Below are 230,686 nucleotides of genomic sequence, written 5' to 3'. Positions count from 1 at the left end.
TCCAATACCATATAGTTGAACTTTCCCAATCCATAGTTTAGATATTTGAACAGCAAAAACTGCCCATTTAAAATATTAAAAAAATCTTAAAATTCTAAATTAAAGTATCAGAAGTTGAGGTATCTCGAAAAAGAAGGGATCAAATGGAAAAATCAAAAGACAGAAAACAGAACAAATAGAACCAAACATACAGTTTTTGGATCCACTTGTAAGATATCTCTTAGATACTTGAATAAATATGATGAGATTTAGGCCAAATATTAGGTAAAGAACCCTATTTCTCCCGACAAAGTTCCGGCATTGGAGTAGGGTTTTAAAGTTAAGTTTGAGTTAGTTAAGTTGGTTTTAAAGACCGCCCAATTCAGTTACATGCTGAACGGGCGGCTTTTTGTTTTTATAGATCAAACTTAATGCCTTGGGCCAATGGCAACTCGGTTGTGTAGTTAATGGTATTGGTTTGTCTGCGCATGTACACTTTCCAAGCATCGGAACCACTTTCTCTACCGCCTCCAGTTTCTTTTTCACCACCAAAGGCTCCTCCAATTTCTGCTCCAGATGTACCAATGTTCACGTTGGCGATACCGCAATCGGAACCTTCAACGGAAAGGAATCGTTCAGCTTCTCTTAAATTATTCGTCATTATAGCAGATGAAAGACCTTGCCTAACACCGTTTTGCATGTCCAAAGCATTTTGAAGGTCACCTTTATATTTCAAAATATATAAAACCGGACCAAATGTTTCGTGCTGAACAATTTCGTAATGGTTTTCTGCTTCGGCAATGGCAGGTTTTACATAGCAACCACTTTCATAGCCCTCGCCTTCCAATACACCGCCTTTGACCAAAACGTTTCCACCTTCGGCTTCGACTTTTTCTAAGGCGTTTAAATAATTTTTTACAGCATCTTTATCAATTAGTGGTCCAACATGGTTGTTTTCGTCCAATGGGTTGCCAATTCTTATTTGCTTATAGGCATCTACAATGGCATTTTTCACCTTATCGTACACATCCTCGTGAACAATCAATCGGCGCGTTGAAGTGCAACGTTGGCCACAAGTACCAACAGCGCCGAATACGGCACCGATTACGGTGTTTTTAATGTTGGCATCGGGTGTTACGATAATGGCGTTGTTTCCACCAAGCTCCAATAATGTTTTTCCAAGACGTCCTGCAACTGTTTGTGCAACTATCTTTCCCATGCGGGTGGAACCAGTAGCCGAAATCAATGGGACTCGTTCGTCTTTTGTCATGAGTTCACCTACGTGGTAGTCGCCTGTAATCAAGCAAGAAATACCTTCGGGAACACCATTTTCGGTAAACACACGGGCAGCGATATTTTGGCAAGCCACGGATGTCATTGGAGTTTTTTCAGAGCCTTTCCAAATACAGGCATCACCACAAACCCAAGCTAGGGCGGTGTTCCATGACCAAACTGCAACAGGGAAGTTGAAGGCCGAAATTATGCCTACAACACCAAGTGGGTGATATTGCTCGTACATTCTATGACCAGGGCGCTCACTGTGCATGGTAAGTCCGTGCAATTGCCTTGATAAACCTACGGCAAAGTCACAGATATCAATCATTTCCTGTACTTCGCCCAATCCTTCCTGGTAGCTTTTTCCCATTTCGTAGGATACCAGTTTTCCCAATGGTTCTTTCAATCTCCGAAGTTCGTCATTAAACTGTCGAACCACTTCACCACGTTGTGGGGCCGGCATAGTTCTCCATTTTTTAAAACCTTCTTGAGCCGTACTAATTACTTTTTCGTAATCCTCTGGAGTTGTTGCTTTAACTTTTCCGATTAAAGCTCCATCAACAGGTGAGTAGGATTCAATGATATTTCCATTGGAAAACCAATCTTTTCCTGTGGAAGTACCGTTGTTTATTTCATTTAAGCCAAGTTCTTTTAAGGCTTCTTCTATTCCAAAAGCAGTTGCAATTTTTGACATTTATAACTTTTTAGTGATGTATTGTTATATTTTTACAATATTACGAATATTCTCCAAGAGGATAAACGGTTTAGAGGAATTGATGGACCAGGAGAAGAATTATCCCTATAATGGCTGGAAGCCCCTGAACCATAAATATTTTTTTTGACGCTGTTAATGCACCATAAATACCGGCAATCGCAACACATCCCAAAAAGAAGAACCCCACATAAACTTGCCATGTAGCATCTTGTATCACCAAGGACCAAATAAGCCCTGCAGCCAAAAACCCATTGTAAAGACCTTGGTTTGCTGCCAAAGTTTTTGTGGGTTCAAATAATTCTTCAGGAAAGGTTCGGAACACTTTTTTGGCCTTGGTAGTCCATGCGAACATTTCCAACCACATAAAATAGATGTGGAGCAAGGTCACAATCAAAATGATGATTTTTGCGAATAGGAGCATCATTCTTCTTTGGCTATAAAACGTTCGTCAACGGGCATAACGGTTCCACAGTTATCACAAGTGCGCAATTCTTCCGAACCGTAAAAGTGTTTAAAATGACCTAGAAAGTCCTTCTCAATATCATTCAGTTTAAAATAGACCTCGTACAATTTATGATTGCAGTTGTCACAGAACCAAAGCAATCCATCTTCAGCATCCAAATCTACACGTTTTCGCTCCACTACCAGCCCAATGGAACCTTTTTGGCGGGCAGGGGAATGTGGAACTTTAGCTGGATGAAGGTACATATCGCCAGGCCCCAATTTCATGGTCTTTTTTTGGCCATCTTCTTGTATGTGCACTTCTATTTGTCCTTCGAGCTGATAAAATAACTCCTCTGTTTCGTTATAGTGATAATCCTTACGTGCATTGGGTCCGGCCACAATCATAACAATATAATCCCCGGACTCTTTGTAAAGATTTCTATTGCCAACCGGAGGTTTTAGGGTTTCCCGGTTTTCCTCAATCCATTTGTTAAGGTTGAAAGGTGCCTTTATTGCCATGTTCAAAGATTTTATGAAAGGTAAAAAAAACCTTTCTGGCAACATAGCAATTGACAAAAAAGACCCACCAAGTTGCAGTTCTTTTTAAAATTAAGATTCTTGTTTTGTTACTCTACTTTGATGAATATCTGCGTAAAATAAGGTCTTCCATTTTTATCCAGTTGAATACTCAAGGTGGTGTGAGTGAAGTCTCCTTCCATGGCTTCCTTGTGTGAAGCGCTTTCCACCCACGCTTCCAAGGTTTTTTCTGCTGAGGCATAATATCTTGCCACATTTTCTGAAACACTCACAGCATGGGTCTCTTCGGCAACCTGGGATGCCCGCCAGTCAAAATTATCGTGACTCAGGACATTGTGTGAAATCATGTAATCTGTATGTTCTTCTGCATATTTATATGCAGGAGCGCTGTTTGCCAAAGAATTTAAACCAATTGAAGTTCGGTGTTGGTTTACCAAACCAACCAGTTCTTCCTCCATTTTTTCTGGGTCAATGGTTACTTTTTCATTTCCAAGGGTTGCTTCGGTATATCCTTGTTCTTCTTCTTGGGTAGATGTTGTGCTGCAATCACTCAAGGCAACGGCAAGCACTATGACCAGCAAAGTGCCATATAATTTTTTCATTTCGGGGTGTTTTTTGGGAGTGTTCTAAGCTCCCTGGTGTTCTCTTTGCTAAAATAATGGAGACTCCTTCCTTTTCCATGAAATTTCCATATCGAGATGGATTATCACGTTGAAATACAGGAAATAGGGGGGCAACAGTATTTGTAGGGCACCATGCAAATCCTTTTATCGGAAAAAGTGCACCGTTTATATGATTTCTTCCTTTGCCTCGACTTTCTCATTAGGGGAGTTTTCCTCATCATCGAAAACATAGGAAAAAACCAGTGCGCCCAATTCTTTGATAGGCTCATAGAAAACGGATTCCTCTTTGGTTTCCTCATTGATAAGTCCTAGGGGAGAGGCAAGCCTTTCGAAGAAAATAAGGAAAGCACCTAAGATAACGGCAACTTTTAGGGCACCGAAAATACCCCCAGCGATTTTGTTCAATAGTCCGAGCATTGCGAAATCAGCAATCTTGGTCAGGAATTTGCCAGCCAAGTTCACCACTATTATAATGGCAAAAAACGTAATCAAAAATGCAGTAATTTTTAAGTATTGGTCGCTCCAGTCAAAGCGCTCGGCGAGGTAGTCGCCCGTGATGTACGAAAAATGGATTGCACCGTAAATTCCTGCAATAAGGGCAATCAAAGAGGCCAATTCCACAAAAAGGCCATTTTTGAGACCTTTGTAAAGGCCCCAAACCAATAGAATTCCGATGATTATATCCAAAAAGCTCATACGTGGGTTTTAACAAATATAGAATATTGATTTGTACCTTTGGTACTCATATCAAAACACATGTCAAGAGACGAACAATTAAAGGAACGATGGGACTATCTGGTTCAGAAACTGTCTGCACAATTTTCTGATGGTGACCCGTTGGAATTGGATGGAATTGTTTATTTGGTAGGAGTTCAGGAATTGGGCAATTTTCATCGTAAGTTCAAAAAGGACGAGAAGGTCAATTTAATGCATATTGCGATTTGCAGGCTTTTGGAACCGTATGGCTACTACGATTTTGATTTTTTCGACGATGATGGATGGCCTCATTATAAAATAAAAGAACAGTTACCACCATTAAAGGCAGGGGAACAATCCGTTTTAATGAAGGAAGCCTTGGTCAATTACTTTATGGAGAAGGAATACATCACCTAAAATGGAGCTAAAAAAACCGTACTACGCCGTAATTTTTACCAATCTTAGAACTTCTGGTGATGATGGTTATGCAAAAATGGCCGAAGAAATGGAAGAATTGGCCCGTAAACAGCCTGGTTTTCTAGATTTTGAAAGCGCCCGTGACGGTCTAGGAATTTCTATCAGTTATTGGGAGAGTTTGGAGGCAATTGCTAACTGGAAAGCCCAGATAGATCATAAAGAAGCCCAAAAGAAAGGAATCCAAAAATGGTACTCTTGGTATAAAGTTAGAGTGTGCCGAGTAGAACGGGAATACGAATTCAACAAATAGACTCATGAGCGAGAACATTGCTTTTTCAAACGTAAACAGAAAAGAAAACCTGCAAAAAGTTGCCAAGGAGGTGTATGACCTTGTGGTAATCGGAGGGGGAATCACGGGAGCAGGTATAGCTTTGGATGCCTCTTCTCGCGGCATGAAGGTTTTGTTGCTAGAAAAAGGTGATTTTGCCTCGGGCACCAGTAGCAAGTCCACCAAGCTCATACACGGTGGACTCCGTTATTTAAAGCAATTCGATTTTTGGTTGGTGAAGGAAGTGGGTTCGGAAAGAGCCATCGTACACAAATTGGCTCCCCATTTGGTTCTTCCTGAAAAGATGTTGCTTCCGTTGATTGAGGGCGGTTCTTATGGAAAATGGCTAACCTCTATCGGCTTGAAGGTGTACGATATTCTGGCACAAGTTTCTGGGGATGATAAACGACAGATGTTGGAGAAAAAAGAGGCCATGAAACTGGAGCCCCTTTTGCCCAAAAAGATTTTGAACGGCGCCGGCTATTATGCGGAGTACCGAACCGATGATGCCCGACTCACTTTGGAAAATTTAAAGACCAGTCTTCAATTTGGCACACAGATATTCAATTATACCAAGGTCACCGATTTTATCTATGAGGATGAGCAAGTAGCAGGCGTAAAATTCACTGATGAAGTCTTTGGAGATGAATACAGTGTTTCATCAAAATATGTAATTAATGCCGCTGGGCCTTGGGTGGATGAACTCAGAAGTGTAAACCAGTCCAAAAAAGGCAAGCGATTACATTTGACCAAAGGAGTACATTTGGTATTTCCAAAGGAAAAACTTCCCGTAAAACAGTCCGTTTATTTTGATATCCCTGATGGACGGATGATGTTCGCCATTCCACGTGGTAAGGTAACCTACATCGGCACCACCGATACCAATTTTAATTTGGACAAGGACCATGTGAGCACCGATATCGCCGATGCCATTTATTTGGTATCCGCGGTGAATAATATGTTTCCGGATATTGAATTGGAGTTGGACGACATTATTTCCTCATGGGCGGGCTTGCGACCTCTGATTCACGAAGAAGGAAAATCGGCCTCCGAATTGTCACGAAAAGATGAAATCTTCACTTCTGATACAGGTTTGGTGAGCATTGCGGGAGGGAAGCTCACGGGATACCGAAAAATGGCCGAGCGAACAGTAAATCGTATCGCTAAAAAGATGGAGGAAGACCACGATTTGGAACTGGAGCCTTGCACTACGGATAAAATCCCACTTTGTGGAAACGACTTTAAAAAGTTTAAGCATGTAAAAAAATACATTGGCAAGGTACAAGAGCAACTACAAGATGATGGATTTGCTAAATACGATGCTTGGTACTTGGTGACCACTTATGGGAAACAAACCGAATCCATTTTAGAGTTGTATGCCAAAATCAAAGGCGACAAATCCAAGGAAAGAATGATCAGGGCCGAGGTGCAATTTGCCATAGCGCACGAAATGGCTCTGAATCCATTGGATTTTTTAATTAGAAGAACGGGCCGACTTTATTTTGATATTGACAGCGTTCGAAAATACAAGGAACCTGTTTTTGAAGAATTCCAGAAGGCGTACAACTATTCAGCAGAAGAAATGGAGGCCTTTTCCAAGGAATTGGATGCGCAATTGAAGGAGCATTCCGATTTTTCATTGGAGCGGGATTAATCCAGCTTCTCCGTCAACTTCTCAAAAACCTTTTTAGGGTTCTTGTTTTTATAGAGCACTTGGTACACCGCATTAATAATGGGTGTTTTGGACTTCTTTTGTAATTTGTCCATAAGGTCATGGGCACTTTTGGTGGCGTAATATCCTTCGGCTACCATGTTCATTTCCATCATGGCACTTTTTACGGTGTAGCCCTTACCTATCATATTCCCGAACATGCGGTTTCGACTAAAAACGGAGTAGCCTGTCACCAATAAGTCGCCCAAATAGGCCGATGCGTTGATGTTACGCTTCATTTTGTACACGCGGTCAATAAAACGTTTCATCTCTCGTATGGCATTGCTCATCAATACACTTTGGAAATTATCCCCATAGCCGAGTCCGTGTGCAATACCCGCAGCAATGGCATAAATGTTTTTTAGCATGGCAGCGTATTCGGTACCGATAATGTCATCCGATATTTTGGTTCGGATATAGTCACTTTTTAAATGCTTGGCCACCATTTTGGCCTTGTTCGCATCCGCGCAGGCAATGGTAAGGTAAGATAGTCGCTCCAAGGCGACCTCTTCCGCATGACAGGGACCAGTTAAAACCCCAATGTTCTCAAAAGGAATATCATATTTCTCATTAAAATGCTCCCCAACGATCAATCCACTTTCCGGAACAATCCCCTTAATGGCCGAAAAAATGATTTTATCTTTAAGCGAAACCGTCAAATTCTGAAGTTCCCGATCCAAAAAAGCGGATGGGATGGCAAAAATGAGCACATCGGACGCTTCCACCACTTCATTGATATCATGGCTCATGGCAAGCTGGTTTACATCAAACTCTACTGAACTCAAATAGTTGGGATTGTGCCATTCCTTTTTAATGTGCCGAATCGCGGAATCGCTTCGCATGTACCAGTTTACTTGGTCCAAATTTTCGGTCAACATTTTAACAATGGCCGTTCCCCAACTTCCACCTCCAAATACTCCAAACGTAAGTTTGTCTTTCATGCATCCAAATTAGGGTGTAAATCTAAAAAATAAATTCATCAGCCTGTTTTATATTGATTATCAAATAGTTAAAAAATTTGGCACAGTGCTTGGTTTATGTAGGGAGAACTTTAAAACCTCGATTATGAAAAATAGAAAACTACTCTTTGGAATTTTGTTCTTAGGTCTATTGGCCAGTTCTTGCTATACCGAGGTTATTGTGGAAGATGATTTCATAGAAGAATCACCAATCAATACCGCTTTGGTTTTGGAATCGCACGACCTTTGGTACGTGGATGTCAATGAAACCCGTGGAAATGGCGAAGTACCATTTTTACAACGAGCATTTACCATTTCTTTTGATAGAGGAATTGTTTACGCAAACAACAACCTTTCAGGATTGGGAAAAACAGGCAACGGATTGGGAATTGATGTAGGCGCTTACTCCACTTATAGCGGACAAGTTGAAATAGATCACGATTTGGACGGTCTTTGGTTGATGGAAGTATTTGCCTTGGATAACAATACATTGGAATTGTACGACCCACGTTCGGATACATCCTATGTTTTGGAGGGTTATCAAAGAAACAACTTCGATTATGATATGGTGTTCTACGACAACATCCATTACTTTTTACAAGAATACCAAGTTTGGGAAAAAACCTATACCAGTGAGGTGGGTGCATTGAACGAGTTTGATGAGGAAAACTATCTACAGTTTTTTGATGCCGGAAGTGGGTATTTTAGGTCGTCTGTGGATGCAACGAGCATTCCACTTAACAATATACAATGGGATTATGAGGGTGATTACGAAGTGTACGATGTAGCCAATGATGCTACGTTGAAAACTTTAACACTCGATTATGACTTCTTGGGCAATGATTATTTTGAGTTGTACGTTATCAATGATAGTACCATAGAGTTGTACCACGTATCCAGCGGAACGGTTTATGAATTTAAGGGAAGGGGATACATTCAATATTTAAAATCAAGTGACGGAACAGGTAAAAAACGTTCAAAAACCAAGAACCCTGTAATGGACGTTACCCGTCAACGAAATATGTAAGGAAGAACAATTTTGTTCGACTATACAAACAGTTTTTTTGGTTGGTTATTTAGTTAAGAAGCGCCCTGGGTACATTTGCTCGGGGCGGTTCTTTTTTTATTGGTTTCTCTTTTTGTAATCCGAAGGATTTTCGCCACTAATCTTTTTAAAGGTCCGATTAAAATAGGACAAGCTCTCAAAGCCACACTCGTAACAAGTCTCGCCAATGTTCCTGCCTGTCAATAGCAATCGTTTGGCTTGGGTAATGCGATATTGGTTCAAGAAATTGGTAAATGTGCTCCCCGTATTCTTCTTGAAATACCTGCAAAAAGCCTCTTTCCCTAGATTGATGGATGCTGCAATATCGTCCAAAGCTATTTTCTTGGAATAGTTCTCATCGATATAAGAGTAGACCTTCTGTAAACGTTCCTGTTGCTTGTTGGCCTTGTCGTTTACGATTGGGTTGGTGTGCAAGAGTTCAAACTCATCACTCTTGGCCAAAAGTTTGAGCAATCGTAAAATTTTAAGGAACTGTTCAAATCGATTCATTCCTTGTAACTGCTTCATAATGGTTCCAACCGTTTCTTTGGTTTCACCATAAAAAGCGATTCCGTGCTGCGATTTGTCCAATAACTCAAACACATCTTCCAGTTCCTCGATTTCGGTAAAAACTTTCTCTTTAAAAGAAGAACTTATGTGCAAAACCTCTTTGTGATATTCTGTTTTGATTCCATGATCAAAATTCAAATGGGGAATGTTGGAACCAATCAGAACCAGGTCACTCCCTTTAAAATTGGAAATATGCCTGCCTACGTGGCGCTTACCATTGGCACCTTCGATGTAGACCAGTTCAAATTCGGGATGAAAGTGCCAAAAAAAGAGATCGTTCAACTTGGGATTGTGCAATAAGTGAAAAGAACTCTTATCATTTGGTTGTATGTTTTCCAGTTGAATTTTCATTGTATTGCTTAAATATTTTTAAAAATACTGATTAAAAGTCAATATAGTTCAAATATTGGTCAACACTAGGGTGGAATGCACTTTGATGCTCCCATAGTTTTGGGGTATAGATTATTCAACTAAAAAAACAGAAATAGAATGCAACAAAAAGTAGAAATGGCCAATAAGGCCCATGAAGCGATACCTGGAAACCCCTCCACTGCAACTAGCAGTAAAACAAAACTTAACGATAGGTCCAATGGTAAACCTTTAAGAGTGCTGTCCGAAGAAGATTGGGCATTTTGGATAGAGAATGGATACACTGTAATAAAAAATGCCGTTCCAAAGGAACAAGCGAAAGCGACTGCAGATTTTTTATGGGAGTTTGATGAAAAGGACCCGAACGACCCAGAAACTTGGTATGCTCCTGCCCGTGCAGAAATGAAAATGAAAGAACTTACGGGAACAGGAATGGTAGAAGTATACAACCACCAGCATTTGTGGAACAACAGACAGACCAAAAAAGTGTACGATGCCTTTGTGGACATTTGGGGGACCGAAAAACTTTGGGTGACCATCGATCGCGCCAACTTAAATATGCCGCAACGCCCAGGAGAGAACAAAAAAGGATTTATTCATTGGGATTACGATCCTGAGACAAAACCTCAAAATGTACAGGGGGTGTTGGCCTTGGCCGATCAAACCGATGAAAACATGGGAGGGTTTCAATGTATTCCATGGTTATATCGCAATTATGATACATGGAAATTGAACCAACCCGAAGACCGCGACCATTTTCAGCCCGATGTTACAGGATTAGAGGACAAAATCGTGAAGGTGAAATTAGAAGCTGGTGATCTTTTGATTTTCAACAGTACCCAGCCGCATGGTATTCGTCCAAATAAATCTGGGGACAAGGTGCGGATTGCACAATACATTTCCATGATGCCCGCCGAAGAGGATAATAAAGATATGCGAGAATGGAGGATCAATTCATGGAAAAATAGGATTGCTCCCGAAGGCTATGCATTTCCGGGAGATCCAAGAAAATGGGAACAGACCAAATACGAAACCGCAAAATTAAGTCCACTTGGCGAAAAGTTATTGGGGTTATCTAACTGGTAGATTATCAAATCCTTAAAAATTTCCAGTCGATTAGGGTCTTGCATTTAATAATACTATTTTTGCCCGCTTCAAGAAAGAAGCCATGAAAAAGTATCTCAACCTTTTTGATTTTTCACAAAAAGTAAACTATCGCACAGAAATTTTATCGGGCTTAACCGTGGCACTAGCCTTGGTGCCCGAAGCTATTGCATTTGCCTTTATTGCAGGTTTGTCTCCCCTAACTGGTTTGTATGCCGCTTTTGTTATGGGTTTGGTTACCTCAATTTTGGGAGGTAGACCGGGAATGATTTCTGGCGCCACTGGTGCCGTAGCTGTTGTGATTGTTAGTTTGGCCCAGCAGTATGGAGTGGAATATGTTTTTGCAACGGTAATTCTTGCAGGAATTATGCAGATGCTGGCCGGTTTTCTTCGACTTGGCAAATTGATGCGTTTGGTACCGCACCCCGTAATATTTGGCTTTGTGAACGGTTTGGCGGTAATTATTTTTATGTCGCAGATGAGCCAGTTTCAAACTGTGGATGGTGAATGGTTGAGTGGAAGTACTTTGTATATTTTCTTGGGATTGGTGCTGTTGACCATGGTAGTGATATGGGGGCTCCCTAAATTGACCAAAGTGGTTCCGGCATCTTTGGCCGCCATTCTATTGGTGTTTGGTATTGTGTTTTTCTTTGGATTGGATACCCGAACTATTGGAGATATTGCTTCCATTCAAGGAACATTTCCTCCTTTTCACATTCCTGATCTTCCATTTACTTGGGAAACTTTACAAATTATATTTCCCTTCGCCGCAATAATGGCGGGTGTTGGTTTGATTGAAAGTTTGTTGACCTTGAACATTGTGGATGAAATCACAGAAACTCGTGGTAGGGGCAACAAAGAAGCTGTTGCACAAGGGACAGCCAATATTCTCTCTGGACTTTTCTCTGGAATGGGCGGTTGCGCCATGATCGGACAAAGTTTAATAAACACTTCGAATGGAGCGAGAGCAAGACTTTCTGGAATTTTTGCCGCATTGATGCTTTTGGTATTCATTATGTTTGGTTCTGGTCTGATTGAAAAAGTACCGATGGCTGCACTTACTGGGCTTATGATCATGGTCGCTTTGGGAACCTTCGAATGGGCGAGTTTAAAAACCTTCCGCAGAATGCCAAAATCCGATGTTTTGGTGATGGTGCTCGTTACTTTAGTAACGGTTTTCCTTCATAATTTGGCCTTGGCCGTTTTGGTAGGGGTTATTATTTCTGCCTTGGTATTTGCATGGGACAATGCAAAACGTATCCGTGCCAGAAAAAGCATTGATGATGAAGGGGTAAAACATTATGAGATCTATGGTCCTTTGTTTTTCGGCAGTACTACCATGTTTGCAGAAAAGTTTGATGTGTTGAACGACCCAGAAGACGTGGTTATCGACTTTGCAGAAAGCAGATTGGTAGATATGTCTGCCATTGAGGCTGTAAACAAAATTACCGAGCGTTACCGAAAAGTGGGCAAAAAAGTACACCTGAAGCATTTAAGCCGCGACTGTAGGCGATTGTTATCGAATGCGGATGATATTATCGAGGTAAACGTTTTGGAAGACCCTACCTATAAGGTTGTGGTGGACAATTAAAAGGGACTTGTTTAATCTCTTGTCTTACCCAAAAATACATTTACATTCGGATTCTGTGGGTTTCCGCTTGCACGGCGCATCAATACAATTTGGCCCGTATGATGAATGCAATCTGAAATCATACCATTGATCATGTTCCAATATGGAAACTCTGATGTTCTGTCTCCTTGTTTAAAAACCACTTTAAAACCTTCCATTTCTTGGGAGCTTTTGCCCAAGATTTTTAGGGTCGCGGCCTTTATGTTTTGCAATGTTAGGGCACGGAGTTCTTCGTAAGAATATTTTGGGGGATTCTTGGGTATTTCATACGGCTTCGCATCTGGGGCCAATAAAATATTGTTGGACATCACATGGATATGTTCCAAAGTTTCCAAGATGGTTCGTCCATCTTCCGAAGGTTTGTACTTCAAGTCTTTTTCGGTCAATCCTTCTGTTGCCCAGTAGTACCGATACCCTAAACCATCAATCATTCTGGATACTAAATTGCCCGAGGAATAATCGGAGGGATAGGCAGGTATTTCTTTATAAGGGAGGTCCATTTCTTGTGCTTGAATTTGGTGGTGCATTATTAAAATAAAAAAGATGAATAAAAAGGATAGTTTTTTCATAATCAATCTATTTTTTTAAATACTAGAAGATTTTCTTCAGACCCATTGGAGAGGTAAAGCCGGTTGTTTTCAACTTCATATGTTGTACTACTCTGTAGTGCGGTCAAGAACTCGGATTCTTTTTCCATATTTGGGCATGCCATTCGTGTAGATGCCACTTGGGTAAATCGCAGCACATCTTTTTCGTAAAAAAGACTCCCTGTCATTCGATTGCAGCCCGAGAACCAAGAAAATTTATTGTTATTGATGTTGACTTCCATATTGGGAACATCTGTTCCGTTGAAATCTTCTTTGGATACGGTTGCACCTTTCATTTCCTCCAATACCCAGATATCATGTAGCCTATAATCGGTAATATAAGAACCACAGCCCTCGAAAACTTGGGTTTCGTCACCACCTGTAGATTTATAGGAAATAGTCACCGTATAAGGTGAAATTTGGCCCGACATGGCATTGGTACATTCCTTATGTGCGATAATAATGTCTAACAAAGTGGCCTCGGTTTGGATTCGATACATGGCAATGTTGGAATCCTGAGCTTTAATGGGTTCCGTAGGAGGTGTTTGTATAGTGTCCTCCATGGTCTGAAGCTCAACTTTGTTGTCGTAGATTTTGAGTCCCCAAAACGGTTCTGTACCCGTTGCTTTAAAATAACTGCCGTCAATTTCCATGGCAATCGGCTCCAGTTTCCTTACTTTTTCTTCCACTTGAACGGTATCTGTTATTGACTCTTCTTCCATTGCCTCTGGTTCAGAAGATTCTTGTTTTTTCTTTTCTACGCAACCGAAAAACAAAAAAAAGGCACAGCTTAGGATGAGTATATTTTTCATGGCTCCACTTTTTTGAATCGCATCATAGGTATTTCTCCAATCAATAGATTGAGTTTGCCATCTTCTAGAGCATAGCCGTCAATTTTCTTCATCATTTCCAAGAATTGGCGCTCGCTTCCACCACAGAACATCATGGTTGTTGGTCCAGGTTCTCCAAAAGAAATGGAATTGCCTTCCAGTTTATAATCTGCCGTGTATCCATTACAGCTATCTGTTCCAAATACTTCACCGGATTCTTTGTTGAAGGCAATTTGTGGTTTTTTATTGGGGAATAGACCTTCAAAAGCAATACGGGGACCAGAAATATATTCCAGTTCCCATGTTGGGCCGTACAATGCTTCTTCGTTTGATTTATTGCTGTTACAAGATTCAGCTAAAAGAATAGCCAAGAAAAACAGCATGACTGAGGTTTTCATTCTACAGAAATTAATGGTTAATGTGTCAGTAAAATACTAAAAAAATTGATGGAGTCCCCAATCAATTAGGTTGTTAAATCAATAAACAATATTGTTTCTATTGAGTTCTTTTGCTCCACACCTCGTAAATTGGTTTGCCCTTACTGCTTAATCCCGAGTGATGCCAATCGCCATCCTTTAACTCATAATTGAACTCTAAACTTGCACCTACTCTCGAATCATCGCGGGAAAAGAAACCTATGTTTTCGGTGTATTTGCCATCAATTGTGGTATAGGTTCCCCCACCGGTACCCATAAACTCCTTAGTTTCTATATTATAGGCAATCCATTGAAATCTGGTTCCGGACAATATTTTCATGGTTTTTCTAGGTCCCGAAGTATCTCGCTGTACAATTTTACCGTCTCGTTTTCTGCCAGATATCAGCCATGCTCCGAAAAGGTCACCTGGGGTTCCATCATCCATTTGGACCCATGTCATTTCGCCTAATTCAAGGATGTCATTTTTAATGCGGTACGACTTGGATTTAGTCTCCCCGACCAATTCAGGGTTTTGGGTAGAAAATTCGTATAAGAAGTCGATCGTTTCACCATTTAATGTGTAACTGCCTCCATTGGTTCCCACAAAATTTCCGTTGGCCTTTTCAAAAATAGCTTCGGAAAAGAAACCTTTTGTAAATGTATGGGTATGTTCCACTTGGATTCCTTCATCGTTGGATTCTATGGTGGTCCATGCGCCATATAAATCTTGTGCATGTACAAGAGGAGCGAATAGTAAACAAAGAGCTGATAATATTATTTTTTCCATTACCTAAATTTCTATTAAGATAAAAAAAGCTGCTGTTTTATTGCAAAACAGCAGCTCTCTAATATAATGGGTTGGTTTGTTAGAGTGTTCTCAAATACTCAGCAACATCTCTGGCCTCGTCCTCGGTCAAATTTTGGTTAAGCATTATTGCATTGTTGTATTCTTTCAATAAAGCTTTGGCAATTGGGTCTTCTTTTAGCATCCCATCAGGATTCAGGATCATGTTCATTACCCATTCTGGACTTCTTCTATCATAAACTCCTTTTAATGCAGGACCGATCATTCGTTGGTCTATCATATGGCATGCAACACAAATGGCATCAAATTTAGCTTTGCCGCGTGCAGCCATTTCATCATTGATATCAGCAGGAAAATCCACACTGGTTATGGGTCCCACACCTTTGTTGTCCAAATCAACGGGAACACCTTCTTTGGCTTGCGCTTTGTTATCTTCAGTTTTGGTGCGGCTCACCTCAAAACCATCTTTCTTTTCTTCTTTTTTTCCACCGCAACTTGCTATCAAGGCACCTAAAGCCAAGACCATTACAATTTTTTTCATTCTGATTCTATTGAAGTTTGTATGTGTAAATGTAGGCACTAAGATAGGTAATTAGGGACTAATAATTGGAGTGTATTTTGTTTTGTACCTCACAATAAGCCCGTCAGCACTTTATTTAAATGGAATCAAAAAAATCCAAAGCCCTCTTTTCCGTATAGGTGATATTGTTCTTGCCCCAAAAACCTACATGTCCACCATAGCTGGGGGTTTCCAGGTATAGTTTAACATTGTTATCGGTTTCTTTTACAGGATAACATTCAGGGCCTAAAAAGGAATCATCCTTAGCATTAATGATTAAACTGGGCACATTGATACTTGGTAAAAATTGTAAGGAGCTGGACTTTTCGTAGTAGTCTAAAGCGTCCTTAAAATTGTGTGCCTTGCTGGTATAAATGTCATCAAAATCCTTGAGCGTCTTGATTTTTTTGATGTCGTTATCGCTGATTTTTTCAGGAAATAGCTGTTGTTTTTTCTTTAGCTTGCCCAATAAATTTCCTTTAAACCGAATGGCATACATCATGTTCTTTGTACTGAGCAGTTGTTTACAGGAATCGTGAAGGTTACATGGTACGGATACGGCAACGGCGCCCTTCAGTTCTTTTGGAACATCGTTTCCTTCACCTAAATATTTGAGCAATAAATTTCCGCCCAGACTAAATCCTTTCAAGTGGATTTCGGAATAATTTCTAGTGTTTAGGATATGATTTAGCACTTCGATTAAATCTTCAGTCGCTCCAGAATGATAAGAACGGTACATTATGTTGGGTTCGCCACTGCATCCACGGTAATTTACGGCACAGGCATCGTATCCATTTTGGTTGAGAATTTTGGCGCTTCCGGTTATGTATGGGCGTTGGGCATCTCCCTCTAACCCATGCAGTAGAACTACTAATTTTTTGGTCGGATTTTGTGAATCGCTCCAATCCAGATCTAAAAAATCCCCATCGGAAAGATTTAGCCGTTCCCTTTTTTGAACCACACCGTTCACCGAACGGATAATGCCCGAATAAATCGTGGCAAAATGACCATTTCTGAAAAGAAAGGGAGGGGTATAGTTGGAATTGACTAGGGGCATCGGTTATTCCTTTGGATAGGTTTTTAAAAGATTGGCCTGCTCTTCTATGGCTATTTTAAATTCACCTTTTAGGTTATTGACCAGATTTGATACTGGCAGCACATTGTCTATGGTGGTTACTCCTTGACCGGCGGACCAAATTGTTTTCCATGCTTTGGCTTCGGTATCGAGTTCCTTGCCGAAATCTATTTTTCTACCCTTTTTTAAATCTTCTTCAGAAATTCCCGCTGCATTTAGACTTGCAGCCAAGAAGTTAGCGGGAACTCCCGAAATAGCCGCTGTATAAATTACATCACCGGCTCCGGCATCCATAATCATTTTACGATATTCTTCCGTGGCCTTGCTTTCTTCCGTGTTGATAAAACGGGTGCCCATGTAAGCTAGGTCTGCTCCCATTTGTAGGGCAGAAGCAACATCTCTTCCAGTACTGATGCATCCCGAAAGGAGTATCGTTTTGTTGAAGAATTTTTTCACTTCGGCCACCAAACTCATCGGGTTTATGGTACCTCCGTGTCCCCCTGCTCCAGCAGATACTAAAATAAGTCCATCTACCCCAGCTTCGGCTGCTTTTTCGGCATGCCGCTTTTTGATGATGTCGTGGAACACCAATCCTCCGTAACTATGAATGGCGTCTACTACTTGGCTCACAGCACCTAAAGAAGTAATGACAAGAGGTACTTTGTGTTTCACGCAAAGCTTTACATCCGCTTCTAATCGAGGGTTGGTAGGGTGAACTACCAAGTTTACACCAAAAGGAGCTGCTTTTTTACCGGTTTCCTCTTCAAAAGCTTTTAGCTCGGATTTTATTTGAATGAGCCATTCTTCGAAACCCTCGCTGGTACGTTGGTTTAGGGCAGGAAAGGTTCCTACAATTCCATTTTTGCAACATTCCACTACCAGTTTTGGCCCCGAAATCAAGAACATGGGGGCAGCAATGACAGGAAGTGATAGATTTTTGATGAATTCAGCTTTTTGGCTCATGGGTTTCGTATTAAACTAAGTTTAAAAATAGGAACAATTCTTCATCCTTATTGGAATCAGTTATCAAAACTATGGTATTTTTACAATTATTATGCATGCATAACAAAATAACCCACTATGTTTTTTAAAGAATTTGAGATTAGATGGAGCGATATCGACGCTAATCGACACTTGGCGAATTCCGCCTATATTAACTTTATGAGCCATACTCGAATGGCCTACCTGGGGCTGCTTGGCTTTAATCATAAAAGTATGGCAGCAAACAACATTGGTCCAGTGGTATTCTATGAGCACGTATATTATTTTAAAGAAGCATTTCCCGGCAGACCGGTAAAAGTTTCATTGGAATTTGTTGGAATGAGCGAAGACGGAAGGTTTTTTGAGTTCAGACACAACTTTTACGATCACAATGGCAAAAATTTTGCGCGTTGTGAAATGATGGGCGCCTGGATTGATTTGAAAGAAAGGAAATTAACGGGATTGCCCAAACAATTCCTGGAAGCGTTTGAATCCATGGAAAAATCGGAGGATTTTAAAATTTTGACCAAAGCCGATACTAGAAAGCATATTCAAGTTCCGAAGGATATGGAGGTTATGTAAGCTAGATTTTCATTTTTTTGGATAGCCGACCCAGCTCGGGGAAGTTGTTATCAATTTCCCCGAGATAATTTCATCGAGCCAACGTTCGTACCAATCCAAAAAGTTTTGGTCTTTTGAAAATTGCGGAGATGATAGCTCCCCTCTGTCCAAGTTCACGACCATACCTCTATAAGGCCCATTCAAAACAAGGGCGTGGATAAAAGAACACCCTTGTGAACCAAGCGGCAATATTCCACCATAAAGTGTACCGTTCAATTCTTCATAATCTTCATCTGAAATGTCTTCCTCGTAAAAAGGGTTCGTCAATTCATCCCATTGTGTTTCCGTAATATGCGGATGTAGTGTGCACTCCTTTTTTAAATGCTTCTCAACATTGTTGTGAATTAAGTCATCCAAATTTTCACCAAAAGGATAAATTCCAAAGAATGGTCCGTCCCCGGAGTTTAGGTATGACCTTCCACCGCTTCCAATATGTAATAAAAAGGATTTATAACATTCAGGTAGTTGGACTCCATAATAATGTTCGAAAGCGTCAATCTGCGAAATACTTATTGGACTATTTGTTTCGTATTTGTGACTGCCAGCTCAAAAAACTTTAAAAAGATCATCTTTCACCTTTGCTTGGAGCAGCTTGTTTTTAATGCAATGGATTTGCGGGGTATAATCTGTCATAGTGTTCCTTTAAAAGCGAAAACTACGTAATCAAAGCTTGAAAAAACAGGATGAATTGATGGATGGGCCTTACCTTTTGACGTAGGCACACTTTTAAACGATATTAAGAACCTTGTTTAGGCTTTTTACTTGCCAAATACACACCTACCAACACGAAGGTCATTGCCGCTACTTTAACCAGGGTAAGCTCATCTTTTCCGGAAAGAAGGGCAAAAAGAATGCCTACCAAAGGCTGCATATATACAAAAGCCCCTACAGAAGACGCTTTTAGCTGCGTTAGCGCAAAAATGTTGAACAAATAAGTCAAAAATGTGGTGCCGATAACCACAAAAGCAACCGAACCGTATGCCCAGAGAGGCATGGTTGACCATTGAATTTCGAAAACATCTGGGAGTGTTAAGGGAAGATTTATAATGATCCCAATGGTAAAAAGCCATTTCATTAAAGTAAAGGGATGGTACTTTTCAATGAGTTTTTTTACCACAACCAGATAGGCGCCATAGGATGTTGCATTAATTATAAACAAAAAGTTTCCCAAAGGTATATTGGGGGCATCTTGGCGGACTTCTGCACCAAATAGGATGAGTCCTACCGCTCCTACAAATCCCATAAAAATTCCTAATCCCTTGTTCAGGGTAATTTTTTCACTTAAAAATAAAGCTGAAATAACCACTACAATAATAGGTATAATGGTTACCAAAACCGCGCTATTGATTGGCGTGGAAAGTTGTAGGCCCTTAAAAAAGGAGAGCATATTTATGGACATTCCCAACAGTGCGCAAACCAATATTCTGCCCCAATCCCGCTTTTCAATTTTTTCTTTGGGTCCAAAAAAGGAAATCAACCAAAATAGAAGGGCAGCTCCCACCACTCTTAAAAATATAAACCCAAAGGGTTTAACATGTCCGGGCATTACTCCTTTGGCCACAGTATGGTTTATACCGTAAATAACGGTGGCACCGATGGCAGCCAATATAGCCAGGGTTCTTTTACTCATGAATGCAAGGCTTCCTTAGCGGCATCCACTGTTTTTTTGGAATTGCCAACAAAAATCTGGTCATCCACTATAAATACGGGTCTTTTTAAAAAGGTATAGTGCTCTAGAATCAAATCCTTATAGTCAATCTCGGAAAGGTTTTTTTCGTGAAGTCCCCTTTGTCTAAAAAGCATGGCTCTTCTGCTAAAAAGTGATTCGTAGCTTCCGCTCAATGCTGCCATTTGCTCCAATTGTTCTGGTGTTATGGCTTCGGATTTTATTTCTTGAAGTTCCGCGCCATCCAACGGTTCCAGTTCCTTGAGGATACGTTTGCAGGTGGAACAACTGCCCAAATGGTATATTTTTTTCATGATTATAGTGTTGGATGGACAAAGGAAATCAAAAAATCATCAAATTACATTACGAACACATAAATTCAACAGCTTTTAGGGGAGGTGTTTGTTTTTGTTAATTGATTTAAGCCATACTGAGGAGTGCTTTTTCAGATATTAAGGCTAGTTTTACATCAACCAATTGCTATCTTATGGAAAAGACATTTGACATTCTTCTCAAGAATAGAAAAATATTGCACAATTTTTTGCAGGACATGCCTAAAGAGGATTTGTTCAAAGTCCCTGAAGGATTCAACAATAATATTTGGTGGAACATTGCGCACGTAGTAGTAACTCCCCAATTGTTGATGTATAAATTGAGTGGTCTTGATTTCACCATTGAGGAAGAGTTGATCAACAAATACAAAAAAGGCACTTTTCCGGATGGTGAACCATCAAAGAAAGAACAGGAAAAAATATCAGCCTATCTATTCAGTACAGTAAAGCATATTCAACTGGATTATGAACATGGCAAGTTCAAGAATTTTCAAGAATATATGACTTCACCAAAAATAGGGCTGAACAGTGCAGAGGACGCACTTGCATTCAATGTGTTCCACGAAGGGCTTCACCTAGGAGCTATACTGGCCTTGAAAAAAGCGTTGGCACAAGCCTAGGAGTTACTTCACCTAAAGTACCGATTGATTTTGTAGGTTGGAATTCTATTCTGTTTCAATCAAAATGATTCTGATTGAATTTAACTTATTGAAAATCAGTTATATTTGTTTGCCAGAAGTTAAGAACCCAAATCTTAATCAAAATGAAACACTACCATTTTCTCTATGGGCTGTTGCTATTGGCCTTAACCCTCCAAGTACAAAAAAGTTTTTCACAACGCAGCAATTTTTCTGTGGGCGCTGTGCCCAGTTATAAAACGGATGGGTATGGTATACAGCTCAACATAAATCATTACCATAGTACCACAGATTATATGCAAGTATCTTTGGCAGCTGCTTTTTCAAAAGAAAAACCCAATTCGGGTGTGGAATTTCCGTATGAGGATTACTTGTTCAACCTAGGATATTTCACCACTATTTTAACCTCTCCCAAACGAGGTATTTCCTTTTATTTTGGAGGGGGTCCGTCTGTAGGGTACAAGTACATTAATGACGGAGGAACTGAGTTTGCTTTTGATGCCTTGGAGGCTGAAAGTAGTTTTATCTATGGGGGATACGCCTCTTTTGAAATGGATTTCTTTATTTCGGATGCCTTTTCCTTGATAATTCCCATTAACGGATATTACCACTTTAATAGTGACCTTAACGATTCTACCCTCTTACTGGGTGCGGGGCTTCGGTATTGCCTAAAATAGAGGCATCTCTTAATTTTTCACCTTTCGTTTTAGGTAAAGATTGATTTCGGTATAAGGCAAAATCAGAACAATGGGGCCATCGGCATAGGATGCCACTTCGTACTGATTGTAGATTAGCTTGATGCCCTCTTTGGTATACCCAATGTTGTTCGGTAAGTGAAAGGAATCCCCCTCGAACATAAAACCCGTAGCATTGATGTTGACATCTTGTGGGATTTTTTCCTGAATTCGGAACTTGGTTTCGGCAAAATCCTCAAAACCATCCAAATCATCAAAAAGTTCCCAGTTTTCCAGTTCTGTACCTTTACTTTTATCAAAATTTAAAAAAGAAGTGGAAGCATAACCGTGGGCACCTCCAGTAAAAGAGTATGAATTCATTACGAATGTAATAATGTTCTCATCCTCATAAACGACTTCGCCATCTATCTTGGCCTCCCATTGCACTTCGTCCGGGAATTTAACCTTCAACTCTTTATAGCTATCGGTAAAGGATTGTAGAGCCTTGTCTGCACTATCAATGGTTTTGTCTTCTGTAAAAGATAAAATACTAATGATTTCCTCCTGAAGCGATCGGTTTATAACTTCGGAAACCGGAGAATCGTCCAAAGCACTAAGAATATTGATTTCTATTATAGGGCAACCATCACAGTCTTCTCCTTGTAATTGCAAGGGTTCAAAAGTAAGTTTGCTTTCTGTTTGGCAACTTATCAAGAAACACAAAAAAAGGATGGGACCAAGGTGCTTTTTCATGGATTGAGGTTTTGGGGTCATCAAAAATAATACTTCGGAAAGATAACGATACATTTGTATGAAGATAGTTTCAACATGGGCAAAAAAGAGTTAAAATTCAATAGTAAAGCTATTCACGGTGGCCAACAACCCGATACCGCTTATGGAGCTGTGATGCCACCCATATATCAAACTTCCACTTATGCACAGCCCACTCCGGGCGGACACAAGGGATATGAATATTCCAGGGGAGCAAACCCAACAAGAACTGCCTTGGAAAATGCAGTGGCCAGTTTGGAAAACGGCAACTTTGGGATGGCTTTTGGTAGTGGAATGGCCGCCATTGATGCTGTTATGAAATTGTTGGGTCCAGAAGATGAGGTGATTTGCACAAGTGATTTGTATGGAGGCAGCTACCGCCTTTTTAAAGGGGTATTTGAAAAATACGGAATCAAGTTTTTGTTTTCTGACATGGTGAACATGGAAGAATTGGCAATGAAAATCAACCAAAACACCAAATTGGTGTGGGTAGAAACGCCTACCAACCCCATGATGAACATTATAGATATTGAAGAAGTATCAAGAATCACGAAAGAGCATAAGGTGCTTTTAGCGGTAGACAATACCTTCGCAACACCATATCTACAGCAACCGTTGGAACTAGGTGCTGATATTGTAATGCATTCCGCCACTAAATACTTGGGAGGACATAGCGATGTAATAGTGGGAGCCTTGGCGGTAAAGGATGAAAAATTGGCCGAACAACTTTATTTTATTCAAAAATCGAGTGGAGGAATCAGTGGACCTATGGACAGTTTTTTAACGCTACGCGGCATAAAAACACTCCACGTGCGTATGCAAAGGCATTGCGAAAATGGAGAATCCATTGCCAAATATTTGGAGAATCATCCTAAAATCGATACCGTATATTGGCCAGGGTTTGAAAATCACCCCAACCATGATGTGGCTAAAAAGCAAATGAACGGCTTTGGAAGCATGATTTCCTTTGTGCCCAAAGGCGGGAACTACGAGAATGCTATTAAAATTGTGGAAAAACTTCAACTATTTACCCTTGCCGAATCTTTGGGTGGTGTTGAAAGTTTGGCGGGACATCCAGCGAGCATGTCGCACGGGAGTATTCCTAAAGAAGAAAGAGAAAAAAATGGTATTGTTGATGCCTTGATCAGGCTAAGTGTAGGCATAGAGGACGTGGAAGATTTGATTGCCGATTTGGAGCAAGCCCTTAATTAAGATTTTTTGAAAAATTTATAAAAAATAAACGTTCAAATTATTGAAATAATATAATTTTGCCCTCAAATTCATAATTCAATAAAAAAACACTTTTCGCAAGTGGAAGGACAATTAATTTTAACCCATATATGGAAGAAAAAATAGAAGATAAAATAAAAGTGTTTATGAACGAGGTGATTGACAGAAATGGTCATGAGCCTGAATTCATACAAGCAGTACAAGAGGTAGCGGAAACCGTGATACCTTATATTGTACAGCACGACATTTATCACGGTAAAAACATTCTTTTAAGAATGGTAGAGCCAGAACGATTGATTTCATTCCGAGTGGCATGGATAGATGATGATGGGGAAATCCATGTAAACCGAGGTTACCGTGTGCAAATGAACTCTGCCATAGGACCGTACAAAGGAGGTCTTCGTTTTCACCCGACCGTAAACGCCAGTGTACTTAAATTTTTGGCTTTTGAACAAGTATTTAAAAATAGTTTGACAACGCTGCCTATGGGTGGTGGTAAAGGTGGTTCCGATTTTGACCCAAAAGGCAAATCCGACGACGAGATCATGCGTTTTTGCCATGCTTTTATGACAGAGCTTTGTAGGCACATTGGACCTTACACCGACATTCCAGCAGGGGATATTGGTGTTGGTGCCCGTGAAATTGGTTTCTTGTTTGGGATGTACAAAAAGATTCGAAATGAGTTCTCCGGTGTATTGACCGGTAAAGGACTTTCTTGGGGAGGTTCTTTGATACGTCCAGAAGCAACCGGTTATGGTACCGTTTACTTTGCAGATAGCATGCTAAAGACCATAAATGAGACTTTTGAAGGTAAAAAAGTGGTGATTTCAGGTTCTGGTAACGTGGCCCAATACGCAGCAGAAAAGGTATTACATCTTGGGGGTAAAGTATTGACGCTTTCTGATTCCGGTGGATTCATATATGATAAGGACGGTATCGATAAAGAAAAACTGGCCTTTGTGATGGATTTGAAAAACAACAAACGTGGAAGAATCTCCGAATATGCGGATAAATACCCATCAGCGGAATACCATAAAGGAGAAACTCCATGGAAAGTTGCCTGTGATATAGCATTGCCATGCGCTACCCAAAACGAATTGGACGGTGACGATGCTGCTACATTGATTAAAAATGGATGTATTGCCGTGGCAGAAGGAGCAAACATGCCTTCTACTCCAGAAGCAATTCATGCATTCCACGATGCCAAGATTTTGTTCGCACCGGGTAAAGCTTCAAACGCAGGAGGAGTTGCTACTTCAGGATTGGAGATGAGCCAGAACTCACTTCGTATTAGCTGGACCAGGGAAGAGGTGGACAAACGATTGAAAGGAATCATGTCCGATATCCACGATTCTTGTGTGGAATATGGGGATGAAGACGGCTATTGTAACTATGTAAAAGGAGCCAATATTGCTGGCTTTGTTAAGGTCGCAGACGCCATGCTGGCCCAGGGGGTGATATAATATAAACCATCTAGAATGGTTTTTGGTTAGCAGTTACCAAGAGGAGTGATTACTTTTACACTTTTGGTAACTGCTTTTTTATTAGCCCATGCAAATCACAACAAAGGCCATAGTTCTCTCTTCCATAAAATATGGGGACACCAGTCTTATTGTTAGGGCTTTCACACAATCAGATGGTTTAAAATCGTATTTGCTTAAAGGAGTGCTGTCCTCAAAAAAAGCAAAAGTCAGGCCCGCTTACTTTCTCCCACTTATGCAGCTGGAGATTGTGGCCAATCACAAAAACAAGGGAACTTTGGAGAGTATCCAGGACGTTAAGGTCGCTATGCCCTACCAAACCATGCATACCGATGTTGTAAAAAATAGCGTGGTCCTTTTTTTAGCCGAAATGTTGGGCAACAGTATTCAAGAACAGGAGCAGGACGAAGGTCTTTTTAATTATTTGGAATATGCTTTTCAATGGATGGATGTGCATAAGCTCTCACCGAATTTCCATATTCTTTTTTTGCTCAATCTTACCAAGTATTTAGGCTTCTATCCGGACACTTCTTTTAAGAACTTGCCATTTTTTGATCTTTTAGAAGGGAGTTTTTGCAAAACACCAACACTTAACCCGTTGATTCAGAATGAAAATCTAGATAATTTTAGAGAATTTTTGGGCACGGATTTTGAGGCATTAGAAACGATACAACTAACTAAGTCTAACAGGCGAGAACTCTTAAAAACGGTAATTCAGTATTTCCGATTCCATGTGCATGGATTTCGCGAACCAAAGTCCCTCGCAGTATTAAATGCAGTATTTACTTAAAAATGCAAAACCTAAAACCAACCTTAACCCTAATTTTTCTAATCTTTACCCTCATATTTTATGCTCAGGAAGTAACCGTTTTAGATGCCGACACAGGAATACCTGTAGACAACATCGCGATTTATAACAAAGATCAGTCTAAAAGCACACTAACAGATGCCAATGGTAAAAGTGAGCTTGACATTTTTTCATCTAACGAGAGAATTACCTTCAAACATATCAGTTACGAAACCTACACCACAACAAAAGATCAAATTGCCCGAAGGGGAAATCGCGTTTATCTACATTTAAAAACAGAAGAGCTTCAAGAAGTGGTGATGTCTATATCTAAATGGGAACAACAGAAAAAGCATATTCCCCAAAAAATTGAAACCTTTGATGCCCGTAGCATTGCCTTTACCGCTCCGCAAACTTCTGCAGACCTTTTGCAGAACAGCGGGAAAGTCTTCGTGCAAAAGAGTCAATTGGGTGGAGGAAGTCCTATGATCAGAGGGTTCGCCACCAATCGTATTTTGTTGTCCGTAGATGGGGTTCGAATGAACAATGCCATATTTCGGGGAGGAAACCTTCAAAATGTGATATCGGTAGACCCGTTCACCATCAAAAAAACAGAGGTGACTTTTGGTCCCGGGTCAGTAATCTATGGGAGTGATGCCATTGGTGGAGTTATGAACTTCTACACGCAAAATCCTCATTTTTCCTATGCGGATAGCCTTGCTTTTTCTGGGAATGTGAATTACAGATATGCATCCGCCAACAATGAAAACACAGCGCATGTAGATTTTAATTTCGGAAAACAAAATTGGGCGTCTTACACAAGTTTTACCTACAACAATTTTGATGATTTGAAGATGGGTGAGCATGGTCCCGAATCCTATTTACGAAACAATTATGTGATCCGTGAGAATGGAACCGATGTCTTGGTACAAAATAATGACCCCAAAAAACAAGTAAGTACAGGTTATGGTCAGGTTAATTTCCTTCAAAAGTTTACTTACAAGCCCAACAATACATGGAACTACAATTTGGGACTGTATTATTCCGAAACCTCCGATTATCCTAGATATGATAGATTGATCAGACCAAGTAGAGACGGTGATGGACTTCGTTCTGCAGAATGGTACTATGGACCGCAAAAATGGTTCATGGGAAACTTTCAAGTCACCCAAAAAGGGAAAAACAAATTTTACGATGGGGTTAAATTGACCACGGCCTACCAGTTTTTTGAAGAAAGTAGACACGATAGAGGGTTTCAGGATATGGAATTATACTCAACCCGCGAAAAGGTGGATGCCTTATCCGTTAACTTGGATTTTGAGAATAAAAAAATAGGTGATCTGCACTTGTATTATGGAGCTGAATATGTGTTCAACAAGGTGGATTCCAAAGGGAGTATGCGAAATATTGAAACGGATGAGGTTGAAGAAACAGCTTCCAGATATCCTGATGGTGCCACTTGGCAAACCATGGCAGGTTATATTAATGGCGAGTATCAATTAAAACCCAATCTTTCCCTATTGTCCGGTATTCGCTATAGCCAAGTGTGGGTGGATGCCATATTTGAGACCACTTATCACCCCTTTCCTTTTGATGAAGCGGATATTGTCACGGGTGCGCTTACAGGAAGTTTGGGACTCAGTTGGTTTCCGAGGTCTGATTTGCAAGTGACCTTAAACGGTTCTACGGGTTTTAGAGCACCTAATATTGATGATATTGGAAAAATATTTGATTCTGAACCAGGTTCCGTAGTAGTGCCCAATCCCGATTTGGAACCTGAATATGCTTACAATGGTGAGTTGGGTCTTAGAAAAAACTTCAATAATGTTGTGGTACTAAAAAGTGCTGCTTATTACACCTATTTGGTAGATGCCTTGGTACGAAGGGATTTCTCTTTCGGTGGGCAAACAGAAATCGAATACAACGGGGAACCAAGTAATGTACAGGCGATTCAGAATGCGGCTAAAGCCTATGTGTATGGCTTTGAATTTGGCTTAAATGCATATTTTGGAGAACACTTTTCCTTAAATTCAAATCTAACTTTAACAGAAGGAATTGAGGAGGATGATGACGGAACGGATAGTCCATCGCGTCACGCTGCACCCACCTTTGGTGATGTGCATTTGATTTGGGAGAACCATAAACTTAAAGCAGATATATTTGTCAACTACAACGGAGAGGTTAGCAACGATGATTTGGCGCTTTCTGAACAGGGCAAAACCTATATGTATGCCAGTGATGCCAACGGGAACCCTTATTCACCATCTTGGTACACCTTGAATTTTAGGTCACAATATCAAATTACCAATACCTTAAAGGCATCTGTGAGTTTGGAGAATATGACTAACCAGCGTTATCGAATGTATTCTTCGGGCATAGTTGCCCCAGGAACTAATTTAGTTTTGGGTGTAGGATACGCATTTTAAAAAACAGAGGCTCGGAATTTTCCGAGCCTTCTTTTTCTTGACATATTTTGCTATGACCTAGTTCTGGGACTATATGCTATCTATAGCTTTTTTAGCGGCTTCTTTCATGTCTTCGCCAGCTTTTTCTGCAGCGTCTATGGCTTCTTCGCCAGCTTTTTCCATAGCTTCGGCGGCATTTTCTGCAGCCTTTTCTAAATCTTCACCTGCCTCTTCCAAGCTTTTGGCAGCTTCTTCAGCGGCTTCTTCAGTCTTGTCTTTGGTATCCCTACAAGATGTCATAACGTTCATTGACAAAGTCAATACCATTGCGGCAATCAGTACTCTTTTCATAGTTAAAATGGCTAAGTGTTAATAATGTAGTAAGATAGTTAAATTAATATAAAGGGTAGGTAAGCTGCTTATCATATTTAGGTTAAGGGAATTATGTGAATTCTAATATCAAAAGGAAGGGTATAATTCCATCTAAATTTATAATTTTGCAAACTTGGAATTCTAGAAGAAGAAGCAGTATATGAAGTTTGCAGAATATAAGGGATTGGATTTGCCGAAAGTATCTGAAGAAATTCTTGACTTTTGGAAAGACAAACAGATTTTTGAAAAGAGCGTTTCCACAAGGGAAGGCAAGGAGAGCTATGTGTTTTATGAAGGGCCTCCATCTGCAAACGGAATGCCTGGTATTCACCACGTAATGGCACGTACCATCAAGGATATATTTCCACGGTACAAAACCATGAAAGGTTTTCAGGTAAAAAGAAAAGCTGGATGGGATACTCATGGCCTGCCTGTGGAGATTGGCGTGGAAAAGGAACTTGGCATCACCAAAGAAGATATTGGAAAGAAAATATCGGTAGAGGAATACAACGCGGCCTGTAAAAAAGCGGTAATGCGCTATACGGACGTTTGGAACGAAATGACCGAAAAAGTCGGCTATTGGGTGGATATGGACGACCCATACATCACATACAAGCCTAAGTATATGGAATCTGTTTGGTGGCTGCTTAAACAGATTTACGATAAAGGACTTATTTATAAGGGGTATACCATTCAGCCTTATTCGCCTAAAGCAGGTACAGGGTTGAGTTCACACGAGTTGAATCAGCCAGGAACCTATCAGGATGTGACGGATACTACGGTTACCGCACAGTTCAAGGCTAAAACCGATTCACTTCCAGAATCTTTAAAGAAGGTTGAGGGAGACATCTTTTTCTTGGCATGGACGACCACACCTTGGACACTTCCATCGAACACGGCATTGACCGTTGGACCAAAAATTGAATATGTACTTGTAAAATCGTTCAATCAATACACCTTTGAGCCGATAAATGTGGTGGTGGCCAAAAACTTGGTCAACTACAATTTTTCTGGAAAGTTCTCCAAAGTTGAGACAGAGGAAGAGCTAAAAGCATTTAAAGAAGGCGACAAAAAGATTCCATTTTTGATAGGCGAAACTTTTGTAGGCAAGGATTTGGTTGGTATCCAATACGAGCAGCTGATTGATTATGTGCAGCCATACCAAAATCCGGAGAATGCCTTTAGAGTTATTTCGGGTGATTTTGTAACTACCGAAGACGGTACGGGAATTGTACATACAGCGCCCACCTTTGGTGCAGATGATGCGTTGGTGGCAAAACAGGCCACCCCGGAGGTTCCTCCAATGTTGGTTCTGGATGAAAACGACAATCCGGTACCATTGGTTGACCTGCAAGGGAAGTTTAGACCAGAAATGAAAGAGTTTGGCGGCAAATATGTAAAGAACGAATATTACGATGAGGGTGAAGCACCTGAAAAGTCAATCGATGTAGAGATTGCCATCAAACTAAAAATTGAGAACAAGGCCTTTAAGGTCGAGAAATATGTGCACAGCTACCCGAACTGCTGGCGTACGGACAAACCCATCCTGTATTATCCTTTGAACTCTTGGTTCATCAAGGTAACCGATGTAAAGGATCGTATGTTCGAGCTGAACCAATCTATCAACTGGAAGCCAAAATCTACTGGTGAGGGACGTTTTGGAAATTGGTTGGCGAACGCTAACGATTGGAACCTATCTAGGTCAAGATATTGGGGTATTCCATTGCCTATTTGGCGAACCGAAGATGGTAAAGAGGAATTGATGATTGGTTCGGTAGAAGAGCTAAAGTCGGAAATGGCCAAAGCTGTTGAGGCAGGTGTGTTAGATAGGGATGTTTTTGATGACTTTGTGGTGGGCGACATGAGCGAGTCGAATTACGACAAAATCGATTTGCATAAAAATATAGTGGATGGCATTACTTTGGTTTCGCCATCAGGACAACCTATGAAACGCGAAGCAGACCTTATCGATGTTTGGTTTGATAGTGGTTCCATGCCTTACGCGCAATGGCACTATCCATTCGAGAACAAGGAACTCATTGATGATGGGATTGCATTCCCGGCCAACTTTATCGCCGAAGGGGTAGATCAGACCCGCGGTTGGTTCTATACCCTCCATGCTATCGCCACTATGGTTTTTGATGGTATCGCTTATAAAAACGTAGTTTCGAACGGACTTGTTTTGGACAAGGAAGGAAAAAAAATGTCCAAACGATTGGGCAATGCTGTTGATCCATTCGAGGTGCTTCCAGAGCACGGGCCCGATGCTACACGTTGGTATATGATTTCCAATGCTAACCCTTGGGATAACCTTAAGTTTGATATCGAAGGAATTGTTGAGGTGAAGCGAAAGTTCTTCGGAACGTTGTACAACACCTATTCCTTTATGGCACTTTATGCCAACATTGATGAATTTGATTATTCCGAGGCTGATATTCCGTTGAAAGAGAGGCCAGAGATAGACCAATGGATTTTGTCCGAGCTTCATACATTGATTAAAAACGTGGATGAAGCTTACGGAGATTACGAAGCCACCCGTGCAGCACGAATGATTTCCGATTATGTGCAGGAAAACTTGAGTAACTGGTATGTTCGTTTGAGCAGAAGACGTTTCTGGAAAGGGGATTACCAACAGGATAAAATTTCTGCGTATCAGACTCTTTATACCTGCTTGGCTACCGTAGCCAAATTATCTTCGCCGATTGCTCCGTTTTTTATGGATCAGTTGTACAGGGATTTGGATGCGACCACTAAAAAAGAAGGCTTTGAAAGTGTTCACTTAGCAGAATTTCCTGTTTTTGATGCCAGTATGGTGAACAAAGACCTGGAGCGCAAGATGCAGTTGGCCCAGAAGATTTCATCTTTAGTACTTTCCATCCGTCAGAAGGAAAAAATAAAGGTACGCCAACCACTTCAAAAGATAATGATTCCAGTATTGGACGATGAACAACGAAGTGATATCGAAGCTGTTTCCAATTTGATAAAGTCTGAAGTTAATGTGAAGGAAATTGAGATGTTGGACGATGCTTCTGGAGTTCTTGTAAAGCAAATAAAGCCCAACTTTAAGGTTTTAGGCCCAAAATTTGGTAAGGATATGAAAGCAATCTCTGCTGAAGTGTCAAAATTGGGCCAAGAGGATATTCAAAAAATTGAACGCGAAGGAGAATTATTACTACAGTTGGAAAATAAAACCGTTAATTTACAGTTAACCGATGTAGAGATAAGTTCCCAAGATATCGAAGGTTGGTTGGTTGCAAGTTCCGGTTCCTTGACAGTAGCTTTGGATGTAACCATAGATGAGACCTTAAGAAAAGAAGGTATCGCACGAGAGCTAGTAAACCGAATTCAGAACCTTAGAAAGGAATCAGGATTTGAGGTAACAGATAAAATTGACATTAAAATATTGAAGGATGGCCTAGTGGAAAATGCTGTTTCCAGTAATGAGGATTACATCAAAACGGAAACGTTGACCGCTGAGCTAAACTTTGAAGAGAAACTTGAAGAAGGTGTTGCAATAGCCTTTGATGAGGTGAACACAAAATTGTTTATTCAAAAACATTAAGAAAATGGCAGAAGATTCAACAGTAAGATACTCCGACAAGGACCTTGCAGAATTTAGGGCTTTGATAGAAGAAAAAATAGATAAAGCCAAAAAACATTTGGACCTTTTAAAGAGCTCCTATATGAACGATGGTAACAATGGTACGGACGATACCTCACCAACGTTCAAGGCATTCGAAGAAGGTTCCGAGACTATGAGCAAGGAAGCGAACACCCAGTTGGCCATCCGACAGGAGAAGTTTATACGCGACCTTAAAAACGCTTTATTGAGAATAGAGAACAAAACTTACGGTGTCTGCAGAGTAACCGGAAAGCTCATCAACAAAGAGCGTTTAAAGCTTGTGCCGCATGCTACATTGAGCATCGAGGCGAAGAACATGCAGAAATAATCAAAACGCCTTCGGGCGTTTTTTAGTTATGAGGGCGTTATTATTTTTTGTGGTCTTTTTTACGCTCGTGAATATTCATGCGCAAAAATTAGTAAGGAAGGCCTTTATTGACCCACGAACAGAAACCATTCAAATTGATGCCCAATATTGCTACAGAATTGATTTGAAGACCGCATCTTCCAATGAGGTTGAAATCTCCGCCAGTATGGAAGGAGAATATGCCAAAGATTTATTGATTTCTATTGAGCAAAGCGGCACTACCGCTATGATAAGTGCAGATTTCCAACCTCTTTTTATAAACCCCAATGATAAACTCAGCGCGCACAAAGTTGTTTCCATTGCTTTGGAAATAAGGGTGCCCGAGTACAAATATGTGGATGTATTTGGGACCAATACCAACCTATATGCCACGGGAAAATATGAGGATTTAAATATAACCTTGTCCGATGGTCGATGTACTTTGGAGAATGTTTCGGAATCTGTGGAGGTAACCACTCAAAAAGGAGATATTATGGTAATGGCACCAAGTGGCAATATTGTTGCAGAGAGCACATACGGGAATGTGGAAAAAGGAATAATACCTTTCGGTTACAATCAATTTATTCTGAAGACGATAGAAGGTGATATCTTCCTTACCAAAACAAAATAATATCCATATTTTTGCAATCCCTTTAATAAAAGCATGAGTTTAAAAAAGTCCCTTATTATTGTCATCTTGATTCTGCTTGTAGATCAAATAAGCAAAATCTATATCAAAACCAGTTTTATACTTGGTGAATCACATGATGTTTTCAGTTGGTTCAAAATTCTCTTTATTGAGAACGAAGGTGCCGCATGGGGAACAAAATTGAGCGATTTATTGCCTATTTCGGAACCGGCAGGAAAATTGGTTTTGACCATATTCCGGATTTTTGCCGTTTTTGGAATTGGATATTGGTTATGGGATATTATAAGAAAGCAATCACCACGGACATTGATATTGGCTGTTTCTTTAATATTCGCAGGAGCTGTGGGGAATATTATAGACTCAGTTTTCTATGGAATTATTTTTGACCAAAGTAACGGTCAGGTGGCTACGCTTTTTGCAGATGAGCCATACGGAAGCCTATTTCATGGTAAGGTGGTGGACATGCTTTATTTTCCTTTGGTGGATACTACATGGCCAGATTGGGTGCCATCATGGGGAGGTCAACGTTTCCGTTTTTTTGAACCAGTATTCAATATCGCTGATACCGCTATTAGTACGGGGGTTGGTATTTTAATTGTGTTCAATAAGAAAGCATTTCCAAAACAGGATGCCGAAAAGAAAGAAACGGTGGCTGATCAGAATTCATAAACCTTTTTCGGAGTAACACAGTAATCCAATTTTACGTCATTTACATTTACGTCGGTTATTCGCTCATTTTCCGCACCAAAGAACGATAAGCCGATTTTTACGGTTTCCTTCCTGCATTTGTTCAAAAAAGTATCGTAATACCCTTTACCATACCCTATTCGATTACCCAAAGTATCAAAAGCCAATAGGGGCACAAAAACTACATCAATTTTAGATTCAGGGATTTCAATGCCATCTACAGGTTCGGGGACCCCCCAAGCACTTTTTTTAAAAGGAGTGCTGTCGGTGAGTAAATAATTTTCCATGGAATTCTTACCGGATACTTTGGGAACAACTATGTTTTTGTCTTTACCTTGAAGGAGAGTTATCAATGGAAGTGTATCCACTTCATTTTTTTCTTCAATACTCAAAAATATATGGTAATAAAAAAAATCCCAGATTGGGATTTGGAGTAAACCGTTTGCTAAAATTAAACCGAAATCCGAAGCCTGTGATGGAGTTATATCCGCTCTCAGATTTTTATATTTTTTTCTTAGTTCACGTTTCAACATTTAACTGTTGAAGATTTAGAGGTTGTTTGGGGGTACTTTAATATTTATTCTCCTTTAGTGGCAACAGAGAAAAAGATTTTGAAGAAAAGCATCAAGATCAAGTACATTCCCAAAACGATGATATAGTTTTCCATAGGATTTGTTTTATACGGTTAAATGTAAATAAAACATTTGAAAAAGTTACCATGAACTGCATATTTTATCGATGAAATACACAGTTTTTAATAACTGTTTAACAATTTAGACTAAATCTTGACCATGAAAATATGGATTTTCCATAGTTTTTTTGTGGAAAATCCCCAGTTTGACAATATGACGTCATAAATCTGTAGATTTTTCATTTAGCTTGTTTTTTAATGTTTTGTGGATAAGAATAACCAAATATCAATGCAAAACGGGAATTGATCGAGTTTAACAAGAAACCCGATAATTAAAATATAAATTTGTTGTAATGTCTAAATAGTTCATTTTTTAGAACTTCTATGTCCAAATCAGTATCAATAAAAGTACAGTTGAGTGCACTCCCCAATAATCCGGGAGTTTATCAATTTTATGATTCCGATGGTAAGATTCTTTACGTTGGAAAAGCTAAAAACTTAAAAAAGAGGGTTTCCTCTTATTTTAATAAAAAACAAGAGTACGGTAAAACAAGGGTGCTGGTCAAGAAGATTCACTCCATTAAACACATTGTGGTTGCTACCGAATCCGATGCACTTTTATTGGAGAACAATTTGATCAAGAAATTGTTGCCAAGGTACAATGTGCTGCTAAAGGATGATAAGACATATCCTTGGATTTGTATTAAAAATGAGCGTTTTCCCCGGGTGTTCTCCACACGAAAACTCATTAAGGACGGTTCAGAATATTATGGTCCTTACACAAGTATGAAAACCGTAAGGACCCTTTTGGATTTAATTAAAAGTCTGTATCCACTACGTACATGCAATTATGACCTTTCCAAAGAAAAAATAGAAGCTGGAAAGTATAAAGTGTGCCTCGATTATCATTTGGGTAATTGTTTGGGGCCTTGCGAGGGGTTTCAAACCGAGAAGGAATACCATGACCAGATTGAAGATATTAGGCAAATTATAAAAGGCAACCTAAAAAGCTCCATACAGACCTTTAAGCAGCAAATGAAAGATTTTGCTGAAAAAATGGAGTTTGAGAAAGCTCAGCGCGTCAAAGATAAAATCGATGTTCTTGAGAATTATCAGGTAAAATCTACGGTGGTGAATCCAAAAATCAATAATGTGGATGTATTTACCATAATTTCTGATGAGACACATGCCTATGTCAATTTTTTACAGATTTCCCACGGGGCCATAATTCGGTCACATACGCTTGAAATAAAGAAAAAGCTGGATGAAACCGACGAAGAATTGTTACAATTGGGCATAACGGAGTTGAGACAACGATTCAACTCTCAATCCAATGAGGTGTATTTGCCTTTCCCTGTTACAGTGGATGATGGTTTAAAGGTAACCCTCCCCAAGTTGGGAGATAAACGTAGAATCTTGGACCTCTCGGAACGCAACGCCAAATTTTACCGACAAGATAGATTGAAGCAAATCAAAATAACAGACCCAGACCGACATATCACGAGGATAATGGGGCAAATGAAATCGGATTTGCGACTTTCGGAAGAACCAAGGCATATCGAGTGTTTCGATAATTCAAATATCCAAGGAAGCAATCCTGTAGCCGCATGTGTTGTTTTCAAGGACGGTAAACCCTCTAAAAAAGAATATCGTCATTTCAATATAAAAACAGTTGAGGGCCCGGATGATTTTGCCAGTATGGAAGAAGTGGTTTTTAGAAGATATAAAAGGTTGCTCAACGAAGAAGAGCCTTTGCCACAACTTATTGTTATTGATGGAGGGAAAGGTCAATTATCCTCGGCGTTAAAAAGTCTGGAAGTTTTGGGGCTTCGGGGAAAAATTCCCATTATTGGCATAGCCAAGCGCTTGGAGGAAATCTATTTTCCGGACGACCCCGTACCGCTTTATTTGGATAAAAGATCGGAATCCCTAAAAATAATCCAACAGCTCCGGAACGAAGCGCACCGGTTTGGAATCACACATCATAGGAACAAAAGAAGTAAGGGTGCTATTAATTCAGAATTGGTTAATATTGAAGGAGTTGGCGAAAAAACGGCCCAACAGTTGTTAAAAAGCTTTAAATCCTTAAAACGAATTAAGGAAGCATCCCTAGAAAATTTGACGGCATCCGTTGGAGCGTCCAGGGCAAAAAAAATTTATAAAACCTTTCATAAGTAAGCAATGAGAAAACAAGCTGCCATCTTTACAATTCTGTTTGCCTTACTTGGTGTTATGGGCATGGCCCAAAACACTTCAGAAAACAAACCACCCAAAGTGGGTCTTGTTTTAAGTGGAGGTGGGGCCAAAGGTTTGGCTCACATTGGCGCACTAAAGGTTATTGAGGAAGCGGGTGTTAAAGTTGATTACATCGGAGGAACAAGTATGGGGGCTATAATAGGTGCGCTGTATGCATCAGGTTATTCCGCCCAGCAACTGGACTCCATTTTTAGAAGTACCAATTTCGCTAATTTGATTCAGGATAATGTTCCACGAAGCGCAAAAACATTTTACGAGAAAGAAGATTCAGAGCGGTATGCACTTTCGTTGCCCTTTGAAAATTTTAAAATATCTTTTCCTCAGGCAATTTCTGGAGGGCAAAACATCTATAATCTTTTGGTGCAGTTACTTTTTCATGTGAAGGATGTACAGGATTTTAGAAAGTTGCCCACACCATTTTTGTGTGTAGCCACCAATGTGGAAACTGGGGAAGAAATCCTATTGGACAAAGGGTACCTTCCTGAAGCTATTGTGGCCAGTGGAACATTCCCATCTTTATTTGAGCCTGCAGAAATAGATGGCAAAATTTTAATTGATGGAGGCGTTGTGAACAACTATCCGATCAATCACGTAAAAGCTATGGGTGCGGATATCATCATTGGGGTCGATGTGCAACACGATCTGGCAACTAGAGAATCGCTCTCTTCCGCTACAGAAATTCTTCTTCAGATCAACAACTATCGCACGGTGAACGATATGAAAGAAAAGTCCAAGAAAACGGATATTTATATCAAGCCGGACATTGATGAGTTTTCCGTTATCGACTTTGAAAAGGGAAACCAAATTGTGGAAATCGGCGAAGTATCCGCCAGGGACAAAATTGATAAGTTAAAACAAATAGCCCTGGCTCAAAATAGAACTCCAAAACAAAGCAAGAGCATCCATATGGTAGATAGTTTAACCGTTAATAGGATGATCATTGAAGGGAACGACAGATATACAAGAGGTTATATAAAAGGTAAACTAAGGTTCAACTTAGCGGAAAAGATTTCTTTCGAGGATTTAAGGCAAGGCATAAACAATCTTTCTGCCACAGGAAATTTTAAAGCGATAAGGTATGATCTTGTATCCAATGGACTGGGCACGGATTTAATTTTGAAGCTTAAAGAAAACCCAACCAAGATGTTCATTAAAATGTCTGCCCACTACGATGATTTATATAAAAGTGCTGCCCTCATAAACTTAACCAAGAAGAATTTTTTAATGAAAGATGATGTGGCATCTTTTGATTTTATATTGGGAGACCATATTAGGTACAATATGCAGTATTACTTGGACAAAGGCTATTACTGGAGTTTTGGGGTCAATTCCAAATTAACAAATTTTGAAGCGGAAACCGATTTTTCATTGATAAGGGGCAATTTTAATGTACCGAACGATCCTAATATTCAAACAATTAATGTTGATGTAACCGATCTTACCAATCAAGTTTACCTACAAACCGTTCTCCAAGAAGAGTTTGCCTTTACTGTTGGGGCGGAGCATAAATTTTTAAACTATAGCACAAGGACACTGAATCAAATAGATGTAGATGCTGAAATTGAAGCCTCTGCTTCAAATCAAAGAACCACTTTTGATAACTCCAATTACTTTAGTGCTTTTTCTCAAATCAAATTGGATACCTATGACGAAAAATATTTCCCCACCAAGGGACTACTGTTTGACGGGGACATCCATTTTTATGCTTTTTCATCGGATTATAACGAAAACTTCTCCGAATTTGCCGTCGCAAAGGCCAAACTGGGAGGTGTATTTTCTTTATTTCACAATTTAAGCCTAAACCTGGAAACTGAAGGAGGTGTGAAGTTGGGAACATCCCCGGTAGCTTCTTTTGATTTTATTCTGGGAGGTTTTGGAAATAACTTCGTAAATAATTTTGTGCCCTTTTTTGGATATGATTTTCTTAGTATTCCCGGTAATAGTTATGTAAAAGGTTCCGCGCGATTCGATTATCGCTTTGCCCCAAAGCATCACGCACTTTTTTTGGTCAACTACGCCAATGTTGCCGATGACCTTTTTCGTACAGGAGACTGGTTTGAAGAGCCAAGTTTTTCAGGTTACGGATTAGGCTATGGTTTTGAATCTTTCTTGGGACCTATCCAATTATACTATTCTTGGTCGCCAGAGATAAATGACGGTAATTTTTTCGTTAGTGTTGGGTATTGGTTTTGATGATATCCTCATATCAAAACACCTATTTATCTTAATAATTTGTCAAAAAAAACGGCAAAACCAATCAATATTCTAGGTGTTTAGTTAAAGTCCGTTAAAAACGCTTTTTCCTACAAAACCTTGACTTATCTTTGACCCAACATAAGGGGTGGTTCCCTTATAACTTTAAGTATTGGTTTTTCATAATTTAAAGTTTGGTTGGTTATTTAGGAAAAGCCCAGTCTCAAGACTGGGCTTTTTTTTGTTTATACTATTTTGGAATAAGTTTTGTTTAAGTATATGTGAACAGCGCAACCCCTAAGGTGATTTTACTAATTTTATACCAATAAAATTGCAAATGAAAAAGATAATAACACCCATGCTATTGCTTCTTTTGGCAATGCCGGTTATGGGTCAAAGTTCACGCCCGGCCTTTAAACCAGGGGAATGGCTGAAATTTAGAATCCATTATGGGTTTCTGAATGCAAGCTATGCTACATTGCATCTGACTTCCGAAACTTTGGATAATGTACCTGTCTACCATGTCGTTGGAAAAGGAAAAACTACGGGTTTTGCCAGTATTTTTTTTAAGGTTGATGATACTTACGAAAGTTATTTTGGCCGAGAACATGGTAAACCTTACAAGTTTGTCCGGAAAATAAATGAGGGTGGATATACCAAAGACTTGGAAATTGAATTTAATTATGAAAGGGACAAAGCCGTTCTAATTGATAATAAGAATGGAACAAAACAAGACTTCACAATTCATGATCAAATACAAGACCTTATTTCCGCTTCCTATTTTTTAAGGAGCAACTACAACCACGAAGAGTTTGAAGTTGGGGATTCTATCGATTTGGACATGCTTTTTGATGATGATGGGGTTTTTAGGTTCCAGTTGAAATATTTGGGAAAAGAAATCCTCCGGACAAAGTATGGAAAGGTGGAATGTCTTAAATTTAGACCGTTGGTTCAGTCCGGTCGTGTTTTTAAAGAAAAAGAGAGTCTCACACTTTGGGTTTCTAATGATTGGAACAAAATCCCTATCCGAATCAAGGCAGATTTGGCCGTGGGATCTTTAAAAGCAGATTTAGATGGCTATAATGGACTAAAGAACCAGTTTAAAATAATAATGAAATAGTAGATCGGCATTAATGGATAAGGATGCAAAAATCGTTTCCCAAATCAATAAGTTGGAGGAAAAGTACAAAAACTCTGGACAAGATTTAAGTTCTTATTTGGATGGACTTCTTTATCAAAGATATCTTACATATTGGGATTATATACACTTGGACACCCTACTCAGCCTTCAAGTACCACGGACGCATTTTCCTGATGAGGAAATCTTCATTATGTACCATCAAATCACCGAGCTGCACTTTAAACTCATTCTTCACGAACAAAAACAGATTGTAGAGGACAAATCCCAAGACGTTCAATTTTTTATAGAAAAAGTAAGGCGGGTCAATAGTTATTTCAAGGCGCTAATATCTTCTTTTAGCATTATGATAAAAGGAATGGAGCGGGAACAATTCCTTAGGTACCGCATGGCATTGCTACCCGCAAGCGGATTCCAATCCGTACAATATAGGATGATAGAATTTTACGCCACTCCCTTGGAAAATATGGTACACTCCTCCGAAAGAGATTCATTTTCTTCGGAAAACAGTATAGAAGAACTATTTGAACATGTTTATTGGAAAAAAGGGGCGACCGATATGGCGACTGGTGAAAAGACACTAACTCTTAAACAGTTTGAAGTAAGGTATACGGCAAGACTTTTACGAATAGCCAACCAAGTGAAGAACAGTACCATATATCAGAAATATCTTCAACTTCCCGATACATCCAGAAACAATGAAGAGCTGATTTTAGCGTTAAAAGAGTTAGATTTGAATGCCAATGTAAATTGGCCGTTGATGCACATGGGATCGGCACACAGATATTTGGCAAGGGAAGGCAAGGATGTGGAAGCAACTGGAGGCACCAATTGGAAGGAGTATTTACCACCAAGTTTCCAGAAAATAATTTTTTTCCCAACTTTGCATACCAAAGAAGAGTTGGATACATGGGGTAAACAATGGGTGGACCATGTTTTTAATCCTGACAAAAAATAAAATAAGGAATAGAAGAACGATGCGGAAAATTATTGGGGCAATTTTGACGCTAGCAGCACTAGCATCATGCAAACAGGCAAAGGAACCGGCTAAAGAAATAGCGAAGGCGGAAACAATTGAAAAACTTCCGGAGCTGCAGTATGGATTTAATCTAGATGAATTTCATGTGGTTCATGATACGGTTCGCAGAGGCGATAGTTTCGGAGAGCTAATGCTTAAAAACAAAGTGGAATACCCCAAAATTGCCGCTATTTCAGAAAACTTTAGGGATACTTTTGATGTTCGAAAAATTCAGGTAGGAAAGCCCTATGTGATATTGAAATCCAAAGACACTTCTGAAGTAGCTGAGGTTTTTATTTATCAGAACGACAAAATTAATTACACCGTTATAGATCTTCGCGATTCTACAAAAGCCTACAAGAGCAAGAAAAAAATAAAATTAGTGGAGCGTGAGATAGGTGGAGTTATCGATCATAGTTTATCCATGTCTATCGATACTTTGGGAGTAGATTATAATCTTACTTTTGCACTTTCAGATATTTATGCATGGACCATCGATTTCGGACGATTGGATAAAGGAGACAAATTTAAGGTGGTTTTTGAGGAGCGTTATATCAATGATAGCATTTATGCAGGGATTGGTGCTGTGAAAGCAGCTTATTTTGAGCATAAAGGAAAAACCATTTATGCCTTCCCATATATTTCCGATGCTACCCACAACATATTGGAGTATTTTGATCAAGAGGCTAATAATTTGCGAAGTACTTTTTTACGGGCACCGGTTAAATTCCAGTATCGATTGTCTTCTCGTTATAACCTAAGAAGAAGGATTGCCTACTACGGTAATAAGGTAAGGCCCCATAAAGGAACTGATTTTGCTGCTGCCATTGGAACGCCTATTGTGGCCACGGCAGATGGAACCGTAACGGAGTCAACCCGTAGAGGAGGCAATGGCAAATATGTAAAAATTAAACACAACGGCACTTATAGTACTCAATATCTACACATGAAAGCCCAAAATGTTAAGCGTGGAGATTTTGTGCGCCAAGGTGATGTAATTGGTTGGATCGGTATGACTGGAAATACAGGAGGGCCACACGTGTGTTACCGTTTTTGGAAAAATGGAAGACAAGTGGATCCATTTAAAGAAGAACTTCCAGCGGCCGAACCTATTGCAGATTCATTGCGCGCCGATTATTTGGCACATATTTCGCCGCTCAAAGAACAATTGGACTGTATTGAATTTGTAGATCTAACTCCAATAGAACCCGAGGAAACCTTAATATCATACACCCAGTAATGGCGCTACCCACAATCAACCCCACTACTATTGATGCCTGGAAAAAACTTCAGCAACACTACCAAGAAACCAAAGATGTACATTTAAGGGAATTGTTTTCTAAAGAAGAAGATCGTGGAAAAAAGTTTTCTATACTTTGGAAGGATTTTTTGGTGGACTATTCAAAGAATAGGCTTACGGATAAAACCCTGAAGTTGCTTTTGGAACTGGCCGATGAGGTAGGGTTGAAAGATGCGATAAAAAGTTATTTTGGTGGGGAGCTCATCAACCAAACCGAAGGCAGGGCAGTATTGCATACCGCTTTGCGCGCCAAAAAAGGAGACAAGGCTTTAGTGGACGGCGTGAATATTATTGAGGAGGTTTTTGAGGTAAAAGAAAAAATTAAATCTTTTTCGGAGGCCGTTATTTCTGGAGAGCGAAAAGGACATACGGGCAAAGCCTTTACCGACATAGTTAATATTGGAATCGGCGGGTCGGATTTAGGACCTGTAATGGTAACCGAAGCATTAAAATTCTATCAAAATGATTTAAAAACCCATTTTGTAAGCAATGTGGACGGTGACTTGGTTCACGAGGTGCTGAAAGAGCTTGATACAGAGACGACATTATTCGTAATAGTATCAAAATCTTTTACTACCCAAGAGACATTGTCCAATGCGTTGACCATTAAAAAGTGGTTCTTGCAAAGCGCATCCGAAAAAGATGTAGCGGACCATTTTGTTGCAGTATCCACGAACCTTGAAAAAATCAAGGAGTTTGGTATTGCAGATGAAAATGTTTTTCCCATGTGGGATTGGGTCGGAGGTAGATTCTCCCTTTGGAGTGCTGTTGGATTGTCAATAGCCCTTTCCGTAGGTTACGAGAACTTTGAGGCACTTTTGGATGGAGCTAATGAAATGGATGTCCACTTCAAGGAAACCCCATTTGAGGAGAACATCCCGCTGATATTGGCTCTTATCAGTATTTGGTACAATAATTTTTATGGGGCGGAGACCGAAGCCATCATCCCCTATACACAATACTTGCACCGTTTTTCCGCATACTTGCAGCAAGGTATCATGGAGAGCAATGGCAAAAGCATGGATAGGTCTGGTAATAGAGTAGGTTATGAAACGGGTACCATCATTTGGGGGGAGCCAGGCACCAATTCGCAGCACGCCTTTTTTCAGTTGATACATCAGGGAACAAAATTGATTCCAACGGATTTTATCGGTTACAAGAAATCCTTGCATGGGGATGTAGATCATCATAATAAATTGATGGCAAACTACTTTGCACAGACAGAAGCTTTGATGAACGGTAAAACAGGGGAAGAGGTAAAACAAGAACTCGAATCCCAAGGATTGTCTGGTGAAGAACTCAAAAAACTGCTTCCTTTTAAAATTTTCGAAGGAAATAAGCCTACCAATACCATATTGATAGAAAAACTGACTCCCAAAAGCCTCGGTGCGCTGATTGCACTTTACGAGCATAAAATATTTGTACAAGGTGTTGTCTGGAATATCTTCAGCTACGATCAATGGGGCGTGGAATTAGGAAAGCAATTGGCCAAAAATATCTTGACCGATATCGAGAATTCAGAAATTGGTAAACACGATAGCTCCACATTGAACCTTCTACATTTTTTTAAGGAGTAAATTGCCATCTTTTTAAATCCACTCAAAAACTCTAAACAATTGTCTGTCAGATAACTTGTTTTGTTAATTTAGTGTTAACTATATTTGCGTGATTTTAACTTTGACTTAATCGCAGAATGTCAAAAATAAATCACTTTTGCAAGGCTAATTAAACACTTAAACACTGAATTAAATGAAAAGAATCTACTTGGCTATTGCGGCAATTTTTGTTTCCGCGATGGCATTTTCACAAGGAACTCTTACTGGAACGGTAGTCGATGGAGACATGGGCGCGCCACTACCAGGAGCTACCGTAATGGTCAAAGGAACCAGAACGGGAACGTCTACAGATTTTGATGGAAACTTTACTTTGGAAGTAAACCAAGGCTCGGGAACATTGATTGTTTCGTATATAGGGTTTGTTTCCAAATCAATTCCTTTTTCTTCCACTGGCAGCGTAGGAACCATTTCATTAATGCCTGACGCCGAGGAGCTTGGTGAGGTTGTGGTTATAGGTACGGGTATTATTGACCTTGCAACGGACAGACAGACACCAATCGCTGTATCTTCTGTACCAATTAAAACAATTCAAGAGAAAATAGGTACTCAAGACGTTACCATGACATTGGTAAATACACCATCTGTATATGTATCTGGTCAGTCTGGAGGTTTTGGTGATACAGATATGAGGGTTAGAGGTTTTGAACAAGACAACACTGCTTTTTTATTGAATGGACAGCCAATCAACGGTATGGAAGACGGTAAGATGTATTGGTCAAACTGGTCCGGTATCAATGATATCGCTTCGGGTATTCAGATTCAAAGGGGTCTTGGTTCTTCTAAATTGGCTATTTCTTCTGTTGGTGGTACAGTTAACTTTGTAACAAAAGCCACAGAAATGAACGAAGGTGGTTTTGGTTATGCAACCGTAGCCAACAACAACTATATTAAAACATCTGCCGGTTACAACACGGGTATTTCTGACAAAGGATGGGGTATGAGTGTTATGCTTTCTCACTGGCAAGGTGATGGTTACAACGAGGGTAACTTTGGAGAAGGACAAACCTATTTCATCTCTGTAGGTTACAGCCCAAATGATTCACATAACTTCAACTTTTTGATTACAGGTGCACCTCAGTTCCATGATCAAAACTTTACTAAACCAATTGCTGATTACTTGGAGTATGGAAGAAGGTACAACAACAACTGGGGAACTTACAATGGTCAGTATTTGACTGAAAGAAGGAACTTTTACCACAAACCGGTTGCCAACTTGAACTGGGACTGGAATATCAGCGAAACTGCCAACCTTTCTACAGTACTTTACGCTTCTTGGGGTAATGGTGGTGGAACAGGTAACCGTGGTGATAGGATTAGAACTGATGAAGGACGTATTGATTATGACGCCATTTATGCATTTAACCAAAGTGTGCCTGATGGTGCAGGCGGATATTTTGCAGCTGGGGGCGGATACGTTACAAGAGCATCCATGAACCTGCACAATTGGTATGGCTTGATTTCAAACTTTGAAAAACAACTTAGTGACAATCTAACTTGGAATGTTGGTTTTGACTTAAGAACTTACTACGGTAAACACTTTAGAGTAGTTTCAGATTTCCATGGTTTGGATTCTTGGCAAGAAAACATTCGTTTGATTGACCAAAACAACAATCACGAATCTTATGGTACCTTTGGTACGTATAAACAAGTAATTGCTACGGAGTCATTCAGACCTTCCGGATGGGCTGCAGCATTTAACTCATATCCTGAGGATCAAAAGATTGCTTATAGCAATGATGAGCGAATCTCCTACGGAGGGTTGTTCACGCAATTGGAGTATGCAACTGACACTTTTTCTACCTTCTTCCAAGGTTCTATCTCAAACCAATACCATCAAAGATTTGACTTCTACCAATATGCTGACCAATCTTTGATCAACGGAACTTCATCTCAATGGACAGGCGAACCGTTGCCATCGGATATCGAACCAGGAACGGATTCTGAAAAAGTGAATAACATTGGTTACAATGCAAAAGCAGGGTTTAGTTACACCCCAACATCTCAACATAGTTTTTACGCAAATGCTGGGTACTATAGCCGTCAGCCATATCACGACAATATTTATCTGAACTTTACAAACCAAGTAAACCCGTTGACGGAAAATGAGAAAATTCTTGGTCTTGAAGCAGGATATGGTTTCTCTAGTTCCATGTTCTCTGCTAACTTAAACTTGTACAGAACTTCTTGGAAAGACAGGGTTGTAACAAGCTCTGACGTGGTGGACGATGTGGTTACATTTGAAACAAACTTTGGTACAGAACAATTGCATACAGGTGTGGAAGTAGACTTTAAATTCAGACCAGTTTCAGGACTTTCCATAAATGGTTTCGCATCTATCGGAGATTGGAAATACCAAGGTGATGCTGTTACTCAGGTTACCGATGAAGAAAGAAATGTAATAAGCACGGAAAATGTTGATTACGATGGTGGAAAAGTTGGTGGTGCTGCTCAAACTTCCGGTGGACTTGGATTATCTTACAGAATCAACGACATGTTCTCTGTTGATTCTGACTGGAGATATTACGGAGACCTTTATTCTGATGTAGGAGCTGTCAAAGAAAACTTGAAATTGCCTGCATATAGTATAATGGATGCGGGTGCAACTTTCAGAGTTCCATTAGGCGCTAATAAAACAAAGCAGTTGAAAATCAGAGCTAATGTGAACAATTTGTTGAATCACATTTATATTTCTCGCTTAACAACAACTGATTTTGTTGAACCGGGCGATGAGACATACAAGGGTATAAATGTTTCCAACCGAGGTTATTTTGGATGGGGTAGAACATGGAACGTAACATTACGTTACGATTTCTAATCAGGCCTTTTTATAAAATCAAAAGCCCTTCGCTCTCGCGAAGGGCTTTTTTTATATTCAAAAATCCGTATTTTTAAGCTCACAAACTATACCTTATGGAAATCATCAAGAACCTACACTCTTATTTGGCCTACGTGGTTTTGGCCGTTTTAGTTATTGCCGTGGTCAATGCCATAGCAGGCTGGTTGGGCAAAAAAGACTTCACAATGTATAAAGACCTTCGCGTAAGTCTCTTTGCACTTATACTTAGCCATATTCAGCTTTTGGTGGGTCTGCTATTGTTCTTTACATCAGCAAACGGACTTAAGGCTATTCAAACCTTGGGAATGGGCGGATTAAATGCTCCTGCACGTTTGTTGGCGGTAGAACATCCTTTCATAAACATAATAGCTCTGGTTTTGATCACCATAGGCTGGTCCCGACATAAAAAGTTTATGGAGAGCGAGAAAAAATTCAAGACCATCTCCATTTTTTATGGGCTGGGTCTTTTATTGATTTTGAGCCGCATTCCTTGGGGGCAATGGTTTGCATAAAACCAATGTAACTTCATTCCTGCGCAGGCGGGAATCTCATCCAAGTTGTCTTGACAACCCTTAAATGGCCACGTAGTTTACTTCTGTAATTATGATGTGGTCCAATAGTTCTATTTCCAAAACGGCAGCAGCTTTTTCCATACGGTCTGTAAATGCTATATCCGCTTCACTTGGCTCCAATTTACCCGAAGGATGGTTATGGCAGAGGACAATCTTATGACATTCTTTGGCCGCTGCCAGACTTAAAACTTGTACTGGCGTAACAATATTTCGGTTGCTTGTGCCAATCGTTACAAGTTCAATATACTCAATATCGTTTGCAGCATTGAGCCCAATGGTCCAGAAATATTCTTTTTGTCTATGGAGCTTGTTTTGTCGCCAAAGCACCTTTTGCATAATACGCGCAATATCATCAGTGCCCGATATGTATTTGTCTTCGTCTTTTGGTAGTCTAACGGTCATGGTTTAAAGATAGAGAAACAATGCATTTTACTAATTGGTCTGATTATTTTTCTTCGTTTAACTCAATAAACAAAGTTTTGTTGTTTTAGAATTATTTTGGTAATTGCTTATATATCGCAAGTTAAAAGCATAATTAAGTATGGCTGAAGACAAATTCAAACCCTTTTTGAATAATGGAGTTTCAAATATTACGACGACTGCAGAGCTGTATTTGCAAATTTGGCAACATTAAACAATGTTACGGTTCATCTCTGGATCAAAAGCTATATATGGTAAACAAGTACCGCACCATATATTGATCAAGCTAAAACATATTTTATGGATGCTCACAATTCAAATTGGAGATCTTCTGGACTGCTTTATTATTATAGTTTCTTGAATCTTGCTAAAGCATTAACGGTAACAAGTAGATTTTTGAGAAGAAATTATTTGTCAACAAATAGTGTATTCCATGGACTGTCTGCACAACCGCAAAATATTAATCGAATTATTGATTAAGAGTTAGAAATACACCCAAAAATTACTAGAAATAAAAGAAATGTTTTTGCGATATTTTATAAGGCAATTACGGGAAATGAATGGCCATTTAGTGATACTACTAAAATTAAGGTAAAGGACTTTCTTCCATACTGTCAGGATATTGAATATGAAACCTCTCAATTTTATGGATTCAACCCCTCCATAATCCCTTTGTTTTCCTTAATAAGAAGCAACGAGAGTAAAACTTGGTTTGAAATGTCTTGTGCTAGTTCAGACTTACAACTAATTACAGATAAATCTACCTGATAAATTATACACGATAGTACCTAGTAGGTTTATCAATAATCAAGATAAAATTGATTGGTAGAATTGTTATGATTTCCATCCAACTCAGTTTTCAAGAAAATCATTGATAGATTTTACCATTAGAGATCATTCTACAACTGCGAGGCAAATTGACCTATATTATAGTATTCCAGAAGCAGAAAATGCATTAAAAGACTTCTTTGGGTTTCGTCCGTATTTTGAATATCCTGATCATCATTGGCACTTTGTTCCTAAATTAAAACTTAACAATATTGATTTGGTGTGGAGACCGATTCTTTCAGATTATTTATTTGCGTTTGTTTTAAGTACAATTTTAAGATATCACCCTTATTTGTTTTATAAGAATCCAAAGGATAATTTTATTGGTGAAGCCTGGTGTAGTCAAGCCGCAATAACTACATTACGCCAATTTTTAATGAGTTTCACAAATCCTTCACTTAGATTAAATGCATGATTCAAAGAATCATAATGTTATAAAACGAAGATTTGTAGGAATTGGCACAACACAAAATGCCCCCCTGAGGATTTAACCTCAGGGACCAGGGATTAATTTTTAAAAAGCTTTATACTTAAATTTTTGCCCACCAACCGATGCATCGGCCATAAGACCAGCTTTGGGCAGGGCAAAAACAGCTACACCATCTTTATATTTGGCCTCAAAGGCAATTCCAGATTTCAAGGCTACCGCAGAGGTTTCCGCAGCAAATTGGAATTTTTCGGTTTTAAAACGTTGTAGGTCCACATCGGTTTCAAAGAAAATCACCTCGATGATCGCCTGTCCACCAGCTTGTAGGCCAATGTTCAGTTTTTTAAGGTCTGCCATGCCCACGGCCCCCCCATTTTCATAAACAACACCGTTGCCGGATGCACCGCCGATAATAAATCCACCCTTGCCAACATTGGGGAAGATGACATATCCGGCAGATTCATCAAAAAAACGTTCTAAACCTGGACTTGTTTTCAATAGGGTTGCCTTCGCTTTTTTGGCATCGGCCATTATTTTCTTATCTTTTTTACTCTGTGCTATAGCATTTGTACCTACTAATAGCACGGCAATTATTAGGAATGATTTTATCAGTTTCATATTTATTGTTTTTTGTATTCACTCAAAGTTAGAAAACCTAGTCGCGGATTTTAGGATAGGCTTTCCCAATAATTGTTAAGAAAAGCATTTGAGTTAAGATTTTTCTGATCGAATCAACTTGCAATAGAGAACAGCTATGTTTTAATAGTATTTTAATATCAAACCTCTATGATAAGGGAGTGTGATTTTGTATTTTTAGTAATCTGAAAATCTATTTAAAAACAACTATAAGATCATGAGTAAAGAATTGGCAAATGGAGCAGACGAAAGTATGTGCCCATTTTTAAACGGCGAAATGAAGCAAGCTGCCGGTGGAGGAACCTCCAACCGAGATTGGTGGCCCAATATGTTGAATTTGAACATTCTTAGGCAACATTCATCACTTGCAGATCCAATGGATGAAGATTTTGATTATGCAAAGGAATTCAAATCCTTGGACCTAGAAGCGGTCAAGAAGGATTTAGCGGATTTAATGACGGATAGTCAAGATTGGTGGCCTGCGGATTATGGACACTACGGACCATTTTTCATACGTATGGCATGGCACAGTGCTGGTACTTACCGTATCTCGGACGGAAGAGGTGGCGGTGGAACGGGAAACCAACGTTTTGCTCCGTTGAACAGTTGGCCCGATAACGCCAACTTGGACAAAGCAAGATTATTGCTATGGCCTATCAAACAGAAATATGGTAAAAAGATTTCTTGGGCAGACCTTATGATTTTGGCCGGTAATGTGGCTCACGAGAGCATGGGGCTAAAAATGTTTGGCTTTGCAGGAGGCCGTAAAGATATATGGCAGCCCGAAGAAGATATCTACTGGGGCTCTGAAAAAGAATGGTTGGACAATAAGGAACGATACAATCAAGATGGAGAACTTGAGAAACAAATGGGCGCTGCCCATATGGGATTGATATACGTTAACCCAGAAGGACATAATGCCAATCCAGACCCTGTAGAGGCGGCCCACTATATAAGGGAGACCTTCGGTCGAATGGCAATGAATGATTATGAAACTGTAGCTCTTATTGCAGGTGGACATACCTTTGGAAAAACCCACGGTGCCGCTTCCGATGCAGAATACTTGGAGCCAGAACCAGCGGGAGCTCCTATGGAGATGCAAGGTATGGGATGGAAGAATAATTTTGGTACGGGAAAAGGTTCCGACACCATCACCAGTGGTCTGGAAGGGGCTTGGACCGATACACCAACCCAATGGAGCCACACCTACTTGAAAAACTTATTTGGGTATGAATGGGAACTGACAAAGAGCCCAGCAGGAGCCTGGCAATATCAACCCAAGGATGGTGCCGGTGCAGGAACGGTCCCCGATGCTCATGACCCAAGTAAAAAACATGCACCGTTTATGTTGGTGACCGATTTGTCATTGCGCATGGATCCTGATTATGAAAAAATCTCCAGACACTTCTTGGAAAACCCCGAGGAGTTTGCCGATGCCTATGCACGTGCTTGGTATAAACTGACGCACCGTGATATGGGACCTGTTTCTCGATATTTGGGACCAGAAGTGCCAAAGGAAGAACTGATTTGGCAAGACCCGGTTCCTGCGGTAGACCATGATTTGGTCGATGATAAGGATATAGCGGAGTTAAAGGCCAACATTTTGGCTTCTGGTTTGAGTATTTCCGAATTGGTAAGCACAGCTTGGGCCTCAGCTTCCACCTACAGGGATTCTGATAAGCGTGGAGGTGCCAATGGAGCACGCGTACGCTTGGCTCCCCAAAATCAATGGGAAGCGAACAATCCAGAACAATTAAAAAAGGTGTTGGATACCTTGGAGCAAATTAAAGATGAATTCAATAAAGCCCAGTCAGGGAACAAAAGAATATCCTTGGCAGATTTGATTGTACTTGGTGGGTCTGCAGCTATTGAAATGGCTGCAAAAAATGCCGGTAAAAATATTACCGTTCCATTTACTCCAGGTAGAACAGACGCTTCTACTGAACAAACTGATATAGAGGCTTTTGAGGCTTTGGAACCACTAGCCGATGGTTTTAGAAACTTCACAAAAATGATGTTCAGTGTTCCTGCCGAAGAATTGTTGGTGGACAAGGCTCAACTTATGACGTTGACCGCCCCCGAAATGACGGTCCTTGTTGGAGGTATGAGAATGTTGGGAACCAATCAAGATGGCTCCAAAAATGGGGTGTTTACAGATAAATCTGAAACCTTGACCAACGACTTTTTTGTAAATCTTTTGGATTTGGGAACCGAGTGGAAAGATGTTTCTGGTGATGAACAATTATTCGAAGGTAGAGACCGAAAAACTGGCCAAGTAAAATGGACAGGTACTCGGATAGATCTTGTTTTTGGTTCCAACTCCGAACTCCGCGCCATTGCCGAAGTTTATGGATGTGGCGATTCCCAAGATAAATTCTTGAAAGATTTTGTGGCCGCTTGGACCAAAGTAATGAACCTTGATCGCTTTGATTTGGATTAATTAATCCATTCAGAGTAAAAAATAGAAAGGAAAATTAATTTCAAATGCTGCCATGACCAATAAGGTTGTGGCAGTTTTTTTATAACTTTCAAATAGCTATGAAACAAAAAGAGGAACTCTTCAATCAAATACGCAACGGGAGCTCACAATCTGTTGAAAACCTATTGGAAAACAACCCGAATTTTTTGGAGACGAAAGATGAAAGGGGATCCACACCATTATTGTTGGCGGCTTATTATGGGCATGAGGATATTGTAGAACTTCTATTGAGCAAAGGAGCCCAAGTGGATGCTTTGGACGGTTCAGGAAATACTGCTCTAATGGGTGTTTGCTTCAAAGGGTTTACCAGCATTGCACAAAAATTGATCGATGCAGGGGCCAATGTCAGCCAAAAAAATGCCATGGGAGCCACCTGTCTCATCTATGCTGTAACCTTCAATCGTAAAGATATCGCTGAACTTCTCTTAAAAAAAGGTGCGGATGCCTCTGTAAAAGATGCCAGAGGGAAAACTGCAATGGACCTTGTTCTGGAGCAGGGAAATAAAGAAATGGAAGAAATTTTAAAAAAATACTAGATGTCCACAACTTTGAACATTGCCTTGATTCAAACTGATTTGCACTGGGAAGATCCAGTTAGCAACAGGAAAATGTTTGAAGAAAAAATAGGTGGTATTCCCGATAAAGTAGATTTGATAGTATTACCAGAAATGTTTACAACAGGTTTCACAATGAAGCCTCAAAACATTGATATTTCCGAAGGGGATATCACGGTAAAATGGATGCAGCGAATGGCACAAGATTACAGGGTAGCACTTGTTGGAAGTATCATTTTTCAGGAAAATGGCAAATTCTTTAACCGTTTATATTTTATTTCATCAGAAGGAGAAATAGAAACGTATGACAAAAAGCACACTTTTACCTTGGCTGGTGAAGATGAAGTTTACGAAGCAGGCAATGAAAAACTCATTTTTGAATACAAAGGATTCAAAATTTGTCCCATGATTTGTTATGACCTTCGGTTTCCGGTTTGGGCTAGAAATACCGAGGATTACGATTTGTTGATCTATGTGGCCAATTGGCCCAAAAAAAGAATCAATGCTTGGGATACCCTTCTTAAAGCAAGAGCTATAGAAAATATGGCCTATTGTATCGGGGTAAATCGAACAGGAAAGGATGGTTTGGATTTTCAATATCCTGGACATTCCGCAGTTTATGATGTACTGGGCGAGCCATTGGCTTTTTCCAAGGATGAAGAGATTATTTATGCCACTTTAGACAAAAAACATATTGAGTCTACTCGAAAAAAATTAAGGTTTTTGGAAGATCGGGACCGTTTTAGTTTGAAAGGATAAAGGTTTCTTCCTTTTCCCAGTTGGCCCGAATTTCAATAACACCCGGGTAATAGCTTACCTTTTCAGGTTGGATTTTTTCAAGATAGTTACCTGTATCCATCTTGCCATTTCCATTTCCATCCAATACGACACGGGCTATATAGTTGCCCGGATCTAAATTATTGAATTCGAAAATTTGGGATTCAGAAGCAAAAATCTCCCGTTTCACCTCTCCTTTTTCGTTGGTCAATTGCACGATTACGGGAAAGGTTACAGCACCACCCAAAACCATTCTTAGATTACCATAATCAGCAAAACTTCCTGTGGACAAATTGTAGTCCAACGTATCATTTTGTACTCCGAAGAAATCGGTAATGGCCCCTGGTAAAAAGGAAAAGGAATATTTTTGATTGGGCTCCAATTCAAAAGCAAAATCGATTTTGTTTTTCAAGGTGTCCAATTCATAGGTGTAAGTTGCAGGAATGGAATCGCTGATATTCAATGATATATTGCTGGTGTCCAAAGCGACAATCGGCGTGTTGGACAAAACACTAAATGTATCTTCAAAATTAAGTTTTCCGCTAATCGATGCAGTAAGTTTTAGAGAATCTATGGGTAGCTCCCGTATTTTTACTGTAAAAGTGTCTAGAACCTGTGCCTTCTCATTCTGTACTATAAAATTAATGGAATCTAAATCGGTTGGAGTGAACCAGTAATTTAGGGTGTCTTTATCCCGTTCTTTTAATATGGTGGTCTTAACAGAGTCGGGAAGCGAAGTCAGGGTTTCAATATTCATATTCCTATAATCCCCCTGATACCCAAAAATAATTTTATTTTTGGCAACTAAGCTTGGCACAGAAGTTTTATAATTTAACTGTTCCCGAAATAGGTTCAGTAAGTAAATGGAATCCGTTGGAATTATAATGGTATCCTCTATAAACCCAATTTTATCTTGCCCTTGGTCGAACATGTTGTTCTTGTTTACATCTTTTAGGCCAAACAACGCATATTTTCCAGCTTTCAGGTTTCTTAATTCAAAAAGGGGCAAGCTATCTCCTGTATTGGTAATATACAACGGGGGTTCTTTGTATATGGTGGAATCATTATAGGTGCTGTCTAATTCATAGAGCATTACACTTATAAATTCATCTGCTTTTCGGTTAACAGCATCTTTTACTGCACCGGAAACCGTAAGCGAATCAAGATAATCCCCAGTGGAGAACACATAACTTAAAAAGCTATTGGGATTTCCTTCGTTATTGTCCACAATACTTTGTCCAAAATTAATGGTGTAGGTGGTGTTTTCCCGAAGCGTATCTTTTATTACTACCTCAATATACTTGCTGGGTGCCCCCATAGGAGTTATTTCGGCCGGGTTCTTAAATGGAGGCGAAACTACTAACTGGTTTTGCACATCTTCCAACTTGATAAGTTCATCAAAGTAGAGACGTATTTTTTCAGCCTTAAAGTTGGTAGTAAAATTTGCCGGTTCGGCCCTTATCAGTTCTGGGGGTGTAACATCTTTTGGACCACCGCTGGGAGAACCCCGCTTAGCACATTGCCATAGAGCCAATGCCATAAAAGCGAAAAAAAGAAGTCCCAACAATTTTTTTAAGTACACCATGCCTAAAAATAATGTGGAACAAAGAAACAACTTATTTGAAAACTGGAATGCCGCATTAATAAATTTTAACCCTCTGGTACCATGGCCGTACTCAATACCGAAACCTCCACTTCTTTTTGTTGGAGAAGTGTTTGTGGGCACGATTCAATGGTAGCTCCCGTAGTGATGACATCGTCCACCAAAAGCACATGTTTAAACGTTCTCCCATTTGAAGTATTTAGTTTGAAGGCATCTTTTGAACTTTCCCACCGCCATTGTCGGCCTTTTTTGGTCTGGGTCTTTATGTTTTTTACTTTGATCAGCCAATCATCACAATATTCTGCTCCAATATTTTCTGCTATTTTATGGGCAAATTGAGCCACTTGATTGTAGCCCCGTTTTTTTTGTTTTTTGGGATGTAAAGGAACAGGTACCACGACATCAATGTTTTTAAGGTGTTCATCTTCCTTTAAAAGTGCTCCGCACCAGTCACCAAAAAAGCTTCCGATTTGCTCCTGATTTTTGTATTTGAGCCAGTGCAATAAATTTTTTACTAGTCCATTTTTTGAGAAAAAAACAAAAGAAGCAGCTTTTTTAATAGGAATTCTACCATAAAATATACGGCCCACTTCATTTTCTTCCAGATAGTTATGATCGGTGAGTGGCACATCGTGTCGACAAACGGCACACAAAATGTGCTCTTCCCTAAATAATTGCGTATTACATCCAAAACATACCCTTGGCAATAGGATGTTGTTAATCTCGTTTATTATCTTAGCCAACCTTTTTGGTGTCAAATCTTTTACATTATTAGAGTAGACTGTCAACCCCATGAACTCCCAAGATAACAATTTCAACTACAAAATTATCTTTGCCGCAATGGCAGCGGTTATTGTGGGGATTCTTATTGCCTTTTATTACAGCTACGCACAATCCAAAAACCAAATGATTTATTTGGAAGAGGAAAAGGGACTTTTGGTAAAAGATTTAACATTGATGAGAGCTGAGGTTGATCGTTTGTCAGGTTTAAACGAAGTCAACGAAATCGAATTGCAAACTTCTCGCTTCCGAGTACAACAATTGCTCGACTCTGTGGGAAGATTAAACTTTAGCATAACCAAATTGAAGGAGACCAGAAAGGAACTTCGCAAATTGGAAGTGCGCTTTGACAGCCTAAAACTCAAGAACAACTTTCTTCGGTACAACAATAGCTTATTGGCCAGCAAGTACGATGAGACCTTAAAACAGTTGGAAGAACTGCGGGGCAGGGCCAATAATATGCAACAGACAGAATCTTTGCTGCGCGAGACCAATAAGGAACTTACTAGGGAACTCCGAATAAAAAGCTATCTAAAATTGCAGGATGCCGAAGGTAGCGGATTTAGGTTAAGGGCAGGCAGACCCATCAAGACCAATAAGGCTTCAGTAATAGAGAAGTTGAGAGGGTGTGTCACTATTCTAAGTGATCCCAATTCAGATGGAGATATTAAAGTGCTCTATCTTCAGTTTTTGGGCCCAAACATGGCCGTTATCGAGGATAATGCCAGCACTATATCAGTTAGTGGTAACACCTACAGTAAAAGAGTAGAGATTGTATATACTGGAAAGGAAATCAGTATTTGTGATGCTATCACTGTTCCAGAAGGCTCTTTGCCCGAGGGAATTTATACCCTAAATGTCTTTGAAGACGAAAGATTGTTGGCTTCTACTGAATTTCAACTGAAATAGCATACTTCTTTTTGGGTAAAATTCTATTTTTGCCCAATGGCAAATCAGGAAGACATTTTTAAGAAGGTTATCTCCCACGCAAAGGAATACGGATATGTATTTCAATCCAGTGAGATTTATGATGGACTTAGTGCAGTTTACGACTATGGTCAAAACGGAGCTGAGCTAAAGAAGAACATTCGCGAATATTGGTGGAAGGCCATGGTGCAGCTCAACGAGAACATTGTGGGCATCGATGCCGCCATATTTATGCATCCAACTACTTGGAAGGCTTCGGGCCACGTGGATGCCTTTAACGACCCTTTGATTGATAACAAGGATTCCAAAAAAAGATACCGTGCCGACGTTTTAATCGAGGATTATGTCGCCAAGATTGAAGCCAAGATTGAAAAAGAGGTAAAAAAGGCTGCCAAACGATTTGGCGATAGCTTCGACAAAGAACAATTCCTTGCGACCAATAATAGGGTAATAGGCTATCAGGAAAAGGCTGATAGTATCCTAAAACGTATGGGAAAATCTCTCGAGAATGAAGATTTGGCCGATGTAAAAGCCTTGATCGAGGAATTGGAGATTGCATGCCCACTTTCAGGGTCTAAAAACTGGACCGATGTCAAGCAGTTCAACCTAATGTTTGGAACCAAGTTGGGAGCATCTGCCGATAGTGCCATGGACCTGTACCTTCGTCCAGAAACCGCACAAGGTATATTTGTCAACTTTTTGAACGTCCAGAAAACCGGAAGGATGAAGATTCCGTTTGGGATTGCCCAGACAGGTAAAGCCTTCCGTAACGAGATTGTAGCCCGTCAGTTTATCTTCCGTATGAGAGAATTTGAACAGATGGAAATGCAATTCTTTATAAAACCAGGTACCCAAATGGAGTGGTACGAAGCTTGGAAAGAAAAACGTATGAAGTGGCATCTTTCCCTTGGAATGGGTGAAGACAATTACCGTTTCCACGACCATGAAAAATTGGCCCACTACGCCGATGCCGCTGCTGATATCGAATTCAGGTTCCCATTCGGATTCAAGGAGTTGGAGGGAATCCATTCCCGAACCGATTTCGACTTGAGCAAGCATGAGGAATTCTCAGGTAAAAAACTCCAATATTTTGACCATGAGGAAAACAAGAGCTATACTCCTTATGTGTTGGAAACTTCCATAGGATTAGATCGTATGTTCTTGGCGGTGTTCTCCAATTCATTGCAAGAAGAGGAACTTGAAAATGGTTCAACGCGTACTGTACTTAAGATTCCAGCAGTTCTTGCGCCTAACAAGGTAGCTGTACTTCCACTGTTGAAAAGAGATGGTCTTCCTGAAGTTGCCCAAAAATTGGTGGATGAGCTAAAATGGGATTTCAATGTTGATTATGATGAAAAGGATGCCGTAGGTCGTCGTTATCGACGTCAAGATGCGGCAGGAACACCATTCTGTGTCACGGTTGACCATCAAACATTGGAAGACGAAACGGTTACCATTAGGCATAGGGATACTATGGAGCAAAGTCGTGTGAAACTTTCGGAGGTGAAGGATATCATCTCCAAAGAAGTGGATATGCGCTATTGGTTACAGAAAATCTAAGGTTTAGAACAAGCCTGTAATTTCACCGTCATCATTGATGTCGATTCCTTCGGAGGCTGGATGCGCTGGCAATCCGGGCATGCGCATAATGTTACCTGTTATCGGAATCAAAAAACCAGCACCAACGGCAATTTCAATTTCTCGCACCGTAATAATAAAATCCTTGGGTCTGCCCAACAGTTTTGGATTGTCTGACAGGGATTTTTGTGTCTTGGCAATACAAACGGGCAATTGATCTAGACCAAGGTCAGTAATTTTTCTTAAATCAGCTTTGGCTTTGGAGGTGTAATCCACGTATTCTGCACCATAAATTTCGGTAGCGATGGTCGCTATTTTATCTTTCACGGTTGATTTCCAATCATAAAGGGGTTTAAATTCCGAAGCTTTGGATTCTACGGTTTCAATAACTGATTTGGCCAAATCTTCTGCACCTTCACCGCCGTTTTCCCAAACATTGGCAACGGCTACTCGAACACCTTTTGATACCGCTAATGCTTTAATTACCGCTATTTCTTCATCTGTGTCCGAAACAAATTTATTGATGGCAATCACGGGAACCACATTGAATTTTGCAATATTTTCCAAATGCTTCTCCAAATTGGGAAGGCCTTTTTTCAAAGCTTCCACATTGGGTTCTGTCAAGGATTTTAAATCTGCGCCACCATGGTATTTTAAGGCGCGAATGGTAGTGGTAAGCACAACGGCCTTAGGTTTTAAATGGGCACTTTGACATTTGATATCAAAGAATTTTTCAGCTCCCAAATCAAATCCAAATCCAGCTTCCGTAACGGTATAATCGGAATGGGACATACCCATCAAGGTAGCGATTACAGAATTGGTTCCCTGTGCAATATTGGCAAAAGGACCACCATGGATAATGGCAGGGTTCCCTTCTATTGTCTGCACTAGATTGGGCTTTATGGCATCTTTTAGTAAGGCTGCCATGGCACCTTCAGCTTTCAAATCTTTGGCGTATATAGGTTTTTTGTCGTAGGCATACCCCACAAAAATGTTTCCCAATCGCTTTTTTAGGTCGCTCAGGCTTTCGGCCAAGCAAAGTATGGCCATAATTTCGGAAGCCGCCGTAATATCGAAACCGGTTTCCCTAGGCACGCCCGAAGCTGTACCGCCAAGTCCTACGATAATATGGCGCAGAGAACGGTCGTTCATGTCCATAACCCGTTTCCAGCCTATGGTTCTGGGGTCAAGGCGTAAAGAATTGATCTTACTCTGAATATTATTGTCAATAATGGCCGATAATAGGTTGTGCGCCTTTTCGATGGCGGCAAAATCACCTGTAAAATGCAGGTTGATATCCTCCATGGGCAATACTTGGGAATAGCCGCCTCCCGTAGCGCCTCCTTTGATTCCAAAAACAGGTCCCAACGATGGTTCCCTTAAAACCACAGTTGATTTTTTATCCAAACGGTTCAGTCCTTCGGAAAGTCCGATGGACATGGTTGTTTTTCCTTCCCCAGCAGGGGTGGGGGAAATGGCTGATACCAAAATAAGGTTACTTTCTTGAGCTTTTTCTCGATTTATGGCTTTTAACGGAAGTTTTGCCTTGTATTTACCGAACATTTCAATGTTCTCAGGGTCGATTCCAAATTTTTCTGCAATGGTAGAAATGTGTTTCAAAGAAACACCTTTGGCGATTTGTAAATCGGTCATAGTGTAGTTTTTTATGCGCATGGGAAACAAAGGTTTTCCCCAAAAATGATACACAAGATACTATAATTAGAGGAGTAAAACTATGACATATGTAACCCTTGGGAGAACTAATCCACTCTGCGGCCTTGGGTAGTGAAGGAAAGTCCTTGTTGTCCCGATGTTGAAATCATGACACCTTCAAAATAGGGTTTGTGGGAGTTGGGTTTTATAGACCATTGAAAAAGGAAATTGGCCCCTGTTCCACCCGATCGGTCTTTTTCATCAATCACAATTTCTACGGTTTCCATCGGTTTAATGTAGATTGGCTCCTCAAAATAAGTTCTTATGGAATTGCCCTTTGTATCAAAATACTCTGCTTTATTGATGTAAATGGTATCCTTCAGGTTAGTGTTCCGCATACTAATAGTGCTGGTGAGGTTATGTGTTCGGTGTTCCGTTTCACTATAAATTTCGGAATAAACCGAAAGGTAAGACGTCCCATTCAACAAAGAATCTTGTTCAGGGATATTGGCGGTACGATTGCTCCAGTTTATTGGGTCAATGGAACTCACCTCTTTCTTGGTTTTTTCGGCACAGGAAAGAATTAGAAGGGATAAAATAAGAGGAAAAAAAATCTTGGTCATATACTTCGCAATAGGTTAACTAAGATAGGGATTACTTGTCAACCCTTAAGAAATCTACTTTAGTTATTTAATCAATACGCTATGCTTTCTGTTTTTTGAACAGCAAATAGGAATGGGCAACAGGAATCAAAACCATTATGGCAATGCTACCCATAAAAATAATGACATTAATTTTTTCATTAAAGATTAAGCTGCTAAGGATGACTATTAAACCACCAATAAACCAAATTTTACCAGCGAGTTTATGGGTTTCTTTCCAAACACCCTCGCTTTCCAAGCTCCAGGGAGTACGAATACCGATAAAATAATTTGGCTTAATAGTCTTAAAGTAGTTGCCAAATATGATGAAAAGGACTCCACATAACAACAAAACATAATTGGAGTTGGCAAAAGATTGGTTTTTAGCAGTATAAATAATAAACAGCGCCAGAATCGACATAAACGTAGTGATGACCAATTTTAAGGTATCGTATTTCTTTCCCATTTTTTGAATCTGTTTTTTTGGGTCAATATAGGGAACTGCCAAAAAAATCAGGTAGATAAGCAGGGAAGTTAGAACAGGGATTAAGATAAGTTCCGATTTATCTCCGTAGCGGTCTACCTCTCCTTTAATGTTATAATGTAGTGGAACTTCAGCGGGCAGTTGGTTCCAAATATAGGCCAAGTATAAAAAGGGCAATAGCACAATGCCAATCAAGGGTAGTTCCTTTTTTAATTTCATATTTTATTTTTTTAAGGTTAGTATCCAGTTGAGCAAATCTTCCAAAATAGTGGTGTTGAGGGAGTATTCTACAAACTGACCTTTTTTTTCGCTGATGACAAGGTCTGCTTGTTTTAGTATATCCAGATGATGTGAAATACTAGGTTTGGAAATATGGAACCGTTCGGCAATTTCGCCGGCATTCATGTCTTTTTCCTTGAGAAGTTCTACAATTCCTCTTCGGGTTTCATCATTAAGCGCTTTGAACAGTGAGTTCATTTTAATTAGTTATTTAGATAAATATCTAAATATTATTTGATATTTCAAAAATATTAAATTGAGTTATAAGATTTTAATAGGAAGTTCTGGTTAAAGAACCTCGATTGATATACTAAAGATTACTGATACTGCACTCAATAAGGAATCTAATTTATGGTGCAGTTGGTACTTTTCCCTGCTCGTTTAAAATACCCTCCATTTTTAGGTGCGTGATTACCGGTTTTTTGGCCATACGGACCAAGCTTACGTGATCAAAGGCCATAGAGTCCTGTAGGTTTTGACTGCCTCCAGTGGTACCCAAAATAGTATAGCTATGTCCTTTGCGCATTTGGTTTGAAAAGGAGTGGAAATGCCCGTTGATTACGGTGTATTCACGGTTAGTCAATACATCTTCCAAAGGTCCAAGACCTTTTTCGTCTTCACGCATCCAAAGTGGTTTATGCATGAGGACAAAAGTCCATTTTACATTCGGATTAGCTTCCAGTACTTCTGTAAAGTAATCCAATTGGGCTTGGCTCATCCCACCTATCCTACGTTCAGGCATGTTGTAATATTCCGATTCTTCATAGGTGCCTTCAATTTCGCCATCAATGATTTTTAATGCTTTGGCCCGGGCCTTATAGATTTCCATCATACGTTCTTCTTCATAATCTTCGGAATCCATCATCAAAAACAAAACATCTTCATATATAAAATGATAGTAGCGGGGTCCAAAACGGTTTTTCCAGAACTCCCTCATGGTAGGGTTGGTGAGGTCGTGGTTGCCGCCCAAATGAAAGAAAGGCATGTTGAGTTTAGCTGTACGGTCATCAAATGAATCCCATTCTTTGGCAAGTTGTTCTTTATCTTCTGTGCCACCATCTATCAAATCCCCTACACTGAGCACAAAAGTGGGGTCCAACATGTTCAATTGTTGCACTGCTGTGGCATAAACCCCTTCTCTTTCCCCTCCGTTGAGGTCAGAAATAATGGCAAACGTAAAATCGTCTTCTGTGGATTCAAACGTTTCGCTGGTCCAAGGTTTGGGCCCTGTGTTTACATCGTGCACGAACTTTGAGACTTCTTGTTTAACTGTAGGTTCTACGTTTTGTTTACATCCAATTAAGGCCAATAAGGCAAGGAAAAAGAGAACGTTTGTTTTCATTGTTTTTAATTTTTTCTATAATCTAATGCAGGTTTTCTATCACCCAATAAAGCTTCGTATTTAAAATCGGCCCCTCTTCTTTCGTTGAATTCCGCCTTGATTTCTTCTAAAAGCTTTGGGTTTTTGAACAAGTCCATTGCAGATAACGCAATGGTTTTTGCAGCCACCATCATTCCTTTAAAACCAATGTCGGTTCCACCAGCTGCAACGGCTTGCCAACTGTGTGCAGGTGTTCCTGGAACCCAGGTTGCTGTATTGACCGCCCCGGTTGGAGTATTCCAACTAACATCACCAGTATCCGCTGAGGCTTTACCATAAGTAAATTTCATGGGTTGAATTTCACCAGCGCTTTCAATGGGTTTGGGTGCTCCCAAAGTTTTTTGAATTTCTTTGGCGAAGGCTACTTCCTCTTCAGTATAATCTACGCCACCAACAATGGTCATGTTACTATGCATTAACTTTGCAAGTGCTTCATTGGGTAATTTTTCATAAGTACCACCAATAATCTCATAGGTCATTTCGGTTTCGGTCCCAATAGCGGCACCTTCAGCAGCTTTTACCACCCTGTCCCAAACAGCTTTTACCTCTAACCTGTTGGAATGACGTATTACATAATACACTTCGGCCTCCTTGGGAACTATATTTGGCGCATCACCACCTTTGGTGATTACATAGTGAATACGAGTGGGTTCGGTTGTATGTTCACGGAGCATGTTCACCAAATCGTTCATTCCTTCCACGCCATCCAATGCAGAACGACCCAGTTCTGGAGCCATGGCGGCATGGGAAGACTTTCCTGTAAATCGGAACTTACCGGAAATAGTGGCCAGATTGGTACTAGGGTTGGATGCATTCCTATCACCCGCGTGCCAAGAAACGATGGCGTCCACATCATCAAAAAGTCCTGCACGGACCATGTATACTTTTCCTGAACCGCCTTCTTCGGCAGGTGTTCCATAAAAACGTATGGTACCAGATTTGCCAGACTCTTTTAAATAGTCATTGGCAGCAATGGCAGCTGCCATGGAGCCTGTTCCAAACAGGTGGTGGCCACAAGCTTGCCCAGGAGCTCCGGCTACTCTTGCTTTTCTAAAAGGAACGGCATCTTGAGACATGCCGGGAAGGGCGTCAAATTCACCTAGCACTCCAATCACTGGACTTCCTGAACCATAGGTTGCCGTGAATGCTGTTGGGATTCCTGCTACACCTTTTTCAATAGTGAAGCCTTCTTTTTTCAATTCTGATTGAAGTAGGGCCGAGCTGTTTTCTTCCAAATAGCCCAGCTCGGGATTGGTCCAAAGTTCTTTGGCAATTTCTTTGTAGTGATCTTTTTTGGCGTCTAGGTCGGCAATAATCTTTTTCTTGTCTTTTTGTGCGAAGCTAATTGTTGAAATCAGAATAAGGGCTAAACTGAGTATTAGAGGTTTTTTCATTGTAATAGTTGGTTTTGGTTGGTAATCGCAATTGTCTCAAAGATAATACTTAAACCTAAGAAGGCATTGGTTCCGAACCAATCCCTTTGGATTATTGTAAAATCCGAAAATGAATCACTTTTTCTTGATAGGAACCCAAAACTCTTCCTCAGATTCCGAGTGTTCCCCTTTGTATTTGTCGCCCATAAGTGCAAAATAGGGTCGGCTATCTATTTCATATTCCGAATTCGGGAGCCATTCAGAGTAGATGTATCTGAAAGTTTTCATGGCTTCACTAGGTTTTCCCTTGTATGGGAACACGGCATATAATCCCTCAGGAATGGTCAAGCTTTGCATGCCCTTGGGTATTTCCTCTATTTTGGAAACAGCAATGGCAGCCCACTTTTCAAATTGGCTTGTGGGGTCAAAATTTTGAAAAAATGTAGTGGTGGGATAAATTTCCACTGCGTAGTTATCATTGTTGATCGAGTGTTCTATTTCAATTTTACGGGGAGAAAAACTCTGCCACAGTTTATACGTGTTATTGTTGGCAAAAGAGGTAATTGATTTTTTACCGACCAACATGGTGGCAGGCAAGGTTTGTATTCTTGGGGTCATGTACAACGATTTAAAAAACATAGTTTACTTGCAAACCGCCAAAATAATTTCGGCCATTTCCAGGATAATAGTACCTGGGTTGTGCCCCGCCGAAACCAACGGCATTGATCAATACGGATTGGGCATAATTGCTATCAAAAATATTATTGATTCCGGCATTCAACCCCAAATTGACATGAGATGAAATAGCGGTTCGGAACCCTAGCTTGGCATGGAACACATTAAAGGAATCGCTACTGATTGAATTGGCATCAGTCATGGGAATTTCATCCACAAATTGGTGTGTCAGGTTAAGTTGCAAACCATTTTTATGCCTGAAATCAATTCCCGAACTCAACCGATGTTTTGGCACTCCTGTAAGCGGATTGCCTGAATAGTCATTATCCTCATTCACAAAATCAACAAAACTATGGTCATTTAAGGTGTAACTTAAGTAAGGTGAAAATCTAATGGCCTGAGATATTTTTCCTCGGTATTGTACGTCAAGCTCAAGCCCTTGGTGACGCGTCTTTCCTGCATTTCTGCCAATGTATTGGTCTTCTCCGACACGTTGGGCCACCAGTAGGTTTTTCACGTTCATTCGGTATAATGTGATGTTGGCCGATAACCTTTTATTAAATAGAGACCATTCTGTGCCCAACTCATAGTTCACTCCTGTTTCCTGGGCAATATCTGGGTTGATGATTCCGTCTGGAGTCAAAGTTTCCTCCAAGCTTGGATTGGAAAAACCGCTACTTATGTTGGCGTAAATTTTTCCATTTTTCAGTTGATAGTTCAATCCTAGGTTTGGTAGCAAGATTGCATCAAAATCACGTATTGCCGAAGCATTGCTTTCCCCCTGATTGAACAAATCTCTAAAATCATAATGGGTCTTGTTCAAATTGAGACCCAATTGGGCGGAAAGTTGAGTTGTGATGGGATAGGTAAGGGTCCCAAAAAGATTGAACTGTCTTCGGAATTCCATATTGTTGCTCAATAGTGTTCCTTGCAAGCTACCGTTTCCATCATTTTCTTCGTACAAATTCTCAAAAGTGCCCCAATCGTATTCATCCTTGTAAAATTCGCCACCAAAGGTAAAGTCTGCTTTTCCCCAATTGCCTGTAAATCGACTCCGAATACCAAACCCATTGGTAAACTCGTCCAAAATATTGAAAGGTCTCGGTTCGTAATGATCTAAGTAGGTGTAGAAAACGCTGGTGGTGTTTTGCAAATGTTCCGAAAATTGATAGGTGTGTGAGAGCCCAGTCAAAATATATTTGTTGGCTTCGTACCCTTGTGCTGCCAACCAGTTTGATGCTGCACGAGTAGGATCCTCCTCAAAATCGGTTTGGTTAATGGAGCTCGGAATTTGAGCTGTATAGTCAATATAGTTCACCAAAAGTACGATACTGCTTTTTTGCCCTGTTCGGAACTGGGTGTTCAATAATAATCCATCACGCTGAAACTGACTGTTCTGTCTAAAGCCATCGGTTTCTAAATGGTTATAGCTAAAGCTCAAATTAAAACCATCTTCCGAATGAGAAAAGGTCAGGTTATCTTTGAGCATATTGTACGATCCCATGGTAAATGAATTGATAAGTTGGGTCTTGTCTTGAACAGACACTTTGGTGTCCAGTAAAATGGCACCGCCAAGATTGGAGCCATAAGCCGTGGACTTTGGGCCTTTAATGACCTCTACCGCACCTAAATTCTCAAAATCGTAGGCCTCAATTGTGGAGGAACCTGTGCCATTGGTCACAGGAATACCGTTAAAGTACATTCGGAGTTTATTGGTTCCGTAGGGAGTTCTTGCTCCGATGCCCCGAATGGTTATTCGGTTGGTGTTGATAGCTCCTGAGAGGATATATACACCTGAAATTTGATTGATGGCAGATGGGATATCCGTAGGATTGAATCGTTCAAATGTTTGACCAGCTATTTTTGATGAAGAAGTGATTCCTGTTGCTTTTTTAGGAATGGCATCTTGGATCAAGACCACTTCATCCAGTTGGGTTATGGAATCTTTTGTAGTGTTTTGCGCTTTAATGGTATGGAAGCAACACAAAAGTAGACCGAGCAAAAATCTATTTGTATTTTGTTGGGATCGTTTCAAAGTAAGTGAGGTTAATTTTTTAGGGTGACTGTTTTTCCTTTTTTTGCACTTTCTCGGGCTGCATCCAGTATTTCAACAACCGTCATATTGTTTTCCAGAGAAGAAAGATCGTTAGGATCCAAACTAATATTGCCCCTTATCACGGCCGCAAATAAAGAAAATGGGTCGTTGTGGGGTTGAGTGCGTTCTTCAAGGGTAATTTGTTCTTCATGGAATCCATCATAACCTTCTGCAATGCGAATGCGAAGGGTATTTCGGCTGTCGGCATAAATAGCCCCTGTGAGGCCATAAAGCTCCATGTCTTTTCTTCCGATAGGCCAGTTCCATGAAGGTTCCAGGATAGCTTGGCAATCGTTATATGTAAGTATTATCGTGGCATCATCGTCCACATTGGGGTTGTTGTTGGCTTGAAGTTGTTGGGTGACAGCGGTTACGGTATTGGGCTTTTTTCCTTTTTTAAGCCAAGTCATTAAATTCGCCCCATAACATCCAAAATCTGTTATGGCGCCACCTCCGTTTAACACTGGGTCCTGTAGCCAATCCAAAAATTCTTGATTCACACCGATTTTTACCGGACCTCGATGACCGTCGCGAACAATTACCTTGCGCAAATCGCCAATTTTTCCATTTTCAAGCAGTTCTTTGGCCCTATGGTTTGAGGGGTACCAAGTTGTTTCGTAATTGGTTAACAAATGGATGCCATATTTTTCTGCTAACGTTCTCATTTTTTTTGCGTGCCCCATATTCACGGCAAGGGGTTTTTCAACCATTACATGAATTCCTTTGGGAGCACAAGTTTGTAAGACCTCCAAATGGTCATAAATGGTCCCAAATGCGGTAACAGCTTCAGGTTTGGTGGCCGAAATCATTTCTTCCAAACTATTATAGACCAGATCCATAGAAAAACCATGTTGTTCTGCATAACGTTGTGCCAATTCCCGATTGGATTCCGCAATGCCAACAATTTCTATATCACCAATATCTTCTCTACCCAAAATCCAATGCACATGGGTATGGGTAAGACCCGCAATGCCAATTTTTAGTGGTTTGGTTTGGGCATGCCCAAAGAAAAAGTTCAAACAGCAAAAAAATAGAATGAGTATATATCGAATCATTACGGGGTTTTTAGCGAGTCCATAAAAATAGGAACTAATTGGTAAGGTTGTTCAATAGTGTTTGGGTGTTCATAATTTGGGCAAATTCATCTTTTAAATTGGCCAATTCAGCATGAAAAATAACGTCGGCACTGTATGTATTTCCATCATACCCAATTTTATCAAATGCCGCAGTGGCATCTGAAACCAAAACTACGTTGAAACCCAAATTTGAGGCCATCCTTACCGAAGTAGAAATGCAATGCTCAATGGTGAGCCCTGCAATGACCAAGTCGGAAATGCCTTGTGCTTTTAATTGTGCTTCTAAATCAGTTCCTATAAAAGCGCTGTTCACCGTTTTTTCAAATATAGGTTCATTGATTAAGGGTTGTACCGCAGGATGAAAATCGTTGCTCATTTTACTGGGATGTAGCGGTGAACTAAGGTTTGTGGAATTGTGTTTTACATGGAAAACGGGTAGTTGTTTTTCTCTGAAATAACCCAGGAGTCGACCACAATTTTCTTCTGCCTCAGGATTGTTTCGTTCTGTGCCATAATACTCCATTTCTTGGAGTGCAAGTTGGATGTCAATCAAAAGAAGTGCGGTCATGAGGATGAATTTGACCTAAAAGTACTGCAAAACAAAATAATGGAACAAGAGATTATTTTCATTGATATGCCTATTGGAAAATTCAATTTTAGGGAGCCGTCTACAATAGCTATTTTTGAACAAAATTGAACATATGAAAATTGTATCCTATAATGTAAACGGTATTCGGGCAGCCTTAAAAAAGGGGTTCATTGAATGGTTGGAGTCTGTAAGTCCTGACGTGGTCTGTTTACAAGAGACCAAAGCCATGGAAGAACAAGTGGACACCTCCATTTTTGAAGAAGCAGGATATTCGCACCATTATTGGTTCAGTGCTCAGAAAAAAGGATATAGCGGTGTGGCTTTACTATGTAAAAATGAGCCGGACAATGTAGAGTTCGGAACAGGAATAGATTACATGGACCATGAAGGACGAAATATCCGTGCCGATTTTGGCGATTTGTCCGTGATGAGCATGTATCTGCCTTCTGGAACCAATATGGATCGTTTGGATTTTAAATTGACCTACATGGACGATTTTCAAAAGTATTCAGAGGAACTAAGAAAAGAACGCCCCAATCTTATTGTATGTGGGGACTATAATATTTGTCATGAAGCCATTGATATCCACGACCCGGTTCGGAACAAGAATGTGTCAGGATTTTTGCCCGTGGAGCGCGAATGGATAGGTGATTTTATGAAAAGTGGTTTTATTGATAGTTTCAGACATTTCAACAAGGAACCCGACAATTATACGTGGTGGAGTTACCGAGCCAATGCGCGGACCAATAATAAGGGCTGGCGTTTGGATTATGGGATGGTGGCCGAGCCGTTGGAAGATAGATTGAAGCGCTCCGTGATTTTGTCCGAAGCCAAACACAGTGACCATTGTCCCATTTTATTGGAGGTTGAAAAATAACATTGGCGTAAAGACTGATGTTTTTGTTTCAGTACCTTTAACCGTCCTTAACATTAAAAGATGAAATACACCAGAATTCCAAATACCGATATCCGAATCAGTAAAATTTGTTTGGGTACCATGACCTGGGGCCGCCAAAACAATGAAGATGAGGCCCATGAACAAATGGATTACGCCCTGGACCAAGGTGTGAATTTTTTTGATACGGCCGAATTATACCCGGTTCCTGCCAAGAAAGAACTGTATGCGGTAACAGAAGAACTGATTGGGAATTGGTTTAAAAAGACAGGTAATCGGGATAAAGTGGTGCTTGCGTCCAAAATAGCTGGGCCAGGATACGCCGCCAAACACATCCGAAGTACAGGATTCAGTAAGGAATCCATTATCAGTGCCGTGGATGATAGCTTAAAGCGTTTGCAGACTGATTATATTGATTTGTACCAGCTCCATTGGCCAGAACGGAACACCAATTACTTTGGACAAAGAGGATACAATGCCCATGCTGTTGACGTCTGGGATGATAATATCCACCAAGTTTTGGAAACACTGCGTGATTTGATTGCCGAAGGCAAAATCCGTCATGTGGGGTTATCTAATGAAACCCCTTGGGGAACCATGCGCTATTTGGAAGAAAGCAAAGTGCACCAATCCCTTCCTCGTATGCGCACCATCCAAAACCCTTACAGTCTATTAAACCGACTTTTTGAAGTTGGGCTTTCCGAGGTCTCCATGAGAGAGCAGATAGGTTTATTGGCGTATTCACCGCTTGGATTTGGAGTGTTGAGCGGAAAGTATCTGACCGAAATTCCTCCAAGAAAAGCAAGGGTAACTCTATTCCCTAATTACAACAGATATAGTGGAGATACCGCTGTGCAAGCCACGGAGATGTATGCCCAATTGGCAAAAGAACATGGTTTGAGCATAGCGCAAATGGCATTGGCTTTTGTAAATACCAGACCCTTCTTGACCAGTAATATTATTGGAGCAACCAGCATGGGACAACTAAAGGAAAACATAGAAAGTATTGATGTAAATCTTTCCGATGAGGTTTTGGATGGCATTGAGAAAATCCATAAAACCATTCCTAACCCTGCACCATAATTTACTCTAACACATAAGCACGGTATTCATCACCTGAGGCCGTACCCATTTTACCACCTCCACAGGAAATTACCAGGTATTGTTTGCCATCAACTTGATAGGTAATAGGTGTAGCATAACCCCCAGCAGGAAGTTGGTCTTCCCACAGTTGTGTGCCTGTCTTCATATTGAACGCACGGATTTTTTCATCCTTGGTTGCTGCAATAAATAATACCCCACCTTTGGTGACGACGGGACCTCCATAATTTTCCAGTCCCGAAACAGGAATATTTGGGTCGTCCAAACTTTCCTCATGCCCCAAAGGCACTGTCCACAGATATTCACCAGAGTCAAGGTCGATAGCATTCAAAGTTCCCCATGGCGGTTTTACCACAGGATAACCTCTATCATCTTTGAATCTGGCGAAACTGGCCACGGAATAGGGAACATCTACTTTTAGTTTTTCCACTCTATGGTCTTTGGCCTCTTCCATATCCAATATAAAGTCTGTAATGGCATTGGTTTCCTCTTCGGAAAGATTAGGCATTCCGGGCATGGCACCACGCCCTTTTTGGATAATGGTTTTGATGGAATCGGATTCCAGACGCAATTTCACATTTTGAAGCTCAGGGATTCCGTTCAAACCCTGTAAGTTACCACCATGGCATCTAGCACAATGGATTTGAGCCAAGCTTTGTCCTATAGTTGAACCCTCTTCATCTCCGCCAATTTCTTTCATTTTAATGATCCAAGCCATTTCATTGGCATTCACGTACATTATTCCATCACGAGGGTCAAGAGCAGCCCCGCCCCATTCGGCACCACCATCGGCACCTGGGAATAGAATCACTCCAGTGGTATCCATCGGAATAAACTGCCCTTTTGATGTAATGGAGTTGAATTTTTCCAACACCGTTGGATTGTCCTCGGTTTCATTTCCTGAAACCAAATCATCAACAAAAGCAGTTCGGTTCGGGGCATACAAATCATCCTCCGTCAAAGTTTGACGCGCAAAAGGAGCTGGTTTTAACGGTAAGGGCTGAGTTTCAAATGCTTTTTCGCCAAGCAAGGTGGAACTCGGATAGGTTTTTTCTTTGATAGGGAACAAGGGCTCCCCCGTTATTCGGTTGAATACAAATACATGACCACTTTTAGTGACTTGTGCCACCGCTGGAATGGTTTGTCCGTCCCTAACAATATCTACCAAATTGGGAGGTGCTGGTAAATCACGGTCCCAAATATCGTGATGCACCATTTGAAAATGCCAAATGCGTTCACCGGTATCGGCATTTAGCGCCAAAAGGGAATTGGCAAACAGGTTGGATCCTTCGCGGTCTCCGCCGTACCAATCAAAAGCAGCCGAGCCAGTTGGGATGTAAACAATACCCTGTTCGTTGTCCAGTGCCATTCCCGGCCAGCTATTGGCGCCTCCTACTATTTTATATGCTTCGGCAGGCCATGTGTCGTAACCAAATTCTCCTGGTTGGGGAATGGTGTGGAACGTCCAGAGGGTTTCACCTGTGAGTACATCATATGCCCTAATATGGCCTGGGGAGGAACCCGGCCCTTCGCCAACTCGGGTACCTTGAATAAGTATGTTTTTAAAAACCGCCCCAGGGGTGTTGGAGACCACGGATAATTTGCTCGGGTCCCTGCCCAAACCATCTCGCAGGTCTATGCTTCCGTTGTTGCCAAAAGAGGAAATGGGTTCGCCTGTTTCAATATTGATGGCGTATAGTTTTGGTCCAGAGGAGAAAAAGATGCGGCTAGGTTCCTCGCCATCCGATTTCCAATAATTTAATCCACGGTTGAGCCCCAAACCTGATTCATCTTTGGTTTTTGGTGAAAATTTCCAGATTTCTTTTCCTGTTTTTGCGTTTATGGCGAACAGTTCGATGGCTGCATTTACCCCGTAAATTAAACCATCTATCATTAATGGGCTGGTTTGTATCTGAGTTGTTCTGCCTTCTTGTAATCCTCCACTCTTATAACTCCAAGCTAGTTTTAATTGTGAAACATTGGTCGTATCGATTTGATCCAAGTTGGAAAAGTGTGTCCGCTCCGGGTCACCCAAATAATGTTCCCAAGTGGTGAAATAGGCTTTGTTTGCTTTGTTTGAATTTGGGCTGGAACAGGAAGCCAAAATAGCTAAAGAAAGAAGAGGTAAAAATCTTTTCATGTGAAGTTTGAAAGTTTCTTAAATATAGGAAGAAACTTGCAACCACTGGCTATCCGAACAGATGAGCGACGACATCTTCAATCTTGGATACCTTTTGAATCTGTATTCCCGATTGTTTTAATCCAATCTTATTGTTTTTCGAAACAAATATGGTTGAGAACCCCAGTTTTTCAGCTTCAAGTATACGTTGATCTACCCGCTGCACTGGTCTTATTTCGCCTGCAAGTCCTACTTCGGCGGCGAAACAAATGCCTTTTTCAATTGCGATGTCCGAGTTACTGGATAGGATGGCGGCCATAACGGCCAAATCTATTGCGGGATCATCAACGGAGATTCCGCCGGTAATGTTTAAGAACACATCTTTTGCACCTAATTTGAAACCTGCCCGTTTTTCCAAAACGGCCAAGAGCATATTCAATCTTTTCGCATTGAAGCCTGTGGCGGAACGTTGAGGCGTTCCATAAACAGCGGTGCTTACCAAAGCTTGAATTTCAACCAATAAGGGTCGCATGCCTTCTACAGTGGCAGCGATGGCGGTTCCGCTGAGGTCTTCGTCATTTTTGGAAATCAATACTTCGGATGGGTTGTTCACTTCACGTAATCCACTTCCCTGCATTTCGTAAATGCCCAGTTCTGCGGTTGAACCGAATCGGTTTTTGAGGGAACGAAGAATACGATACACATAGTTTCTGTCTCCTTCAAATTGTAGAACGGTATCCACCATATGTTCCAAAATCTTGGGCCCTGCAATAGTGCCATCTTTGGTGATATGCCCCACCAAAATAACAGGGGTGTGGCTTTCTTTCGCAAATTTGATGAGCTCGGCGGTACTTTCACGGATTTGTGAAATGCTTCCTGCTGCAGATTCTATATAATCGGTGTGCAGCGTCTGAATGGAATCGATAATGACCAAGTCGGGCTCAATAGTGGAAATCTGCTGAAAAATATTCTGTGTTTTGGTTTCGGTAAGGATGTAGCAATTTTCACTGTTGGGCTGAATACGATCGGCACGCATTTTTATCTGCCTTTGACTTTCCTCTCCTGAAACATATAGAATTTTATAGGGCAGATTGAGTGCAATTTGAAGCAACAATGTACTTTTTCCAATACCTGGTTCTCCGCCCAACAAGGTCAGTGAGCCCGGTACCAATCCACCGCCCAAAACTCGGTTGAACTCTTGGTCCTTGGTGTCCAAACGGAGTTCTTTTTCTTGGGTGATTTCGGAAACACGTAGTGGTTTATTGGCCTGTTTGGCAACCGTATCGGTTTTCCAACTTTTTTTGTCCTCTTTTTGGACCACTTCCTCCACAATGGTATTCCACTCTTTGCAAGAGGAGCATTGCCCGATCCACTTGGGAAATTGGGTTCCACAGTTTTGACAAAAAAATGCTGTTTTGGTCTTGGCCATTCTTTAATTTGGGTGAAGGCCTAAAGATATGGATTTACATGGATGATTTTTTCAGATTGTTGGATTTTTGAACCATCAGATTTTTAGATGGCGCCCTTCCAATTATCTAACCATTCAAAGTTCTAGTATCCAAAGTCTGCTTTGAGAGCATCAATTTTATCAAGGGCCAAATCCTTGGTCAGAAAGTCGATTTCCTCCAATTGGAAAGATTTTTCAAATGCCTTGAATGCCTTTTTGGGTTCTCCGATGAATTCGTAATGTTCCGCTTCAAAATAGAAGCCCATCATAGTTTCGGGATATTCCTTTTTGCAAAGGTCGGCCAGAGGTTTGAGTGACTCGTAGTCTTCCTTTTTTAGACAAGCGGCATAAATAGCCATAACATCATTGAGTTCCACAGGTTTTTCAAACCCAAATAAATCTTCAATGGTTTGGTATCGGTTCTCCAAATAATTAAAAACCGGTTCCTCGGAAGTCAAAATATCTGATTTGTATTCGGCCGGTGTGATGGATCTGTAAATCCGAAAGACATTATCAAAAGCTTTACTTATCCCATAAGCAGCAATAGAGGTATGGTCTGCATTTTCGTACTCATCAAAAAAGTAATGCAGGGATTCTTTGTCAATAGATTTGATGCTGAGGTTCATTTGTAGGATACGTTGTCTATCGTCGGTGGCTTGTTTCTCCACAATCAAATTGTAAAAGATGGTCTGGTCCAGTTCCGACAAACGGGCGGGGACCCTGCTTTCCATTTCTGTGGCCAAAACTGGTGAGATACTTACGAAGGAGTTGAAAAATGAACGTTCTTTAAATAAATAATAATTTCCAAAATTGGCAGTGATATCGTATCCCACGAACATTTTAAAGGGTGCAACGTTATAACTGGTCTCCAAGTAAGGAATCAATTCGGTGCCTAAAAATTCGAAAAACTTTTTTCCTTTCTCTGTGGGTAAACCTGATACTTCTTCGTATGCGCAATCTTCCCATCGTAAATCATTTTCCAATTGGTCAACACCGACCACAATGGCTTCGGGCATACGATCAAAACGGCTTTGGAACTTTACATTGGCTACCACGAGGTCAAAAAGATGTTCTGCATCCAAAACCACAATTAATGGGTATGATTTTTCTTCGGTATAATCTTCTGGAAAATAGTAGGATACATCCCTGCGTTCCTGCAATTTAAAGGATTCAAAGATTTCCTTTTTTACTTGAGCACTTATGTTCAAGCAAGTAAAGCCTATCAGTAGAAATAGACATTTTTTCATTGGTTAAGATTTAGGCGGCTGGGGTTTACCGATTTCTATTCAATAACGGTAATACAATGAAGGATATTGTACCAAAAACTACCACCATTAAAGTCTGTGCAATCCACATGATCCATCCGAATGCATCGCCGGAAACCGAACTTATGCCATAAATACCGAGAGCAGCACTAACGGCTATGGGGTAAAGACCAATTCCACCATTGGTAGTGGACATAGCAAAAGCTCCAGCGACAAAGGCTACCAATAATTCGCCCAAGGTTAGTGTGATGGTTTCTTCCACAGTGTGTTTTATAACCCAGAACATACCAACATAAGCAACCCAGATGAAAAGTGTGTGGAAGATGAACGGCCATTTGTTCTTCATTTTGAAAACACTAAGCACGCCGTCTTGAAGTCCGTTTAAAAACCCTTTGAGTTTTAGTGCGAATGGTGACTTTGATTTACGAATGATGTAAGATGCCAAAAACAAACCAACAATCCCAACAAATAGAATTCCGATAGCACCGATAATGTTCACTCCTTTTTCTTCCAAAAAGCCGAGGATAAAATCGGTTTGTAAAAGCAAGGTGATCATGATGATGATCAAAAGCATCAATAAATCTATGACTCTCTCGGTGACGATGGTGCCGAACCCTTTTTCAAAAGGGACATTTTCATATGTGGTGAGTGCGGTGGCCCTAAGGATTTCACCGGAACGGGGAATACCCAAATTGGCGAAATAGGAAATTAATACAATAAAAACGTTGTTTGTAATCTTGGGTTTGTACCCTAGGGGTTCCAGAAGGTAATTCCAGCGCATGGCTCTTGAAATATGGCTCAATATTCCAATAACTACGGAAATAGCGACCCAAAATGGACTTGCGTTGGAAATGTAATGGATAATCTGCTCACGCTCTTCGAGTGTTGTGGAGTTGTAAGAGTACCAAACCAAAAACAACCCAAAGGCAATGGGCACAAATATTTTAAGGAATTTTTTTAGGGAATTGCCCAAAATTTACTTGAGTAGATTGGTTTCCTCGTTAGGGAACACCAATGCTGGATTAAATGTTTTTGCCTCTTCAATATCCATCCAAGCATAAGTGATAAGGATCAATACGTCACCTACGGCCACTTTTCTGGCAGCGGCACCGTTAAGGGTCAACTCTCCTGAACCTCTTGGCCCTGGAATGGCATAAGTTTCCAATCGCTCACCGTTGTTGTTGTTTACGATCTGCACTTTTTCGCCCCTAATTATGTTGGCGGCATCCATAAGATCTTCGTCTATAGTGATACTTCCTATATAGTTAAGGTCTGCTCCGGTAACTTTTACTCGGTGAATTTTAGATTTTACGACTTCTACTTGCATGGTGCAAAATTATCAATTCAATCTTAGATTATCAATTAAGCGTACGCCGTCTGCGTAAACGGCAATAAACGCCCTGTATTTTTGGTTGTCCTGTATTTTTAAAGCTGGAGTCAATGTATTCTCGTCGGCAATTTCAAAATATTCCAGGTCAAACAAAGGATGTTGCTCAAATTCGGATTTTACCCAATCCATTATATATGTAGCACTTTTCATGCCAAATTTGGCTTTGGCAGTTTGTAGCGTATTGTGAATAAAATTAGCTTGTTCGCGGGTATTTTTTGAGAGTCTTTCGTTGCGGGAACTCATTGCCAAGCCATGTGGCTCTCTTTCAATGGGGCAACCAATAATGGTATAGGGCAATTTCTTGATTTCGGCCATTTTTCGGATAATCTGCAATTGCTGAAAATCTTTTTCCCCAAAATAGGCTTTGTCGGGAGCCACTGTTCTCAATAAAAGCTCTACAATGGTACCGACACCATCAAAATGACCTGTTCTGAACTCCCCTTCCATTACTTTGTCCAAACCGTCAAACTCGTAAGATTCTGATTCAAGTTTTCCTTCATAGATTTCATCGATTGTGGGTGCAAAAACCACAATGTATTCCGAAACCTGTGTTAATAGTTCAATATCCTTTTCAAAAGTTCTAGGATATTTCTCCAAGTCATCTTTTTTGTCGAATTGAGTAGGGTTTACAAAAATGCTTACAACAACCAGATCATTTTCTGAAAGGGCTTTTTTTACCAATGAGATATGACCTGTGTGGAGTGCGCCCATAGTAGGCACAAGACCAATCGTACGATCTTTTTTACGCTCTTCCAAAGTAAAGGCGTTCAGTTCTTTTTTACGGTCGAATATCTTCATATACAGGTACAAAAGGGTGCAAAAATACTATAAATACTGCTAATCAGCATAATTTTTGTACTTTTGCAGCTATGTTTTTCAGATAAACAAAAGAAAGTGTTTATGAATGGTAAAAAGGTATTGTTTGTATCTTCTGAATTAGTTCCCTACCTCCCAGAGAATCCTGTTTCCTTAATGTCGTACGAAGCGCCTAGAATGGTGAACAGTAGCGGTGGGCAAATACGGATATTTATGCCCAGGTATGGAAATATTAACGAAAGGAGACATCAATTACATGAGGTAATACGTTTATCGGGGATGAACCTGGTGATCAATGATATGGATATGCCCTTGATTATTAAGGTTGCGTCTATTCCTAAAGAGCGGATACAAGTCTATTTTATAGACAATGATGAATATTTTAAAAGAAAGGCCACATTTACAGATGCTGATGGCAATTTGTTTCCAGATAACGATGAACGAGCAATTTTCTTTGCAAAAGGAGTTGTTGAAACGGTTAAAAAGTTGAATTGGTCTCCAGATATCATCCATGTACACGGTTGGATGGCTTCGATGGTGCCACTTTACCTGCGAAAATACTACGCGGATGAGCCATTGTTTTCTGAAAGTAGAATAGTTACTTCCGTTTATGGGAAAGATTTTGAAGGAGAGCTGGATAGTGCCATGATAGATAAAATTGCTTTTGATGGTATTGATAAGGAAGAAATTTCCGCCTTGTCCAAACCCGAATATAATAATTTGTTAAAGGTTGCCGTAGATCATTCCGATGCCGTTATTTTAGCCGCGGAGGAATTGTCAGAGGACTTAAAAAACCATATTGATAATCTTTCCGTACCTGTTTTGCCCTATGTTCCACTTCAGGAAGCAGAGGAAGCATATACAAATTTCTATAACACAGAGGTTTTAAAATAGATTGAATGAGATTTTCCAAGATTACCAAAGTTTCAGCAATAGTTGGAACTTTGCTTTTACTAATTGCTTCTTGTGAAGAGGAATTGGATACCATTGGTGAGGGTGTTGTTGCAGGAGAACCCTTTAGTACAGGCAAAGTAGAGTATGAGGTTTTTGCTTTTAATAAAGGGATTACGGCTGTACAAACCAATAGGCTTCCCTTATATCAGTTAGGAATTTTTGAGGATCCTGTTTATGGCCAAAGGAAGGCCAGTATCATTTCCCAGCTTTCACTGCCAAACGTTTCTCCAACTTTTGGAGATTTTAGTCAGGCAAGTGAAGACGAAGCCGATAACGATCAGGAAAATGAGACGGTAAAAGAAGTCTATTTGTACATCCCGTTTCAAACAGCTCCCACACCTGATTCCGATGGAGATGGTATTCCAGATGCCTTGGAAAGTGGTGATGATGCGGAAGATCCTAATTCCGACTATGATGGAGATGGCGTTACCGATAGCCAAGAGCGTGTCATAGGGTCGAATCCTTACGACGCCACAGAAGATGGAACAGGGGATGATTTTGTTGCCAATATTTATGCAAATCGATTTGATTTGGATAGTATTTATGGGGATAGAAATCAAACTTTTGATTTGGTGGTCTCAAAGTCTAATTATTTTCTTCGCGACCTAGACCCAAATTCCAATTTTGAAGAAGCACAAGAATATTATTCCAATCAGGATTTTTCTTCTTTTATAGGAGAGGAACTTACCATAGATGGTCAGAAAACCGTAGTAATTGATGATACGGAAATGTTGATTTATGCCGAGGATGACCCAGACACCGAAGATGTGGACGAGTCGCAAACTGTTGTGGATTCACGGATAGCTCCCGGGATAAGAATTCCTTTGAATCCTGACTTTTTCCAACAGAATATTTTGGATAAGGAAGGTCAACCAGAGTTGTTGAGCAGTTCCAATTTTAAAAATTTTATCCGAGGAATCCATTTGTCCGGGACGGATATGGACCAGCTGATGTTCTTGCTGGATTTGACCGAAGCCAATATTACCATTACCTACGAGTACGATGACTATGACCCGGAAACCGAGGAGACTGTAACCGCTGAAAAGGATTTTGTCCTAAACTTTCTGGAGAGTTCTCAAGCTGGGATATTTGGAAATGCCGTAAATGTTTTTGAGAATGAAATGTTGCCTCCAGAAATTGAAAATGCCCTTAATAGTGGTGAAAACGCCCCCAGAATATTTGTAAAGGGTGGAACTACCTTGGCTGAAGTAAGGTTGTTCGATGAAGTGGAGAACGGTGGTTCTGCAATAATCAATCAAATAAAACAGAACAATTGGGTGATTAACGAAGCTAATTTGGTTTTCTATGTGGATCGAGAAACATTGGGTGCCTCTGTTGTGGAGCCGCCAAGGCTTTATCTGTTCAATGCAGAAACCAATAGACCTCTGTTTGATGCCTCTAATGAGGATCCTTTGGTTAATTCTGGTCAAAATTCATTGAGATATTTTCAGAATCATAGTGGTCTGCTAGAAACTGACAATGATTTGGGTGTAAAGTATACAATTCGCATTACAGAACATATCAACAATATTATTGTCAGGGATTCTACAAACGCTAAATTAGGGTTGACTTTGACTCCTAATATTAACCTTATTGGTGTCCAAGAAGCAATCGGTAGCGATATGCAAGGAATCGATTATCCAATTGGTGCTGCTATTAGCCCATTGGGCACGGTCCTCTATGGAAGCAATGTGGCCCCGGGAGAGGAGTCAAGTAAACTCAAATTGGAAATTTACTACACCGAGGCCAATTAAACATCGTATTTATCGTTGTTTTTTGAACGTTTATCGTTTTAAAGAACCAGAACAGCGTATTTTAACGTATACATTTTAAATTTGATGACCATTCCCCCAAATGGTTGTTAACTTAAAAAAATCTTATGTGTGGAATTGTCGGATATATTGGTCATAGAGATGCCTATCCAGTTATTATAAAGGGTCTACAAAGACTTGAGTATAGAGGGTACGACAGTGCGGGAGTAACCCTTTTTGATGGAGAAAACATCCATCTTACCAAAACCAAAGGCAAGGTTGAAGATTTAAAAAACAAGGTCGAAAGCTCCATTCCTACAAATGGAAAGTTAGGTTTAGGCCATACGCGTTGGGCAACCCATGGAGTTCCCAACGATGTGAATTCCCATCCCCATTATTCTAATTCCGGCGATTTGGTCATTATACATAATGGAATCATCGAAAATTATGAATCCATTAAACAAGCCTTGGTTAAAAGAGGCTACACTTTTGAGTCTGACACGGATACTGAGGTGTTGATCAACTTAATTGAAGAGGTCAAGAACAAAGAGGGGGTAAAGCTGGGCAAGGCCGTTCAAATCGCATTGAACCAAGTTGTGGGAGCTTATGCCATTGCTGTTTTTGATAAGAACAAACCAGATGAAATTGTTGTGGCCAAATTAGGTAGCCCACTTGCTATCGGAATCGGGGAAAATGAATATTTTATTGCCTCTGATGCTTCTCCTTTTATCGAATTTACCAACAATGCCGTGTATCTCGAAGATGAAGAAATGGCAATTGTAAGGATTGGTAAAGAAATTAAGCTACGTAAAATCAAGGACGATGCTATCGCCTATCCAAATATTTTGGAACTGCAGCTCAACCTTGAAGAAATAGAAAAAGGAGGGTACGATCATTTCATGCTCAAGGAAATCTATGAGCAGCCTAAAGCTATACAGGATACTTACAGAGGAAGGTTATTGGCAGATAAGGGTATTATAAAAATGGCAGGAATAGACCAGAACCTGGAAAAATTCCTTAACGCCAATAGAATTATAATTGTTGCCTGTGGTACATCTTGGCACGCCGGTTTAGTGGCGGAATATATCTTTGAGGATATGGCAAGAATTCCAGTTGAGGTAGAATATGCTTCAGAATTTAGGTATAGAAATCCTGTTATTACCGAAAATGACATACTTATAGCCATTTCTCAATCTGGTGAAACGGCCGATACTTTGGCAGCGATTAAACTGGCCAAAGAAAAAGGAGCATTTGTATTTGGTGTTTGTAATGTAGTAGGTTCATCCATTGCCCGAGAAACCCATGCCGGTGCCTATACCCACGCTGGCCCAGAAATCGGAGTGGCTTCCACAAAGGCATTTACTACACAAATTACAGTACTGACCTTGATAGCCTTAAAATTGGCACAAGAAAAAGGAACACTTTCCCAGTCTAAGTATCAAGAATATTTGGCAGAGCTAGAAGCGGTTCCTGCAAAGGTTGAAAAAGCATTGTTGTCCAATCCTTTGGTTGAGGAAATATCCGAAACGTATAGAGATTCGGCTAACTGTTTATACTTAGGAAGAGGATATAATTTCCCCGTTGCTTTGGAAGGGGCCCTAAAATTAAAGGAGATTAGCTATATCCATGCAGAAGGCTATCCTGCTGCTGAAATGAAACACGGACCCATTGCTTTGATTGATGAGCAAATGCCGGTTGTAGTAATCGCCACCAAGAAAGGGCACTACGAGAAAGTGGTTAGTAACATTCAAGAGATTAAATCGAGAAAAGGTAGGATTATTGCTATAGTAACCGAAGGAGATCAAACGGTAAAAGAACTGGCAGACCATGTAATCGAGGTCCCAGAAACTTCAGAAAGCCTATCTCCATTACTAACAACAATACCGTTACAACTGTTGTCATACCATATTGCTGTTATGAGAGGTTGTAATGTGGACCAACCAAGAAACTTGGCGAAGTCGGTTACGGTTGAGTAGCAATATCAAAACATAGGATTAAATAGAAAAGGTGCTGTTTTCAGCGCCTTTTTTATTGAAAACGTAGATTTAAATACATTTTTTTGCCAAAAAAGTATTATGCATGCATAATTTTTTTCAAATTTGTATAATCGGAATAAAAAAAAATGTATCTTCCCGCTTGATACTTAACATGCACAAAAACTAAATTAACTCTAATCCATAGCAAATGAAAAAACTTATGTTTGTTTCCCTAATGCTGTTGGGTTTGGCAACTTATGGTCAGACCACCGTACAGGGAAAGGTAGTTGATGAAAATAATGAACCTATTCCAGGAGCTAACGTGATCTTGGTAGGTAAAGCAGAAGGAACCACTACGGACTTTGATGGAAATTTTACCTTTAATACTGATGAAGAGCCCCCATTTCAGCTTCAATTTTCCAGCATTGGTTTCTCTGATTTTACAGCGAATGTGACTTCGAACAACCAGACGCTTACCATTACACTTTTGGAAGCTAATACGTTGCTGGACGAAATTGTAATCTCGGCGTCAAGGACACCGGAACGTATATTTGAGTCTCCCGTATCCGTTGAAAGATTTGGACTTAGGGAAATTAAGAACACCACCGCAGAATCTTTTTATGGTGGCCTGCAAAATTTAAAAGGAGTCGACATTAATACCAATAGTTTAACCTTTCAATCCATAAACACCAGAGGTTTTGCCACCTTTGCCAACAATAGATTTTTACAGTTGGTAGATGGAATGGACAACACCGCTCCCGGTCTAAACTTTGTACTGGGTAACCTTGTTGGTATGTCCGAATTGGATGTTCAGAGTGTGGAAATCCTTCCAGGAGCTTCCTCAGCTCTATATGGTGCAGGTGCCTTTAACGGTATCCTATTTATGACCAGTAAAAACCCGTTCGATTTTCAAGGGATAAGTGCTTATTTTAAGGCTGGATTTACTGATCAAGAAGCTGCCGGAAGCAATTTTTACAAAGATTTTGGTGTACGCGCCGCTCATGCTTTTAGTGATAAATTAGCAGTTAAAGCAAACTTATCAGTGCTTAACGGTGAAGACTGGCACGCCAACAGCCGAATGGATTTGAACAATCCTGGCGCTGACCGTTCCAATCCCGCTTACGATGGATTAAATGTATATGGTGATGAAGTTTCAACAACTTTGGATTTTGATGCAGCCGCTGGATTCCCCACGGGAACTGTTGGGTCTGCAACAATTTCCAGAACAGGTTATGATGAAGCTGATTTGGCCAATTACAATGCGGAAAGTGTAAAAGCAGATTTTGCCTTGCATTATAGGCCTTTTGCTAATGATCTAGAAGTAATTCTGAACAGTAGAATTGGTCGAGGTACCACGATTTATCAAGGAGCCAACCGTTATGCGGTGGCCGGATTTACGATGCAACAACACAGGCTGGAAATTAAGAATGATAACTTCTTTGTTAGAGGGTATATTGTTTCCGAAAATTCTGGAGACGCTTACGATACCCGTTTTGCAGCGATTAACGTAAACAGAGCCTGGAAATCGGATACACAATGGTTTACTGATTATGCAGGGGCTTATATTCCTACATATTTAGGAGGCATTCAAGGAGCTGGGCTTTCGCCAGAACAAGCATCCGCTCAAGCACATATTGTTGGAAGACAAGCTGCCGACCAAGGAAGGTTGATACCTGGGACACCTGGTTTTGAAAGTGTCTTTAACAGTGTAATCAATAATGGTGATTTAACTACGGGTGCCAAATTTATTGATAAGACCAAATTCCGTCATGTAAACGGTAACTACAATATTGCACACCTAATTGATGATTGGGCTGATATTCAAATTGGAGGTTCTTTCAGGGAATACGAATTAAACTCCCAAGGAACCATCTTTACAGATATTGATGGCCCTATCAAATACAACGAATATGGTGCATATCTTCAAGTACAGAAGAAATTTTTGGACGACCGTTTAAAGTTTACAGGTTCTACGCGTTACGATAAAAATGAGTTTTTTGATGGATTCCTTTCACCAAGAGTATCATTCGCCTATACTTTGGGAGAGGAGAGAAACCATAACCTAAGGGTTTCTGTGCAGCAAGGTTTTAGAAATCCAACAACACAGGATTTATTTATTGGCTTGAATGCAGGTAGAGCAATTTTGGTAGGTTCTGCACCGGACAACTTGGATAGAGATGTACGAACTTTTAATGTTAGCGAAAGCGGTCAGGCCCTTACAGGTCAATCCACGGTAGAAATTGTCGGTCGTGCAGCCTATGAAAACGCCTATTCCACTAGCTCATTACAAGCTGGAGCACCCGAGGCGGTGAACACTCCTTTGGTACAACCGGAAGAAATTACGGCATTTGAAGCTGGTTATAGGGCGCAAGTTGGAAGATTCACGATAGATTTAAGTGGATACTACAATAGCTATTCTAACTTTTTGGCCAACACTACAACGGCGGTTCCTTTTTATGGAGAAGCTGGTGATGGAGGTCTTTCGTTGTTGGCACTTCAGAACGGGGATTATCAAGTATATCAAACATATACCAATTCCGAAGCAGATATCAACTCTTACGGAGGTACCGTTGGTGTAGATACGAAGCTTGGAAACTTTGATCTTGGGGTAAACTATACATTTGCCGAGTTGGATATTGATGAAGGAAAGTACCCAGACGTAAGGACCAACTTTAATACACCAAAGCATAAGGTTAAGGCATCGTTTGGTAATGCCGCACTTTTCAAAAACTTTGGATTTAACGTAAATTACCGTTGGAGCGATAGCTATTACTGGGAAGCCTCTTTTGCTGATGGGGATATTCCGGCGTATACGGTGTTGGATGCACAGATAAACTATTCGGTTCCTTCAATGAAATCTATTTTTAAATTGGGTGGATCTAATCTTTTGGGTGATGAATACTACACCGCAATCGGTACAGGATTTATCGGTTCCATATACTATTTGTCTTGGACCATAAATCCTTAAAGAACAGTAAACAAGCAAAACTAAAGGCGTTGGATTTTCCAACGCCTTTTTTCTTTAAAAAAAAGCTGAAATCGGTTTCTGAATAAAAATGTAAAAGCATATCTTTGCAGCCGAAAAAATAGCGGTTATTTTCCGCGTATTCAATTAAAAATAAACATACTAATGTCTAAAGTAACAGGTAAGGTTGCCCAAATTATAGGCCCGGTCATTGATGTTGAGTTTGAATCAGGGGTAGAAATCCCAAGAATTTATGACTCCCTTGAAATAGCAAAAGCAGATGGCTCAAGATTGGTTTTGGAAGTACAATCACACATTGGTGAGAATACCGTAAGGACCATTTCTATGGACTCTACCGATGGATTGAGCAGAGGAGTAGAGGTTGTAGCTACCGGAAATCCAATTCAAATGCCAATTGGAGAAGATGTTTACGGACGTCTTTTCAATGTAATCGGTGACGCTATCGATGGTTTGGAGGAACTACCAAAAACTGGAGACAATGGACTTCCAATTCACAGGGAAGCGCCAAAATTTGAAGATCTTTCCACTTCAACAGAAGTGCTTTTCACAGGTATTAAAGTAATCGACCTTATCGAGCCTTATGCAAAAGGTGGTAAAATTGGATTGTTCGGTGGTGCCGGTGTAGGTAAAACTGTATTGATTCAGGAATTGATCAACAACATTGCAAAGGGTCACGGTGGTTTGTCCGTGTTCGCAGGTGTTGGAGAACGTACTCGTGAAGGAAACGATTTGCTTCGTGAAATGTTGGAGTCCGGTATTATAAAATACGGGGACGATTTCTTGCACTCCATGGAAGAAGGAGGATGGGATTTGTCCAAAGTAGATAAAAAAGCCATGAAGGAATCCAAGGCAACTTTTGTGTTCGGTCAGATGAACGAACCACCAGGAGCACGTGCTCGTGTGGCATTGTCTGGATTGACCATTGCAGAATATTTCCGTGATGGCTCGGGAGAAGGACAAGGTAAAGACGTTCTTTTCTTCGTAGATAACATTTTCCGTTTTACCCAAGCAGGTTCTGAGGTATCGGCACTATTGGGTCGTATGCCTTCTGCGGTAGGTTACCAACCAACATTGGCAACAGAGATGGGTGCCATGCAGGAAAGAATCACATCAACAAAAAGAGGTTCCATTACTTCGGTACAGGCAGTTTACGTACCTGCCGATGACTTGACGGATCCTGCACCAGCGACAACATTTGCTCACTTGGATGCAACTACTGTACTTTCCCGTAAAATTGCTGAGTTGGGTATTTATCCTGCGGTGGATCCATTGGATTCCACTTCTAGGATTTTGACTCCGGAGATTTTGGGTAAAGACCACTACGATTGTGCACAACGCGTAAAAGAGCTGTTGCAACGTTATAAAGAACTTCAGGATATTATCGCCATCTTGGGTATGGAAGAACTTTCTGAAGAAGATAAATTGGCCGTAGGTAGAGCAAGACGTGTGCAACGTTTCTTATCTCAGCCATTCCACGTAGCCGAACAGTTTACTGGTATTCCAGGAGTTTTGGTTGACATTAAAGAGACTATTAAAGGATTTAATATGATTATGGATGGCGAACTAGATCACCTTCCAGAATCTGCCTTCAACCTTAAAGGATCCATCGAGGAAGCTATTGAGGCTGGAGAGAAAATGTTGGCTGAAGCTTAAGATATGTATTTGGAGATTGTATCACCCGAAGCCACTTTATTTTCAGGCGAAGTAACCTCAGTTACTGTTCCTGGAGTAAATGGTGAGTTCCAGATGTTGGAGAATCACGCACCTATTGTATCTCTATTACAAGCTGGTAACGTAAAAGTGAAAGGTAGCATTACCATTGAAGAAGCTTTTGAAGACAAATTTTCCAAAGGAAAGAATGGAGAAACAGTTTTGTCCATTTCAAGTGGAACAGTGGAGATGAAAGACAACAAAATAATCGTCCTAGCCGATTAAAATAAATGAATTCATTCACAAAAAAGCCGCTCCATTGGAGCGGCTTTTTTCATTTATAACATGATGATATGCCATTGCTTTTCACCTGAATTGTATATGGTTAATGTTTCAAACCCTATCGCCGCATGAGCGGCCAATGACCTTTTGTTTTTTCCATCCACTTCAGTAACAATGGTATCAAAACCTTCGGGAAGATTTTCTTTCATGGTTTGATACAGCTTTCGGAAGATACCCTGGCCCCGATGACTTTTGGCCACACAGATTTGTCCCATTGCCATATAGTTGATATCATCATTCAGAGCGGTGTCAATTTCTTGGAACATCGGGCGAAGCACTTCAATATCCTCGGCAAATTTTGGGTGCATGCTTAATGCATACCCTACAACCTGATTACCCTCCACTGCAATAATGTGCCCGCACACATCGTTCATGGCCTTGAGCAGATCCATGGTATGTTCCACGGTCACAAAACCCTCTTTTGTGCTTTCTTCTTGGCTTATGTTTTTAGGTAAATTACGCTGCTGGAGGTCTAGAATTTGTTCTAGTTCCGCTAAAGTGTCTGCTTGTTTATAGCTGACCATTTATTCCACTTTAAGCCATTCTTTTCGTTGCTCGAGCATCTTTTTGGATGGTTCTTGTTCTTTGTCTTCCATCAAACTGAAAGAATAATTTGGGCTGGGTGCTAAAACCAGTTCTGTGCTTTTTTCTTTTCCGTATCGGGTGAATTTTACCTGCAACGGTTCTCCTAAATTGAACTGCTTTAAATAATCATCAAACTTTTGGTCTTCGGTTAATGGTTTATCATTGATACTGAGGATAACATCACCACTATCCAAACCTGCCTTGTAAGCAGGACTGCCCATTTTTGTATTTCTGAGAATCATAAAGCCTGACTTATCAGCGCTCATGGAAACATAAGCTCCAAAATAGGGTGCTGTTTCTGGCTGTTCCAAAACCACCCCTACCGACTCCATAAATGTTTTGTAATCGGGCATTTCGCTCTTGTAGATATAGTTGTTGAAGAAATGGTCTCCAAATTCTTTTCCTGCATACGCGTTCAAGGCATCATGAAGATTTTTGATGGTATATGGTATTTCGGTAGCACCATATTTTTTCCAGACAGATTTCATGAAATCATCCAGATTTAGTCCTTCTTCCCTTAAAGAAAGGTCCAAAGCCAATGCTAAAACACTTCCATAGGAATAATATGAAATAAACATATTATCACGGTTTACAGGATCTACCGAGGTCGCAGCATCCACAAAAGGAGCTTGGAAACTCATTTCAATGGGATTGAAAAACTGCCGTGCAGGAGAGTTCCAAACATAGTTAAAAGTTCCAGCCAAACCTTCCACATATTCTTTGGGGGAAGAAAGGCCCGCTCTGCACAAAATCAAACCTGTATAGTAGCTGGTAAATCCTTCGGCGAACCAAAGAGCACCACTCATATTCGCTTCTTCAAAATCAAAGGGTTCCAAAGTTTTTGGGCGAATCCGTTCCACGTTCCAAGCATGAAAAAATTCGTGGGATACCGTCCCAATATTGCGCTCCATTCCACCGTTTGCCAAGCTTCGGGTACTGGTCAATATCGTAGAGTTTCGGTGCTCCATCCCATCTCCCGAAGCATTGGGGATATAGCATGCGAGAAATGTATAATTTCCATAATCAAAATCGGGTAGTTCACCGTAGACTTCTTTTTCTGTCAATACTACTTTCTTTACTTTCTCAAAATATTCATCAGCCTCTTCTTCGGTTCCATTATGATGTAGCGCAAGGTTGATGGTTTTTCCATCTACTTCAAAAGAGCGAAGCATGTAATTGCTGATTTCCGTAGGGCTATCCATAAAATAATAGAGGTTAGGTGCCGTATAGGTAGTGCCGGAAACCAAAGGAAGCTGTGTGGCCACTTTCCAATCCAAATCTTCACGAACGTCAAAAGTTACTTCAATTTTACGCTCACTCAGCGCTGGAGAAAACATAAAAGTCGCAGGAATGTTCAAGTGGGCATGGGTTTCATCCACTTGGGAGTAGGTGCCGCCACCCCGGTTGGCAAATAATATGTATTTGATGTTGATAGCGCCGTCGTGCCCGCTGACCGTCCAAGCATACGGATTGGGACGGGTAACGGTCAAAGCTTTTCCTTTACTGTCCGTAGCTTCAAAACCATAGACGTTTTTGGCAAATTCGTGGATAGCGTATCGTCCAGGGGAGGTCCTGCTCATTCGAAACTCCACAATATCCGAGGTTAAATCGGGAAAAGTGGCTTGGATGAGCGCTTCGTGGTGGACGGCATTGTCAAAAGAAATTTCATAGGTATTGGTCTGGGCAGTCATTAATAGGCCCGTGAACATTGCTAAAATGGAAAGGGTAAATTTCATTTTTGGAATAGGTTTAATAACGACTAAGATACTGTTTAATCACCGTAAGTGCTACATTTGTGTTATGGAGAAATTTTCCAAAAAACTGTCCGATAAGCAATCACAACGTTTGGAAAACAACGCATTGCGTAGTCTGCCCCGTACAAAAGCATTGATCGATTTTTCCTCCAACGATTATTTGGGAACGGCTAAAAATGGAGAGCTAGAGCAAAATACGTTGGATTTGCTCAAAAAATATAGGAAAGCATGAAAACAGAATTTTACACCCTAGGCTCATTTGAGTTTCCCGCGGACGCCATAGTAATTAAGGGTAAGCTCGAGGCGGAAGGAATTCCTGTGTTTTTAAAGGATGAAAACACCATAAATTCGGATCCTTTAATCAGTGCTGCTCTCGGAGGAGTAAAACTTCAGGTGTATTCCAGTGATAAAAAACGGGCCAAAGAAATTTTTGACGAAGTCCGAAACTATGCCACGGATGAATTTGGAAATCCAGTAGTGTGTCCAAATTGTAAGGCCACAAAATCCGAAATTTATTACTCCCGAAGTACCTTGTTTTATAAGCTGTTTCCTTTCTTCGAGCCAAAAAAATACCAATGTATGCAGTGTAATTTTATCACCAGGCCCGCCCAATGAAATTATTTATAACAGGAATCTCAACGGAAGTTGGTAAAACAGTTGCTTAGGCCATTGTAGTCGAATCATTAGAAGCAGATTATTGGAAACCCAAAAATCATTCTAACCGTTGGTAAATAAGTCCCCTTCCAACCGTTGCTGTTAGCTGATAATGCTTTTCTAGGTAAGCATCAATATAAGTATTGTAGTCCACCAATTTTTTATCAAAGATTTCTTTTCCCTCTCTAGCAACTAATGTTTTGGGTTGAATAACCTCCATAATATACCGAAGCTCTTCCATCCCTGTATTTCTCGGATTTTCCATATAGGGAAACATTTCTTCACGGGTAATGTTGCTAGGGTGTGTAGCTGCTTTTGTGGGTGGTTTTTCACCCAATACCCAATATCCAATGTGGTATTCGGTAAAAAAAATATTCTTGGTTTCTAGCTTATGTTCTGTTATGTATGCTGGTACTTCAATACCCTCTCCATTGAAAAAGGTTCCTTTTTTTATTTTATTGGATATGATATTGCCATATTCCAGATATGATTCCATGGGTATCAAAATCAAAAGAATAATGACTATAGATTGATACCTCTTTTTTAATGGCGGAAGCTTGCCAACGGCTATTCCCAAAGGAATCAAAATTAAAGGGTATAATTGAATTAGATAATGTCCGTTTACTTTGCCTGCCTGCATATAGGAGAGTAGGATACCCAAAATAACAACCGTTAAAATTTGAAGTTTTTTGTCTTTCCAATCAATTATTTTTAGGGTAAAACCAGCCATTAGCAGCCCTAAAATGACTATTACGAATGGCAAAGTCTTTAGTGGAGAATGGAACTTGCCTTCGGAATAGGCCAGAGGTGCTTCAAAAATGGATTCCCAGCAAACTTGGATATTCCCTTGAAGGTAATAGGGCATTATGGTGAATGCAATGGTTACGAAAAAACCTATACCCATAAAAACTAAATTGACGATGTTCTTGGAAATTTGTTTTTTGTGAAACCCTTCGTATAAAAAATATAGGCCCAAACTCAATACGGGATAGGCCATGTTCAGTTTCGTCATCACCGAAATCCCCAAAAGAAGTCCAGAAGTAAAAAACCATTTTTGGTCATCCTTCAAAAACAAAATGTATAGGCCTGCAACAAAAAAGAAAGTACAGATATGTTCGGACATAACCCCTTGTAGGCTACCAAATAAACTTTGAAAAAAAACACAGAAGATGGCCACCCAGAACGCTATTTTTTTGGAAGTGATTTTAGTAGCAATTCCATAGGTGAATAAAGCCGTTAAAGCGACAATAAGAGAACCAAAAAGGCGTATGGCGATAAAACTCTTCCCAAATATTTTAATGATAATGGCAAAAAATAAAAAAGTCATCGGAGGCTTAAGGTCCCATAGTTGGGTATAGGGCAGATGTCCATTGGCCCATGATTGTCCCATAATAATAAAAGTGCTCTCGTCTCGATCAATGTAATCCCTAAAAAAGAAGGGGAAACGAATGATTATGGCCAGTACAACCAAAATAAGCAGGACTGTTTTCCAATCAAGATTTTGAAAGCTAAAGGAGCGGAATTTTTTAAGCACGACGGTATTCAGCTTTTTGGCCATTAATTATCATCTATGCAATATAGATAAATTTGAATGTTTTGAGAGATTCCGCAGTGGCTTAAAAATTATCGGAAAGGGATAAAAAACACCTTTGGCACCCTTTGACTCAGCACTAGACCAGTCCCGTTAGGAGAAAAGCTAAGGGCGAGGCAGATGCCATCTTGTTTAAAGCTCAGCCCGAAGCAAAAGAAATAGAAGCTCAAGAGACCATTTAATAATGGTCTCTTTTTATTTTAAACAGCTGCCAACTGAAGGTAGGCTTGCTTTAACTTTTCAATTACGATTTTAAGTTCTTCCTTGTTTAGATGTCCATAACCAAAACGGATGGCGCAGGTGTTTTTATCTTGATAGAGAATGGTTTTAGGTAAGAATAAATCTAATTGCTCTGCTTTTTCGGCTAGTTTTACTAGTGATATGGGAGTTTTAAATTGTAACCACATGGCAAGCCCACCAGAAGGTATTTGCCAATCAAGGATATTGGCAAAGTGCTGCTTTAATAAAGCACTTAAAGCATCTCTACGTTGTTTATAGGTAACTATATTTTTTTTCTTGAGCCGGTATATTTCGCCTTCTGATATCAATTCAGAAAGCATTTGTTCCTGTATTAAATCTCCCTGGGTATCCAATAATTGCAAGTAATTTTTGGTTTCGGCAATTACCTGTTCTGTAGCCACTACAAAACCCGTATGAAAACTCGGAAATAAAGACTGTCCTAGTTTACCCAAATAAATAATATTTCCGTTGGCATCTGCACTGGCCATGGGCAACATGGAAGAGCCTTCAAACTGAAAGTCATGGTCAAAATCGTCCTCGATTATGGCAAAATCGTGAGTTTTGGCCAATTGCAGTAACTGCAACCTTCTCTTGGTGCTTAAAGTTATTGTTGTTGGATAGTCCCTGTTGGAGCAAACATATATGCAACGAATGTTCTTATGTATAAAATGTTCATTTATGTATCCAATATCCAAACCTTCGTCGTCTACGGGCACGGTTTTTATTTTTGCCCCCGCTTGCTGAAATATCATATTGGCCACATAATTGCTCAGTTGTCCAACCAGCACTAAATCGCCAGGATTAATTAGCACTTGTGAAACGATGTATAGGCTCATTTCCGTACTACGTGTATTTAATAAATTGGTTGGTTTTATATGAAATCCTCGTGTGGCATTTAAGTAATTGCAAAATTGCGTGCTAAAAAAGGAAGGGATTAAAGCACTTGTTCCGTTCCATTTGTTAATCAGTGGCTTTCGTTTCATTGCAGCACTATACCACCTAGAAAATTGGTGCACGGGATGTAAACGCAAATCGGGCTTGCCATCACTTATAGCATATTTAGAAGAGGTTTCTTCCTTGGTAGATGCAAGGTGAAAGGATTGCTGGAACGGGAATCCTGGACTTTTTGGATACTCGTATGCCTGATTGATGTGCTGCGTACTTGCCTTAATTTTTACATTGGAATCTTCCGGAACCACCACAAAAGTTCCTTTATTGGGAATAATGTTTACCCATCCTTGCGAGGCCAGTTCATCATAGATGGCCACGGCAGTATTGCGGTGGACGTTCAATAACTCACTTAAAACCCGTGTCCCGGGTAATTTGCTGCCTTTTTCCAAATAGCCTCGTTGTATGGCGTTCATGATTTGCTGTGCCACTTGCACGTATACAGGCTGTACAATAGACTTGTCTATGGATACTAGCTGGACCAACAAATCAAAAACCGGACTATTCATTGTTTTAAAAGTGGACTAGTTTAATCGTCCGGAAAGTTAGGACTTTTGCAGCATTAATTTAAATGACTTAAAAACATACGTTACAAGTTCAAATAATGAAGAAATCAATTTTATTTTCTGCGATTTTAATGGCCGGTGCTTTTCAAGTACAAGCACAACAGGACGATGCTGTTAAGGTAGATTCGTTAAGCGAAGTTGTAGTAACCGCAAACCGAATCAACCTTCCATTTAAGGAAAATTCTAGAACTATAAACATAATAACCTCCAGTGATATTAAAAATAGTGCAGCGGTTAATGTTGCGGATTTATTGCAACAAGTTGCGGGCGTAGATATTAGAAGACGCGGTACAGGTGGTAGCCAAGCAGATTTGTATATAAGAGGTGGTGGTTTTGACCAAACCTTAGTATTAATAGATGGCGTTAAAATGGACGATGCGCAAACGGGTCACCATACCATGAACGCAGCTTTGCCATTAGAGGTTATAGAAAGAATAGAAATTATAAAAGGCCCTGCAGCACGTGTTTTTGGACAAAACGCCTTTGCTGGGGCCATCAATATCATTACAAAGAAGAATTTGAATAATTCCGTTTCCCTAAACGTAGAAGCAGGATCTTTTGGACAATTAAATGGTAGCGTAACCGCTGGTGTGGATAAGGAAAACTCGTCTCATATAATACATGTGGGAAGGGTAACATCTGAAGGTTATAGAAATAACTCAGATTACGATAATGGTAATTACTTTTTAAAAAGCATTTTCAATAAAAATGCACAGCCTATTGAAATGACAGCTACTTTCTTGGAGCGCAATTTTGGGGCTGAGAACTTTTACACCACCAATTCTACGTTTAACGAGTACGAAGAAACCCAAAATAGCCTTTTGGCGTTTTCTACTACCTTTAAGAAAAACAAGCTAAAAATACAGCCAAGAATCTATTGGAAGCGTAATCAAGATTTATTTCTATTAAGAAGAAATGAACCGGGTTTTTACAGAAACATGCATATTTCTAACAAGATAGGCGTAGAAACCAACGCTTCTTATGCATCTAAATTAGGAATTACTGGTTTTGGGGTAGAACTTTCTAAAATATACCTTAGAAGTAACAACTTGGGTAACCGAAACCGTTCCATGTCCAATGTGTTTTTAGAACATCGTTTTAGCATTGCAGACAACAAGCTGGACATTACTCCTGGCGTAGCATTAACCTATTTTTCAGATTTTAAGTTTCGTGCTTTTCCTGGATTGGATTTAGGTTATAATCTTACCAATAATTTCAAGGTGTATGGTAATATTGGTTATACCTACCGTATACCAACTTACACGGATTTGTTTTACAATGATCCTGTTACAAGTGGTAATGCAAATTTGGAACCAGAAGAAGCTTTTGCACAGGAATTTGGGGTAAAGTATACCACATCCAAATTTAATGCTAGTATTGCTGTTTTTAATAGAGATGCAGACAATCTAATAGATTATGTAAGAAACAATGTTGCTGAGGATGTGTTTGTGGCAACAAATATTACTGAGGTAAACACCAAAGGCTTGGAGTTAGACGCTGCTTATAATTTTAAATTTAAGGACTATACCCAAACATTAAGTGTTGGCTATGCGTTTTTGGATGACAATATTTTAGATCAGAATGAAGAATTGTCGCGTTACTCTTTAAATACGCTTAAACACCAATACACCACACGTTTAAGTACGCAATTGTTCAAAAACGTACGTCAAAATATAATTTACAAATATGCAGAGCGTACTACGGGGCAAACGTATAATGTTTGGGACGCTTCATTGGCTATCAAAGTAAAGCAGACAGAGTTTACCATTACTGCAAGCAATATTTTCGATACAGATTACATAGAGTCTGGATTTGTTCCAATGCCGCCAAGTAATGTGCTTTTCGGTCTGCGTTATAGTTTTAAATAGGCGCAACAATCCATGGAAGACCAAAAACCTGTGGAAATTTGGGAGATGATCCGTATGGTGGCCACTACCCGAATTATAATGCCAAAAACACAGGTGAGGCTATCCACCGGAAGAACCGAAATGAGTCGCGAAGGTCAGGCCATGTGTTTCTTTGCTGGAGCCAACTCCATTTTTGCAAGAGATAAGTTGCTTACCATTCCAAACCCCGATGTAAATGAGGATATGGCGCTCTTCAAACAATTGGGACTAAATCCACAAAAGGCATTTAAAAGCTTTTATTAATTTAGAGGTTTAAAATTCCTTGAAATTTTGAAGCTGAACCTTGAACAGATACCTCGGGAGAAGACCCTTTCGAAGAAAGAGTTTCTCCAAAAATATTTCAAGCCTCAAAAGCCAGTTGTTATTGAGCGCTTTATTGGGGATTGGCCTGCATATTCTAAATGGAGCTTAGATTATGTAAAAGAGGTGGCTGGTGAAAAGGAAGTGCCCCTTTATGACGACAGGCCAGTAAAGCACGACGAAGGCTTCAATGAGCCACATGCCAAAATGAAGATGGCAGACTATGTGGACCTTTTAAAAAGCGGCCCTACCAAATATCGAATCTTTCTTTGGAACATTTTAAAAGAGGTTCCCGAACTTCAAAAAGACTATTCTTACCCAGATTTTGGATTACGTCTTATGAAAGGGTTGCCCATGCTCTTTTTTGGTGGAGAGAACTCGCATACCTTTATGCATTATGATATTGATTTGGCCAATATTTTCCATTTTCATTTTGAGGGAAAGAAACAATGTATCCTGTTTTCGCAATCTGAAACCAAGTTTTTATACAAGATTCCCCATTCTTTGATTACGAGGGAGGATATAGATTTTGCAGACCCTGATTTAGAAAAATGGCCGGCTTTGAAGCATGCCAAGGGCCATATTACCCATTTGGAACATGGGAATATCCTTTATATTCCCGAAGGGTATTGGCACCATATGAAATACATTACCCCGGGGTTTTCAATGAGCCTGCGGGCGATTGCCAGAAAGCCAAAGAATTTTGGAAAGGCAGTCTATAATATTTTTGTGATGCGGCATTTTGATAATCTCATGCGTAGACTTAAGGGACAAGAATGGATTGATTGGAAAAATGAAAAAGCTGTGGAGCGTACGCAAAAATTATTGTTGCAACAGTAATGGCTCACTTGATAAGCTCATTGGCTTTTTCGTACACCAAATGACTTTCCCATCCTCGATATAAAAGGTAATCAGCCAACTTTTTCTTTTTTTTAAAGCTATTGGTTTCCTTGATTTGGCTCAAACGTTTTCTGGCCAATTCATCAAAAGTTTGGAGGTAATCCTCGTTTGTGATTTCTGCAAGAGCACTTTTAATGTTATAAGGGGAAATATCACGAAACCTAAGCTCCCGAATAATACGGTTTGCCCCCCACTTTTTAATATTGAATTTACCTCTGGCAAAGGCCTTTGCAAAGCGTTCTTCGTTGAGATAGTTTTCTTGGATGAGGTGTCCCAAAATTTGATCTATGGCCTCAGGAATCATGTTCATACCCCTTAACTTCTCCGTAACTTCCTTATGGCACCGCTCTTGGTAGGCGCAGTAATGCTCCATTTTTTTAGTGGCTTCTTGGATGGAGTAAAATTTTTGGGAAGAAAATCCTGAATGCATTTATGTTTATTTTTTTGATACCACAATCAACCTATCCGAAAAAGTGAGTATGGTTTTACCATTTTCCGTTGTTGTTTCTGAATTGCCTTCTGATACAATATATTCTCCTTGGGGTAAAATGAGTTTAATTTTCCAGTCTGTTTTTGTTTGTTGTATTTTAATTTGATGGGATTCTTTGGATTTTGTGTGCCATATCGAAATCTTGTTGTCTCCCACATTTACATCTTCCAATGAAGCATCATCCCATCCTGAAGGCATTTGGGGTTCAATTATAATAACTTTTTTGTGTGACAGAGGTTTGATTCCAAAGAATTGGTTTACAATGGGTACAGCAAATGCGTAAATGTTCCATGCCTGGGTCATCATACCATAGTCTGGAGAAACCTCGTAGATACTTCCGGGTAATGCGTAACTAAAGGAACGAGATATCCTTTTTAAGTAATCGAGGGCTTGGTCGGGACGGCCATAATTATTTTCTGCAACCGCTTGCACTCCCGTGGGTAATGTCATTACGGCACCGGTATAAGAAAATACCTTACTTCCCTTAAAGGAGCCAGAGTCATCACCAGCTGTCTCATCGCGATCAATACCTGTCACGAACACCCCGAAAGGATTGGTGAATTTCCTTGCATTGTCCAAAGCCAATATTGCTTTTGTAGAATCTGCTATGCCCATTTCCATGGGGGTATTCACGACCCAGTTGTGATAAAGTACAAAGGGTCTGGGTTCATCGGATGGATTACGTAAAATTTGTTGTTTTGTTGCTTCAAGTTCTTCAACTGCCCATGGTTTGTTCAACGTATCGGCCCTTACCAAAGCATCATCTATTAAATGCAATGCTTGTTGGTCGGTTCCAATAAAATCTGCGTAGGATTGAAAAGTTTCTGCCCAAAATTCAGTGTTTATTTTCTCCTTTAGCTGATTCGCCAATTTCTGATATTCTCTGGCCAATTCAGTTTCGTTCAACTCGCTGGCCATAAGTGCGGCATCTGCAAAAGCTCTTTGCGTATAGGAGGCCACGTCTATCATTTCACTATTAAGACCGTGTATTTCCATCATACCAAAACCATCAGGAAATAGATTTTTGTTAGCATCATTTTCCTCCAATAACCATTTCAAACCTTTTTTTATCGTTGGAAAATATTTTGCCAGAAATTCTTTATCGCCGTTCCATTTATAGATTTCCCATATCAATGATGCAAATTGGGGAGTTTCATTGATATTTCCTTTATTGAAAACAACACCGTTGGTGGACATTTCGTGAAATATTCTACCATTATTGTTTACCGCCATTGAAACACTATCCAAAAGCTGGACGGTATTCTCTACAATCTCGTCCTGACCAATCGCCATATACCCTTTAAGCGCATACTCACTATCCGTACCAAAGTACCATGGATAATCAGGGATACCTGCGCCAATGCCTGAACCAATTTCAGGAATTGTTCGTACAAGCCAGTCACAATTATATTTTAACCATTCAAATGTTTCTTGCAGGTGCTTGTCGGGAATGGTTAATTTTGACTGGTTTACCAGTTGCTCATAACGAGCTTTTTTTGCTTTGGCCAACGGAACAATGTTCTCGAGAATGTTGTTATAGCTGTTAATTGCATCTTCACGAGAAATATATGATCCGGTTAAGGCAAAATTTAGGGTTTTCTTCGATTTAGCAGGAATCTCAACTACATATTCAAGCGCATTGGATGCACCGTTGGACTTGTTCGGCTCTTCAATCACTTTCGAGGAAATAGGTGCTTGGTCAGACCCAAAAACAGTATACCATGAATTTAAACTGTCTTTGACTACCCAATAATTTTCTTCTAAAATAGCTGAATCCTTCGAGTCAATCATATTTGAGCGCTCCCCCAACCAAGTGGGACGCAAGTTGGAATGACCAACAAAATTTACATAGCTTTTAACGCTTTCCTTTGCGTTATTTTTGATAATAAACTGAACAAAAATACCCTGGACATTATCAGGAACAAATTGAATCCTTTCAACAACAAGACCGTCTTTTTCAAATTTGAATATGTGTTTGTTTGCATAGGGGTAGTTTATAAACTCAGAGGCCTTGTTCAATTTCAACACTTTATTGCTAACCGCCATCTCCACATCGAAGCCATCCATTAGTTTTATGGGATGATTCCAAATTCCACCCATTTCTCCTTTAATATGCCAACCTAGAGTAGGAAAGGTTCCATCTTGATGGCCAGCCATGTATACTCTGTCCCCGGCAGTGACGTAAGGCGAGTTTAAGTAGGTTTCTTTCCCTTTAATATTGGGAGATTCATCCAATATATTTGACATTGTATTCTCTGTCTGAGAGGAACATGCCATAATCAAAATACTAAATAAAAGGAAGGTTGGCGTTTTCATTTTTAGAATGCTAGGATATCAAAAATACTGCTTTGCGCTAAACTTGTAAAAACAAAAAAAGCGACCCCATTGCTGGAGTCGCTTCGTATTATGGTCTTATTGTTTTGCCGTCTTTGTCCTTAAAATGATATTCAAGGTACTTATAGGCATCCCGAGGTTGGATTTTGATCCATTTCTTATAGGTTTTGAACCATTTGGAACGGATAGAAGGAAATCCCTTAGTAAGGTAAGCGGCAATAAACGGATGAATGTTCAATACAATTCCGTTGTTTTTGCCCTTTTGCTTTAGGATTCGCTCTAAATCCACTTGAATTTTATCAATCAAGACGATGGGAGCTTCCACTTCGGCACCCGATACGTTCGGGTTTTCCTCACTGGTTTTAATATTCATTTCCGGACGAACCCTTTGTCTTGTAATCTGTACAAGACCAAATTTACTGGGGGGCAAAATTTTATGCTTTGCCCTATCATCCTTCATTTCGTCCCTAAGGTGGTCATACAACTTTCGTCTGTGGTCACCTTTGGTCATATCAATAAAATCTACCACGATGATTCCGCCCATGTCGCGCAAACGTAATTGTCTTGCAATTTCGGTTGCAGCCAATAGGTTTACTTCGAGTGCGGTATCCTCTTGGTTTTTTGCCTTGTTAGAGCGGTTACCACTGTTTACATCTATAACGTGCAAAGCTTCGGTGTGCTCTATAACAAGGTAAGCCCCGCGGCTCATGGATGCTGTTCGGCCAAAAGAGGTCTTAATTTGACGCTCTATCCCAAATTTTTCAAAAATAGGGGCCGGACCGGTGTACAACTTTACAATGGATTCTTTTTGAGGTGCAATTTCATGCAAATAATCCTTGATTTGGTTGTAGAGTGTTTCTTCATCAACATGTATTCCGGTAAAGGAATCGTTGAAGACATCCCTAAGGATGGATGACGCCCTGTTTAGTTCCACCAAAACTTTGGATGGATGCGACGCCCTTTGCAATTTCTTGCACATGTTTGTCCATTTGGAAAACAAGTTCTGAAGATCTTTATCCAGCTCCGCAACCTTTTTGCCTTCTGCTACGGTACGTATAATTACTCCAAATCCCTTGGGCTTAATACTTTTTACAAGTCTAATAAGTCTGTCCTTTTCTTCCTTGCTCGCTATCTTTTGTGATACCGAGACTCTATCGGAAAAAGGTACCATGACCAGAAAACGCCCGGCTATGGAAAGCTCAGAGCTGATTCTTGGTCCTTTTGTTGATATGGGTTCTTTTACTATTTGTACCAGTAGTGACTGATTGGCTTTTAGCACATCGTTAATGCTGCCATTCTTGTCAATGTCTTTTTCAAACGGAAAATTTTTCAGGGAGTAATCTTTTAGTTTCCCTGTTCTAGCTTGTTTAATGAATTTTAACATTGAAGATAGTTGCGGGCCTAGGTCATGGTAATGCAGGAACGCATCTTTTTCATAACCTACATTGACAAATGCTGCATTTAGGCCTGTAACGGGTTTTCTGATCTTGGCTAGGAAGATATCCCCTACGGAAAAGTTATTATTGTCTTCTTCTTTGTGTAATTCTACTAATTTTCCATCCTTTAGTAAGGCAAAATCGACTGCATCGGGCGTAGATCTTACTATTAATTCTCTATTCACCTGAATCGATTTTTATTTATCCCACATGAATTTTGGGATAAATGATTAAACAATATATAGTATCGGTTATTTTTCGAACCGATTGAAATTCGTTTATTGAATCTCTATGTCAAAGAACGTGATAGGGTAAAACGAAAAAGTAGTTGTTTCAACTACTTTTTCTTGTGTCGGTTAGCTCTTCTACGCTTCTTACGCTTGTGCGTGGCTACCTTATGTCTTTTTCTTTTCTTTCCACTCGGCATATGGCTCTTGCTTTAGTGTTGTTATTATATTATTTTACTTGTACATTGGTCTTTACGCCTTCCACAAATACTTTGGCTGGCTTAAATGCAGGAATATTGTGTGCAGGAATTTTTATGGTAGTGTTCTTAGAGATATTTCTACCGGTTTTTTCCGCTCTGGTCTTGATGATAAAACTACCAAAACCTCTTAAATAAACATTATCACCATTTTCCAAGGATGATTTTACCTCTTCCATAAAGGATTCTACTGTCGCTTGCACATCTCCTTTTTCAATACCTAGTTTTTCTGAGATCCTAGTTACAATATCTGCTTTCGTCATTTCGTCTTATTAATTTTCAAATTTTTTTCGGCTTGCAAATATAAACATTATAATTAATCTTTCCCTTTAACCCTTTAATTTTAAGTATATAAACTGATACATTTGAGCATTATTATTTTGTATAATGAATTTTGCCCAAAAAATCTTGACTTGGTATCTTGAACATCAACGTGATCTTCCCTGGAGGCAAACACGTGAACCTTATAAAGTTTGGCTATCGGAAATCATACTACAACAGACCCGTGTAGCTCAGGGAATGCCCTATTATTATAAGTTTGTGGAAGCTTTCCCCACAGTTTATGATCTTGCGAACGCTCCTGAAGAGCAGGTGTTGAAACTTTGGCAAGGACTGGGTTATTACTCCCGTGCCCGTAATTTGCACGCTACGGCCAAAATGGTTGTGGAGGATTATCATGGAGAATTCCCGAAGACCTATAAAGGATTGAAATCTTTAAAAGGTATTGGGGATTATACGGCCAGTGCCATTGCTTCATTCTGTTTTGATGTGCCAGAACCTGTGGTGGATGGTAATGTTTATCGTGTTTTGTCCCGATATTTTGGTGTTGATATGCCTATTAACAGTACCCAGGGCATCAAATATTTTAAAAAACTCGCCCGTGTGGTGATGGACGTAGGGAACATACGCGACTATAACCAGGGTATTATGGAGTTTGGTGCCATACAATGTGCTCCTAAAAAGCCTTCCTGTTTATTGTGCCCACTTCAAGAAAGCTGTATTGCGCTGAAAGAGAATAAAGTGGACACCCTTCCAGTAAAACAAAACAAAACCAGAGTAAGGAATCGTTACTTTAATTATTTAGTGTTGCTCGATGAAAATGAAAGTACCGTTTTGGAACAACGGAAAGGAAAGGGCATTTGGCAGAATTTGTACCAGTTTCCATTGATCGAGTCGGAGAAAAGGCTTCAGGCCGAAGAATTGAGGCCATTGATCAAGGAAAAAGAGGATGTTCCGGTATTCGATGCGTTATCATTATATAATAATGAACCGATCGTGCATAAACTATCACATCAACATTTATACACACAATTTTGGATCCTAAAAACTTCTCATATATTAGAGGAAGGAACACAATGGAATGAAATAGATAATTTTCCAGTTCCAGTTTTGATAGCAGATTTTATTAAGACATTGAAAATTTAGTACTTTTGATTAATTAAAGAGATATGAGCGGAACATTGAATAAAGTAATGCTGATCGGGCATTTGGGAGACGAAGTGAAAATGCACTATTTTGAAGGAGGAAACTGTATCGGTAGATTCCCTTTGGCCACCAACGAGACCTATACCAATAGGCAAACGGGTGAAAGGGTGACCAATACGGATTGGCACAATATAGTTGTGCGCAATAAGGCCGCTGAAATTTGTGAAAAATACCTTAGTAAAGGTGACAAGGTTTATGTGGAGGGCCGGTTAAAAAACAGGCAATGGCAAGGTGAGGACGGTAATACGAGATATACTACCGAAGTGCACGTACAGGACTTTACTTTTTTAACGACCAAGAAGGAAAGTATGGCCAATGGACAATCTTCGGGTGCTCCCTCCAATCAGCAACCTTCGCAGCCTCAGACTCCTGCGGCACCTATGGATAACACCGAAGAGGATGATGACCTACCATTCTAAAACAAACGTTTAAAAAGCAATATTAAATTGGATCCCGAGCCCTATTGTTTGGCATTTTACTTTACAGCGTTTAGTGGAATTTTCACTTTAAAAATTGTCGTGCTTGTATTGCTGTTGGCAGGTTCTGGACTGATTTCAGCTGCAGAAGTTGCTCTGTTCGGTCTTTCCCAGACCGATTTGAACGAAATGCAAGAGAGCAATTCTTCTCGTGGAAAATTGATTGTAGAGTTGCTGGCAAAGCCCAAAAAGTTATTGGCCACCATTCTCATAACCAATAATGCTATCAATATAGGTATTGTACTCTTGTTCAGTTCCATTGGCAATACAATTTTTGCGAATATTGATGGAGCCTTTCGTTTTTTATTGGAAGTTGTTTTAGCCACCTTTTTAATATTGATGTTTGGGGAAATCCTGCCAAAAATTTATGCTAACCGTAACCGGGTACAGTTCTCTCATTTTATGGCGATTCCCTTAAAAGGACTGAATTATCTGTTTACGCCATTGAGTTCTCCGATGCGCTCCGTTACGCTTTTTATGGAGGATAAATTAGGGAGGCAAAAATCCAACTTGAGCATAAACCACCTTTCCCAAGCGTTGGAACTTGCCTCTGAGGGGGATACCACCAAGGAAGAACAAAAAATACTGGAGGGAATCGTAACCTTTGGAAACACGGATACAAAACAGGTAATGCGACCACGTATTGACATATTTGCACTTAATGAAAAAATGAAGTTTCCAGAAGTGCTCCAGGAGATTAAAAGGAACGGATACTCCAGAATTCCAGTTTTTTCTGAGAATATGGACAACGTAATGGGTGTTCTTTATGTGAAAGACCTATTGCCTTATATTGAAAGGAAGAGCTTTAACTGGATGTCGCTTATTCGTGAACCTTACTTTGTTCCGGAAAACAAAAAACTGGACGATTTGTTGTTGGAGTTTCAGGATAAGAAGAATCACTTGGCCGTTGTGGTGGACGAGTATGGAGGAACATCGGGAATTGTAACGTTGGAAGATATTATTGAAGAAATTGTAGGAGACATTAGCGATGAGTTTGATGATGAAGACCTCGTTTTCTCCAAATTGGACGACTATAATTATGTGTTCGATGGCAAAACAGCCCTAAAGGACTTTTACCGCGTCGTAAAAATTGAAGAAGAGGAGGAATTTGAAAGCCAAAAAGGAGAATCTGAGACCATAGCAGGCTTTGTACTGGAAATATCAGGAAGTTTCCCTAAAATAGGAGAGAAAGTATTGTTCAAGGACTACCAGTTTATTGTGGAAAGCATGGACAAAAAAAGGTTGAAACGTGTAAAAGTAACATTGCCCCATGAAGCATAGTATTTTGTTTTTCATTATTGTAGCAACGCTTTTAGTTAGTTGTAAAGACGAGGTGCTACCGAAGCCCAAGGCCATGTTGCGATTAGATTATCCTACAGCGGAGTATATGCAAACTGGTTCTGACTGTGTTTACACTTTTGACCAAAATACGCTCTCCAACATTAAGGAGAACAAAGATTGTTCGTTGGTTTTGGACTACCCCATGATGAACGGTTCAATCTATCTAACTTACAAATCGGTTAATAATAATTTGGATACGCTACTTGTGGACGCTCAGAAACTATCTTATGAACATGTAGTAAAAGCGGATAATATTGTGGAACAACCATTCATTAACCATGAAGATAGCGTGTATGGAATGTTCTACGAAGTAAGTGGTAATGCGGCTTCACAATCGCAATTTTATGTGACCGATAGCATTAATCACTTTGTGACAGGTTCGCTTTATTTCTACGCAAAACCCAATTACGATTCCATTCTTCCTGCAGCGATGTATTTACAGAATGATATTAGAAGAATTATGGAAAGTTTGCGTTGGAAAAAATGATTATTGTACTGAATCCTTGGCAAGCAGGGCTTCGGCACGAGCAATACTGCCATTGATTTTTTCCTTTACCACTTTTACCTTTTCTTCTTCCTCATCCAACCATTGCTGTTTTTCTTTGGTGAGTTCTTTACCTTCCAATATTTCTTCGTGATTAAATCGATCACCAAAATCCTTCATCCAATCCATCATTGCCGTATTGGCATCTTGGAGGTCTTTCATGGCAACTTCATACTTCAGCCCCATTTCCGTAGTGTCCACTTTTGCTTTCAGGTCACCGACCAATTTGCCGATTGTTCCCATTTTAGGCATTACCTCATCATGGATGGCCATTACCTCTTCCATTTGTGATGAGCCTTCAGGTGCTTTTTTCTCCTCTTTGCAGGAGAAACTCAAAAACAAAACAGTACAGATAAGGATTGAAAAAAGTTTTTTCATGGTGTATAAAATTAGGTCTTCAAATTTAACTATTTGGGACAGTAAAAATGAGGGATTAAAGCTAAATATTCAAATAAATAATAAAAGTGACTTTGGTCACATAATAGAATCTTAGGTATTCTTAAATTCGCTGATTGTTTCAATTAAGAAGTAAGAAAGTATTGGATAAATCTTCACATACTTTGCCGAGGCGGGTTGGCTTTTCTTCGCTTTTCATTCTTTTGATAATGATTAGCAACCTGCGGTTTTCTTCCATGTATGTTTACTATAGCCTGGATAGGGAGGGGTTTATTGAACAACTATGTGAAAACAAGGACAAACCGGAACTTAATTGTGACGGTAAATGTATGTTGATGCAAATGCTCCGTGCCCAAGCGGAAGACGATGAACCCATGCCGGTGATTGGTTGGGAGGAAGTTTTGGTATTTTTTATGGAAATACCTGGTTGTAATCTCCCTGATAGCAACGAAAATGAGATAGCCCCATTCTATTACTCCGATTCCTATTCGTATCGATTTAGCGATACCCTTATAAAGCCCCCAATGGTTTAAGATTTACGTTAAAAGCGGCAAATACACATTGTCGAACATGTATAATCTTAAACATAAAATCAAAAATGAATAAAAGTGCACTGGCAAAACTTTGTGTTTTGCTTTTAGGGACTACCATGTCCTACGCGCAAGTTTCAAATGCGCAAGATTCCCTAACAAAAAAACCAGTACAATTGGATGAGGTTCTTGTAGAGGGGAAAAGAAAAATAGACCCAGTTTTTTCTACGTTCAAAAGTGAGCCGGAGAAGAAAATTGTCCAATCAAAAAATGTGGCCGATCTTTTTAAAGATATCAATGGATTTAGCCTGATCAAACGTGGTAATTATGCCATAGACCCTTCTTTTCGGGCTTCTCAATATGAGCAGCTCAATGTTCAGTTTAATGGAGGGACCAAGGTGATGCACGCCTGTCCCAACAGGATGGATCCCATTACCACTCATGTGACCCCAGAGGAGATAGAGCGGGTAGAAGTGGTTAAAGGGCCATATACCTTTAGATACGGGCCCACCTTTGGCGGCATTGTAAATTTGGTGACTCAAGAAGTTGGAAAACAAGAAAAAGGATATCATGGCAAGGTTAATTTTGGTGGCGAGAACAACGGGAATGCCATTACAAGTTTTGCCAACCTAAAGTATGTTGGGGAGCAGTTTGATGCGAACCTCAATTTCGGATTTCGTGATTTTGGGAATTATGAAGATGGTGATGGAAACGAAGTGCCTTCCTCCTTCAAGAGTACCGATTATGGGGTTCAGATAGGCTATAACCCAACAGAGGACCAAAGAATCCAACTTGGGTTTCGACAATCTTTTGGAAGGGATGTGCTGCATGCCGGATTACCTATGGATACGGAAATAGATGATAGCAATGTGCTTTCTGTCGATTATAAGTTGGATAATATTTCTGATGGCTTAAAAGCATTGAGCGCAAAGGTTTATCGTTCTAAAGTAGACCATGTAATGACCAACGAACTAAGGCCGTCTTTTATGATGACAGAGGCGGTATCAGAAGTTGATGCCCTTACTGTTGGTGGTAGGGTCGAACTCGAATGGAGACCTATTGACGACTTAAAACTCTATACTGGGTTGGATGCATTTTCAGTAGGAAGAACGGGAAATAGAACACGTTTGGTGAAAAGGAATATGAACGGAGATTTGCTGCCCACTCCTATGGAGTTTGTTGATGAGGTATGGCAAGATTCCCAAATTGATGATTATGGTGCCTTTGTGGAAGGGAAATACCCGTTGTCGGAAAAGTTTTTGTTGAATGTTGGGGCGAGGTATGACATGGTGCGATCCAAAACGGATGCACCAGCTGACGATTTTGTTGCCGAATATCCCGATTTGGATACAAGAACGGAGCATAACTTTAGTACAACAGCATCATTTAAATATATGGCCACATCCAATCTTTTATTGGAATTGGCCTACGGTAGAGGAGTACGTTCCGCCAATATGATTGAAAGATTTATCAACCATTTTACGGTTGGGCAAGATCCTTACGAATATGTGGGTAACCCTTATTTGGATGCCGAGGTGAACAATCAATTTGAACTGGGCGTTAAAGCAAATACCAGTTTTGAGGGATATGCTTTCAACCGTTTGGATTATGGGGCTTCTGTGTATTATTCTATCTACGACAATTATATTGTTCCTGTTATAGATCCATCATTGGATAAAAAGTATATGCCGATGGCTGAGCCTACCGACGTAAAAAGATTCACCAATTTGAATGATGCCTACAAAACGGGGTTTGAAATTTTTGGGGAACTGGCCTTCTTGGAAGATTTTGCGTTTAAAACGGAAGTGTCCTATGTGTATGCAAAAAATCAGGATCTGGATGAATCTCTTCCTTTGACACCACCTTTGGTTACCCGTTTCAATCTAAGTTTTGAGAGAGAAACGATTTGGGCTAGGGCGACATATACCCTTACTTCAAAACAATCCGATATAGCGCTCTCCTTTGGAGAGCAAACAACGGATGGTTATGGGGTTATGGATTTGCGTTTTGGGGCAAAACCTTTTGAGCATTTTACGGTAGGAATTGCAGCATCCAACATTTTTGATGAGACCTACAATAACCATTTGAATTTCTCTTTTGTGAACCAAGCGGACTATGGTAGAGTACCCATCAATGATCCGGGTAGAAACTTGACCGCTTTTGTACAATACAGTTTTTAAATCTGTAAAAAGTAAAAAGGGGCGCCATTGGCGCCCCTTTTTTGTATTTAAAATATATGCTTATTTGAAATCGGATGCATCAACACCTTCGTTCACCTTAATTTCCTTTACAATGAATTCGAAGTTCTGTGGCCCCACAGTTTGCATAATTTTGAACGGGAACTTGATTCCTGATACTTCTTGGTAATCCCCATAGCCCAAAGTGCTTGTGATTTGCTGCCCTTGTGCTTCCTGTGTGGTTACTTCCTGTACCTTAAGACCAGTTTCGACATCGTAGAAAGCGGATTTACTATCATTTATTTTTAGCTTGTACGCTTTTGAATCGCCTACAGGTTCAATGCCTTCCAAGGAAACGTTGCCGGCTGCCAAATAGTTCAGTTCGGGGAAGGCCGATGATTCTTCCTTGATCTTTTCGATTTCTTCTGGCGAAAGATCTTTACGCTGACCTTGAACTACCGCATAGCCTGAATCACCATCCAATACTTGTTTGGACATGGAATTTCCCATAACCTTCACATCTTGCATAAATTGATCTTTGGAAGTTTTCTTCATCTCAAGTTCCAATTTCATGCCTTGCATTTCGGCTTCGGCCATCATGGAGTAAGAATCCACACCTTCCAGTTTTGATTTCCCTCCAACAGCTTCAATATACTTTTCCAAAACGGTATTGGCATCCATACCTTCTGGAATGGCAGTATTATAGTCTGGTTTTTCCGTTTTGCTAGCATACTTATCGTAGAAAAGTACTGGAACATCTTTTTCGTTAAAGGATACTTTTTCCAAGTTTTCCAAAACATCGCTCCCTTTTCCTGTTACAACCACACGGGCGTTAGAAGTTGAAAAATGTTTTTGAGCAGCTTTCTGTACATCCTCCTTGGTAATGGCATCCAATCGTTCCAAATAGGTTTCGTAAAAATCTTTTGGAAGATTTTCGGTTTCTATATTCAAAGCATAATTCGCAACCGTTTCTGGTTTTTCGAGGGCCATCACAAAGCTTCCGGCATATTTTGCTTTAGCATTTGCCAACTCTTCGTCGGTTACAGGCTCGGAAGTCATTTTGTCTATCTCTTTTAATATTTCTACCACAGAGCTATCGGTAACCGCGTTACGTACTTGCGCGTAGGCGTTGAATCGCATTGGACTGTACTTATTGGCTCTGATTCCAGAATAGGAGCCATAAGTGTATCCATTGTCTTCTCTCAGATTTTTGAATAAGCGAGCTTGGGAACCTCCTCCCAAAATTCTGTTTGCCAAAAGAGCATCCAGATAATCTTCATCTTTCATTTTCAAATCGGTGATGTTTTCTACCGCAACTTCAGACTGCACGGCGTTGGGTACATCAACAAAGTTGATTTGCGTATACTGCACATCTTTTGGGTCGGAGTAGCTGAACGATGGTGGTGCCGCTTTGGACCATGGCGTAAAGGCTTTTGTGACCAGTTCTTTAACTGTATCAAAGTCAACATCGCCAATCACAACCAAATAAGCGTTGGCAGGTACAAAATAGGAACGATAAAACTGCTCCACATCCAACAAGGTAACATTGTTCACCGTTTCTTCGGTCATAAACTCACCATAAGGATGGTTTTTGCCATAGGCTAAAGCTAGCTGAACCCTATCTGCAATAGCGGAAACATCTTTTTCTTCTGATTTGATGCCAGTGATTACCTTCTCCTTTTCCTTTTCAAATTCTTCTTGGGTAAAGTTTGGATTGAGTGCGGCATCGGCCATCAATTCCAAAATTCTTGGAAAATATTTGGATAGCGAACTGGCAAAGGCACTTTGATCGCCTATAAAAATATTGGCACCCAAAAAATCCACTTCTTCATAAAACTCATCTTTGGGGATGTTTTTGGATCCTTTTCCCAACATACTTCCGGTAAGCGCAGAGACACCGGCTTTATCCCCCTCCATAATGGGTGGGTTGTCAATAGAGAGTTGAATGCGTACCCTTGGTAATTTATGGTTTTCGACCACCAGTACTTTTAAACCGTTTTTGAGTTCAAAACGGGCAGGCTCCTTTAAATTGATCTTGGGAGCTGGACCCGGTTCAGGCTGTGTGCTCCTATCTATTTGTGCGTAAGACGCTGTCATAAATAACGACAGCGCAGCTAAAACTATGTACTTTTTCATTTTAATTAGCGTCTTTTTGTTCTGGTAAATACTCCAATTCAATGCGTTGGTTCACCTTCAAATATTTTTTGGCCACTTCCATGATTTCCTCACGGGTTATGGAACGGTAAATGTCTATTTCTGTATTGATGAGGTTGGTATCATCCTTCAGCATATAATTTTCGGCCAAGGAGTTGGCAATGCCCTCAACACCGCTGTTGGCATTTACAAATTGGTTTTCGAACTTATTCTGAAGTTTTTGGTAATCCTTTTCGGAAATCAATTCCATTTGAAGCTTTAAAATTTCTTCATCAATTTCTTTTTTGATGTCTTGAATGGAATTGTCTCCTACTGGAAGCCCTCCAACAATGTAAGAACTGTAATCTTCCGCATCAATAGGTACAGAAAGTATCTGTAGTGCCATTTTTTTCTCGTCCACCAATTTCTTGTAGAGTTTGGAACTCTCTCCACTACTCAAATAGGTAGAAATCATGTTGATGACGTAAGAATCCCGCTGTCCTTGACCAGGTGTTCTATATGCCAATAGAATCGCAGGAATTTGGATGTTGGGGTCATGATATTTAGCAAAGACCGTTTTTGTAATGGGCTCTTCCTTTACATTTGGTCTTTGTATTTCAGCTCCTCTTGGGATAGGGCCAAAATAGTCTTCGATCATCTTTTTGGTCTTGGCGGTTTCAAAATCACCAGCTACGACCAACACAGCATTGTTGGGCACGTAATAAGTTTTATTGAACTTTTTGAAATCGTCCAAAGTAGCACTGGCCAAATGCTCCAAGGAACCGATAACTCCCCATCGGTAGGGGTGTTCGGTGTAAAGATTTTTGAGAATTTCATTGAAAAAGGCGCCATAGGGCGAGTTGTCCACTCTAAGCCTTCTTTCTTCTTGAACCACTTCTTTTTGGGTGTCCACTCCAACTTGCCCAATAATGGGGTGCATCAACCGTTCGGATTCCAACCAAAGACCAACTTCTAAACTGTTGGAAGGAAAAACTTCATAATAATAAGTGCGGTCTAAAAAGGTATTGGCATTGTTTCTTCCTCCGTTAGCTGCGGTTATTTGATCCCATTCACCTCGATCAATGTTTTTGGTGCCCTCGAACAATAAGTGTTCAAAAAAGTGGGCAAAACCTGTTTTGTCCGGATTTTCGTCTTTAGATCCCACATGGTACATTACGGATGTGGTGACTACTGGGGCCGAGTTGTCCTGATGTAGGATAACATGGAGCCCATTGTCCAGATTATACTCTTCAAAAACTACTTCCTGTGCAGACAGCAGAGTAATTGCAAAGAGCATTGTAAATGCAGAAAACAATTGTTTTTTCATCGTAATAGTAAGTATTTAAAAATTGATGTTGCTAAGAGGTTGGTGTCGATTTTCCAATCGATGTTACGCTAAATATAGAATATTTTTCGGAAGGCCTGCAGATTTATAAAAGTCTTAGGGTTTAAAATATGGCATAATTCACAAACATTCAGTAAATTATACAATGAACCAAAAAACAATTATATGAAAAATTTAACCCTTCCAATTCGTTTTGGAATAGTTACCAGTGCTGTGCTGATAGCATATTTTTTGATTTTGGCCTTAATGGGAAAACACACCAACGTATTCTATAGTTTATTTAATGGAGTTATAACTGGTTTCGGCATTTACGAGACCATTAAGTACACCAAAATTAAGCAGGGCAAAGATTTTAGTTATGGAAAGGGATTTACAGCTGGCGTTACCACTGGGTTTGTGGCCACACTTTTGTTTACCATTTTCTTCGCATTCTATGCAACAGAATTGGATAGCGCTTTTTTGGACAAGCTTTCCTCGGCATGGTCCGGCGACTATAAGAATTTCCAAGGGATTGTATTTTTTACCGTGGCCATTATGGGATTCGCTACAACCTTGGTTTTGACACTTTCTTTTATGCAGCTTTTTAAAACAAGTAACAATTCTAAAAAAATTATGGGCTAAATCAAGGAGGAATACTTGTGGATTAAGGATTTAGCAGTATATTTGCACCCGCTAATTTTGATAAAAGCGAAATAATTTTAATCTAATCAACGCATTATGTACGCAATTGTAGAGATGGCAGGGCAGCAATTTAAAGTTGCAAAAGACCAAAAAGTGTACGTTCACCGTTTGCAGGAAGACGAAGGTAAAAAAGTTACTTTCGACAAAGTTCTTCTTTTGGAAGATGGTGGTAACGTAACCATTGGCGCCCCGGTCATAGAAGGTGCGGCTGTTGAAGCCAAAGTTGTAAAGCACCTAAAAGGAGATAAGGTAATCGTCTTTAAAAAGAAAAGACGTAAAGGTTACCGTAAGAAAAACGGTCACAGACAATATTTGACTGAAATCGTTGTTGAAGGTATTGTAGCTAAAGGTGCAAAGAAAGCGGCTCCGGCAAAAGCTAAAGCTGAAGCAAAACCTGCTGCTGTACCTAAAAAGGCGGAGAAAAAAGCCGCAGCTCCTAAAAAGGAAGCTCCAAAGGCAACTACTGAGGATTTGAGTTCCAAAACTGTTGCTGAATTGAAGGAAATGGCGAAAGCCAAGGAAATTACCGGTTACTCTTCCATGAAGAAAGCCGAGTTGATTGAAGCGTTAAGCAAATAAAGAAAAGAACTAAAATTTATATATCATGGCTCACAAGAAAGGTGTAGGTAGTTCAAAAAACGGTAGAGAATCAGAATCGAAACGCTTAGGTGTCAAGATTTTTGGTGGTCAGGCAGCAAGTGCAGGTAACATTATTGTAAGACAACGTGGTACCAAGCATAACCCTGGTGATAACGTATATGCAGGAAAAGATCATACTTTGCATGCCAAAGTAGATGGCTTAGTTAAGTTTGAGAAAAAAGTAGGTGGCAAATCTTATGTTTCCATCGAACCTTTTGAAGCTTAGTAATCAGCAATAATATTGATTAAAAAGGCTCCGCATTTGCGGAGCCTTTTTATTTTAAGTAGATGTTAAGTTTAAAATCGAATTTTTCGTTTTCGAGCGGTAATTTCCCAAGAATCCACTTTTTGTCCATTTTCAATCACAGAAACTTCATCATGCAGGTTTATGGTGGGGCAGATGTGGTATGGAAGGCCATATAGGACATCACCAACTTTAAACTTATCCCAATCTTTTACTTGGATTACACCATGCTCTTCACTTTGTGAAAGCAATTCATAACCATCAAGATTTAGGAATTTAACCCGCTTGTCAATAGGATTTTCTGCTGCAACAGATTTATGGCCCAGATCAATGGTTATGATTCCTTCTGTTGGCTTGGAAATAATTCGGGTCACTAAAAGGGCGGCATGTTTAAAGTTTTGTTCCGTTAATTTTTCACCGTAGCCCCAATCCCAAAGTACACAGGTGCCCGGACTAGTAATCCTTTTTTCTTGTAACGCATGCGAAGTAAAGGATGGAGTTCCCCCGCATATTAGTTCAGCTGCTGGATAGTCGATTCTGAGCGCTTCAAAATAAGTTTCAACATCCTTTACTCCCTTTTCTATTTTTCCTTTCCTAATAGTGAAATCAGCATCTCTTAAATGACCGTCGTAAGCATGTAGTCCCTTGAAAAATAAAGAATTACATATTTTTAAATAGGCCATCAATTCATCTAAACCTGGACCGATTTCAATACCGGATCGGTTCATGCCGTTATTGATGTCAATATAAATATTGAGTTTGATTTCATGTTCCAAAGCTTTTTGATTTAAAAGCTCAGCACTGTCCATATTGTCCAAAATAGTGGAAAACTGTGTATTTGGAAAGTGTTTTATCAAACTAAGTAAGCGGTCAACTTTTGGCCCGACAAGTTGGTGGGCAATCAAAACAGATTTGGCACCAGCTTCGGCGGCAATCTCTGCTTCAGAAATGGTGGAGGCCTTAAAATTTGAGATGCCCGAAGCCAATAAAAGCTCCATCACCTTGGGCATTTTGTTGGTTTTTATATGTGGCATCAATCTTTCGGTTTTTCCCTCAACGAGAGAAATCATCTCATTTATATTGTATTTGAGATGCTCCAAGTACAATGCAATTGAAGGAGAATCGACTGTTTCCACATTTTCTATGATGTACCAATTATTTTCCATTTCTGCCATTTTGAGCAAATAAAGGTAATAATCACGTTGGGATGTTGCAGACTTTTCCATGCCTAAATCTGAATGTGTTTCAAACGTATGTTGCTAGTAAAAATCTTTTCGTAGCTTTAATATCATTAACTATAAATCTTATATCATGAAAAAAGTAATTATTTCATCACTACTTGCTTGCTCTATTTTATTCACTAGCTGCTTAGGTTCTTTTAGCGCTTTCAATAATTTGAAAGATTGGAATCAGGGGTTAACGGACAGTAAGTTTTTGGACAACCTAATTTTTTGGGGATTGAATATAGTACCTGTGTATGGGTTATTCTTTTTAGGAGATGCCATTATCTTCAATGTTATTGAGTTCTGGTCCGGATCTAATCCAATTGCTATGAAAGATGGGGAATCCGAAACTCAAATGGTCGAACACGATGGTAATACTTTTGAGATGATCGCCACCAAAAATAGAATTCAGGTAACTGTTGTGGAAGGCCCTAAAAAAGGAAAGAAAATTGATTTGGTGTACAAGCCGGATGAGAAATCTTGGAACGCTATACGTCCTAATGGAGAAATTATAAAACTATCTTCTTTTGAAGAAGGATTCTACATTGTTTACATGCCAAATGGTGAAGAAGTAAAAATTGACCCAATGAGCACTAGGGAAGAAGGTTTGGCTTTGCTACAGGAAAGCAAGACCTGCTACTATGGTGAAACCCTATTGGCTGATTAAGAACATAATATCCAATAAAAAAACCCATGGTTCTGCCATGGGTTTTTTGTTTTATAGCACTTTAGTACTTAGTATCGGTAGTATTCAGGCTTATAGGGCCCCTCTACTTTTACACCGATATAGTCTGCTTGCTCTTCATTAAGCTCGGTCAATTCAGCACCTAAGCGAGACAAGTGCAACTTGGCTACCTTTTCATCCAAATGCTTGGGAAGCATATACACCTCGTTGGCATATTTATCACTGTTGTTCCAAAGTTCCATCTGTGCCAAGGTCTGGTTGGTGAAGGAGTTGCTCATCACAAAACTTGGGTGGCCTGTGGCGCATCCTAAATTCACCAATCTCCCTTCGGCCAAGATTACAACATCCTTACCATCAATAGTGTATTTGTCCACTTGTGGTTTTATTTCGTCTTTGGTGTCACCGTAGGCCCCATTCAACCAAGCCATATCAATCTCATTATCAAAATGTCCAATATTACAAACAATGGCCTTGTCTTTTAGAGCTCTAAAGTGCTCTTCACGGATGATGTCTTTGTTTCCTGTAGTGGTAATTACAATATCGGCTTTGGAAATAACGGTTTCCAATCTTTTCACCTCAAAACCGTCCATACAAGCTTGTAGGGCACAAATTGGGTCAATTTCCGTTACCGTAATAATGGCACCAGCACCACGGAACGAGGCAGCAGTTCCTTTTCCAACATCACCATAACCTGCAACAACCACGCGTTTACCTGCCAACATGGTATCCGTTGCTCTACGAATGGCATCCACGGCACTCTCGCGACATCCATACTTGTTATCAAATTTGGATTTGGTCACAGAATCGTTAACGTTAATGGCCGGCATCGGAAGCGTTCCATTTTTCATTCTTTCATACAAACGGTGAACTCCCGTAGTGGTTTCTTCTGAAAGGCCTTTTACACCTCCGGCCAATTCTGGATATTGATCCAAAACCATATTGGTAAGGTCGCCACCATCATCCAAAATCATGTTCAATGGTTTTCTGTCTTCTCCAAAGAATAACGTTTGTTCAATACACCAGTCAAATTCCTCTTCGTTCATTCCTTTCCATGCATAAACGGGGATTCCGGCAGCAGCAATAGCAGCAGCAGCGTGATCCTGAGTGGAAAAAATGTTGCAAGAACTCCAGGTTACCTCTGCTCCAAGGGCCACCAAGGTTTCAATCAAAACAGCGGTTTGAATGGTCATGTGAAGACAACCGGCAATCCTTGCACCTTTCAAAGGTTGCTGGCTTCCGTATTCTTCACGCAATGCCATTAGTCCTGGCATTTCGGCTTCGGCCAACTCAATTTCTTTCCTTCCCCAATCTGCAAGAGAGATATCCTTTACTTTATAAGGTACGTACGGAATTGTCTTTGTGCTCATACTTTTTATAAATTTACTTTTGTAGCTTAGCTTAAATAGTGCGACAAAGATACGAAATCACTTAACTTTTGTTAATGCCCGTTTACAAAACAATAACAGTTTCCCCAACGACTAAAGTTTATATCTGGAAGGTTACCGAGCCAGAACTCCAGCTTTCTAAAGATGTGGAGCTTACACAGCATTGTCAGAACCGTATGGACGGGATGAAATCGGAAGCTCATAGAAGGGCTTTTTTAAGTATTCGCCACCTCATGGCAGAAGCAGGTTATGTGGATCATGACCTGTATTACGACGACTTTGGCAAGCCCCATCTTAAAGACGGAAAGTTCATCTCCATTACCCATTCGCACAATTTTACTGGGATTATCATTAGCGAAACTGATGAAGTAGGTATCGATATTGAGATGCAGCGGGATAAAATCCTTCGGATTGCCCATAAATTCACGCCGATTCAAGAGTATAAAACCTTGGCCAATTCCGAAGCGTTGATGCGAAAACTGACTATTGTTTGGGGAGCTAAGGAATCACTCTACAAAATATGTGCACAACAGGGGTTAAGTTTTTTAAGGCATATCAATGTCATTGATTTTTCTTTTGATGATACCAGAACAGTAGCGGAAATCATGTATCAAGGCAAAAAATCGCATTATGAAGTTCAATTCTTGGAGTTTGAAGGATTTACTTGTGTGTATGCCTTAAAAATGATGGGGGGATGATGATTCCTTTTCGTAGTTTTGTCCGGAAACCATAACTGACCATGAAAATATCCGTTGAACTTACTTTATCCCCTCTTCAGGATGATTTTGAAGCACCCATCATTAATTTTATCAAAAAATTGCGTGATTCAGGACTTGCCGTTTTAGAAAATCCATTAAGTACACAGGTATTTGGCGATTATGATAAAGTAATGGAACTGCTCCATTCTGAAATCAAGGAAAGTTTTGAAAACTTGGACCATGTGGTACTGACCATGAAAATGGTAAAATCCGACCGAAGCGAGTATGAACCCCATTTTTGATTTTTTTCTCGGTCCCTACCAAGACCGGGAACTATCCCTGATTATTTTAGAGGCTACCGCTTTTTTCTTTGGAATTGCTAGTGTGGTCTATGCCAAAAAAGAAGATATTCTGGTCTACCCCACGGGCTTGGTCGCAACTGTGATAACCACTTACATATTTTTTACAGATCGCTTATTTGGGGATATGATGATGAATTTCTATTACTCCATTATGAGTATTTATGGCTGGTGGAATTGGGCCCGAAGAAAAGATAATAGGGAACATGTAGTGCATATTTCCAGAACAAATACCAAGGAGAAATGGATTGGATTTGGTTTCTTTTTACTTACCATGTTGGTTACGTATGGCGTGTACAAGGCATTTGGCGCAGAAATAGGACCAACCAATTATGTGGACATTTTTACTTCAGGTATTTTCTTTACCGCGATGTGGTATATGGCCAATAAAAAATTGGAAAACTGGACCCTTTGGATTTTGGGTGATTTAATAACTGTACCTTTGTATGCATATAGAGGATGGGGGATGTTCTCTTTACAATACCTCATTTTTACTGTATTGGCAATACAGGGATATCTAGTATGGAAGAAAAACTTGGGCAACAGCCTTCAAACCTCATAAAAGTAGTCCTTTTTGGACCTGAATCAACCGGCAAAACAACGTTGTCTAAACAATTGGCCAAGCATTACCATACGGAATGGGTGCCCGAATATGCCCGTGAGTACCTTCAAGATAAATGGGATAGAGAACAGAAAACTTGTGAGCCGCACGACTTGGTTCCTATCGCATATGGGCAGATACGTTTAGAAAACGAATTGGCCAAGAAAGCAAACCAAGTACTTATTTGCGATACCGATCTTTTGGAGACAAAAGTATATTCCGAGGCCTACTATAATAGCACCTGTGATCCGCAATTAGAAGAATATGCTTTAAAAAACACCTACGACCTATACTTCTTGACATATATTGATACACCATGGGAGGCGGACGATTTACGTGACAAACCAGATGAGAGAGAACGAATGTTTGCGTATTTCAGGGAGGCTTTGGAGAATAATAACAGGAAATTTATTATCTTAAAAGGGGATAAAGCGTCAAGGCTATCCACAGCAATAAAACACATAGATAAACTTCTCCAAAAACATGATTGAATTAAGTCCTAAAGACTTGGAACAATTGGATTCCAAAGGAATTTCCAAAGAAAAAGTAGAAAATCAAATACAAACATTTAAAGAAGGCATCCCTTTTGTTCAGCTATCGCAGGCCGCGGTAGTTGGCAACGGCATACTTCGGTTCTCCGAAAAGGAGCAACTAGGCCTGCTTCAATATTTTGAAGATAACAGGGGCAACCTTGATTTATTAAAGTTTGTGCCCGCTTCCGGAGCAGCATCCCGAATGTTCAAGGCGATGTTCAATTTTTTGGAAGCATTTGATCCTTCCAAGGAAAAACTATCAGAATATCTGGAGCGAACCGGTGACAAGGATGCCCAAAAGTTTACCGAGAACCTCCCCGATTTTCCTTTTTACGATTTGATAATGTCAAGAATAGAGGGCAAAGCATCCAACAAGGATGAAGAAGCCTATCTTTTTGTTAAGGAAATGTTGACGGAAAGTGGTCTTAACTACGGTTTTTATCCTAAAGGTCTTTTGCCTTTCCATAAATATAGTTCAGGTACAGCAACTCCGTTTGAGGAGCATTTGAAAGAAGCTGCTCTTTATGCAAAAACAAAGGGCAAGGCTAATCTTCATTTTACCGTTTCGGAACAACATGACGAGATGTTTGCCAAAGAAGAAGCGTTGGTAGGTCCAAAGATTTCAAAACAGACTGATACCAAATTCGATGTTTCTTACTCTAATCAAAAGCCCTCTACAGATACTATAGCGGTAGATATGGAGAACAAACCATTTAAAAATGGTGATGGTTCCATTTTGTTTCGACCAGGAGGTCACGGAGCACTTATAGAAAACCTTAATGATCAAGATGCCGATATCATCTTCATTAAAAATATTGATAATGTGGTGATTGATAAGAATTTGGAAACGGTTTCCAATAGTAAAAAAATGCTGGCAGGTGTTCTGAAAAAAGTTCAGGATAAGGCCTTTGCTTATGCTAAACTTTTGGAAGAAAGTGATGTTGCTGTGGAAAAGGCAGATGAGATAAAAGCATTTTTGGAAAAAGACCTCAATGTTCGTATGCCCAATAATTATGATGATTTAGGGGTAGTAGAACAAAAATCGGTTTTGAAGGATAGAATTAATCGTCCTATCCGAATTTGTGGAATGGTCAAAAATGAAGGGGAGCCTGGGGGAGGTCCTTTTTGGATCAAAGATGGTGAAGGAAATATTTCTCTTCAAATTATAGAATCCGCCCAGATTGATATGGGCAATAAAGATCAAGCTGCCATATTACAGAATTCAACACACTTTAATCCAGTGGATTTGGTTTGTGGTGTTCGAAACTATAAAGGGGATAAGTTCAATTTGTTGGACTACGTGGATCCCAAGCAAGGATTTATCACAGGAAAGACCAAAGAAGGAAAAGAATTAAAAGCTTTGGAGCTTCCAGGTTTATGGAATGGAGCCATGGCGTTTTGGAATACCATTTTTGTTGAAGTACCATTAGTAACCTTCAATCCTGTAAAGACGGTCAACGACCTTTTAAAGCCAACGCATCAAGCATAAGAGTCTTGTAAGCAATATATTAAACCCGCCCTTTTTAAAAAGAGCGGGTTTTTTTGTGCTTTGATGTGACCTGTCTATAAAAAGCGTGTCTTAAAAGTATATTCGAAATTGTTTTCGATGACATGATTAAATTTTGATAATCCTTGCGGGTTGTCTCAACTAGGTTGGTTGATTTGGTAAGAGACCGTGCATTTTGCGCGGTCTTCTTTTCATAAGGTTCGGAAACGATAGGCAACAACGTAAAATAATATGTTATACAAAATAGTCCTGTGCTTTAATGTGGTATCGTTGGTCTTGGCCTTGTATATATTGATATCATACCTAAAAAACAGAAATAATAACAAGAATATGAAGAATCAGGATGATGCTATGTAAACACTAGCCACGTATTATCCATTTCTGCCAATCTGTACCATGGTCTTTTTTCCTTGTGACCATTAAATTGGCAATAATGAGAGGCTGCTTCGGCAGCCTTTCTTTTTTGCAATATTTCTAATTCGATATTTTTTTAGAATTAATTGAATTTGTTTTTAAAAATGCGGACAACAACTTACATTTGTCACATCTCAAAGGGGTGCTTTTACCAAAAGGCTGAGATTATACCCAATGAACCTGGGCGGGTAATGCTGCCAAGGGAATGCGCAAGTCGCATCTTGGAATTTCTATGTTTCTTTTAGAAACAACAATCAATTACTAACAAAGAATAATGACCCCTTTTATTCGTAACATTTTTACGAATGAAACTCTATTCAATTATTCAATTAAGGGCCGTTCTTGGCTCAACGGGACCGACACACCGTAAACGGAATCGCATCAAAACTTTATGTACAATTATGGCCTTGTTTGGCCTATCTCTTACCATGAGTGCCCAAGAAGAACCCACGGACACTCTGCAAGGAAAAAAAGTGGTGCTGGACGAGGTGCTGGTACAAGCAGTGAGGGTAACCAAGGAGTTCCCTATTACTTTTTCCGATTTGGACAAGGTTGAACTGGCCCCGCGAAACCTAGGGCAGGATATTCCTATTCTCATGAATTTTATGCCTGCCGTGGTCACCACCTCCGATGCTGGAGCCGGAGTGGGCTATACGAGTATCCGTGTTCGTGGTAGCGATGCGACAAGGGTAAATGTGACCATCAATGGTGTGCCATACAATGATGCGGAGTCACAGGGAACTTTTTGGGTGAACATGCCCGATTTTGCCTCTTCCACCCAAAGTTTGCAATTGCAGCGTGGGGTGGGTACTTCCACAAATGGAGCAGGTGCTTTTGGAGCGAGTTTGAACATGCTTACCGATGCCTTTTCTGAAGAGGCTTATGCAAGAATTTCATCCTCTGTGGGTAGCTTTAACACCCTGCGGAACAATGTAAAGTTCAGTACAGGATTAATGAATGGTTATTTTGAATTCTCGGGAAGGTTATCTCGAGTTACCTCAGATGGGTACGTGGACCGTGCAGCTTCCGAATTAGACGGTTATTTTCTTCAAGGAGTTTATAATGATGACAACACTTTGGTGAAAGCCTTGCTTTTTGGTGGACATGAAGTTACCTATCAAGCTTGGAATGGTATTACCCCAGAACAATTGGAAAACGACCGTACTTTTAATTCAGCAGGAATTTATACTGATGATAACGGCAACACTCAGTTTTACGATAACGAAGTTGATGATTACAAGCAAGATCACTTTCAACTACATTGGTACGAAACATGGAACTCGGCTTGGAACACCCATTTGGCGGTACATTACACAAGAGGGCGAGGCTTCTTTGAGCAATTTAGGGAGGATGACGATTTCGCCACCTATGGTCTGGAACCCATTACCATAAACGGTGATTTGGTGGAAAACACAGATTTGATTCGTCGTCGCTGGTTGGATAATGATTTTTATGGAGCTATTTTTTCAGCTACGTACAATAACGACAACCTCGAACTTATTATGGGTGGTGGATATAACGAGTACAAAGGGGATCACTTTGGTGAGATTATCTGGGCTGAATATGCCAGCAACAGCGAAATTCGTGACAGATACTACGACGACAATTCCACCAAAACCGATTTCAACCTATACACTAAGGCCAATTATAAATTAACGGACCTATGGTCCTTATTTGGAGATGTGCAATACCGAGGGGTAACTTACGAAGCCAATGGTGATGATACAGGTCTGGTGGATGATTCCTTCAACTTTTTCAATCCAAAGGCAGGTATTACATTCGATTTAAACCGTAACAATAACTTCTACCTATCATACGCAAGGGCCAATCGCGAGCCCAATCGTAACGATTATGAGAGCGGAAGCCCAAAGCCGGAAAAACTCAACGATTTTGAGTTGGGGTGGAGGTACGTTTCCCCAAGTTTTCAGCTAAACACCAATGTGTACTATATGCGATATAAAGATCAACTGGTTTTGACGGGCGAATTGAACGATGTTGGTGCGCCTTTAAGGTCCAATGTCGGGGACAGTTACCGTTTAGGTCTGGAAATCGACGCGAATGTGAGCTTGTCCAATGCCTTTAAATGGAGGCCAAACATTGCTTTGAGTGATAACAGAAATATTGATTTCTACTTTGAGCGTGATGGAGTGCTTCAAAATTTGGGAAATACGCACATTGCATATTCACCACAATTGATTGCTGGAAATATCATCTCCTACCAACCTAATGAAAACTTTCAAGTTTCCTTGTTGTCCAAATTTGTAGGCAAGCAGTATATGGGGAATATCGATTCCGAAGGCTCTGTTTTGGACAGTTACACGCAGACGGATTTTAATATTCAATACACCATCAACACCAATTCCTTTGTAAAAAGTATTGTGCTATCTGGTTTGGTGAACAATATTTTTGATGCTGATATTGTCTCCAACGGATATTTTTACACTTTTGATGATGATTATTCCAACCCTGGAACCATCACAACCATAGAAGGTGCTGGATACTACCCACAAGCAGGAATCAACTTTCTTCTGGGAGCAACAGTCAATTTTTAAGAAGTTAAGGAAGACAAGGAGTCAGTTCGAGTAAAACCCAGAAGGGATTTTGTATCGAGAACTGTGTTTTAACTCAATTTTTTTAACGGGATTCTGTAATTTTAACACAATGACAGAATCTCGTTTTCATTTTTCCGAAGAAAAACCCCTTCGCTGGGGTGTAATAGGCTGTGGTAGCGTTACAGAAAAAAAGAGCGTTCCCGCTTATAAAGATACTCTCGGTTTTAGAGTGGATATGGTCATGCGGCGCAATACCGAAAAGGCAGAGGACTATGCCAAACGTCATAATATTCCAAAATGGACCACCAACGCCGATGAGGTTATCAATAATCCTAATATTGATGCTATTTATATCGCTACCCCTCCAGATACCCATAAATTGTATGCATTAAAGGTGGCCCAGGTTGGTAAACCCTGTTGTATTGAAAAACCGATGGCTCCAACCTACGAGGACAGTTTAGCGATTTATAAAGCCTTTCAAGCTAAGAATATTTCACTTTTTGTAGCGTATTATCGACGTTCCTTGCCCCGTTTTTTAAAAATTAAACAATGGCTGGATAAAGGCTTGATCGGTGAAGTACGGCATATTCATTGGCAAAAGACTAAACCGCCCAATGAGGTCGATTTGAGCAAAAAATATAATTGGCGGACCGATGCAACTATTGCCCGAGGTGGCTATTTTGATGATTTGGCCAGTCATGGACTGGATTTGTTTGCCTTTCTTTTAGGAGATATTGTCGATGCCAACGGTTTTGGAACCAACCAACTTGGACTGTATTCCGCTTTTGATGCGGTAACAGCAAATTGGATGCACGAAGGAGGTGTTACAGGTACCGGCAGTTGGAATTTTGGAACGCACCATCGCAGCGATAAAGTCGAAATTTTAGGTTCCGAAGGAAGCATTCGTTTTGCCATTTTGGATGAAGCACCGATTGAATTGGAGAATGCATCAGGGCATCAAACATTGGAAATTCCACATCCCGAACATATTCAGGAGTTTCATGTGGAAAATATCAAAAATCATCTTTTGGACAAAGCAGTACATCCATCAACTGGAAAGACTGGTTTGAATACCAATTGGGTCATGGAAAAAATTCTAGGCACCGTATAATATCTTACCAAAGATGATGCACATGTTTTTTGATGTGCTTATCGTAGATTTCGTTTACAGCTACCTTTTCTTTGTCTGTTAACGGAGGTAATTCCGCGGCTTTGATATTGCTGTTGAGATGTTCCACTTTTGATGCTCCAGGAATAATACAACTCACCTCGGGAAAGTCCAATATCCATCGAAGCGCAACTGGTGCGAGGTTATCTCTCTGTGGGAATACTTTTTTAAGTTCATCAACGGCCTTTAAGCCTAAATCAAAAGGGACGCCGCTAAAGGTTTCACCTTTATCAAAAGCTGCACCATCTCTATTAAAGTTCCTATGGTCGTCTTTGTCAAAAGTGGAGTCCGATGAAAATTTTCCTGTAAGCAGCCCACTTGCCAAAGGCACACGGACAATCACGCCAATATCTTTTTTTCGAACTTGTTCAAAGAACAATTCCGAAGGGCGCTGTCGGAACATATTGAATATGATTTGAACCGTGTTCACATTGGGATATTCAATGGCCTTTAAGCCTTCTTCCACTTTTTCCACGCTGACACCGAGGTTTTTTATTTTGCCTTCATCCTTTAATCGATCGAACAATTCAAAAATTTCGGGTCTGTAATAAACTTCAGTAGGTGGACAGTGCAGTTGAATCAAATCCAAACAATCCAACCCGGTATTTTTTAAACTGTCCTCTACATATTTTCGCAGTACCTCAACAGTATACCCTTCATTCACGTGTGGATTGATCTGTCTACCACATTTGGTGGCCACAAAAACTTCTTCAGACCTTGATTTGACTACTCGGCCAACCGCTGCTTCACTTGCTCCAGCCTCATAAACATCAGCGGTATCTATAAAATTTACACCTGCATCTATGGCTTCATTGATAATATGTTCAGCTAAAGCATCATCAAAACCAGAGCCCCATTTACCGCCTACCTGCCAGGTGCCCAAGGAGATTTCCGATACTTTTATTCCTGTTTTTCCGAGTTTTCTATACTTCATTCTTCAATTTAATTGGATATAATAACAACATTTCCGCTCTGTGTGGCTCTATAAAATAAAAGGTCATGATATCTGTTTCCATCATCGGGCCTATCCAGTTGCTGCCCTGTAAATAAATTATAGGTATATCCCTCACAACTACAAACTGCGTTCTGCCCATCAATGGACATGGTGGAACATGCATTGGGAACATGGTTAGGACAACTGGCTTCCCAAGCCATAAAACTAGACCCTGTATTTATGACAAAAGCACCTCTTGTACCTACTCCGTTGTTGCCCACATAAACGGGATTTCCAATATTTTGCAAATTATTGTACAATGGTAGATTGAGGTTCAACTCGAATCGAAATCGTACTTCCTGTAAATAAGGATTTCGATTGGTTGTATCCGAACTGCAGGATACTATAAGTGCCAAAAGGACAATGGCCCAGAAGTGCTTCATAGTCAATGTTTGATAACGGTTGAGCAACAAAGTTGATGAAAATTTGTCTATATTTGCGTTAAATCCTCGCAAAAATACCATGCAGGGCATGGGTATAGTTGAGGATTTTTTGTATTTATAAAGAAAGGATGCCATAGGGGAAATTTTTTGATTTTCTTTGATGCCTCTTTGCATTAAAAATTAACGATATGAGCAACGTTTCATACTATACACCCGAAGGATTAAAGAAATTGAGGGACGAGTTAAATTACTTAAAAGATGTAGAACGTCCCAAAGCTTCACAAGCTATTGCAGAAGCAAGGGACAAGGGAGATCTTTCCGAGAACGCAGAATATGATGCAGCGAAAGAAGCCCAGGGACTTTTGGAAATGAAAATTTCCAAAATGGAAGAAACCTTGGCCAATGCCCGTTTGATAGATGAATCACAATTGGATACCTCCAAAATCTTGGTCCTGTCTACCGTTAAACTTAAAAATCAAGCCAATGGTATGGAAATGAAGTATACCTTGGTGGCAGAGAGTGAAGCAGATTTAAAAACAGGTAAAATTTCGGTAACATCCCCCATTGGAAAAGGATTATTGGGAAAAGAAGTTGGTGATGTAGCAGAGATCAAGGTACCCAACGGAACCTTGAAATTTGAGATTTTAGAGATTACTCGAGAATAAGAGCAACAAAATTAGTTATATTTAATCCCGTTGAAAGACGGGATTTTTTATTTTAAAACGGAATCAGAATGGCCAGCATTTTCACAAAAATCATTAATGGGGAAATACCTTCCTATAAAATTGCCGAGGATGATGATAACTATGCATTTTTGGATATCAACCCAAACTCCAAAGGGCATACATTGTGTGTTCCGAAAAAAGAGGTGGACAAGATTATGGACCTTGATGAGGAATCCTATATGAAGCTTATGGCTTTTTCAAGAAAGGTAGGACTTGCCATTGAGAAAGCGGTGCCCTGTAAACGCGTTGGAATGTCCGTTATTGGTTTAGAGGTACCCCATGTGCATGTGCATCTCATTCCGCTTCAAAGTATGGCGAATGCCACTTTTCAACACAAAGAGAGTTTTACTGCCAAGGAGTTTGAAAACGTTGCAGCGGAAATCCGGTCTTTTCTTAATTAAGTCCTTCTAGGTAAAAATAGACTCCAGCTGCTATCAAGCACAGCATCACTACCAAAATGACAAAAAATAGCATGGTAAACCTTACAGCTGGTCTGTCGGGTTTAACTAGTTTGTTGTAGTAGTCAAAAACCCGCTCAATATCTGGGGTCCAGTTTACTGGATAAATAATCGAGTTACACTTCGTGCATTTGATTTCATGTGTCACAACACCTGTGGTTCTGTGGTAAAGTGCATTAAAAGTGTGTTTTTGGTAAAATGTAATTTTAAGTTCCTGATTAAAACATTCGGGGCAATTGTTGGTGATATCAGCTTCTTGTATTACAAGTTGTTTTTCCTTGGCCATAGTTCAATTTTCATTTGCTCGTAGGGAAATTTGCATGATAGTTCCTTCTTTACTAGACGAAAATACTTTAATTTTTCCTTTATGGTATTCTTCAACAATTCTTTTTACCAACGAAAGTCCTAATCCCCATCCTCTTTGTTTGGAAGTAACCCCTGGGTTAAAAATGTTCTGAAAATCGCTTTTGGGGATGCCATGGCCAGTATCTGAAACCAAAATGTTGATGGTTTGTCCCTTTTTTTCGATTTGAATGGCAATATTCCCTTTTCCTTTCATGGCGTCGATACCATTTTTAACAAGGTTTTCAATACTCCAATTGTATAGCGGAGGATTCATTAAAACAGGAGCCTTATCTACATTGGAGCTAAAAGAAAAATGAACAAGCTTGGAACTTCGTTGCTTTAGGTAATCATAAGCTTTTTTGGTTTCCGCAACAATATCATGTTCCCTTAATTCCGGAACAGATCCAATTTTGGAAAAACGTTCGGTTATTGTTTCCAAGCGATCAATATCCTTCGCTATTTCTTGTGTTACTTCTGGGTTGATATCCTCTGATTTTAAGAGTTCATTCCAACCTAAGAGGGAAGTAAGGGGAGTTCCAATTTGATGAGCCGTTTCCTTGGCCATTCCCGCCCAGAGTTTGTTCTGTTCCGACGCTTTGTTCGTCCGAAAGAAAAAGAAAATGACTGCTCCGAACAAGAAAATAATCAACAGCAAGGCCAATGGATAGTACTTCAACTTGTTCAAGACTTCCGAGTTGCCATAATACAGCGTTTCCAACAATTCATCCTCTTGAATAATCTGTATGGGCTCATTTTCATTTATGAATTGTGCAATCTTCTTTTGAATATATACACTGTCTGTTATTTTGTCCTCTGGTATATTGTGGGTTTTGTAGGATCCCTCTTCGTTCATCAAAATCATTGGGGTGGAGGTGTTGTTTCCCAATACTTTAAGGGTGAGGTTCCCCAGTTCTTGATCTACGGAGGATTGGATAAGTTCCAATTGGGCCGTGGCCCAAATTTCCATTTTTAAACGCTCTTCCTCTTTGAATTTTTTAAAAAAACTATTGGTGTTCCACAGAATTAGACTCACAATGATAAATGCCGAAATCAGCATTATAATGTTGGAGGTTTTCCGTTTGGGGCTAAAGTTCATTGGAAGTCAATTTCTTTTTAAAGATAGTAAATGGAAAACATGTTGATAGTTCGTTAAAATAACGTCTGCCATTGGAATTCATTTTATGTACTTTTGAGTTTTCAACAAAAATTAACATTGCATGGAAGTTCAGGGAAGAATCAAAATGATAGATGAAACCAAAACGTATGGTAACAATGGTTTCAGAAAAAGAGAAGTGGTCGTGACTACGGAAGAGCAATATCCGCAGCATATATTGGTTGAGTTTGTTCAGGACAAGTGCGATTTGCTAAACAATTATAGTGTTGGGCAAATGGTGAAAATCAGTATAAACTTAAGAGGTAGAGAGTGGGTGAACCCTCAAGGAGAGACCAAGTATTTCAACTCCATTCAAGGGTGGCGAATTGAAAACATACAACAAGAACAAGGTTCGGACAATATGCCTCCCGTTCCTCCAATGGAAGCTTTTGAGCCTGCGGACGACCTGAATGAGGAAGACCATGATGACTTGCCTTTCTAAAAGAAAAAGGTATTTTTAATAGAATCAATTGCGAAAATCTGGGCCTTGTGTTCAGATTTTCTTGTTTTTACCCTGATTTGTATTTTTAGGAAAAATTGCTTGTGGAAAATACTCCCTTACATTTTTTGAGCAAAAGGTTGGAGTTTCCTCCAGTCGATACGGCCAGTGAGGACGGGTTGCTTGCCGTTGGAGGTGATTTGTCCCCAGAAAGATTGTTGTTGGCCTACAAAAATGGAATTTTTCCATGGTTCAATGATGATTCCTTGATTTTGTGGTGGGCACCCGATCCACGGATGGTGCTTTTCCCGGAAAAGGTTAAAGTGTCCAAAAGTATGCGTAAGGTATTTCGTGATGGAATATTTACATTGACCCAAAACAAGTGTTTTGAGGAGGTAATGGACTATTGTGCCCAAATTGAGCGAAAAGGACAGGACGGTACATGGATTACCCCTGAAATGAAAACTGCTTATATGGATCTATACAAGAAGGGTTATGCCAGATCGTTTGAAGTTTGGGAAGACGGGGAGCTTGTTGGTGGCTTGTACGGGGTTGATTTAGGACACGTGTTCTGTGGTGAGAGCATGTTCAGTTTAAGGTCCAATGCATCAAAGTTTGCCTTTATAAAAATGGCGCAGGAATTAGGCGAAAAAGGATACAAACTTATCGATTGTCAAGTACATACCAACCACTTGGAGAGTTTGGGGGCCGAATTGATTCCTAGAAAAGAGTTTATAAAGATCTTACAAGGATAATTGCGCACTCGTCAATAAAAACAAAATGTCCTGCGGTAGGCCGGAGCCGTAATCCTCTATTCTGTATTCCACTCCCATCTGAAACTTTATACCACTGTTCAATTGCCATCCCACTTGGCCAGAAAGTCGAGTATCGTATTGCGGGGCATTGCTTTTTGCCACACTCAAGAGATTTTCAAAACTCCCAACAAAGTAAGGTTCGCCCGGATCCAGTTTTTCCCCAACCAAAGGAAAGTCCAAAGCAAAACGGTAACGGAACCTGTGGGTGGTCAGTGCCTTGGTGATGCGTTGCTCGGTTCGCAGTCGGTGCCCAAAACGAATAGTATGAGGTTTGCTGGTAATGTTATATTGTTGGGTAAGGCGCAGTTCGTTCTCCCCATCTTCAAAATTCTGACGAAAACGATATTGAATGCCCAGCGCAATACTTTGATTATCCCTCATCTTGAGTTTGGAAAAATGAGCAAGGTCCAATTGCCTTACTTTTAGGGTGAATTCTTCATCATTAACGATGTAGTTTCGGTTGGCAATTGAAAAATTGTGGGAATAGGAACCTGATACCTGATAGTTCACAGCAAATTGTGGCTGCCAATAACCTGTCAAGTTCTCTTGGGCTTGAACGGTGCCCATCAGCATTAAGAAAACAAAAAATAAAAACCACTTAGTAAAGGACATGATCATAGCTTGGAGAAAAGGATTTTCGAATTTTAATCAATTGTCCTTCGGAATTAAACAGAGCTTCATATTCTTGGAACCCATCACTTTCTTTGGCCGAAAATACCAGTTCATAGTTTACTTCGGGCAGAATAAGATTTTGAAAGGCGTTGTGCAAGGTTTTTTCGATAGATTGTCCTTTTTGAACGGGATATTGCTGCTGCATCTTTTTTACCCTGTGCTTGCCGTGGTTTTCATTCAAATAAAATTGGATAGCGCTCCATGTATCATTTGGAATATCCCTTTCTTTTATTTTGAACTCAACATCCTCTAGTACACCTTCTTTGTCGAATTCAACGCTGTAGTGTAATCGTCCCTTTTTAAACTTGGCTTCGTAACTTTTTTTGGTGCTGTCCGATTCCTGGTAAAATCGCACTCTTTTTGCATCCTTCAAATAGTCCTGGATGAGGGAATAAGACTTAATGGGAAACTCGTCCAAAGCTATTCTTGATTCACTTTCATATTTGTTCTGAGCCAACGTAACTTGAGCGACACCTAGCACTAAAAAGAAGAAATAGTTAAACTTCATGATACCTAAAACAGTTTACTTCGTGGTCGTTTACCATACCGGTGGCCTGCATGTGTGCATAAATCACCGTGCTTCCCACAAATTTGAAGCCTCTTTTTTTCAAATCCTTGCTAATAGTATCGGATAAGGAAGTTGTTGCCGGGGCATCTTTGTAATTTCCCCACTCATTTTTAATGGGTTTGCCATCCACAAAACTCCAGATGTACTTACTGAAACTACCAAACTCTTTTTGAACCTCCATAAAAGCATTCGCATTGGATACGGTGGCGTTTACTTTTAACTTATTTCGGATAATTCCAGAGTCCTGCAGAAGAGCTTCAATCTTAGTTTGATTGTAATTCGCAATCTTCTTATAGTCAAATTGATCAAAAGCTGTTCTAAAATTTTCACGCTTTCGCAATACGGTAATCCAGCTCAAACCCGCCTGAAAAGTCTCAAGAATCAAGAATTCGAAAAGGGTGTCATCGTCTTTTACGGGTACGCCCCATTCGTTATCATGGTAGGCTTCATAGAGGGGGTCGCCCACACACCATCCACATCTGTGTTTTTGCATTGCCGTCCGGTTTTTGTCAAAAGTAAAGGAAAAAACCAAGAGTTAATTGAAAGTTAAAGTATTATAATATGATAGTAATACTTTTATATTTGCGAGACTAAATTTTAAAAGTGAAGTGTGATGGATTTACTGATGAAATCCTTAAAAATTGGTGTTAATGAAAAGCTTTACATAAAAGACCCTGAGTCTTCAACTTTGGGGAAGAATATTGTAGAGCAAAGCATTTTAATGATTGATGAAATGGGATTTGACCATTTTACATTCAAAAAATTGGGCGTAAAAATAAATTCCAATGAAAGCTCGATCTATCGCTATTTCGAGAACAAGCACAAGCTATTGCTCTATTTGGCTACGTGGTATTGGGGATGGGTCGAATATAGGATGGTCTTCGCTACAAATGGTATCTCCGACCCGGTTAAAAAATTGGAAAAAGCAGTGGAGATTCTCACTAAGAATGTAGAAGAGGACAGCTCTATAACACATGTCAACGAAGTAGTGTTGAACAGACTGGTTATCAATGAATATTCAAAATCGTATTTGGTAAAAGAGGTGAACCAAGAAAATAAGGATGGTTACTTTGTGGTTTATAAAAGGTTGGTAAACCGTCTCAGTGATATGATTTCTGCTGTGGATGAGAAGTATCCATACCCTATTAGTCTGGCGAGTAATGTTCTGGAAGGATCGCTTCACCAATATTTTTTAAAGGAACATTTTCCAAAGCTTACCAATTGTAACGAAACAGTTACACCGACCAAATTTTTTACGGATCTAATATTTCGCACATTAAATCAAAAAATAGATGGCTAAAAAAATACTCACTGCTTGGCAACGGCTAATGGGCCTTTTGACTTTGGACAAAAAGGACATTTTTCAAATATTTTACTATGCCATATTTGCCGGTTTGGTAAACCTTTCCCTTCCCTTGGGCATACAGGCTATTATTAACCTCATACAAGGAGCCAGGGTAAGTACATCTTGGATTGTACTGGTGGTACTGGTAACCTTGGGCGTAGCCTTTGTAGGTGTACTTCAATTAATGCAAATACGGATTATTGAAAATCTTCAGCAGAAAATTTTCACCAGATCTTCCTTTGAGTTTGCCTACCGTTTCCCAAAAATTAAGATGAGCGAACTAAGATATTATTACCCCCCAGAGCTTGCTAACCGTTTTTTTGATACCCTTACGGTTCAAAAATCGCTCTCTAAAATACTTATCGATTTTCCAGCGGCCTTGTTACAAATTGTATTTGGGTTATTGCTGCTATCCTTTTACCATCCTTTCTTTATTATTTATGGATTGCTCTTGCTCTTGCTCATTTACATTGTGTTCAAGTTTACAGCGCAAAGAGGGTTAGATACCAGTTTAGAAGAATCCAAGATTAAATACAAGGTGGCACATTGGGTTCAGGAGATTGCACGTTCCATCGTAAGTTTTAAGCTTTCAGGAAAAACATCCCATGCATTGGATAAAAACGATGCGCTGGTGGAAGATTATTTGGAGGCAAGGGAAAGCCACTTTAAGGTTTTGGTCCTTCAGTTTATTCAAATGATCGGTTTTAAGGTCTTGGTAACGGCCGGTTTGTTATTAATTGGTGGATTGTTGGTGTTGGAGCAGCAAATGAACATAGGTCAGTTTGTGGCAGCGGAAATCATTATTTTATTGGTAATCAGTTCTGTGGAAAAGTTGATTTTAGGTCTCGAAACTTTTTATGACTTATTGACCTCTTTGGAGAAAATGGGTCAAGTTGTGGACAAAAAACTAGAGCCAAAAGATGGGGAAACTCCATTTAAAGATAACGAGGGTTTAACCGTGGAACTCGAAGATATCGTATATAAGGTTCCCGGATTAGAAAAGAAAATTATAGACCATTTGTCCTTGACGGTTCGTCCAGGTACCAACTTATTGATTCAGGGAAAGAGCGGATCAGGAAGGTCCACCTTGCTTCGGATGATTGCTGGAATATTGGAACCCGATTCAGGTAAAATATATGTGAACAATGTGGCGCTTCAGGGAGTAAAATTAAGTCAGTATCGCTCCTATTTAGGGCACTCTCTTAAAGAGGAATATCCTTTTGAGGGGACACTGCTGAACAATATTACTTTCGGAAACAAAGATATTCCGATGGAAGATGTGTATTGGGCCTTGGAAAAAGTGGGCCTGACACAATTTGTAAAAGAACAGCCCCATGGACTCAACACCATTTTGTACCCCGAAGGAAAAAAGATTCCAGATTTTATTTCCAGAAAAATCGTATTGGCCAGAAGTATTGTGACCAGACCCAAACTCATGATTCTAAAAGACCCTTTGGAGCAATATGATGAAGAAGGAACAGAGAGGATGATGGATTTCTTGACCGACCCAGCAAATGGATGGGCCCTTATTGTTGTAAGTGAAAACCCAAAATGGGAAAGTCGCTGTAATCAAGTAGTTCGAATGGATAAAGGTAGATTGATCAACTTAAAATAAAGTTCATGCTGAATATTTCTTCAAATAATAAATTGAACGAGAAGGTAGACCTTACCGGTTATGAAGCTGGCAAAAAGGTTTTTCATAAGAGGCATTATAAGCATTTTAACCGCTTTTTGGCGTCCTTTTCCATACTGGTGCTTTTCATGATGTTCCTGCCATGGACACAGAATATTTCCGGCAGAGGGTACCTAACTACTTTAACCCCCGATCAAAGGCCACAGACCATACAATCCCCAATCCCGGGAAGAATTGAGAAGTGGTATGTAAGGGAAGGAGATTATGTTGAAAAGGGAGATACCATTCTTTTTATCTCGGAGGTGAAAAGTGAATACTTCGACCCCGATCTTGTAGAACGAACTGGGAAACAAATCAAGGCAAAATCCATGTCTGTAACCTCTTATCAGGAAAAGGTCAAGGCCTTGAACCAACAAATCAAAGCGCTAAATCAGGAACGCGGGTTAAAGTTGGAGCAGGCCAGAAATAAATTGATGCAGTCCAAGTTAAAGGTTAAGAGTGACAGTATTGACCTTGAAGCTGCAAAGACCAATATAACTATTGCCCAACGCCAGTATGACCGTACTGAAAAGTTGCAGGAAGAAGGGCTGAAAGCAGTAACGGATTTGGAAGCTAAACGACTCAAACTTCAAGAAACCCAGGCAAAGCTAATAAGTCAAGAAAATAAATTGTTGGCTAGTAAAAACAATGTAATCAATGCACAGGTAGAAATCAATAGGGTTCAAGCAGAGTATACCGATAAGATTTCAAAGGCGCAAAGCGACCTTTATAGTGCACAATCCAATCAGTTCGATTCTGAGGCCCAGGTCACCAAATTGGAGAACCAGTATACCAATTACGAAATGAGGAACAATATGCTTTACATAAAAGCGCCTCAAAATGGTTATATCACCAAAGCCATTCAATCCGGAATCGGGGAAACCTTTAAAGAAGGAGCCCGCTTGGTGGGGATAATGCCCTCGGATTATGACATTGCCGTAGAAACCTTTGTGGACCCCATAGACCTTCCGTTGATTCATTTGGACGAAAAGGTACGAATCCAGTTCGATGGTTGGCCCGCAATAGTTTTTAGTGGCTGGCCAAACGTATCGTATGGAACATTTGGTGGAAAAGTGGTCGCCATTGAGAATTTTATCAGTCCAAATGGTAAGTATAGAGTATTGTTGGCGCCAGATGAGGAAGAAGCACCTTGGCCCAAGGATATCCGTGTTGGCTCAGGGGCGAGCACTATGGCACTATTGGAAGATGTCCCCATCTGGTTTGAATTGTGGAGGCAGTTGAACGGCTTCCCGCCAAATTATTATCAACCCCAAAATACAAGTGCAGATGCCACGAAGAAATAGAAGATTACTTTTATTTTGTACCCTCTCTTTCTTTTCCGTAAGCTTTTTTTACGCTCAACAAGATTCTTTGGTGCTTGGGTTTAAAGAGTATTTGGGATATGTCAAAAAATACCATCCCGTTGCCAAGCAAGCCCAGCTGAACATTGCGATAGGACAGGCGAACCTAATGAAAGCCAGAGGAGCTTTTGATCCCAAAGTGGAGGTGGATTTTGACAGGAAGGAGTTCAAGGGTGCCGAATATTGGGACCGATTAAACGCCACCTTCAAAATTCCGACTTGGTTTGGCATTGAGTTTAAGGGAAATTTTCAGCAGGATGAAGGAGACTTTATAAATCCAGATGAAACTTTGCCTGAAGATGGGTTGTACAGTGCCGGGGTTTCCATGTCCTTATTGCAGGGGTTTTGGATCAACGAGCGCATGGCAACTTTAAGAAAGGCCAAATTTTTTAGGGAACGGACCAAAGCTGATCAAGACCTTCAGGTCAACCAAGTACTTTACAGTGCCTCACTTGCCTATTTTGATTGGTTGAAAGCTTATAGGGATGCTGAGGTGTACAAAGATTTTTTGGATAATGCTGAAATACGTTTTCAAGGGATAAAAGATCGTGCTTTGGCAGGCGATATCGCTATGATCGACACCGTAGAAGCTAAAATCGCTGTTAGGAACAGGGATTTAGGTTATCAGCAGGCGAAAGTCAAATTAATGAAAAAATCATTGGAGCTCAGTAACTTTTTGTGGATTGAGGATGTGCCTGTAGAGCTTCAGTCAGACATAAGTCCCAACCTTGAACCCGAAATGGACATCAATTCAACTTTGGAAATAGAAGGAGTGCCATTGGATAGTTTCAATTTGGAGACGCATCCGAAACTAATGTCCTTGGATTATAAAATTGAAGGATTGACGGTAGACAAGCGTTTAAAAGCAAATAAATTACTTCCCAAGCTGAAGGCGGAGTATAATTTTATCACGGAAACACCCGAATTGATGAATTCCTTCATTACCGAGAACTACAAAGCGGGATTAAGTTTTCAGATGCCCATTTTCCTTAGAAAAGAGCGCGGAGATCTTAAATTGGCCAAGTTTAAACTTAGGGATGCGGAATACGAGAGGGACAATGCTCAGGTGGAAATACAGAACAAGGTAATAGCTATTTATAACGAATTGGATTCTTTTACCGAGCAGAACCAGCTCATCAAAGATATTGTGAATGACTATTCAACCATGCTGAATGCCGAAGAGCGAAAGTTTAGTTTTGGGGAGAGTTCCCTTTTCTTGATCAATTCCAGGGAGAGTAAACTCATCGACGCCTACTTGAAGCAAAACGAAATGCAGAACAAGTTTTTCTACACTAAGGCAATGTTGTTCAAGAGTTTGGCCATAAACCCTAAAACATTGTAAGGAATAGGTTGTGAAAACTACCAATGACAAAAGTCAACAAATGGGACAATTGCCCTGTGTACTTTTGAAAAAAATTATTTTATGGAAGTTTTGGAAAAAAATAGATTAGAAATTGTTCAAGAATACATTTCAAAAGGAATGGATTGTCCCAGATATCGTGAGTTGGTGCATCAATTAGCAGAAATTGGAAAAACAACTGGGGATGAGCAATCCGAAGCTATGATAAACTATACCAAACTGAACGACCGCCGGATGACTCGATGGGATAAAACTTTTAAGATTCCGGAAGACATCCAACAAAAACTGCAAGCATTAGATAAAGAGCTCATGTTTTTGGTGATTACCGAAAGTTGGTGCGGAGATGCAGCGGCCAGTTTGCCTGTGGTAAATAAAATCGCCGAAACAAGCCCAAATATTTCCTTGAAGGTAGTTTTAAGGGATGAAAGCCCAGAATTAATTGATGCTTTTTTGACCAATGGTGCCCGTTCCATTCCCAAAGTAATTATTTTGGATGAAGCCAATAATGAAATAATTGGAGAGTGGGGTCCTAGACCGAGCATTGCCACTCAAATGGTAGCGGACTTCAAAGAAGAGCATGGAAAATTAACTGCTGAGTTCAAACAAGACCTTCAGGTTTGGTACAACAAAAACAAAGGGCAAAATATTCTGGAAGATATCTTGGAGTTACTTGCTTTGGAATAGATAAGTGATCGTTCCAATCTGCGAATTTTGGGAATCTGAGCTAAATCGAGCTTTAAGGGCATAAGCGATTGCATTGTCTACCAAACAACCGTTATCTGTTCCAGAGCTTTTATCATTAAAACTTGCTTCGGTCACATACCCGTTGTTGTCCACGGTTATGTTTACAACAACCTTACCGCCTTCAATACAGGTATAAATGGGTGGTGGAAGATGATAAGCGTTCCGGTCTACCAGGGAATACGAAATGGAAGTGCGTCTATCTTTTAAGTAATTCGTAAACTCCTCTTTTTCAGCATCCCGTTCTCCAAGTTTTTGTTTTTTTTCGTCCCGTTGCGCTTTCAGTTGTTTTAACTGCTCCTCAAAACCAGAGTTGTCCGCATATTCTCCCGTTTCACTGTTAAGGGCTCTCTCTTCCATGAGCTCTTCCAAAGTTTTTAAGGGTTCTGGGTTTCCAACGCTGGGCTTTGCAGTTTCATTGAGCGCCATATGACTTTTAATGGGATCACTGTTGGCCTTCATTTCTTCCAGACGTTCTTCTTCCTCTTCGAGAAGTTTCTCAATGTCCTCATCGGCCAGGCTCATTTCAATGACATACTCATCCTCTTGTATACCTCCTAAGTGAATATTGAACAACAATAAAATCACTATGGACATAGAGAAGAAAGTGATCAAAAGTGATAACTGGCTCTTGTTTAAGTTCATGGTTTAACTATAACCGCTTTTTTGCAAAAATATTTTATTCCGACCAATCTAGGTCGAGGTGCTCACCCCAAGATTTTCCTTGAAAACATTGGGGCTTGTAGCATTATCTACGTTGAAATCCCCTATTTTGGTTCTTCTTAGCTTGGATAAGTGGGCTCCAGAGTCCACTGCCTTTCCAAAATCATGTGCCAAGGAACGGATATAGGTCCCTTTGCTGCAGACCACCCGAAAGTCCACTTCGGGGAGCGAAATTCGGGTAATCTCAAACTCAAGGATTTCTATTTTACGTGATTTTATCTCTACTTGTTTGCCTTCACGAGCAAATTCGTACAATCGCTTGCCATCTTTTTTTAAGGCTGAAAAGATGGGTGGTACTTGGTCAATCTCGCCCAAAAATTGTTTAATAGCTTCTTTGATGAAGGTATCCGTGATATGATCTGTTGGAAAAGTTTTATCCACTTCGGTCTCCAAATCATAAGATGGTGTCGTGGCACCCAAGGTGAAAGTTCCAGTGTATTCCTTAACCTGACCTTGCAGTTCCGGAATTTTTTTAGTGAATTTCCCTGTGCAGATAATCAATAATCCCGTGGCCAAAGGATCCAGAGTGCCTGCATGACCAATTTTTATCTTTTTTAGACTGAATTTTTTTCGAATGGCCCATTTGAGGGCATTCACCGCTTGGAAAGAAGTCCATTCCAGCGGTTTATCGATCAATAAAATTTGACCGTTTAAAAAATCTTCTTTGGTGTTCAAAAACTTGGGGTTTTGCAGCAAATATACTGATCTATCCCCAAATGCTCCATGCAAGAGCAATGAGCCCCACGATTAAACAGTAAATGGCAAAATAGGTAAGCTTGCTCTGACGTACCAGTTTGATCATCCATGTACAGGCAGCAAGTCCAGCTACAAAGGCCGCAACAAATCCTGCTCCCATGGCTACAGCTTGATCACCGTGAAAGGAGATTTCGCCACCCATTAAATCTTTGGCCACTTTTCCCAGTATCAAAGGAACAACCATTAAAAAGGAAAAACGGGCCGATTTGGATTTATCTACCCCTAAAAGAACAGCGGCCGAAATGGTCGCCCCACTTCGGGAAATACCTGGTAGAATAGCTACTGCCTGCGCCATCCCTATGGCAAAAGCACTTCGAAACGATACGTTTTTATCAGTGGTTTTGGCAAGGTCCGCCAAGTACAATAAAAAAGCAGTGATGATGAGCATAATGCCAACAATTACGATGGCGCCATCAAAAAAAACTTCAATAAAATCATTCAAAAAAAGGCCGACCAATGCAGCAGGAATCATGGAGATGATGATTTTTAAAGAAAATTGAGTTTCCTCGTTCCATTTAAATTGAAAAAGCCCTTTAAAAATATCAAATACATCTTTTCTGAATACCACCAAGGTACTTAGTGCAGTGGCAAAGTGTAAAATTACCGTGAACAAAAGACTTTCCTCGGGAACGGCCTGTGCTCCCAAAATAGCTTTCCCCAATTCTAAATGACCGCTGGAGGAAACAGGTAAAAACTCGGTCAATCCTTGAATGATACCAAGGATTATAGCATCAATTAATTCCAAATTACTCCTTGTTTTTCTTGTGAGGATTCAACAAAATGGCATACACTTGAATGCCAAGGCCAATAAGAATCAATGTAGGCGCGAGGCGAATTCTTCTAAAGTTGTATATCTCGGGATTGAAGACTTGGGGGTCGTCGCTTCCACCACCGCTCATCAAAATAAACCCAAGGACTATAAAGGCAATACCTATAAACAGAAAGAGATAGTTTTTCTTTTGGAAAACAAACTCCTTGGTAGGCTTTTGACCGTTGTTGTTTTTCTTGCTCATGTCGCAAAGTTAATAATAAAGATCGTCCGTTCTTAGGTTTAAAAAGCGTTGTGTTGCAAAATGGGTGCTGGCCCATGAAATAATTACGCCCAAACCAAATACACTAACGAATAAAATGATGAGTACAATATAATCTTGTAATAGATTTAGCTCAGGGAAATTTTTGTCAATATAATATACCAAAACACCTAAACCGATCAAGGCGACAAAAGCTCCTGCCATTCCCAGTTTAATATTCGTCCAAATAAAGGGTCTGCGAATAAACGTTTTCGTTGCCCCAACCATTTGCATGGTTTTTATGATAAACCGTTTGGAATAAATGGACAATCGAATGGAACTGTTGATCAGCAAAACGGCGATTACTGTAAAAATGGCGCTGGCCACCAGAATCCAAAGACTAATTTTTCGAGCATTATTGTTGAGCAGGGAAATCAAGGGTTTGTCGTAGCTGACTTCATCCACGTAGGCTTTGGCCGCGAGTTCCTCCGCAATCTCATCAATCTGTTGGGAGGATACAAAATCAGCTTTCAAATTCACATCAATGGAATTTTTTAAGGGATTGTATCCCAAAAACTCCTCAAAATTTTCACCAATATCCTCGCTGTATTGCTCTGCTGCATCTTCTTTGGAAATATATACAGCAGATTTGGTGTACTCCGCTAGCGTTAAACTTTTTTGGAGTTGATCTATTTCTACAGGTTTTGCATTGTCCTTCAAAAACACCGAAATCGTGATTTGCTCCTTAAAGTGGTCCGCCAATTTTTTGGTATTCAGCACCAAAAGGCCCAAAACCCCTAAAAGAAATAGGACCAGGGCAATGCTCAAAGCCACGGAAAAGTAAGAGGAAATCAGTTTTCGTCGCTGATATCGTTCAATATATTGGCTCATATAGTAGAATCAGTACGTAAAAATAGAAAAGTAAATTGTATTTAGGGGATTAAACCTATTTTTGCACACGAAATTGAACAAGATTAACAATGAATTACGATTTCCGCGAAATTGAAGCCAAGTGGCAGAAGTATTGGGCAGAAAATGAAACTTTTAAGGCGTCCAACGATTCCGACAAACCGAAATTTTATGCGTTGTCGATGTTTCCTTACCCGTCTGGGGCGGGGTTGCACGTAGGACACCCATTGGGTTACATTGCTACGGACATCTATTCGCGTTACAAAAGACATAAAGGATTCAATGTGTTGCACCCAATGGGGTACGATTCCTTTGGATTGCCTGCAGAGCAGTATGCGATTCAAACAGGTCAGCACCCTGCGATTACCACGGGGAAGAATATCAATAGATATCGTGAGCAGTTAGATCAGCTCGGTTTTTCTTTTGATTGGAGCCGCGAAGTGCGTACATCCAACCCACAATATTATAAATGGACACAATGGATTTTTATCCAATTGTTCAATGCATGGTACAACAAGAAATCCGACAAAGCAGAAAACATTTCCAGTCTGATTTCCATTTTTGAAAAAGAAGGAAATGCAAATGTTGAGGCAACTTGTGATGATGATACGCCAAGTTTTAGCGCTGAGGATTGGAATGCATATTCAGAGAAGGAAAAGCAAGAAATCCTATTAAAATATAGGTTGACCTATTTGGCGGATACCGAAGTCAACTGGTGTCCCGCTTTGGGAACTGTTTTGGCCAATGATGAAATCGTGAACGGAGTTTCCGAGCGTGGAGGTCATCCCGTGGTGCGTAAAAAAATGACGCAATGGAGTATGCGCATCACCGCCTACGCTCAGCGTTTATTGGATGGTTTGGAAAAAATTGATTGGCCACAACCGCTAAAAGATTCCCAAGCCAATTGGATCGGACGTTCTGTTGGGGCCTCGGTTGTTTTTAATGTGAAAGACGAAGATGATACTATTGAAGTCTTCACGACTCGTCCCGATACTATTTTTGGAGTAAGTTTTATGACTTTGGCGCCAGAGCACGATTTGGTAGCCAAAATCACTACTCCTGAACAAAAAGCAGAGGTGGAAGCTTACGTGGAAGCCACGGCAAAACGTTCCGAGCGCGACCGTATGGCCGACGTAAAAACCATTTCAGGGGTGTTCACGGGCGCGTATGCAGAGCATCCGTTTACCAAAGAGCCCATTCCTATTTGGATTGGGGATTACGTATTGGCCAGTTATGGAACAGGAGCGGTTATGGCCGTACCCTGTGGCGACCAACGCGATTATGATTTTGCAAAACATTACAATATTGATATCCCCAACATTTTTGAAGGGGTCGATATTTCCGAGGAGGCTTTTGCTGACAAGGAAACTACGGTGATAGCTAATTCTGATTTTTTGAACGGTCTTCCTTATAAAGAGGCGATGAAAAAGATCATTGCTGAGTTGGAAAAGATCGGACATGGCGAAGGCAAAGTCAATTACCGTTTGCGTGATGCTGTATTTAGCCGTCAGCGGTATTGGGGCGAACCTTTCCCGGTGTACTACGTGGATGGTATGCCGCAGATGATTGGTGTGGAGCATTTGCCCTTGCAATTGCCAGAAGTTGAAAAATACCTTCCCACCGAAACAGGTGAGCCGCCATTGGGTAACGCTACCGAATGGGCTTGGGATGCGAAGAATAATAAAGTAGTTTCCAATGATTTGATTGATCATAAAACTGTTTTTCCATTGGAGTTGAATACGATGCCAGGTTGGGCAGGAAGTTCCCAATACTTTAATAGGTATATGGATCCGCGCAACGATGCCGCGATTTTCTCTCCCGAAGCCATTAACTATTGGCAAGATGTGGATTTATATATTGGAGGTAGTGAACATGCTACGGGCCACTTGTTGTATTCTCGCTTTTGGCAGAAGTTTATGTTTGATATGGGCTATGTGCCCAAAGACGAGTTTGCCCAAAAATTGATCAACCAAGGGATGATTACGGGGACGAGTGCATTTGTGTACCGCGATATGGAATCCAATAGGTTGTTTTCTAAAGGACTGGTTGAAGGAAAAAACATTATTCCGATTCATGCTGATGTTTCTTTGGTGAATGCATCCGATGAGTTGGATATAGAAGGATTCAAAAAATGGCAACCGGAATATAAGGATGCAGAGTTCATCCTTGAAGATGGAAAGTATATCGTAGGTCGCGAAGTGGAAAAAATGTCCAAATCCAAATACAATGTCGTCAACCCAGACGCCATTTGTGAGGAGTATGGAGCAGATTCGTTGCGTTTGTACGAAATGTTCTTGGGTCCTTTGGAGCAATCCAAGCCTTGGAACACCGCTGGGATTACTGGAGTGCATTCTTTTTTAAAGAAACTTTGGAAACTTTACACACCATTTACCGATGGGTCCCTGAGCGGAGGCGAAGTGGAACCCACCGCCGATAATTTAAAGACCTTGCACAAGACCATTAAAAAAGTGGAAGAGGATATCGAGAACTTCTCGTTTAATACCTCCGTTTCTACTTTTATGATTTGTGTCAACGAGTTGACGGCTCAAAAATGCACAAGCAAAGCTATTTTGGAACCTTTGGCCATTTTGGTTTCACCTTATGCACCTCACATTGCCGAAGAGCTTGGGGAACGTTTGGGCAATACAGGTTCCATTGCCGAAGCACCTTTCCCCAAGTTTGAGGAGAAATATTTGGTGGAGAGCAGCAAGGAATACCCGATATCCTTTAATGGTAAAATGCGCTTTAAATTAGAGTTGCCCTTGGATATGGGCAAAGATGAAATTGAAGCTGCTGTTTTGGCCCACGAAAAAACACAAGCTCAGTTAGATGGTAGAGTACCTAAAAAGGTAATTGTGGTACCAGGAAAGATTGTGAATATTGTAGGGTAGTTTCAAAACAGTATTATTAGCTTAATTATTTAAAGATTTTATAGAAATACCCCTAAAAAGCATGCTGATCGGCATGCTTTTTCATTTTATATTATGTTTACCCATAAAAAAGTAGGGGTTAAAATTAAAAAATAATCAAAAAATATATTAACCCCTATAAAAAAGGGGGTATAATAGTTAAAAAATACTTATTTAACTCATTCACCCCTAATTTTTATCGATTTTTTGTGTTTTAATCTGATTTTTTTGTTCAACTTTGACCCATCAACCATTAAAAACAACATTATGACTGTTGGGATACCTAAAGAAATCAAAAACAACGAAAGCCGGGTCGGCATGACGCCAGCCGGGGTATTTGAATTAGTAAAGAACAACCACACCGTATATGTGCAGTCCGGTGCAGGTGAAGGAAGTGGTTTTTTTAATCAGGATTACCAACAGGTCGGTGCCATTATTTTGGACACCATCGGTCAGGTGTATGCCATGAGCGATATGATCGTAAAGGTAAAAGAGCCTATCGCTGAAGAATACAATCTAATCCAAGAAGGACAGATCGTGTTTACTTACTTTCATTTTGCATCGAGTGAAGCCTTGACCAATGCTATGATAAAAAGTAAGGCTATCTGTATAGCTTATGAAACTGTAGAGGATGAAGATGGAACCTTGCCTCTACTTACCCCAATGTCGGAAGTAGCAGGAAGAATGGCCATCCAACAAGGAGCCAAATACTTGGAGAAACCTGTGAAAGGTAAGGGTGTGCTTTTGGGAGGAGTTCCCGGAGTTTCCCCAGGTCGCGTTTTGGTTCTCGGAGCGGGTACCGTGGGTATTCAGGCTGCTAAAATGGCAGCAGGTTTGGGTGCCCACGTAACCATTTTGGATGTAAACATGAAACGCCTTAGATACGTGAACGATATTATGCCGAGCCATGTGGTGACCGGTTTTTCGAACGAGTTCAATATCAGAAATCATATAAAAACGAACGATTTAATAATTGGCGGTGTCCTTTTAAAAGGAGCAAAAGCCCCTAACTTGATCACTAGGGACATGCTCAAGGACATGCATCCGGGAACCGTTATTGTGGATGTAGCGGTGGATCAAGGCGGATGTGTGGAAACCACCAAACCAACGACCCATGAGGATCCCACTTATATTATCGATGATGTGGTCCATTACTGTGTAGCCAATATGCCAGGGGCAGTGCCTTATACTTCTACTGTTGCCTTGACGAATGTAACACTGCCCTATGTGCTAAAATTGGCTAATTTGGGATGGCGAAGTGCTTGTAAATTAGATAAGTCCTTGGAAAAGGGGTTGAATATTGTTGAAGGTGAAATAGTTTACAAAGAAATTGCCGAGACATTTCACTTAGAGCCTGTACCGGCTTAACAAACTAACATTTTGACAGTAAAAGAGCCCTGCCATTATTTGGCGGGGTTTTTGCTTTTATGTGGTATATTTATATTCATATAAAAGAGATAAGGCTATGATGACATATTATATATTGATCGGTGGAATTGCCCTGATCAGCTGGATGGTGAGCAATAAATTGAAGAGTAAGTTCAAAAAATATTCAAAGGTTCATTTGCGTAATGGCATGAGCGGTGCTGAGATTGCTCAGAAAATGTTGGATGACCATGGTATTCGGGATGTAAAGGTAATTTCTACTCCTGGAATGTTAACCGACCATTATAATCCAAAAAACAAAACCGTGAACTTGAGTGAAGGGGTTTACAACCAACGCAATGCTTCTGCAGCTGCGGTGGCCGCCCACGAATGCGGACACGCGGTACAGCATGCACAGGCTTATGAGTGGTTGACCATGCGTTCTAAGTTGGTTCCTGTAGTAAGTGTTACCTCTGGAATGTCCACTTGGGTGGTGTTTGGCGGTATTATGTTGATGGCGGCAACCGGTGTGGCTGGTGGTATAGGTTTTTATATCGCGGTAGCCGGATTGATCATGATGGGATTTGCTACTTTGTTCAGTTTTATTACCCTTCCAGTGGAATATGATGCCAGTAAACGGGCTTTGGTCTGGTTAAAACAAAAGAACATGGTATCCCAAGAAGAATACTCAGGTGCGGAAGATGCCCTTAAATGGGCTGCAAGGACCTATTTGGTGGCAGCGTTGGGTGCTTTGGCATCCCTGCTTTACTGGGCACTACAGATTTTTGGAGGAAGAGATTAAGATGTGATTAAAAATTAAACAAAAAAAAGGGAACCAAACGGCTCCCTTTTTTAATTGTATGTGTTGAAAAGTCGTCATTCTGAATTCATTTCAGAATCTCATCAAACTGATAAAAAATTACTATGAGAACCTGAAACAAGTTCAGGTTGACGAAAAACTGCCTCTTTTTGGTAATTGTGATTGGATTTATTTAATCAATCCATTCTGCCACTTGGTTATCGATCATTTGTAGCCCTACACCTTCGGTTCCGGTTACCTCGATCATATCCAAGATATCCCGAATCGTGTTTTCTTCTTCGACCTGTTCCATAACAAACCAATCCAAGAAACGTTCGGCAGTAATATCGCCAAGTTCTCGTGCTTTTTTTACAATGTTGTGAATGGATTTGGTCACTTTGATTTCATGTTCCAAGGTAGATTCAAAAACATCTACAATGGAAGAATAGTCATGATTAATATTGGTAACCTCTGGAGATATTGGATTTCCGCCGGTGTCGATCAAAAAGTTAAAAATCTTCATCATGTGCTCGCGTTCCTCTTCGGTTTGTTTATAGAAAAACTTGGCGCTTGTAAAAAAGCCATTTTGCTCACACCAAGAGGCCATGGCCAAATAGAGGGCTGAAGCGTGGGCTTCCATTTTTATTTGTGCGTTGAGCATATCCATGGACTCCACTTTAATGCTCATACTTTGTCTTGCAATATCTTTCATAATAATAATCTCTAATGTGATTGAACTCTACAAGTTACAGAATTTTATCTGTTTGAAATAGCTCAGCCCCTTATTTAAAAAGCAACTAAGACTGGATTAAAATAGTTGAGCTAAAGGTTTAATGCTTCGGTTTTTGAGGAAAGACCAATGGCCATAAAACCATATTCCACAAGATTTTTTAAATCTAAAACCTCTAAAGTATTGAGAATAAAGAGATGCTCTTTATTGCAAAGCGTGAGAACTTCAAATCCGTGTGTGTTCAAGTCACTATCAAAATGGTCTTCGATGTCAATGCTCATGACTTTATGGCGTAGTGAAAGAAGTTGGCAAAAAGGCATGCGAATTTTTTTCTGACCAAAATCAATATAAAAACAACGCTCGTTTGTGGCCTGATAAAGGGTGTAATATGTAGACTGAAGTATTACATTCATGGGTCAAATGTAATATTTATTTAGATTGAATACAAATATCAAATTCGTATTTGTCGATCAATTTGTTGATCTAACGAGATAAAGGTTTCTGTGCGGGAGACCCCATCTATTTGCTGTATTTTTTTGTTGAGCACTTGCATTAGGTGTTCATTGTCCCTACAGAGTACTTTTATGAGTATGGACCAGTTTCCTGTAGTGTAATGGCATTCCAATACTTCTGGAATTTCTTCCAATTGTTTTACTGCTCTCGGGTTGGTCATGGCCTTGTCCAAATAAATACCAATGTAGGCCATAGTAGAATAGCCCAAAACCTTCGGGTTGATAACGAATTTAGAGCCGGCGATTAGTCCTGAGCTCTCCAGTTTGCGAAGTCTCTGGTGAATGGCCGCCCCGGAAATCCCAATATTTCTAGCGATTTCAAGAATGGGTTTGCGAGCATCCTCCATAAGGTACCTTAGGATTTTCTTGTCAATACCATCAATTTTCACTGAATTGTTATTGTTTTTCACAACTTCGATTTTAATTTGAAGCTAAAGATATTGAAAATAAAAAAGGTACTAACTCGCTACAGAATCAGGGTTGTATCCTAAATAAGGTGCTTCGTATTCCTTAAATTGAATGCCGCTGGCTTGTAGCTCCGTTAGAATGGGTTTGTATACTTCTTTGTTAATTGGAATTTGAACACCTGGAGTTTTAATCTCACCATTCAATATTTTGAGCGTAGCGATTGCCACGGGAAGACCAACTGTTTTGGACATAGCAGTATACTTTCGGTTTTCACCAATCACCACCATATTGGCATCAATTTGTTTCTTTTCCCCATTTAATTCGTAACCAAACTTGTGGTACATCACAATCATGTCCTTTTCGTTCTCTTTTAACGTCCAACTATCTTCAAGGATATATTGGAGGATTTGTGCTGGGGAGGCATTTTTTAGCGGTATTTTTTTGGAGTCGTCAAAAAGGTTTAACTCCAGTAATTTTCCCCACTTAATATCGTCTTGATCAATTTTAAGGTAATGTCTCATTTTTAGTTCTACGGAATCGGTAGGGGAATAGGGGAGAAACAGGTTGACAAATTCTCGATAAGACATTCCTTCGGAATTTTCGATGCTATAACTATCATCTGTCATTCCAAGAATCACAAACATTTGCCATGCTTTGGAAAAACCGACCCTTCGCATGGTTCCTCGAAACAAGGTCAATGCATCCTGCAGACCATAAGCCTCCCGGTATTTTAAGGAATCACGATTCGCGTACGCTTCAAAGGTGCCGTAACCCTCAATATCCATAAACTCGGTTCTTCTAAATAACTTTTGATATGGGATGTATTTGTAGGTTCCTTCCTGAATGAATTTGGCAGCACCCCCCTGACCGGCCAGTACCACATTTCTTGGGTTCCAAGTAAACTTATAGTGCCAAAGATTGGTGTCGCTCTCGGGAGCCACTAATCCACCCGTAAAGGATTCGAACAACAACATTTTCCCACCTGCGTCTCGGATTCTATCGATAACCTCCATGGCGCTCATATGGTCAATACCCGGGTCTAGGCCTATTTCGTTCATAAAAACAAGACCTTTCTTCTTTACTTCTTCATCCAAGGCCCTTAACTCGTCGCTCACATAAGACGCTGTGATGAAGTGTTTATCAAACTCAATACAATCATGGGCTACATTGATGTGCAAACGGGCAGGGAGCATAGAAACCACGATAGAGGCTTCGGAAACAGCCTTTTTCCTTTCAGCTTCGTTAAAGATGTCTAAGGGGAACACAGTACAATTCGGGTGTCGGGCAAATTCATCCGGAATATTCTCTGGATGGATATCACCAATCTTGAGATGAATATTTTCTCCATTTGATTTTTTTAGGAAATAATCTAGAAGGTATGAGGTTGATTTACCTGCTCCAACGACTAAAATAGTACGGACCATGTGTTTTGTTTACTTTTGAATTGAACGGTCACTAAGGTATTAAAATGTTATATTTTTAAAAAAATAGCAGATAAAAGTTATGAACAGAACAATTTTATTGGTTGGAACGGCCATGGGAATGCTGGCGATTATTTTAGGTGCTTTTGGAGCCCATGGACTGGAAAAATTAGTGGATGCTGAGGCAATCGATACTTTTGAGACTGGGGTAAAGTATCAGATGTACCATGCCCTTTTTCTTTTGTTTTTGGGACTATGGAACGGAATAGCTGTCAAGGCTAAAAAAATGGTTTTTACCCTAGTACTTTTGGGTGTTGTTTTGTTCTCTTTTTCTATTTACTTGTTGGCTTTGAACAGTTTAACCTCTTTTGATTTCAAAATCATCGGATTTTTAACACCTATTGGAGGTGTTTTGATGATCTCGGGGTGGTTTTATTTAGGATATAACATTTTAACCCAAAAAGAACTCAATTAGGCAGGTTTTAAAAGGTCAAAAAGCTAATATTTTCTAGTTTTGTACCAACAATTAAAACTAAACTATGAAGGATTCTGCTTCAGTTACGAAAACGATTTCGTTAAAATCGTATGGAATAAACCATGATAATGTGAATTATCAACTTTCTCCGGACGAACTTCATGACACCACCATTAAATTAGGAATGGGTAAAGAAGCCTCCTCGGGAGCTTTGGCTGTCAATACAGGTGAGTTTACGGGGCGCTCACCGATGGACCGCTTTATTGTTAATGACGATATTACTTCTGATAAAGTTTGGTGGGGAGATATCAACATTCCTTTTGATAGCGAAAAATTTGATAAGCTCTATGACAAGGTCATTGCCTATCTCAACGAAAAGGAATTGTACGTGCGAGATTCTTATGCTTGTGCCGATCCAGAATACAAAATGAACATAAGGGTGATCAATGAATATCCATGGTCCAATATGTTCGCATACAATATGTTCCTTCGTCCCACAGAGGACGAACTTGAGGATTTTGACCCAGAATGGACAGTGGTCAATGCGCCTGGGTTCATGGCAGACCCAAATGTGGATGGAACTCGCCAACACAACTTTGCCATTCTCAACTTTAGTAGAAAAATTGCCCTTATCGGTGGAACGGGATATACTGGGGAGATAAAAAAGGGAATATTTTCTGCGCTTAATTTTATCCTTCCTGTGTATAAGAATACCCTGCCCATGCATTGCTCCGCCAATGTTGGAGAATCTGACGACACGGCTATTTTCTTTGGATTGTCCGGTACTGGAAAGACCACCTTATCCACAGATCCCAACAGAAAATTGATTGGAGATGATGAGCATGGCTGGACGCCCAATAATACTGTGTTCAATTTTGAGGGAGGTTGTTATGCCAAAGTAATAGACTTGTCCCAAGAAAAAGAACCAGAAATTTATGGGGCCATAAAAAAGGGTGCCATACTGGAAAACGTGGTTATGGATCAAAATGGAGTAGTGGATTTTTCGGATACTTCCATTACCCAAAATACTAGGGTCAGTTATCCCATCCATCATATAGAAAACATACAACAACCATCAATCGGGAAAAATGTGAAGAACATCTTTTTCCTTACCGCTGATGCTTTTGGAGTGCTTCCCCCTATCTCCAAACTTACTCCCGCACAAGCTGCCTACCATTTTATTTCTGGCTATACAGCAAAGGTTGCAGGAACGGAAGCTGGTGTGGTGGAGCCACAGCCATCATTCTCAGCCTGTTTTGGAGCACCCTTTATGCCTTTGCACCCAACTAAGTATGCAGAGGTGTTGAGTAGAAAAATGAAGGAATCCGGCGTGGACGTTTGGTTAGTGAACACTGGATGGACCGGAGGCCCCTACGGAGTAGGAACAAGAATGAAACTGAAATACACTCGTGCAATGATCAGTGCTGCTCTTAGTGGTGAACTTGGACTTTACAATTATGAGAAGTACCATATCCACTCTGTTTTTGGAGTGGCACAGCCAAGAGAGTGTCCAGGAGTTCCAACTAAGGTGCTCAGCCCAAGAGCAACATGGAACAACGATGAGGCCTATTATAAAACAGCCTTTAAACTGACAAATGCTTTTAGGGAAAACTTTAAAAAGTTTGAATCGTATGCCAGTGAGGAAATTCGAAGAGGAGGACCGCAACGGTATGCTTTCTAAAAATAAAAAAGCCCCGATTATTCGGGGCTTTTTTTATTTTTTAACCAGTTGTTTTATTTATTCACGCTGGTAATGTATTTCTGTAATGCCATGGTCATGGACGGAGTTTCAGGTGTTGGCGCCTGTATGTCTATCCTTAGTCCAGCACTTGTTGCAGCTTTGACGGTACTATTGCCGAAAACGGCTATTCTAGTATCGTTTTGTTCAAAATCCGGGAAGTTCTTCATAAGGGACTCGATGCCTGAAGGACTAAAGAAAACCAAAATATCATAATAAACATTTCTAAGGTCCGAAAGGTCACTGATTACTGTTTTGTAGAAGATACCACGGGTCCAATTCACACCTATACCGTCCAACAATTCTGGAACAACAGGTTTTAAAGAGTCAGAAGATGGTAATAAGAATTTTTCGTCCTTATATTTTTTCACAAGAGGTATCAACTCGTTAAAAGTTCTTTTCCCAACATAAATCTTTCTCTTCCGGTACACTACATATTTTTGCAGATAGTAGGCAACCGCCTCCGACTGACAAAAATATTTCATGGAATCCGGAACTTTGAAGCGCATTTCGTCGGCAATCCTAAAAAAGTGATCAACAGAATTTCTGCTTGTCAGGATAATTGCCGTAAAGTTGTTTAAGTCGATTTTTTGTTGCCTAACGTTTTTGGCTTCAACACCTTCAACATGAATGAAAGGAACAAAATCTACTTTAACTTTTTCTTTTTCAATTAATCTTGAGTAAGGTGAGTTTTCGACTTTGGGTTCCGGTTGGGAAACCAAAATTGTTTTTACTTTCATAAGCTTTCAACCTTTTAAATAGCTTCCAATTAACACCAAGGGTGCAATTTCGAGTGCGCAAAGGTACAAAATAAAATACATAAAATAGGGGAACAGTGCTTTTTGATAGTTCTTCAATAGCTTGGCAATACCAATGGCATTTATAATGAGAATTAGGGCAAAAGCCACATATATTGTTGTTTTTGAATCTGTTGTAATGTATATCAATAATACGTTGGCAATGCAAGTTATTATGCTACTGTAATTGAGATACGATATTTTACTGAAAATAAGCCCGCTAACAAGCTCCAAGTTGTTAAAAACAAATCCTGTAAACATTTGAAGCAGGAACTTTGTCAGTTCAAACAATGCTATAAACCCTAATATTATAAAATATGTGATGAGCGACCCTTCTTTTGGTAGCAGCGCAAAAGACTTCATTATTAGGAAGAGGAACAAGGAAAGATTGATCAGTTGAAACAGCGTTAAAAGAAGATGAAACCAATGTGAAAATTGCCCTTTTTTATTATGGAGAAGGATGTATTTATCATTGAAAGGAAGGATAATAAAGTTCAAAAACTTCTTATGGTATAGATATTTGCCCAATGCCAAAACAACCAAACTCATGAATAACGCAATTGTCATCCAGTCCAGCGAAATGATTGTTTTTTCAATTGGGGTCATTATTCAATTTTAATGGGTTTTCCGTTAAGTCCGGGAGGCAGGTTGTTTTCTGCAATACCGATCCTAAAATATGCTGGATTTTCCATGGTGGACAGCGGTAATTGAAAATTATAGTTTATGGTATCCTTTGACTTTAACAAAGTTTGCTGTGGACTGGTGTTTTCAACCTTCAGAGAACGCATTTGTTTAACCTGCTTGTGTTTATTGGAATAGGAAATTGTATATTTTAATTGTTCCAGGGGGATGTCAAACGGATATGGATTGTACACTTTTAGCGAATACTTGATACCTGTTTCCGGTTTGTCCACAATGCATTTCAATTTTCGATAGGATTGAAAGTCATCAATATAAATACCATGAAAAACGGTACTATCTAAATGCATATAGGTGACATCACCACTTTTTCTATATTTTGAGACATACAAAACTTTTTTGCCCCGCACCCGTTCCTCCGAACCATCAATCGAGTACTGGTTTTTCCGGTACATATAATTATTTAAGGATATGGCAGGAATACCTGAGTAAAACTCATACATAGGGGCACGTCTGTAAGAGTTTTCAAAAATAATGGGCACATCACCTGATTTTGATTTCAGTTCGCTTACCCACTCTTTATTTCCATGGGTTTCATACAGCATTGGGAACAGAGGATAATATATCAGCCATGCTCTGGCATACATCAACAGAACCACACTTACAATACCGATTCTATACATCCATTTCCTGCTTTTGGTATTTTGCAAAAGATGGTTAAATGCTATAATGGCCAAGGGAATTGATATTACGATGGCCCATTGCGCCTGCACTCGACGGTTAAAACTGGAGATAAAAAAGAATATCAATACACCGTAAACCAAATAAACCAATGCTTTTGAAAACTTGTCTGTGGCTTTAAACTTGAAAAATGAACTATAGATCCAATAAAACAGAAGACCTATGATTACGATAAGATTCAAGAAATAACCCAATGTAAACTCGTCAAAAGAATAGGCTTGATTGGGACGTTCGTACAAATGGAATGTAATGGAAATAAAATCGTTTTGATAGAGCCACATAAAATGTGGAGTATAGCAAATGAGAGCCAAAGTCACTGCCAACCATGCTTTTTTATTGAAAATGAGCTTGTAGTTTGATAGAAAAACGAATAAAATCACCAGTACCGCATGGTACTTACTATACATAAGTGCCGCCATTACCAATCCCAGATATACAGCGGTGATTAGGGCCTGATCCTTTAAGAAACGTTTGTATAGCCAAAGGAACATAGCGGTAAAAAATAAAAGGGACGTATCGGGAAGGGTTAAAAACCCATAGGCATTCATCAAGGTGAACGAAAAAATCAACAAGAAAAAATGAACTACGTAATCCTTTTTCTTTGGGTTGTCAATCAATAACCAAAATACGATATAAGTCCCGGCCGAAAGCACGGCACTCATAAATCTTACCCCGAGTTCACCATCGAAAAGGAAACTACTAATTTTTATTAAAAAAGCAACCATGGATGGATGGTCAAAATAACCCCAAGCCATATTTTGTGCATAGTACCAATAGTAGGCCTCATCAAATATAAGTTCCGTTACCGATGCTTGGAAAAGATTGAGTGCAAAAAGGACCGCTAAGAGAATAAAAAAAAGCCTGGGAAACTTTTGAGACATCAAAATGAGATTTTAAAAGGGCAAAGTTACAAATATTGGGTTAGTGCCAATTCGACTTGTTAATAGTAACTTGTGTAGGCAAGTTAGAAAACCGTATTTTTGACATTCTAATCTAGTGAGAATGGCAGACGGCTTGGTCATTATACCCACATTCAATGAAATCGAAAATATCGAGGCCATAGTTAAAACGGTTTTCGACCTCAAAAAGGATTTTCATGTTCTAGTGGTAGATGATAACTCTCCCGATGGTACAGCAGATTGTGTAAGAAACCTACAAAAAGAATTTCCAGAAAGACTCTTTTTAGAAGTCCGAAAAGAAAAATCAGGTTTGGGGACAGCTTACATCCACGGTTTTAAATGGGCATTGAAAAATGGTTATGATTACATTTTTGAGATGGATGCAGATTTTTCGCATCGGCCTGCCGACCTTTCCCGTTTGCACAGAGCATGCCTTAACGGGGCCGATGTTGCCGTTGGTTCACGGTACAAAAAAGGAGTCAATGTTGTCAACTGGCCATTAGCTAGGATTTTACTTTCCTATGGGGCGTCGTTTTATGTAAAATTGATAACGGGAATGAAGGTGCATGATCCCACTGCAGGTTTTGTCTGCTATAAAAGAAAGGTGTTGGAAACCATCAACTTGGATAATGTTCGTTTTATTGGATATGCATTTCAGATTGAGATGAAGTATAGGGCCTATCTCAAGAAATTCAAGATTGAAGAAGTCTCCATTATATTTACCGATCGGGTGCATGGAAAATCCAAAATGAACTCCGCGATTATTAGGGAAGCCATTTTTGGAGTGATTGCCATGAAATTTAGGAGTATATTTTTTAAAAAGAACTTTTAGTTATGTCGAAAATTCTGTTGAAAAATGCAAAGATTGTCAATGAGAATAGCATTTTTGAATCCGATGTGTTGGTGGAAGGTGATTTTATTGCCCGAATAGACACAGATATTTCCGATTCCAATGCCAAGGTCATTGATTTGGAAGGGGACCTTTTATTGCCAGGAATCATTGACGATCAGGTACATTTTAGGGAACCGGGCCTCACCCATAAAGGTACCATTGCAACCGAAAGTAGAGCCGCTATTGCTGGTGGTATCACTACTTTTATGGAGCAGCCCAATACAAATCCACAGACCACCACTATAAAGAAATTAGAGGATAAGTTTGCTATTGCAGCAAAGGACTCTTTCGCGAACTATTCGTTTCTTTTTGGAGGAACCAACGATAACTTGGAAGAACTGAAACGATTGGACAAAAATGCCTGTTCCGGGGTTAAATTGTTCTTGGGTTCTTCCACAGGAAATATGCTGGTGGACGATGAGAAAGTCTTGGAACAGATTTTTAGGAATACCGAAATGGTCATTTCTGCCCATTGTGAGGATGAAGGAACCATTCGGGCCAATTTGGCCAAATACAAAGAAAAATACGGGGACAATATTCCCATAGAGATGCATCCTATCATCCGTAGTGCTGAAGCTTGTTATCTTTCCTCCTCAAAAGCCATTGACCTGGCCAAAAAAACAGGAGCAAGATTGCATGTTTTCCATGTTTCTACCGGAATCGAAACCGATTTGTTTACGAATAAAATTCCTTTAGAGGAAAAAAAGATTACCGCTGAGGTATGCATTCACCATTTATGGTTTTCTGATGAGGATTATGCTAAAAAAGGTACACTGATCAAATGGAACCCTGCTGTTAAGACCAAAAATGATAGGGAAAAACTTTGGGAGGCACTTTTGGATGACCGATTCGATATTGTTGCTACAGATCATGCTCCCCACACCCTTGAAGAAAAAGACAACCCATATACCAAGGCACCATCAGGGGGACCGTTGGTACAGCATGCATTATTGGCAATGCTCCAAAAAGAAAAAGAGGGAGTTATAAGTTTGGAAAAGATGGTCGAGAAAATGTGCCACAACCCTGCCAAGCTTTTTGATATTGATCGTCGAGGCTTTATTCGTGAAGGCTATTTTGCCGATTTGGTGCAAGTGAACCGAAATTCTAAAAATGAGGTTAAAAAAGCCAATATTTTCTATAAATGCGGATGGTCTCCTTTTGAAGGTATTACTTTTGACTCCGAGGTGAAACGAACTTTTGTGAATGGTCTGTTGGCTTATGAAAATGGCACATTTAGTACCGAAAAGAATGCAAAAAGACTCACGTTTAATCGTTAGGAGATGAAATATATCGTCACATTATTTTTTGGTATGATTTTGTTGGTGGCCTGTGCTGAAAAAGTAGTGAAGGAACCCAAAAACCTAATACCCAAAGAAAAAATGACAGGGATTCTTCATGATTTGGCCATTTTAAATGCTTCAAAATCCTTGACAAGTAGTAAGTTAAAAGATTCTGGTATAGAGGTTATGGAGTTTCTTTATGAAAAATACGACATAGATAGCACACAGTTTTCCCAAAGCGATTTATATTATGCATCGATTCCTTTAGAATACCAATCTATTTATGAAGGGGTTGAGGCTAGAATAAAAAAGCAAAAGGATACTTTGGAAGCTATTGGGGAACGAAGGAACGATAGTATAAGGAAAGCGAACAAAAAACGAAGTGATTCTTTAAAGGCGATTAAGGAAGAAAAAGAGAACAAGTCTACACCTTCTCCATAAATTTATCACAGCAAAACACTATAGATTTGTCCAAGTCTTCAAAGGTAAAATCCAACCTTGATTTTATTTTTTGATTGCTGTAGTTTTCTTGATGATACAATCCGTTGGCCATGGCCCTGGACAGCTTTCTTCTTTTTCCAAATATATTGCTGCGCACCCAATCCCACCGCCAAAAACATTCCAGCATAAATTTTGAGACCTTTTTAGTTGGTGGTGCTACACCCAGTTTTGGCGCTATTTTTTGGAATAGCTTTTCATAGGTCATGTTTTGGTTTACCAGAATGAAACGCTCAGTTTGGATATTGGAATCCATCAACTTCGCCATCGCATTGATGACGTCGTTTATGGTTACAAATCCCGTTCCGCCAGGTATAAAATACTTTTTGCCTTTTGATGCATAGCTAAAGAAGGTTCCACTTCCCGACTTCCAAAATCCAGGTCCAATGACGACTCCTGGATTAATTATAACTATGGAGAGACCTTCTTGGGAGCCACGCCAAACTTCGAGCTCGGCTTCATATTTGGTAATTCCGTAGACAGAGGCCTTTGCTTCGTTCCATTCGTTTTCCTCAGTGGACTCTTTCCCTTTAATAATAGGGCCAATGGCTGCAATGGAACTCACATAACATAGTTTTTTAATGCCATGTTTTAGGGAAAGGTTCACCACATTGCCCGTGCCTTCCACATTGGTGCGTTCAAGAATTTTAAAGTCTTTAGGGTCAAAGGAAATTAAAGCGGCACAATGGTATACGTATTCGATACCGTCAAAAAGAGAATCAAGACCACCTAAGTCTGCAATGTCTGCCTGTACCCAATCAATTTGTTCAATCAAATGGGACGGGTCATCTGTATAGTACCCGAAAACTTTGTGGACTTTTTCTATGGACGCTTTGGTCCTATAATTGCTTCTGACGCTGTTCCCATTGGTAATTAAATGGAAAAGTAAGTGGGAACCAATCAATCCAGTACCTCCTGTAACCAAAATCATAAGGTAAAAGTACCTATTTGTGCTGTAAAAATTGAGGGAAATGCCAACTTCATTTTATATTTGCAGCTATTCCAAAATACTGATCATGACGAAGAATTTTGTTCAAGAATTGCAATGGAGGGGAATGGTGCACGATGTAATGCCTGGGGCGGAGGAGCACCTAATGGAAGAAATGCGTGCTGCTTACGTGGGGATAGACCCAACGGCAGACTCTTTGCACATAGGCCATTTGGTAGGTGTAATGATGCTCAAGCATTTTCAATTGGCCGGGCACAAGCCTTATGCATTGGTTGGAGGTGCCACGGGAATGATAGGAGATCCATCTGGTAAGTCGGCGGAACGAAATCTTTTGGATGAGAAAACACTTCGCCATAACGAGGATGCCCTAAAAGAACAATTGAGCCGTTTTTTGGATTTTGAAAGTGGTGAGGCCAACGCCGCGGTTTTGGTGAACAACTACGATTGGATGAAAAACTTTTCGTTTTTGGAATTTATACGTGATGTGGGAAAACATATTACCGTAAACTACATGATGGCAAAGGATTCGGTAAAAAAGCGACTTTCTTCGGATGCCAAGGAAGGGATGTCCTTCACAGAGTTTACCTATCAGTTGGTGCAGGGATATGACTTTTTATACCTCTATCAAAACCATAATTGTAGCCTTCAAATGGGGGGCAGTGACCAATGGGGGAATATTACCACAGGAACCGAGCTAATAAGAAGAATAGGTGGAGGCAAGGGCTATGCACTTACTTGTCCATTGATTACCAAAGCCGATGGGACCAAGTTTGGAAAAACTGAGGGAGGTAATATCTGGCTGGATGCGGAAAGAACCTCTCCCTATAAATTTTACCAATATTGGTTGAATACTTCCGATGAAGATGCTGAGAAATACATCAAGATTTTTACATTCTTGAGCCAAAAGGAGATTGAGGATTTGGTAGCGGAACATAAAGAAGCGCCACACATGAGGGCACTTCAAAAAAGACTGGCCGAAGAGGTCACTGTAATGGTACATTCTAAGGAGGATTTGGACAATGCTATAAAGGCCAGTAATATCCTATTTGGAAAATCAACTTCTGAAGACTTGAAACAGCTGAACGAAAAAACATTTTTGGATGTTTTTGATGGGGTTCCCCAAGCTACTATTGCAAAAGATGAGCTTGAGCCTGGTTTGGATATGATTGGAGCATTGGCAGCCAAGACTAGCTTTTTGGGTTCCAACGGTGAAGCAAGAAGGGAGCTGAAACAAAATTCCATTTCGGTAAATAAGGAAAAGGTAAAGGACGATTATCTGATAACAGCATCAGATTTAATCAATGATAAATTTGTGTTGCTACAACGTGGCAAGAAGAATTATTTTGTTCTGGTAGTAGAATAAAATGAAAAAGCCATCTTTTAAAGATGGCTTTTGTTTTTTTATGCCAAAAAGGAGATGCCGTACCGGCCACATATTTCACTGATCTTGGCAAAATCTGGTGGACCAGGTGGCAATTTCCCCAATTCTTCAAACATCAATTCCAGACCTGCTGGAAAAACGCTTAAAATGGTTTTGCAATCTTGGTCTCCGACTACTTTCCAAGTATGTGGAACATTTTTAGGTGCAAAAGCCAAATCTCCTGCTTTCAAAATTGTGGTTTCGTCACCTACGGTAACTTCCAGCTCTCCTTCCAAAACTTTGAATATTTCGTCTTCATTGGTGTGCACATGGGGTGGAATCATGGTTCCTGGTGGATTTACTTCTTCAATCAAAGTAAAAAGACCATTGGTATCCTCGCTGGTCAGTTTAAAGGTTTGTTGATCACCGATCACATTTACTTGTTTGCCTTCACCCTTTCTTACAATTTTCGGATCAAGAGGTTTGCCATCTTTTTCATCTTTGGAAGAAAAATGGGCAAATGCGGGCAAGGAGGCAAGTGCCGCTGCAGAGAGGGCACTACGTTTTAAAAATACATTTCTATTCATCTTATGTTTGTTTGGTTTCGTAAATAAATTACGCAAAACTCTGAAAATATGATGCTTAGGTATATGTAAAAGGTACTGTATTGTGTGTAGATGGGGTGAGATTGACTTTTGTCTGGTTTAAAGTACCATCAAATTGCATCCTCTGATGTCTGAATCATCAAAGCGACCCAGTACTTCAAAAGTTCCGTCGGGATAGGTTTTTCCTAAATCTTGCGTAGCGATAAATGAGCAGGAATAGATGTTGGCCAAATCAATAACATTGATTCCCCCAGTTTTTCCGTTGGACTGTATGGTCAAAGGATCTTCCGTATCCCGAGTGATTATTTTCATCCATGGTGGGGTTTGAAAAATCCCATCACCTTTGGAATATCCTTGGGACAAAAGTTCCGTCATACCATATTCTGAGTGGATTTTGTTAACGCCCAATCCTTGTTTTAAGATTTGATGTAGTTCTTCGCGAATAAGCTCTTTACGACGGCCTTTCATACCACCAGTTTCCATAACGATGGTATTTTTTAAATGCACGGGAAATTGTTCAGCCAGATCCAGTAGTGCGAAAGAAACACCAATTAATAGGGTTTTTTTACCACTTTTATCAAGGTCTTGAAGTTTTTGATGAAGTTCTTCAAGGTTGTGGAGGTAAAACCCACTTTCTGGGTGCTCAGATTTTTCTATAAGGCTTTTGACCATATAAATCAATGATGAACCTTCTCTTTCCAGATAAGATGGTAAAAGGGCTAGAATGCACAGCTCTTCTGGCGAACCATAGAAAGTTTTAAAGGCTTTCAAAAAACTTTCTTCGTATAGTTTAAGGTCAGGAACATAATGTTTGCTAGTAATGCTTTGTGTTGTGCCACTACTTGTAAAAATAGTTTTTGCTTCCTTTTGGGTTGAAAGCACTTTGTGGGACTTAAAAAATGAAATAGGCAAAAAGGGGATTTCTTCTAGCAGGGAAACCTTTTGGGGTGACTTTTTCAGGTAGTCGCAAAATTGTTGGTAAACCTTGTTATTTCCATATTGAAACCGGAAAACGTCCAATGCCAACGTATCAAATTCATCTGCATTGCTGATATTGAAAATCCGATAGGTATCAAATTGTTTCATTCAGGTCCAAAAGTACCTAAAAATAAAAAAGCCCTTCGTGAAAAGGGCTTTAAAAATATGTTGTTTTTTATTTTACGACCAGCTTTCTGGTCATGGTTTTTTTGCGTTCCGTTACTTGGAGTACATAAACACCTGGAACCAATCTGGATATATCTAAAGTGTTTGTGGTTATTCTATTGGTTAGCACTACCTCTCCAAAAACATCATAAATCTTGATTTGTTTGGTTCCATTGGATTCTGTAGTGATATAGACTTCATTCCCGTAGGCTGGATTAGGGTACATTTTAAAACCCTTGAGCTCTTGAACAGGTTCATTGTTCACTGTAACCAGATCTTGACCGAAAGAAAGTAATGGTAAAGCCATAAGTAAAACAAAGTAGATTTTCTTCATAAAAGCAGATTTGGGGTATATGTGCAATATAAAAGTAGGTAAACAGTGTAATGTTGCCCATATTATGTTGTGAAAACACTAAAACAGGTGGTAAAGCGTTGGAAATTGTTGTTTAGGATCTTTGGGTAGGGGTAAAAAGCAGTGAACTACTTCACAATGAGCTTTCTAGTGGCAACTTTGTTTTGCTCAAAAACCCTAAGAATGTAGACGCCTTTATCCAAATCGGAAAGGTTGAGTTCCTTTCCTAAAATAGTGGTTTGCAGTACTTGTGTTCCCAGTACATCAAATACATGAATTTTTTTAGGAGCATTGAGCTTGGTCTCGATGTATACCTTGCCTTGGGTAACTGGGTTGGGATAAAGCTTAAACCCGTCAATATCCGCACTTGTCTTGGCGCTTTCCTGAGAAAACCCAAGTGCACAGACAAAAAAGAGAATGACTAGGTAAAAGTGCTTCATATGTTAATGGATGCAAAGGCTATGCCACAAATATATAAAAATTGCAATGCGAAAGTGGAACCGTTTGACGAATAGAGGGTTACTTTTCGATGAAATGCAAAAAAGAAGCCCCCGATAAGTCGAGGGCTCTTTATATTTTAAAAGGAATTTTACTAGTTGATACCAACCGTCCAACCAGCTCCCCAAGTTGCAATATCGGTTCCTGTACCATTACCAACACCTGTAATGAAGTCTGATTCGTTGAAAACTTCTCCGGTATCGTTCTTCAAAGTAGTGGTAACATTGTTGAACGTTACATCTACAGCATTTAGTAGGTCGTCCAATACACCTTGTCCGGTTGGGTTGTCACCTGCATCACCATCCAAATCAAATGCCTCATCAAAGTCGTTGAAAACAACATTGGTGAACGTACCTTGAGTACCAGCTCTTAGTCTGATAGCTTCACTGGTTCCATCATTAACACCAACAATTGTTACGTTGGTTACAGTAGGAGCAGAGAAATACCCACCTTCGTTACTGAAGTCCGTATTGTAACCATCGCACTCAAAAGCTTTGTCGTGGCTAGTTCCGTGCTGTACGTAAACATCTGTCAATGATCCCACGAATCCTTCTGTCCAGTCAATGGAATCATCCTCTGAATTTACAACTACCAAGTGGCTTGCTTCAACAGTACCACCAAAGAATTCGAATCCGTCATCAGAGCCTTCATAAACTTCAACATAATCGATAGTGGTTCCCGTACCAACTCCGTAAACAGAAAGTCCATTTAACTCAGCGTTACCATCAATGGCACCACCTGCATACTCGATACGAACATACTGAAGACTTCCAGAATCATCTCCCGGAGTGTTTCCACCGAAAGACAAACCTCCAACTTCTGTTGTTGCCGTATCTACTGAACCATCTGCAGTTGAGTTGATAGGTGCCTTACCACAAAGTACTATTCCACCCCAGTTTCCTGAGCTTGGATTTGCTGCATTTGAAGTAAATACGATTGGATTGGAAGCAGTACCGTTAGCAACGATTTTTGCACCTTGTTGAATTGCAATGTAGGCATTTACTCCTACTGGCTCGGCTTTAATGGTCATACCGGCAGGTACGATCATTGTTGCTCCGTCAGCAATAAGAACTGGACCTGTAACAATGTACTCGGTATCAGCATCTAAAGATAGATCTGAAGTGTACACACCACTCAGGTTTACAGTAGTGGTCTCTGAGCCACCTCCGGTTGTATTGTTGGTGGTATTGTTTGTAACACTGCTATCGTTGATAACAATATCGGAGGTATCGTCAGCTTCACATGCAATGAATAGTGCAGCGGCTATACCTAAAAATAAAAACTTGTTTTTCATTTGTAAGAATTTAGAAAGAATTAAAATTTATATTTAAGGGTTAGCCCAACGTTAACCCCAAGGTTATACTCTCGTATGATGACATCTCCGATTCCGGTACCTTCCCTAACCAATGAGATATCTGGATCTAAAATATTTTTTGCGGAAAGGTTTGCTTCAAAATGCTCACCGAAGGAATTTTGCCAAACAAAATTCAATGTAGGTACGGCTCTTTCCACAATGTTTCCTAAGCTACCTGCTCCCAATGAAAAAATGCGATCAGAGAAATAAGAGAAAGCTACTGTGGCTTTTGGTTTATAGCTTCCAAATACCGGGCTATAGTTCAAATCAGCGTTTATGATAAAAGGTGATGCACCTTCAAGTTCATCAGAGTCACGATCAAAATTGGTTCCGAATGTGTTTTCCGAACCAGCGGGGATATCTCTTAAGTCTTGCTCGGTATGGGTATATGCTGCATTGACACCAGCTGAAACGATGGCGTTTTCATCCGCATCCATTAGTAAGTTTTTACGCAGTTCCAATTCTACCCCATAAACATCAGCTTGCTCCCCTGTTCTAAAATAACGTTGTGTACCGGTCGCATCGGCTGCAACAACTCGGTTTACAGGATCTTTAATGGTTTTGGCGAAAGCAGCGACAGAAATTATTTCGCCTCTTTCCAAGAACCATTCGTATTTAAGGTCGTAGTTGTAGATGTCCGAATAAGTTGGTCCATTTCCATCGAGTCCTCCCAATAGGTCAGGGTTACCACCTACTCTTTGAGTTACCGACTCGTAAACAAAGGGTGCAGCTTCCTTAAATTCTGGAAACGATGCTGTTTTACTAAAACTTGCCCTTAAGTTAGAATTTTCTGTAAGGGAATACTTAGCGTTTAAACTTGGCAAGAAAATATTTTCATAAACCTCTCTAAAACCAGGATCGGTAGCATTGATGTTGATTACGTCGTAAACTACTTTTTGACTATAAGATTCGACGCGCAAACCTGGAACAATGCTGAATTTTTCGGTAAGACCCAATTCGGCTGTTGCATAAAGTGCATGGATATTCAAGTTTCCTTTATACGTATTTTCAGGAAGACCAGGTCTGTTGGTGTTTCCGATTTCATTGCTAATAGGATTCAATACTATAGTGTTCCAAAGCCCTTCGCCATCAGGAATATTGATGTTGGTTACATCAAAAATAGGATCGAGATTGTTAACGTCGCTGATAGGTGTGTTGTCCCTATCTTGGATATCGTAACCATATCTTATACTATTGAACCTACGTTCTTTTCTTCGTCCATTGTATCCAAAGTTGAACTTTACTTTTTCTGAAGCCTGATACCCTAGGTTCATAAAGCTGTTCAATTCGTCATCTTCGATGCTTTGGAAAAACCTTTGGTTATCAAAAGGTATGTTGGTATAGAAAACAGGATTGGTAGTATTGTCATTATCCAATGCGTAGTGATAGTTCTCCAAAGTGATTCTTTTTCTATCCGGCTCATCGGAGAATACCTTGTTAAAACCTACACCCCAATCAAAAGTCAATTTCTCATCAAAAACATGCTGTCCGGTCAACTGATTAACAAAAATCATATCCTGATTGAACTGAACGTTCATTACATAAAAACCTTCATCTGTATTAAGGATGGCATCCCTGTTGGTACCTTGTCCGTTTACACCGTAATATCCAACACGGTCAGCAGCACTGTTTACAAAAAGGGAGTTGAACTTAATCTTGTTTTCACTGTTGATTCTGTACGAAATATTTCCTAGTGCAGTTGTAGTTGTTTTGTAAGCATATTCACGAACATTTGGGAAATCGATTTTCAAAACGTTGGTGAAATCTCTTGCAGGACCTTCCCAAATTTCATATCCGTTGGAAAAGCTTGCCGCTCCAAAAAAGCTCAATCTTGATTCATCATCGTTGAAATTGAAAGAGTATCCTCCTTCAATAGCTCCATTAATATTGATGGGTTCCCAAGAAGATTCTGGGTCTACTCCATGTGATAGCACAACTGCAAACGGGTCGTTATCATATCTGTTGTAAAAACCAAAATCACTGGTTCCCTCGCTTTTCAAGAATTCTTCACCGGCAGCATTGGTGTTGATTCCGCCACCTAAAGAAACCTCAATATATCCATCTCCGGTATACTCCTTAGAATCTACATTTACATTACCTGCGGCAAAATCCCCATAAAAAGTTGGGCTATACGCTTTGCTTACCGCTACGTTTTCAATTATACTTGACCCAAACAAGTCCAAGTTGATATTTTTCTTGTTCACATCGTTGGAAGGCAATGACAGACCGTTCATAGTGGTATTCTGGTAGCGATCGCCCAAACCTCTAACATATACATTGCTAGATCCTTGCTGTTTGGAAATACCAGATATTTGCGCCACAGCCGCTGCAGCATCATCGATACCTTTTAGGGTAAGTGCCTCTGCGCTGATGGCCTCTTGCATCACCAAAGCATTTTTTTGCTGTAGCAATAATGCTATTTCAGAGTCTTTGCTCGCTGTAGTGGTTACGACAACTTCATCCAGCCCCACACTACTAGCGCCAAGACCAGCATTTATCTCCGTAACTTTTCCCGCCTCGATCACAACATTTGGGATTTCCAAAGTTTCATATCCCAAGAAGCTAAATACCAAAGTATAGGTTCCGGGTTCAACATCAGCAATCTGGAAAAGACCATCAAAATCCGAAGTAGTACCCATAGTGGTACCTTTTATCAGGACATTAGCAAAAGGTAGAGGGTCATCGTTAAGTTCCTTATCTGTAAGTTTTCCCACAACGCTACCGTTTTCTTGTGCGGTAAGCATTAAAGTGAAAAAAGAAAAGGCCAATATTAAATAGGTTTTCATACGCTACTCTGTAGGATTAATTTTGGGGCAAAGAAACAGGTAGGTTGTAAAAGCCGTGTTAGTTGTATGTTAAGTGTTTATTTCAATTGCGTTACAATAATGTTACTAGATTAAATCAACGTTAAGCGTTTATCCCGTAAGTGTATTATCTTTACATTTGGACGATTAACATTGAAATATCATCCCATGAAAAACAAGGACATTAAGATTTTACTGGTTGACGATGAACCTGATATTCTGGAAATTATAAGCTATAACCTTTCTTCTGAAGGCTATGAAGTATTCACTGCCAAAAACGGAGCGGAAGGCGTGGCCAAAGCCAAGAGGAAGGGCCCTCATCTCATTATTATGGATGTGATGATGCCAGAAATGGATGGTATTGAAGCATGTGAAGTTATCCGAAACACTCCTGGGTTGGAAAATACCATAATTACTTTCCTGACCGCCCGAGGCGAAGACTATTCCCAAGTTGCCGGATTTGATGCCGGTGCAGACGATTATATCACCAAGCCTATAAAACCAAAAGTTTTGGTGAGCAAGGTAAAAGCTTTGTTGAGAAGGTTGAAAGATGATAATAAAGAAGTAGAGGATATTGTCAAGGTTGGTGATATTGTCATCAATAGAGAAGAATACAAAATCGTAAACAATGGCGAGGAAATGGTACTTCCAAGAAAAGAATTTGAACTACTGTCCCTATTGACCTCAAAACCCAATAAAGTGTTTAAACGTGAAGTTATTTTGGACAAAGTTTGGGGCAACGAAGTAGTTGTTGGAGGCCGAACCATAGATGTTCATATTAGAAAACTACGCGAAAAAATCGGGGATCACCACTTTAAAACCGTAAAAGGCGTGGGGTATAAGTTTGTACTCTAATGGCCATTAAGTTAAGGAAATCATACAAGTTTGCCTTAAGGTCTTCGCTGGTTATTACACTTTTAATTACTGCCGTGTTCGCGGGGTTCCATACGGATCTTGAACATATCGATTGGCCACATATCGTTCTTTTTGCCTTGATATGTTTTGTGATTTGTTTCGCCATCATACAAATACGAGTGGAACGGTTTATCTACCGACGTATCAAAAGAATTTATGATGATGTATCCCTTTTGGAATCATCATCCTTTTCCTCCAAACCAGTCACCACCGATATGAGGACCTTGGTGCAGGAAATCGAAAAATTTGCCGAAGGAAAGAAAATAGAAATTGATACCCTTAAAATTCGGGAAGAGTACAGAAAGGACTTTTTGGGCAATGTTTCCCATGAGTTAAAAACACCACTCTTTACCGTACAGGGTTATATTTTGACTTTGTTGGATGGGGCGATGAAGGATAAAAAGCTTCGAAAAAAATACCTCCAACGTGCCAACAAGGGGGTGGAACGTTTAATTTATATTGTAAAAGACCTTGACCTGATCACCAAACTTGAAGCAGGTGAATTAAAGTTGGAACGAGAGGATTTTGACATCATTGAGTTGATTCAAAATACATTCGACCTTTTGGAGATGAAAGCTGCTAAAAAGGAAATTTCCCTCACTTTTGATATGGAATATCCCGAACCTATTTATGTAAATGGGGATAAGGATAAAATACAGCAGGTAATCAGTAATTTATTGGTCAATTCCATCAAATATGGCCTGCCCAAAGGAACTACCGAGGTAAGTGTAGAGAATCTTATCAAAAACAAGGTGATTGTTCGGGTTACCGATAACGGTGGTGGAATTCCAAAACAGCACATCCCAAGGCTTTTTGAACGGTTTTACCGTGTTGATCAAAGTGGTAGCCGAACGGAAGGAGGCTCAGGACTTGGGCTCTCCATTGTAAAGCATATTGTGGAGGCGCATGGTGAAAAAATCTACGTGGAGAGTGAGGTGGATGTAGGTTCCGAGTTCTCCTTTACTTTGGAAAAGGCTTCTGCCGCGGAGAAAATTTCGAATAACGAAGAAAAATCCACCACGGATTCAAATTGAGTTAGGCCGTCAGAATCATCTATTCTGGATAAATCGTTTAGTTTGAAATCTTCCTGAGTGCTATATGGAACAAGTCCTTGCTTTTGCATCCGTTTGGCCAAATATTCTTGTTCATACTGGCCAGGTGTGGGAATAAAAAAGGCTTTCTTTTCTAACTTCGCAAGATCCATCACGGTGGTGTATCCCGATCGGCAAAGCACTTTTTTACTTTGATTAATAGCCTTCTCCAGTTCATCGGATTTCATGAAATTATAATGTAGAATTTTACCATGGGGTATTTCGATTTCTTCCTGTACCTGATGGTTTTCAATTTTACCTTTTACAAAAAGGATGTTGCCTTCGAACTTATAAAGTTCTTCCATCAGTTTTTCTTCCAACATGGTCCGTTGCGGTTCAGGGCCAGAGAGCAAAACCATCAAGTCGTGGGTGATGGAAAGTTCCTCTTTTTCAAATCGGCTCAAAGGACCCAAATAGGCAATGTTCAACTTGCTTTTTTTCAGGTGGCCCAACTTCCCCGTTAAGTTCGGTTTTTCTTTTACATCCGGAACCCAACAGATATCAAATTTTTTTATGATTTTTTGATGAGCCTTGGAACTCATCCAAGTTGTATTTCCAGAGAGTACATTAAGTTGATGGGTGATAAACACACAAGGGACCTTTTTGTAATAAGCACCCAATCGGTTGTCCGAAATGATTCCTTGCAAATCGTGCTCCTTGACCAAACGCTTCACCGCTTTTTTCTCCTTGGCAATGGCTTTGAACACTTTGGGTGAATCCCAAATCATTTTGATTTTAAAATTCCTCCCCTTTTCTGCGTACGATATTTTGTAGGAGGGCAATTCAAAAGCGGGCAAATCAGGAAATTCTTTTTTAAGAAGTGACAACGCCACTCCATCTGAAGCAATAAATGGCTGATGCCCATGATCCAATAATTCACGGATAATCGGTATGCATCTCGTGGCATGCCCAAGCCCCCAATTTAATGGGGCGACCAGAATCCGATTGGAATTTTCCATTCAACAAAAAAACAAAATGCGAATTGCTTTTAGATTTCCTTAGTTTTGCCAAATCATTAATTTTTTGCTCAATTAAATACGGAAGTGGGAAGTAAGAACAAACTCAAGAGGTTTAAGGAGAACGAAACATTTGCCAATGTGGTGCAGCCCACACGGGAGGAGGTTTTGGCCGGATTCAAGCATAAGGGCAATTGGGCATCCTTTTTTGGTAACGATAATCCTATTGTTTTGGAACTGGGTTGTGGCAAGGGAGAATATACCGTAGGTCTCGCCGAGATGAATGCGGACAGAAACCACATTGGTATAGATATTAAAGGAGCAAGATTTTGGCGAGGTGCCAAGACTGCTTTGGAGCAAGAGTTAAACAACGTAGCCTTTATACGTACTCAAATTGAATTGGTGGACCATCTTTTTGGCGAAGGAGAGGTCAGCGAGATATGGATAACCTTTCCAGACCCGCAAATTAAGTACAAACGCACCAAGCATCGAATGACGAACCCCGTGTTTTTGGATCGGTACAAAAAAATTCTTAAGCCCGGAGGTTTGATTAACCTGAAAACCGACAGCGAGTATATGCATGGCTATACCCTAGGGCTTTTGCAAGGCTTGGGGCACGAAATTATATATGCCAACCACGATGTCTACAAAAATGAGGGAGCCCCTTCCGAAGTGCTCAAGATCCAAACTTTCTATGAAAATCAGTATCTTGAAAAAGGAAAACCAATTACTTACATCCAATTTAGGATCAACTAACCAATGACCCACGTACTTATTCTCTTTTTCGCCACATTTTCGGCAGCCTTTATGGCTACCGTGCCACCGGGCTTGCTCAATATGAATGCGGCCAAAGTTAGCGTGGAAAAAGGAAAATTGAACGGTGTTATTTTTAGTTTGGGAGTTTCAAGCACCATTATGGTGCAAGCCTATATTGCTGTATACATCTCTAAATTTTTATACAAAAATCCAGAGGTAATAGATATCTTATTCAAGATAGCTGTGGCTGTATTCGCCTTTTTTGCCGTTTATTTCTTCATTATGGCAAAACGGAACAAAGCCCAGACCAAGGCCATAAAAGAGGTCAATCTGAGTAAAAAGAACAGTTTTTTTAAGGGGGTTTTGTTAGCCTCCCTCAATCTCTTGACCATTCCTTATTACAGCGGTTTAAATGCCATGTGGAACGAAGCAGGGTGGATAAAGTTTGAGGCCAAGGACATTACCACCTTTGTGGTGGCCGCGGGAGCTGGGACCTTTGCTGTGTTGTATCTCTACACTTTTTATTTTGATAAAATGGAGACCAAAACCAACCGTTTTTCAAAAAACTCCAACTATATTTTGAGTGCCTTGATGCTGTTGTTGCTTATCATTACCCTTATTAGAATTATGTACCGCTAGCATGGAGGAAAAAAATTTCTTTGACAAAGTTTACGAAGTGGCCAAACAGATTCCATATGGAAGGGTAACTTCTTATGGAGCCATTGCAAAATATTTAGGAGCCGCCCGGAGCGCGAGAATGGTGGGCTGGGCCATGAACAATTCCTTGGCAAAGGATGTGCCCGCACACCGTGTGGTAAACCGTGTGGGTGTGTTAACAGGCAAACACCATTTTGATGGAAGCAATATCATGCAACAACTCCTCGAAAACGAAGGGATTCCTGTAAAAGACAATCAAATTGTCGATTTTCAAAAATATTTTTGGAATCCGGCCACGGAGCTTTAATCAATATATCCCGGAGGGTGCAATTCGTCAAACGATGTGGCATCCTGAAATGCTTTTGCCAGCAATAAAATACTCGCTTCATCATACAAATTGCCCACAAATGTCATGCTTGTAGGGTGATTTTTCTTGTCAAGACCGGTCGGAACCGCAATTACGGGATGCCCAGTAAGGTTGGTTGCTAAAAGTTGATCATTTCCAAAGGTGGGTGAAATAAGCACATCGTAGTCTTTCATCAAATCCTGCATTTTTTGAATAAGTACTTGGCGCTGTCTATTTGCTTGAAGATATTCCACCGCAGGAATAAACCTACTCTGTCTTAATGAGTTAGCTCTAGAGCGCTGATCTTGTTCCACCATAATATCAACGCCTCCAGAACGGACAAGTTCATCAAAAAAGGTTCCCGCCTCAGCTCTTAGGATAATATCAAAACCTCGGTAAGGCACATTTTCGGGCATTTCCACCGCTGTGGGCTCAATGCCCAATTCTTTGAGTGATTTGAGTGCGTTTCTTAGATTTTCACCAGTTTCCGTGGTGTCCTTTTCAATATCTTTTTTCAAGTAAGCCACTTTTAGGTTTTTGATATCCTTTTTCCAGTTTACCCCAAACGGAAGATCAACGGTGGTCAGGTCATTATTATCTTTTCCCTGAATGGCTTCAAAAACAATGGCACAATCCTCCGCATTTCGTCCCAAAGGACCTACTTTGTCCATGGACCAGCTCAAGCTCATCACTCCGTGGCGACTAACTCTACCATAAGTTGGGCGTAGACCGGTGACCCCGTTTCGAGTACTTGGGGAGGTAATGGAGCCCAAAGTTTCGGTACCCAAGGCAAAAGGAACAAGCCCAGCAGATGTTGCCGAACCTGAACCGGCCGAAGAACCGCTAGCCCCTTGGGTGGTATCCCATGGATTTTTTGTTTTCCCATTGAACCAAACATCGCCACGGGCCAATGCCCCGGATACCAATTTGGCCACTAAAATAGCTCCGGCATCTTCCAGTTTTTTCACAACCGTAGCCGTTTCGTTTATCATTTGGTCTTTATACGGAGCAGCGCCCCAAGTCGTTGGGTAACCCGGAACGGCCATAAGATCCTTGGTTCCGTAAGGGATTCCGTGTAAAATACCACGATATTTTCCGCTTTTGATTTCATCATCGGCGCGCTTGGCCTGTTCCAAAGCCAAATCTTCGGTGAGGGTGATGGTACATTGCAGGGCAGGTTGATATTTCTTTAATCGAGCCAAGAAAAACTTGGTCAACTCTGTAGAAGTGATTTTCTGGTTTTTGATCAATGATGCTAGTTGCGGAATAGTGTAAAAAGCCAATAGGTTGTATGGTTCGGGAATTTCTACATTATCGGGGATGTTCCATGCAGTTCCATTTTGTTGTTCAGGCATGGTAAAACCAAAAGGGGTGGGATCAAAACGAATGGCTGGGAAAACATCATTCCCCAGCGGGTATTTTCTCAAGGAATCAAACCCACTTCGGTTACGTTTTAAATAGGGATAGAGGGTGTCAATATCTTTATTGGCAAAATGGAGTCCGATCAGTTTTTCCGATTTCTTTACATCTCTTTTGGTAAAGGTATTTTTGTTGGTGGAACAAGAAAACCAAGTCAAGGAGATAAACAATAAAATAAAGTGGGGGATTCTGGTTTTTGGTAGCATGTTGGTTGATAATTTCAAATAGCAGCTTCTAAGCTACAGTTTTTCAAAAAAACCACCACAAAAATACATCTGTTTTGTGTCTGTTGAGGCTATTTATTCCAATCCCTGTAACTCAACACGTGATTTTTTTGAAATTCAGGATTCCAACTTCTTAATCTAACGCCAACACCGTATCTTTGTAGTTTAGAACCAGTTCAAACAGTTGGTTTAAAAAATTTGATTCATGAAGTTGAAAAAAACAGATATTCTTAAGGCATTGGAAAAAATATCCGCTCCCGGTGAAGGCCAAAATTTGGTCGAGAGCGGCTCGGTAACCAATGTTCAGGTATTCGGTGATGAGGTCGAAGTGGATGTTACCATCAAAAACCCTAGTCTTCAAGCCAAAAAGAAGACCGAAGTGGAAATTTTGAAGATAATCCACAGCGAGGTTTATGAAAAGGCCAAAATAAAGGTCAACCTAAAGGTTGATGCTCCATCAAAACCTAAGGTGAACCAAATAAAAGGGAATCCGATTCCGGGAATCCAAAATATTATAGCCGTTGCATCCGGTAAAGGGGGCGTAGGTAAATCTACCGTGACCGCTAACTTAGCCGTGACTTTGGCCAAAATGGGCTTTAAAGTAGGATTGTTGGATACCGATATTTACGGACCATCCATGCCCATTATGTTTGATGTAGCTTCGGAAAAACCATTGTCCATCAATGTAGATGGCAAAGCCAAGATGAAGCCAATCGAAAACTATGGCGTTAAGCTGCTTTCCATTGGATTTTTCACCCAACCCAACCAAGCCGTAATATGGAGGGGACCCATGGCAGCAAAAGCATTGAACCAAATGATCTTTGATGCGCATTGGGGAGAATTGGACTTTCTTTTGTTGGATTTGCCTCCAGGAACCGGAGATATCCATTTGAGCATCATGCAATCCTTGCCCGTAACAGGGGCAGTGGTTGTAAGTACACCACAGGAAATCGCATTGGCGGATGCTAGAAAGGGAGTGGCCATGTTCCAACAAGAAGCGATTAATGTACCCGTATTGGGAATCGTGGAGAATATGGCGTATTTTACACCAGCGGAACTACCGGACAATAAGTATCACATTTTTGGTGAAAACGGCGCAAAAAACCTATCGGAAGATCTAGAAGTACCATTTTTAGGAGAGATTCCATTGGTGCAGAGCATCAGGGAGGCAGGTGATGTAGGAAGACCGGCTGCTTTACAAACAGCTACCCCAACAGAAGAAGCCTTTGAAGAGCTTACGAAAAATGTAGTTCAAGAGTTGGTGAGAAGAAATACAGACCTTCCCCCGACCGAAGCAATAAAGATTACAACAATGGCAGGTTGTTCCGCTGTTAAAAAGAAATGAGCATGACAACAATGACATCAGAAGAAACAAAGAGCAATGTGGAAAAGGCGTTGGAAGAGATACGTCCATTTTTACAGAGCGACGGAGGCGATATTACCTTGATTTCCATCGAGGACAACACCGTTAAGGTTCGTTTGGAAGGAAATTGTATTGGGTGCAGTGTGAATCAAATGACGCTGAAGAGTGGCGTGGAAATGACGATTAAGAAATACGCCCCCCAGATTGAAGAGGTAATCAATATCAGCTAACTGATAAAAATCATGAATCCTTTTTTGGGCAAGCAGTAAGTTGCGTGCCAAAATTTCTAGTATATGATCAAAACCGATATTCTGATAATTGGAGCGGGACCTACGGGTCTCTTTGCTGTTTTTGAAGCAGGCCTTTTACAACTCAAATGTCATTTAATCGATGCATTGCCACAAGCAGGCGGTCAATGTTCCGAAATATATCCAAAAAAACCGATTTACGACATTCCTGGATTCCCTGAAGTATTGGCGGGAGATTTGGTGGATAACCTCATGGAACAAATCAAGCCGTTCCAACCCGGTTTTACTTTAGGTGAACGTGCAGAGACGATAGAAAAGTTGGACGATGGTTCCTTTATCGTTACAACCAATAAGGGAACGCAACATCATGCTCCCATTGTTGCCATTGCTGGGGGTCTGGGCAGTTTTGAACCGAGAAAACCATTATTGGAAAACTTGGAAAAGTATGAGGACAACGGTGTTGCCTACATGATAAAAGAACCCGAAATCTATCGGGGTAAAAAAGTATTGATTGCTGGTGGAGGTGATTCCGCTTTGGATTGGTCCATCTTTTTGGCTGATGTTGCCGATGAAGTGACTTTGGTTCACCGTAGAAATGAATTTAGAGGTGCTTTGGATTCCGTGGAGAAAGTACAGCAACTCAAAAATGAGGGCAAAATCAATTTGATAACTCCCGCAGAGGTAGTTTCGCTTAAAGGGGAAGACCACTTGGAGAAAGTGACTGTTAAAAACACCACTACCTCCGAAGAAACAGATGTGGAGGTCGATAATTTTATCCCATTGTTCGGATTGTCGCCCAAGTTGGGTCCCATTTCCGATTGGGGATTGGAGATAGAAAAAAATGCTATCAAGGTAGATAATTCGTTGGATTATCAGACCAATATTCCTGGTATCTACGCTATTGGTGATGTCAACACCTACCCAGGTAAACTGAAATTGATCCTTTGTGGTTTTCACGAAGCGACTTTGATGTGTCAAAGTGCCTATCAGAAAATATTCCCGGATAAAAAATATGTGATGAAATACACTACCGTTGGCGGTGTTACTGGATTTGATGGAAGTAAAAAAGAAGCGCCCAAAGCGGTCGTAAAAGCTATCGACTAAGAATAAAATAAAAATTAAATCGTTAAGGAAACTTCATAGAAGCATTCCGATTAGGTATGAGCGATATTAAATTGAAGATAACCGACCGTGAAGGCGAACTGCACGAAGTGGATGCCCCAACCGATATGAACATGAACCTGATGGAAGTGGTGCGTTCCTATGAACTTGCCCCAGAGGGAACCATTGGAATTTGTGGAGGAATGGCTATGTGCGCTTCTTGCCAATGCTATGTAAAATCTGACCATCAATTACCAGAAAAGTCGGATGATGAAGAGGCCATGTTGGCCGAAGCTTTCTTTGTGAAGGACAATAGCCGTTTGGGTTGCCAAATCCACATTACGGAGGACTTGGACGGTCTCGAAGTCGAATTGGCTCCGGAAGAACCTTAAATCCTCGCTTGGTAGGTAAACAGGTTGTAGTACCTTCCCTCGGAAGCTATCAGTTTTTCGTGGGTGCCCTGTTCCAAGATATGTCCGTTTTCAATTACCAAAATTTGGTCCGCTTTTCGAATGGTGCTCAATCGGTGTGCAATCACAAAGGTGGTTCTACCTTTGGTAAGCTCTCCCAAACTTTTTTGAATAAGTGCTTCGGATTCTGTGTCCAAACTGGAGGTGGCCTCATCCAAAACCAAGATTTTTGGGTCGGCCAAAATAGCTCTTGCAATAGCAATTCGCTGGCGCTGACCACCTGAAAGTTTAACACCGCGTTCCCCGATAAGGGTGTCTAAACCTTTATCAAAACGGTCGGTGAATTCATCCACGTAAGCAGCTTTCACAGCTTCCAATAATTTTTCTTCGCTTGCATCAGGTCGTGGGAAAAGTATGTTCTCACGGATAGTGCCTTCAAATAAAAAATCATCTTGTAGCACAACGCCTAAATGTTGACGGAAACTGTTCAAATTCACTTTGGAAAGATTGTGTCCATCAATCGTGATTGTTCCTGAATCAGGGTTTAAAAAACTGGCGGCCAAGCCAGCAATGGTTGATTTTCCAGAGCCGGAACTACCGACCAAGGCGATAACTTGCCCAGGTTCCACATCAAAATTGATGCTGTGCAGTACTTGTTTGTCTTCCTCATAGGAAAAAGAGACATCAGAAAAAGACATTTTACCAACTATATCATCCAAAATGATGTTTCGATTTTCCTCATCCGATTCTTCCTCCAAATTCATCAATTCCTCGGTACGGTCCAACCCGGCCAATGCTTCTGTTAACTGGCTCCCCACGCTGCTCATTTGAACAATCGGGGCAATCATCAGACCCAACAACACCGTAAATTCCACAAATTCACCTACGGTCAACGTATCTTGAATTATTTTGTAGCCACCAAAACCCATTACGCTGGTAGTAGCAACACCCAGTAAAAAGGTGGACGAACTGGTCATAAAAGCGGTGGTGGTCAAACTCTTTTTTACGTTTTCATACAAACGTTCCACCCCAACCTCAAAAACTTCCTCCTCCTGCTTCTCTGCATTAAAACCTTTAATAACACGAATACCTCCCAAAGTTTCTGTCAATCTACCTTTTACCTCGGCATTTATTTTACCCCGATTTCTGAAAATGGGACGAATTATTTTAAAGGCTTTTAGCGCAATTATGGCAAATATTGTCAGTGGGATAAAGGTAAAAAGCGTCATAAAAACACTAATGTCCATAAGTAATGTCAAGGAAACCACTGCGGTAATAATACCTCCGACCAATTGAACCAAACCAGTACCGATTAAATTCCGAACTCCTTCAACATCAGACATAATTCGGGATACCAGGGCACCCGACTTTGCATTGTCAAAAAAGCGAACGGGCAAAGCGAGCACTTTTTTCTGCACTTGGGCCCTAAGTTCAGAAATCAAGTATTGGGCCTGAACGCTTAAAATTTTGGTCAACAAAAAAGAAGTGACAGCTTGCACTAAAATGGCCAACATAACGCCTGCCACCAAATATTTGAGCATATCCACGTCCTTATTTACGATGACGTCATCAATGAGGTATTTGGATGCAATCGGGGCAACAAAACTGGCTGCCTTGCTAATGGCAATCAAAAAGAGGCCAATAAAAACGAGTTTTCGTTTGGGCCAAATTATGGTTTTAAATGCGGTAAGGATGCTTACTTTTTTATCGGGCATAACAGTTTTTAGAAAGAACCTGCAAGTTACGGCAAATTAAAAAGGATGCCGAATCCATTGTTTTTGAAGTCGGAACAATAACAAATACTATATTTAAGTGCTTGAATTATAAAAACAGCTATGCTAAAGGCAATATGGTTCGGATTTCTTTTTTTGGTTTTCTCGCTGTGTGTCGCACAGGAGGAGTATCCCAAGTTGACGGAAATCGTCACCGATAATGCTAACATTTTCACTGAACCACAACTTGAAACACTGCGAACTAAATTATATCAATTTGAGTCGGAAACCACTAATCAATTAGTGATTTTAACTATAGAAGAATTGGGCAATGAGACCATTGAACAGTACGCTTTGGAAGTCTTCAATCAAAACAAGTTGGGTCAAGAGGGTAAGGACAACGGAATTCTCATCCTTTTCTCTGAACTGGATAGGGAAGTGCGCATTGAGGTTGGTTATGGCTTGGAACCTTACATTACAGACGGCGTAGCCTCACGCATTATCCGAAATACTATGATTCCAAGATTCAAAGAAGAAGATTATTTCGGTGGATTGGATAGTGCTTCGGATCAAATCATGGAGTTTTTGAATAATCCCGAAGCTCTGGAAGAGTTTAAAGCAGAAATAGAGGCTGAAGCAGAAATGCCTTGGTGGCTGTTAGGGATAATTGGTTTGTTCTTAATGATGTTCGTTGTCGCTGGTGGCTTCGTTTTTTATAAAGGCTATTCCACTTTAATTGAGATACTCCGAGGAATGTTCATTGGGAAATTGGCTGTAATCCGAGGTGTATTTATGGCAGGTTTTATGATGCTTCCCTTAATTTTTGGGCTGGCATTCATCGGGATGCCGATATTTTTTATAGTGCTATTGTTAGGCTTTGACGATTTGTTGAATGGATTGGTCAAAGATTTTACTTGGGTCCTATTTGTAGTTGTCGCATTTATTGGACTCACCCTTGTATTGGTTGTCAAAAAAATGAGGACCAAGGGTGATCAAGATTTGAAACTCTCATTTTTTAAATCAGATAAAGATTATATCAGTAAAACTTTTTCCTCTTCTGGCACCCATTCCTTTGGTTCTGGCTCTAGTGGAGGTTCGTCCAGTAGTTTTTCTGGTGGAGGAGGAAGTTCTGGTGGCGGAGGAGCGAGTGGAAGTTGGTAATTGTATCCGATTTGCCGTATTTTCACCAAACTAACTAAACTTGATTCCCGAAATGAGAATTACAATCCTTGCAGTACTTTTTTTGTTTATTTCCTGTTCCGAAAAACCTCAAACTGAGGTAGAGCAATGGGAAGGCCAAGCTGAAAACATTACGATTATTCGAGACGACTTCGGAGTACCTCACATTTATGGCAAAAAAGATGCCGATGCTGTTTTTGGATTGTTATATGCACAATGTGAGGATGATTTTAACCGTGTAGAACGCAATTATATCTGGGCCACAGGTCGTTTAGCGGAAGTTGAAGGGGAAGATGCTTTGTATAGTGATCTTCGCGCAAAACTTTTTATGACCGAAGAAGAGGCCAAGGCCAATTATGAGAAAAGTCCTGAATGGTTAAAAGAACTCTGTGATGCCTTTGCAGATGGAATCAATTATTACTTGCATACACATCCCGAAGTTGAACCCAAACTATTGACCCGTTTTGAGCCTTGGATGCCGATGTACTTTAGTGAAGGGTCCATTGGTGGGGATATCGAGCGTATATCGACCCGAAAAATCAAACGTTTTTATGAGAGTGGGATGGAATTGCCTGAGATGGAAGCCCTTGAAATCAAAAAAGAGGAGGAGATGGCAGAGCCACAAGGTTCCAATGGAATCGCTATTTCTGGAGATTTAACGGAATCAGGAAATGCGATGTTGTTAATTAACCCGCATACTTCATTTTATTTTAGGGGAGAGGTACACGTTGTAAGTGAAGAAGGGTTGAATGCCTATGGTGCCGTGACTTGGGGTCAGTTTTTTGTGTACCAGGGCTTCAACGAGAAAACGGGGTGGATGCATACATCTACCTATACCGATGTGATGGATGAGTTCAAGGAAACCATTGTAAATAATGATGGCAAGCTGTTTTATCAATATGGAGAGGAATTGAGACCTGTAGATTCTAGTTCGGTAACTTTAAAGTATAAGGATGGTGAAAGCCTGAAAGAGAAAACATTCCCAATGTACCGAACCCATCATGGTCCGATTACCCATCAAGTGGGTGACCAATGGACCGCTTCGGCCATGATGTGGGAGCCTGTAAAAGCATTGGAGCAATCCTACATCCGAACCAAACAGGATGGTTATGATGGTTTTAGGGAGATGATGGATATCCGTACGAATTCCTCAAACAATACAGTGTATGCCGATGCCGAAGGTAATATTGCCTATTTTCATGGCAATTTTGTTCCGAAACGCGATACCATTTTTGATTATACCGAACCTGTAGATGGGAGCAATCCGAAAACCGATTGGCAAGGTTTACATACCGTCGATGAAAATATTTTGGTGCTCAACCCAGAAAACGGTTGGATTCAAAACTGTAATTCTACGCCTTATACTTCTGCGCTAGAGTTTAGCCCCAAACAAGAAGATTACCCAAATTATATGTCAAGAAACCAAGAAAATTTTAGAGGAATCCACGCCATTGAGTTGTTGACCGGTCGAAGTGGATATACTTTGGATGGATTGATTGAAATGGCACACGATCCTTATTTGCCAGCCTTCGAAGCATTGATTCCCGGGTTGGTGAGAGCCTATAATGAGAATGCAAAAGCACACCCAGAACTTCAAGAACCGATTGAAGTGCTACAGGAATGGGATTTCACTACGTCAAAAAAATCTATTGCGATGACTTTGGCGCATTATTATGGTACACTTTGTTATTCCAAGGCGGAAAGACCCGAAGGTATGTACTCCATGGAATGGGTTGAATATTGGGGCAGTGAATGGCCCGACGCTCAAAAATTGGATATGTTTCAAGAGGCTCTATCTATATTGGAAAAGGATTTCGGTACTTGGAAAATGCCTTGGGGCGAAGTCAATCGATACCAACGTTTGAACGGGGACATCCGCCAAGCTTTTGATGATGCTAAACCCAGTATTCCAATCGGTTTTGCCAGTGGACGATGGGGTGCATTGGCTGCTTATGGCGCTCGTTACGATAATAACACCAAAAAGATTTATGGTACTCGAGGCAACAGTTTTGTGGCGGCAGTGGAATTTGGCGATAAAGTGAAGGCGAAGACCATGTTAGCTGGAGGTCAAAGCGGAGATCCTGAATCTCCTCACTTTAATGATCAAGCGCAACGCTACGCGGATAAGGAATTTAAAGATGCTGCTTTTTACAAGGAGGATGTTTTAAAACGTGCCGAAGTAACCTATTCACCAGGCGAAAAATATTGAGAAAACTGTTTAGTTGCTTTTTTCTATGCCGCTATCCTCTTCTTTAACAATGATCAGGCTGGCTTTGGAACCTGTGGAAAGGTTCCAGCGGTTGTTGTGAATGACTACACCTTTATCATCGGTTACAATGACCTGCGCTGTATTTGGCCCAGAAGAACCTTGGTTGAGAGCCTCGAACTCTATGCGGTTAAAGCCTTTTACCAAATCTAGGTTTATACCTTTAAATGAGCCGCCAAGCAAAAGATTGTATTCAGCAACCTCACCATTTACATAGATTTTGATTCGGTCACCATCCACATATTCGTGGTCTCTGGCTACAATTCCAACAAATTTTGCGGTAGTTTTAAAATCACCCAAATATTGGTCTCCAAAATGCTCGTTGGCACCTTTTTCTCTTTTTTCAATCACTTTAGGGTCGATGACCATATCATGGCCAGCTTGAAGCAACTCTCGGTCCGGCAACATTTTAACGCCGGGTTTTTCATTTTTGGATGTAAGATTTTCATCTAACACCGAAGGCATGCGAAGTAATGTACCTTGATTGCTTGCTTTTACATCAAGTTTATTGTTATTGCCAATTTTCAATGGTCGTGTAGTGGGTAAGTCCGACGATTGTGCGAATGTCGAAACCAACCCAAAAGTAATTCCCATTAAGGTGAAAATCAGTCTTTTCATAACAAGAGTAAGCAAGTGTCTTGATATAAAATTAGCAAATACCTTGCCACCAACATGATAAATTGTAGTTAAATCGTTAATCTGCAGGCTTTTTTTTGTTTTTCCCTTTCAAACCAAATAGCGGATGCAACAACGGAATCCGTAAAATAATCAGGTCATAAATGAGCCAACTGATACCAAAGGTTCCCACAATTAGTATCATCGCTTTTGGAAAAAGTCCCCAATCCAGGTTCATTAAATAGTAGGCAATGCCAACGGTAATGGTCTGGTGCAAGATGTAGAATGGATAAACGGCCCTGTTTGCGTAGGCAAGTCCGGAACTAGGCTTGTTGAGGTACTTAGCGGCGAAGGCGAAGAGCACTAATATCCAAGACCAAATATTTACTACTTTTAACAATGCTTCAGTGAAATGGATTATATATCCATCTTCAAAAAACAACCAGATTATTGCCTGGCCCGAAAATCCAATAATTCCTAAAATCAAAGCTTTATACTTTATTTTGGAAATTGTTTGCCAAAACACATCTCCCGTAGCTATCATAACAAAACCATAGAAAAATAAGATAATACTGAATGTAAAATTGAACCAATCATCCACCAAGGCATGTGTGATCGGAAAGAAGGGCTCGACCAAGGATTCTGCAAAATACAGCGGAATTACAAATATGTAGATGCCCCATGTTCTTTGAATCAAACGTTTTACCCAATCAATAAAGCGGGTATTGTGTTTTCTTAGGTAAACAAAGAGCGGTGCCAAAATCAATGAAAACACCAAAAGGTAGGGCAAAAACCAAAGGTGGTGCCAACTGTAGTTTCCTTCAGGATAGATGCCATCAAAAGCAATAGTAGTAAAATATTTCCAATACGAGCCTGTAAATGACCCATCCACCAAACGCTCAAAATATACTTGTGGGGGCACTATCAGAATCATGCCTACCACTAAGGGAATCCCTAAACGAAGGAAGCGTTCCCACATGAATTTGCCCATACTTCTTTTGCCCAAGGCATAATAGGTTCCCATACCGGATATAACGAATAGGATGGGCAGTCGCCATTGGTTCAAAAACGACATGGGCCAGCGGAGCCAATCGTAAATCACATTATTTTTTACATGCCAGCCCCAGGGCACAAAAAACATTCCTACGTGGTAAAATATAAGCAGTGCAAACACAATAACACGTAGCCAATCCAAATCGTAGCGTCTGATAGTCGTTTTCATCCTAAAATTTTTTCCAAAGATGAAAAGTGCCAACTAAACAGCGTTATTTTTTGGTTAGGGAAACGTCCTGAATTGCAATTATGGAGAAGTTACCCCCTTTTTTTGCTTCATAAATGCGGAGGGGGATTGTCCAGCATGTTTTTTAAAGGCATTATAAAAGGCGGATTTGGATTTGAACCCAACGGATTGTCCAACAGCTTCTACGGTGAGGTGTTTGAATTCATCATCCAATAATCTTTGTTGTGCCAATGCAATTCTTTTTTGGTTGATGTAATCGTTAAAATTGATTCCAGTTTTGGAGTTGATCAATTTAGAGACTGTATTACTGTTGGTATCCAACCTTTCAGCCACCTTTTTTAGTGTGACATCTTGACGGGAATAATATTGTGATTCCATCATAAAGTTTTCTATGTTTTCAAATTCAATGGAATTGCTGGCCAAGGTCTCATATTTTTCTGAAATCCATGATTTTTCAAAAAACCGCGATTCCGAAATAATGAAAAAGGAGGTGAGAAAAATAGTCACCGTCTGTATTATCCCAACAATATGATCACCACCATCATCATCATAATTCAAGTAAATAAGGAACAAGGCAATCATCAACACAAAAAAGAAAATAACCGTGTTTCTGGAAAAAATGTATTTGTCCACTTTAATATGCTTAGGGGCTACCCATCCTTTTTTCTTGGTTTTTATAACCAATAAAAGTGAAAGCACTAAATAAAACGCAAAACTGAACAGTACCAACCACCTAAACTGGTCCTTGATGTAATGGTAGGAATAGTTAATGTTTCCAGGGACGTCTATGAATCCCAAATCCCTATGGTATGCGCCTAAATAGGCATTGAGCTTTACCTCGGCTGGACTTAGGTAATAGTTGAATTGGGAAACGGCATATAACACCGGCAATACAAAATGGGGCCAATGTTTTTTTAGGGTTATGGGTTTCCGTTCCAATAAGGTATAGAGGAAGAAATAAAGCGTAGGGGTGATAAGGAGCACCAAAAATTCGGTGGAATCGTTCAGGTAGATTACGTATTTCATCAAACCCGTGTAGCAGAGGTATACATCCAAAAACACTAGGCATTGCACTAAAAGTGACCATCCGAATAGATTGATGGCCGATTTTCGATTTGCCCTTAAAAATATGACCAGTGCCAAGAAAAACCCTTGGACAATGCCCAATAGCATAATGTGGGACGCAAGGTCGTAGTGAATGGGAATTTGATCAAATATAATCTTTACATCATCCATGTTATGGGCGTAAATTGTATCTTGGAGACAAAGTAAAAACGAAAAGTACCAATCTTTTTTTAATCAACCGACCACTATAATGAAAAAGCGACAATTCTTACGTTACATGGGAAGTGCCGCCATGGCTGCCCCACTTTTTCCAATTACGCTGGATAACGTTAAACTCAAAGAAATGCCATATCCGGATAAAGATAGCGAGGCATTTTGGGAACGGATACGAAAAGATTATAGATTGAAATCCGATTACATCAATTTAGAAAGCGGATACTACAATATTGTTCCCACCCCCATTCTTGAAAAATACATGGAGCATATACAGCATGTAAATTACGAAGGCTCTTATTACATGCGGACCGTACAATGGGAGAACAAGAAAAAGGCGGCTGCACGGTTAGCTGAACTGGTGAACTGCTCGGAGAAAGAGTTGGTTATTACCCGAAATACTACCGAATCTTTGGATATGATTATTGGGGGGTATCCATGGAAAAAGGGTGATGAGGCTGTTTTTGCGGTTCAGGATTATGGAGCAATGCAAGTGCACTTTCACCAAATGGAAGATCGGTATGGGATAGTTTGCAAAAAAGTATCACTGCCCAACCGCCCTGAATCTGATGAGGAAATTGTGTCCCTCTATCAATCGCAGATTACATCCAAGACTAAATTATTGATGGTTTGCCACATGGTGAACGTTACAGGACAAATTTTACCAGTCAGAAAAATTTGTGACATGGCTCATTCACATGGTGTTGAGGTGATGGTGGATGGTGCCCATTGTGTTGGACATATAGATGTTGATTTGGCCGAATTGGATTGCGATTACTATGGTTCAAGTTTGCACAAATGGCTATGTGCCCCTTTAGGGGCGGGAATGCTGTATGTGGCCGAGAAGAAAATTCCCAAAATTTGGCCCTTATTGGCAGAACACGAGACCGATAAGACCAAAATACGAAGGTTGAACCATACGGGAACCCATCCAGTGCATACGGACTTGACCATAAACGATTCTATAGATTATCTGGAAATGATTGGCATGGAGCGGAAGGAAAAGCGAATGCGTTATTTACAACGATATTGGAGTGATCAGTTGAGGAACGTGGATAATGTGGTGATAAACACTCCTATTGAACTTCATAGGAGCTGTGGAATTGCTAACGTGGGTCTCAAAAACATGAAACCAAGCGATATGGCCAAAACCTTATTGGATGAATTTAACGTTTGGACCGTGGCCATTGATTTTGAAAATGTGCATGGGTGTAGGATTACTCCAAATGTTTTTACTACTACCGAAGAGTTAGATCAATTTGTAGATGCTATTAAAACAATGGCAAAACGAGCTTAGTGATCGATGTAATCTTGAAGTTTTTCTGGGCCTTCCAATAAAACCCGAACAATTTGAAGTGTACCATCGGGCTTGGTATCAATATGCCATTTGATGAGGGAGATTTTCCCATTCTCAATCTCGATCCCTGTAATGCTCCTTGGATGAACACAGCTCCCATCATTAAAAAAAGGAATTTGACCAGGTTCTGGAAACCGAGGTCGATGCGTGTGTCCTGCGAGTGTAATAAGCAAGTTTTTCTTTAAAATCCAACGTTTGATACGCTTTTCAATGCGGATAAGCTCCTTATAATTTTTGGCTGGACTGGTGGGGTCAGCAATACCCACCACCTGTAGCGGTTTCCATAAAATTCGAACCAAAAACCTGCCGATACGCCAACACACATAATTCCACCAATCCGCTTGATGGCCGTGGACACAAAAAATTTCCTGACCGGTATCGGTATGTTTTAAAATGAGCGCTTCATGATAGGTGATGCCTTCGAAAAGTTCTTTGTCGGAGCCATCAATAGGTTCAAAATAATGGGAGAGATGTTTGTCCACATAATCAGGATCCCTATACACCATATCGTGATTGCCCCAGAGCATGTGGAGCCGTTTCTCTAAATGGAACCGTCGTAAAAGTTGATACACATTTTTATGCGCCTCAATAATTGAATCAAAACTTAGATTTTCCCAAAGCTCGTCTCCATCTCCAAGTTCAATATAATTAAAGCCTTCCCTGTAATAATGGTTCAATGCATGGAAATAAATGTTTCGGTTATTGGCGAAGTCGTCCGCAAAACTATTGTCTCCACGATGACAATCACTAAAAAAGATAAATTTGGAATCCTCATCGAATGGAATCCTCATTGCGTTTTTGTAGGCTCTGTCTAATCGTGTTGAAGAGGACATGGAAAAGTTTTTGCTAAATATCCTTAAAAATGGTGATTTGTCCATAAAGATATCTATTAATGGGCATGCATTCCTACTTTTTGTAACTTTGACGGCTAAACCTCGACTAACTTGGGAATGAAGCACGATTACCACTCGGAAAGCCCACTTGTTCAATTAGTAAGTTTCAACAAATTGTTGGAACATTATGATGAACAGCTTAGTAGCTCCAATCCACATGTTGCTGCAAGGGCAAAATATGTGTTGGAGACACAGGCTTCGTACCCAGAATTGAGAGAAGGTTTTTCTGATTTGTCTTTGTTGGACAAACACAAGGATGTGATTCGAGTGATTTTGGAGGACTCTTTTTCTCCAATTTTAACTAAGAATGAAATAAAGACGGCATCCACACCCTTTGAAAATTTGGTATTCAACTCTTCTGAGCGGTTTCGTCAAATCTTGAAAGATGCAGGGGAGGATTTTGACTTGGAAATAACCAATATACCTTACGAGTTCGGATACATTATGAGATGTACCGTAATCTTAAAGTTCTATTACGGCTATAATTTAGATTTTAGGCGTCCTTTCTTTTATGACATTCCAGACACCAATGGAGTGATGCGTAGGTACCGTATTTTGTACAATGCGGATTTTATGGAAATTATTCCAACCGACAAGGCCAAGGAGATTACACAAGATGATGTGGATGAGTTGTTGGACAACTTTTACAACTTGGATTTGTGGAAAGAAAAAATACCACCAAATAGTTTTACCGCTAAAGGCTTTGTAATATCTAATATGTTCGATGTAACTGCCGAACATTCCGTTTCTGAAATAAAGTCAACCTTGATAGGTAGGACCCAAAGGGGCAAGGAGTCCTTTATGGAGAATTTTGAAGACACTTTCAGGTCCTTTTTTAAACTTAACGATATAAAGGTTGGTTTTGCGGGTTATGATTCGGGAGCCAATCATTTTTTTAAGATATACGGTAAAGGCATGGACAGTTATATCCTCAACGGTAAGGATACGGAGGAATGCGATTCTACATTTTGTAATTATTCCCATGGAAAACTGTTCAAAGAGAATAAGTATTTCGCTATCTCTAACGTGGAGAAATATTATAAAAAAACAGAGGGTAAAGTTCAGCCCTATAAAAACTTAATGGATCAAGGCATTAAAAGTGCCATTTTGGCGCCAATTTCTGTCAATGGAGAGCTATTGGGTGTCCTTGAGCTGGTTTCTGGTAAAGTGAACGAGCTAAACAGTGTTAACGCAAACAAGTTGGACGATGTAATGCCGTACATTATTGCGGCTGTAATGCGAACCATTGAGGAAGAGGAGAACTTAATTGATGCGGTTATTCAGCACGAGTGTACCTCTGTGCATCCATCGGTATATTGGAAGTTCCAAGAAGAGGCCAAGCGCTTTATGGCTGATGAATTAGCCGGCAACGAACCCATGTTTGAAGAAATTGTTTTCAAAGATGTGTACCCGTTATATGGACAAATAGATATAAAGGATTCTGCAAAGGAACGTAATCTTGCCATCCAAAGGGATTTAATGATACAGCTTTCTGAAATCAATGATGTTTTGGAAATCGCTTTCAAAAAATACAAGCTTCCCATTTATGAGGAGTTAATGTTCAGAGTAAACAATTATTTGAATGAGGTTAAGGAGGCATTGTTTACCCATACCGAACAAGCCGTCTTTGATTTTGTAAAGGAAGAAGTGGACCCCGTATTCAATCATCTTCAAAAAGAGGATGACGAAATTGTTGTGCTTTTAGATAAATATAACGAGAAGATAGACAGGGCCACCGAAAGCTACTATGATCATCGTAGAAATTATGACAATAGTGTCATGGAGGCCAATATGAAACTAGCTGCTCTTTTGGATAAAAAACAAGAGGAGGCCCAAGACATGTTCCCGCATTATTTTGAACGTTACAAGACTGATGGGGTGGAGCATAATATGTACATAGGAAACTCCATTGCAAAGGATAAGGAATTCAACGAACTTTTCTTGTGCAATCTAAGGTTGTGGCAGCTTCAGCTTATGTGCGAGATGGAGAATAAGTACTACGCTCTAAAGCCACATCTTCCAGTTAAATTGGATGTGGCATCCTTGGTTTTGGTCTATAGCACTTCTCTGGCCATTCGTTTTAGAATGGATGAAAAGCGTTTTGATGTAGATGGCACATACAACGCCAGATATGAAGTCATCAAAAAGCGTATTGACAAATCCTTTATTAAGGGGACCAACGAGCGCCTTACACAAAAAGGAAAGCTGGCCATTGTGTATTCGCAACGCAAGGACGAGAAAGAATATCTGCGTTACATTAGTTTTTTAAAGGCCAAGGGATACTTTACCAACAACATTGAGATTGTGGAATTGGAAGGGGTTCAAGGAGTATCTGGATTAAAGGCGATAAGGGCTGAGATTTTATATCAAAAGGACAAAAAATCGGAGCGTACCTATACTTACGATGACTTAATGGAAGAACTAAACTCCTAATTTTTTTAAAAAATCAATCTCTCCGGGCCAAAAAATCGAAAAGCAATTCCAAAGGCAATAACAGATATAATGATGCCGAACATAAAAATGTTGTAGGTTAAACGCAGTATCTTATATTTTCTGTTTAAAACAATTCCCAAATAGTAGAGGTCTTTTGTAAGTGAAGAGTATACATAATCCTTATCCTTTACCAGTTCTTGTACCGCCGACTGGTATTCCTCAAGACCCATTTGGTGGAAATTACCGAAGAACAATAGGTTCACCCTTCTTTTTTCCACATCTTCTTTGGTGAATTTACCGCTTGTAATATTAGGTCGGGTAGCCAACACGGACAAGACCATGGAAACAACGCTGAACAGAATCAATATGAACGTGGGATAGATCATATAGGTATTGGATGGATTGTCCAGTTTGGTAAGTAGGTTGGCCAATACCAATGAAATAATAATGGCATTCACGGACAACAATATATTTGCCTTTGTGTCGGCAATATCACTGAGCTTTAGGTGATTTCTCAAGGTCACCCGATACAAGGTCTGAACACTTCTATCAGGACTTTCACTTTTATATTTTGCTTTTAAAGCTTCCTTTTTGGCAATCTTTTTTTCGGCCTTTTTCTCTTTGAGCAGTTTTTTTAGATTCTGTTGTTTTCCCTCTTCCCAATTCTCCTTGGCATAGTCCGTGAAAAAATTATGCTTTGTTCGGAACATTTTAATGTTCTTGTCCCGCCATTCTTTGGCAGAATAATCAGCGACTCCTAATTCTTTGAGTTCCTCTTTTAAAAAATCGGTGGTTTCCCAATAACTTTTCTTGGCAAAATGGGATATATCTGCATCCCTTATGATTCCTTCCATGAGGTTGGAAGGCGTGTTGCACATTTTTGTTGCCATAATCAACGAGCATACTTGCTCAATACCTTCAGGCTGGTAATCGTTTTTTTCGAGAAACTCTCTGGCAATTTCACAACTACTTTCTTCATGGTCTTCCCAACCTTTTATATGGCCAACATCGTGGAACCATGAGGCCAGTAATAACCTCTCGTTTTCAACCTCTTCAAGATTATAATAATTGAGCAATTCTTTAGTACTTTTAACCACTCGTTGGGTATGTCGCAAGTTATGGTACAAGAACTTGGAATCAAGTTTTTCCGTTAATAGTTTAGAAACGAAGTGTTTAGTTTTATCAACAATTTCCGACATATCTCCTAATTGGGACATCCAAATTACAAAATTTTGGAATCAACCTTGTCGGATATGAAGAAACATTACTTACTCGTCTTATTAATTATTTTGGTGTATGGTTGCGCTACCTATGAAACCAAATACGCCGAACCTTTTTCTATTACTACCGAATTAAACCAAAAGGAGGTTGAGCATACTTTTTATTTAATAGGTGATGCCGGTAAATCCCCAATAGGCGAGCTCAATCCCACATTAAAGGAATTTAAAAAGGTTCTTGATGGCGCAGATAGCAATAGCACTGCTATTTTTTTAGGAGACAATATATATCCTGCGGGATTTGTTGATAAGGATGATGATCGCGATGGTTATGAACGCTCTAAACACTATTTGGATGCGCAATTGGCCACCTTGGAAAATTTTAAGGGAAACACCATTTTTATTCCAGGTAATCACGATTGGTACAGCAATGGGTTAAAGGGTCTTAAAAGGGAGGAAGAATATGTTGAGGACGTATTGGATGATAATGAGGCTTTTCAACCAGAAAATGGTTGCCCTATCGAGGACATTGAAATCAATGAAAATACAATGGTCATTGCCATAGATACAGAATGGTACCTTGTCAATTGGGACAAGCACCCGACCATAAACGATGAATGTGAAATAAAGGACAGGGAGCGTTTTTTTGAGGAGCTGGAGGGTTTGATCAAAAAGAACAGGGACAAAACCGTAATCATAGCCATGCACCATCCTATGTTTTCCTATGGTTCGCACGGTGGTCAATTTTCCTTTAAACAAGGAATGTATCCCAGCGGAGGAAAGGTGCCATTGCCAATTTTCGGGTCTGCAATCAATCTCATGAGAAAAACTTCCGGAGCCACAGCAGAGGATTTGTCCAATAAAAAGTACAATGAGTTAAAGAACAGGATACTTACCCTTTCACAATATTCCGATAAGGTAATTTTTGCTTCAGGACACGAGCATACGCTTCAGTACATCGAGGGATATGGCAAACCTCAAATTGTAAGTGGCTCCGGAGCAAAAACTGGAGCTACCCGACTGTTGAACGGCAGTAAATTTTCAACAGGAAGAAATGGATATGCGATTTTAAAGGTGTTTAAAGATGGTTCGTCTCAAGTTGAGTTTTACGGTGCCAATGCCAATTCAACCACCCTATTATATCAAACGGAAGTGTTGCCGCCCGATAGGTCAAATAAAAAGGTGGAACTTTCTGATGATTTTCCAGCATACAAAATGGCCTCAGTTTATGAGCCAGAGCAAATAGATAAGAGTGGATTTCATAAATGGTTATGGGGGGAACGGTACAGAAAATACTATGGGACCATAGTTAAGGCTCCCACTGTGCGATTGGACACCCTTTTCGGAGGATTGACCGTTGTTAGAAAGGGAGGGGGGAATCAATCCAACTCATTACGATTGGCTGATCGGGAAGGCAGGGAATATGTGATGAGGGGCTTGCGAAAAAGTGCCGAAAGATACCTGCAGGCCATTGCCTTCCAAGATCAATATATTATTGGACAATTTGACGATACATACACGGAAAAATTGTTATTGGATCTTTATACTGGGGCACATCCCTACGCTCCTTTTACTATGGATAAACTATCGGGTGCCCTTGGGATATACCATACCAACCCTAAGTTGTACTACGTTCCCAAACAATCTGTTTTGGGAGATTTCAATAAGGAGTTTGGTGATGAGTTGTATATGATCGAGGAGCACGTTTCCGATGATCACGATAATTTGGAAAGCTTTGGATTCACCAAAAAAATCGAGAGCACCTACGACCTTTTGGACAAACTCCGAGAAGATGAGGAGTATAGCATCGACCAGAAAGAATATGTAAAAGCTCGCCTTTTTGATATCCTTGTTGGCGACTGGGATAGGCACGTAGATCAATGGCGGTGGGCCGAATTTGAGACCGAAGATGGAAATAAAATGTACAAACCAATTCCGAGGGACAGAGACCAGGTATTTTCGCGCTGGGGAGATGGACTCATCATGAATTTTGGCTCCAGAGCGGTTCCAGGTCTACGTATTTTTGAAGGATTCCATGAAAAAATAAGGAGCGTAAAAGGATTTACATCGTCACCAAGAACATTTGCTTTGGATATGGCTCTGTTATCGGAAGTGGATTTGGATACATGGATGGACCAGGCCAAGTTTATTCAGAAAAACTTGAATGCAGAAATTATTGATGACGCCTTTATGGCCTTTCCCGAAGAAGTTCGGGATGAAACTTTGACCGAGATCAAAAATATACTTCTGGCCAGAAAGAAAAATCTGGTCCAAACAGCAACTGACTACTTTGCCGTTTTGAATAAGTATAGTGTGATTACCGGAACGGATAAAGACGATTATTTCAATATTGTTTCCTTGCCCAACGGAGATGTTGAGGTAAAAGCATACCGCATAAAAGGAGGCGAGAAGACAGATCTTTTTTTTAACAAGGTGTATAACCCGGATTATACTAAGGAAATTTGGATCTATGGTTTGGATGATGATGATGTGTTCGATGCCAAAACAGAAACATCAAAAATAAAAGTGCGCATTATTGGTGGACAGAACAATGATGTTTATAAAATTTCCGAAAACTCACAAAAACTGCTGGTCTACGATTTCAAGTCCAAGAAAAACACCCTGGATGAAGCTTATGGAGGGAAAATCAACTTGATAAATGATTACAATACCAATACTTACGAGTTTTTAAATATTAAAGGAAGTAATAACCAGATACTACCAACAATAGGTTTTAATCCTGATGATGGGGTTAGGATAGGTTTGACCGATACCTATACATTTAATGGGTTCAGAAAAAATCCGTTTACACAACAGCATACGGTTAACGCGGCCTATTATTTTGCAACCAATGGTTTTGATTTAGGATATAGGGGAGAGTTTGCCCACGTGTTTAATAAGGTAAACCTAGAACTACATGCCCTATTTACCAGTCCCAATTTTACTAGAAATTTTTTCGGCTTCGGAAATGAAACTGTTAATAATGACGATGATGAACCTCAGGGATTGGATTACAACAGGGTCCGAATACGAACCCTTAAGTTTGCTCCTTCCTTGGTATGGCGTGGATTTTTCGGTTCTAAAATACGATTGGGCGTTGCTTACGAGAATATTGAGATTGAAGAAACTGAAGATAGGTTTATCAATGAGTTTTACTTAGAAAATGGAGAGGAAAATCATTTGAGTTTCTTTGGCGTTGATGCTGAATACAGCTATTCCAACACCGATAACGAAGCATTTCCAACATTGGGAATGGCGTTTGCTTTGGAGGGTGGTTTTAAGACCAATTTGGATGATTCATCCAGAACGTTTGGGTACATTATCCCTGTATTTTCCATGGACCATAAGCTTACTGCGGACGGACAATTGGTCTTGGCCACTAAATTTAAAGGGCATTTTACCATTGGGAATGGCTACGAATTTTATCAAGCTGCCAGCATTGGGGGCAACAACGGTCTTCGAGGCTTCCGTTTCCAGCGGTTTTCAGGTAAAACGGCCTATTTTCAAAACACAGATTTACGATATAGTTTTAGGCGCACAAAGACAGGTATTCTTCCGGTAACCCCGGGTGTTTATGGAGGGTTCGATTATGGTCGTGTTTGGTTCCCGGGTGAAGAATCAGACAAATGGCACAATTCTTATGGAGGTGGATTTTTCCTGAATGGTGCAGATGTGCTGTCTGCTAATTTTGGGCTATTTAATAGTGCGGATGGTCTACGTTTTGCCTTTGGCCTTGGATTTGGATTTTAACTTTAATCCAATTTCAACTCATAAAGTTTTCGACCCCCGAATCTGTTCTCTTCATCGGCAATCAAGAGTGTGTTGTTGTTCGCAAAACAAATCGATTCAACCTGAGTGTCAGTTTTTAAGTCAATTATTTTTATTGACGCTTTGGTCAAGTCCGGAACGCTAAAATCGGTTAGTAAAAATACGAACCCATAGCTCAATAAGGCTATGGTATTACCATTCGGTGAAATATCGGCGCTTGTCACCGAGCAATGGTCTTGGTCGGCACATAAGAACAACGAGCCCAAAAATTCTGCCTCGTATTCCCCTTCCTTGTCCGGTACACGATAAATCAAAGTGTTTCCAGAGTATGGCCTTGTACGGTTTTTAGTGAAGATGTACAGATGGTCATTTAGGTGAAAAAATCCTTCCGTATCAAAATAAAGACTGTCTTTTTGGGGTGGGAAATCTTTTTGCTGTGGGTAATTGAACTCGATCTTGTCGGCATTGGGCTTTTTTTTGTCCATTTCATCGTTGGACACTTTGTATATGACCAAGTCCTCACGCCCATTACCATTATTACCAAAATCACCGATATATAGGTTTCCATCATCATCCATGGTCAAATCTTCCCAATCCTTATTTTTGGCATGGTCAACTTTTAATGATTCCAAGATTTTACCATCATTATTGACCCTATATATCTGATCCTTGTTACCACTGTCTTCAATCACCCAGATTTTACCATCTTCGGTAACTTGCAACCCGGATACTTCTTTAAGTTTGGAAGGGAATTTGCCCAAGTCCTCCAACTCGCCCAAATAGGTTCTTTGGGCACAAGCTTGTACTACGATTAATAAAGAAATAAGGATGAGTTTATTCATTGGATTCCTTTATCGGCATAAATACCTCCGTGGTCCACTCCAACTCATTTCCGCCCATATTGGGGTTATTGTAGAAAATTTCAATCGGTTTTTTCTCTATGGGAATATTTTTCTTTTTAGCATAATCCATTATGGCATACCATGCTCGGTCCGAGGTAATATAGTTTCCGTGGTAAATAGCTTTGATGGCATTTTTACTAAAGATACGTTTGTATTCAATATCAGGATGGTCGGGTAGTCTTTCGGAGCGAATAATTGGATTGCAGAAATTATAGGAAAGACTGTTGTTTTCCAAATCCCAATCCAAAACTTCCACAAAAGGGGGCCCATTCAAATTAATTTTTTTCTCCAATAGAATGGCATTTAGAAAATTATAGTTGGCCATCATGCCCTTGGCCTTGTCTTCTGGTGATGTTTTGAGTTGAATGCAGGCGCAAAATGAGGAAAAAGTTTCTTCTTCCCCTTCAATGGAAACGTTGAAACCTTTTATATGTTCATTCAAAAAATCATTAAAGTCCAAGAGCAATTTTCTAGAACTTTTTTCAAAATCGGTGTCCGAAAAAGGAACGGCCAAGCGGTTGTTAAGCGAATGATCTTGATCTTTGATATTGACCTGAACTTCGCTCAAAGAATCATGAACCGGATTTATTTCCCATTCATACACATGAACGGAATCGTTCACGAAAATGGTTTGCTTAAAATGGCTTGGGCTTATATAATCCACAGGTACTATAGAGTCGAAGCTCTTGTTCCAAGCCTTTACGGTTTCGAATATGGTTCCGGGAATTGCCTTCGCCTTAAAATTAACTTGATAATCTTGGGGCTTTAAAAACAGGTACCACAAAATTACTCCCACCACAAGGGCCAGGATTATTGAAATAATCTTCCTCATAACTTTGGAGCAAAAATACGGATTAGCCTTTTGTCATGTCCAATTTATCCACTACAAATTTCCCAAGGTCCCTACCTTGTTTAATTCCAACTTCAATGGCCGCACGATAATGGATGCCACCATACATTCGACTTAATGCAGCTTCATCAGATGCCTGGTTAAAAGAGGTATAGGAACGTACAGGCAAGCCATAAGCTACTTCGGTATCATCATCAAAGGCAAAATTATCCCCAAAAATATCCGTTAGCGCTATGGCCGCAGCACCGGATACTACGCTATGTCCGCTTGTATATTCTGGGAACGGAGGCGTTTGCAGCACAGGCTCCCAACTGTCGTCTATATACTCGTTGATAACCGTTTCTGGGCGTATTAAGTTGCTTCTATATTTTTCATCCCAACAGCTTATAAAAGCATCAGCTATAGCTATTGAGGTCTTGGTATAGGCGTAGACAGTTTTGGCAAAGTCAGCATCTGTTTTTCTTGATGCTATTTTGGCAATTCCTATCCAATGCGCCCCGGGGGTAATTTTTTTGGTGGCGAACATTAAGTGTCCTCTGGTAACTGATACATAAGGATTACAATCCCAAAATTGGGCAATGGCTATTTCATCTGACTTATCACCTTTACCGATCATATTTTTTCTCACTTCGTACACTTCCATTACTTCTTTGTAAAAATCAGAATCTTCTTCCATAGAAAATTCTGGAGGAGGAATGGGCTTGAATTGTTGGGCGGAGTCAATGGCAAAAGGACGAATTTTTTCCCAATGTGGCTCAATACCGTTCATATAGGCTGGGGGAGTGGGCTGCCAGCGGGATGGATCGTCGGAGTCCACAGAGAATTTGGGCATCGTCCTAGTTTCCTTGTAGTTGTCCTTGTCCATCCATTCACCAATATGATCAGCTACTTGCAGGCCATATTCCTTGGAGGCATTAAAGACAGGCTCGTTTTTGTTCATCCATATGGTGTATAGGCTGTCCCTAAATGTTTCCATCTTTTCTTCAGAAAAGATAAGTCTTTTGCTTAGGTCCATTTGGGCAATCAATGCCGCCATTTCATAATTGATACTTTCATCATTTTTCGGATCAGGAATACTTTTCAGCCCGGTTACCTGTCCTGCCAATGACTTATAGGTGTCATTATTCTTGGTTATTATCTCATAAGCCGCAATATTTGGGTAGGCAAATATTCTACTGGCCACTGGGGGAGAGAATATATCGTGAATCATTATCTCGATTACCTTGTCCACAGAAGCGTGATATTCTTCGGGAGTAATTTCAACAGGTTCCTGTTTTTTTTGACATGATGCCAGAACCAATAATAGTGCTGCGGTTAAACTTATTCTTTTTCTCATGGCCTTGCTGTTACTTATTGATTTTATAGACTTGTGCTTTATCGTTATTGAATACGGCTAACAAATACTTTTGATTGTTTAGTGTGATTGTTTTTAAGTGACGAATTGACTTTTTGGTGAAATCCAACCCTAATTGATTGCACAGAACAATGTCGTCCTTACTTTTGAGAAGGGCACCCGGAAATGAATCGAGTCTGCCGTGATAAGGTTTTACACCAAAATAATTTCCACCAATCAATACTTCGGTTGTGCCATCACCATCAAAATCATCTACTAAAAATGATATGATAGGGGATACTTGAAGTTCGTTCCTAAAGGGAACAAAAATAAAGGTGCCATTGTCATTTCTTAAATACCCCGATTTAAGTGTGTTGACTTCCAATTGAGTAGATGCCTCCAATATATCCTCGGCGAAAATTTCTTCCATGGTATTCCCAGCAAAGGACTTGTATGTTGTGTATTTCTTTTTAAGGTACACCATTTGCGATGCCAGCCCATCCAAGGTTTCCAGTGGATAGTAGTCCCCATTCTTTTCCATGGCGGTTACCGTTTCTGTTTGACCATTTTCATCAAAGTCGTTGAAATATAATTTCATCGGATGTTCTTTAGAGGCCTTGAACTTGGAGTTTGTTCCCCAATTGCCCAAAAGATAATCCATATCGCCATCTTCATCAATGTCGAAGGCTTCTATAGTTTGCCAAAGTCCAGTAATATTTTCCTGTTCTATTTCGGTGAAAGAGCCATTTTGATATTTCAAAAATTTGGGAGACATCCATTCCCCGACCAAAATTAAATCGGTAGTGGTATCTCCATCAAAATCACTCCAAATGGCATCAGTAACCATTCCCTTGCCCAGTTCTTCAAAGCCTCTCTTTACTTTAAATGTTCCGCCATCGTTTTCTAGTAGAAATGAAGTGGCCGGTTTTCCAAATTTTGCCGTAATGGTATGTCCTCCAATAAAAACATCCAAATCACCATCATTGTCAAAATCAAAAGGTCTTACAACCGAAGAATTTTGATAGAATTCCGGAAGCTCCATACTATTAAAAACAGTATCTTTTTGAACATAGTAGGCGTCCAAAAGAGGAGTGGATTTACCATAAAAGTCTCCCCCTCCTGAAGTCGCGATCAAGTCATTTTTTCTATCATTATTGAAGTCCGCAATTGCTGCCGAGATATTTTCACGTATGGAATCTTTTTGAATGCCATCAAATTTTTGACTTACAAAGGATGAATCTTGCTGAATATAGATTTGTGATGGTTTGTATTTAGAGCCTCCTAAGAAAATATCTTCTTTGCCATCACCATTAAGGTCACCAATGGCAAGGGCCGGTCCTCTATCGGAAATTTGATATGGAATTAATTTTTCACGGTTAAAATCGGTGTAGTTGTCCTCTATGTGCTCAAAATCCAATCCCAGATTGTTTTCCACCAATGTAAAACGGTGATTTTTTGTATTGCGAAGGGATTTATAGTCAAATAGTTCGGTGTTATCGGGCTCCACCATTATTGTTTGGTTTACTGGAACATTTTGTAAAACTTGATAGGTCTTATTGGGCCATATAATTTTTATGGAATCAATTTGCTCCACATTCTGGTATCCAAAATGTACCATCGGTTCCGATGATGCTTGAAAACCTCGTGTTGGGAATAACTCCTTGAATTGGAGTCCGTCTTTGGTATATGAATACACTTTGGTCCCAATGCCAAACCTGTTGTTTTCGGTGTAATTGAACTTTAGCTTTAAGTAATTTCCTTTGTCGTTTGTTTTATTGATGTATAGCGATGCAGGCTGATTGATGTTGTTGGTCACCAAATCCAAATCGCCATCACCATCGAGATCGCCCATTGCAGTTGCACCGGAAATCAAGGTGTCCTTTGAAATCCATTCTCCGGACATATCTTGAAAGTTTAGGTCCAATCCTCCCTTAAATACATAGTTGTGCACATTTCCAGAGGGCATTAAATCCAACGCTTTTTGGTCAACAAGTTTAGTGTTGTCCATTTTTTGCTGAATTTGTTCACTGGAAACAAATTTGATAAAATCCAAGTCGTTCGGTCTTTTTGGAATTCCATTGGAAATAAAAACATCTTGCTGACCATCAAGGTTATAGTCCCCAAAAAGGGCGCTCCAGCTCCAATCGGTCGCGGCAATACCACTCATCAAAGCAGTTTCCATGAAATTGCCATCGGGCTGGTTGACAAACAACATATTTCGTGTAAACTGATAATGGTACCCAAAACGATCGATCCTCATTTTTTGAGTTTGGATGTTATCATCCCCTTCGGAAGATTTTAATGCAACTTCATCTTGCGGTAACATGTCCAACGAGATGAAATCTGGTCGTCCATCATTGTTAATATCGGCTACATCGTTCCCCATGGAGAATCGCGAGGTATGTCCGAAGTATTCTTTCAAACTCTCTGTAAAAGTACCATCGCCGTTGTTGAGGTAATAATAGTCATCTTCATGAAAGTCGTTCCCTACGTATATGTCCGGATATCCATCTTGATTAAAATCGGCAATGGCCAAACCAAGTCCATAACCATTTATGCCTCCATATATACCCGCATTTTCACTTACATCGGTAAATCTACCATTGTCGTTGCGCAACAATTTATCACCTGTTTCATAACGTCGCTCGTATCTCAAATCAAAACGTCCAAAGGAATTTTGGGTGTGTACAGCATGGTTGAGCAAATAAAGGTCCAAGTCTCCGTCCAAGTCATAATCGAAGAAAGCTGCATTGGAGCTGTAGGAATCAAAATCAAGTCCATATTTTGCCGCACTTTCGGTAAATGTATTATCTCCGTTGTTTATATATAGTTCGTTGAATCCATTAAATCCGTTGATACCAACCACCGCGCAAACATAAATGTCCAAGAGGCCATCTCCGTTTACATCGGCCATTGTAGTCCCTGTGTTCCAACTGCTGTTTCCTTCAATTCCAGCAGAGTTTGAGATATCTTCAAACTTAAGATTGCCTTTATTTATGTATAATTTGTTTTTGACTTGGTTTCCGGTAAAGAAAATATCCGGCAAACCATCATTGTTGATATCGCCAATAGATACACCACCTCCATTATAAAAATAGAGGTAGTCCAAAATGCTCAAATCATTTGTAGAGGTTAGGGTATTGGTAAAATCCACCCCAGTTTTTTGAGGATCAGGATTTTCAAAAAGACTACCTCCCTTTTTGCAGGAAACAACTAATGTTGTTGCTAGTAATATGATTAGTAACCTATTCATTTAGGGCAAAAATCTTTGGTTTATTATTGTTAATGGCCGCAACAACGTATGTTTTACCATTTTTATCCTTGAACTGCTTCAGGTACTTTACTTCTTCCCTGATCTTGAAGCCGCTGGTTTGGTAGTCTTGCCAAGTAAAATTTAGGTTACCATCTCCCAACAACAGATTTCCTTGACTTGCATCCAGACGTGAAAATTGCGGTTTAAACTCGTAGTTGTTACCAGCCATGATGAGATCCAAATTACCATCATTGTTTACATCGGTACAGGTGATGTCACATACGCAAGAAAGTTGAACACGTGGAGGCAGATTTTTAATGGTGAATTTGCCACTACCCTCGTTTATTGCGATAACTGATGCAGAGGTTTCCACTTTTTTCACAATCGATTTGTCCATAACTTCTTTTGGGAAAAGCTGTTGGATGGTGCGGTGGGCATAATCGGATGCCTTTAGGTTTTGTTTTTTTAGTGAAGGCAATTGTTCCGTAAGTTCTCTTTTTTGATGAATTGGATAATCGCCACCGTTTTCTTGCATGGTCATGATTTGCTCAATGGTACCATTATTATCATAATCGTTGATGTACATTTTCATTGGGGCGTATTCCGTTGGTTTGTAGTGAAGGTTAAGTCCCTGATTGCCTAAAATTAGGTCTTGGTCACCATCACCATCCAAATCTGCGGTTTCAACGGTGTTCCACCATCCGTAAAGACTATCCAACGAACTGGTCATTTTTGACAACCTTCTACCTGTATTCTTAAAGATTTTTGGCGTATCCCATTCAGCACTTACGATTAAATCCTTTTTTCCGTCTCCATCGATATCCTCCCATTTGGAATCGGTTACCATTCCTGCATTTTTTAGGTCATATCCCAAACGTTCCGTTACGTTGTTAAAGGTGCCGTCTCCCATATTTTCCAGTAGTAAATGGTCAGGAGATATGCCATAAACACCTACTACGCTTCGGGAGCCTATGAATAGGTCTACATCGCCATCGTTGTCATAATCGTACGGTGATATTGTGGAAATATTTTTAAATGTTGATGGCAGTTCATTTTCGGATTTTGAAAAATTGCCCTGTCCATCATTTAAATATAAGCGTGCTCCATAATTACGTTGCATACTTACATCATTACCGCCAGAACCCACAACTAAATCAAGGTCTCCATCGCCATCGGCATCTAAAAAGGCGGCAGCCACATCTTCGAACTCTTTGTCCTCATCAAAAACGGAGGATTTCTTTGGGACAACTTTTCCATTTCCTCTATGGAGATAGATTGCCCCGGATTGATTTTTTGCTCCTCCAACAAAAATATCCTCGTTACCGTCACCGTTTATATCTGCAATTGCCAATGAAGGACCTTCTTGAGAAAGCTTGTGGGCAATAAGACCTTCGTAATCAAAATCGTTGTAATTATCCTCTTTGTGCGCTGTAACTACATCGGTGTTCAATTCCTTTAAAAAGGGATTTTTAGCTTCTTTCTTGGGTATTGTATAGGTTTCATTTGCGTTGGAGTGGTCAACTGTCAACACTTGATTGACCGCTACATTTTCCAATTTTTGGGTGAGGTTGTCCGGCCATACAATACGAATGGAATCTAGTTTATTGGATTGACCCAATCCAAAGGTCATGTCATACTGAATGGAAGACTGAAATCCTCTCGAAGGAATCAATTCTTGGTTTACAATGTTGCCATCAAAATAGAGCTTGGCCAACGTACCTACCGCAAAAGGGTTGGTTTCCGGCCCTTTGAACTTAAGTTGGATATAATTATTGTTTAACTGGGAATCGGTGTTGTTTTTATAAATAAAGGCGGGAGTGTTCACATTATTTATTACCAAGTCCAAATCACCATCATTGTCCAAATCCGCGTAGGCAGCACCGTTGGAACGGGAGGGAAGCTCAAACCCCCATTCTTTATTGGCGTTTTTAAATGAAATATCCCCATTGTTTTTATAGGCGTAGTTCGGTTGTGGCTTTATCGGCATTTTGCTTATTATGGAATCAATAGACTCCTTTTTTCCGGTCAATGCCATTTTTTGGACAATCTCATTGGCAAAAAAGTCAACGAAGTCCAAATCGGTAAGATCGTGGTTAATACCATTGGTGATAAATATATCCTTAAGTCCATCATTGTCCATGTCGAACATAAGCCCTGCCCAGCTCCAGTCGGTAGCGTCAATACCACTGTAGTAGGCCACTTCTGAGAATGTACCGTTGCCGTTGTTGAGCTGCAAGGTGTTTTGGATATACTGCTGGCCAAAATCTTTACTTTGTTTAAGGTCAAAAATATTGTATCCCTCAAACTCCATTACAGATTTTACTCTGGACTCTTCTTCCGGAAGCATATCGGTAATAAAAATGTCGTTGTGCCCATCGTTGTTGATATCGGCGATATCGATTCCCATGGCCGAAAGACTCAAATGTGATGTCCAATCTGTGATTTCTTCATTGAAAGTGCCATCTTGTTGATTGATGTAGAGGTAGTCCCTTTCATAAAAATCATTGGAGACATAAATGTCGGGGTAAAGGTCACCGTTAAAATCTGTCACCAGTACACCAAGACCAAAACCGATAAGACTCCCGTAGATTCCGGCGTCTTCACTAACATCTACAAATTTACCGTTGTCGTTTCTTAGGAGCATATCACCTACACCCTTAAAAATGTCCGGGACTCCCTCCCAATCTTGGGCCCTTACTTCCCGTTGCTCTGCATATCCAAGGCTGCTTACTGGAATGTTACTATTATTAAGAATATATGCATCTAAATCTCCATCCTTGTCATAGTCAAAAAAGGAGGCGTGTGTGGTAAAACCTGTTTTGGCAAGATTATATTCCTCTGCTTTTTCGGAAAAAGTCAAATCTCCATTATTGATGTAGAGGTCGTTGTCATGGTTGTTGCCTTCCATGTTCCCTGCATTGCAAACATAAATGTCCAACAACCCATCATGATTAATATCGACCATTACGACGCCCGTGGACCATGGTTTATTACCTAAAACACCTGCGTTTTCAGAAATATCCTCGAACTTCATATCTCCTTTATTTAGGTAAAGTCTGTTGGGTTCCATGTTGCCGGTAAGGTAAATATCCTGCAACCCATCGTTGTTGATATCACCTATGGCAACACCACCACCGTTATAGAAGTTTCGGTATTTGAATATGTTGAAGTTCTTCTTGTTTTCGACCTTGTTGATAAACGTAACACCTGTTTCTTCAGGTTCCAACAAGGTAAAAAGCGTCTCTATATTCTTTTTTTCCTCCGGTTGGTCTGCTTCTTTGTTTTTACAAGAAACTATCCCTAACAAAAGAAGGCATATAGCTGTATATTTCAGTTTCATTTATCTTTTTGTTTTTTGACCAAAAAAATGGGAGCATCATTATTCATTGTTATTATGAATTCCTCATTCCCATTACAATTTATTTTTTCAATTTTTCTGGCTGCACCGGAAATCCCCAGGTTTTGCTTCCAACTAATATCTCCGTTGTCGCTATTCTGCAATAAAAATCCGTGTGAAGCATCCAATCTACCAAGTTGGGTGCTTATCTCAAAATTATTGCCCACCATTAATATTTCATTAATCTTTTCTTTATTGTTTTTTACCAAGTGAATATCGTTTACGGATGAGGATTGTACTAAACGTGGCAATTCTTTTAATTTAAAGTTGTTATTGCCATCATTTTCAAAATATGAAGTGGAAAGTATATACACTTTCCTTTTTGTTGCTTCTTTTAATTTATCTGTTCCGAATAGTTCTTCCAGAGATGCTTTTGCAAAGTCTTTATAGAAAAGGAACTTTTTGTTCAAAAAGGGCATTTGCTTGGCAAGTTCATCTTTGGACGCAAAAGCTGTCTCTCGTTCACCATGGTAATGTGTGACAACGGTTTCAATGGAACCATTGCCGTCAAAGTCATTAATATAGAGTGTAACAGGCTTTTCTGCCGAGGCATTGAACTTGGTGTTCAGCCCCCAGTTTCCTGCTAGTATGTCCAGGTCCCCATCGTTATCCATATCTGCAAGTTCAATACAGTTCCACCAACCATTGGTTTTGGCAAGCCCATTATTTTCATATGGCGACAGTTTTTTGCCGTTATTCAAGAAGATGGTGATTGGAATCCAATGACCTGCCACAATAAGATCTTGAAATCCGTTTTTATCAAGATCTTTCCATACAAAATCCCTTACGTTGCCAATATTTTTTAGTTCTGGAGCAAAGGAAGTAGTTACCTCTTGGAAGTTGCCAATTCCATCATTTTCCAAAAGATATTGTTGACTTTTCTTTCCAAATTGCGTCGGTACTGCGTTTGAAGAGATAAAAAGGTCGAGGTCACCATCATTGTCAAAGTCCACGGCATCTATTTTTGATGCGTTTACCTCCAGTTCTTCAAAGATTTTTTCCTCTTTGGTGAATGTACCTTTGGTATTACGATATAATCTTGGTTGGATTGGTTTGCCATTTGTAAATTCATTACCGCCGCTTACAACGATTAAATCGAGGTCTCCATCGTTGTCTGTATCCACAAATACTTGATCAATATCCTCATTGATGGCATCTTCTTCGAATAGTTGGGTTTGATGCCCATTGAAGTTTCCTCTGTCATCTTGCAGGTAAAGTTTTGAAGCTTGTTTTTTGCCACCACAAATGAAAACATCATCTAGCCCATCATCGTTTACATCGGCAACGGCTGCTGAAGGACCTTCATTGGAGTAGGCAAAAGGAGTTAGTGGATTTCGGTCAAAATCCAAAGTGGGGTATTCTTTATGAACAAAATCAATGTTCTTTGAAGAATGCTCATACTCTGGGTATGTTTTGTGTATTGTATCCTCAAAATAGTTTCCCGATGCATTGGAATGGGAAACCTTCAACACTTGATTGGTGGCGATTTTATACAAAGTTTCAAAGTTGCCTTTGGGCCATATGATTTGGATGGAATCAATGATGGAATCTTTTCCAGCTCCAAAAGTCAGGCTATTGTCCTTTGCAGACATAAAACCACGAGTAGCAACATTCTCTTGAACTGATTGCCCCTTTTTGTTAAATACGATGGCTTTTGCACCTATCCCAAATTTGTTTTTTGGACCTCCTTGAAATTGAATTTTGACATAATTTCCGGTGTTGAGGGTATTTTCCATAACAAAGGCCTCTTGGTTGACATTGTTAACGACGATATCCAAGTCTCCGTCATTGTCTAAATCGGTATAAATACAGCCATTACTATAAGAATCTATTTTTGGTGCCCATGTATCGGTAACATTTGTAAAACGTGTGCCATCGTAATTTTTATAGAAATAGTTTTGTACTTTTTTCTGAGGTAAGCGGTCAATAAGTTCCATGTCCTTGTCGGACAATCCTTTTTCTATATTTTGTTGGATCTCTTCGTTCGATATGTAATTTATGTAGTCCATATCGTTTGTAACGCCTTGTATGCCATTGGAAACAAAAACATCTTTAAATCCATCATTGTCAAAGTCCGCCAATAATGCGCCCCAAGACCATTCTGTGGCATCTATACCACTTAAATTGGCGATTTCCGCAAAGTTTTCGTCACCTAAATTCAAATGAAGGGCATTTGACATATACTGTGGAGCGAAACCATTTTTTAAATACTGTTGGTACACTGGGTACGGATATTCTAGTCCTGATGTTTTGTAGGTTTCCAAATCTTCGGGGAGCATATCCAAGGATAAAATATCGGATAGGCCATCATTATTGATGTCCGCTATGTCGTTACCCATGGAAAAGTGGGTTGTGTGCCCTAATTTCTTGTCATCTTCAGAGATGATTTCTTTAAATGTACCATCTTTTTGATTGATGTATAAGTAATCATTTTCAAAGAAATCATTGCCAATGTAGATGTCTGGATAACCATCATTGTTTACATCACTTATGGCAAGTCCCAAACCATACCCTATAGTTCCTTGAAAGATCCCAGCTTCTTTGGAGACATCAATGTACTTGCCATCTTCGTTTTTAAAGAAAATGTCACCGGACATGGAGTCAACAATTTTTCGTTTCGCACCTTTACCATAGGAACGATTCGGATTTACGGAATGATTTAAGAGATACATATCCAAATCTCCATCCAAATCGTAATCAAAAAATACTGCTTGGGTGGAGTAGCCTATAAAATCCAATCCATATTTTGCAGCTTCTTCTTTAAATGTGGGAATACCTTGTTCGTTGTTGCCCTGATTTATGTATAGCAAATTTTGTCCGCTTATAGCACCATGGTCACCGACGTTGCAAACATAAATATCTAAAAGGCCATCATTATTTACATCAGCATGTGTAACACCGGTTGTCCAACCTGTTTGGTTGATTAAGTTAGAAGGAACGGTTACATCTTTAAATTTGAGGTTGCCTTGGTTTAGATAAAATTTGTCCTCGTTTTGATTGGAAGTGAAGTAAAGGTCGACCAGACCATCACCATTAAAATCGCCAGCGGCAACGCCAGCACCATTATAAAAATAGAGGTAATTTAAGATGTTGAGTTCCGGAGTTTGTTCAAGATGATTGTTAAATTTTATCCCAGTGTGTCGAGAATCTTTTTTAACAAAGAGCGTGTTCACTTTGTTTTTCCCACAGCTTGTCAAGATAAGTGCGACACCAAAAATAATCCAAAGTAGTCCTCTCATTTCTTTCATCAATAGCAGGGAGTAATTTAAATAATTCCGAGGCAATTGGGTATACCCAAACGATTAATCTTTTTCTAAGGAAAAATTAATATTTGATTAATATCCTTAAAATAAAAAGGAAAGACCACCTATTGGTGGTCTTTTCATATTTAAACAGCTTAAACTTTGAATTATTAGTAGCCTGGGTTCTGCACTAAATTAGGGTTAAGAATAAGTTGGGCAGATGGAATTGGGAATAATTGACGATCTGGATTTCCCACAGCGTCAGCTTCCTTAAATTCCCAGTCTTTGGTATACTGTCCAAAACGAACCATATCGTTTCTTCTCCAACCTTCGGTGTACAATTCACGAGCTCTTTCATCCAAAATATCTTGCTCGCTTATTGAACCAAGTGGTGCGGCACCTCTAATAGTTCGCAATTCATTGATCATTGCGGTTGGGTCACCACCACTTCTCCACATAGCTTCAGCTTTCATTAAGTATGCATCTGAATACCTGAAGAAAATAATGTGGTTGGCAAATGCTCCATCTCTAGGATTATATTTGATTACACGAATACCTGTTATCTCGTTGTTATCTACAAGGCTTGGTTGGTTATCAACAGCACTGAAGAACTCTCTTGTAAAGGACAGGGGGTTACCACCTCTGTCTTCCAAAGCAGCACCGTTCGGTCCATATTGTTGACCAATAAGGAATCCAAAGCCTACATTTGAACCATCAACGATACCATCATCATTGTCGTCGGTACCATAGCTTCCGTCATATGCTATTCCTCCTTCGGTGGGAACAAAGCCTCTGCGTTCTTCTTGGCCATCACTCAATGTGCCATCGTTGAGTCCGCGGTTATTGTCCGCATCCCCTTCAAATAAGTCGTAGAACTCGGCCAAAGTACTGAAACCATTCCAGCCACCACCGCCTAACTCTGTAGAGTTATAGTGCAATGTGTTGAAAATTCTAGTACCAGCTGAGGTTTGTGCATACCAAATAGTCTCGGAGTCACCGCCTGGAACAAATATATCGAAGTAATCATCCGCTAATTCATATCCATCATTTTCAATGGCATCAACAAGGGAAATTATTTCATTCATGTCCCCAGATGCAGCTGATCCAGAACCGTTGTAAATGTGTCTGTTCAAAAGAACTTTGGCTTTTAAGAAACGAGCTGCTGCTTTGGAGCCTCTAAAGTTATCATCACCAGCAGATGACGTCGGCAGGTTTGCAATGGCGTTATCCAAATCGCTTAGTATAAAGGTAACAGCATCTTCTCCAGTAAGTACATCTGGATCCGCCAATGGATCTGCGGTTTCTGTATCTCTGTAAGGCACTTGACCAAAATTGTCCAAAATTACAAACATGGCCAATCCTCTTAAAAAGGAAGCATGTCCTATAGCTTCAGAGGAAGAAGCAGATCTGGAATCCAATACTTCACTGGCACTCAATTGAAGCCCGTTCCATTCGTTCCATACACCTAAAATGTAGGAGTGTTCAGGCGTCCAAGAGTGTTGGTGCAATTGCCTCCAAATACCGTTATCTCCCCAGTCGGAACCTCTAGTAGGCACCAAAAGGGCATCGGTAGTTACTTCGTTAAGGGCATACAAGTTAGCTTGCGTACCAAAATAACCATTTACATCATTGTACATTGCGGTTATTTGACTGGAAGCTGCTTCAGCGGTTTGAATACCAGTAAACCCATCATCTAGTAGCGAGTCCGTTGGCTCTACCTCCAAATCCGTACAGGATGCCAGCAGAATACCTACGCACAAGCTGAGCGAGAAATATCTGTTCGTTTGTTTAATAAAATTTTTCATTGCTTTTTTTTTTAAAATTTAGCGTTGATACCCAATGTTACAGTTCTTGGTCTTGGGAAAGCAGTGTAGTCTATACTAGCACTAGGTATACCGGTACCAAGGTCACCAGTACTTGAAGATACTTCAGGGTCTAGACCACTGTAATCTGTAATCAAGAACAAGTTTTGTCCTGTAAGTGATAATCTTAAACTTTTAATTGCTCCATCTCCACTAACAGGTACATTATAACCAACACTTGCATTTTGAAGTCTTACAAAATCACCGCTCTCCAAATATAATGTTGAAACTTCTTGGCTTACGTTGGTGTCCAAAGCTCTTTGGGTAACGTTTCGTGTTGTCTCAAAAGTTGGACGGTTCAAGAATGCATTTGCCGTGTTGTTATATACAGAGAATCCAAACTGACCAGTGAAGTAAGCAGATGCATCCCAATTTTTAACTCTAAGGTTAAGGGAAAGACCTGCATTCACGTCAGGTAGACCGTCTTCACCCACAAAATCCTTTTCATCAGGATTAAAGTTATCTTCTGAATATTCGGCCATATAGTAAGAAAATAGTGATCTTCCTTCTCCCAATCGCTGAGCAAAGGCGTCAGTTAGTCCAGGACCGTTCAAAGCACCAAAGTTGGCGGTAACTCCATTCAATCCTTCTACGGTATTTTTGTTGTACGCAATATTGAAGGAAGAAGAGAACGTAACATCTTCCGTTTGGACGAAATCATAGTTCAAAGCAACCTCAATACCTTGGTTGATAATGGTTCCCTCTTCTAAGTTTTTGAATACAAAAGGGTCGGCAGCTGGAGCGGCAGCTCCTTGTCTGAACAATAAATCATTTGTTTCTTTTCTATAAAAATCAACTGATCCACTGAAACGGTCAAGATTGAAACCGAAATCCAAACCAACGTTCAAATCCAATGTAGATTCCCATTTAAGATTTGGGTTTTGTACAGCTACAGTTTGTGCACCTGGTCTCAAAATTTCACCACTGTCGCTAATGCCTGGTTGTGCAAAACGAACTCTTCTCAAGAAGTTGGCATATCCTAAACCTTCTTGGTTACCAGTTACACCAGCACCAATTCTAAGTTTAAGGGTAGAGATGTTATCCCCAATAAAATCCTCTTCGTTGATTTTCCAGGCTAATGCACCTGATGGGAAATAACCATATCGATTATCCTCACTGAATCTTGAGGAACCATCCGCTCTAACAGTCGCAGTAAATAAGAATTTATCGTTTAAACTGTAGTTAGCTCTAGCAAAGAATGATTGAAGCTCATCTGTATTGTCAAAAGTATCGACCCATACCGAAGTGTAACCTCCTGAAGAAGTACCAAGAGTAGCTGTATCCTCGAATGGATTGATGCTATTGATAAAAGTTCCGTTAGGAGCATAACCGGCTTGCTGGTATGGCCCATCAATACTAGATCTTATGTTGTTAACATCTTCAATCAAAAGCTCACCCATCTCGTTAAGATCGGTTGTTGGTGCCTGCCAACCTTGAGAGTTGAAACCTACTCTTTGGAAATCCTGGAAAGAGTACCCCACAATAACATCTAAAGATGAGTTGTCAAAATCTTTCTTGTAGTTTAAGGTACCTTCCAACAATTTACTTTTAGCGTTCAAAGTATTGTAAGCTGTCTGTCCATTTCCAGTAACTCTGTTAAAGTTGTTGGCATTTCCGGAAATAGAGGATACTGCTGTCGCATCGGAGTCATCATAACCTACGCTAACCTTTGCAGTCAATTCAGGAGTTAAATCATACTCAGCGGAGAAATTGATCAATGCACGGTCTGTATGGGTTACCGACTGAAAGTTTTGAAGATAGTTCGCAGGATTCAATTGGTTTCCTTCCAAGAAGAAAGTTGAACTAGCTGGCCATGTCGGGTTAGCCGAATAGGCAGCACCTATCAAGTTTCCACTTGCTCCTGATGTACCACTAATTGGTGGTGCATCATCGTTAACACGGGAAATAGAAGCCTGAAGTGTAAATCTTAATTTGTCATCTAAAAAACGTTGACTAGCATTGATTCTTCCTGTAATACGTTCTTGAGCTGATTTTTCTATAACACCAAATTGTTTTCCATAAGAAAAAGTGGCTCTAACATTACCACTACCATAATTTCTTGAATAAGAAAGGTTTTGGTTTTGAGAAGCTACTGTCCTTGTGATATAATCTTGCCAATTGGTATTGTATCCATAATCGCTAGCATCTGCAATTGCTTGGCTCCTTACGGAAGCAGTTGTTGACAAGAATTCATCTCTATCAAAAAGATCATAGTCATTTGCAGGTGTAGAGATACTCAAATTAGAGCTAAACTCCCAAACACCGCCTTGTCCGGTCTTACCGCTTTTAGTTGTGATGATTACAACACCGTTGGCGCCACGTGAACCATAAATGGCCGTTGCGGAAGCATCTTTCAAAATAGACATACTTTCGATGTCATTAGGGTTGATGAAGTTTAATGGGTTACGCGTAGCATTACTACCATTAATTACATCACCACCAGATGGTGTAGTTGATTCTCCTGATAATGGCACACCATCCACAACAAAAAGAGGATTGTTGTTGGAACGGATGGAATTAGAACCCCTGATTCTTAGGTTCATCCCAGCTCCCGGTTCACCACTTGCCTGAGTAATCTGAACACCAGCAGTTTTACCTTGAATCAATTGTTCAGGGGAAGCGATAACACCTCCATTAAAATCTTCAGAGGTAACTGCAGCAACGGATCCGGTTGCGTCTTTAACCGTGGTTTGACCATAACCGATAATAACCACCTCGTCCAATGCTTGTGCATCTTCTTCTAAGGTGACATTGATACTTGTTTGGCCATTAACCGCAATTTCTGCGGTTTTGTAACCAATGTAGCTGAAAACCAAGGTTGCGGAATCCTCTACATCGTTTAGGGTGAAGTTACCGTCAAAATCGGTCTGCGTACCATTGGTAGTTCCTTTTACCAATACGCTCGCCCCCGGCAACGGCCCGTTTGCATCCGAAACGGTACCTGATACTGTCTGAGCTTTCGCCAACCCAAAGCATAAAAATGCTCCAAGCAACAAAAAGCTTTTTAGTAGCGTAATCTTCATAAATAATTAATTTTAAGTTTAGTTAATTTTAATTCAAGTGTTAAACATATATAAAAAAAAGGTTAATCTAAATTTAAGTATATTGCAAAATATAACGAAAACGGTTTCGTGTTAACAACTTTAAGAAGTGTTGATTTCACAGATATAAATAAGTCCGTTTGCTTAAATCCCAATAAAAGGAGTAATAATTAAGAATACAACAAAAACTGGACTAATATAGCAATTTTATTTTTTGAACCCTATTTATTAAAAGGTTCAAGAATATTCATTTGTTCTCTTTTTGTTAAAAAAGTAGGATTTCTATTCGGCCTTGTGTCTTAATTGAGTAATTTTCCGTTCAGAATCATTTCGCTTTAAACTTTTCATCATTGAAAGCCAAGATTACCTTAAAAGATATAGCTCGTGAGCTTGAGGTGTCCATATCCACCGTTTCAAAGGCACTTAAGAATAGTGAGGAAATAAGTAGGGATACCAAAGAGAGAGTGCAGGCCTTTGCCAAGCTTTACAATTACAAGCCGAACAACATTGCGATTAGTCTAAAAAATAAAAGAACCAAGAATATTGGGGTCGTAATTCCAGATATTGTACATCATTTTTTTACCACTGTTATCAGAGGTATTGAGAAGTATGCAAATGCTAGGGGCTACAACGTAATTGTTTGTCTTTCCGAGGAATCTTTTGATAAGGAAGTTATTAATATGGAAATGTTGGCCAATGGAAGTATTGACGGATTTATAATGTCACTTTCCTCGGAAACCCAAGAAAAATCGGATTATAACCACCTTAAGGAAGTAACTGAACAGGGTATTCCCGTAGTGCTTTTTGATAGGATTACCAATGAAGTAGACTGCGACAAAGTAATTATTGATGATGAACTTGGGGCTTACCAAGCTACCAATAAATTCATAGACCAGGGAAAAAAGAAAATAGCACTTATCACAACAGATGATTACCTGAGTGTAAGCAAGGCTCGTACCAAGGGGTATAGGAAAGCTCTAGAAGAAAGCAATCTTGGGATTGATGAATCTATGATACTAAAAATGCCGTCGATGGAAATGGATGAAATGGCCATCAAAACTTTTTTAAACGAAAAAGAGCCTGATGCCGTATTGTGCGTAAATGAAATCTTTGCGGTCTACAGCATGCGATTGGTTCAAGAAAAAGGACTTAAAATTCCAGAGGATATTGCATTTATTGGGTTTACTGATGGTGTTTTGTCAAAATATGCGAACCCTAGCCTTACCGTTGTGGCACAACATGGTGAAAAAATGGGAGAGGTGTCTGCAAAAATGTTGATAGATAAAGTAGAAAGTGAGGCCGAGGAAGAAACCTATCAAACCAAAATATTGGAACCTACTTTGGTGATCAGGGATTCTATTGCGCATTAATAAAAGTTTACACTTCTCATTCATGCAGTATGAAATCTATAAAAATCCTGACTTTTTTGATAGTCCTCATCACGTTATCTTCGTGTAAGAAAAAAACCGATCAAAAGCCCATTGCATCAAAAATGAAAAAGAAGGAAGTAGTCTATCAGGTATTTACCCGCCTCTTCGGAAACACCAATACTACAAATAAGCCTTGGGGTACTATCGAGGAAAACGGGGTTGGCAAGTTTGTCGATTTTTCAACCGAAGCTTTGTCGGAAATAAAGGATTTGGGGGTTACCCATATTTGGTATACAGGAGTGCCGCACCATGCAGTTATAAATGATTATGCAGACTATGGCATTTCCAACGACGACCCTGATGTGGTTAAAGGAAGAGCGGGATCGCCCTATGCCGTTAAGGATTACTATAATGTAAACCCTGATTTGGCGACCGACCCTTCAAAAAGATTGGAAGAGTTCAAAGAACTTATACAGCGAACTCACAATGCAGGCATGAAAGTGATTATCGATATTGTCCCCAACCATGTGGCTAGAAATTATGAAGGAATTACCAATCCCGAAGGAGTGGAGGATTTTGGTGCTTCGGATGACACAAGTAAAGAATACGATGTAAACAATAACTTCTATTACATCCCTGGTGAGGCATTCAAAGTTCCAGAATGGAAAGATGGATATTTACCCTTGGGAGGCGATAATAACAGGTTGGCAGATTCAAAATTTGAAGAAGTCCCGGCGAAATGGACCGGAAACGGATCCCGATTGGCACAACCACATTTTAACGATTGGTACGAAACCGTAAAAATCAACTATGGGGTTCGTCCGGATGGTGCCAAGGACTTTGAGGAACTGCCCGAAGAATATCGGAATAAAGATTATAAAGCGCATTTTGAGTTTTGGAAAGATAAGACCCTCCCGGATTCATGGCGCAAGTTCAAAGATATTACCCAGTATTGGTTGGATTTTGGCGTAGATGGTTTTCGTTTTGACATGGCCGAAATGGTTCCAGTGGAGTTTTGGAGCTATCTAAACTCCAACATCAAAATGAAAAACCCTGATGCCTTTTTATTGGCCGAAGTATACAATCCAGACTTGTACCGTGATTATATCCATCAAGGTAAAATGGATTATCTATATGACAAAGTAGAGCTCTACGATAGTATCAAACATATTATGAAGGGTTATGGATGGACGGACCATATTCCGGTAGTGCAAAAAGGAATGGCGGACATTGAGCACCATATGCTCCATTTTTTGGAAAACCATGATGAACAGCGTATAGCAAGTCCGGATTTTGCAGGTAATGCCCAATTAGGAAAACCGGCCATGGTAGTTTCTGCGACCATTAGTACGTCACCCACCATGATTTATTTTGGACAAGAAGTTGGCGAGCCAGGAGCGGAAGATGCCGGGTTTGGAAAGCCAACTCGAACCTCAATTTTCGATTACATAGGGGTGCCTCATCATCAAAGATGGGTCAACAATAAAAAGTTTGACGGAGGTCAATTATCAGAAGAAGAAAAAGAACTTCGGGATTTTTATAAAAGGCTCCTAAACTTCACCATAAAAAGTGAAGCATTGATGGGCCAATACCAGGAAATCCATTTTTATAACAAGGACCATACGGAAGGTTATGATCACCGTGTACTTTCCTATGTGCGTTGGAACGATAATGAAAAACTTATTGTCATATCTAATTTTGATGCACATAAAGCCTATTCCTTTGGCTTAAAAGTTCCTGAGGAGGTAATTTCCAAATGGCAGTTGAAGGATGGAAAATATCCATTGACCGAAGCATTGTATGGCGAGCTTAAAACAAATATGTCCATAAGCAATGGTCAAGGTCAAGTCCAAGTAGAATTGGAACCGCTTCAATCCTATATCTTTAAGGTAGAGAATTGAAATTTTTCATTTGCAAATCGTATTTTTAGCTTTCAAAACCAGACCAGAATGAAGAAGAATTTATTGGTAGCTCTTGGAGCTATTTTGCTTTTAACAAGTTGTGAGATGACAAAATCAAAACCATTGGTAATTGGACACCGAGGTGCAATGGGCCATGAGACCGAGAATACTTTGGCATCGATACAAAAAGCTCTAGATCTTGGAGTGGACATGATTGAAATAGATGTGTTTAAAATCCAAAGTGGTGAGATAGTCGTTTTTCATGATGAAAGAGTGGATAGACTAGCCAACTCAGGGGGAAATATTGAGGAATATAATATTGTTCAAGTAAGACAGCTCACTTTGGATGGGGGACATAAAATCCCACTGCTTCAAAGTGTGCTAAAGCTCATTAACAATCAGACAGCTTTGAATATCGAGCTTAAAGGGGACGATACTGCTGATAAGGTAAACCATATTGTTAACTATTATATCGAAAAACAAGGATGGAGCCCTGATAACATTTTGATTTCAAGTTTTAAATGGGATGAGCTAAGGGATATGAGAAACCTTAACAAGGATATAAAAATTGCTGTATTAACGGAAGAAGATCCGCTGGAAGCTATTGAAGTGGCCAAAGAACTGAATGCTGTGGCCATAAACCCCAACTTTAGAACGTTGACCAAAGAGAATACCGCAAAAATCCAATCGGAAGGATTAAAAGTGTACACATGGACGGTAAACGAACCCGAAGACATTCAAAAAATGGTGGAGTTCGGGGTCGACGGCATTATTACCAATTATCCGGAACGTGTGAATTAATGTTCGACGTCATAATAGTAGGAGGTGGAGCTGCTGGATTCTATGCGGCCATTCAAATTGCGGGACTTTCGCCCGAGTTAAAGATTGCCATTTTTGAAAGAGGCAAAACCGTACTTTCCAAAGTAAAGGTTTCTGGAGGAGGGCGGTGCAATGTCACCCACGGTGAGTTTTTGCCAAAAGAATTGGCAACCAATTATCCCAGGGGCGAAAAGGAACTTTTGGGTCCTTTCCATAAATATGCTCCTATGGATGTAATGGCCTTTTTCGAAGAAAAGGGAGTTCCTCTAAAGATTGAAGAAGATGGCCGCGTTTTTCCTAAAAGTGATTCCTCCCAAAGTATAATAGATTGTTTGGTAGGCGAAGCAGACCGCTTAGGCGTGCAAGTTTTGAAAAACAGTTCGGTAAAAGCCATCAACAAAACCGATGATGGTTGGCAGGTCACCACAATGAATAAGCACTACCAAACCATAAAATTGATGCTTGCCACGGGCAGCAACCCCAAAATCTGGAAACAGTTGGAGAATTTGGGACATCATATAATCTCACCGGTTCCCTCCTTGTTTACCTTTAATATCAATGATGAAAGAATTCAGGGTATTCAAGGATTAAGCGCTTATGCTGCTGTTGAAGTGATGCCAAAAAAAACCTTCAATACAGATAAAACCGCGCTGAACTTAAAAAGTAAGGTCAAGGACGATGCAGTGCTTTATGCTGATGGCCCACTTTTGATAACGCATTGGGGTTTAAGTGGTCCTGCCATTTTAAAACTCTCAGCCTGGGGAGCAAATATCCTAAACGATTATAATTATGCTTTTAAAATCAAAGTAAATTGGCTTCCTGAATATAGTACGGCATCCATGGAAGCCTATCTAAAAGAATTAAAAGCTATCGAAGCTAAAAAAACAGTGGTGCGCACCAACGTTACCGAACTTCCAAAACGCTTGTGGATGCGCTTGGTAGAAGCAGCTAACATAGAGCCCGACGAACGCTGGGGAGACATTAACAAAGAGCAGCTTCAAGCATTGGCCGAACAATTAACGTCCTCATCATTTAAAGTAGAAGGCAAAAGTACATTCAAGGAAGAATTCGTAACCGCTGGCGGGGTGGATCTAAAAGAAATCAACTTTAAGACCTTTGAGAGCAAATTACATCCCAATTTATATTTTGCAGGCGAGATTATAAATGTGGATGCCATCACAGGTGGATTTAATTTCCAAAATGCATGGACTGGTGCCTATATTGCCGCCCAAGCCATTGCTTCCTAAAGAACTATTGTAAAGCTAGGGCAATCCAAGCTGCTATTGATGCTCCCAAAATAGGTCCTGCAACAGGTATCCAAGCATAGCTCCAACCATTACTCCCCTTATTTTTTAACGGCAATAGGGCATGAATAATACGTGGTCCCAAATCCCTGGCCGGATTTATGGCATACCCCGTGGTACCGCCCAAAGATAGACCAATACCCCAAACAATAAGAGAAACGGGCAACGCTCCCAATGAACCTAAACCGATAATTGCGTCGTCGGTGGATAGCACGGCATCAGTAAAATAAAGCACGGAAAATACCAATACAAATGTACCCAACACCTCAGAAAAGAGATTGATAAATGTATTGGGTATGGCAGGGGCCGTACAAAAAACACCTCGCTTGGTACCTCCGTCTTCAGTGGCATCAAAATGATCTTTGTTTATCAGCCAAACGCAAAACGCAGCGAACATCGCCCCAATAAACTGTGCTAAAATATAACTAGGGACTTCGCTCCATGGAAATTCGCCGGCAACGGCAAGCCCAATGCTTACTGCAGGGTTTATATGTGCACCGCTGTGAGGACCGGCAACAACAACACCGGTGTAAACGGCAAAAGCCCATCCGGTAGTGATTACAATCCAACCAGAGCCATTACCGTAGGTTTTTTGCAGCGAGACATTGGCATTTACGCCACATCCAAGCACCATCAACAAAAAAGTACCTACAATTTCAGATACAAAAGGAGTCATAAAAAGGGAATGTTAGTGTTTATATTATTTTGAAATCCTTATGGATTCTCTGTCCAAAATTCAAGTGCTTTGATGGCTTTGTACCAACCTTTGATACCTTCATCAATGGCTTCGCGTTCTTTGGTGGGATTAAAATGCACATCGGTTTGCCAAATATCTTGGATTTCCTTTGGGCTTTCCCAATAACCAACGGCCAATCCAGCCAAGTATGCGGCGCCCATGACTGTAGTTTCCACAATTTTTGGTCGAACGGTGACCGTGTTCAATACATCGGCCTGAAACTGCATGAGCATATCGTTTACAGTGGCCCCGCCATCAACCCGCAATTCTTTTATGGAAATTCCGGAATCAGCTTCCATGGCTTTAAGGATATCCATGGTTTGGTAAGCTATGGACTCCAAAGCTGCCCGTGCAATGTGGGCATCGGTGCTTCCTCTGGTCAATCCAAAAATGGTTCCTTGGGCTTTTTGGTTCCAATGCGGAGCTCCCAAACCTGCAAAAGCAGGAACAAAAACCACTCCATCCGAACTGTCTACAGAACTAGCTAGTTTTTCCACTTCTGAAGAGGTTTTTATAATATTTAAACTATCCCGAAGCCATTGAACCACCGCACCAGCTATAAAAATACTGCCCTCCAGGGCGTAGTGGGTTTTCCCGTTGATTTTCCAAGCTACTGTGGTAAGTAGATTGTTCTTGGAAACAATGGGCTGTTCGCCAATGTTCATCAACATAAAACAACCTGTGCCGTAAGTGTTTTTAACCATTCCTTGTTTGGTACACATTTGCCCGAACAATGCAGCCTGCTGGTCACCCGCAATCCCAGCAATGGGAATTGGAGTGGCAAATAAATTGGGAGTCGTGTGTCCGTAAACTTCGCTGGATTGCTTTACTTCGGGGAGCATACTCTTGGGAATGGTCAACAATTCCAAAAGATCATCATCCCAATCCATGGTATTGATATTGAACAGCATGGAACGCGAAGCATTGGTTACGTCCGTAATGTGAAGCCCTCCATCTGTCATTTTCCAGATAAGCCATGTATCAATTGTTCCGAGAACCAAATCACCAGCTTCGGCTTTTTCTCTCGCTCCTTCAACATTGTCCAAAATCCATTTTACTTTGGTGCCCGAGAAATAGGAATCTATCACCAATCCCGTTTTTTCACGAATCAGATTGGATTTTCCTTCTTTTTTTAATTCATCACAATAGTCCGCAGTACGTTTGTCTTGCCAAACAATGGCATTGTACACGGGTTCACCTGTGTTTTTATCCCATACGACAACGGTTTCACGCTGGTTCGTAATGCCGATAGCGGCCAATTGGGATGCTTTGAGCCCTTTTTTGCTTACCGCTTCGGCAGCCATGCCGGCTTGGGTCGACCAAATTTCGTCGGGATCGTGTTCTACCCATCCTGGTTTTGGAAAAATTTGGGTGAATTCTTTTTGTGCTACGGAGATTATTGTTCCCTTCTTATCGAAGACCACGGCACGGGAACTGGTGGTGCCTTGGTCCAAAGCAAGGATATATTGATTCATTTTGTTGATTTAAATGCGTTTGAATTTAATAAAATTAATCAAAGTAAAGAATCAATTAATATGTCAAAAACCTTCATCGCCCTTTTGAGGGGAATAAATGTAAGTGGTCAAAAGAAGATTAAAATGGCCGAGTTGAGAATTGTTTTGGAAGGTGCTGGCTTAAAAAATGTCCAAACATATATTCAGAGTGGAAATATTGTTTTTGATATTGATGAAACTGGAAAGGATAATCTTCAAGACACCATAACAAAAGCAATCCAACGAAATTTTGGGTTTGATGTGCCCACTTTGGTGATGCAGAAAAAGAATGTCAAACAAATTCTGGAAGCTAATCCGTTTGCCAATGAAGATGAAGAGAACAAATTGTACTATGTTTTGCTTAAAAATCCACCAAAAAAAGAATTAGCACAACAATTTAAGCAAATTCATTTTGAAAATGAAGATTTCCATATTACCGATACCTGTGTGTACTTACTTTGTAAAAATGGATATGGAAGGGCAAAACTCAACAATAATCTTATTGAAAAGAAGCTTAGAGTGGAAGCAACAACTCGAAATCAAAAAACCATGAAAAAATTACAGGAAATGACTTCGGATTAGGCGTTAAGCTCCCAAATTTTATAATTCAGTGCAGAGGCAAAGGCCACCCATAATACATAAGGCACAAGTAATAGTGCAGCAGGTTTACTAATGACCTTGAACCATTTTATGGTAAGTATGATCATCGTCAATAAGGCCAAAATAACCACCATTCCGGCAAGAGGATTTTTCAATCCAAAGAAGACTATGCTCCAGAGCGCGTTGAGCAATAACTGAAAAACAAAATGATAAAGCGCCGTCTTTACCCAAATATGATGATAGCCCTTGGACCAAACGATTCCAGCGGCCACCCCCATCATAATGTATAGAGCAGTCCAAACAGGGGCAAAAAGGTAGTTAGGAGGCGTAAAAGATGGTTTGTTTAGCGTGAGGTACCAATCGTTGACAGAGCTTTGGGTAGCTATGCTGGATAGGAATCCAATGGCAAGGCATACCAAAACGCTTACGGTGATATAAACAATTCTTTTTTTCATGGTTGGTGCAACTTCGACTAAAATAAGAATTTATTTCAATCCGATTTCCAGTAAGTTTGTCGCTGCTTATATTTGTTTAAACATCCACGCCCAATGACGGAAAAAGATTTTTTGCCCGGCGCCTACCAAGAATTGCCCGAAAATGGTAAAGTAACATGGAAAGCACCCAGCAATATTGCCCTGGTAAAATATTGGGGAAAAAGACCAGTTCAAATTCCGGCCAATCCATCCATCAGTTTTACGTTGGATACTTGTGCGACTACAACTTCGGTTTCTTTTAGGAAGAAGGATACCAACGACACACTTTCCTTTGATTTGTTTTTTGAGGGAAAGCCCAAGGAAGATTTTAAACCCAAAATCCAAACCTTTTTGGAGCGGATTGATTTGTATGTGCCTTTTTTAAAGGAGTACCATTTTACGATTGAAACTTCCAACTCCTTTCCGCACAGTAGCGGTATTGCCTCCTCGGCCAGTGGAATGGCAGCCCTTTCCTTGTGCTTAATGGATATTGAAAAACAACTGAACCCGACTATGGATGAAGCACTGTTTTATGCAAAGGCGTCATATTTGGCCCGCTTGGGATCAGGAAGTGCCTGCCGTAGTATTAAAGGCAACCTGGTGCAATGGGGTAAGCACAGGAATATATCCAACAGTTCCGATCTATATGGCATTGAATATCCGTTTGAGGTGAATCCGGTTTTTAGAAATTATTGCGATACCATTTTGCTGGTACACAAAGGACAGAAACAGGTGAGCAGCACGGTGGGGCATCAATTGATGCACGGACATCCGTATGGCGAAAATAGATTTGAACAGGCATTTTCTAATCTGGATAAGCTAAAACCTATTTTGGCCAATGGTGATTTGGAAGAATTTATTAAACTGGTGGAAAGTGAAGCACTTACCCTGCATGCCATGATGATGACCAGCATGCCCTATTTTATACTAATGAAACCGGATACGCTGGAAATCATCAACAAAATTTGGAAGTTTAGAGAAGAAACCAAAACACCTGTTTGTTTTACGCTCGATGCCGGAGCCAACGTACATATGCTTTATCCTTCATCAGCGAAGGAAAAAGTACGGGGTTTTATTCAAGATGAATTGATAGGACATTGTGAAAATGGTCAATATATCCATGATCGAGTGGGGATGGGTGCAATCAAAATAAACGACTAAAAATGAACAGCTAAGCTGTTTTTTTACGTTATTTGCCAAGATTTTAGACCAAGTAAAAAACAGGTTTTATAGATAAAGTCAGTTTGTTTATCGAATTTTATCAAAAATTAAACAAAATTTGTTTGTATCTTAGCATTATCATATGAAAGGTCCATTATTTTATTCCAAGATTTTATTGTTCGGAGAGTACGGCATTATCAAAGACTCCAAAGGACTTTCGATACCCTATAATTTTTTCAAGGGCGCATTAAAAAGAGACAAGAATGTTTCCGAAATGGCCCAAGAATCAAATAAAAGCTTGAAAGCTTTTGCTCAATATTTAAAAACTCTTGAGCAAGAGGAACAGGGCTTGGTTTCCTTCGACATTCAATCGTTGGAAGAAGATGTAGAACAAGGAATGTACTTTGACAGTTCCATTCCCCAAGGATATGGTATCGGGAGTAGTGGCGCCTTGGTCGCTGCAATTTACGACCGTTACGCTACCGATAAAATCACGGTTTTGGAAAACTTGACCCGAGAAAAGTTGCTTCAATTGAAGAAGATCTTTGGAAAAATGGAATCTTTCTTCCATGGTAAATCCTCGGGATTGGATCCATTGAATAGTTATCTGAGCTTACCGATTTTGATCAATTCCAACGACAATATTGAATCCACCAGTATTCCTTCACAAAATACGGAAGGAAAAGGAGCTGTTTTTTTGTTGGACAGTGGAATAACGGGTGAAACAGCACCAATGGTGCAGCTGTTTATGGAGAATATGAAGCAGGAAGGTTTCCGTAACATGGTAAAGAATCAGTTTGTGAAACATACCGATGCCTGTGTGGAAGATTTCTTGAACGGCAATGTAAAATCGTTGTTCGGGAACTTGAAACAACTTTCCCACGTAGTGTTCGACCACTTTAAACCGATGATACCTTCCAAATTCCATCAGCTTTGGCAAAAGGGAATCGAGACTAACGATTACTACCTCAAACTTTGTGGTTCTGGTGGTGGTGGATATATTTTAGGCTTTACCCAAGATCTGGAAAAAGCCAAAAAAGCACTTGAAGGACATACTTTGGAAGTAGTCTACAACTTCTAAAAGAAAAATCATGCTTAGCAGAAAAAACAAACTCCTGCTTTTTAAGCTGTTGAGTCTGTTTTCAGTCGTGAGGGGGTATAATATTCTTGTAATTACCTTGGCCCAATACTTGGCCTCCATTTACATTTTGGCACCTAATATTCCATTAAGGGATGTGGTTTTGGATTTAAACCTATTTCTTATCGTTACTGCTTCAGCGCTAACCATTGCCAGCGGGTACATCATCAACAATTTTTACGATGCGGAAAAGGACTTGATAAACAAACCCACCAAGAGTATGTTGGACCGTTTGGTGAGCCAGCGCTTTAAGTTGACGACTTATTTTATCCTCAACTTTCTGGCCGTTTTTGCGGCGAGTTATATTTCGTTTAGGGCGGTGTTGTTCTTCTCTGCCTATATTTTTGGCATTTGGCTCTATTCGCATAAACTTAAACGTATACCCTTTGTGGGTAATTTGGTATCCTCCACTTTGGCGATAGCTCCATTCTTCGTGGTGTTTGTATACTATCGGAATTTTCAAACGGTCATATTTGTGCACGCCATCTTCTTGTTTTTATTGATTTTGGCCCGTGAAATGATCAAAGACTTGGAAAGTATGCCCGGTGATATGGCGCAGAATTACAAAACCATACCCATAATTTATGGTCCAAACGTATCAAAGTCCATAATCTCCTTATTGATTGTACTAACCTTGGTTCCTGCACTTTTGCTCATCAGAACTTTTGATGTTGGTTTTATGTACCTCTATTTTATGGCTTGTATTGCACTTTTGATTTTTTTCTTGGTTTTATTGTGGAAAGCGGGTGCCAAAAAGCACTACGTTTGGCTGCACAACATTATTAAATTTATAATTGTAGCCGGTGTTTTCAGTATCCTTTTAATTGATGTGGATGTGGTGCTGAACCGAATTTTGTAATTCTTTGTTCTTTAAGTTTTTTGGAACTTAAAAAGACTACATTTGCAAAAAATCCGACTGATGGCGAAATCAGACAACACCAGAGGCAGAAGACCTTCCAAAAACTTCAAGAGAGACGATAATAAGAAGCCGTTCGATAAAAAGATTTCTTCCAAACCGAGGCAAAACGCTCCACGAAAAACATCCAATCCAGATGAGATTCGGTTGAACCGTTACATTGCGAATGCAGGTATTTGTTCCCGAAGGGAAGCGGATACTTTTATAGCTGCGGGGAATGTTACTGTAAACGGAAAGACGATAACCGAAATGGGTTTTAAGGTGAAACGCTCCGATGATGTCCGTTTTGATGGAAAACGACTCAATTTGGAAAAGAAGGAGTACATTCTGCTGAACAAACCCAAAAATTTTATTACCACTACCAGTGATGAAAAGGGACGTCGCACGGTTATGGAATTAATTTCCAGTGCCTCGAAAAATCGTTTGTTGCCCGTTGGCCGTTTGGATAGAAATACTACAGGACTTTTACTTTTCACCAACGATGGTGACCTTACCAAAAAATTGACGCATCCAAAGCACAACGTGCGCAAAATTTACCACGTGCATTTAGACAACAACCTAAGCCTTGGAGATTTGCACAAAATTGAAGCAGGACTCGAATTGGAAGATGGACCCATTGCCGTAGATGGTGTGAGCTTTATCCAAGGAGCGCCAAAACGCGAAGTGGGCGTAGAGATCCATAGTGGTCGAAACCGCATTGTACGCCGCATTTTTGAGCATTTGGGCTATAATGTTACCAAATTGGACCGTGTAATTTTCGCAGGACTTACCAAAAAGGACTTGCCGCGAGGTCATTGGAGGCATTTAACGGAGCAAGAGGTGGTTAATTTGAAGAATATTAAGTAGGGTCGGAAGAAATTTGGGGTGCAACGGTGAGTATAAGAATAGTAGCTGGCTGCGTGGCATTTCCATGTCAAATTACGAGTAAGTTGAAGTGGGATGCAACCCTTTAATTTACTGCTATACCGGCTATTATTTTTATACATCTTAAGTTTGATTCTCTTTAACAATGATATATTTTCTCAAATCTGAACTGAGAATATCGTACAGTTCCTCTTTGTTTTTTTTGTCAGTTTCTGTAAAAACAAAACCAAAAAGGGGATATTTATTAATGTCTAAGGTTCTTATCAAAATAGGAGTTTCAAAATCATTAGCAAGTGCTTTATAATCAAACTTAGCGATATCAGCAGGCTTAATCCCTGAATTATTATCTAAAACGATAATGCTAAATATTTTGTTTTCTTTACCTTGATATATAGTATCCCAATTTGGACAAGTGTTTTCAAAATAGTATTTATAGGAATTAAGCCCCACTGTAATCCCCGATAAATCACCCGTAGTACACCAACCTCCAAATCGAAGCGGGTTGATTTCAATAGGGATTATTTTGCCGTTATTATCTATCCTTACTTCTGCATGAGCCGGAAAATTCCTTAAATTAAGTTTATTGCCTATTGTGCTTAAAAACTGCTCCAATCTAGCTTTATGTTGATTGATAATTGCTTTAGAAGTCGAATAAACTCTATCACTTGTATCTTTTCCCGATGAAAAAACGTGGTGTAAAATATTTAATATAACCACCTCACCTTTATCATTATGGTAATAGTCTATAGCGTATTCTTCACCTTGAATAAAATCCTCTATAATAAAGTGGGAAGTATCTAGTACATTTTTTGGAAAGATACTTTTAAGATTGTGCGGCGTAATTTCCTCTTTTGCCTTAATCCAGTCGTTTTCATCTTTAATAATATAGACACCGAGACTTAAAAACCCGATGGATGGTTTTATGACAAACGGAAATGACAATTCTTCGGTAGTAATATTCTGAATGTTTCCTAACTTGATTTTTTGGAATTTAAATTCTGGAAATATGGGTTTAATCTGCTCTCTGAATTTTGCCTTGTCTTTGAGGACATTGATTTGTTTTGACAATTCACTTTCCTTAAAGTGGTTGTCTATCCAACTGAGAGCATTTTCTGAATTGGAATATATCCGCTGAGAGGGGTTGTTTTTTATAGTTTCTATAGCCTCTTCTTCGCTAATCCAATTTAAAGAAGCGTCAGCTATTAATTCTTTAGCCTCTTTAGTTGCAACAACTTGATAGGAATTTTCTTTTATTGTATCAATAAGAAAATCTGAAATATATGGCTTGTCTATTAGGTACATTTTTAATCTATATGGTTTTATCTAAATTACCGCCATCGGTCTCGGCTATGAGTAGTTGTGTGTTTTAGCACTCAACTTTACAAGTACACACCAAGTTGGAAATTCCGCCGGAATTTCCAAAGTAGGCTTTTGCCAGCAATTGATTTTATAAGGTGTTAGCACTTGGTTTTCTGTTTAACACTTTAATTCCAAGAGTTATTAAGACTACTATTAATGCGATAAAAAATATACTTGTTGAAATGCTTTTTATAACTGAAAATATATTAGTTGTATAAACTGTAGTCTCTTTCAATTCGGGATAGTTTTTAAGCATTGCGATAATTCCGATATTTTCCAAATAATCTGCAATTCCGGCAATTATCGGTATTACGCAGAGATAAATATATGGAGAATTTAATTTGTTCAATTTTTTCAAGAAATAGCCCAAAATCAAACAGTAAGAAAGTCCGAATAGTAGTGGATAAATCATATCAACAGGTATTTGGTTGGTTAGATATGTCAAACGTCCAGTTTCTCCAAGCGAAGTGAATAATTCACTTACATAATTCAAATCATAACCTGTGGGCATCATATCCAATAATTTTATTCCGTTAGAGAATTCCATTGTTTTAGGAATTGTAACAGTCAGCATAAAAGTGTAAACAAGATTGGTCAAGATAAAAAGTCCTAAAACCTTTTTTCCTGAAATATTCTTTTCTATGAATTTTATTAATCGTTTCATTTTTTTCTTAAATAAGTGCTAACGGCCACGCGGCTATGGCGAGTAGTGTTGTGAGCTTGCTCGAATTAGCTACGGGGAGCCATTGGACGCTGATTAGCTATAGCCGCATGTTGGGAAAAGGTGCAACTTTTCTTTCTGCGGCGCGAAGGCCATTGTTTTTTAAATGTGGAATAAATATAGCGAATAAGCCGTCTTACTGCGTGGCCGTTGGGAAAAAATAGCTCGGAGGGTTGTGCCGCTTGCGGTACTGGCCGAGCGGCCGCAGGCATTTTTCCCAACGTTTGGTATATGAAAAGTAGCGGATTTTTAAACACTAACTATCCGAAAGCAAGATAATTAATTAAATAGGATAGCGATTTAGATAAGCACCTAAACCGCTATTTTTTATATACATCTTAAGTTTGATTCTCTTTAAATTGATAATCTAATCAGAAAGAACAAAAGAGAGAATTAAGGTTAGTATATACGGTGAAGCTGTAGACTTCGACAACATTGATAATCCTCTCTCTTTTACTACTTAAACCACGTTCAGTTCTATGAGACTTTAGATCTCGTTTTCAAGTTGTTGTGAGTAAGGTAGTATGCTCTTTCATAAAATCAGTTCTTATGAATAAATATAAAGAAACTTTTGGAGTCGACATCAGTAAGGATGTCTTTGATGTTCATGGTAGCAATAAAGGCCACCACCAGTATAAAAACGATGAAATGGGGTTTAAAAAGTACCTTACAAAAATGGGGTAGTTGTATCGGTGGTAAACCCATTGTCGATCAAACGTTTCATTCAAATGAAACTGGCCAAGGTAAAGACCGACAAGAGTGATGCGAAGGCTATTTGTGCGTATGGATTGTCAAACGAAGTGCCTCTTTATAATGCTTTGACCGATACCCAGAGTGAGTGTTTACAGTTGTTCCGATTATTGGATACCTATTTGAAACAACGTACGGCAACAAAGAACAAGATTCATGGAGAAGCTGTTTTGGGCATCCCCTCAAAGTTTGTCCATCGTTCCTTGGTACGTAACAGGAAGCAGCTGGACAAAGAGGTATCTGCCATCGAATCAAAGATTTTATCATTGGTAAAAGAGGATCAACAGGAACAATTGACCTTGTTGACATCGATACCAGGTATAGGCCAAAAGACGGCCTTGTTCTTGATAGTGGTGACCGATGGATTTAGTAAGTTCGAGAATGCATCGCAGCTTTGTAGTTATGTCGGTATTACGCCAACGGTACGAGAGTCGGGCAGTAGTGTAAGAGGTAGGGCACGGATAAGCAAGGTAGGTAACAGAAAACTTCGGAACCTATTGTTCCTATGCTCGTTCAACGCGTGCAAACACAACAAGGCGTGCAAGGCTATCTATGAACGGATAACGAACAAGGGGAAAAGCAAGAAGCTGGCCCTGATAGCGGTGTCGAACAAGCTCTTAAAACAAGCTTTTGCAATCGCCAGATCCGGATTGCCCTATGATGAGGGTTTTGTCTCTGTTCTGACTAGAAGGTAGAATGATAGGAAATGATTTTTTTGACCAAAATCCTTACCTATGGGTTCTGGTATAGGATAACTATGTTTCAAATTTAATGCGGAAAAGAGTTGTTTTTTAGCTCAGTTCTTTGATGTAGCTCGTTTTACTTATTCAAATTTTCGACTTCCAATAAAAGTTTATCTAATTTTTCTCTGTCAAACCATTCTCCCTTAATAACCACACCTAGAATTGTCTTTGTGTTGCTAATATTCTCTAATGGATTTTTCTCTAGTAATACTAGGTCTGCTAATTTTCCTTCACTAACCGTACCGCTTTGTGAAATGCTATTAAAATATCGAGCAGGAACTACTGTTGCCGTTTTAAGTGTTTCATAGTTTGAAAGCCCTGAATTGTGTATTAATTCTAATTCATGGTGAAGAGAAAAACCAGGAAGAAACAAACCATAGGTGTCACTTCCAGCCATTAATGGTACGCCTTGTTGATGAAGTAATAATGTGAATTTCTTTTGCCACGCTAACTCCTTTTCAAGTCGAATTAAGGATTCCTTATCAGTAAACCACGAATTTTTTCTGTAATTAGTTTTGTCAGACTTCCAATAATCAGAATAGTGTTTTGGGAGATATTTGATGTTTTTGTCGTTATTTAATAGTTCTGATTTGTCCTTGTCGGCATATTTACTAATCATTTCAAATATTCCGAGAGTAGGTGACACATAAACACCACTTGTCTTAATTTCTTTTGCAGCTCGTTTAAGGTAGCTAGTAGATTCTCGTTCCTCTTTTGTAAAGATATTCATGAACTCTTCAACATGAGCAATCGATTTAATTCTTAACGAATATTCTAAGGGTAGTTCTCTTTGTCCGTGACCAACGATTTTAAGGTTTTCTTTATGTGCTGTTTCTAATAATTTTAGATAAATGTCTTTTGGTAAATTATCTGCAATTTTTAAGTAATCATAACCTCTTTTTTTATGATATTGTACAATCACATCAACAGAGTCAATATGCTTAAAATTATTTCTCTTTAAATAAGGCCCAGTAGTGTAATAATGAGGCGATAATATGGCGTTACTCTTTGCTTGTTCCTTTATTTTTATATGGTCTTGACCATTATATTCTGCCATATTTCTTGCAGAAGTGATTCCGTTTGCAATTAATAATTTGAATTCGTTTTCAATATTATTTTGCAGATGATAGTGCGTTTCTGCTAGACCAGGAATTAAATACTTATCTGAAGCCTTAATGGTAACATCAATATGATAGGTTATCTTTTTAGATACAGGCTCAATTTTCAATATTTTATTATTCGCTATTATGACTCTTTGATTAGGAAGTATGGTATCTGTATTCATGGGTACTACATTCACATTCTCAAACGAAATTATTTTAGTTTGCCCTATAGCGACAGAACATAACATTAGTACAAATAGTAATAAACAATTTTTTAGTGTTCGCATTTTTTTTGATTTATAAATTTTATGCAAACGTAATGTTCATACGGGTTTTGGGAGTTCTAAAATCGATACTCTTGAGGAAATAGAACCTATTTGTTTTTATATTCCTTAGGCGTTAGTCCTGTTTCTTTCTTAAAATTAGTATAGAAAGATGTTTTAGAGTTAAATCCACATTCCAGACCAATGGAGAGTAAACTATATTTATCAAATGTAGGGTCTTTGAGCATTAGTTTTACATCCTTTATACGATGTGAATTAATGTAGTCTGAAAAATTAACAGAAGTATTTTCTTTAATAATTTGAGATAAGTAACTATTGCTTATTTCTAGTTGTTCAGCAACACTATCTCTGCTTAGATTTGGGTTATGATGTATTTTATCTTCTTCAATTAAAAATACTATTTTTTTAAAATGAGAACTTTTATAGTTTACAGAATTGATTGGTTTCTTTTTTTCTCTTTTAGTAATTTCTCTAATTTCATATTGGTCATTCGACAATTTAAATTGATACATGCCTTTATAGGTTAACCAATAAATAAAAATAGAACTAAATGTCGATAAATAGGTTAGTGGTAATTTTTCAAAGAAGAGAAATCGATAAGATTCTAAAAGAACCCCAAATAGTATAATTAAAGAAAGAAAAGCCAAAAGATATTTTAACCATTTTTTGCTTAAACTGTTCTTTTTAGCTAGCGTATATTTATAGGAGAGGACAATCATATAAATGGGAAAAATAATGGACAGAAAGCTAATTACTTTATAAAATAGAGGTATGTAGTTTAAAACAATATCTGGTAGATCATACAATTGAAAAGTTGTACTTAAAGACAAAAAGATATTAAGTATGCTTAATATAACAAAAGGCAAATAAAAAATCTTTAAACGGTGTGTATTAGCTGAAGTATTATTTGATGTTCTATAAAAGAAGATAAACAATGTTGTTGGATATAAAAATTGCCAAAGAAATAAATCCAGAAAGCTAATTATCTCAGGATTGGAACCAATATCCCAAAACCAATTATTAATACCAACAACAGCAATAATTAGTAAAGTGAACCCTAAATACTTATTATTTTTACTTCTAAAAAACTTGGAAAATAGAATCACTAAGCTTAAAACTAAGCAATGAAGTGAAGCGATAAGAGAGACTGTTTCTAAAAACGAAATATTGATTGATGACAAAAGTTTGGATTACATGTTTAATTAGTTTTCAATAATGAGCTACAACGGCCACGCGGCTATGGCGAGTAGTGTTGCGAGCTTGCTCGCATTAGCTACGGGGA

205 protein-coding genes and 2 pseudogenes (1 of these 207 cut by a window edge) are annotated in these 230,686 nt (G+C 39.9%); 104 read left to right on the top strand and 103 right to left on the bottom strand.

Annotated features, from left to right (window positions below; genetic code table 11):
* The 6 genes from D2V08_RS05490 to D2V08_RS05465 form a co-directional block, all read right to left on the bottom strand.
* On the bottom strand, positions 1–34 hold the beginning of the coding sequence (locus D2V08_RS05490) for a helix-hairpin-helix domain-containing protein (protein ID WP_182835494.1). It extends 530 nt beyond the left edge of the window; the window shows 34 of its 564 coding nt (coding positions 1–34); the start codon lies at positions 32–34; its stop codon lies beyond the left edge, outside the window.
* Between the two features lie 360 nt (positions 35–394).
* Positions 395–1,948: an L-piperidine-6-carboxylate dehydrogenase gene (gene amaB / locus D2V08_RS05485; protein ID WP_119607061.1), complete on the bottom strand. Its 1,554-nt coding sequence runs from the start codon at positions 1,946–1,948 to the stop codon at positions 395–397.
* A gap of 70 nt (positions 1,949–2,018) precedes the next feature.
* The gene (locus D2V08_RS05480; RefSeq protein ID WP_119607714.1) at positions 2,019–2,390 is read right to left on the bottom strand and encodes a DUF1304 domain-containing protein; all 372 of its coding nucleotides are present in this window, start codon (positions 2,388–2,390) and stop codon (positions 2,019–2,021) included.
* On the bottom strand, positions 2,390–2,932 hold the full coding sequence (locus tag D2V08_RS05475) for a 3-hydroxyanthranilate 3,4-dioxygenase (protein ID WP_119607060.1): 543 nt from the start codon (positions 2,930–2,932) through the stop codon (positions 2,390–2,392). The genes D2V08_RS05480 and D2V08_RS05475 overlap by 1 nt, the downstream gene beginning before the upstream one ends.
* A 107-nt stretch (positions 2,933–3,039) precedes the next feature.
* Entirely contained in the window at positions 3,040–3,552 is a 513-nt protein-coding gene (locus D2V08_RS05470; protein WP_119607059.1) for a CAP domain-containing protein, read from the bottom strand.
* Between the two features lie 186 nt (positions 3,553–3,738).
* Positions 3,739–4,269, bottom strand: coding sequence for a CvpA family protein (locus tag D2V08_RS05465; protein ID WP_119607058.1), 531 nt, complete (start codon positions 4,267–4,269; stop codon positions 3,739–3,741).
* A 60-nt stretch (positions 4,270–4,329) separates the two neighbouring features.
* Between D2V08_RS05465 and D2V08_RS05460 the strand changes: the two genes are divergently transcribed.
* From D2V08_RS05460 to D2V08_RS05450, 3 genes are read left to right on the top strand one after another with little or no spacing between them, the layout of a single operon-like run.
* A complete protein-coding gene (locus D2V08_RS05460; RefSeq protein WP_119607057.1) occupies positions 4,330–4,686 on the top strand; it encodes a hypothetical protein in 357 nt (118 codons plus the stop codon).
* A gap of 1 nt (position 4,687) precedes the next feature.
* A complete protein-coding gene (locus tag D2V08_RS05455) occupies positions 4,688–4,996 on the top strand; it encodes an antibiotic biosynthesis monooxygenase family protein (RefSeq protein ID WP_119607056.1) in 309 nt (102 codons plus the stop codon).
* Between the two features lie 4 nt (positions 4,997–5,000).
* Positions 5,001–6,668, top strand: coding sequence for a glycerol-3-phosphate dehydrogenase/oxidase (locus D2V08_RS05450; protein ID WP_119607055.1), 1,668 nt, complete (start codon positions 5,001–5,003; stop codon positions 6,666–6,668).
* Here the strand turns inward: D2V08_RS05450 and D2V08_RS05445 are convergent.
* On the bottom strand, positions 6,665–7,666 hold the full coding sequence (locus D2V08_RS05445; RefSeq protein ID WP_119607054.1) for an NAD(P)H-dependent glycerol-3-phosphate dehydrogenase: 1,002 nt from the start codon (positions 7,664–7,666) through the stop codon (positions 6,665–6,667). The two genes, D2V08_RS05450 and D2V08_RS05445, sit on opposite strands and share 4 nt — an antisense overlap.
* Before the next feature lie 124 nt (positions 7,667–7,790).
* Here D2V08_RS05445 and D2V08_RS05440 point away from each other — a divergent pair, with 124 nt between their 5' ends.
* Positions 7,791–8,711, top strand: coding sequence for a nicotinic acid mononucleotide adenyltransferase (locus D2V08_RS05440; RefSeq protein WP_182835493.1), 921 nt, complete (start codon positions 7,791–7,793; stop codon positions 8,709–8,711).
* A 96-nt stretch (positions 8,712–8,807) separates the two neighbouring features.
* On the opposite strand, the gene D2V08_RS05435 is transcribed toward D2V08_RS05440, so the two are convergent.
* Positions 8,808–9,650, bottom strand: coding sequence for an AraC family transcriptional regulator (locus tag D2V08_RS05435; protein ID WP_119607052.1), 843 nt, complete (start codon positions 9,648–9,650; stop codon positions 8,808–8,810).
* A gap of 138 nt (positions 9,651–9,788) precedes the next feature.
* Here D2V08_RS05435 and D2V08_RS05430 point away from each other — a divergent pair, with 138 nt between their 5' ends.
* Both D2V08_RS05430 and D2V08_RS05425 read left to right on the top strand, forming a co-directional pair.
* Positions 9,789–10,754 (top strand): phytanoyl-CoA dioxygenase family protein, encoded by a 966-nt coding sequence (locus tag D2V08_RS05430; protein ID WP_119607051.1) that lies wholly within the window; start codon positions 9,789–9,791, stop codon positions 10,752–10,754.
* Positions 10,755–10,836: 82 nt separating this feature from the next.
* Entirely contained in the window at positions 10,837–12,363 is a 1,527-nt protein-coding gene (locus D2V08_RS05425; protein WP_119607050.1) for a SulP family inorganic anion transporter, read from the top strand.
* Between the two features lie 11 nt (positions 12,364–12,374).
* On the opposite strand, the gene D2V08_RS05420 is transcribed toward D2V08_RS05425, so the two are convergent.
* From D2V08_RS05420 to D2V08_RS05390, 7 genes are all read right to left on the bottom strand, one after another.
* Positions 12,375–12,971: a DinB family protein gene (locus tag D2V08_RS05420; RefSeq protein WP_220473381.1), complete on the bottom strand. Its 597-nt coding sequence runs from the start codon at positions 12,969–12,971 to the stop codon at positions 12,375–12,377.
* A gap of 2 nt (positions 12,972–12,973) precedes the next feature.
* Positions 12,974–13,801 carry an META domain-containing protein gene (locus D2V08_RS05415; RefSeq protein WP_119607049.1) on the bottom strand — a complete coding sequence of 276 codons (828 nt, stop codon included), beginning with the start codon at positions 13,799–13,801 and terminating at the stop codon, positions 12,974–12,976.
* Positions 13,798–14,217, bottom strand: a complete 420-nt coding sequence (locus D2V08_RS05410) for an META domain-containing protein (protein ID WP_119607048.1) — start codon at positions 14,215–14,217, stop codon at positions 13,798–13,800. Before D2V08_RS05410 ends, D2V08_RS05415 begins: the two co-directional genes overlap by 4 nt.
* 97 nt (positions 14,218–14,314) lie before the next feature.
* Positions 14,315–15,022, bottom strand: a complete 708-nt coding sequence (locus D2V08_RS05405; protein ID WP_119607047.1) for a membrane or secreted protein — start codon at positions 15,020–15,022, stop codon at positions 14,315–14,317.
* A gap of 79 nt (positions 15,023–15,101) precedes the next feature.
* A complete protein-coding gene (locus D2V08_RS05400; RefSeq protein WP_119607046.1) occupies positions 15,102–15,581 on the bottom strand; it encodes a c-type cytochrome in 480 nt (159 codons plus the stop codon).
* 115 nt (positions 15,582–15,696) lie between these two features.
* Positions 15,697–16,656: a YheT family hydrolase gene (locus D2V08_RS05395; protein ID WP_119607045.1), complete on the bottom strand. Its 960-nt coding sequence runs from the start codon at positions 16,654–16,656 to the stop codon at positions 15,697–15,699.
* 3 nt (positions 16,657–16,659) lie between these two features.
* The gene (locus tag D2V08_RS05390) at positions 16,660–17,637 is read right to left on the bottom strand and encodes an NAD(P)H-dependent flavin oxidoreductase (RefSeq protein ID WP_119607044.1); all 978 of its coding nucleotides are present in this window, start codon (positions 17,635–17,637) and stop codon (positions 16,660–16,662) included.
* 117 nt (positions 17,638–17,754) lie between these two features.
* On the opposite strand from D2V08_RS05390, the gene D2V08_RS05385 reads away from it, so the two are divergent.
* The gene (locus D2V08_RS05385) at positions 17,755–18,237 is read left to right on the top strand and encodes an acyl-CoA thioesterase (protein ID WP_119607043.1); all 483 of its coding nucleotides are present in this window, start codon (positions 17,755–17,757) and stop codon (positions 18,235–18,237) included.
* Between the two features lie 9 nt (positions 18,238–18,246).
* On the opposite strand, the gene D2V08_RS05380 is transcribed toward D2V08_RS05385, so the two are convergent.
* The 3 genes from D2V08_RS05380 to D2V08_RS05370 all read right to left on the bottom strand — a co-directional run bounded on the left by D2V08_RS05380 (position 18,247) and on the right by D2V08_RS05370 (position 20,256).
* Positions 18,247–18,783, bottom strand: coding sequence for an SMI1/KNR4 family protein (locus tag D2V08_RS05380; RefSeq protein WP_262696704.1), 537 nt, complete (start codon positions 18,781–18,783; stop codon positions 18,247–18,249).
* Positions 18,784–19,012: 229 nt separating this feature from the next.
* Entirely contained in the window at positions 19,013–19,906 is an 894-nt protein-coding gene (locus D2V08_RS05375; protein ID WP_119607041.1) for a DMT family transporter, read from the bottom strand.
* The gene (locus D2V08_RS05370) at positions 19,903–20,256 is read right to left on the bottom strand and encodes an arsenate reductase family protein (RefSeq protein WP_119607040.1); all 354 of its coding nucleotides are present in this window, start codon (positions 20,254–20,256) and stop codon (positions 19,903–19,905) included. The genes D2V08_RS05375 and D2V08_RS05370 overlap by 4 nt, the downstream gene beginning before the upstream one ends.
* 173 nt (positions 20,257–20,429) lie before the next feature.
* Between D2V08_RS05370 and D2V08_RS05365 the strand changes: the two genes are divergently transcribed.
* Positions 20,430–20,894 (top strand): DinB family protein, encoded by a 465-nt coding sequence (locus D2V08_RS05365; RefSeq protein WP_119607039.1) that lies wholly within the window; start codon positions 20,430–20,432, stop codon positions 20,892–20,894.
* A gap of 143 nt (positions 20,895–21,037) precedes the next feature.
* Positions 21,038–21,589 carry a conjugal transfer protein TraO gene (locus D2V08_RS05360; RefSeq protein ID WP_119607038.1) on the top strand — a complete coding sequence of 184 codons (552 nt, stop codon included), beginning with the start codon at positions 21,038–21,040 and terminating at the stop codon, positions 21,587–21,589.
* 9 nt (positions 21,590–21,598) lie between these two features.
* On the opposite strand, the gene D2V08_RS05355 is transcribed toward D2V08_RS05360, so the two are convergent.
* Positions 21,599–22,339 (bottom strand): DUF3298 and DUF4163 domain-containing protein, encoded by a 741-nt coding sequence (locus D2V08_RS05355; RefSeq protein ID WP_119607712.1) that lies wholly within the window; start codon positions 22,337–22,339, stop codon positions 21,599–21,601.
* 75 nt (positions 22,340–22,414) lie between these two features.
* Here D2V08_RS05355 and D2V08_RS05350 point away from each other — a divergent pair, with 75 nt between their 5' ends.
* From D2V08_RS05350 to D2V08_RS05335, 4 genes are all read left to right on the top strand, one after another.
* On the top strand, positions 22,415–23,569 hold the full coding sequence (locus D2V08_RS05350) for a cystathionine gamma-synthase (protein ID WP_119607037.1): 1,155 nt from the start codon (positions 22,415–22,417) through the stop codon (positions 23,567–23,569).
* 128 nt (positions 23,570–23,697) lie between these two features.
* Positions 23,698–25,050: an NADP-specific glutamate dehydrogenase gene (gdhA, locus tag D2V08_RS05345; RefSeq protein WP_182835492.1), complete on the top strand. Its 1,353-nt coding sequence runs from the start codon at positions 23,698–23,700 to the stop codon at positions 25,048–25,050.
* Positions 25,051–25,138: 88 nt separating this feature from the next.
* Positions 25,139–25,858 carry a DNA repair protein RecO gene (gene recO, locus D2V08_RS05340; protein WP_119607036.1) on the top strand — a complete coding sequence of 240 codons (720 nt, stop codon included), beginning with the start codon at positions 25,139–25,141 and terminating at the stop codon, positions 25,856–25,858.
* Between the two features lie 2 nt (positions 25,859–25,860).
* Positions 25,861–28,281, top strand: a complete 2,421-nt coding sequence (locus D2V08_RS05335; protein ID WP_119607035.1) for a TonB-dependent receptor — start codon at positions 25,861–25,863, stop codon at positions 28,279–28,281.
* A gap of 69 nt (positions 28,282–28,350) precedes the next feature.
* On the opposite strand, the gene D2V08_RS05330 is transcribed toward D2V08_RS05335, so the two are convergent.
* Complete coding sequence (locus tag D2V08_RS05330; protein WP_119607034.1) at positions 28,351–28,611, bottom strand: hypothetical protein; 261 nt, start codon at positions 28,609–28,611, stop codon at positions 28,351–28,353.
* Positions 28,612–28,792: 181 nt separating this feature from the next.
* On the opposite strand from D2V08_RS05330, the gene ileS reads away from it, so the two are divergent.
* The 4 genes from ileS to D2V08_RS05310 are packed head-to-tail and all read left to right on the top strand — an operon-like array spanning position 28,793 to position 33,918.
* Entirely contained in the window at positions 28,793–32,194 is a 3,402-nt protein-coding gene (ileS, locus tag D2V08_RS05325; RefSeq protein ID WP_119607033.1) for an isoleucine--tRNA ligase, read from the top strand.
* A 4-nt stretch (positions 32,195–32,198) separates the two neighbouring features.
* Positions 32,199–32,582: a TraR/DksA family transcriptional regulator gene (locus tag D2V08_RS05320; protein ID WP_119607032.1), complete on the top strand. Its 384-nt coding sequence runs from the start codon at positions 32,199–32,201 to the stop codon at positions 32,580–32,582.
* 28 nt (positions 32,583–32,610) lie between these two features.
* A complete protein-coding gene (locus D2V08_RS05315) occupies positions 32,611–33,231 on the top strand; it encodes a DUF4097 family beta strand repeat-containing protein (protein ID WP_119607031.1) in 621 nt (206 codons plus the stop codon).
* Positions 33,232–33,264: 33 nt separating this feature from the next.
* Positions 33,265–33,918 (top strand): lipoprotein signal peptidase, encoded by a 654-nt coding sequence (locus D2V08_RS05310; protein ID WP_119607030.1) that lies wholly within the window; start codon positions 33,265–33,267, stop codon positions 33,916–33,918.
* Here D2V08_RS05310 and D2V08_RS05305 read toward each other — a convergent pair.
* Entirely contained in the window at positions 33,906–34,469 is a 564-nt protein-coding gene (locus tag D2V08_RS05305; protein ID WP_119607029.1) for a 5-formyltetrahydrofolate cyclo-ligase, read from the bottom strand. The genes D2V08_RS05310 and D2V08_RS05305 overlap by 13 nt on opposite strands.
* 482 nt (positions 34,470–34,951) lie before the next feature.
* Between D2V08_RS05305 and uvrC the strand changes: the two genes are divergently transcribed.
* The 8 genes from uvrC to D2V08_RS05265 all read left to right on the top strand — a co-directional run bounded on the left by uvrC (position 34,952) and on the right by D2V08_RS05265 (position 47,436).
* Entirely contained in the window at positions 34,952–36,745 is a 1,794-nt protein-coding gene (uvrC, locus tag D2V08_RS05300; RefSeq protein ID WP_119607028.1) for an excinuclease ABC subunit UvrC, read from the top strand.
* Between the two features lie 3 nt (positions 36,746–36,748).
* The gene (locus D2V08_RS05295; protein WP_119607027.1) at positions 36,749–39,016 is read left to right on the top strand and encodes a patatin-like phospholipase family protein; all 2,268 of its coding nucleotides are present in this window, start codon (positions 36,749–36,751) and stop codon (positions 39,014–39,016) included.
* A gap of 337 nt (positions 39,017–39,353) precedes the next feature.
* A complete protein-coding gene (locus tag D2V08_RS05290; RefSeq protein ID WP_119607026.1) occupies positions 39,354–40,136 on the top strand; it encodes a DUF3108 domain-containing protein in 783 nt (260 codons plus the stop codon).
* 13 nt (positions 40,137–40,149) lie between these two features.
* Positions 40,150–41,112, top strand: a complete 963-nt coding sequence (locus tag D2V08_RS05285; protein WP_119607025.1) for a tryptophan 2,3-dioxygenase family protein — start codon at positions 40,150–40,152, stop codon at positions 41,110–41,112.
* Positions 41,113–41,131: 19 nt separating this feature from the next.
* Positions 41,132–42,412 carry a peptidoglycan DD-metalloendopeptidase family protein gene (locus D2V08_RS05280; protein WP_119607710.1) on the top strand — a complete coding sequence of 427 codons (1,281 nt, stop codon included), beginning with the start codon at positions 41,132–41,134 and terminating at the stop codon, positions 42,410–42,412.
* Complete coding sequence (gene pgi, locus D2V08_RS05275) at positions 42,412–44,049, top strand: glucose-6-phosphate isomerase (RefSeq protein ID WP_119607024.1); 1,638 nt, start codon at positions 42,412–42,414, stop codon at positions 44,047–44,049. Before D2V08_RS05280 ends, pgi begins: the two co-directional genes overlap by 1 nt.
* Positions 44,050–44,221: 172 nt before the next feature.
* Positions 44,222–46,903: a TonB-dependent receptor gene (locus D2V08_RS05270; RefSeq protein ID WP_119607023.1), complete on the top strand. Its 2,682-nt coding sequence runs from the start codon at positions 44,222–44,224 to the stop codon at positions 46,901–46,903.
* A 95-nt stretch (positions 46,904–46,998) separates the two neighbouring features.
* Positions 46,999–47,436, top strand: coding sequence for a hypothetical protein (locus D2V08_RS05265; protein WP_119607022.1), 438 nt, complete (start codon positions 46,999–47,001; stop codon positions 47,434–47,436).
* Positions 47,437–47,496: 60 nt separating this feature from the next.
* Here the strand turns inward: D2V08_RS05265 and D2V08_RS05260 are convergent, their stop codons facing one another.
* Complete coding sequence (locus tag D2V08_RS05260; protein WP_119607021.1) at positions 47,497–47,898, bottom strand: JAB domain-containing protein; 402 nt, start codon at positions 47,896–47,898, stop codon at positions 47,497–47,499.
* Positions 47,899–48,192: 294 nt separating this feature from the next.
* On the opposite strand from D2V08_RS05260, the gene D2V08_RS17870 reads away from it, so the two are divergent.
* Positions 48,193–48,396, top strand: coding sequence for a YaaC family protein (locus D2V08_RS17870; protein ID WP_369126649.1), 204 nt, complete (start codon positions 48,193–48,195; stop codon positions 48,394–48,396).
* Between the two features lie 391 nt (positions 48,397–48,787).
* Positions 48,788–49,159 carry a hypothetical protein gene (locus D2V08_RS17205; protein WP_147374069.1) on the top strand — a complete coding sequence of 124 codons (372 nt, stop codon included), beginning with the start codon at positions 48,788–48,790 and terminating at the stop codon, positions 49,157–49,159.
* Between the two features lie 99 nt (positions 49,160–49,258).
* Here the strand turns inward: D2V08_RS17205 and D2V08_RS05250 are convergent, their stop codons facing one another.
* On the bottom strand, positions 49,259–49,789 hold the full coding sequence (locus tag D2V08_RS05250) for a lipid-binding SYLF domain-containing protein (protein WP_119607019.1): 531 nt from the start codon (positions 49,787–49,789) through the stop codon (positions 49,259–49,261).
* Between the two features lie 235 nt (positions 49,790–50,024).
* Between D2V08_RS05250 and katG the strand changes: the two genes are divergently transcribed.
* From katG to D2V08_RS05235, 3 genes are all read left to right on the top strand, one after another.
* Positions 50,025–52,247 (top strand): catalase/peroxidase HPI, encoded by a 2,223-nt coding sequence (gene katG, locus D2V08_RS05245; RefSeq protein WP_119607018.1) that lies wholly within the window; start codon positions 50,025–50,027, stop codon positions 52,245–52,247.
* Between the two features lie 98 nt (positions 52,248–52,345).
* The gene (locus D2V08_RS05240; protein WP_119607017.1) at positions 52,346–52,822 is read left to right on the top strand and encodes an ankyrin repeat domain-containing protein; all 477 of its coding nucleotides are present in this window, start codon (positions 52,346–52,348) and stop codon (positions 52,820–52,822) included.
* Positions 52,823–53,599, top strand: coding sequence for a nitrilase family protein (locus tag D2V08_RS05235; protein WP_119607016.1), 777 nt, complete (start codon positions 52,823–52,825; stop codon positions 53,597–53,599).
* Here D2V08_RS05235 and D2V08_RS05230 read toward each other — a convergent pair.
* Both D2V08_RS05230 and D2V08_RS05225 read right to left on the bottom strand, forming a co-directional pair.
* Positions 53,583–55,181, bottom strand: coding sequence for an Ig-like domain-containing domain (locus tag D2V08_RS05230; protein WP_439108270.1), 1,599 nt, complete (start codon positions 55,179–55,181; stop codon positions 53,583–53,585). The genes D2V08_RS05235 and D2V08_RS05230 overlap by 17 nt on opposite strands.
* An 86-nt stretch (positions 55,182–55,267) precedes the next feature.
* Positions 55,268–55,963 carry a ComF family protein gene (locus D2V08_RS05225; protein ID WP_245980512.1) on the bottom strand — a complete coding sequence of 232 codons (696 nt, stop codon included), beginning with the start codon at positions 55,961–55,963 and terminating at the stop codon, positions 55,268–55,270.
* Positions 55,964–56,012: 49 nt separating this feature from the next.
* Between D2V08_RS05225 and D2V08_RS05220 the strand changes: the two genes are divergently transcribed.
* The gene (locus tag D2V08_RS05220) at positions 56,013–56,909 is read left to right on the top strand and encodes a DUF8428 domain-containing protein (RefSeq protein WP_119607014.1); all 897 of its coding nucleotides are present in this window, start codon (positions 56,013–56,015) and stop codon (positions 56,907–56,909) included.
* Between the two features lie 36 nt (positions 56,910–56,945).
* Positions 56,946–58,487 carry a glycine--tRNA ligase gene (locus tag D2V08_RS05215; protein WP_119607013.1) on the top strand — a complete coding sequence of 514 codons (1,542 nt, stop codon included), beginning with the start codon at positions 56,946–56,948 and terminating at the stop codon, positions 58,485–58,487.
* Between the two features lie 3 nt (positions 58,488–58,490).
* On the opposite strand, the gene D2V08_RS05210 is transcribed toward D2V08_RS05215, so the two are convergent.
* From D2V08_RS05210 to D2V08_RS05165, 10 genes are all read right to left on the bottom strand, one after another.
* A complete protein-coding gene (locus D2V08_RS05210) occupies positions 58,491–60,158 on the bottom strand; it encodes a formate--tetrahydrofolate ligase (RefSeq protein ID WP_119607012.1) in 1,668 nt (555 codons plus the stop codon).
* Between the two features lie 107 nt (positions 60,159–60,265).
* On the bottom strand, positions 60,266–60,781 hold the full coding sequence (locus D2V08_RS05205) for a DUF3124 domain-containing protein (protein WP_119607011.1): 516 nt from the start codon (positions 60,779–60,781) through the stop codon (positions 60,266–60,268).
* A gap of 79 nt (positions 60,782–60,860) precedes the next feature.
* Positions 60,861–61,502, bottom strand: coding sequence for an SdpI family protein (locus tag D2V08_RS05200; RefSeq protein ID WP_119607010.1), 642 nt, complete (start codon positions 61,500–61,502; stop codon positions 60,861–60,863).
* Positions 61,503–61,505: 3 nt separating this feature from the next.
* Positions 61,506–61,760, bottom strand: coding sequence for an autorepressor SdpR family transcription factor (locus D2V08_RS05195; protein WP_119607009.1), 255 nt, complete (start codon positions 61,758–61,760; stop codon positions 61,506–61,508).
* Positions 61,761–61,911: 151 nt separating this feature from the next.
* On the bottom strand, positions 61,912–62,904 hold the full coding sequence (locus D2V08_RS05190) for a metallophosphoesterase family protein (RefSeq protein WP_119607008.1): 993 nt from the start codon (positions 62,902–62,904) through the stop codon (positions 61,912–61,914).
* A gap of 5 nt (positions 62,905–62,909) precedes the next feature.
* Complete coding sequence (locus tag D2V08_RS05185; RefSeq protein WP_119607007.1) at positions 62,910–64,337, bottom strand: amidohydrolase; 1,428 nt, start codon at positions 64,335–64,337, stop codon at positions 62,910–62,912.
* A 114-nt stretch (positions 64,338–64,451) separates the two neighbouring features.
* The gene (locus tag D2V08_RS05180) at positions 64,452–64,934 is read right to left on the bottom strand and encodes a GyrI-like domain-containing protein (protein ID WP_119607708.1); all 483 of its coding nucleotides are present in this window, start codon (positions 64,932–64,934) and stop codon (positions 64,452–64,454) included.
* A gap of 10 nt (positions 64,935–64,944) precedes the next feature.
* Positions 64,945–67,026, bottom strand: coding sequence for a TonB-dependent receptor family protein (locus D2V08_RS05175; protein ID WP_119607006.1), 2,082 nt, complete (start codon positions 67,024–67,026; stop codon positions 64,945–64,947).
* 11 nt (positions 67,027–67,037) lie between these two features.
* Complete coding sequence (locus D2V08_RS05170) at positions 67,038–68,141, bottom strand: Gfo/Idh/MocA family protein (protein ID WP_119607005.1); 1,104 nt, start codon at positions 68,139–68,141, stop codon at positions 67,038–67,040.
* A gap of 34 nt (positions 68,142–68,175) precedes the next feature.
* Complete coding sequence (locus D2V08_RS05165) at positions 68,176–68,730, bottom strand: cysteine hydrolase family protein (RefSeq protein ID WP_119607004.1); 555 nt, start codon at positions 68,728–68,730, stop codon at positions 68,176–68,178.
* Positions 68,731–68,863: 133 nt separating this feature from the next.
* On the opposite strand from D2V08_RS05165, the gene D2V08_RS05160 reads away from it, so the two are divergent.
* Both D2V08_RS05160 and D2V08_RS05155 read left to right on the top strand, forming a co-directional pair.
* Positions 68,864–69,628, top strand: a complete 765-nt coding sequence (locus tag D2V08_RS05160; protein ID WP_119607003.1) for an exodeoxyribonuclease III — start codon at positions 68,864–68,866, stop codon at positions 69,626–69,628.
* A gap of 60 nt (positions 69,629–69,688) precedes the next feature.
* Entirely contained in the window at positions 69,689–70,729 is a 1,041-nt protein-coding gene (locus D2V08_RS05155) for an NADP(H)-dependent aldo-keto reductase (protein WP_119607002.1), read from the top strand.
* A gap of 1 nt (position 70,730) precedes the next feature.
* Here D2V08_RS05155 and D2V08_RS05150 read toward each other — a convergent pair whose 3' ends face one another.
* From D2V08_RS05150 to panC, 6 genes are all read right to left on the bottom strand, one after another.
* Complete coding sequence (locus tag D2V08_RS05150; protein ID WP_119607001.1) at positions 70,731–72,887, bottom strand: outer membrane protein assembly factor BamB family protein; 2,157 nt, start codon at positions 72,885–72,887, stop codon at positions 70,731–70,733.
* 49 nt (positions 72,888–72,936) lie between these two features.
* Positions 72,937–74,295 (bottom strand): DNA repair protein RadA, encoded by a 1,359-nt coding sequence (gene radA, locus D2V08_RS05145; RefSeq protein WP_119607000.1) that lies wholly within the window; start codon positions 74,293–74,295, stop codon positions 72,937–72,939.
* 122 nt (positions 74,296–74,417) lie between these two features.
* Positions 74,418–75,560, bottom strand: coding sequence for an alpha/beta hydrolase (locus D2V08_RS05140; protein WP_119606999.1), 1,143 nt, complete (start codon positions 75,558–75,560; stop codon positions 74,418–74,420).
* A gap of 25 nt (positions 75,561–75,585) precedes the next feature.
* Positions 75,586–76,551, bottom strand: coding sequence for a lysylphosphatidylglycerol synthase transmembrane domain-containing protein (locus D2V08_RS05135; protein WP_119606998.1), 966 nt, complete (start codon positions 76,549–76,551; stop codon positions 75,586–75,588).
* A gap of 3 nt (positions 76,552–76,554) precedes the next feature.
* Positions 76,555–76,905 (bottom strand): aspartate 1-decarboxylase, encoded by a 351-nt coding sequence (panD, locus tag D2V08_RS05130; protein ID WP_119606997.1) that lies wholly within the window; start codon positions 76,903–76,905, stop codon positions 76,555–76,557.
* A 12-nt stretch (positions 76,906–76,917) separates the two neighbouring features.
* Positions 76,918–77,766 (bottom strand): pantoate--beta-alanine ligase, encoded by an 849-nt coding sequence (gene panC, locus D2V08_RS05125; RefSeq protein ID WP_119606996.1) that lies wholly within the window; start codon positions 77,764–77,766, stop codon positions 76,918–76,920.
* Between the two features lie 102 nt (positions 77,767–77,868).
* Here panC and D2V08_RS05120 point away from each other — a divergent pair, with 102 nt between their 5' ends.
* From D2V08_RS05120 to D2V08_RS05095, 6 genes are all read left to right on the top strand, one after another.
* On the top strand, positions 77,869–78,678 hold the full coding sequence (locus D2V08_RS05120) for a glycogen/starch synthase (protein WP_119606995.1): 810 nt from the start codon (positions 77,869–77,871) through the stop codon (positions 78,676–78,678).
* A 5-nt stretch (positions 78,679–78,683) separates the two neighbouring features.
* Entirely contained in the window at positions 78,684–80,492 is a 1,809-nt protein-coding gene (locus tag D2V08_RS05115; protein WP_119606994.1) for a DUF4270 domain-containing protein, read from the top strand.
* 125 nt (positions 80,493–80,617) lie between these two features.
* Positions 80,618–82,465, top strand: coding sequence for a glutamine--fructose-6-phosphate transaminase (isomerizing) (gene glmS, locus D2V08_RS05110; protein WP_119606993.1), 1,848 nt, complete (start codon positions 80,618–80,620; stop codon positions 82,463–82,465).
* A 208-nt stretch (positions 82,466–82,673) separates the two neighbouring features.
* The gene (locus tag D2V08_RS05105) at positions 82,674–85,433 is read left to right on the top strand and encodes a TonB-dependent receptor (protein ID WP_119606992.1); all 2,760 of its coding nucleotides are present in this window, start codon (positions 82,674–82,676) and stop codon (positions 85,431–85,433) included.
* A gap of 162 nt (positions 85,434–85,595) precedes the next feature.
* Entirely contained in the window at positions 85,596–87,104 is a 1,509-nt protein-coding gene (gene atpD / locus D2V08_RS05100; protein WP_100816539.1) for a F0F1 ATP synthase subunit beta, read from the top strand.
* A 3-nt stretch (positions 87,105–87,107) separates the two neighbouring features.
* A complete protein-coding gene (locus tag D2V08_RS05095; protein ID WP_119606991.1) occupies positions 87,108–87,386 on the top strand; it encodes a F0F1 ATP synthase subunit delta/epsilon in 279 nt (92 codons plus the stop codon).
* A 53-nt stretch (positions 87,387–87,439) separates the two neighbouring features.
* On the opposite strand, the gene D2V08_RS05090 is transcribed toward D2V08_RS05095, so the two are convergent.
* The gene (locus tag D2V08_RS05090; protein WP_119606990.1) at positions 87,440–87,967 is read right to left on the bottom strand and encodes a GNAT family N-acetyltransferase; all 528 of its coding nucleotides are present in this window, start codon (positions 87,965–87,967) and stop codon (positions 87,440–87,442) included.
* On the bottom strand, positions 87,968–89,764 hold the full coding sequence (locus tag D2V08_RS05085) for a M61 family metallopeptidase (RefSeq protein WP_119606989.1): 1,797 nt from the start codon (positions 89,762–89,764) through the stop codon (positions 87,968–87,970).
* Between the two features lie 64 nt (positions 89,765–89,828).
* Between D2V08_RS05085 and D2V08_RS05080 the strand changes: the two genes are divergently transcribed.
* Together D2V08_RS05080 and D2V08_RS05075 are read left to right on the top strand one after the other, a co-directional pair.
* Complete coding sequence (locus D2V08_RS05080; RefSeq protein WP_119606988.1) at positions 89,829–90,014, top strand: hypothetical protein; 186 nt, start codon at positions 89,829–89,831, stop codon at positions 90,012–90,014.
* Positions 90,011–90,397 carry a putative signal transducing protein gene (locus tag D2V08_RS05075; RefSeq protein WP_119606987.1) on the top strand — a complete coding sequence of 129 codons (387 nt, stop codon included), beginning with the start codon at positions 90,011–90,013 and terminating at the stop codon, positions 90,395–90,397. The genes D2V08_RS05080 and D2V08_RS05075 overlap by 4 nt, the downstream gene beginning before the upstream one ends.
* A gap of 97 nt (positions 90,398–90,494) precedes the next feature.
* Here the strand turns inward: D2V08_RS05075 and D2V08_RS05070 are convergent, their stop codons facing one another.
* The gene (locus D2V08_RS05070) at positions 90,495–91,994 is read right to left on the bottom strand and encodes an ArnT family glycosyltransferase (RefSeq protein ID WP_119606986.1); all 1,500 of its coding nucleotides are present in this window, start codon (positions 91,992–91,994) and stop codon (positions 90,495–90,497) included.
* 233 nt (positions 91,995–92,227) lie between these two features.
* Positions 92,228–93,724 (bottom strand): aminotransferase-like domain-containing protein, encoded by a 1,497-nt coding sequence (locus tag D2V08_RS05065; protein WP_119606985.1) that lies wholly within the window; start codon positions 93,722–93,724, stop codon positions 92,228–92,230.
* A gap of 95 nt (positions 93,725–93,819) precedes the next feature.
* Between D2V08_RS05065 and D2V08_RS05060 the strand changes: the two genes are divergently transcribed.
* From D2V08_RS05060 to D2V08_RS05050, 3 genes and pseudogenes are all read left to right on the top strand, one after another.
* A complete protein-coding gene (locus tag D2V08_RS05060) occupies positions 93,820–95,649 on the top strand; it encodes a TonB-dependent receptor plug domain-containing protein (RefSeq protein ID WP_119606984.1) in 1,830 nt (609 codons plus the stop codon).
* A 12-nt stretch (positions 95,650–95,661) separates the two neighbouring features.
* A pseudogene (locus D2V08_RS05055) lies at positions 95,662–95,916 on the top strand (biotin synthase BioB); the annotation flags it as partial.
* 42 nt (positions 95,917–95,958) lie between these two features.
* Positions 95,959–96,828 (top strand): cupin-like domain-containing protein, encoded by an 870-nt coding sequence (locus D2V08_RS05050; protein ID WP_119606983.1) that lies wholly within the window; start codon positions 95,959–95,961, stop codon positions 96,826–96,828.
* A 4-nt stretch (positions 96,829–96,832) separates the two neighbouring features.
* Here D2V08_RS05050 and D2V08_RS05045 read toward each other — a convergent pair whose 3' ends face one another.
* The 4 genes from D2V08_RS05045 to D2V08_RS05030 form a co-directional block, all read right to left on the bottom strand.
* Complete coding sequence (locus tag D2V08_RS05045) at positions 96,833–97,318, bottom strand: regulatory protein RecX (protein ID WP_119606982.1); 486 nt, start codon at positions 97,316–97,318, stop codon at positions 96,833–96,835.
* A 6-nt stretch (positions 97,319–97,324) separates the two neighbouring features.
* Positions 97,325–99,625, bottom strand: coding sequence for an alpha-L-rhamnosidase-related protein (locus tag D2V08_RS05040; protein WP_245980509.1), 2,301 nt, complete (start codon positions 99,623–99,625; stop codon positions 97,325–97,327).
* Between the two features lie 157 nt (positions 99,626–99,782).
* Positions 99,783–101,333: an Rne/Rng family ribonuclease gene (locus tag D2V08_RS05035; protein ID WP_119606980.1), complete on the bottom strand. Its 1,551-nt coding sequence runs from the start codon at positions 101,331–101,333 to the stop codon at positions 99,783–99,785.
* 271 nt (positions 101,334–101,604) lie between these two features.
* Entirely contained in the window at positions 101,605–101,895 is a 291-nt protein-coding gene (locus D2V08_RS05030; protein ID WP_014032385.1) for an HU family DNA-binding protein, read from the bottom strand.
* 124 nt (positions 101,896–102,019) lie between these two features.
* Between D2V08_RS05030 and mutY the strand changes: the two genes are divergently transcribed.
* The 4 genes from mutY to gldD are packed head-to-tail and all read left to right on the top strand — an operon-like array spanning position 102,020 to position 105,421.
* Entirely contained in the window at positions 102,020–103,057 is a 1,038-nt protein-coding gene (gene mutY, locus D2V08_RS05025; RefSeq protein ID WP_119606979.1) for an A/G-specific adenine glycosylase, read from the top strand.
* Positions 103,058–103,080: 23 nt separating this feature from the next.
* Positions 103,081–103,536 carry a single-stranded DNA-binding protein gene (locus D2V08_RS05020; RefSeq protein WP_119606978.1) on the top strand — a complete coding sequence of 152 codons (456 nt, stop codon included), beginning with the start codon at positions 103,081–103,083 and terminating at the stop codon, positions 103,534–103,536.
* Positions 103,537–103,563: 27 nt separating this feature from the next.
* Positions 103,564–104,874 (top strand): gliding motility-associated protein GldE, encoded by a 1,311-nt coding sequence (locus tag D2V08_RS05015; RefSeq protein ID WP_119606977.1) that lies wholly within the window; start codon positions 103,564–103,566, stop codon positions 104,872–104,874.
* Entirely contained in the window at positions 104,864–105,421 is a 558-nt protein-coding gene (gene gldD, locus D2V08_RS05010; protein WP_119606976.1) for a gliding motility lipoprotein GldD, read from the top strand. Before D2V08_RS05015 ends, gldD begins: the two co-directional genes overlap by 11 nt.
* Here gldD and D2V08_RS05005 read toward each other — a convergent pair whose 3' ends face one another.
* Positions 105,422–105,856 carry a hypothetical protein gene (locus tag D2V08_RS05005; protein WP_119606975.1) on the bottom strand — a complete coding sequence of 145 codons (435 nt, stop codon included), beginning with the start codon at positions 105,854–105,856 and terminating at the stop codon, positions 105,422–105,424.
* 227 nt (positions 105,857–106,083) lie between these two features.
* Between D2V08_RS05005 and D2V08_RS05000 the strand changes: the two genes are divergently transcribed.
* Positions 106,084–106,407 (top strand): hypothetical protein, encoded by a 324-nt coding sequence (locus D2V08_RS05000; protein WP_119606974.1) that lies wholly within the window; start codon positions 106,084–106,086, stop codon positions 106,405–106,407.
* 65 nt (positions 106,408–106,472) lie between these two features.
* Positions 106,473–108,584 carry a TonB-dependent receptor domain-containing protein gene (locus D2V08_RS04995; RefSeq protein ID WP_245980508.1) on the top strand — a complete coding sequence of 704 codons (2,112 nt, stop codon included), beginning with the start codon at positions 106,473–106,475 and terminating at the stop codon, positions 108,582–108,584.
* Between the two features lie 60 nt (positions 108,585–108,644).
* On the opposite strand, the gene D2V08_RS04990 is transcribed toward D2V08_RS04995, so the two are convergent.
* Together D2V08_RS04990 and D2V08_RS04985 are read right to left on the bottom strand one after the other, a co-directional pair.
* Positions 108,645–110,717, bottom strand: a complete 2,073-nt coding sequence (locus tag D2V08_RS04990; protein WP_119606973.1) for a M16 family metallopeptidase — start codon at positions 110,715–110,717, stop codon at positions 108,645–108,647.
* Between the two features lies 1 nt (position 110,718).
* Positions 110,719–112,041 (bottom strand): M16 family metallopeptidase, encoded by a 1,323-nt coding sequence (locus tag D2V08_RS04985; RefSeq protein WP_119606972.1) that lies wholly within the window; start codon positions 112,039–112,041, stop codon positions 110,719–110,721.
* Between the two features lie 183 nt (positions 112,042–112,224).
* Here D2V08_RS04985 and D2V08_RS04980 point away from each other — a divergent pair, with 183 nt between their 5' ends.
* From D2V08_RS04980 to rpmA, 3 genes are all read left to right on the top strand, one after another.
* On the top strand, positions 112,225–112,680 hold the full coding sequence (locus tag D2V08_RS04980; RefSeq protein ID WP_119606971.1) for a DUF4199 domain-containing protein: 456 nt from the start codon (positions 112,225–112,227) through the stop codon (positions 112,678–112,680).
* Between the two features lie 96 nt (positions 112,681–112,776).
* On the top strand, positions 112,777–113,319 hold the full coding sequence (gene rplU / locus D2V08_RS04975) for a 50S ribosomal protein L21 (protein WP_119606970.1): 543 nt from the start codon (positions 112,777–112,779) through the stop codon (positions 113,317–113,319).
* 25 nt (positions 113,320–113,344) lie between these two features.
* A complete protein-coding gene (gene rpmA, locus D2V08_RS04970) occupies positions 113,345–113,605 on the top strand; it encodes a 50S ribosomal protein L27 (RefSeq protein ID WP_119606969.1) in 261 nt (86 codons plus the stop codon).
* Positions 113,606–113,676: 71 nt separating this feature from the next.
* On the opposite strand, the gene D2V08_RS04965 is transcribed toward rpmA, so the two are convergent.
* Positions 113,677–114,849 (bottom strand): D-TA family PLP-dependent enzyme, encoded by a 1,173-nt coding sequence (locus D2V08_RS04965; RefSeq protein WP_245980507.1) that lies wholly within the window; start codon positions 114,847–114,849, stop codon positions 113,677–113,679.
* An 85-nt stretch (positions 114,850–114,934) separates the two neighbouring features.
* Between D2V08_RS04965 and D2V08_RS04960 the strand changes: the two genes are divergently transcribed.
* Positions 114,935–115,513 (top strand): DUF3332 domain-containing protein, encoded by a 579-nt coding sequence (locus D2V08_RS04960; RefSeq protein ID WP_119606968.1) that lies wholly within the window; start codon positions 114,935–114,937, stop codon positions 115,511–115,513.
* 68 nt (positions 115,514–115,581) lie between these two features.
* Here the strand turns inward: D2V08_RS04960 and ahcY are convergent, their stop codons facing one another.
* The gene (gene ahcY, locus D2V08_RS04955; protein WP_119606967.1) at positions 115,582–116,898 is read right to left on the bottom strand and encodes an adenosylhomocysteinase; all 1,317 of its coding nucleotides are present in this window, start codon (positions 116,896–116,898) and stop codon (positions 115,582–115,584) included.
* Positions 116,899–116,972: 74 nt separating this feature from the next.
* On the opposite strand from ahcY, the gene D2V08_RS04950 reads away from it, so the two are divergent.
* From D2V08_RS04950 to D2V08_RS04920, 7 genes are all read left to right on the top strand, one after another.
* Positions 116,973–117,614, top strand: coding sequence for a 4'-phosphopantetheinyl transferase family protein (locus tag D2V08_RS04950; protein ID WP_119606966.1), 642 nt, complete (start codon positions 116,973–116,975; stop codon positions 117,612–117,614).
* 41 nt (positions 117,615–117,655) lie between these two features.
* A complete protein-coding gene (locus D2V08_RS04945) occupies positions 117,656–117,916 on the top strand; it encodes a YkoF family thiamine/hydroxymethylpyrimidine-binding protein (RefSeq protein ID WP_119606965.1) in 261 nt (86 codons plus the stop codon).
* Positions 117,900–118,535, top strand: a complete 636-nt coding sequence (gene pnuC / locus D2V08_RS04940; protein WP_119606964.1) for a nicotinamide riboside transporter PnuC — start codon at positions 117,900–117,902, stop codon at positions 118,533–118,535. The genes D2V08_RS04945 and pnuC overlap by 17 nt, the downstream gene beginning before the upstream one ends.
* Positions 118,496–119,065 (top strand): AAA family ATPase, encoded by a 570-nt coding sequence (locus D2V08_RS04935; protein ID WP_119606963.1) that lies wholly within the window; start codon positions 118,496–118,498, stop codon positions 119,063–119,065. Before pnuC ends, D2V08_RS04935 begins: the two co-directional genes overlap by 40 nt.
* Positions 119,058–120,596, top strand: coding sequence for a DUF4301 family protein (locus tag D2V08_RS04930; RefSeq protein WP_119606962.1), 1,539 nt, complete (start codon positions 119,058–119,060; stop codon positions 120,594–120,596). Before D2V08_RS04935 ends, D2V08_RS04930 begins: the two co-directional genes overlap by 8 nt.
* 737 nt (positions 120,597–121,333) lie before the next feature.
* Positions 121,334–123,580, top strand: a complete 2,247-nt coding sequence (locus D2V08_RS04925) for a TonB-dependent receptor (RefSeq protein ID WP_119606961.1) — start codon at positions 121,334–121,336, stop codon at positions 123,578–123,580.
* A 109-nt stretch (positions 123,581–123,689) separates the two neighbouring features.
* A complete protein-coding gene (locus tag D2V08_RS04920) occupies positions 123,690–124,691 on the top strand; it encodes a Gfo/Idh/MocA family protein (protein ID WP_119606960.1) in 1,002 nt (333 codons plus the stop codon).
* 4 nt (positions 124,692–124,695) lie between these two features.
* On the opposite strand, the gene D2V08_RS04915 is transcribed toward D2V08_RS04920, so the two are convergent.
* Both D2V08_RS04915 and D2V08_RS04910 read right to left on the bottom strand, forming a co-directional pair.
* The gene (locus D2V08_RS04915) at positions 124,696–125,682 is read right to left on the bottom strand and encodes an aldo/keto reductase (RefSeq protein WP_119606959.1); all 987 of its coding nucleotides are present in this window, start codon (positions 125,680–125,682) and stop codon (positions 124,696–124,698) included.
* An 8-nt stretch (positions 125,683–125,690) separates the two neighbouring features.
* On the bottom strand, positions 125,691–126,125 hold the full coding sequence (locus D2V08_RS04910) for a Rieske (2Fe-2S) protein (RefSeq protein WP_182835491.1): 435 nt from the start codon (positions 126,123–126,125) through the stop codon (positions 125,691–125,693).
* 188 nt (positions 126,126–126,313) lie between these two features.
* Between D2V08_RS04910 and greA the strand changes: the two genes are divergently transcribed.
* Positions 126,314–126,790, top strand: coding sequence for a transcription elongation factor GreA (gene greA, locus D2V08_RS04905; protein WP_119606958.1), 477 nt, complete (start codon positions 126,314–126,316; stop codon positions 126,788–126,790).
* Between the two features lie 68 nt (positions 126,791–126,858).
* Positions 126,859–127,251, top strand: coding sequence for an HIT family protein (locus D2V08_RS04900; protein ID WP_119606957.1), 393 nt, complete (start codon positions 126,859–126,861; stop codon positions 127,249–127,251).
* On the opposite strand, the gene D2V08_RS04895 is transcribed toward D2V08_RS04900, so the two are convergent.
* Positions 127,244–127,594 (bottom strand): hypothetical protein, encoded by a 351-nt coding sequence (locus tag D2V08_RS04895; RefSeq protein WP_119606956.1) that lies wholly within the window; start codon positions 127,592–127,594, stop codon positions 127,244–127,246. The two genes, D2V08_RS04900 and D2V08_RS04895, sit on opposite strands and share 8 nt — an antisense overlap.
* A 3-nt stretch (positions 127,595–127,597) precedes the next feature.
* The gene (locus D2V08_RS04890) at positions 127,598–128,749 is read right to left on the bottom strand and encodes a sensor histidine kinase (protein ID WP_119606955.1); all 1,152 of its coding nucleotides are present in this window, start codon (positions 128,747–128,749) and stop codon (positions 127,598–127,600) included.
* Between the two features lie 121 nt (positions 128,750–128,870).
* On the opposite strand from D2V08_RS04890, the gene D2V08_RS04885 reads away from it, so the two are divergent.
* Together D2V08_RS04885 and aat are read left to right on the top strand one after the other, a co-directional pair.
* Complete coding sequence (locus tag D2V08_RS04885; RefSeq protein ID WP_119606954.1) at positions 128,871–129,248, top strand: DUF3127 domain-containing protein; 378 nt, start codon at positions 128,871–128,873, stop codon at positions 129,246–129,248.
* Positions 129,249–129,343: 95 nt separating this feature from the next.
* Complete coding sequence (aat, locus tag D2V08_RS04880; RefSeq protein ID WP_119606953.1) at positions 129,344–130,000, top strand: leucyl/phenylalanyl-tRNA--protein transferase; 657 nt, start codon at positions 129,344–129,346, stop codon at positions 129,998–130,000.
* Here aat and D2V08_RS04875 read toward each other — a convergent pair.
* From D2V08_RS04875 to D2V08_RS04865, 3 genes are read right to left on the bottom strand one after another with little or no spacing between them, the layout of a single operon-like run.
* A complete protein-coding gene (locus D2V08_RS04875; protein ID WP_245980503.1) occupies positions 129,989–130,672 on the bottom strand; it encodes a DUF2490 domain-containing protein in 684 nt (227 codons plus the stop codon). The genes aat and D2V08_RS04875 overlap by 12 nt on opposite strands.
* A complete protein-coding gene (locus D2V08_RS04870; RefSeq protein WP_119606951.1) occupies positions 130,659–131,240 on the bottom strand; it encodes a hypothetical protein in 582 nt (193 codons plus the stop codon). Before D2V08_RS04870 ends, D2V08_RS04875 begins: the two co-directional genes overlap by 14 nt.
* Entirely contained in the window at positions 131,230–131,793 is a 564-nt protein-coding gene (locus D2V08_RS04865; protein ID WP_119606950.1) for a DNA-3-methyladenine glycosylase I, read from the bottom strand. Before D2V08_RS04865 ends, D2V08_RS04870 begins: the two co-directional genes overlap by 11 nt.
* Positions 131,794–131,913: 120 nt before the next feature.
* Between D2V08_RS04865 and D2V08_RS04860 the strand changes: the two genes are divergently transcribed.
* The 5 genes from D2V08_RS04860 (at position 131,914) to D2V08_RS04840 (ending at position 137,722) form a co-directional block, all read left to right on the top strand.
* Complete coding sequence (locus tag D2V08_RS04860; RefSeq protein ID WP_182835490.1) at positions 131,914–132,600, top strand: TetR/AcrR family transcriptional regulator; 687 nt, start codon at positions 131,914–131,916, stop codon at positions 132,598–132,600.
* Positions 132,593–134,260 carry a peptidase domain-containing ABC transporter gene (locus tag D2V08_RS04855; RefSeq protein ID WP_119606949.1) on the top strand — a complete coding sequence of 556 codons (1,668 nt, stop codon included), beginning with the start codon at positions 132,593–132,595 and terminating at the stop codon, positions 134,258–134,260. Before D2V08_RS04860 ends, D2V08_RS04855 begins: the two co-directional genes overlap by 8 nt.
* Positions 134,261–134,265: 5 nt before the next feature.
* Positions 134,266–135,621: an HlyD family secretion protein gene (locus tag D2V08_RS04850; protein WP_119606948.1), complete on the top strand. Its 1,356-nt coding sequence runs from the start codon at positions 134,266–134,268 to the stop codon at positions 135,619–135,621.
* On the top strand, positions 135,605–137,020 hold the full coding sequence (locus tag D2V08_RS04845; protein ID WP_119606947.1) for a TolC family protein: 1,416 nt from the start codon (positions 135,605–135,607) through the stop codon (positions 137,018–137,020). The genes D2V08_RS04850 and D2V08_RS04845 overlap by 17 nt, the downstream gene beginning before the upstream one ends.
* An 81-nt stretch (positions 137,021–137,101) precedes the next feature.
* Entirely contained in the window at positions 137,102–137,722 is a 621-nt protein-coding gene (locus D2V08_RS04840; RefSeq protein ID WP_119606946.1) for a thioredoxin family protein, read from the top strand.
* On the opposite strand, the gene D2V08_RS04835 is transcribed toward D2V08_RS04840, so the two are convergent.
* From D2V08_RS04835 to D2V08_RS04815, 5 genes are read right to left on the bottom strand one after another with little or no spacing between them, the layout of a single operon-like run.
* Positions 137,705–138,424, bottom strand: coding sequence for an energy transducer TonB (locus D2V08_RS04835; RefSeq protein WP_119606945.1), 720 nt, complete (start codon positions 138,422–138,424; stop codon positions 137,705–137,707). The genes D2V08_RS04840 and D2V08_RS04835 overlap by 18 nt on opposite strands.
* Before the next feature lie 48 nt (positions 138,425–138,472).
* Complete coding sequence (gene truB, locus D2V08_RS04830; RefSeq protein WP_119607703.1) at positions 138,473–139,177, bottom strand: tRNA pseudouridine(55) synthase TruB; 705 nt, start codon at positions 139,175–139,177, stop codon at positions 138,473–138,475.
* Between the two features lie 31 nt (positions 139,178–139,208).
* Positions 139,209–140,003 carry an undecaprenyl-diphosphate phosphatase gene (locus D2V08_RS04825; protein ID WP_119606944.1) on the bottom strand — a complete coding sequence of 265 codons (795 nt, stop codon included), beginning with the start codon at positions 140,001–140,003 and terminating at the stop codon, positions 139,209–139,211.
* A gap of 1 nt (position 140,004) precedes the next feature.
* Positions 140,005–140,271 (bottom strand): DUF3098 domain-containing protein, encoded by a 267-nt coding sequence (locus tag D2V08_RS04820; RefSeq protein WP_100816486.1) that lies wholly within the window; start codon positions 140,269–140,271, stop codon positions 140,005–140,007.
* Positions 140,272–140,280: 9 nt separating this feature from the next.
* Entirely contained in the window at positions 140,281–141,159 is an 879-nt protein-coding gene (locus D2V08_RS04815; protein WP_119606943.1) for a cell division protein FtsX, read from the bottom strand.
* Positions 141,160–141,248: 89 nt separating this feature from the next.
* Here D2V08_RS04815 and leuS point away from each other — a divergent pair, with 89 nt between their 5' ends.
* From leuS to D2V08_RS04800, 3 genes are all read left to right on the top strand, one after another.
* Positions 141,249–144,068 carry a leucine--tRNA ligase gene (gene leuS, locus D2V08_RS04810; protein ID WP_119606942.1) on the top strand — a complete coding sequence of 940 codons (2,820 nt, stop codon included), beginning with the start codon at positions 141,249–141,251 and terminating at the stop codon, positions 144,066–144,068.
* 285 nt (positions 144,069–144,353) lie between these two features.
* A complete protein-coding gene (gene ald / locus D2V08_RS04805; RefSeq protein ID WP_119606941.1) occupies positions 144,354–145,454 on the top strand; it encodes an alanine dehydrogenase in 1,101 nt (366 codons plus the stop codon).
* A 97-nt stretch (positions 145,455–145,551) separates the two neighbouring features.
* Positions 145,552–146,253 (top strand): zinc metallopeptidase, encoded by a 702-nt coding sequence (locus D2V08_RS04800; protein WP_119606940.1) that lies wholly within the window; start codon positions 145,552–145,554, stop codon positions 146,251–146,253.
* 190 nt (positions 146,254–146,443) lie between these two features.
* Here the strand turns inward: D2V08_RS04800 and D2V08_RS04795 are convergent, their stop codons facing one another.
* The 4 genes from D2V08_RS04795 to D2V08_RS04780 all read right to left on the bottom strand — a co-directional run bounded on the left by D2V08_RS04795 (position 146,444) and on the right by D2V08_RS04780 (position 149,324).
* Positions 146,444–146,962 (bottom strand): ferritin, encoded by a 519-nt coding sequence (locus D2V08_RS04795; RefSeq protein ID WP_119606939.1) that lies wholly within the window; start codon positions 146,960–146,962, stop codon positions 146,444–146,446.
* A 110-nt stretch (positions 146,963–147,072) separates the two neighbouring features.
* Positions 147,073–147,261 carry a hypothetical protein gene (locus D2V08_RS17555; RefSeq protein ID WP_245980502.1) on the bottom strand — a complete coding sequence of 63 codons (189 nt, stop codon included), beginning with the start codon at positions 147,259–147,261 and terminating at the stop codon, positions 147,073–147,075.
* Between the two features lie 170 nt (positions 147,262–147,431).
* Positions 147,432–147,902 carry an Lrp/AsnC ligand binding domain-containing protein gene (locus D2V08_RS04785; protein WP_100816480.1) on the bottom strand — a complete coding sequence of 157 codons (471 nt, stop codon included), beginning with the start codon at positions 147,900–147,902 and terminating at the stop codon, positions 147,432–147,434.
* 48 nt (positions 147,903–147,950) lie between these two features.
* Complete coding sequence (locus D2V08_RS04780) at positions 147,951–149,324, bottom strand: saccharopine dehydrogenase family protein (RefSeq protein ID WP_119606937.1); 1,374 nt, start codon at positions 149,322–149,324, stop codon at positions 147,951–147,953.
* A 79-nt stretch (positions 149,325–149,403) separates the two neighbouring features.
* Here D2V08_RS04780 and D2V08_RS04775 point away from each other — a divergent pair, with 79 nt between their 5' ends.
* Together D2V08_RS04775 and pckA are read left to right on the top strand one after the other, a co-directional pair.
* Complete coding sequence (locus D2V08_RS04775; protein ID WP_119606936.1) at positions 149,404–149,796, top strand: DUF423 domain-containing protein; 393 nt, start codon at positions 149,404–149,406, stop codon at positions 149,794–149,796.
* A 64-nt stretch (positions 149,797–149,860) separates the two neighbouring features.
* Positions 149,861–151,477, top strand: a complete 1,617-nt coding sequence (gene pckA / locus D2V08_RS04770) for a phosphoenolpyruvate carboxykinase (ATP) (RefSeq protein WP_119606935.1) — start codon at positions 149,861–149,863, stop codon at positions 151,475–151,477.
* Between the two features lie 53 nt (positions 151,478–151,530).
* Here the strand turns inward: pckA and D2V08_RS04765 are convergent, their stop codons facing one another.
* Genes D2V08_RS04765 through D2V08_RS04755 form a run of 3 tightly spaced genes read right to left on the bottom strand, consistent with a single transcriptional unit; the run spans position 151,531 to position 154,592 of the window.
* Positions 151,531–152,274, bottom strand: a complete 744-nt coding sequence (locus D2V08_RS04765) for a uroporphyrinogen-III synthase (RefSeq protein WP_119606934.1) — start codon at positions 152,272–152,274, stop codon at positions 151,531–151,533.
* Between the two features lie 6 nt (positions 152,275–152,280).
* Complete coding sequence (locus D2V08_RS04760) at positions 152,281–152,937, bottom strand: DUF4271 domain-containing protein (protein WP_119606933.1); 657 nt, start codon at positions 152,935–152,937, stop codon at positions 152,281–152,283.
* Positions 152,937–154,592, bottom strand: coding sequence for a glycosyltransferase family 39 protein (locus tag D2V08_RS04755; RefSeq protein ID WP_119606932.1), 1,656 nt, complete (start codon positions 154,590–154,592; stop codon positions 152,937–152,939). Before D2V08_RS04755 ends, D2V08_RS04760 begins: the two co-directional genes overlap by 1 nt.
* Positions 154,593–154,713: 121 nt before the next feature.
* Here D2V08_RS04755 and D2V08_RS04750 point away from each other — a divergent pair, with 121 nt between their 5' ends.
* The 3 genes from D2V08_RS04750 to D2V08_RS04740 are packed head-to-tail and all read left to right on the top strand — an operon-like array spanning position 154,714 to position 157,223.
* On the top strand, positions 154,714–155,442 hold the full coding sequence (locus D2V08_RS04750; protein ID WP_119606931.1) for a polyprenol monophosphomannose synthase: 729 nt from the start codon (positions 154,714–154,716) through the stop codon (positions 155,440–155,442).
* Positions 155,443–155,444: 2 nt separating this feature from the next.
* Positions 155,445–156,779 (top strand): dihydroorotase, encoded by a 1,335-nt coding sequence (locus tag D2V08_RS04745; protein ID WP_119606930.1) that lies wholly within the window; start codon positions 155,445–155,447, stop codon positions 156,777–156,779.
* 3 nt (positions 156,780–156,782) lie between these two features.
* On the top strand, positions 156,783–157,223 hold the full coding sequence (locus D2V08_RS04740; protein WP_119606929.1) for a DUF4296 domain-containing protein: 441 nt from the start codon (positions 156,783–156,785) through the stop codon (positions 157,221–157,223).
* Here the strand turns inward: D2V08_RS04740 and D2V08_RS04735 are convergent.
* Complete coding sequence (locus D2V08_RS04735) at positions 157,207–158,211, bottom strand: NAD-dependent epimerase/dehydratase family protein (protein ID WP_119606928.1); 1,005 nt, start codon at positions 158,209–158,211, stop codon at positions 157,207–157,209. The genes D2V08_RS04740 and D2V08_RS04735 overlap by 17 nt on opposite strands.
* Before the next feature lie 85 nt (positions 158,212–158,296).
* Between D2V08_RS04735 and tyrS the strand changes: the two genes are divergently transcribed.
* Positions 158,297–159,592, top strand: coding sequence for a tyrosine--tRNA ligase (gene tyrS / locus D2V08_RS04730; RefSeq protein ID WP_182835489.1), 1,296 nt, complete (start codon positions 158,297–158,299; stop codon positions 159,590–159,592).
* A 38-nt stretch (positions 159,593–159,630) separates the two neighbouring features.
* On the opposite strand, the gene D2V08_RS04725 is transcribed toward tyrS, so the two are convergent.
* From D2V08_RS04725 to D2V08_RS04700, 6 genes are all read right to left on the bottom strand, one after another.
* Positions 159,631–160,176 carry a quercetin 2,3-dioxygenase gene (locus D2V08_RS04725; RefSeq protein ID WP_119606926.1) on the bottom strand — a complete coding sequence of 182 codons (546 nt, stop codon included), beginning with the start codon at positions 160,174–160,176 and terminating at the stop codon, positions 159,631–159,633.
* A gap of 117 nt (positions 160,177–160,293) precedes the next feature.
* Positions 160,294–161,280, bottom strand: coding sequence for a LuxE/PaaK family acyltransferase (locus tag D2V08_RS04720; RefSeq protein WP_119606925.1), 987 nt, complete (start codon positions 161,278–161,280; stop codon positions 160,294–160,296).
* Positions 161,281–161,347: 67 nt separating this feature from the next.
* On the bottom strand, positions 161,348–161,671 hold the full coding sequence (locus D2V08_RS04715; RefSeq protein WP_119606924.1) for a T9SS type A sorting domain-containing protein: 324 nt from the start codon (positions 161,669–161,671) through the stop codon (positions 161,348–161,350).
* A 146-nt stretch (positions 161,672–161,817) separates the two neighbouring features.
* Positions 161,818–162,129: a T9SS type A sorting domain-containing protein gene (locus D2V08_RS04710; RefSeq protein ID WP_119606923.1), complete on the bottom strand. Its 312-nt coding sequence runs from the start codon at positions 162,127–162,129 to the stop codon at positions 161,818–161,820.
* Positions 162,130–162,281: 152 nt separating this feature from the next.
* Positions 162,282–163,481, bottom strand: coding sequence for a beta-helix domain-containing protein (locus D2V08_RS04705; protein WP_119606922.1), 1,200 nt, complete (start codon positions 163,479–163,481; stop codon positions 162,282–162,284).
* Between the two features lie 20 nt (positions 163,482–163,501).
* Positions 163,502–166,327, bottom strand: a complete 2,826-nt coding sequence (locus tag D2V08_RS04700; protein ID WP_245980500.1) for a TonB-dependent receptor — start codon at positions 166,325–166,327, stop codon at positions 163,502–163,504.
* Between the two features lie 186 nt (positions 166,328–166,513).
* On the opposite strand from D2V08_RS04700, the gene D2V08_RS04695 reads away from it, so the two are divergent.
* Together D2V08_RS04695 and D2V08_RS04690 are read left to right on the top strand one after the other, a co-directional pair.
* Positions 166,514–167,200 (top strand): response regulator transcription factor, encoded by a 687-nt coding sequence (locus D2V08_RS04695; protein ID WP_119606921.1) that lies wholly within the window; start codon positions 166,514–166,516, stop codon positions 167,198–167,200.
* Complete coding sequence (locus tag D2V08_RS04690; protein WP_119606920.1) at positions 167,200–168,294, top strand: sensor histidine kinase; 1,095 nt, start codon at positions 167,200–167,202, stop codon at positions 168,292–168,294. Before D2V08_RS04695 ends, D2V08_RS04690 begins: the two co-directional genes overlap by 1 nt.
* Here D2V08_RS04690 and D2V08_RS04685 read toward each other — a convergent pair.
* Positions 168,180–169,310, bottom strand: a complete 1,131-nt coding sequence (locus D2V08_RS04685) for a glycosyltransferase (RefSeq protein ID WP_119606919.1) — start codon at positions 169,308–169,310, stop codon at positions 168,180–168,182. The genes D2V08_RS04690 and D2V08_RS04685 overlap by 115 nt on opposite strands.
* A gap of 84 nt (positions 169,311–169,394) precedes the next feature.
* On the opposite strand from D2V08_RS04685, the gene trmB reads away from it, so the two are divergent.
* From trmB to D2V08_RS04670, 3 genes are read left to right on the top strand one after another with little or no spacing between them, the layout of a single operon-like run.
* Positions 169,395–170,063, top strand: coding sequence for a tRNA (guanosine(46)-N7)-methyltransferase TrmB (trmB, locus tag D2V08_RS04680; RefSeq protein WP_119606918.1), 669 nt, complete (start codon positions 169,395–169,397; stop codon positions 170,061–170,063).
* A 3-nt stretch (positions 170,064–170,066) separates the two neighbouring features.
* On the top strand, positions 170,067–170,702 hold the full coding sequence (locus tag D2V08_RS04675; RefSeq protein WP_119606917.1) for a LysE family transporter: 636 nt from the start codon (positions 170,067–170,069) through the stop codon (positions 170,700–170,702).
* A 1-nt stretch (position 170,703) separates the two neighbouring features.
* Positions 170,704–171,027: an MGMT family protein gene (locus tag D2V08_RS04670; protein WP_119606916.1), complete on the top strand. Its 324-nt coding sequence runs from the start codon at positions 170,704–170,706 to the stop codon at positions 171,025–171,027.
* Here the strand turns inward: D2V08_RS04670 and D2V08_RS04665 are convergent.
* Complete coding sequence (locus D2V08_RS04665; protein WP_119606915.1) at positions 171,024–172,691, bottom strand: amidase; 1,668 nt, start codon at positions 172,689–172,691, stop codon at positions 171,024–171,026. The genes D2V08_RS04670 and D2V08_RS04665 overlap by 4 nt on opposite strands.
* Before the next feature lie 223 nt (positions 172,692–172,914).
* Here D2V08_RS04665 and D2V08_RS04660 point away from each other — a divergent pair, with 223 nt between their 5' ends.
* The 4 genes from D2V08_RS04660 to D2V08_RS04645 all read left to right on the top strand — a co-directional run bounded on the left by D2V08_RS04660 (position 172,915) and on the right by D2V08_RS04645 (position 175,813).
* Positions 172,915–174,054 carry an Mrp/NBP35 family ATP-binding protein gene (locus tag D2V08_RS04660; RefSeq protein WP_119606914.1) on the top strand — a complete coding sequence of 380 codons (1,140 nt, stop codon included), beginning with the start codon at positions 172,915–172,917 and terminating at the stop codon, positions 174,052–174,054.
* A gap of 11 nt (positions 174,055–174,065) precedes the next feature.
* Positions 174,066–174,302, top strand: coding sequence for a NifU family protein (locus D2V08_RS04655; protein ID WP_119607701.1), 237 nt, complete (start codon positions 174,066–174,068; stop codon positions 174,300–174,302).
* Positions 174,303–174,365: 63 nt separating this feature from the next.
* Complete coding sequence (locus D2V08_RS04650) at positions 174,366–175,424, top strand: NAD(P)/FAD-dependent oxidoreductase (RefSeq protein WP_119606913.1); 1,059 nt, start codon at positions 174,366–174,368, stop codon at positions 175,422–175,424.
* Between the two features lie 56 nt (positions 175,425–175,480).
* The gene (locus D2V08_RS04645) at positions 175,481–175,813 is read left to right on the top strand and encodes a 2Fe-2S iron-sulfur cluster-binding family protein (protein ID WP_100816456.1); all 333 of its coding nucleotides are present in this window, start codon (positions 175,481–175,483) and stop codon (positions 175,811–175,813) included.
* Here D2V08_RS04645 and D2V08_RS04640 read toward each other — a convergent pair.
* Positions 175,810–177,546: an ABC transporter ATP-binding protein gene (locus D2V08_RS04640; protein WP_119606912.1), complete on the bottom strand. Its 1,737-nt coding sequence runs from the start codon at positions 177,544–177,546 to the stop codon at positions 175,810–175,812. The genes D2V08_RS04645 and D2V08_RS04640 overlap by 4 nt on opposite strands.
* A gap of 120 nt (positions 177,547–177,666) precedes the next feature.
* Between D2V08_RS04640 and D2V08_RS04635 the strand changes: the two genes are divergently transcribed.
* Entirely contained in the window at positions 177,667–178,704 is a 1,038-nt protein-coding gene (locus D2V08_RS04635) for a TPM domain-containing protein (RefSeq protein WP_119606911.1), read from the top strand.
* Positions 178,705–178,756: 52 nt separating this feature from the next.
* Positions 178,757–180,931, top strand: coding sequence for an acylase (locus tag D2V08_RS04630; protein ID WP_119606910.1), 2,175 nt, complete (start codon positions 178,757–178,759; stop codon positions 180,929–180,931).
* Between the two features lie 9 nt (positions 180,932–180,940).
* Here D2V08_RS04630 and D2V08_RS04625 read toward each other — a convergent pair whose 3' ends face one another.
* The 3 genes from D2V08_RS04625 to D2V08_RS04615 form a co-directional block, all read right to left on the bottom strand.
* The gene (locus D2V08_RS04625; protein WP_119606909.1) at positions 180,941–181,606 is read right to left on the bottom strand and encodes a hypothetical protein; all 666 of its coding nucleotides are present in this window, start codon (positions 181,604–181,606) and stop codon (positions 180,941–180,943) included.
* Between the two features lie 76 nt (positions 181,607–181,682).
* Positions 181,683–182,825 carry an acyltransferase family protein gene (locus D2V08_RS04620; RefSeq protein ID WP_182835488.1) on the bottom strand — a complete coding sequence of 381 codons (1,143 nt, stop codon included), beginning with the start codon at positions 182,823–182,825 and terminating at the stop codon, positions 181,683–181,685.
* 78 nt (positions 182,826–182,903) lie between these two features.
* Positions 182,904–184,079 carry a helix-turn-helix domain-containing protein gene (locus tag D2V08_RS04615; RefSeq protein ID WP_119606908.1) on the bottom strand — a complete coding sequence of 392 codons (1,176 nt, stop codon included), beginning with the start codon at positions 184,077–184,079 and terminating at the stop codon, positions 182,904–182,906.
* Positions 184,080–184,158: 79 nt separating this feature from the next.
* On the opposite strand from D2V08_RS04615, the gene D2V08_RS04610 reads away from it, so the two are divergent.
* A complete protein-coding gene (locus tag D2V08_RS04610) occupies positions 184,159–185,418 on the top strand; it encodes an aminotransferase class V-fold PLP-dependent enzyme (RefSeq protein ID WP_119606907.1) in 1,260 nt (419 codons plus the stop codon).
* Here D2V08_RS04610 and D2V08_RS04605 read toward each other — a convergent pair.
* Complete coding sequence (locus tag D2V08_RS04605) at positions 185,415–186,311, bottom strand: metallophosphoesterase (protein ID WP_119606906.1); 897 nt, start codon at positions 186,309–186,311, stop codon at positions 185,415–185,417. The genes D2V08_RS04610 and D2V08_RS04605 overlap by 4 nt on opposite strands.
* Positions 186,312–186,428: 117 nt before the next feature.
* On the opposite strand from D2V08_RS04605, the gene D2V08_RS04600 reads away from it, so the two are divergent.
* The gene (locus tag D2V08_RS04600; RefSeq protein WP_119606905.1) at positions 186,429–188,804 is read left to right on the top strand and encodes a GAF domain-containing protein; all 2,376 of its coding nucleotides are present in this window, start codon (positions 186,429–186,431) and stop codon (positions 188,802–188,804) included.
* A 5-nt stretch (positions 188,805–188,809) separates the two neighbouring features.
* Here D2V08_RS04600 and D2V08_RS04595 read toward each other — a convergent pair whose 3' ends face one another.
* Entirely contained in the window at positions 188,810–190,003 is a 1,194-nt protein-coding gene (locus D2V08_RS04595) for a Pycsar system effector family protein (RefSeq protein ID WP_119607699.1), read from the bottom strand.
* A gap of 54 nt (positions 190,004–190,057) precedes the next feature.
* Here D2V08_RS04595 and D2V08_RS04590 point away from each other — a divergent pair, with 54 nt between their 5' ends.
* Positions 190,058–193,771 carry a metallophosphoesterase gene (locus D2V08_RS04590; protein ID WP_119607698.1) on the top strand — a complete coding sequence of 1,238 codons (3,714 nt, stop codon included), beginning with the start codon at positions 190,058–190,060 and terminating at the stop codon, positions 193,769–193,771.
* 2 nt (positions 193,772–193,773) lie between these two features.
* Here the strand turns inward: D2V08_RS04590 and D2V08_RS04585 are convergent, their stop codons facing one another.
* The 8 genes from D2V08_RS04585 to D2V08_RS04550 form a co-directional block, all read right to left on the bottom strand.
* Positions 193,774–194,631 (bottom strand): NHL repeat-containing protein, encoded by an 858-nt coding sequence (locus D2V08_RS04585; protein WP_119606904.1) that lies wholly within the window; start codon positions 194,629–194,631, stop codon positions 193,774–193,776.
* Positions 194,624–195,523, bottom strand: coding sequence for a GyrI-like domain-containing protein (locus tag D2V08_RS04580; protein WP_119606903.1), 900 nt, complete (start codon positions 195,521–195,523; stop codon positions 194,624–194,626). The genes D2V08_RS04585 and D2V08_RS04580 overlap by 8 nt, the downstream gene beginning before the upstream one ends.
* Before the next feature lie 22 nt (positions 195,524–195,545).
* Positions 195,546–196,877 carry a vanadium-dependent haloperoxidase gene (locus tag D2V08_RS04575; RefSeq protein WP_119606902.1) on the bottom strand — a complete coding sequence of 444 codons (1,332 nt, stop codon included), beginning with the start codon at positions 196,875–196,877 and terminating at the stop codon, positions 195,546–195,548.
* Positions 196,878–196,887: 10 nt separating this feature from the next.
* Positions 196,888–200,127 carry a VCBS repeat-containing protein gene (locus D2V08_RS04570; RefSeq protein ID WP_119606901.1) on the bottom strand — a complete coding sequence of 1,080 codons (3,240 nt, stop codon included), beginning with the start codon at positions 200,125–200,127 and terminating at the stop codon, positions 196,888–196,890.
* The gene (locus tag D2V08_RS04565; RefSeq protein WP_119606900.1) at positions 200,120–203,467 is read right to left on the bottom strand and encodes a CRTAC1 family protein; all 3,348 of its coding nucleotides are present in this window, start codon (positions 203,465–203,467) and stop codon (positions 200,120–200,122) included. The genes D2V08_RS04570 and D2V08_RS04565 overlap by 8 nt, the downstream gene beginning before the upstream one ends.
* Positions 203,464–206,772, bottom strand: coding sequence for a VCBS repeat-containing protein (locus D2V08_RS04560; protein WP_119606899.1), 3,309 nt, complete (start codon positions 206,770–206,772; stop codon positions 203,464–203,466). Before D2V08_RS04560 ends, D2V08_RS04565 begins: the two co-directional genes overlap by 4 nt.
* 164 nt (positions 206,773–206,936) lie before the next feature.
* Positions 206,937–208,571 (bottom strand): RagB/SusD family nutrient uptake outer membrane protein, encoded by a 1,635-nt coding sequence (locus tag D2V08_RS04555; protein WP_119606898.1) that lies wholly within the window; start codon positions 208,569–208,571, stop codon positions 206,937–206,939.
* 11 nt (positions 208,572–208,582) lie between these two features.
* Positions 208,583–211,651 (bottom strand): SusC/RagA family TonB-linked outer membrane protein, encoded by a 3,069-nt coding sequence (locus tag D2V08_RS04550; RefSeq protein ID WP_119606897.1) that lies wholly within the window; start codon positions 211,649–211,651, stop codon positions 208,583–208,585.
* A 368-nt stretch (positions 211,652–212,019) separates the two neighbouring features.
* On the opposite strand from D2V08_RS04550, the gene D2V08_RS04545 reads away from it, so the two are divergent.
* The 4 genes from D2V08_RS04545 to D2V08_RS04530 are packed head-to-tail and all read left to right on the top strand — an operon-like array spanning position 212,020 to position 217,006.
* A complete protein-coding gene (locus D2V08_RS04545) occupies positions 212,020–213,039 on the top strand; it encodes a LacI family DNA-binding transcriptional regulator (RefSeq protein WP_119606896.1) in 1,020 nt (339 codons plus the stop codon).
* A gap of 29 nt (positions 213,040–213,068) precedes the next feature.
* Positions 213,069–214,940, top strand: coding sequence for an alpha-amylase family glycosyl hydrolase (locus D2V08_RS04540; RefSeq protein WP_119606895.1), 1,872 nt, complete (start codon positions 213,069–213,071; stop codon positions 214,938–214,940).
* Positions 214,941–214,988: 48 nt separating this feature from the next.
* Entirely contained in the window at positions 214,989–215,741 is a 753-nt protein-coding gene (locus tag D2V08_RS04535; RefSeq protein ID WP_245980499.1) for a glycerophosphodiester phosphodiesterase, read from the top strand.
* Positions 215,741–217,006: a BaiN/RdsA family NAD(P)/FAD-dependent oxidoreductase gene (locus D2V08_RS04530; protein ID WP_119606894.1), complete on the top strand. Its 1,266-nt coding sequence runs from the start codon at positions 215,741–215,743 to the stop codon at positions 217,004–217,006. The genes D2V08_RS04535 and D2V08_RS04530 overlap by 1 nt, the downstream gene beginning before the upstream one ends.
* A 4-nt stretch (positions 217,007–217,010) precedes the next feature.
* On the opposite strand, the gene D2V08_RS04525 is transcribed toward D2V08_RS04530, so the two are convergent.
* Both D2V08_RS04525 and glpK read right to left on the bottom strand, forming a co-directional pair.
* Positions 217,011–217,739 carry an MIP/aquaporin family protein gene (locus D2V08_RS04525; protein WP_119606893.1) on the bottom strand — a complete coding sequence of 243 codons (729 nt, stop codon included), beginning with the start codon at positions 217,737–217,739 and terminating at the stop codon, positions 217,011–217,013.
* Positions 217,740–217,777: 38 nt separating this feature from the next.
* Positions 217,778–219,274 carry a glycerol kinase GlpK gene (gene glpK / locus D2V08_RS04520; protein ID WP_119606892.1) on the bottom strand — a complete coding sequence of 499 codons (1,497 nt, stop codon included), beginning with the start codon at positions 219,272–219,274 and terminating at the stop codon, positions 217,778–217,780.
* A gap of 60 nt (positions 219,275–219,334) precedes the next feature.
* Here glpK and D2V08_RS04515 point away from each other — a divergent pair, with 60 nt between their 5' ends.
* Positions 219,335–219,874, top strand: coding sequence for a DUF1697 domain-containing protein (locus tag D2V08_RS04515; protein WP_119606891.1), 540 nt, complete (start codon positions 219,335–219,337; stop codon positions 219,872–219,874).
* On the opposite strand, the gene D2V08_RS04510 is transcribed toward D2V08_RS04515, so the two are convergent.
* Positions 219,871–220,347 (bottom strand): TspO/MBR family protein, encoded by a 477-nt coding sequence (locus tag D2V08_RS04510; RefSeq protein ID WP_119606890.1) that lies wholly within the window; start codon positions 220,345–220,347, stop codon positions 219,871–219,873. The genes D2V08_RS04515 and D2V08_RS04510 overlap by 4 nt on opposite strands.
* Before the next feature lie 93 nt (positions 220,348–220,440).
* Here D2V08_RS04510 and mvaD point away from each other — a divergent pair, with 93 nt between their 5' ends.
* The 4 genes from mvaD (at position 220,441) to D2V08_RS04490 (ending at position 224,426) form a co-directional block, all read left to right on the top strand.
* Positions 220,441–221,526, top strand: a complete 1,086-nt coding sequence (gene mvaD, locus D2V08_RS04505) for a diphosphomevalonate decarboxylase (protein WP_119606889.1) — start codon at positions 220,441–220,443, stop codon at positions 221,524–221,526.
* A gap of 142 nt (positions 221,527–221,668) precedes the next feature.
* Complete coding sequence (locus D2V08_RS04500; RefSeq protein WP_119606888.1) at positions 221,669–222,607, top strand: mevalonate kinase family protein; 939 nt, start codon at positions 221,669–221,671, stop codon at positions 222,605–222,607.
* A 10-nt stretch (positions 222,608–222,617) separates the two neighbouring features.
* Complete coding sequence (locus tag D2V08_RS04495) at positions 222,618–223,523, top strand: geranylgeranylglycerol-phosphate geranylgeranyltransferase (RefSeq protein ID WP_119606887.1); 906 nt, start codon at positions 222,618–222,620, stop codon at positions 223,521–223,523.
* Positions 223,524–223,583: 60 nt separating this feature from the next.
* The gene (locus D2V08_RS04490; RefSeq protein WP_182835487.1) at positions 223,584–224,426 is read left to right on the top strand and encodes a pseudouridine synthase; all 843 of its coding nucleotides are present in this window, start codon (positions 223,584–223,586) and stop codon (positions 224,424–224,426) included.
* 141 nt (positions 224,427–224,567) lie between these two features.
* Here the strand turns inward: D2V08_RS04490 and D2V08_RS04485 are convergent, their stop codons facing one another.
* The gene (locus D2V08_RS04485; protein WP_119606885.1) at positions 224,568–225,746 is read right to left on the bottom strand and encodes an ATP-grasp domain-containing protein; all 1,179 of its coding nucleotides are present in this window, start codon (positions 225,744–225,746) and stop codon (positions 224,568–224,570) included.
* A gap of 145 nt (positions 225,747–225,891) precedes the next feature.
* Positions 225,892–226,467: a hypothetical protein gene (locus D2V08_RS04480; protein ID WP_119606884.1), complete on the bottom strand. Its 576-nt coding sequence runs from the start codon at positions 226,465–226,467 to the stop codon at positions 225,892–225,894.
* Positions 226,468–227,073: 606 nt separating this feature from the next.
* Here D2V08_RS04480 and D2V08_RS04475 point away from each other — a divergent pair.
* Positions 227,074–227,969, top strand: a pseudogene (locus D2V08_RS04475) (IS110 family RNA-guided transposase).
* A 124-nt stretch (positions 227,970–228,093) separates the two neighbouring features.
* Here the strand turns inward: D2V08_RS04475 and D2V08_RS04470 are convergent.
* Positions 228,094–229,407, bottom strand: coding sequence for an amidohydrolase family protein (locus tag D2V08_RS04470; protein ID WP_119606883.1), 1,314 nt, complete (start codon positions 229,405–229,407; stop codon positions 228,094–228,096).
* An 86-nt stretch (positions 229,408–229,493) separates the two neighbouring features.
* Positions 229,494–230,585: a helix-turn-helix domain-containing protein gene (locus tag D2V08_RS04465; RefSeq protein ID WP_147374068.1), complete on the bottom strand. Its 1,092-nt coding sequence runs from the start codon at positions 230,583–230,585 to the stop codon at positions 229,494–229,496.
* Between the last annotated feature and the right edge of the window lie 101 nt (positions 230,586–230,686).

Source organism: Flagellimonas lutimaris (assembly GCF_003581615.1).
Lineage (GTDB): Bacteria > Bacteroidota > Bacteroidia > Flavobacteriales > Flavobacteriaceae > Flagellimonas > Flagellimonas lutimaris.
Note: the sequence above shows the minus strand (reverse complement) of the source record. Positions and strands in the feature narration are given on the sequence as shown.

Excerpts from the sequence above, each read along its gene's own strand:
- D2V08_RS04710 (WP_119606923.1), bottom strand. The coding sequence starts at position 162,129 with ATGAAGCACTTTTACCTAGTCATTCTCTTTTTTGTCTGTGCACTTGGG.
- D2V08_RS05310 (WP_119607030.1), top strand. The coding sequence starts at position 33,265 with ATGAGTTTAAAAAAGTCCCTTATTATTGTCATCTTGATTCTGCTTGTA.
- D2V08_RS04580 (WP_119606903.1), bottom strand. The coding sequence starts at position 195,523 with ATGAGGAAGATTATTTCAATAATCCTGGCCCTTGTGGTGGGAGTAATT.
- D2V08_RS04875 (WP_245980503.1), bottom strand. The coding sequence starts at position 130,672 with ATGTCCTTTACTAAGTGGTTTTTATTTTTTGTTTTCTTAATGCTGATG.
- gdhA (WP_182835492.1), top strand. The coding sequence starts at position 23,698 with ATGGAAGAAAAAATAGAAGATAAAATAAAAGTGTTTATGAACGAGGTG.
- D2V08_RS05450 (WP_119607055.1), top strand. The coding sequence starts at position 5,001 with ATGAGCGAGAACATTGCTTTTTCAAACGTAAACAGAAAAGAAAACCTG.
- D2V08_RS04585 (WP_119606904.1), bottom strand. The coding sequence starts at position 194,631 with ATGAATAAACTCATCCTTATTTCTTTATTAATCGTAGTACAAGCTTGT.
- D2V08_RS05185 (WP_119607007.1), bottom strand. The coding sequence starts at position 64,337 with ATGAAAAAACCTCTAATACTCAGTTTAGCCCTTATTCTGATTTCAACA.
- D2V08_RS04895 (WP_119606956.1), bottom strand. The coding sequence starts at position 127,594 with ATGGCCAAGGAAAAACAACTTGTAATACAAGAAGCTGATATCACCAAC.
- D2V08_RS05140 (WP_119606999.1), bottom strand. The coding sequence starts at position 75,560 with ATGAAAAAATGTCTATTTCTACTGATAGGCTTTACTTGCTTGAACATA.
- D2V08_RS04645 (WP_100816456.1), top strand. The coding sequence starts at position 175,481 with ATGAGCGATATTAAATTGAAGATAACCGACCGTGAAGGCGAACTGCAC.
- D2V08_RS04660 (WP_119606914.1), top strand. The coding sequence starts at position 172,915 with ATGAAGTTGAAAAAAACAGATATTCTTAAGGCATTGGAAAAAATATCC.
- D2V08_RS04535 (WP_245980499.1), top strand. The coding sequence starts at position 214,989 with ATGAAGAAGAATTTATTGGTAGCTCTTGGAGCTATTTTGCTTTTAACA.
- D2V08_RS05095 (WP_119606991.1), top strand. The coding sequence starts at position 87,108 with ATGTATTTGGAGATTGTATCACCCGAAGCCACTTTATTTTCAGGCGAA.
- D2V08_RS05480 (WP_119607714.1), bottom strand. The coding sequence starts at position 2,390 with ATGCTCCTATTCGCAAAAATCATCATTTTGATTGTGACCTTGCTCCAC.
- gldD (WP_119606976.1), top strand. The coding sequence starts at position 104,864 with ATGAAGCATAGTATTTTGTTTTTCATTATTGTAGCAACGCTTTTAGTT.
- D2V08_RS05405 (WP_119607047.1), bottom strand. The coding sequence starts at position 15,022 with ATGGAAAAAATAATATTATCAGCTCTTTGTTTACTATTCGCTCCTCTT.
- D2V08_RS04500 (WP_119606888.1), top strand. The coding sequence starts at position 221,669 with ATGAAAGGTCCATTATTTTATTCCAAGATTTTATTGTTCGGAGAGTAC.
- D2V08_RS04775 (WP_119606936.1), top strand. The coding sequence starts at position 149,404 with ATGAACAGAACAATTTTATTGGTTGGAACGGCCATGGGAATGCTGGCG.
- D2V08_RS04860 (WP_182835490.1), top strand. The coding sequence starts at position 131,914 with ATGGATTTACTGATGAAATCCTTAAAAATTGGTGTTAATGAAAAGCTT.
- mutY (WP_119606979.1), top strand. The coding sequence starts at position 102,020 with ATGAATTTTGCCCAAAAAATCTTGACTTGGTATCTTGAACATCAACGT.
- D2V08_RS05180 (WP_119607708.1), bottom strand. The coding sequence starts at position 64,934 with ATGACCCCAAGAATACAAACCTTGCCTGCCACCATGTTGGTCGGTAAA.
- ileS (WP_119607033.1), top strand. The coding sequence starts at position 28,793 with ATGAAGTTTGCAGAATATAAGGGATTGGATTTGCCGAAAGTATCTGAA.
- D2V08_RS04900 (WP_119606957.1), top strand. The coding sequence starts at position 126,859 with ATGGCCAGCATTTTCACAAAAATCATTAATGGGGAAATACCTTCCTAT.
- D2V08_RS05065 (WP_119606985.1), bottom strand. The coding sequence starts at position 93,724 with ATGAATAGTCCGGTTTTTGATTTGTTGGTCCAGCTAGTATCCATAGAC.
- D2V08_RS04555 (WP_119606898.1), bottom strand. The coding sequence starts at position 208,571 with ATGAAAAATTTTATTAAACAAACGAACAGATATTTCTCGCTCAGCTTG.
- D2V08_RS05080 (WP_119606988.1), top strand. The coding sequence starts at position 89,829 with ATGGAGAAATTTTCCAAAAAACTGTCCGATAAGCAATCACAACGTTTG.
- D2V08_RS05260 (WP_119607021.1), bottom strand. The coding sequence starts at position 47,898 with ATGACCGTTAGACTACCAAAAGACGAAGACAAATACATATCGGGCACT.
- ahcY (WP_119606967.1), bottom strand. The coding sequence starts at position 116,898 with ATGAGCACAAAGACAATTCCGTACGTACCTTATAAAGTAAAGGATATC.
- D2V08_RS04870 (WP_119606951.1), bottom strand. The coding sequence starts at position 131,240 with ATGAAGTTTAACTATTTCTTCTTTTTAGTGCTAGGTGTCGCTCAAGTT.
- amaB (WP_119607061.1), bottom strand. The coding sequence starts at position 1,948 with ATGTCAAAAATTGCAACTGCTTTTGGAATAGAAGAAGCCTTAAAAGAA.
- D2V08_RS05425 (WP_119607050.1), top strand. The coding sequence starts at position 10,837 with ATGAAAAAGTATCTCAACCTTTTTGATTTTTCACAAAAAGTAAACTAT.
- D2V08_RS04635 (WP_119606911.1), top strand. The coding sequence starts at position 177,667 with ATGCTAAAGGCAATATGGTTCGGATTTCTTTTTTTGGTTTTCTCGCTG.
- recO (WP_119607036.1), top strand. The coding sequence starts at position 25,139 with ATGCAAATCACAACAAAGGCCATAGTTCTCTCTTCCATAAAATATGGG.
- radA (WP_119607000.1), bottom strand. The coding sequence starts at position 74,295 with ATGGCCAAGACCAAAACAGCATTTTTTTGTCAAAACTGTGGAACCCAA.
- D2V08_RS04760 (WP_119606933.1), bottom strand. The coding sequence starts at position 152,937 with ATGACCCCAATTGAAAAAACAATCATTTCGCTGGACTGGATGACAATT.
- D2V08_RS05215 (WP_119607013.1), top strand. The coding sequence starts at position 56,946 with ATGGCAAATCAGGAAGACATTTTTAAGAAGGTTATCTCCCACGCAAAG.
- leuS (WP_119606942.1), top strand. The coding sequence starts at position 141,249 with ATGAATTACGATTTCCGCGAAATTGAAGCCAAGTGGCAGAAGTATTGG.
- D2V08_RS04630 (WP_119606910.1), top strand. The coding sequence starts at position 178,757 with ATGAGAATTACAATCCTTGCAGTACTTTTTTTGTTTATTTCCTGTTCC.
- mvaD (WP_119606889.1), top strand. The coding sequence starts at position 220,441 with ATGACGGAAAAAGATTTTTTGCCCGGCGCCTACCAAGAATTGCCCGAA.
- D2V08_RS04525 (WP_119606893.1), bottom strand. The coding sequence starts at position 217,739 with ATGACTCCTTTTGTATCTGAAATTGTAGGTACTTTTTTGTTGATGGTG.
- D2V08_RS05210 (WP_119607012.1), bottom strand. The coding sequence starts at position 60,158 with ATGACCGATTTACAAATCGCCAAAGGTGTTTCTTTGAAACACATTTCT.
- D2V08_RS04735 (WP_119606928.1), bottom strand. The coding sequence starts at position 158,211 with ATGATTTTGGTTACAGGAGGTACTGGATTGATTGGTTCCCACTTACTT.
- D2V08_RS04650 (WP_119606913.1), top strand. The coding sequence starts at position 174,366 with ATGATCAAAACCGATATTCTGATAATTGGAGCGGGACCTACGGGTCTC.
- D2V08_RS04840 (WP_119606946.1), top strand. The coding sequence starts at position 137,102 with ATGGAAGTTTTGGAAAAAAATAGATTAGAAATTGTTCAAGAATACATT.
- D2V08_RS05170 (WP_119607005.1), bottom strand. The coding sequence starts at position 68,141 with ATGATTCGATATATACTCATTCTATTTTTTTGCTGTTTGAACTTTTTC.
- D2V08_RS04665 (WP_119606915.1), bottom strand. The coding sequence starts at position 172,691 with ATGCTACCAAAAACCAGAATCCCCCACTTTATTTTATTGTTTATCTCC.
- D2V08_RS05085 (WP_119606989.1), bottom strand. The coding sequence starts at position 89,764 with ATGAAATTTACCCTTTCCATTTTAGCAATGTTCACGGGCCTATTAATG.
- D2V08_RS05030 (WP_014032385.1), bottom strand. The coding sequence starts at position 101,895 with ATGACGAAAGCAGATATTGTAACTAGGATCTCAGAAAAACTAGGTATT.
- D2V08_RS04725 (WP_119606926.1), bottom strand. The coding sequence starts at position 160,176 with ATGAATAGAAATGTATTTTTAAAACGTAGTGCCCTCTCTGCAGCGGCA.
- D2V08_RS04820 (WP_100816486.1), bottom strand. The coding sequence starts at position 140,271 with ATGAGCAAGAAAAACAACAACGGTCAAAAGCCTACCAAGGAGTTTGTT.
- D2V08_RS04960 (WP_119606968.1), top strand. The coding sequence starts at position 114,935 with ATGAAAAAAGTAATTATTTCATCACTACTTGCTTGCTCTATTTTATTC.
- atpD (WP_100816539.1), top strand. The coding sequence starts at position 85,596 with ATGTCTAAAGTAACAGGTAAGGTTGCCCAAATTATAGGCCCGGTCATT.
- D2V08_RS04780 (WP_119606937.1), bottom strand. The coding sequence starts at position 149,324 with ATGGTCCGTACTATTTTAGTCGTTGGAGCAGGTAAATCAACCTCATAC.
- D2V08_RS05395 (WP_119607045.1), bottom strand. The coding sequence starts at position 16,656 with ATGCCCCTAGTCAATTCCAACTATACCCCTCCCTTTCTTTTCAGAAAT.
- D2V08_RS05075 (WP_119606987.1), top strand. The coding sequence starts at position 90,011 with ATGAAAACAGAATTTTACACCCTAGGCTCATTTGAGTTTCCCGCGGAC.
- D2V08_RS04985 (WP_119606972.1), bottom strand. The coding sequence starts at position 112,041 with ATGAAAAAACAATTGTTTTCTGCATTTACAATGCTCTTTGCAATTACT.
- D2V08_RS05040 (WP_245980509.1), bottom strand. The coding sequence starts at position 99,625 with ATGTCAAATATATTGGATGAATCTCCCAATATTAAAGGGAAAGAAACC.
- D2V08_RS04470 (WP_119606883.1), bottom strand. The coding sequence starts at position 229,407 with ATGCGAACACTAAAAAATTGTTTATTACTATTTGTACTAATGTTATGT.
- D2V08_RS04935 (WP_119606963.1), top strand. The coding sequence starts at position 118,496 with ATGGAAGAAAAACTTGGGCAACAGCCTTCAAACCTCATAAAAGTAGTC.
- D2V08_RS05250 (WP_119607019.1), bottom strand. The coding sequence starts at position 49,789 with ATGAAACTGATAAAATCATTCCTAATAATTGCCGTGCTATTAGTAGGT.
- greA (WP_119606958.1), top strand. The coding sequence starts at position 126,314 with ATGAGCAACGTTTCATACTATACACCCGAAGGATTAAAGAAATTGAGG.
- D2V08_RS04920 (WP_119606960.1), top strand. The coding sequence starts at position 123,690 with ATGACAGAATCTCGTTTTCATTTTTCCGAAGAAAAACCCCTTCGCTGG.
- D2V08_RS04720 (WP_119606925.1), bottom strand. The coding sequence starts at position 161,280 with ATGAAACAATTTGATACCTATCGGATTTTCAATATCAGCAATGCAGAT.
- D2V08_RS04910 (WP_182835491.1), bottom strand. The coding sequence starts at position 126,125 with ATGAAGCACTTCTGGGCCATTGTCCTTTTGGCACTTATAGTATCCTGC.
- D2V08_RS04705 (WP_119606922.1), bottom strand. The coding sequence starts at position 163,481 with ATGAAAAACAAGTTTTTATTTTTAGGTATAGCCGCTGCACTATTCATT.
- D2V08_RS05435 (WP_119607052.1), bottom strand. The coding sequence starts at position 9,650 with ATGAAAATTCAACTGGAAAACATACAACCAAATGATAAGAGTTCTTTT.
- D2V08_RS04965 (WP_245980507.1), bottom strand. The coding sequence starts at position 114,849 with ATGGAAAAGTCTGCAACATCCCAACGTGATTATTACCTTTATTTGCTC.
- D2V08_RS04945 (WP_119606965.1), top strand. The coding sequence starts at position 117,656 with ATGAAAATATCCGTTGAACTTACTTTATCCCCTCTTCAGGATGATTTT.
- D2V08_RS04890 (WP_119606955.1), bottom strand. The coding sequence starts at position 128,749 with ATGAACTTTAGCCCCAAACGGAAAACCTCCAACATTATAATGCTGATT.
- D2V08_RS05365 (WP_119607039.1), top strand. The coding sequence starts at position 20,430 with ATGGAAAAGACATTTGACATTCTTCTCAAGAATAGAAAAATATTGCAC.
- D2V08_RS04740 (WP_119606929.1), top strand. The coding sequence starts at position 156,783 with ATGAAATATATCGTCACATTATTTTTTGGTATGATTTTGTTGGTGGCC.
- D2V08_RS05465 (WP_119607058.1), bottom strand. The coding sequence starts at position 4,269 with ATGAGCTTTTTGGATATAATCATCGGAATTCTATTGGTTTGGGGCCTT.
- glpK (WP_119606892.1), bottom strand. The coding sequence starts at position 219,274 with ATGAATCAATATATCCTTGCTTTGGACCAAGGCACCACCAGTTCCCGT.
- D2V08_RS05295 (WP_119607027.1), top strand. The coding sequence starts at position 36,749 with ATGAGAAAACAAGCTGCCATCTTTACAATTCTGTTTGCCTTACTTGGT.
- D2V08_RS04575 (WP_119606902.1), bottom strand. The coding sequence starts at position 196,877 with ATGAGAAAAAGAATAAGTTTAACCGCAGCACTATTATTGGTTCTGGCA.
- D2V08_RS04925 (WP_119606961.1), top strand. The coding sequence starts at position 121,334 with ATGAAACTCTATTCAATTATTCAATTAAGGGCCGTTCTTGGCTCAACG.
- D2V08_RS04570 (WP_119606901.1), bottom strand. The coding sequence starts at position 200,127 with ATGAATAGGTTACTAATCATATTACTAGCAACAACATTAGTTGTTTCC.
- D2V08_RS05410 (WP_119607048.1), bottom strand. The coding sequence starts at position 14,217 with ATGAAAACCTCAGTCATGCTGTTTTTCTTGGCTATTCTTTTAGCTGAA.
- D2V08_RS05370 (WP_119607040.1), bottom strand. The coding sequence starts at position 20,256 with ATGAAAAAAATATACCATTTGGGCAGTTGTTCCACCTGCAAACGTATC.
- D2V08_RS05205 (WP_119607011.1), bottom strand. The coding sequence starts at position 60,781 with ATGACCAAGATTTTTTTTCCTCTTATTTTATCCCTTCTAATTCTTTCC.
- D2V08_RS04700 (WP_245980500.1), bottom strand. The coding sequence starts at position 166,327 with ATGAAAACCTATTTAATATTGGCCTTTTCTTTTTTCACTTTAATGCTT.
- D2V08_RS04850 (WP_119606948.1), top strand. The coding sequence starts at position 134,266 with ATGCTGAATATTTCTTCAAATAATAAATTGAACGAGAAGGTAGACCTT.
- D2V08_RS05455 (WP_119607056.1), top strand. The coding sequence starts at position 4,688 with ATGGAGCTAAAAAAACCGTACTACGCCGTAATTTTTACCAATCTTAGA.
- D2V08_RS05415 (WP_119607049.1), bottom strand. The coding sequence starts at position 13,801 with ATGAAAAATATACTCATCCTAAGCTGTGCCTTTTTTTTGTTTTTCGGT.
- D2V08_RS04685 (WP_119606919.1), bottom strand. The coding sequence starts at position 169,310 with ATGGAAAATTCCAATCGGATTCTGGTCGCCCCATTAAATTGGGGGCTT.
- D2V08_RS04675 (WP_119606917.1), top strand. The coding sequence starts at position 170,067 with ATGACCCACGTACTTATTCTCTTTTTCGCCACATTTTCGGCAGCCTTT.
- D2V08_RS05150 (WP_119607001.1), bottom strand. The coding sequence starts at position 72,887 with ATGAAAAGATTTTTACCTCTTCTTTCTTTAGCTATTTTGGCTTCCTGT.
- D2V08_RS05070 (WP_119606986.1), bottom strand. The coding sequence starts at position 91,994 with ATGGCCAAAAAGCTGAATACCGTCGTGCTTAAAAAATTCCGCTCCTTT.
- D2V08_RS05375 (WP_119607041.1), bottom strand. The coding sequence starts at position 19,906 with ATGAGTAAAAGAACCCTGGCTATATTGGCTGCCATCGGTGCCACCGTT.
- D2V08_RS04865 (WP_119606950.1), bottom strand. The coding sequence starts at position 131,793 with ATGCAAAAACACAGATGTGGATGGTGTGTGGGCGACCCCCTCTATGAA.
- D2V08_RS04615 (WP_119606908.1), bottom strand. The coding sequence starts at position 184,079 with ATGGATGATGTAAAGATTATATTTGATCAAATTCCCATTCACTACGAC.
- D2V08_RS05475 (WP_119607060.1), bottom strand. The coding sequence starts at position 2,932 with ATGGCAATAAAGGCACCTTTCAACCTTAACAAATGGATTGAGGAAAAC.
- D2V08_RS05335 (WP_119607035.1), top strand. The coding sequence starts at position 25,861 with ATGCAAAACCTAAAACCAACCTTAACCCTAATTTTTCTAATCTTTACC.
- tyrS (WP_182835489.1), top strand. The coding sequence starts at position 158,297 with ATGACGAAGAATTTTGTTCAAGAATTGCAATGGAGGGGAATGGTGCAC.
- D2V08_RS05305 (WP_119607029.1), bottom strand. The coding sequence starts at position 34,469 with ATGTTGAAACGTGAACTAAGAAAAAAATATAAAAATCTGAGAGCGGAT.
- D2V08_RS05060 (WP_119606984.1), top strand. The coding sequence starts at position 93,820 with ATGAAGAAATCAATTTTATTTTCTGCGATTTTAATGGCCGGTGCTTTT.
- D2V08_RS05090 (WP_119606990.1), bottom strand. The coding sequence starts at position 87,967 with ATGGTCAGCTATAAACAAGCAGACACTTTAGCGGAACTAGAACAAATT.
- D2V08_RS04480 (WP_119606884.1), bottom strand. The coding sequence starts at position 226,467 with ATGAAACGATTAATAAAATTCATAGAAAAGAATATTTCAGGAAAAAAG.
- D2V08_RS05320 (WP_119607032.1), top strand. The coding sequence starts at position 32,199 with ATGGCAGAAGATTCAACAGTAAGATACTCCGACAAGGACCTTGCAGAA.
- D2V08_RS05430 (WP_119607051.1), top strand. The coding sequence starts at position 9,789 with ATGCAACAAAAAGTAGAAATGGCCAATAAGGCCCATGAAGCGATACCT.
- glmS (WP_119606993.1), top strand. The coding sequence starts at position 80,618 with ATGTGTGGAATTGTCGGATATATTGGTCATAGAGATGCCTATCCAGTT.
- D2V08_RS04755 (WP_119606932.1), bottom strand. The coding sequence starts at position 154,592 with ATGTCTCAAAAGTTTCCCAGGCTTTTTTTTATTCTCTTAGCGGTCCTT.
- D2V08_RS05390 (WP_119607044.1), bottom strand. The coding sequence starts at position 17,637 with ATGAGCCAAAAAGCTGAATTCATCAAAAATCTATCACTTCCTGTCATT.
- D2V08_RS04560 (WP_119606899.1), bottom strand. The coding sequence starts at position 206,772 with ATGAAAGAAATGAGAGGACTACTTTGGATTATTTTTGGTGTCGCACTT.
- D2V08_RS04990 (WP_119606973.1), bottom strand. The coding sequence starts at position 110,717 with ATGAAAAAGTACATAGTTTTAGCTGCGCTGTCGTTATTTATGACAGCG.
- D2V08_RS04950 (WP_119606966.1), top strand. The coding sequence starts at position 116,973 with ATGCCCGTTTACAAAACAATAACAGTTTCCCCAACGACTAAAGTTTAT.
- panC (WP_119606996.1), bottom strand. The coding sequence starts at position 77,766 with ATGAAGATATTCGACCGTAAAAAAGAACTGAACGCCTTTACTTTGGAA.
- pgi (WP_119607024.1), top strand. The coding sequence starts at position 42,412 with ATGGCGCTACCCACAATCAACCCCACTACTATTGATGCCTGGAAAAAA.
- D2V08_RS04625 (WP_119606909.1), bottom strand. The coding sequence starts at position 181,606 with ATGAAAAGACTGATTTTCACCTTAATGGGAATTACTTTTGGGTTGGTT.
- D2V08_RS04510 (WP_119606890.1), bottom strand. The coding sequence starts at position 220,347 with ATGAAAAAAAGAATTGTTTATATCACCGTAAGCGTTTTGGTATGCCTT.
- D2V08_RS04565 (WP_119606900.1), bottom strand. The coding sequence starts at position 203,467 with ATGAAACTGAAATATACAGCTATATGCCTTCTTTTGTTAGGGATAGTT.
- panD (WP_119606997.1), bottom strand. The coding sequence starts at position 76,905 with ATGCAAGTAGAAGTCGTAAAATCTAAAATTCACCGAGTAAAAGTTACC.
- D2V08_RS05265 (WP_119607022.1), top strand. The coding sequence starts at position 46,999 with ATGGAAATCATCAAGAACCTACACTCTTATTTGGCCTACGTGGTTTTG.
- D2V08_RS04995 (WP_245980508.1), top strand. The coding sequence starts at position 106,473 with ATGAATAAAAGTGCACTGGCAAAACTTTGTGTTTTGCTTTTAGGGACT.
- D2V08_RS05160 (WP_119607003.1), top strand. The coding sequence starts at position 68,864 with ATGAAAATTGTATCCTATAATGTAAACGGTATTCGGGCAGCCTTAAAA.
- D2V08_RS05000 (WP_119606974.1), top strand. The coding sequence starts at position 106,084 with ATGATTAGCAACCTGCGGTTTTCTTCCATGTATGTTTACTATAGCCTG.
- D2V08_RS05385 (WP_119607043.1), top strand. The coding sequence starts at position 17,755 with ATGTTTTTTAAAGAATTTGAGATTAGATGGAGCGATATCGACGCTAAT.
- D2V08_RS04885 (WP_119606954.1), top strand. The coding sequence starts at position 128,871 with ATGGAAGTTCAGGGAAGAATCAAAATGATAGATGAAACCAAAACGTAT.
- D2V08_RS04745 (WP_119606930.1), top strand. The coding sequence starts at position 155,445 with ATGTCGAAAATTCTGTTGAAAAATGCAAAGATTGTCAATGAGAATAGC.
- D2V08_RS05220 (WP_119607014.1), top strand. The coding sequence starts at position 56,013 with ATGAACTCCCAAGATAACAATTTCAACTACAAAATTATCTTTGCCGCA.
- D2V08_RS04690 (WP_119606920.1), top strand. The coding sequence starts at position 167,200 with ATGGCCATTAAGTTAAGGAAATCATACAAGTTTGCCTTAAGGTCTTCG.
- D2V08_RS05440 (WP_182835493.1), top strand. The coding sequence starts at position 7,791 with ATGAAAAATAGAAAACTACTCTTTGGAATTTTGTTCTTAGGTCTATTG.
- D2V08_RS17555 (WP_245980502.1), bottom strand. The coding sequence starts at position 147,261 with ATGAGCATTGACATCGAAGACCATTTTGATAGTGACTTGAACACACAC.
- D2V08_RS04980 (WP_119606971.1), top strand. The coding sequence starts at position 112,225 with ATGAAAAATTTAACCCTTCCAATTCGTTTTGGAATAGTTACCAGTGCT.
- D2V08_RS05420 (WP_220473381.1), bottom strand. The coding sequence starts at position 12,971 with ATGAAAAAACTATCCTTTTTATTCATCTTTTTTATTTTAATAATGCAC.
- D2V08_RS04540 (WP_119606895.1), top strand. The coding sequence starts at position 213,069 with ATGAAATCTATAAAAATCCTGACTTTTTTGATAGTCCTCATCACGTTA.
- D2V08_RS05355 (WP_119607712.1), bottom strand. The coding sequence starts at position 22,339 with ATGAAAAAGCACCTTGGTCCCATCCTTTTTTTGTGTTTCTTGATAAGT.
- D2V08_RS04490 (WP_182835487.1), top strand. The coding sequence starts at position 223,584 with ATGGCGAAATCAGACAACACCAGAGGCAGAAGACCTTCCAAAAACTTC.
- D2V08_RS05460 (WP_119607057.1), top strand. The coding sequence starts at position 4,330 with ATGTCAAGAGACGAACAATTAAAGGAACGATGGGACTATCTGGTTCAG.
- pckA (WP_119606935.1), top strand. The coding sequence starts at position 149,861 with ATGAAGGATTCTGCTTCAGTTACGAAAACGATTTCGTTAAAATCGTAT.
- D2V08_RS04855 (WP_119606949.1), top strand. The coding sequence starts at position 132,593 with ATGGCTAAAAAAATACTCACTGCTTGGCAACGGCTAATGGGCCTTTTG.
- D2V08_RS05470 (WP_119607059.1), bottom strand. The coding sequence starts at position 3,552 with ATGAAAAAATTATATGGCACTTTGCTGGTCATAGTGCTTGCCGTTGCC.
- D2V08_RS05360 (WP_119607038.1), top strand. The coding sequence starts at position 21,038 with ATGAAACACTACCATTTTCTCTATGGGCTGTTGCTATTGGCCTTAACC.
- D2V08_RS04795 (WP_119606939.1), bottom strand. The coding sequence starts at position 146,962 with ATGAAAGATATTGCAAGACAAAGTATGAGCATTAAAGTGGAGTCCATG.
- D2V08_RS05105 (WP_119606992.1), top strand. The coding sequence starts at position 82,674 with ATGAAAAAACTTATGTTTGTTTCCCTAATGCTGTTGGGTTTGGCAACT.
- D2V08_RS04600 (WP_119606905.1), top strand. The coding sequence starts at position 186,429 with ATGAAGCACGATTACCACTCGGAAAGCCCACTTGTTCAATTAGTAAGT.
- D2V08_RS05400 (WP_119607046.1), bottom strand. The coding sequence starts at position 15,581 with ATGAAAAAAATTGTAATGGTCTTGGCTTTAGGTGCCTTGATAGCAAGT.
- D2V08_RS04765 (WP_119606934.1), bottom strand. The coding sequence starts at position 152,274 with ATGAAAGTAAAAACAATTTTGGTTTCCCAACCGGAACCCAAAGTCGAA.
- D2V08_RS04750 (WP_119606931.1), top strand. The coding sequence starts at position 154,714 with ATGGCAGACGGCTTGGTCATTATACCCACATTCAATGAAATCGAAAAT.
- D2V08_RS05315 (WP_119607031.1), top strand. The coding sequence starts at position 32,611 with ATGAGGGCGTTATTATTTTTTGTGGTCTTTTTTACGCTCGTGAATATT.
- D2V08_RS04485 (WP_119606885.1), bottom strand. The coding sequence starts at position 225,746 with ATGTACCTAATAGACAAGCCATATATTTCAGATTTTCTTATTGATACA.
- rplU (WP_119606970.1), top strand. The coding sequence starts at position 112,777 with ATGTACGCAATTGTAGAGATGGCAGGGCAGCAATTTAAAGTTGCAAAA.
- D2V08_RS05045 (WP_119606982.1), bottom strand. The coding sequence starts at position 97,318 with ATGCATTCAGGATTTTCTTCCCAAAAATTTTACTCCATCCAAGAAGCC.
- D2V08_RS04550 (WP_119606897.1), bottom strand. The coding sequence starts at position 211,651 with ATGAAGATTACGCTACTAAAAAGCTTTTTGTTGCTTGGAGCATTTTTA.
- D2V08_RS04715 (WP_119606924.1), bottom strand. The coding sequence starts at position 161,671 with ATGAAGAAAATCTACTTTGTTTTACTTATGGCTTTACCATTACTTTCT.
- D2V08_RS05270 (WP_119607023.1), top strand. The coding sequence starts at position 44,222 with ATGAAAAGAATCTACTTGGCTATTGCGGCAATTTTTGTTTCCGCGATG.
- D2V08_RS04610 (WP_119606907.1), top strand. The coding sequence starts at position 184,159 with ATGAAAAAGCGACAATTCTTACGTTACATGGGAAGTGCCGCCATGGCT.
- D2V08_RS04605 (WP_119606906.1), bottom strand. The coding sequence starts at position 186,311 with ATGTCCTCTTCAACACGATTAGACAGAGCCTACAAAAACGCAATGAGG.
- rpmA (WP_119606969.1), top strand. The coding sequence starts at position 113,345 with ATGGCTCACAAGAAAGGTGTAGGTAGTTCAAAAAACGGTAGAGAATCA.
- D2V08_RS04515 (WP_119606891.1), top strand. The coding sequence starts at position 219,335 with ATGTCAAAAACCTTCATCGCCCTTTTGAGGGGAATAAATGTAAGTGGT.
- D2V08_RS04495 (WP_119606887.1), top strand. The coding sequence starts at position 222,618 with ATGCTTAGCAGAAAAAACAAACTCCTGCTTTTTAAGCTGTTGAGTCTG.
- D2V08_RS05155 (WP_119607002.1), top strand. The coding sequence starts at position 69,689 with ATGAAATACACCAGAATTCCAAATACCGATATCCGAATCAGTAAAATT.
- D2V08_RS04620 (WP_182835488.1), bottom strand. The coding sequence starts at position 182,825 with ATGAAAACGACTATCAGACGCTACGATTTGGATTGGCTACGTGTTATT.
- D2V08_RS04590 (WP_119607698.1), top strand. The coding sequence starts at position 190,058 with ATGAAGAAACATTACTTACTCGTCTTATTAATTATTTTGGTGTATGGT.
- D2V08_RS05195 (WP_119607009.1), bottom strand. The coding sequence starts at position 61,760 with ATGAACTCACTGTTCAAAGCGCTTAATGATGAAACCCGAAGAGGAATT.
- D2V08_RS04670 (WP_119606916.1), top strand. The coding sequence starts at position 170,704 with ATGGAGGAAAAAAATTTCTTTGACAAAGTTTACGAAGTGGCCAAACAG.
- D2V08_RS05285 (WP_119607025.1), top strand. The coding sequence starts at position 40,150 with ATGGATAAGGATGCAAAAATCGTTTCCCAAATCAATAAGTTGGAGGAA.
- D2V08_RS05190 (WP_119607008.1), bottom strand. The coding sequence starts at position 62,904 with ATGAAAACAAACGTTCTCTTTTTCCTTGCCTTATTGGCCTTAATTGGA.
- D2V08_RS05115 (WP_119606994.1), top strand. The coding sequence starts at position 78,684 with ATGAGATTTTCCAAGATTACCAAAGTTTCAGCAATAGTTGGAACTTTG.
- D2V08_RS05120 (WP_119606995.1), top strand. The coding sequence starts at position 77,869 with ATGAATGGTAAAAAGGTATTGTTTGTATCTTCTGAATTAGTTCCCTAC.
- D2V08_RS04845 (WP_119606947.1), top strand. The coding sequence starts at position 135,605 with ATGCCACGAAGAAATAGAAGATTACTTTTATTTTGTACCCTCTCTTTC.
- D2V08_RS04835 (WP_119606945.1), bottom strand. The coding sequence starts at position 138,424 with ATGAACTTAAACAAGAGCCAGTTATCACTTTTGATCACTTTCTTCTCT.
- D2V08_RS05445 (WP_119607054.1), bottom strand. The coding sequence starts at position 7,666 with ATGAAAGACAAACTTACGTTTGGAGTATTTGGAGGTGGAAGTTGGGGA.
- D2V08_RS05200 (WP_119607010.1), bottom strand. The coding sequence starts at position 61,502 with ATGAAATTAAAAAAGGAACTACCCTTGATTGGCATTGTGCTATTGCCC.
- D2V08_RS04530 (WP_119606894.1), top strand. The coding sequence starts at position 215,741 with ATGTTCGACGTCATAATAGTAGGAGGTGGAGCTGCTGGATTCTATGCG.
- D2V08_RS05020 (WP_119606978.1), top strand. The coding sequence starts at position 103,081 with ATGAGCGGAACATTGAATAAAGTAATGCTGATCGGGCATTTGGGAGAC.
- D2V08_RS04930 (WP_119606962.1), top strand. The coding sequence starts at position 119,058 with ATGATTGAATTAAGTCCTAAAGACTTGGAACAATTGGATTCCAAAGGA.
- pnuC (WP_119606964.1), top strand. The coding sequence starts at position 117,900 with ATGAACCCCATTTTTGATTTTTTTCTCGGTCCCTACCAAGACCGGGAA.
- D2V08_RS05350 (WP_119607037.1), top strand. The coding sequence starts at position 22,415 with ATGGGCAAAAAAGAGTTAAAATTCAATAGTAAAGCTATTCACGGTGGC.
- ald (WP_119606941.1), top strand. The coding sequence starts at position 144,354 with ATGACTGTTGGGATACCTAAAGAAATCAAAAACAACGAAAGCCGGGTC.
- D2V08_RS04815 (WP_119606943.1), bottom strand. The coding sequence starts at position 141,159 with ATGAGCCAATATATTGAACGATATCAGCGACGAAAACTGATTTCCTCT.
- D2V08_RS05165 (WP_119607004.1), bottom strand. The coding sequence starts at position 68,730 with ATGACCGCACTTCTTTTGATTGACATCCAACTTGCACTCCAAGAAATG.
- katG (WP_119607018.1), top strand. The coding sequence starts at position 50,025 with ATGAGTAAAGAATTGGCAAATGGAGCAGACGAAAGTATGTGCCCATTT.
- D2V08_RS05240 (WP_119607017.1), top strand. The coding sequence starts at position 52,346 with ATGAAACAAAAAGAGGAACTCTTCAATCAAATACGCAACGGGAGCTCA.
- D2V08_RS04595 (WP_119607699.1), bottom strand. The coding sequence starts at position 190,003 with ATGTCGGAAATTGTTGATAAAACTAAACACTTCGTTTCTAAACTATTA.
- D2V08_RS04695 (WP_119606921.1), top strand. The coding sequence starts at position 166,514 with ATGAAAAACAAGGACATTAAGATTTTACTGGTTGACGATGAACCTGAT.
- D2V08_RS05290 (WP_119607026.1), top strand. The coding sequence starts at position 39,354 with ATGAAAAAGATAATAACACCCATGCTATTGCTTCTTTTGGCAATGCCG.
- D2V08_RS05005 (WP_119606975.1), bottom strand. The coding sequence starts at position 105,856 with ATGAAAAAACTTTTTTCAATCCTTATCTGTACTGTTTTGTTTTTGAGT.
- D2V08_RS04800 (WP_119606940.1), top strand. The coding sequence starts at position 145,552 with ATGATGACATATTATATATTGATCGGTGGAATTGCCCTGATCAGCTGG.
- uvrC (WP_119607028.1), top strand. The coding sequence starts at position 34,952 with ATGTCCAAATCAGTATCAATAAAAGTACAGTTGAGTGCACTCCCCAAT.
- D2V08_RS04915 (WP_119606959.1), bottom strand. The coding sequence starts at position 125,682 with ATGAAGTATAGAAAACTCGGAAAAACAGGAATAAAAGTATCGGAAATC.
- D2V08_RS05235 (WP_119607016.1), top strand. The coding sequence starts at position 52,823 with ATGTCCACAACTTTGAACATTGCCTTGATTCAAACTGATTTGCACTGG.
- D2V08_RS05330 (WP_119607034.1), bottom strand. The coding sequence starts at position 28,611 with ATGAAAAGAGTACTGATTGCCGCAATGGTATTGACTTTGTCAATGAAC.
- D2V08_RS05280 (WP_119607710.1), top strand. The coding sequence starts at position 41,132 with ATGCGGAAAATTATTGGGGCAATTTTGACGCTAGCAGCACTAGCATCA.
- D2V08_RS04655 (WP_119607701.1), top strand. The coding sequence starts at position 174,066 with ATGACATCAGAAGAAACAAAGAGCAATGTGGAAAAGGCGTTGGAAGAG.
- D2V08_RS04640 (WP_119606912.1), bottom strand. The coding sequence starts at position 177,546 with ATGCCCGATAAAAAAGTAAGCATCCTTACCGCATTTAAAACCATAATT.